At 68.8% G+C, this 223,333-nt stretch carries 226 protein-coding genes and 1 other RNA gene (2 of these 227 only partly in view); 108 read left to right on the top strand and 119 right to left on the bottom strand.

The window, feature by feature from the left end; translation table 11 throughout:
• Both PSV23_RS03710 and PSV23_RS03705 read right to left on the bottom strand, forming a co-directional pair.
• Positions 1–427: the 5' portion of a sigma-70 family RNA polymerase sigma factor gene (locus PSV23_RS03710; protein WP_300466162.1), read on the bottom strand. It extends 131 nt beyond the left edge of the window; 427 of the gene's 558 nt are visible here — the first part of the coding sequence; it begins with the start codon at positions 425–427; its stop codon lies beyond the left edge, outside the window.
• A 60-nt stretch (positions 428–487) separates the two neighbouring features.
• Positions 488–961 (bottom strand): DUF4112 domain-containing protein, encoded by a 474-nt coding sequence (locus PSV23_RS03705; RefSeq protein ID WP_300466161.1) that lies wholly within the window; start codon positions 959–961, stop codon positions 488–490.
• Between the two features lie 107 nt (positions 962–1,068).
• Between PSV23_RS03705 and PSV23_RS03700 the strand changes: the two genes are divergently transcribed.
• Positions 1,069–1,995: an endonuclease/exonuclease/phosphatase family protein gene (locus PSV23_RS03700; RefSeq protein ID WP_300466160.1), complete on the top strand. Its 927-nt coding sequence runs from the start codon at positions 1,069–1,071 to the stop codon at positions 1,993–1,995.
• Here the strand turns inward: PSV23_RS03700 and PSV23_RS03695 are convergent.
• The 6 genes from PSV23_RS03695 to PSV23_RS03670 are packed head-to-tail and all read right to left on the bottom strand — an operon-like array spanning position 1,976 to position 6,854.
• Complete coding sequence (locus tag PSV23_RS03695; RefSeq protein WP_300466159.1) at positions 1,976–3,196, bottom strand: CCA tRNA nucleotidyltransferase; 1,221 nt, start codon at positions 3,194–3,196, stop codon at positions 1,976–1,978. The genes PSV23_RS03700 and PSV23_RS03695 overlap by 20 nt on opposite strands.
• On the bottom strand, positions 3,193–3,855 hold the full coding sequence (locus PSV23_RS03690; RefSeq protein WP_300466158.1) for a CoA pyrophosphatase: 663 nt from the start codon (positions 3,853–3,855) through the stop codon (positions 3,193–3,195). Before PSV23_RS03690 ends, PSV23_RS03695 begins: the two co-directional genes overlap by 4 nt.
• Entirely contained in the window at positions 3,852–4,418 is a 567-nt protein-coding gene (locus PSV23_RS03685; protein ID WP_300466157.1) for a DUF1285 domain-containing protein, read from the bottom strand. The genes PSV23_RS03690 and PSV23_RS03685 overlap by 4 nt, the downstream gene beginning before the upstream one ends.
• A gap of 42 nt (positions 4,419–4,460) precedes the next feature.
• On the bottom strand, positions 4,461–4,958 hold the full coding sequence (locus tag PSV23_RS03680; RefSeq protein ID WP_300466156.1) for an N-acetyltransferase: 498 nt from the start codon (positions 4,956–4,958) through the stop codon (positions 4,461–4,463).
• 34 nt (positions 4,959–4,992) lie between these two features.
• Complete coding sequence (locus tag PSV23_RS03675; protein ID WP_300466155.1) at positions 4,993–5,766, bottom strand: enoyl-CoA hydratase; 774 nt, start codon at positions 5,764–5,766, stop codon at positions 4,993–4,995.
• On the bottom strand, positions 5,763–6,854 hold the full coding sequence (locus tag PSV23_RS03670; protein WP_300466154.1) for an MBL fold metallo-hydrolase: 1,092 nt from the start codon (positions 6,852–6,854) through the stop codon (positions 5,763–5,765). Before PSV23_RS03670 ends, PSV23_RS03675 begins: the two co-directional genes overlap by 4 nt.
• Positions 6,855–6,992: 138 nt before the next feature.
• Between PSV23_RS03670 and PSV23_RS03665 the strand changes: the two genes are divergently transcribed.
• The 5 genes from PSV23_RS03665 to PSV23_RS03645 all read left to right on the top strand — a co-directional run bounded on the left by PSV23_RS03665 (position 6,993) and on the right by PSV23_RS03645 (position 11,573).
• Positions 6,993–7,964, top strand: coding sequence for a hypothetical protein (locus PSV23_RS03665; protein WP_300466153.1), 972 nt, complete (start codon positions 6,993–6,995; stop codon positions 7,962–7,964).
• A 108-nt stretch (positions 7,965–8,072) separates the two neighbouring features.
• Positions 8,073–8,870, top strand: coding sequence for an exodeoxyribonuclease III (gene xth / locus PSV23_RS03660; RefSeq protein ID WP_300466152.1), 798 nt, complete (start codon positions 8,073–8,075; stop codon positions 8,868–8,870).
• A 125-nt stretch (positions 8,871–8,995) separates the two neighbouring features.
• On the top strand, positions 8,996–9,511 hold the full coding sequence (locus tag PSV23_RS03655; protein WP_300466151.1) for a hypothetical protein: 516 nt from the start codon (positions 8,996–8,998) through the stop codon (positions 9,509–9,511).
• Positions 9,512–9,638: 127 nt separating this feature from the next.
• The gene (locus PSV23_RS03650) at positions 9,639–10,544 is read left to right on the top strand and encodes a cobalamin biosynthesis protein CbiG (protein ID WP_300466150.1); all 906 of its coding nucleotides are present in this window, start codon (positions 9,639–9,641) and stop codon (positions 10,542–10,544) included.
• Positions 10,545–10,583: 39 nt separating this feature from the next.
• Positions 10,584–11,573, top strand: a complete 990-nt coding sequence (locus PSV23_RS03645; protein ID WP_300466149.1) for a glycerophosphodiester phosphodiesterase family protein — start codon at positions 10,584–10,586, stop codon at positions 11,571–11,573.
• Between the two features lie 213 nt (positions 11,574–11,786).
• Here the strand turns inward: PSV23_RS03645 and glyS are convergent, their stop codons facing one another.
• Genes glyS through PSV23_RS03630 form a run of 3 tightly spaced genes read right to left on the bottom strand, consistent with a single transcriptional unit; the run spans position 11,787 to position 15,426 of the window.
• Positions 11,787–14,048: a glycine--tRNA ligase subunit beta gene (glyS, locus tag PSV23_RS03640; protein ID WP_300466148.1), complete on the bottom strand. Its 2,262-nt coding sequence runs from the start codon at positions 14,046–14,048 to the stop codon at positions 11,787–11,789.
• Positions 14,048–14,542 (bottom strand): endonuclease domain-containing protein, encoded by a 495-nt coding sequence (locus PSV23_RS03635; protein ID WP_300466147.1) that lies wholly within the window; start codon positions 14,540–14,542, stop codon positions 14,048–14,050. The genes glyS and PSV23_RS03635 overlap by 1 nt, the downstream gene beginning before the upstream one ends.
• Positions 14,539–15,426, bottom strand: a complete 888-nt coding sequence (locus PSV23_RS03630) for a glycine--tRNA ligase subunit alpha (RefSeq protein WP_300466146.1) — start codon at positions 15,424–15,426, stop codon at positions 14,539–14,541. The genes PSV23_RS03635 and PSV23_RS03630 overlap by 4 nt, the downstream gene beginning before the upstream one ends.
• Positions 15,427–15,673: 247 nt before the next feature.
• Between PSV23_RS03630 and PSV23_RS03625 the strand changes: the two genes are divergently transcribed.
• A complete protein-coding gene (locus PSV23_RS03625) occupies positions 15,674–16,426 on the top strand; it encodes a polysaccharide deacetylase family protein (RefSeq protein WP_300466145.1) in 753 nt (250 codons plus the stop codon).
• 144 nt (positions 16,427–16,570) lie between these two features.
• Here PSV23_RS03625 and PSV23_RS03620 read toward each other — a convergent pair whose 3' ends face one another.
• The 4 genes from PSV23_RS03620 to PSV23_RS03605 all read right to left on the bottom strand — a co-directional run bounded on the left by PSV23_RS03620 (position 16,571) and on the right by PSV23_RS03605 (position 22,117).
• Entirely contained in the window at positions 16,571–17,494 is a 924-nt protein-coding gene (locus PSV23_RS03620) for a hypothetical protein (protein ID WP_300466144.1), read from the bottom strand.
• Between the two features lie 102 nt (positions 17,495–17,596).
• The gene (locus tag PSV23_RS03615) at positions 17,597–18,463 is read right to left on the bottom strand and encodes a 4-(cytidine 5'-diphospho)-2-C-methyl-D-erythritol kinase (RefSeq protein ID WP_300466143.1); all 867 of its coding nucleotides are present in this window, start codon (positions 18,461–18,463) and stop codon (positions 17,597–17,599) included.
• A 3-nt stretch (positions 18,464–18,466) separates the two neighbouring features.
• Positions 18,467–20,293, bottom strand: coding sequence for a tetratricopeptide repeat protein (locus tag PSV23_RS03610; protein ID WP_300466142.1), 1,827 nt, complete (start codon positions 20,291–20,293; stop codon positions 18,467–18,469).
• Positions 20,294–20,362: 69 nt separating this feature from the next.
• Positions 20,363–22,117: an electron transfer flavoprotein-ubiquinone oxidoreductase gene (locus tag PSV23_RS03605; protein WP_300466141.1), complete on the bottom strand. Its 1,755-nt coding sequence runs from the start codon at positions 22,115–22,117 to the stop codon at positions 20,363–20,365.
• 97 nt (positions 22,118–22,214) lie between these two features.
• On the opposite strand from PSV23_RS03605, the gene PSV23_RS03600 reads away from it, so the two are divergent.
• Both PSV23_RS03600 and PSV23_RS03595 read left to right on the top strand, forming a co-directional pair.
• A complete protein-coding gene (locus PSV23_RS03600) occupies positions 22,215–23,000 on the top strand; it encodes a uracil-DNA glycosylase (protein WP_300466140.1) in 786 nt (261 codons plus the stop codon).
• Between the two features lie 158 nt (positions 23,001–23,158).
• The gene (locus tag PSV23_RS03595) at positions 23,159–24,829 is read left to right on the top strand and encodes a lytic transglycosylase domain-containing protein (protein ID WP_300466139.1); all 1,671 of its coding nucleotides are present in this window, start codon (positions 23,159–23,161) and stop codon (positions 24,827–24,829) included.
• A gap of 411 nt (positions 24,830–25,240) precedes the next feature.
• Here the strand turns inward: PSV23_RS03595 and PSV23_RS03590 are convergent, their stop codons facing one another.
• Positions 25,241–25,891, bottom strand: coding sequence for a glutathione S-transferase (locus PSV23_RS03590; RefSeq protein ID WP_300466138.1), 651 nt, complete (start codon positions 25,889–25,891; stop codon positions 25,241–25,243).
• Positions 25,892–26,026: 135 nt separating this feature from the next.
• Here PSV23_RS03590 and purB point away from each other — a divergent pair, with 135 nt between their 5' ends.
• The 3 genes from purB to PSV23_RS03575 all read left to right on the top strand — a co-directional run bounded on the left by purB (position 26,027) and on the right by PSV23_RS03575 (position 28,904).
• Entirely contained in the window at positions 26,027–27,325 is a 1,299-nt protein-coding gene (gene purB / locus PSV23_RS03585; protein ID WP_300466137.1) for an adenylosuccinate lyase, read from the top strand.
• A gap of 330 nt (positions 27,326–27,655) precedes the next feature.
• Positions 27,656–28,174: a DNA-deoxyinosine glycosylase gene (locus PSV23_RS03580; protein WP_300466136.1), complete on the top strand. Its 519-nt coding sequence runs from the start codon at positions 27,656–27,658 to the stop codon at positions 28,172–28,174.
• Between the two features lie 115 nt (positions 28,175–28,289).
• Positions 28,290–28,904, top strand: coding sequence for a fasciclin domain-containing protein (locus PSV23_RS03575; RefSeq protein ID WP_300466135.1), 615 nt, complete (start codon positions 28,290–28,292; stop codon positions 28,902–28,904).
• A 77-nt stretch (positions 28,905–28,981) separates the two neighbouring features.
• Here PSV23_RS03575 and PSV23_RS03570 read toward each other — a convergent pair whose 3' ends face one another.
• The gene (locus tag PSV23_RS03570; protein ID WP_300466134.1) at positions 28,982–29,305 is read right to left on the bottom strand and encodes a DUF1476 domain-containing protein; all 324 of its coding nucleotides are present in this window, start codon (positions 29,303–29,305) and stop codon (positions 28,982–28,984) included.
• A gap of 271 nt (positions 29,306–29,576) precedes the next feature.
• Between PSV23_RS03570 and purC the strand changes: the two genes are divergently transcribed.
• From purC to purQ, 6 genes are all read left to right on the top strand, one after another.
• Positions 29,577–30,335, top strand: a complete 759-nt coding sequence (gene purC, locus PSV23_RS03565; protein ID WP_055829677.1) for a phosphoribosylaminoimidazolesuccinocarboxamide synthase — start codon at positions 29,577–29,579, stop codon at positions 30,333–30,335.
• A complete protein-coding gene (purS, locus tag PSV23_RS03560; RefSeq protein WP_300466133.1) occupies positions 30,335–30,571 on the top strand; it encodes a phosphoribosylformylglycinamidine synthase subunit PurS in 237 nt (78 codons plus the stop codon). Before purC ends, purS begins: the two co-directional genes overlap by 1 nt.
• Positions 30,568–30,699: a hypothetical protein gene (locus PSV23_RS03555; protein WP_300466132.1), complete on the top strand. Its 132-nt coding sequence runs from the start codon at positions 30,568–30,570 to the stop codon at positions 30,697–30,699. Before purS ends, PSV23_RS03555 begins: the two co-directional genes overlap by 4 nt.
• A 56-nt stretch (positions 30,700–30,755) precedes the next feature.
• Entirely contained in the window at positions 30,756–31,229 is a 474-nt protein-coding gene (locus PSV23_RS03550) for a YbhB/YbcL family Raf kinase inhibitor-like protein (RefSeq protein WP_300466131.1), read from the top strand.
• A gap of 71 nt (positions 31,230–31,300) precedes the next feature.
• Positions 31,301–31,804: an ester cyclase gene (locus tag PSV23_RS03545; protein ID WP_300466130.1), complete on the top strand. Its 504-nt coding sequence runs from the start codon at positions 31,301–31,303 to the stop codon at positions 31,802–31,804.
• A 53-nt stretch (positions 31,805–31,857) separates the two neighbouring features.
• Positions 31,858–32,520 carry a phosphoribosylformylglycinamidine synthase subunit PurQ gene (gene purQ, locus PSV23_RS03540; protein ID WP_300466129.1) on the top strand — a complete coding sequence of 221 codons (663 nt, stop codon included), beginning with the start codon at positions 31,858–31,860 and terminating at the stop codon, positions 32,518–32,520.
• On the opposite strand, the gene PSV23_RS03535 is transcribed toward purQ, so the two are convergent.
• Positions 32,517–33,554 carry an aspartyl/asparaginyl beta-hydroxylase domain-containing protein gene (locus tag PSV23_RS03535; RefSeq protein WP_300466128.1) on the bottom strand — a complete coding sequence of 346 codons (1,038 nt, stop codon included), beginning with the start codon at positions 33,552–33,554 and terminating at the stop codon, positions 32,517–32,519. The two genes, purQ and PSV23_RS03535, sit on opposite strands and share 4 nt — an antisense overlap.
• 139 nt (positions 33,555–33,693) lie before the next feature.
• Between PSV23_RS03535 and PSV23_RS03530 the strand changes: the two genes are divergently transcribed.
• Complete coding sequence (locus tag PSV23_RS03530; protein ID WP_300466127.1) at positions 33,694–34,509, top strand: hypothetical protein; 816 nt, start codon at positions 33,694–33,696, stop codon at positions 34,507–34,509.
• 10 nt (positions 34,510–34,519) lie between these two features.
• Here the strand turns inward: PSV23_RS03530 and PSV23_RS03525 are convergent, their stop codons facing one another.
• Positions 34,520–34,672: a hypothetical protein gene (locus PSV23_RS03525; protein ID WP_300466126.1), complete on the bottom strand. Its 153-nt coding sequence runs from the start codon at positions 34,670–34,672 to the stop codon at positions 34,520–34,522.
• 101 nt (positions 34,673–34,773) lie between these two features.
• Here PSV23_RS03525 and purL point away from each other — a divergent pair, with 101 nt between their 5' ends.
• From purL to PSV23_RS03510, 3 genes are all read left to right on the top strand, one after another.
• Positions 34,774–36,972, top strand: coding sequence for a phosphoribosylformylglycinamidine synthase subunit PurL (gene purL / locus PSV23_RS03520; RefSeq protein WP_300466125.1), 2,199 nt, complete (start codon positions 34,774–34,776; stop codon positions 36,970–36,972).
• On the top strand, positions 36,972–37,400 hold the full coding sequence (locus PSV23_RS03515; protein WP_300466124.1) for a DUF305 domain-containing protein: 429 nt from the start codon (positions 36,972–36,974) through the stop codon (positions 37,398–37,400). Before purL ends, PSV23_RS03515 begins: the two co-directional genes overlap by 1 nt.
• 231 nt (positions 37,401–37,631) lie before the next feature.
• Complete coding sequence (locus tag PSV23_RS03510; RefSeq protein ID WP_370460994.1) at positions 37,632–39,203, top strand: alkaline phosphatase; 1,572 nt, start codon at positions 37,632–37,634, stop codon at positions 39,201–39,203.
• Positions 39,204–39,205: 2 nt separating this feature from the next.
• On the opposite strand, the gene PSV23_RS03505 is transcribed toward PSV23_RS03510, so the two are convergent.
• The 10 genes from PSV23_RS03505 to PSV23_RS03460 all read right to left on the bottom strand — a co-directional run bounded on the left by PSV23_RS03505 (position 39,206) and on the right by PSV23_RS03460 (position 45,190).
• Complete coding sequence (locus PSV23_RS03505) at positions 39,206–40,036, bottom strand: DUF5694 domain-containing protein (protein WP_300466123.1); 831 nt, start codon at positions 40,034–40,036, stop codon at positions 39,206–39,208.
• Positions 40,037–40,147: 111 nt separating this feature from the next.
• Entirely contained in the window at positions 40,148–40,459 is a 312-nt protein-coding gene (locus PSV23_RS03500) for a BlaI/MecI/CopY family transcriptional regulator (protein ID WP_300466197.1), read from the bottom strand.
• An 11-nt stretch (positions 40,460–40,470) separates the two neighbouring features.
• Complete coding sequence (locus tag PSV23_RS03495; protein WP_300466122.1) at positions 40,471–40,929, bottom strand: hypothetical protein; 459 nt, start codon at positions 40,927–40,929, stop codon at positions 40,471–40,473.
• A 58-nt stretch (positions 40,930–40,987) separates the two neighbouring features.
• A complete protein-coding gene (locus tag PSV23_RS03490) occupies positions 40,988–41,812 on the bottom strand; it encodes a TIGR00282 family metallophosphoesterase (protein ID WP_300466121.1) in 825 nt (274 codons plus the stop codon).
• Complete coding sequence (locus tag PSV23_RS03485; protein ID WP_300466120.1) at positions 41,809–42,354, bottom strand: 5-formyltetrahydrofolate cyclo-ligase; 546 nt, start codon at positions 42,352–42,354, stop codon at positions 41,809–41,811. The genes PSV23_RS03490 and PSV23_RS03485 overlap by 4 nt, the downstream gene beginning before the upstream one ends.
• Positions 42,355–42,508: 154 nt before the next feature.
• Positions 42,509–42,669: non-coding RNA, 6S RNA (gene ssrS, locus PSV23_RS03480), on the bottom strand.
• A gap of 51 nt (positions 42,670–42,720) precedes the next feature.
• Complete coding sequence (locus tag PSV23_RS03475; RefSeq protein ID WP_300466119.1) at positions 42,721–44,073, bottom strand: S41 family peptidase; 1,353 nt, start codon at positions 44,071–44,073, stop codon at positions 42,721–42,723.
• Positions 44,073–44,552 carry a MarR family winged helix-turn-helix transcriptional regulator gene (locus PSV23_RS03470; RefSeq protein WP_300466118.1) on the bottom strand — a complete coding sequence of 160 codons (480 nt, stop codon included), beginning with the start codon at positions 44,550–44,552 and terminating at the stop codon, positions 44,073–44,075. The genes PSV23_RS03475 and PSV23_RS03470 overlap by 1 nt, the downstream gene beginning before the upstream one ends.
• 69 nt (positions 44,553–44,621) lie before the next feature.
• Complete coding sequence (locus tag PSV23_RS03465) at positions 44,622–44,933, bottom strand: cell division protein ZapA (protein WP_300466117.1); 312 nt, start codon at positions 44,931–44,933, stop codon at positions 44,622–44,624.
• On the bottom strand, positions 44,933–45,190 hold the full coding sequence (locus PSV23_RS03460) for a hypothetical protein (protein WP_300466116.1): 258 nt from the start codon (positions 45,188–45,190) through the stop codon (positions 44,933–44,935). Before PSV23_RS03460 ends, PSV23_RS03465 begins: the two co-directional genes overlap by 1 nt.
• Before the next feature lie 143 nt (positions 45,191–45,333).
• On the opposite strand from PSV23_RS03460, the gene tkt reads away from it, so the two are divergent.
• From tkt to purT, 4 genes are read left to right on the top strand one after another with little or no spacing between them, the layout of a single operon-like run.
• On the top strand, positions 45,334–47,289 hold the full coding sequence (tkt, locus tag PSV23_RS03455; protein ID WP_300466196.1) for a transketolase: 1,956 nt from the start codon (positions 45,334–45,336) through the stop codon (positions 47,287–47,289).
• A complete protein-coding gene (locus PSV23_RS03450; protein ID WP_300466115.1) occupies positions 47,289–47,684 on the top strand; it encodes a VOC family protein in 396 nt (131 codons plus the stop codon). Before tkt ends, PSV23_RS03450 begins: the two co-directional genes overlap by 1 nt.
• Positions 47,684–48,526, top strand: a complete 843-nt coding sequence (locus PSV23_RS03445; RefSeq protein ID WP_300466114.1) for an alpha/beta hydrolase — start codon at positions 47,684–47,686, stop codon at positions 48,524–48,526. The genes PSV23_RS03450 and PSV23_RS03445 overlap by 1 nt, the downstream gene beginning before the upstream one ends.
• Positions 48,527–48,543: 17 nt before the next feature.
• On the top strand, positions 48,544–49,737 hold the full coding sequence (gene purT, locus PSV23_RS03440) for a formate-dependent phosphoribosylglycinamide formyltransferase (protein WP_300466113.1): 1,194 nt from the start codon (positions 48,544–48,546) through the stop codon (positions 49,735–49,737).
• Here the strand turns inward: purT and PSV23_RS03435 are convergent.
• Both PSV23_RS03435 and PSV23_RS03430 read right to left on the bottom strand, forming a co-directional pair.
• On the bottom strand, positions 49,734–51,032 hold the full coding sequence (locus PSV23_RS03435) for a S41 family peptidase (RefSeq protein ID WP_300466112.1): 1,299 nt from the start codon (positions 51,030–51,032) through the stop codon (positions 49,734–49,736). The two genes, purT and PSV23_RS03435, sit on opposite strands and share 4 nt — an antisense overlap.
• Before the next feature lie 55 nt (positions 51,033–51,087).
• Positions 51,088–51,867, bottom strand: a complete 780-nt coding sequence (locus PSV23_RS03430) for an EF-hand domain-containing protein (RefSeq protein ID WP_300466111.1) — start codon at positions 51,865–51,867, stop codon at positions 51,088–51,090.
• On the opposite strand from PSV23_RS03430, the gene PSV23_RS03425 reads away from it, so the two are divergent.
• From PSV23_RS03425 to fba, 6 genes are all read left to right on the top strand, one after another.
• Positions 51,866–52,597, top strand: coding sequence for a response regulator (locus tag PSV23_RS03425; RefSeq protein ID WP_300466110.1), 732 nt, complete (start codon positions 51,866–51,868; stop codon positions 52,595–52,597). The genes PSV23_RS03430 and PSV23_RS03425 overlap by 2 nt on opposite strands.
• Entirely contained in the window at positions 52,594–54,171 is a 1,578-nt protein-coding gene (locus PSV23_RS03420) for an ATP-binding protein (protein ID WP_300466109.1), read from the top strand. Before PSV23_RS03425 ends, PSV23_RS03420 begins: the two co-directional genes overlap by 4 nt.
• The gene (locus PSV23_RS03415) at positions 54,171–55,484 is read left to right on the top strand and encodes a S41 family peptidase (RefSeq protein ID WP_300466108.1); all 1,314 of its coding nucleotides are present in this window, start codon (positions 54,171–54,173) and stop codon (positions 55,482–55,484) included. The genes PSV23_RS03420 and PSV23_RS03415 overlap by 1 nt, the downstream gene beginning before the upstream one ends.
• Before the next feature lie 108 nt (positions 55,485–55,592).
• Positions 55,593–56,600, top strand: a complete 1,008-nt coding sequence (gene gap / locus PSV23_RS03410; protein WP_300466107.1) for a type I glyceraldehyde-3-phosphate dehydrogenase — start codon at positions 55,593–55,595, stop codon at positions 56,598–56,600.
• 152 nt (positions 56,601–56,752) lie between these two features.
• The gene (pgk, locus tag PSV23_RS03405; protein WP_300466106.1) at positions 56,753–57,949 is read left to right on the top strand and encodes a phosphoglycerate kinase; all 1,197 of its coding nucleotides are present in this window, start codon (positions 56,753–56,755) and stop codon (positions 57,947–57,949) included.
• Positions 57,950–58,032: 83 nt separating this feature from the next.
• On the top strand, positions 58,033–59,118 hold the full coding sequence (gene fba / locus PSV23_RS03400) for a class II fructose-bisphosphate aldolase (protein WP_300466105.1): 1,086 nt from the start codon (positions 58,033–58,035) through the stop codon (positions 59,116–59,118).
• Positions 59,119–59,139: 21 nt separating this feature from the next.
• Here fba and PSV23_RS03395 read toward each other — a convergent pair whose 3' ends face one another.
• Positions 59,140–59,778 (bottom strand): DUF2799 domain-containing protein, encoded by a 639-nt coding sequence (locus PSV23_RS03395; RefSeq protein ID WP_300466104.1) that lies wholly within the window; start codon positions 59,776–59,778, stop codon positions 59,140–59,142.
• Between the two features lie 126 nt (positions 59,779–59,904).
• Here PSV23_RS03395 and PSV23_RS03390 point away from each other — a divergent pair, with 126 nt between their 5' ends.
• Both PSV23_RS03390 and rpoH read left to right on the top strand, forming a co-directional pair.
• On the top strand, positions 59,905–60,933 hold the full coding sequence (locus PSV23_RS03390) for an RluA family pseudouridine synthase (protein WP_300466103.1): 1,029 nt from the start codon (positions 59,905–59,907) through the stop codon (positions 60,931–60,933).
• 206 nt (positions 60,934–61,139) lie between these two features.
• A complete protein-coding gene (gene rpoH, locus PSV23_RS03385) occupies positions 61,140–62,027 on the top strand; it encodes an RNA polymerase sigma factor RpoH (RefSeq protein WP_300466102.1) in 888 nt (295 codons plus the stop codon).
• A 33-nt stretch (positions 62,028–62,060) separates the two neighbouring features.
• On the opposite strand, the gene kynU is transcribed toward rpoH, so the two are convergent.
• Complete coding sequence (kynU, locus tag PSV23_RS03380; protein WP_300466101.1) at positions 62,061–63,296, bottom strand: kynureninase; 1,236 nt, start codon at positions 63,294–63,296, stop codon at positions 62,061–62,063.
• A gap of 88 nt (positions 63,297–63,384) precedes the next feature.
• Here kynU and PSV23_RS03375 point away from each other — a divergent pair, with 88 nt between their 5' ends.
• Positions 63,385–64,305 (top strand): alpha/beta hydrolase, encoded by a 921-nt coding sequence (locus PSV23_RS03375; protein ID WP_300466100.1) that lies wholly within the window; start codon positions 63,385–63,387, stop codon positions 64,303–64,305.
• Positions 64,306–64,315: 10 nt separating this feature from the next.
• On the opposite strand, the gene PSV23_RS03370 is transcribed toward PSV23_RS03375, so the two are convergent.
• From PSV23_RS03370 to PSV23_RS03330, 9 genes are all read right to left on the bottom strand, one after another.
• Entirely contained in the window at positions 64,316–65,131 is an 816-nt protein-coding gene (locus PSV23_RS03370; RefSeq protein ID WP_300466195.1) for a two-component system response regulator, read from the bottom strand.
• Between the two features lie 67 nt (positions 65,132–65,198).
• The gene (locus PSV23_RS03365; RefSeq protein WP_300466099.1) at positions 65,199–66,494 is read right to left on the bottom strand and encodes an adenylosuccinate synthase; all 1,296 of its coding nucleotides are present in this window, start codon (positions 66,492–66,494) and stop codon (positions 65,199–65,201) included.
• 82 nt (positions 66,495–66,576) lie between these two features.
• On the bottom strand, positions 66,577–67,728 hold the full coding sequence (locus PSV23_RS03360) for a phosphoserine transaminase (RefSeq protein WP_300466098.1): 1,152 nt from the start codon (positions 67,726–67,728) through the stop codon (positions 66,577–66,579).
• Entirely contained in the window at positions 67,728–68,672 is a 945-nt protein-coding gene (locus PSV23_RS03355) for a DnaJ C-terminal domain-containing protein (protein ID WP_300466097.1), read from the bottom strand. The genes PSV23_RS03360 and PSV23_RS03355 overlap by 1 nt, the downstream gene beginning before the upstream one ends.
• A 576-nt stretch (positions 68,673–69,248) precedes the next feature.
• Positions 69,249–69,707, bottom strand: coding sequence for an HK97 family phage prohead protease (locus tag PSV23_RS03350; protein ID WP_300466096.1), 459 nt, complete (start codon positions 69,705–69,707; stop codon positions 69,249–69,251).
• Positions 69,704–69,931, bottom strand: a complete 228-nt coding sequence (locus PSV23_RS03345; protein ID WP_300466095.1) for a hypothetical protein — start codon at positions 69,929–69,931, stop codon at positions 69,704–69,706. Before PSV23_RS03345 ends, PSV23_RS03350 begins: the two co-directional genes overlap by 4 nt.
• A complete protein-coding gene (locus PSV23_RS03340; RefSeq protein WP_300466094.1) occupies positions 69,931–71,091 on the bottom strand; it encodes a phage portal protein in 1,161 nt (386 codons plus the stop codon). The genes PSV23_RS03345 and PSV23_RS03340 overlap by 1 nt, the downstream gene beginning before the upstream one ends.
• Positions 71,092–71,351: 260 nt before the next feature.
• Entirely contained in the window at positions 71,352–73,802 is a 2,451-nt protein-coding gene (locus PSV23_RS03335) for an ATP-binding protein (RefSeq protein WP_300466093.1), read from the bottom strand.
• A gap of 11 nt (positions 73,803–73,813) precedes the next feature.
• Entirely contained in the window at positions 73,814–74,284 is a 471-nt protein-coding gene (locus PSV23_RS03330; protein ID WP_300466092.1) for a YcgN family cysteine cluster protein, read from the bottom strand.
• Between the two features lie 135 nt (positions 74,285–74,419).
• On the opposite strand from PSV23_RS03330, the gene PSV23_RS03325 reads away from it, so the two are divergent.
• The 7 genes from PSV23_RS03325 to PSV23_RS03295 all read left to right on the top strand — a co-directional run bounded on the left by PSV23_RS03325 (position 74,420) and on the right by PSV23_RS03295 (position 82,510).
• Positions 74,420–76,249 (top strand): ABC-F family ATP-binding cassette domain-containing protein, encoded by a 1,830-nt coding sequence (locus tag PSV23_RS03325; protein WP_300466194.1) that lies wholly within the window; start codon positions 74,420–74,422, stop codon positions 76,247–76,249.
• 294 nt (positions 76,250–76,543) lie between these two features.
• Complete coding sequence (locus PSV23_RS03320; RefSeq protein ID WP_300466091.1) at positions 76,544–77,275, top strand: hypothetical protein; 732 nt, start codon at positions 76,544–76,546, stop codon at positions 77,273–77,275.
• A 587-nt stretch (positions 77,276–77,862) separates the two neighbouring features.
• On the top strand, positions 77,863–78,903 hold the full coding sequence (locus PSV23_RS03315) for an ABC transporter substrate-binding protein (RefSeq protein ID WP_300466090.1): 1,041 nt from the start codon (positions 77,863–77,865) through the stop codon (positions 78,901–78,903).
• Entirely contained in the window at positions 78,896–79,663 is a 768-nt protein-coding gene (locus tag PSV23_RS03310) for an ABC transporter ATP-binding protein (RefSeq protein WP_300466089.1), read from the top strand. Before PSV23_RS03315 ends, PSV23_RS03310 begins: the two co-directional genes overlap by 8 nt.
• Positions 79,660–80,412: an ABC transporter permease gene (locus PSV23_RS03305; RefSeq protein WP_300466088.1), complete on the top strand. Its 753-nt coding sequence runs from the start codon at positions 79,660–79,662 to the stop codon at positions 80,410–80,412. The genes PSV23_RS03310 and PSV23_RS03305 overlap by 4 nt, the downstream gene beginning before the upstream one ends.
• A 101-nt stretch (positions 80,413–80,513) precedes the next feature.
• Entirely contained in the window at positions 80,514–81,407 is an 894-nt protein-coding gene (locus tag PSV23_RS03300) for a hypothetical protein (protein WP_300466087.1), read from the top strand.
• Positions 81,404–82,510, top strand: coding sequence for a DUF2336 domain-containing protein (locus PSV23_RS03295; protein ID WP_300466086.1), 1,107 nt, complete (start codon positions 81,404–81,406; stop codon positions 82,508–82,510). Before PSV23_RS03300 ends, PSV23_RS03295 begins: the two co-directional genes overlap by 4 nt.
• A 127-nt stretch (positions 82,511–82,637) precedes the next feature.
• On the opposite strand, the gene PSV23_RS03290 is transcribed toward PSV23_RS03295, so the two are convergent.
• From PSV23_RS03290 to PSV23_RS03275, 4 genes are all read right to left on the bottom strand, one after another.
• Positions 82,638–83,078: a MucR family transcriptional regulator gene (locus PSV23_RS03290; protein WP_300466085.1), complete on the bottom strand. Its 441-nt coding sequence runs from the start codon at positions 83,076–83,078 to the stop codon at positions 82,638–82,640.
• Between the two features lie 190 nt (positions 83,079–83,268).
• Positions 83,269–84,486, bottom strand: coding sequence for a DUF2336 domain-containing protein (locus tag PSV23_RS03285; protein ID WP_300466084.1), 1,218 nt, complete (start codon positions 84,484–84,486; stop codon positions 83,269–83,271).
• A gap of 44 nt (positions 84,487–84,530) precedes the next feature.
• Positions 84,531–85,511, bottom strand: coding sequence for a cysteine synthase A (gene cysK / locus PSV23_RS03280; protein WP_300466083.1), 981 nt, complete (start codon positions 85,509–85,511; stop codon positions 84,531–84,533).
• An 88-nt stretch (positions 85,512–85,599) separates the two neighbouring features.
• Positions 85,600–86,406 carry a LytTR family DNA-binding domain-containing protein gene (locus tag PSV23_RS03275; RefSeq protein WP_300466082.1) on the bottom strand — a complete coding sequence of 269 codons (807 nt, stop codon included), beginning with the start codon at positions 86,404–86,406 and terminating at the stop codon, positions 85,600–85,602.
• A gap of 155 nt (positions 86,407–86,561) precedes the next feature.
• On the opposite strand from PSV23_RS03275, the gene PSV23_RS03270 reads away from it, so the two are divergent.
• Positions 86,562–87,491, top strand: coding sequence for a dienelactone hydrolase (locus PSV23_RS03270; protein ID WP_300466081.1), 930 nt, complete (start codon positions 86,562–86,564; stop codon positions 87,489–87,491).
• A 39-nt stretch (positions 87,492–87,530) separates the two neighbouring features.
• Here PSV23_RS03270 and PSV23_RS03265 read toward each other — a convergent pair whose 3' ends face one another.
• Positions 87,531–88,334, bottom strand: a complete 804-nt coding sequence (locus PSV23_RS03265; RefSeq protein WP_300466080.1) for a helix-turn-helix transcriptional regulator — start codon at positions 88,332–88,334, stop codon at positions 87,531–87,533.
• Positions 88,335–88,443: 109 nt separating this feature from the next.
• On the opposite strand from PSV23_RS03265, the gene PSV23_RS03260 reads away from it, so the two are divergent.
• The 4 genes from PSV23_RS03260 (at position 88,444) to PSV23_RS03245 (ending at position 92,471) form a co-directional block, all read left to right on the top strand.
• A complete protein-coding gene (locus PSV23_RS03260) occupies positions 88,444–89,415 on the top strand; it encodes an alpha/beta hydrolase (protein ID WP_300466079.1) in 972 nt (323 codons plus the stop codon).
• A gap of 64 nt (positions 89,416–89,479) precedes the next feature.
• Positions 89,480–90,820: a flagellar protein export ATPase FliI gene (gene fliI / locus PSV23_RS03255; RefSeq protein ID WP_300466078.1), complete on the top strand. Its 1,341-nt coding sequence runs from the start codon at positions 89,480–89,482 to the stop codon at positions 90,818–90,820.
• Between the two features lie 25 nt (positions 90,821–90,845).
• Complete coding sequence (locus tag PSV23_RS03250) at positions 90,846–91,256, top strand: flagellar export protein FliJ (RefSeq protein ID WP_300466077.1); 411 nt, start codon at positions 90,846–90,848, stop codon at positions 91,254–91,256.
• Between the two features lie 153 nt (positions 91,257–91,409).
• Positions 91,410–92,471 carry an endo-1,4-beta-xylanase gene (locus PSV23_RS03245; RefSeq protein WP_300466076.1) on the top strand — a complete coding sequence of 354 codons (1,062 nt, stop codon included), beginning with the start codon at positions 91,410–91,412 and terminating at the stop codon, positions 92,469–92,471.
• On the opposite strand, the gene PSV23_RS03240 is transcribed toward PSV23_RS03245, so the two are convergent.
• Complete coding sequence (locus PSV23_RS03240) at positions 92,468–93,220, bottom strand: competence/damage-inducible protein A (protein WP_300466075.1); 753 nt, start codon at positions 93,218–93,220, stop codon at positions 92,468–92,470. The two genes, PSV23_RS03245 and PSV23_RS03240, sit on opposite strands and share 4 nt — an antisense overlap.
• Positions 93,221–93,364: 144 nt before the next feature.
• Between PSV23_RS03240 and map the strand changes: the two genes are divergently transcribed.
• The 8 genes from map (at position 93,365) to PSV23_RS03200 (ending at position 98,680) form a co-directional block, all read left to right on the top strand.
• Positions 93,365–94,186: a type I methionyl aminopeptidase gene (map, locus tag PSV23_RS03235; RefSeq protein ID WP_300466074.1), complete on the top strand. Its 822-nt coding sequence runs from the start codon at positions 93,365–93,367 to the stop codon at positions 94,184–94,186.
• A 79-nt stretch (positions 94,187–94,265) separates the two neighbouring features.
• Entirely contained in the window at positions 94,266–95,045 is a 780-nt protein-coding gene (gene radC, locus PSV23_RS03230; protein WP_300466073.1) for a DNA repair protein RadC, read from the top strand.
• Positions 95,042–96,034 carry a N(4)-(beta-N-acetylglucosaminyl)-L-asparaginase gene (locus PSV23_RS03225; RefSeq protein WP_300466072.1) on the top strand — a complete coding sequence of 331 codons (993 nt, stop codon included), beginning with the start codon at positions 95,042–95,044 and terminating at the stop codon, positions 96,032–96,034. Before radC ends, PSV23_RS03225 begins: the two co-directional genes overlap by 4 nt.
• Complete coding sequence (locus PSV23_RS03220) at positions 96,031–96,546, top strand: GNAT family N-acetyltransferase (RefSeq protein ID WP_300466071.1); 516 nt, start codon at positions 96,031–96,033, stop codon at positions 96,544–96,546. The genes PSV23_RS03225 and PSV23_RS03220 overlap by 4 nt, the downstream gene beginning before the upstream one ends.
• A 67-nt stretch (positions 96,547–96,613) precedes the next feature.
• The gene (locus tag PSV23_RS03215) at positions 96,614–96,868 is read left to right on the top strand and encodes a BolA family transcriptional regulator (protein WP_300466070.1); all 255 of its coding nucleotides are present in this window, start codon (positions 96,614–96,616) and stop codon (positions 96,866–96,868) included.
• 4 nt (positions 96,869–96,872) lie between these two features.
• Entirely contained in the window at positions 96,873–97,796 is a 924-nt protein-coding gene (locus PSV23_RS03210; protein WP_300466069.1) for an aldo/keto reductase, read from the top strand.
• Positions 97,797–97,880: 84 nt separating this feature from the next.
• The gene (gene grxD, locus PSV23_RS03205; RefSeq protein WP_370460995.1) at positions 97,881–98,249 is read left to right on the top strand and encodes a Grx4 family monothiol glutaredoxin; all 369 of its coding nucleotides are present in this window, start codon (positions 97,881–97,883) and stop codon (positions 98,247–98,249) included.
• The gene (locus PSV23_RS03200; RefSeq protein WP_300466067.1) at positions 98,249–98,680 is read left to right on the top strand and encodes an acyl-CoA thioesterase; all 432 of its coding nucleotides are present in this window, start codon (positions 98,249–98,251) and stop codon (positions 98,678–98,680) included. The genes grxD and PSV23_RS03200 overlap by 1 nt, the downstream gene beginning before the upstream one ends.
• On the opposite strand, the gene PSV23_RS03195 is transcribed toward PSV23_RS03200, so the two are convergent.
• The 9 genes from PSV23_RS03195 to PSV23_RS03155 form a co-directional block, all read right to left on the bottom strand.
• The gene (locus PSV23_RS03195; protein WP_300466066.1) at positions 98,677–99,066 is read right to left on the bottom strand and encodes a hypothetical protein; all 390 of its coding nucleotides are present in this window, start codon (positions 99,064–99,066) and stop codon (positions 98,677–98,679) included. The two genes, PSV23_RS03200 and PSV23_RS03195, sit on opposite strands and share 4 nt — an antisense overlap.
• Positions 99,067–99,215: 149 nt before the next feature.
• The gene (rpsD, locus tag PSV23_RS03190) at positions 99,216–99,833 is read right to left on the bottom strand and encodes a 30S ribosomal protein S4 (RefSeq protein WP_055828175.1); all 618 of its coding nucleotides are present in this window, start codon (positions 99,831–99,833) and stop codon (positions 99,216–99,218) included.
• Positions 99,834–99,971: 138 nt separating this feature from the next.
• Positions 99,972–101,102, bottom strand: coding sequence for a M23 family metallopeptidase (locus PSV23_RS03185; protein WP_300466065.1), 1,131 nt, complete (start codon positions 101,100–101,102; stop codon positions 99,972–99,974).
• Positions 101,103–101,118: 16 nt separating this feature from the next.
• The gene (locus tag PSV23_RS03180) at positions 101,119–102,054 is read right to left on the bottom strand and encodes an MBL fold metallo-hydrolase (protein WP_300466064.1); all 936 of its coding nucleotides are present in this window, start codon (positions 102,052–102,054) and stop codon (positions 101,119–101,121) included.
• Between the two features lie 85 nt (positions 102,055–102,139).
• Positions 102,140–102,751: a superoxide dismutase gene (locus tag PSV23_RS03175; RefSeq protein WP_300466063.1), complete on the bottom strand. Its 612-nt coding sequence runs from the start codon at positions 102,749–102,751 to the stop codon at positions 102,140–102,142.
• A 90-nt stretch (positions 102,752–102,841) separates the two neighbouring features.
• Complete coding sequence (locus tag PSV23_RS03170) at positions 102,842–103,075, bottom strand: hypothetical protein (RefSeq protein ID WP_300466062.1); 234 nt, start codon at positions 103,073–103,075, stop codon at positions 102,842–102,844.
• Between the two features lie 4 nt (positions 103,076–103,079).
• On the bottom strand, positions 103,080–103,913 hold the full coding sequence (fghA, locus tag PSV23_RS03165) for an S-formylglutathione hydrolase (RefSeq protein ID WP_300466061.1): 834 nt from the start codon (positions 103,911–103,913) through the stop codon (positions 103,080–103,082).
• Positions 103,914–104,060: 147 nt separating this feature from the next.
• Positions 104,061–104,444: a VOC family protein gene (locus tag PSV23_RS03160; protein ID WP_300466060.1), complete on the bottom strand. Its 384-nt coding sequence runs from the start codon at positions 104,442–104,444 to the stop codon at positions 104,061–104,063.
• A 59-nt stretch (positions 104,445–104,503) separates the two neighbouring features.
• On the bottom strand, positions 104,504–105,610 hold the full coding sequence (locus tag PSV23_RS03155; protein WP_300466059.1) for an S-(hydroxymethyl)glutathione dehydrogenase/class III alcohol dehydrogenase: 1,107 nt from the start codon (positions 105,608–105,610) through the stop codon (positions 104,504–104,506).
• Positions 105,611–105,759: 149 nt separating this feature from the next.
• Here PSV23_RS03155 and PSV23_RS03150 point away from each other — a divergent pair, with 149 nt between their 5' ends.
• Complete coding sequence (locus PSV23_RS03150; protein WP_300466058.1) at positions 105,760–106,248, top strand: GNAT family N-acetyltransferase; 489 nt, start codon at positions 105,760–105,762, stop codon at positions 106,246–106,248.
• On the opposite strand, the gene PSV23_RS03145 is transcribed toward PSV23_RS03150, so the two are convergent.
• The 4 genes from PSV23_RS03145 to PSV23_RS03130 all read right to left on the bottom strand — a co-directional run bounded on the left by PSV23_RS03145 (position 106,245) and on the right by PSV23_RS03130 (position 110,449).
• Complete coding sequence (locus PSV23_RS03145; RefSeq protein ID WP_300466057.1) at positions 106,245–107,018, bottom strand: RNA methyltransferase; 774 nt, start codon at positions 107,016–107,018, stop codon at positions 106,245–106,247. The two genes, PSV23_RS03150 and PSV23_RS03145, sit on opposite strands and share 4 nt — an antisense overlap.
• 209 nt (positions 107,019–107,227) lie before the next feature.
• Positions 107,228–108,673 carry a sulfotransferase gene (locus PSV23_RS03140; protein WP_300466056.1) on the bottom strand — a complete coding sequence of 482 codons (1,446 nt, stop codon included), beginning with the start codon at positions 108,671–108,673 and terminating at the stop codon, positions 107,228–107,230.
• A gap of 139 nt (positions 108,674–108,812) precedes the next feature.
• The gene (locus PSV23_RS03135) at positions 108,813–109,835 is read right to left on the bottom strand and encodes a S1/P1 Nuclease (protein WP_300466055.1); all 1,023 of its coding nucleotides are present in this window, start codon (positions 109,833–109,835) and stop codon (positions 108,813–108,815) included.
• 29 nt (positions 109,836–109,864) lie between these two features.
• Positions 109,865–110,449: a glutathione S-transferase family protein gene (locus tag PSV23_RS03130; RefSeq protein ID WP_300466054.1), complete on the bottom strand. Its 585-nt coding sequence runs from the start codon at positions 110,447–110,449 to the stop codon at positions 109,865–109,867.
• A gap of 219 nt (positions 110,450–110,668) precedes the next feature.
• On the opposite strand from PSV23_RS03130, the gene PSV23_RS03125 reads away from it, so the two are divergent.
• Both PSV23_RS03125 and PSV23_RS03120 read left to right on the top strand, forming a co-directional pair.
• The gene (locus tag PSV23_RS03125; protein WP_300466053.1) at positions 110,669–111,268 is read left to right on the top strand and encodes a 3D domain-containing protein; all 600 of its coding nucleotides are present in this window, start codon (positions 110,669–110,671) and stop codon (positions 111,266–111,268) included.
• A 74-nt stretch (positions 111,269–111,342) separates the two neighbouring features.
• Positions 111,343–112,032 carry a hypothetical protein gene (locus PSV23_RS03120; protein WP_300466052.1) on the top strand — a complete coding sequence of 230 codons (690 nt, stop codon included), beginning with the start codon at positions 111,343–111,345 and terminating at the stop codon, positions 112,030–112,032.
• Here the strand turns inward: PSV23_RS03120 and PSV23_RS03115 are convergent, their stop codons facing one another.
• Positions 112,033–112,353 carry an Mpo1-like protein gene (locus PSV23_RS03115; RefSeq protein WP_300466051.1) on the bottom strand — a complete coding sequence of 107 codons (321 nt, stop codon included), beginning with the start codon at positions 112,351–112,353 and terminating at the stop codon, positions 112,033–112,035.
• A gap of 117 nt (positions 112,354–112,470) precedes the next feature.
• Between PSV23_RS03115 and PSV23_RS03110 the strand changes: the two genes are divergently transcribed.
• The gene (locus tag PSV23_RS03110) at positions 112,471–112,680 is read left to right on the top strand and encodes a flagellar hook protein FlgE (RefSeq protein WP_300466050.1); all 210 of its coding nucleotides are present in this window, start codon (positions 112,471–112,473) and stop codon (positions 112,678–112,680) included.
• A 24-nt stretch (positions 112,681–112,704) separates the two neighbouring features.
• Here the strand turns inward: PSV23_RS03110 and PSV23_RS03105 are convergent, their stop codons facing one another.
• From PSV23_RS03105 to dnaG, 5 genes are all read right to left on the bottom strand, one after another.
• Entirely contained in the window at positions 112,705–113,235 is a 531-nt protein-coding gene (locus tag PSV23_RS03105; protein ID WP_300466049.1) for a hypothetical protein, read from the bottom strand.
• A gap of 155 nt (positions 113,236–113,390) precedes the next feature.
• The gene (locus PSV23_RS03100; RefSeq protein ID WP_300466048.1) at positions 113,391–114,122 is read right to left on the bottom strand and encodes a hypothetical protein; all 732 of its coding nucleotides are present in this window, start codon (positions 114,120–114,122) and stop codon (positions 113,391–113,393) included.
• Between the two features lie 101 nt (positions 114,123–114,223).
• Positions 114,224–114,967 (bottom strand): extensin family protein, encoded by a 744-nt coding sequence (locus PSV23_RS03095; RefSeq protein WP_300466047.1) that lies wholly within the window; start codon positions 114,965–114,967, stop codon positions 114,224–114,226.
• A 293-nt stretch (positions 114,968–115,260) separates the two neighbouring features.
• Positions 115,261–117,213 carry an RNA polymerase sigma factor RpoD gene (gene rpoD, locus PSV23_RS03090; protein ID WP_300466046.1) on the bottom strand — a complete coding sequence of 651 codons (1,953 nt, stop codon included), beginning with the start codon at positions 117,211–117,213 and terminating at the stop codon, positions 115,261–115,263.
• 70 nt (positions 117,214–117,283) lie between these two features.
• Positions 117,284–119,149 (bottom strand): DNA primase, encoded by a 1,866-nt coding sequence (dnaG, locus tag PSV23_RS03085; protein ID WP_300466045.1) that lies wholly within the window; start codon positions 119,147–119,149, stop codon positions 117,284–117,286.
• Between the two features lie 223 nt (positions 119,150–119,372).
• Here dnaG and PSV23_RS03080 point away from each other — a divergent pair, with 223 nt between their 5' ends.
• Positions 119,373–119,639, top strand: a complete 267-nt coding sequence (locus PSV23_RS03080; RefSeq protein WP_300466044.1) for a hypothetical protein — start codon at positions 119,373–119,375, stop codon at positions 119,637–119,639.
• A gap of 63 nt (positions 119,640–119,702) precedes the next feature.
• On the opposite strand, the gene carA is transcribed toward PSV23_RS03080, so the two are convergent.
• The 4 genes from carA to PSV23_RS03060 are packed head-to-tail and all read right to left on the bottom strand — an operon-like array spanning position 119,703 to position 124,067.
• Positions 119,703–120,863, bottom strand: a complete 1,161-nt coding sequence (gene carA / locus PSV23_RS03075; protein ID WP_300466043.1) for a glutamine-hydrolyzing carbamoyl-phosphate synthase small subunit — start codon at positions 120,861–120,863, stop codon at positions 119,703–119,705.
• 46 nt (positions 120,864–120,909) lie between these two features.
• Entirely contained in the window at positions 120,910–122,220 is a 1,311-nt protein-coding gene (locus PSV23_RS03070) for an amino acid permease (protein WP_300466042.1), read from the bottom strand.
• Positions 122,217–123,215: an aromatic ring-hydroxylating dioxygenase subunit alpha gene (locus tag PSV23_RS03065; protein ID WP_300466041.1), complete on the bottom strand. Its 999-nt coding sequence runs from the start codon at positions 123,213–123,215 to the stop codon at positions 122,217–122,219. Before PSV23_RS03065 ends, PSV23_RS03070 begins: the two co-directional genes overlap by 4 nt.
• A 42-nt stretch (positions 123,216–123,257) precedes the next feature.
• The gene (locus PSV23_RS03060; protein WP_300466040.1) at positions 123,258–124,067 is read right to left on the bottom strand and encodes a hypothetical protein; all 810 of its coding nucleotides are present in this window, start codon (positions 124,065–124,067) and stop codon (positions 123,258–123,260) included.
• A gap of 167 nt (positions 124,068–124,234) precedes the next feature.
• Between PSV23_RS03060 and PSV23_RS03055 the strand changes: the two genes are divergently transcribed.
• The 6 genes from PSV23_RS03055 to PSV23_RS03030 all read left to right on the top strand — a co-directional run bounded on the left by PSV23_RS03055 (position 124,235) and on the right by PSV23_RS03030 (position 133,706).
• A complete protein-coding gene (locus PSV23_RS03055) occupies positions 124,235–124,930 on the top strand; it encodes an HAD family hydrolase (RefSeq protein WP_300466039.1) in 696 nt (231 codons plus the stop codon).
• A gap of 208 nt (positions 124,931–125,138) precedes the next feature.
• Complete coding sequence (locus PSV23_RS03050) at positions 125,139–128,477, top strand: TonB-dependent receptor domain-containing protein (protein ID WP_300466038.1); 3,339 nt, start codon at positions 125,139–125,141, stop codon at positions 128,475–128,477.
• Positions 128,478–128,664: 187 nt separating this feature from the next.
• A complete protein-coding gene (locus PSV23_RS03045) occupies positions 128,665–128,979 on the top strand; it encodes a hypothetical protein (RefSeq protein WP_300466037.1) in 315 nt (104 codons plus the stop codon).
• Positions 128,980–128,991: 12 nt separating this feature from the next.
• Positions 128,992–132,294, top strand: a complete 3,303-nt coding sequence (gene carB, locus PSV23_RS03040; protein WP_300466036.1) for a carbamoyl-phosphate synthase large subunit — start codon at positions 128,992–128,994, stop codon at positions 132,292–132,294.
• A 35-nt stretch (positions 132,295–132,329) separates the two neighbouring features.
• Positions 132,330–132,596, top strand: coding sequence for a DUF1294 domain-containing protein (locus PSV23_RS03035; RefSeq protein ID WP_300466035.1), 267 nt, complete (start codon positions 132,330–132,332; stop codon positions 132,594–132,596).
• Between the two features lie 243 nt (positions 132,597–132,839).
• A complete protein-coding gene (locus tag PSV23_RS03030; RefSeq protein WP_300466034.1) occupies positions 132,840–133,706 on the top strand; it encodes a DUF5694 domain-containing protein in 867 nt (288 codons plus the stop codon).
• 38 nt (positions 133,707–133,744) lie between these two features.
• On the opposite strand, the gene PSV23_RS03025 is transcribed toward PSV23_RS03030, so the two are convergent.
• The 4 genes from PSV23_RS03025 to selD all read right to left on the bottom strand — a co-directional run bounded on the left by PSV23_RS03025 (position 133,745) and on the right by selD (position 139,398).
• Positions 133,745–135,823, bottom strand: coding sequence for a phosphocholine-specific phospholipase C (locus tag PSV23_RS03025; protein WP_300466033.1), 2,079 nt, complete (start codon positions 135,821–135,823; stop codon positions 133,745–133,747).
• 93 nt (positions 135,824–135,916) lie between these two features.
• Positions 135,917–137,212 (bottom strand): dicarboxylate/amino acid:cation symporter, encoded by a 1,296-nt coding sequence (locus tag PSV23_RS03020; protein ID WP_300466032.1) that lies wholly within the window; start codon positions 137,210–137,212, stop codon positions 135,917–135,919.
• A gap of 81 nt (positions 137,213–137,293) precedes the next feature.
• Positions 137,294–138,355 (bottom strand): tRNA 2-selenouridine(34) synthase MnmH, encoded by a 1,062-nt coding sequence (mnmH, locus tag PSV23_RS03015; RefSeq protein WP_300466031.1) that lies wholly within the window; start codon positions 138,353–138,355, stop codon positions 137,294–137,296.
• Complete coding sequence (gene selD / locus PSV23_RS03010; RefSeq protein WP_300466030.1) at positions 138,352–139,398, bottom strand: selenide, water dikinase SelD; 1,047 nt, start codon at positions 139,396–139,398, stop codon at positions 138,352–138,354. The genes mnmH and selD overlap by 4 nt, the downstream gene beginning before the upstream one ends.
• 113 nt (positions 139,399–139,511) lie before the next feature.
• Here selD and PSV23_RS03005 point away from each other — a divergent pair, with 113 nt between their 5' ends.
• The 7 genes from PSV23_RS03005 (at position 139,512) to PSV23_RS02975 (ending at position 144,155) form a co-directional block, all read left to right on the top strand.
• Positions 139,512–140,831, top strand: coding sequence for an amidohydrolase (locus tag PSV23_RS03005; protein ID WP_300466029.1), 1,320 nt, complete (start codon positions 139,512–139,514; stop codon positions 140,829–140,831).
• 56 nt (positions 140,832–140,887) lie between these two features.
• The gene (locus tag PSV23_RS03000; RefSeq protein WP_300466028.1) at positions 140,888–141,109 is read left to right on the top strand and encodes a cysteine protease; all 222 of its coding nucleotides are present in this window, start codon (positions 140,888–140,890) and stop codon (positions 141,107–141,109) included.
• A 61-nt stretch (positions 141,110–141,170) separates the two neighbouring features.
• A complete protein-coding gene (locus tag PSV23_RS02995; protein ID WP_300466027.1) occupies positions 141,171–141,836 on the top strand; it encodes a glutathione S-transferase in 666 nt (221 codons plus the stop codon).
• 89 nt (positions 141,837–141,925) lie between these two features.
• Positions 141,926–142,141 carry a hypothetical protein gene (locus tag PSV23_RS02990; RefSeq protein WP_300466026.1) on the top strand — a complete coding sequence of 72 codons (216 nt, stop codon included), beginning with the start codon at positions 141,926–141,928 and terminating at the stop codon, positions 142,139–142,141.
• 136 nt (positions 142,142–142,277) lie between these two features.
• On the top strand, positions 142,278–142,751 hold the full coding sequence (gene greA / locus PSV23_RS02985; RefSeq protein ID WP_300466025.1) for a transcription elongation factor GreA: 474 nt from the start codon (positions 142,278–142,280) through the stop codon (positions 142,749–142,751).
• 4 nt (positions 142,752–142,755) lie between these two features.
• The gene (locus PSV23_RS02980; RefSeq protein ID WP_300466024.1) at positions 142,756–143,175 is read left to right on the top strand and encodes a VOC family protein; all 420 of its coding nucleotides are present in this window, start codon (positions 142,756–142,758) and stop codon (positions 143,173–143,175) included.
• Positions 143,172–144,155, top strand: coding sequence for a mitochondrial fission ELM1 family protein (locus PSV23_RS02975; protein ID WP_300466023.1), 984 nt, complete (start codon positions 143,172–143,174; stop codon positions 144,153–144,155). The genes PSV23_RS02980 and PSV23_RS02975 overlap by 4 nt, the downstream gene beginning before the upstream one ends.
• On the opposite strand, the gene PSV23_RS02970 is transcribed toward PSV23_RS02975, so the two are convergent.
• Complete coding sequence (locus PSV23_RS02970; RefSeq protein WP_300466022.1) at positions 144,152–144,436, bottom strand: hypothetical protein; 285 nt, start codon at positions 144,434–144,436, stop codon at positions 144,152–144,154. The genes PSV23_RS02975 and PSV23_RS02970 overlap by 4 nt on opposite strands.
• A gap of 75 nt (positions 144,437–144,511) precedes the next feature.
• Here PSV23_RS02970 and trxB point away from each other — a divergent pair, with 75 nt between their 5' ends.
• Positions 144,512–145,537, top strand: a complete 1,026-nt coding sequence (gene trxB, locus PSV23_RS02965; protein ID WP_370460990.1) for a thioredoxin-disulfide reductase — start codon at positions 144,512–144,514, stop codon at positions 145,535–145,537.
• A 6-nt stretch (positions 145,538–145,543) separates the two neighbouring features.
• Here the strand turns inward: trxB and PSV23_RS02960 are convergent, their stop codons facing one another.
• The 4 genes from PSV23_RS02960 to PSV23_RS02945 all read right to left on the bottom strand — a co-directional run bounded on the left by PSV23_RS02960 (position 145,544) and on the right by PSV23_RS02945 (position 149,453).
• Positions 145,544–145,951, bottom strand: coding sequence for a response regulator (locus tag PSV23_RS02960; RefSeq protein ID WP_300466021.1), 408 nt, complete (start codon positions 145,949–145,951; stop codon positions 145,544–145,546).
• Between the two features lie 98 nt (positions 145,952–146,049).
• Complete coding sequence (locus PSV23_RS02955) at positions 146,050–147,600, bottom strand: sensor histidine kinase (protein WP_300466020.1); 1,551 nt, start codon at positions 147,598–147,600, stop codon at positions 146,050–146,052.
• 86 nt (positions 147,601–147,686) lie between these two features.
• Complete coding sequence (locus PSV23_RS02950) at positions 147,687–148,877, bottom strand: cell wall hydrolase (RefSeq protein WP_300466019.1); 1,191 nt, start codon at positions 148,875–148,877, stop codon at positions 147,687–147,689.
• Between the two features lie 96 nt (positions 148,878–148,973).
• The gene (locus PSV23_RS02945) at positions 148,974–149,453 is read right to left on the bottom strand and encodes a Dps family protein (RefSeq protein WP_300466018.1); all 480 of its coding nucleotides are present in this window, start codon (positions 149,451–149,453) and stop codon (positions 148,974–148,976) included.
• 170 nt (positions 149,454–149,623) lie between these two features.
• Between PSV23_RS02945 and PSV23_RS02940 the strand changes: the two genes are divergently transcribed.
• Positions 149,624–152,938 carry a PAS domain S-box protein gene (locus tag PSV23_RS02940; protein ID WP_300466017.1) on the top strand — a complete coding sequence of 1,105 codons (3,315 nt, stop codon included), beginning with the start codon at positions 149,624–149,626 and terminating at the stop codon, positions 152,936–152,938.
• Here PSV23_RS02940 and PSV23_RS02935 read toward each other — a convergent pair.
• Both PSV23_RS02935 and PSV23_RS02930 read right to left on the bottom strand, forming a co-directional pair.
• On the bottom strand, positions 152,935–153,297 hold the full coding sequence (locus PSV23_RS02935; RefSeq protein ID WP_300466016.1) for a DUF6481 family protein: 363 nt from the start codon (positions 153,295–153,297) through the stop codon (positions 152,935–152,937). The genes PSV23_RS02940 and PSV23_RS02935 overlap by 4 nt on opposite strands.
• Positions 153,298–153,457: 160 nt before the next feature.
• Positions 153,458–153,643 (bottom strand): hypothetical protein, encoded by a 186-nt coding sequence (locus PSV23_RS02930; protein ID WP_300466015.1) that lies wholly within the window; start codon positions 153,641–153,643, stop codon positions 153,458–153,460.
• Positions 153,644–154,106: 463 nt separating this feature from the next.
• On the opposite strand from PSV23_RS02930, the gene PSV23_RS02925 reads away from it, so the two are divergent.
• Positions 154,107–155,198, top strand: coding sequence for a cell wall hydrolase (locus PSV23_RS02925; RefSeq protein WP_300466014.1), 1,092 nt, complete (start codon positions 154,107–154,109; stop codon positions 155,196–155,198).
• A 33-nt stretch (positions 155,199–155,231) separates the two neighbouring features.
• On the opposite strand, the gene PSV23_RS02920 is transcribed toward PSV23_RS02925, so the two are convergent.
• The 5 genes from PSV23_RS02920 to nadA form a co-directional block, all read right to left on the bottom strand.
• Positions 155,232–155,447 (bottom strand): hypothetical protein, encoded by a 216-nt coding sequence (locus tag PSV23_RS02920; protein WP_300466013.1) that lies wholly within the window; start codon positions 155,445–155,447, stop codon positions 155,232–155,234.
• A gap of 72 nt (positions 155,448–155,519) precedes the next feature.
• Positions 155,520–156,377, bottom strand: coding sequence for a carboxylating nicotinate-nucleotide diphosphorylase (gene nadC / locus PSV23_RS02915; protein ID WP_300466012.1), 858 nt, complete (start codon positions 156,375–156,377; stop codon positions 155,520–155,522).
• Between the two features lie 4 nt (positions 156,378–156,381).
• A complete protein-coding gene (locus PSV23_RS02910; RefSeq protein WP_300466011.1) occupies positions 156,382–157,911 on the bottom strand; it encodes an L-aspartate oxidase in 1,530 nt (509 codons plus the stop codon).
• The gene (locus tag PSV23_RS02905; RefSeq protein WP_300466010.1) at positions 157,908–158,753 is read right to left on the bottom strand and encodes a site-2 protease family protein; all 846 of its coding nucleotides are present in this window, start codon (positions 158,751–158,753) and stop codon (positions 157,908–157,910) included. The genes PSV23_RS02910 and PSV23_RS02905 overlap by 4 nt, the downstream gene beginning before the upstream one ends.
• Before the next feature lie 109 nt (positions 158,754–158,862).
• Complete coding sequence (gene nadA, locus PSV23_RS02900) at positions 158,863–159,942, bottom strand: quinolinate synthase NadA (protein WP_300466009.1); 1,080 nt, start codon at positions 159,940–159,942, stop codon at positions 158,863–158,865.
• Between the two features lie 157 nt (positions 159,943–160,099).
• Between nadA and PSV23_RS02895 the strand changes: the two genes are divergently transcribed.
• Positions 160,100–160,768, top strand: coding sequence for a hypothetical protein (locus tag PSV23_RS02895; protein ID WP_300466008.1), 669 nt, complete (start codon positions 160,100–160,102; stop codon positions 160,766–160,768).
• On the opposite strand, the gene PSV23_RS02890 is transcribed toward PSV23_RS02895, so the two are convergent.
• From PSV23_RS02890 to PSV23_RS02865, 6 genes are all read right to left on the bottom strand, one after another.
• Positions 160,756–161,352, bottom strand: a complete 597-nt coding sequence (locus tag PSV23_RS02890) for a methylated-DNA--[protein]-cysteine S-methyltransferase (RefSeq protein WP_300466007.1) — start codon at positions 161,350–161,352, stop codon at positions 160,756–160,758. The genes PSV23_RS02895 and PSV23_RS02890 overlap by 13 nt on opposite strands.
• Complete coding sequence (locus PSV23_RS02885) at positions 161,333–162,436, bottom strand: bifunctional transcriptional activator/DNA repair enzyme AdaA (RefSeq protein WP_300466006.1); 1,104 nt, start codon at positions 162,434–162,436, stop codon at positions 161,333–161,335. Before PSV23_RS02885 ends, PSV23_RS02890 begins: the two co-directional genes overlap by 20 nt.
• An 85-nt stretch (positions 162,437–162,521) precedes the next feature.
• Positions 162,522–163,622: a hypothetical protein gene (locus PSV23_RS02880; protein WP_300466005.1), complete on the bottom strand. Its 1,101-nt coding sequence runs from the start codon at positions 163,620–163,622 to the stop codon at positions 162,522–162,524.
• A 22-nt stretch (positions 163,623–163,644) separates the two neighbouring features.
• Positions 163,645–163,974, bottom strand: a complete 330-nt coding sequence (locus tag PSV23_RS02875; protein ID WP_300466004.1) for a PadR family transcriptional regulator — start codon at positions 163,972–163,974, stop codon at positions 163,645–163,647.
• A gap of 90 nt (positions 163,975–164,064) precedes the next feature.
• Positions 164,065–164,760, bottom strand: a complete 696-nt coding sequence (locus PSV23_RS02870) for an SDR family NAD(P)-dependent oxidoreductase (protein ID WP_300466003.1) — start codon at positions 164,758–164,760, stop codon at positions 164,065–164,067.
• 228 nt (positions 164,761–164,988) lie between these two features.
• Positions 164,989–165,849 (bottom strand): Ku protein, encoded by an 861-nt coding sequence (locus tag PSV23_RS02865; RefSeq protein WP_300466002.1) that lies wholly within the window; start codon positions 165,847–165,849, stop codon positions 164,989–164,991.
• Between the two features lie 137 nt (positions 165,850–165,986).
• Between PSV23_RS02865 and PSV23_RS02860 the strand changes: the two genes are divergently transcribed.
• The 3 genes from PSV23_RS02860 to upp are packed head-to-tail and all read left to right on the top strand — an operon-like array spanning position 165,987 to position 169,136.
• Positions 165,987–167,240, top strand: a complete 1,254-nt coding sequence (locus PSV23_RS02860; RefSeq protein ID WP_300466001.1) for a GTP cyclohydrolase II — start codon at positions 165,987–165,989, stop codon at positions 167,238–167,240.
• Positions 167,227–168,483 carry a URC4/urg3 family protein gene (locus PSV23_RS02855; protein WP_300466000.1) on the top strand — a complete coding sequence of 419 codons (1,257 nt, stop codon included), beginning with the start codon at positions 167,227–167,229 and terminating at the stop codon, positions 168,481–168,483. The genes PSV23_RS02860 and PSV23_RS02855 overlap by 14 nt, the downstream gene beginning before the upstream one ends.
• Positions 168,484–168,506: 23 nt before the next feature.
• Entirely contained in the window at positions 168,507–169,136 is a 630-nt protein-coding gene (upp, locus tag PSV23_RS02850; protein WP_300466192.1) for a uracil phosphoribosyltransferase, read from the top strand.
• 1 nt (position 169,137) lies between these two features.
• Here the strand turns inward: upp and PSV23_RS02845 are convergent, their stop codons facing one another.
• The 4 genes from PSV23_RS02845 to PSV23_RS02830 all read right to left on the bottom strand — a co-directional run bounded on the left by PSV23_RS02845 (position 169,138) and on the right by PSV23_RS02830 (position 177,654).
• The gene (locus tag PSV23_RS02845) at positions 169,138–170,907 is read right to left on the bottom strand and encodes an ATP-binding protein (RefSeq protein ID WP_300465999.1); all 1,770 of its coding nucleotides are present in this window, start codon (positions 170,905–170,907) and stop codon (positions 169,138–169,140) included.
• Between the two features lie 94 nt (positions 170,908–171,001).
• Entirely contained in the window at positions 171,002–174,574 is a 3,573-nt protein-coding gene (locus PSV23_RS02840) for a M1 family aminopeptidase (protein ID WP_300465998.1), read from the bottom strand.
• A gap of 10 nt (positions 174,575–174,584) precedes the next feature.
• Positions 174,585–175,463: an ABC transporter ATP-binding protein gene (locus tag PSV23_RS02835; RefSeq protein WP_300465997.1), complete on the bottom strand. Its 879-nt coding sequence runs from the start codon at positions 175,461–175,463 to the stop codon at positions 174,585–174,587.
• Positions 175,464–175,551: 88 nt separating this feature from the next.
• On the bottom strand, positions 175,552–177,654 hold the full coding sequence (locus tag PSV23_RS02830) for a malate synthase G (protein ID WP_370460983.1): 2,103 nt from the start codon (positions 177,652–177,654) through the stop codon (positions 175,552–175,554).
• A 121-nt stretch (positions 177,655–177,775) separates the two neighbouring features.
• Here PSV23_RS02830 and PSV23_RS02825 point away from each other — a divergent pair, with 121 nt between their 5' ends.
• Complete coding sequence (locus PSV23_RS02825) at positions 177,776–178,459, top strand: DUF1345 domain-containing protein (RefSeq protein ID WP_300465996.1); 684 nt, start codon at positions 177,776–177,778, stop codon at positions 178,457–178,459.
• 283 nt (positions 178,460–178,742) lie between these two features.
• A complete protein-coding gene (locus PSV23_RS02820; RefSeq protein WP_300465995.1) occupies positions 178,743–180,239 on the top strand; it encodes a DEAD/DEAH box helicase in 1,497 nt (498 codons plus the stop codon).
• Positions 180,240–180,336: 97 nt separating this feature from the next.
• Here PSV23_RS02820 and PSV23_RS02815 read toward each other — a convergent pair whose 3' ends face one another.
• Positions 180,337–180,642, bottom strand: coding sequence for a hypothetical protein (locus PSV23_RS02815; protein ID WP_300465994.1), 306 nt, complete (start codon positions 180,640–180,642; stop codon positions 180,337–180,339).
• 339 nt (positions 180,643–180,981) lie between these two features.
• Positions 180,982–181,695, bottom strand: coding sequence for a response regulator transcription factor CtrA (ctrA, locus tag PSV23_RS02810; protein ID WP_300465993.1), 714 nt, complete (start codon positions 181,693–181,695; stop codon positions 180,982–180,984).
• A gap of 298 nt (positions 181,696–181,993) precedes the next feature.
• Here ctrA and PSV23_RS02805 point away from each other — a divergent pair, with 298 nt between their 5' ends.
• From PSV23_RS02805 to PSV23_RS02795, 3 genes are all read left to right on the top strand, one after another.
• Entirely contained in the window at positions 181,994–182,350 is a 357-nt protein-coding gene (locus tag PSV23_RS02805; protein WP_300465992.1) for a chromosomal replication initiator DnaA, read from the top strand.
• Positions 182,347–183,078: a DUF6456 domain-containing protein gene (locus PSV23_RS02800; protein ID WP_300465991.1), complete on the top strand. Its 732-nt coding sequence runs from the start codon at positions 182,347–182,349 to the stop codon at positions 183,076–183,078. Before PSV23_RS02805 ends, PSV23_RS02800 begins: the two co-directional genes overlap by 4 nt.
• A gap of 68 nt (positions 183,079–183,146) precedes the next feature.
• Positions 183,147–183,740, top strand: a complete 594-nt coding sequence (locus tag PSV23_RS02795) for a hypothetical protein (RefSeq protein ID WP_300465990.1) — start codon at positions 183,147–183,149, stop codon at positions 183,738–183,740.
• Here PSV23_RS02795 and PSV23_RS02790 read toward each other — a convergent pair.
• A complete protein-coding gene (locus tag PSV23_RS02790; RefSeq protein WP_300465989.1) occupies positions 183,734–184,162 on the bottom strand; it encodes a SufE family protein in 429 nt (142 codons plus the stop codon). The genes PSV23_RS02795 and PSV23_RS02790 overlap by 7 nt on opposite strands.
• A 171-nt stretch (positions 184,163–184,333) precedes the next feature.
• Between PSV23_RS02790 and PSV23_RS02785 the strand changes: the two genes are divergently transcribed.
• Complete coding sequence (locus PSV23_RS02785; protein ID WP_300465988.1) at positions 184,334–186,019, top strand: HAMP domain-containing sensor histidine kinase; 1,686 nt, start codon at positions 184,334–184,336, stop codon at positions 186,017–186,019.
• Between the two features lie 3 nt (positions 186,020–186,022).
• Here PSV23_RS02785 and PSV23_RS02780 read toward each other — a convergent pair whose 3' ends face one another.
• Positions 186,023–186,883, bottom strand: coding sequence for a hypothetical protein (locus tag PSV23_RS02780; protein WP_300465987.1), 861 nt, complete (start codon positions 186,881–186,883; stop codon positions 186,023–186,025).
• 56 nt (positions 186,884–186,939) lie between these two features.
• On the opposite strand from PSV23_RS02780, the gene PSV23_RS02775 reads away from it, so the two are divergent.
• The 3 genes from PSV23_RS02775 (at position 186,940) to PSV23_RS02765 (ending at position 189,402) form a co-directional block, all read left to right on the top strand.
• Complete coding sequence (locus PSV23_RS02775; protein WP_300465986.1) at positions 186,940–187,269, top strand: DUF1491 family protein; 330 nt, start codon at positions 186,940–186,942, stop codon at positions 187,267–187,269.
• Between the two features lie 151 nt (positions 187,270–187,420).
• Positions 187,421–187,801 carry a hypothetical protein gene (locus PSV23_RS02770; protein ID WP_300465985.1) on the top strand — a complete coding sequence of 127 codons (381 nt, stop codon included), beginning with the start codon at positions 187,421–187,423 and terminating at the stop codon, positions 187,799–187,801.
• Positions 187,802–187,878: 77 nt separating this feature from the next.
• A complete protein-coding gene (locus PSV23_RS02765) occupies positions 187,879–189,402 on the top strand; it encodes a lipopolysaccharide assembly protein LapB (protein ID WP_300465984.1) in 1,524 nt (507 codons plus the stop codon).
• Between the two features lie 17 nt (positions 189,403–189,419).
• On the opposite strand, the gene PSV23_RS02760 is transcribed toward PSV23_RS02765, so the two are convergent.
• Entirely contained in the window at positions 189,420–189,554 is a 135-nt protein-coding gene (locus PSV23_RS02760; RefSeq protein WP_300465983.1) for a hypothetical protein, read from the bottom strand.
• A gap of 161 nt (positions 189,555–189,715) precedes the next feature.
• Between PSV23_RS02760 and PSV23_RS02755 the strand changes: the two genes are divergently transcribed.
• The 4 genes from PSV23_RS02755 to PSV23_RS02740 all read left to right on the top strand — a co-directional run bounded on the left by PSV23_RS02755 (position 189,716) and on the right by PSV23_RS02740 (position 195,845).
• Positions 189,716–191,347 carry a peptide chain release factor 3 gene (locus PSV23_RS02755; protein WP_300465982.1) on the top strand — a complete coding sequence of 544 codons (1,632 nt, stop codon included), beginning with the start codon at positions 189,716–189,718 and terminating at the stop codon, positions 191,345–191,347.
• 61 nt (positions 191,348–191,408) lie between these two features.
• Positions 191,409–192,923 carry a hypothetical protein gene (locus tag PSV23_RS02750; RefSeq protein WP_300465981.1) on the top strand — a complete coding sequence of 505 codons (1,515 nt, stop codon included), beginning with the start codon at positions 191,409–191,411 and terminating at the stop codon, positions 192,921–192,923.
• An 83-nt stretch (positions 192,924–193,006) separates the two neighbouring features.
• On the top strand, positions 193,007–194,494 hold the full coding sequence (locus PSV23_RS02745; RefSeq protein WP_300465980.1) for a DUF1570 domain-containing protein: 1,488 nt from the start codon (positions 193,007–193,009) through the stop codon (positions 194,492–194,494).
• Positions 194,495–194,597: 103 nt separating this feature from the next.
• Positions 194,598–195,845 carry a hypothetical protein gene (locus PSV23_RS02740; RefSeq protein WP_300465979.1) on the top strand — a complete coding sequence of 416 codons (1,248 nt, stop codon included), beginning with the start codon at positions 194,598–194,600 and terminating at the stop codon, positions 195,843–195,845.
• A 65-nt stretch (positions 195,846–195,910) separates the two neighbouring features.
• Here PSV23_RS02740 and cysQ read toward each other — a convergent pair whose 3' ends face one another.
• Positions 195,911–196,696: a 3'(2'),5'-bisphosphate nucleotidase CysQ gene (cysQ, locus tag PSV23_RS02735; RefSeq protein WP_300465978.1), complete on the bottom strand. Its 786-nt coding sequence runs from the start codon at positions 196,694–196,696 to the stop codon at positions 195,911–195,913.
• An 89-nt stretch (positions 196,697–196,785) separates the two neighbouring features.
• On the opposite strand from cysQ, the gene chpT reads away from it, so the two are divergent.
• The 6 genes from chpT to PSV23_RS02705 all read left to right on the top strand — a co-directional run bounded on the left by chpT (position 196,786) and on the right by PSV23_RS02705 (position 201,692).
• On the top strand, positions 196,786–197,454 hold the full coding sequence (gene chpT, locus PSV23_RS02730) for a histidine phosphotransferase ChpT (RefSeq protein ID WP_300465977.1): 669 nt from the start codon (positions 196,786–196,788) through the stop codon (positions 197,452–197,454).
• A 101-nt stretch (positions 197,455–197,555) separates the two neighbouring features.
• Positions 197,556–197,927, top strand: coding sequence for a response regulator (locus tag PSV23_RS02725; protein ID WP_300465976.1), 372 nt, complete (start codon positions 197,556–197,558; stop codon positions 197,925–197,927).
• A 4-nt stretch (positions 197,928–197,931) separates the two neighbouring features.
• The gene (locus PSV23_RS02720) at positions 197,932–198,747 is read left to right on the top strand and encodes a protein-glutamate O-methyltransferase CheR (protein WP_300465975.1); all 816 of its coding nucleotides are present in this window, start codon (positions 197,932–197,934) and stop codon (positions 198,745–198,747) included.
• A 97-nt stretch (positions 198,748–198,844) separates the two neighbouring features.
• Positions 198,845–199,294, top strand: a complete 450-nt coding sequence (locus PSV23_RS02715; RefSeq protein ID WP_300465974.1) for a hypothetical protein — start codon at positions 198,845–198,847, stop codon at positions 199,292–199,294.
• Positions 199,295–199,359: 65 nt separating this feature from the next.
• Positions 199,360–201,243 carry a M20/M25/M40 family metallo-hydrolase gene (locus PSV23_RS02710; protein WP_300465973.1) on the top strand — a complete coding sequence of 628 codons (1,884 nt, stop codon included), beginning with the start codon at positions 199,360–199,362 and terminating at the stop codon, positions 201,241–201,243.
• Complete coding sequence (locus tag PSV23_RS02705) at positions 201,240–201,692, top strand: MaoC family dehydratase (RefSeq protein ID WP_300465972.1); 453 nt, start codon at positions 201,240–201,242, stop codon at positions 201,690–201,692. The genes PSV23_RS02710 and PSV23_RS02705 overlap by 4 nt, the downstream gene beginning before the upstream one ends.
• 3 nt (positions 201,693–201,695) lie before the next feature.
• On the opposite strand, the gene PSV23_RS02700 is transcribed toward PSV23_RS02705, so the two are convergent.
• From PSV23_RS02700 to PSV23_RS02660, 9 genes are all read right to left on the bottom strand, one after another.
• A complete protein-coding gene (locus PSV23_RS02700; RefSeq protein WP_300465971.1) occupies positions 201,696–203,243 on the bottom strand; it encodes a bifunctional GNAT family N-acetyltransferase/carbon-nitrogen hydrolase family protein in 1,548 nt (515 codons plus the stop codon).
• Between the two features lie 101 nt (positions 203,244–203,344).
• On the bottom strand, positions 203,345–204,121 hold the full coding sequence (locus tag PSV23_RS02695; RefSeq protein WP_300465970.1) for a YkgJ family cysteine cluster protein: 777 nt from the start codon (positions 204,119–204,121) through the stop codon (positions 203,345–203,347).
• A 32-nt stretch (positions 204,122–204,153) separates the two neighbouring features.
• Positions 204,154–204,564, bottom strand: a complete 411-nt coding sequence (locus PSV23_RS02690) for a hypothetical protein (RefSeq protein WP_300465969.1) — start codon at positions 204,562–204,564, stop codon at positions 204,154–204,156.
• 62 nt (positions 204,565–204,626) lie between these two features.
• Positions 204,627–205,055 carry a hypothetical protein gene (locus PSV23_RS02685; protein WP_300465968.1) on the bottom strand — a complete coding sequence of 143 codons (429 nt, stop codon included), beginning with the start codon at positions 205,053–205,055 and terminating at the stop codon, positions 204,627–204,629.
• A 61-nt stretch (positions 205,056–205,116) separates the two neighbouring features.
• Entirely contained in the window at positions 205,117–205,887 is a 771-nt protein-coding gene (locus PSV23_RS02680) for a hypothetical protein (protein ID WP_300465967.1), read from the bottom strand.
• A 35-nt stretch (positions 205,888–205,922) separates the two neighbouring features.
• The gene (locus PSV23_RS02675) at positions 205,923–206,327 is read right to left on the bottom strand and encodes a hypothetical protein (RefSeq protein WP_300465966.1); all 405 of its coding nucleotides are present in this window, start codon (positions 206,325–206,327) and stop codon (positions 205,923–205,925) included.
• On the bottom strand, positions 206,324–206,833 hold the full coding sequence (locus PSV23_RS02670) for a hypothetical protein (protein ID WP_300465965.1): 510 nt from the start codon (positions 206,831–206,833) through the stop codon (positions 206,324–206,326). Before PSV23_RS02670 ends, PSV23_RS02675 begins: the two co-directional genes overlap by 4 nt.
• Before the next feature lie 18 nt (positions 206,834–206,851).
• On the bottom strand, positions 206,852–207,736 hold the full coding sequence (locus PSV23_RS02665) for a CsgG/HfaB family protein (RefSeq protein ID WP_300465964.1): 885 nt from the start codon (positions 207,734–207,736) through the stop codon (positions 206,852–206,854).
• Positions 207,737–207,738: 2 nt separating this feature from the next.
• Positions 207,739–207,864, bottom strand: a complete 126-nt coding sequence (locus PSV23_RS02660; protein ID WP_300465963.1) for a hypothetical protein — start codon at positions 207,862–207,864, stop codon at positions 207,739–207,741.
• Positions 207,865–208,167: 303 nt separating this feature from the next.
• Here PSV23_RS02660 and PSV23_RS02655 point away from each other — a divergent pair, with 303 nt between their 5' ends.
• The 3 genes from PSV23_RS02655 to PSV23_RS02645 all read left to right on the top strand — a co-directional run bounded on the left by PSV23_RS02655 (position 208,168) and on the right by PSV23_RS02645 (position 210,802).
• Positions 208,168–208,566, top strand: a complete 399-nt coding sequence (locus tag PSV23_RS02655) for a hypothetical protein (RefSeq protein WP_300465962.1) — start codon at positions 208,168–208,170, stop codon at positions 208,564–208,566.
• 316 nt (positions 208,567–208,882) lie between these two features.
• Entirely contained in the window at positions 208,883–209,968 is a 1,086-nt protein-coding gene (gene recA / locus PSV23_RS02650; RefSeq protein WP_300465961.1) for a recombinase RecA, read from the top strand.
• 369 nt (positions 209,969–210,337) lie between these two features.
• On the top strand, positions 210,338–210,802 hold the full coding sequence (locus PSV23_RS02645) for a hypothetical protein (RefSeq protein WP_300465960.1): 465 nt from the start codon (positions 210,338–210,340) through the stop codon (positions 210,800–210,802).
• A gap of 11 nt (positions 210,803–210,813) precedes the next feature.
• Here the strand turns inward: PSV23_RS02645 and PSV23_RS02640 are convergent, their stop codons facing one another.
• Positions 210,814–211,233, bottom strand: coding sequence for a VOC family protein (locus PSV23_RS02640; RefSeq protein WP_300465959.1), 420 nt, complete (start codon positions 211,231–211,233; stop codon positions 210,814–210,816).
• Between the two features lie 85 nt (positions 211,234–211,318).
• Between PSV23_RS02640 and PSV23_RS02635 the strand changes: the two genes are divergently transcribed.
• Positions 211,319–211,843, top strand: coding sequence for a MarR family transcriptional regulator (locus PSV23_RS02635; RefSeq protein WP_300465958.1), 525 nt, complete (start codon positions 211,319–211,321; stop codon positions 211,841–211,843).
• Positions 211,844–211,915: 72 nt separating this feature from the next.
• On the top strand, positions 211,916–214,579 hold the full coding sequence (gene alaS / locus PSV23_RS02630) for an alanine--tRNA ligase (RefSeq protein WP_300465957.1): 2,664 nt from the start codon (positions 211,916–211,918) through the stop codon (positions 214,577–214,579).
• Here alaS and PSV23_RS02625 read toward each other — a convergent pair.
• The 3 genes from PSV23_RS02625 to PSV23_RS02615 all read right to left on the bottom strand — a co-directional run bounded on the left by PSV23_RS02625 (position 214,576) and on the right by PSV23_RS02615 (position 217,244).
• On the bottom strand, positions 214,576–215,133 hold the full coding sequence (locus PSV23_RS02625; RefSeq protein WP_300465956.1) for a DUF2939 domain-containing protein: 558 nt from the start codon (positions 215,131–215,133) through the stop codon (positions 214,576–214,578). The genes alaS and PSV23_RS02625 overlap by 4 nt on opposite strands.
• Before the next feature lie 73 nt (positions 215,134–215,206).
• A complete protein-coding gene (locus PSV23_RS02620) occupies positions 215,207–215,809 on the bottom strand; it encodes a DUF2939 domain-containing protein (protein WP_300465955.1) in 603 nt (200 codons plus the stop codon).
• Between the two features lie 220 nt (positions 215,810–216,029).
• Positions 216,030–217,244 carry an NADP-dependent isocitrate dehydrogenase gene (locus tag PSV23_RS02615; protein WP_300465954.1) on the bottom strand — a complete coding sequence of 405 codons (1,215 nt, stop codon included), beginning with the start codon at positions 217,242–217,244 and terminating at the stop codon, positions 216,030–216,032.
• 189 nt (positions 217,245–217,433) lie between these two features.
• On the opposite strand from PSV23_RS02615, the gene PSV23_RS02610 reads away from it, so the two are divergent.
• From PSV23_RS02610 to PSV23_RS02600, 3 genes are all read left to right on the top strand, one after another.
• The gene (locus PSV23_RS02610) at positions 217,434–217,601 is read left to right on the top strand and encodes a hypothetical protein (RefSeq protein ID WP_300465953.1); all 168 of its coding nucleotides are present in this window, start codon (positions 217,434–217,436) and stop codon (positions 217,599–217,601) included.
• A gap of 106 nt (positions 217,602–217,707) precedes the next feature.
• Positions 217,708–218,781 carry a DUF1176 domain-containing protein gene (locus PSV23_RS02605; RefSeq protein ID WP_300465952.1) on the top strand — a complete coding sequence of 358 codons (1,074 nt, stop codon included), beginning with the start codon at positions 217,708–217,710 and terminating at the stop codon, positions 218,779–218,781.
• Positions 218,766–219,686, top strand: a complete 921-nt coding sequence (locus PSV23_RS02600; protein ID WP_300465951.1) for an NAD(P)/FAD-dependent oxidoreductase — start codon at positions 218,766–218,768, stop codon at positions 219,684–219,686. The genes PSV23_RS02605 and PSV23_RS02600 overlap by 16 nt, the downstream gene beginning before the upstream one ends.
• 227 nt (positions 219,687–219,913) lie before the next feature.
• On the opposite strand, the gene PSV23_RS02595 is transcribed toward PSV23_RS02600, so the two are convergent.
• Both PSV23_RS02595 and PSV23_RS02590 read right to left on the bottom strand, forming a co-directional pair.
• Positions 219,914–221,758 carry a DUF885 family protein gene (locus tag PSV23_RS02595; protein WP_300465950.1) on the bottom strand — a complete coding sequence of 615 codons (1,845 nt, stop codon included), beginning with the start codon at positions 221,756–221,758 and terminating at the stop codon, positions 219,914–219,916.
• A gap of 223 nt (positions 221,759–221,981) precedes the next feature.
• A complete protein-coding gene (locus PSV23_RS02590; RefSeq protein WP_300465949.1) occupies positions 221,982–222,113 on the bottom strand; it encodes a hypothetical protein in 132 nt (43 codons plus the stop codon).
• A gap of 99 nt (positions 222,114–222,212) precedes the next feature.
• On the opposite strand from PSV23_RS02590, the gene PSV23_RS02585 reads away from it, so the two are divergent.
• On the top strand, positions 222,213–223,127 hold the full coding sequence (locus PSV23_RS02585) for a LysR substrate-binding domain-containing protein (RefSeq protein WP_300465948.1): 915 nt from the start codon (positions 222,213–222,215) through the stop codon (positions 223,125–223,127).
• Here PSV23_RS02585 and PSV23_RS02580 read toward each other — a convergent pair.
• Positions 223,124–223,333, bottom strand: partial view of a DUF885 family protein gene (locus PSV23_RS02580; protein WP_300465947.1) — the 3' portion only. Its footprint extends 1,584 nt past the window's final position; 210 of the gene's 1,794 nt are visible here — the last part of the coding sequence; its start codon lies off the right edge, out of view; its stop codon occupies positions 223,124–223,126. The two genes, PSV23_RS02585 and PSV23_RS02580, sit on opposite strands and share 4 nt — an antisense overlap.

Below are 223,333 nucleotides of genomic sequence, written 5' to 3'. Positions count from 1 at the left end.
CGCCGCCCGTGCGGTCATCCAGTTCAGCGAGACAGTCGTTCAGCCGGCGCACGTCGTCGCCGGTCTCCAGCGCCTGCGCCGGCGAAGGGCCGTCGTCGGCCACATCGAAGGCGTCGTCGATCGGCGTCGAGCGCCGCGCGGACGCGCCCGACCTGAGCCGGTCGATCGCCCGGTTCCGGGCGATGGTCACCAGCCATGTGATCGGGCTCGCGCGGGACGCATCAAAGCTCCCGGCCTTTCTCCACACGGTCAGATAGGTGTCCTGCAAGACGTCCTCGGCCAGTTGGCGGTCAGCCAAGATACGCAGGGTCACGCCCAATAGCTTCGCGGAGGTGGCTTCATAGACGCGACGGAACGCGGCGCGGTCGCCCTGGCCCGCCTGACCGAGGGCCATGGACAGTTCATCGCGGGTGAGAAGGGAACTCATGCGGGCGTCCGGCAGGTCATCGCCGCGAACTGTCGGCGCGCTGCCCGGTTCGTCAAGCTGTCAGTCATGAAGATAGACGATCCGACGCAGCTTCGGGTTCCGGCGCATGTCGGCGACATGCCGGTCGTGATCACCCGTGGCGCGCGCCTCGCGCTCGTTGGCCTCGACCCAGTGGGTGCTCTCTATGTCCTTCTGCAGCGCCCTGGCCGCCAGCAGGTGTCCGGGGAAGAAGAAGTCGACGACGTCGGGGGCGAAAGGGATCACCTCGCCCACCGCCGTGGTGGCGCTGTCGAGACCCAGATAGCCGACCATGCGCATCAGGGTGGATGGCGTCGCCTTCGCCTTGCCGGCCTGGATCAGCAGCCACCCGGCCGCTCCCACGCTGTAGACCGTGCCCACCACGGGGATCCAGGTCAGCAGACCGTCCAGGCCGATGCCGAAGGGGCCGATGCCCACGGCCCGGTCAGACAGCTTCTTCACCCCCTCGACATTGGACCAGATCTTCTCGATATCCGCGACGGACCGTCTGGCCATGCCTGCCCCTCTCCAGTTAAGCGAGACCGTAACGCGCCATGACGACCCCCGTTCATCCTGAAAGGCAAGGACCGCGCTTCAGAGGTCTGTGGGCGGGACGACGGCGTGTGGAAACGCTGTTTCAGCTGGCCCTGACCGCGCCGCTGCTGCTGGGTCTTCTGGCCCTGTCGGGCGTCGGCCACCGCTGGGTGGACATCCTGCTCCAGTTTACCGCACCGGTCCTGATCCTGACCGCCCTGCTGATGGCCGCCATCGTCGGCGCCCGGATGTGGGCGGCGACCCTGCACGGGCTGGCGGCGATCGTCGCCCTCGCCCTGGCGGTGGCCCCGCAATGGTTTCCGGCCTCCGCCCCTCCCCTTCCGGGCGCTCCCGTTGCGCGCATCTATTCCGCCAACGTGCAGGCCCTGAACACGGATGTGGACGGGATCAGGCTCTCGCTCCTCGCCGCCAACGCCGATGTGGTCGTGCTGATCGAGGTGGGAGACGCCCCCGCGGCGCGGCTGGACCAGGTTCTGGCGGACTATCCCTACAGGATCGCCAGCCCGCGCATCGACCGTCCCAGCGGCGCGGCCCGGTCGGTGGTCGCCTCGCGCTGGCCCCTGGCGGTGATCCGGGATCGGCCGGACGGGCTGCACGCGGTCGGAGCCACGATCCGGACGCCGCTGGGCCCTCTGAATGTGCTGGGCGTCCACCTGACCCGCCCCTGGCCGTTCCAGGAGCAGTGGGGCCAGATCAGCCAGACCATGGCGCTCGAGGCCGTGGTTTCGGACCTGACGGGCCCGGTGGTCGTGGCCGGCGATTTCAACAGCGTCTCCAGCGCCCGTATCGGCCGCCAGATCCGGCGCGATATCGGCCTGCATCCCGCTCCCGGCTTCCCCGGCACCTGGCCCAGCGCTGTTCCTTCGGTGTTCGGCGTGACCATCGATCAGGTCTGGCGCTCGCCAGACCTTGTCTTCATCAGCCGCCGTCTGGGTCGGCCCACCGGCTCGGACCACCGACCGGTCGTGACCGAAGTCACCCTCGCGGCGGAGTGATCAGGGCGGCCAGCCGGGCGTCATGGCCGTCGTCCGGAAAGTCATCGGCGATCCACCCGGCCTCGAAGGCCTTCAGCAACCGGCCCGTTTCGGGGCCCGGCGCGACGCCCAGCCGGGCGATCTGACGGCCTCCGACGGGCAGGCCTGGCGGGGTCCAGTCCTGCGCCAGACGGATCAGGCGGCGCGCGTCGTCGCCCCGGTCGGGGACCTCGGCCCGGAGCCGGTGCAAGGCGTCCACGACCGCCCGGGCGCCGTGGCGATAGACAGCCGCCCGTGCGGCGGCGTCGCTCATCGACAGGTCGACCGACGGCAAGGCGATCGCGGCCTGGACCAACCGGTCGCGGACGACGTTGGCCAGTCTCAGGCGCGCCGATACGGCCGTCGCCACCTCCACATCGGCGGGCAGCAGGCCCATCAGCCTCAAGACCGGATCGTCGGTCAGCTCGACCAGGGCGGTGAACAGCGCCCATGACGTCGCCTCGGGCAGCACCTGTTCCAGCACCCCCGCCGTCTGCATCGCCGCCATGGCCGGGCGCGGATCGGGCGCGGCCAGCAGCTTCATCAGCTCCTTCGACACCCGCTCGGCGGACAGTCGGCTCATGCCCGGCGCCAGTTGGCGGCAGGCGGCCAGGGCCACCGCGTCCGGCTCGCCTCGCCCGTACCAGGCGAAGAAGCGGAAGAAGCGCAGGATGCGCAGATAGTCCTCGGTGATCCGCGTCTCCGCATCGCCGACGAAGACGATCCGGCCCGCCTCCACATCCGCGACGCCCTGCCTCGTCGGATCGAACACATGGCCCCCGGCGTCGGCATAGAGGGCGTTGAGGCGGAAATCCCGTCGCGCCGCGTCCTCGGCCCAGTCGTCGGTGAAGGCCACGGTGGCGTTGCGGCCGTCGGTCGAGACGTCGCGGCGCAGGGTGGTGATCTCGAACGGCGTGCGCTCGGTCACCGCCGTCACCGTGCCGTGGGCCATGCCCGTGGGCACGGCCTTCAGTCCGGCGGCGCGGATGGCCTTGTCCGTTTCTTCGGGCTTCAGCGTCGTGGCGATGTCGATGTCGTCGACCGGGACCCCCAGCAGGGCGTTGCGCACGCAGCCGCCGACGAAGCGCGCGCAGCCGGGGCCGCCTGCAGCCTCCAGCGCCGCCATCACCGCCCGGGTCGACGAGGCTGTCAGCCACGGCTGGTCGGTCAGGCGAAGGGTCATGCCGCATCCTCCGCCGCCGCCGCTTCCGGCGCGGCCTCGTCGTCATACAGCCGGGCGTGCAGGGCGCGGATGATCCCGGCGGTGACGCCCCAGATGTAGCGCTCGCCCCAGGGCATGGCCCAGAAAAAGCGTGGCGGCTGGCCGTCCCGCTCGTACGAATCCTGGCGGTGGTTGGCGATGTCCATCAGGAAATCCCACGGGACCTGGAACACCTCGGCCACCTCGGCCAGGGCGGGCGTGGTCCGGGGCGATCGGGTCAGCCACCCGACGACCGGGGTGACCAGAAAGCCGGTGCCGGTTTCATAGGCGTCGCCCACCCCCAGAACCTCCACCAGCGCAGGATCCAGCGCCACCTCTTCCATCGCCTCGCGCAACGCGGCTTCAACGGCGGTCTCGCCCGGATCCAGCCGTCCGCCCGGGAAGGCGATCTGGCCGGTGTGGCTGGCCAGACTGTCGGCGCGGCGCGTCATCAGCACCGTCGCCCCCTCGGATCCGGCGATGACCGGTATCAGCACCGCGGCGGGTCGCAGCGTCCGCTCGGGCCGCAGGGCGCCGGGGTTCAGGTCGAAGTCCGAGCGCGTCGCCGCGCTGTCCGGCCTCCAGCCCGAGGCCGGCTCCAGGCGCTCGATAAGCCGCGCGCGCAAGGTTGACAGGCTCATTCCACGCCCGCCCCGACGGGGCCCAGGGCGAAGGCCGCGCCGTTCGATCGCACCGTCAGCCGCCCGTCCTCGACCTCCGCCATCTCGACCAGTTCATAGAAGACCGGCCGGGCGATCCGGGCCCACAGATCGGCGCGCACCCGCACCGACGGCGAGGGTTCTCCGGTCGCCGGGTCTGTCTCGACCAGAATAGGGTGTTCCGGTCCCGCCTCGGCCTCGTCGCCGACGTCCGTGGTGAAGACCAGGGCGTCGCCACGACGGATCACGGCGACCGCCCGGAACGGCAGATCCTCGACCGTGATCGCCAGCTTCTCGCCCGGGGTGACCAGCACATAGCCGTCATCGTCCTTGCGCAGCACCGTCGAGAACAGCCGCACCAGCTCGGCCCGGCCGATCGGCGACCCCTCGTGCATCCAGACCCCGTCGCGGCGGATGACGATGTCGATCTCGCCGCAATGCGCCGGATGCCACAGATGCACGGGCGGCAGACCCCGGCCCGGCGCCTGCTTCGCCGCTTCGGCGACGGCGGCCAGTCCGGTCTTGCTGTCGGTGGTGGAAGCCATGGGTCCAGACTTAGGCGTCAGGACAGCGTCGGCAAACCCCTTCTATCCGACGGGCCGGACCAACCCGGTGGGTGAACTCTCGCCGCGCCACAGCACGCGGCCACGGTCCACGGGCCCCGGCAGCTGTACGTCTGGCGCCACGGAGAAGCCGAACCGCTCGAAATAGCCCATGTCGCCGACCAGGAGGATTCCGGCCCCGGCGCTGGCGGCATGATCGACGCAGGCCTGCACCAGATCGGCGCCCAGCCCGGCCTTGCGGCTGTCCGCGGCCACCGCGATGGGGCCGAGGAACAGGGCGGGCGTCTCGCCGACCGTGATCCGCCACAAACGCACCGATCCGATCACCCGTCCCTCGTCGCGCGCCACGAAGGCGGCGGCCACACCGGCGCGCTCCCGCAGCCGTTCGGCCGTCTTGGCGAACCGGCCCGGCCCGAAGGCGGCCAGAACCAGCGCCTCGACCGCCGCGGCGTCCGCGGGCGTCTCGGCTTCGATGCGCACAGGGGCATCGTGGGGCGCGGGCTTGGGCAGGGGGTCGGACATCAGGCGGCGCAACTAGAGCCCGCGCCCGGCCGAATCAACCGGCTTTCGAAAAATCGGGTGCGCGCTTCTGGCTGAAGGCCATGAAGGCCTCCATCGCCTCGGGGCTCTTCATCTGGCTGCCGAAGGCCTCGCCCTCGCGCTGCATCAGGGCCCACAGGCGTTCCGAGTCCCGCATCAGCGCCTTGGTCTTGCGGATCGAGTTGGGGGCCCGCGTCGCCAGCTTGCCGGCCAGCTCGAACGCCGTCGCCTCCACCTGATCGGCCGGAACCGCCCGGTTGGCCAGGCCCCACGCCAGGGCCGTGCGGCCGTCGATCGGCTCGCCGAGGGCGAAGATCTCGAACGCCCGCTGATGCCCCAGCACCTGCGGCAGAAGCAGCGACGAGGCCGCTTCCGGCGCCAGGGCCAGATTGATGAAGGGCGCCGACAGCAGGGCGTCCTCGGCCACCACCACCATGTCGCAATGGAGCAGCAGCGTCAGGCCGATGCCGACCGCCCGCCCGCGCACCGCCGCCACCGCCGGCTTGTCCAGCTCGGCCAGGGCCTTCAGGAAGCGGAACACCGACATGTCCAGCGGCTCGCCGGTCTGCGATCCGATGGCGATGAAATCGGCGATGTCGTTGCCGGCCGAGAAGCTGTCGCCCTCGCTGCGGAACAGCAGAACCCGGACCGCGTCGTCCGTGCGCGCGCGCTCGGTGGCGTCGGACAGGGCCGCGTACATGGCCTGGGTGATGGCGTTCTTCTTCTCCGGGCGCGCCAACGTCACCGTCAGGACGCCGCCCTCGAGCCCGGTGCGAATATGGTCGGTCAAGCCGCCTCTCCCTGTTCGATCATGGTCCACCAGTCGACGCCGTCGGCGTCCCGCGTCCGGCTGACCCGGCCGCGTTGGAGCAGATAGTTCAGATGGGCGATAGCCTCGCCGGTGGCCATCCCCCGCACGCCGTCGCCGACCGGCCGCGCGAACAGGGCGCCGAAGACATCCACCGCCCGTTTCGGTTCCCGCAGCGTCTTCTCCAGCCGCTTCAGCGCCGTCATATGCCCCCGGATCAGCGCATCCAGCCGCGTATGGGCGCCCCGGAACGGCTCGCCGTGCGACGGCAACACCAGCACATCGTCCGGGAAGGCCGACTTCATCCGTTCCAGCGAGGCCAGCCAGTCGCCCAGCGGGTCCGCCTCCGGCTCGGTCGGCCACACCGACACATTGGAGGATATCCTGGGCAGGATCTGGTCGCCGCCCAGCACCACCCCGTCGGCCTCGCGCCACAGGCAGGCGTGTTCGGGGCTATGGCCCTCGCCGACCACGACGCACCAGTCCTGTCCGCCGATGTTGATCCGGTCGCCCTCGCGCATTCGTGTAAAGCCCGACGGCAGGGGCGAGACGGCCCGCCCGAACTGGCCATACTCCCGGCGATACGTCTCCACCTGCGCCTCGTCCCAGCCGGCGGCGCGATAGTGGATCGCCCCCGCTTCCGGCGCCGGTTGACCTGTGTCGGCCAGCAGCATTCGCCCTGTCACATACTCAAGCCGCGTCATGGTCAGGCCGACGCCGAACCGCTCGCACAGCCAGCCGGCCAGGCCGATGTGGTCAGGATGCATGTGGGTGCAGATCACCCGCGTCACCGGTCGGGCGCCGAGCGGGCCCGCCAGCAGGGCGTCCCAGCGCTCGCGCGAATCCGGGATGTTCAGCCCGGTGTCGATCAGGGCCCAGCCCTCGCCGTCCTCGACCGCATAGACATTGATGTGGTTCAGGGCGATGGGCATCGACAGCCGCATCCACAGCACGCCGGGCGCGACCGCGACGGCCTCGCCGAATTCGGGCGGGGCTCCGCACGGATAGCTGAGGCCCCGTTCTTCCCCCACAGCCGAAATCCTGTCCCCGGGAGCGACGCCGTCCGCCAAGTCCGTCTCCAATCGCAACTCAGCCAGTTAAAGCCGATCCGGGCGACAACGTCCAGAGAGGTCACACGTCCGCCTTGACCCTGCCTTCAGCCGACGCCAAGGCTTCTCGATCAGTTGTCCGGTCTGGAGCCGCTCGAAATGTTGAACAGAAACCTCTTGGCCGTCATCGGGACGGCCTTCGCCCTCTTGATGGGCCAGGCCGCTCCTGCGGCTGCACAACAGGAGATGCCCCGTTCGCCGGACACGCCGGGAAACCTGACAGACCCTAACACGGCCCCGACGAGGCGTGGCGAGGCCGCCAGCCGGATGCCGCGCCGCAGTCAGCGACAGGCGGCCCCCGCGGCCCCGACGCCCGAACAGATCATGGCCGAGGCCCAGGCCCAGGTGACCGCCGCCGGCCTCGGCTGTCAGGTGACCGGCGCCAGCCAACCCGGCGTCACGGCCGAGCAGGTGAAGATCTATGAAGCCGCCTGCGCCACCGGTCCGGGCTATATCCTGATCGCATCGACCCCGCCCCAGAGCTTCGACTGCCTCGAACTGGCCGGCACCGCCTACACCGCCCGTCTGCGCGACCCGGCCGCCGATGTGGGCCAGCAGTGCGCCCTGCCCGCCAACCAGAACGGCCTGGCCGTGATCGGCGGCTGGGCCCGCGAGGCCGGCGCGGCCTGCACGATCGACGAGGCCGTGGCCATCGGCAAGAGCGACCAGAACAACATCGTCTATGAGGTCGGCTGCGCCGGCGTCGACGGCTACTGGCTGGAAAAGGTCGCTACCGGCTGGAAACTGCAGGATTGCCTGCAGGTCGCCTCGGTCGGCGGAACCTGCCGGTTCACCACCACCCAGGAACAGGCCGACGGCTTCGAGCCCAAGCTGGCCGGCACCGAAGCCTCGGCCTGCGACGTGTCCCAGGTCCGTCTGATGGGCCAGAACGCCAACGGCCGCTTCTATGAGGCCAAATGCGCCGCCGAGGGCGAGGGCTTCATCGCCCGCGTCAACACCGAGGGCGCGACCCAGCAGGTCTATCCCTGCGCCACGGCCCAGCGCATCGGCGGCGGCTGCACCCTGACGCCGGCCCCGGCCGTTGCCCCGGAACCGGCTCCGGCAGAGTAGGTCTGCGCCAGACCTGACGCCGACGACGCCCCGGGGTCCGCCCCGGGGCGTTTTCGTTTGCACGATCCGGCTTCACAGACCGGCCCGACACGCCGTACTCATGGCGTCATGCGCATCGCCACCTGGAACGTGAACTCGGTCAACGCCCGCCTGCCCACGGTGCTCGCCTGGCTGGAGGCCGCCCGGCCTGACGTCGTCGGCTTCCAGGAGATCAAATGCCTGGACGAGAAATTCCCGCGCGAAGCCTTTGAATCCCTTGGTTACAATGTCGAGACCAACGGGCAGAAGACCTACAACGGCGTCGCCCTGCTCTCGAAATATCCGCTCAGCGACGTGCGGCGCGGCCTGCCCGGCGTCGACGCCTCGGGCTTCGAGGCCGAGTTCGAACAGGCCCGCTATATCGAAGCCGTGATCGAGGCCCCGCGCCCCGTGCGCATCGGCTGCCTCTACCTGCCCAACGGCAATCCGATCGGAACGGAGAAATTCGCCTACAAGCTGGCGTGGATGGACCGGCTTCAGGCCCATGCGAAGGACCTGCTGCGGCAGGAAGAGGCCTTCACCCTGTGTGGCGACTACAATGTCATCCCGACCCCCGACGACGCGAGGAATCCCTCGGCCTGGGTCACAGACGCCCTGTTCCAGCCCGAGAGCCGGGCCGCCTTCCGCGCCCTGAACCACCTCGGCCTGTCCGAGGCGGGCGAACTGGGGAAGCAGCCGCCGGGAACCTTCACCTTCTGGGACTATCAGGCCGGGGCCTGGCAGCGCGACCATGGCATCCGCATCGACTTCCACCTGCTGTCGCCCCAGGCGGCGGATCGCTTCGTCGGGATCGAGACCCATCGCGACGCCCGCGACATGGACAAGCCCTCCGACCACGTCCCCGTCGTCATCGAACTGGAGGACTAGGGCGTGATCCCGAAAAGTGTGAGCGGTTTTCGGACGAGATCACGTCCCGGTATGATGCTGGACCTCGATTCACGGCATCAGTGGAACCGCGAAGCGGTTCCCCCTCAGCCGATCGAGGTCTAGCCGTGGCCGATGCGCTCCGGGTCATCCTGCTCGTGGCGCTGGCGGCGGCGGCGCTGACCACGGCCGCCCTGGTGCTGGCCTGGTGGATGGAGCCGGTGCGCCGGATGAAGCGGGCCCTGCTCAAGTCGCTGGGCGCCGTGCCCGAGGCCGAGGCCCTGTCGCCCGCCGAGGGCCGCGCCGCGGGTCTGGACTTCGACGGGGCGCAGGTGGCCGTGCTGTGGAACCGGGGCGGCTCGGGCCTCGTCTACGCCTTTGACGAGATCGAGGGCGGCGAAATCATCGTCGACGGCCACGTCGTCGCCCGCGTCCGCCGCGGCGAGGCGCGCAAGGCGCTGGACGTCCTGGCGCCCGAGGCCGAACAGGTCACACTGCGCCTGCTGTTCGCCGACGCTCGCCATCCCGAGTTTGAACTGGCCCTGTGGGACGCGACCCTGCCGGTCCTGACCGGGTCTCCCGGCGAGGCCCTGCGCCTCGGCCGCCGCTGGCTGTCGCATCTGGAAGCGTTGCTGAAGGGATAAACCCGTTCCGCTCATCCCGGCGAAAGCCGGGATGAGCGGATGATTTGGGTCCTTGCCATTGCCGCTACACCGGGCGGACGGCTAGAACCCCCCATCCCTGCCGCCTGAGTATTCCGGAGCGCCCCCCGTGGCCCGCCTTTTCGACGCCTACATCATCGCTGACTGGACCGCCGCCGAGGGCAAGAAGCTGGGCGACGGTTCGGTCTGGATCGGCGTGGCCAAGCGCGACGTGCGTTTCCGCCTCTATACCGAGACCCACAACGTCGCCACGCGGGCCGAGGGCGAGAAGCTGCTGGCCTCATTGCTGGCCGAGCACCGCAAGCGCGGCGACCGGGTGCTGGTCGGGTTCGACTTCAACTTCGGCTATCCCGCCGGCACGGCCGCGCGGCTGAAGCTGACCGGGACGCCCTGGTCGGCGATGTGGAAATTCATCGCCTCCAACGTGGTCGACAAGGCCGACAACACCAACAATCGCTATCAGGTCGCGGCCAAGATGAACCGGCTGATGACCGACGAGGCCTGGCCGCTGTGGGGCGCGCCGGCCAATCAGGCGCAGCGCTGGCTGACCACGACCAAGCCGCCGGCGGGCGCCGGGGCCGACATCCCGGAATATCGGGCGACCCAGGACGCGGTGCGCAAGGGCAAGCTGCAGCCCAAGTCGGTGTGGCAGATGCATGGCGCGGGCGCCGTCGGCGGCCAGACCCTTGTCGGCATCCCGGCCGTGCGCCGCCTGCTGGAAAGCCTGGGGCCGTCGGGCGCGGTCTGGCCGTTCGGCACTGGCTGGCGGGCTCTGGACACGGCCGACGTCGAGCCGCTGTCGGCGCTGGTGGTCGAGGTCTACCCGTCGATGTTCGACGCGAAGCCGAACGCAGGCGAGTTCAAGGATCAGGCCCAGGTCCGCGTCACCGCCGAGCATTTCGCCAGACTGGACGAGGCGGGAGCCCTGTCCGCCGCCTTCGCCCCGCCCAGGGGCGCGGACGAGACCCTGATCGCGCGCGTCGAGCAGGAAGAAGGCTGGATCCTGGGGGCCTGACGTCATCAGGCCGTCATCGCCCGCGGCTACCGCCCGGGCATGATCCGGCTCATCCTCGCGGCGTTGCTTTTCCTGACCGGGAGTCCGGTGCTGGCCCATCCGTTGATCATCGCCCATCGCGGGGCCTCGGGCGAACGGCCCGAGCACACGCGCGCGGCCTATGAACTGGCCATCCGGCAGGGCGCGGATTTCATCGAGCCCGATCTGGTGATGAGCCGCGACGGCGTTCTGATCGTGCGCCACGAGAACGAGATCGGCGGCACGACGGATGTCGCCGCCCGCCCGGAGTTCGCCGGCCGCCGCGCGACGAAGACCGTCGATGGCGAGCCCATGACCGGCTGGTTCACCGAGGACTTCACCCTCGTCGAACTGAAGACACTGCGGGCCCGCGAGCGCCTGCCCGAGCTGCGGCCCGCCAACACCGCCTTCGATGGTCAGGAGCCGATCCTGACCTTCGAGGAGGTGCTGGACATCGCCGCGAGCGCGGGCGTCGGCGTGGCGCCGGAGCTCAAGCACCCGACGTATTTCGCCGCCCTGGGCCTGCCGATGGAGGACGCCTTCGTGACCGGGCTGGAGCGCCGGGGACTGGCCGGGGCCGACGCCCCGGTGATCGTCCAGTGTTTCGAGGTCGGGCCGCTGCAACGATTGCGGGCCCGGATCGCCACGCCCCTGCTGCAACTGGTCGCCGCGTCCGGCGGGCCGTTCGACCGGCCGGAGCTGAGCTACGCCGCCATGACGACGCCCGGGGGTCTGGCCGAGGTCGCGGTCTATGCAGACTGGATCGGCGCCGACACGGCCCTGATCGAGCCGACGCCCGGCGACCCCACCCGCCTGATCACCGACGCCCACGCCGCGGGGCTGAAGGTCGCCGGCTGGACCTTCCGCGCCGAGAACGCCTTCCTGCCCGAGGGCGACCGGGTCGGCGAGGCGCCGGCGGCGCACGGGCGGCTGCGCGAGCGGCTGGCGCGGTTCGCGGGGTACGGGCTGGACGCCGCCTTCATGGATCAGCCGGGGCTGGCCCGGGACTGACGCCCCTGCTCGTGAGAGTCCGTCTCCTCCCTGTTCGCGGAGCGAATGGGGAGGTGGATCGGAGGCGCAGCCGACGAGACGGAGGGGGCGACGCCGGCGGGGCCGGTGGATCGCTCATCCCCTCACACCGAGTCGCCCCCTCCACCACGCGGGCTGAGTCGCCCGCGCGGTCCCCCTCCCCACTGCGTGGGGAGGAGACGGGCGGTGCGCGCCCTAGCCCGCGATCTGTCCGAAGTCCGCCACCCGGCCCATCACCGCGCGCACCTGGCCGAGCAGCTTCAGCCGGTTGTCGCGTTCGGCGGGGACGTCGGAGTTGACCATCACCTTGTCGAAGAAGGCGTCCACCGGGGCGCGCAGGCGCGACAGGGCCGTCATGGCGGCGGCGAAATCCTCGGTCTCCAGCGCCGCGTCCACGGCGGTGGCGGCGGCGGCGGCGGCGAAGGCCAGGGTCGTCTCGGCCTCGGGCTGGTCGGGCAGGCCGGTCTCGACCATGCCGGTCGGCACGGCGCCCTTCTTCTCCTCGGCCCTGAGGATGTTGGACGCCCGCTTGTACCCGGCCAGCAGGTTCGCGCCATCGTCGGTGGCGAGGAAGGCGTCAAGGGCCTCGACGCGGCGCACGATGCGGACGAGGTCGTCGTCGCCGAGGGCGAAGACGGCGTCGACGAGATCGTGGCGCTTGCCCTGATCGCGGAGGAGGACCTTCAGGCGGTCGGCGAAGAAGGCCTGCATATCGCGCTCAACAGGACCATAGACTTCCCGCTGGAACTGACTTCCGTGGCTAATGAAATCGATCGCTGCAGCAGGCATGGTGCCCACCGGAAGAATGGTGGCCTCTGGAAGCATCCAGAATGTGCTGATCGCGGGTCCGGGCAGCGGCATCCGGATGCCGTTTTCAAGCACCAGCCGGATCACCCCCAGCGCCGCACGCCTAAGCGCGAACGGATCCTTCGACCCCGTCGGCTTCTCGTCGATGGCAAAAAAGCCGACCAAGGTGTCCAGCTTGTCGGCCAGGGCCACCGCCACGGTCAGCGGCGCGGTCGGCACGGAGTCGGCCGGGCCCTGCGGCTTGTAGTGGTCGCGGACGGCGTCGGCCAGTTCGCCCCCTTCCCCCTGGAGGGGGGAAGGGCCGGGGATGGGGGTGGCGGCCGAGGTGGCAGGCGCGGTGGTCGACGCGGCGGACACCGCGTTTGGAGCCACATCCTCCACCCCCATCCCAACCCTTCCCCCCTCCAGGGGGAAGGGCTTCTTGAGTGCGGCGACATAGTAGCCGCCCATCACCCCCTGCAGTTCGGGGAACTCCCCGACCATGGCGGAGGACAGGTCGGCCTTGGCCAGACGCGCGGCCTGTTCGGCCTGATCGGGATCGGCGCCGACCAGCGGGGCGATCTCGCGGGCCAGGGCGGCGATGCGTTCGACGCGCTCGGCGAGCGTGCCGAGCCTGGCGTGGAAGGTGACGCCTTCCAGCTTCTTGGACCAGACCTCGAAGCCGGTCTTCAGGTCCTCGTCCCAGAAGAAGCGGGCGTCGTCGAGGCGGGCCGAGAGGACGCGGCTGTTGCCGGCGGCCAAGGCCACGCCGCCGTCGGTGGCCTCGATATTGGCGACCACGACGAAATGGGGGGCGAGGCCGTGGACCGCGGGATCGCGGACGGCGAAATATTTCTGGTGCACCTTCATCGACAGCCGGATCACCTCCGGCGGCAGGGTCAGGAAGCGCGGGTCCATGTCGCCCAGGATCGGCGTCGGCCATTCGGCCAGGCCCGCCACCTCGTCCAGCAGGCCGTCGTCGTCGACCAGCGCCAGACCCCTGGCCGCGCAGGCGGCCGTGGCGCCGTCGAGGATGCGCAGCTTGCGGTCGGCGACGTCGAGCAGGACGAAGTCGCTTTCCAGCTTCGCGCGGTAGTCGGCGAAGTCCTTGACCGCGAACGGACGGCCGCAGCCGAGGAAGCGATGGCCTTCGGTCAGGTCGCCGCTGGCGACGCCGTCGATCTCGAACGGGACCACATGGCCGTCGAACAGGGCGACGATCCGCTTCAGCGGCCGGATCCAGCGCAGGGTTCCGGAACCCCAGCGCATCGACTTGGGCCAGGGGAAGCCGCGCACGATGGCGTCGACCATGTCGGGGATCAGGGCGGTGGTCGGCTGGCCCTTCTGGCTGAGGACGGCGAACCAGACGCCGTCGCGTTCGCTCAGCTGGTCCTTCGTCAGGCCGGTCTTGCGCAGGAAGCCGTCCAGCGCCTGTTCCGGGGCCGAGGTGCGCGGACCCTTGAGCTCTTCCTCGCGGTCCGGCGTGGCGGCGGGCAGACCCTCGACGACGAGGGTCAGGCGGCGCGGACCGGCGAAGGTCGTCAGGGCCTCATACGTCAGCCCGGCCGCCTTGAGGCGCTCGGCGGCCATGCGTTCGAGGTCGCGCGCGGCGCCCTGTTGCATGCGGGCGGGGATCTCTTCCGAGAACAGTTCGAGAAGGAGCTGGGGCATTACCGGACGTCGTACCGTGGGACTCCCTTCCCCCTGGAGGGGGGAAGGGTTGGGGATGGGGGTGGTGCTGCTTCAGCCACGATCCGCTCGATGACCGTGTTCAGGTCGTTTCGCACCTGACGTTCAGGGAAACGGATGACGCGGAAGCCTCCGGTCTTGAGCCAGGCGGTGCGCTCGGCGCCGCGCGCCTGACGCTCTGGCAGTTCATGATGCGGCCCGTCCACTTCGATGATCAGGCGCGAGCCGAGGTGGGCGAAGTCGGCGACGTAGCGGCCAACGGGGGTCTGGCGGCGAAAATTCATCTTCAGGGGGCGCAAGGCTTCCCAAAGGATGCGTTCGGCGACGGTCTGTTCCTGACGCAGGCGACGGGCGCGTTCGATCGCGCCGGACGCGACGCGGGTCGGACGGGCGGCGGTGGAACCACCTCCACCCCCATCCCCGGCCCTTCCCCCCTCCAGGGGGAAGGGAGCGGCGTTATCGCCGTCGGTGATCATGCTCTGCCCCGCTCCTGCTCGACCCATTCCGTGGCGCAGGCCTTACAGAGGTCGCGGATGCGGCCGATGTAGCTCTGGCGTTCGGCGACGGCGATGGCGCCGCGGGCGTCCATCAGGTTGAACAGGTGGCTGGCCTTCAGCACCTGGTCATAGGCCGGCAGCACCAGCGCCTGATCCTGCGGGCCCTTCATGGCGAGGAAGCGCGAGACCTCGGCGACCATGTCCTCGAAGCGGCGTTTCAGGCCGTCGACGTCATAGCCGTGGAAGTTTGCTTCCGACTGCTGACGCTCGTTCTCGAGGAAGACCTCGCCATAGGTCAGGCCCTCCCTGGTGAACTTCAGATCGTAGACGTTGTCTACGCCCTGGACGTACATGGCCAGACGCTCAAGGCCATAGGTCAGTTCTCCCGAGACCACGTCCACCTCGATGCCGCCGACGCCCTGGAAATAGGTGAACTGCGTCACCTCCATGCCGTCGCACCAGACCTCCCAGCCCAGCCCCCAGGCGCCGACGGTGGGGTTCTCCCAGTCGTCCTCGACGAAGCGGATGTCGTGCAGCTTGGAATCGATGCCGATGGCGGCGAGCGAGCCGAGATAGAGGGCCTGCAGGTTCTCGGGGTTCGGCTTCAGGATCACCTGATACTGGTAATAGTGTTGTAATCTATTGGGATTTTCACCGTAGCGGCCGTCGCCGGGACGGCGGCTGGGCTGGACGTAGGCGGCCTTCCACGGGCGCGGGCCAAGGGCGCGCAGCACGGTGGCCGGGTGCAGGGTGCCGGCGCCGACCTCGATGTCATAGGGCTGGAGAATGGCGCAGCCCTGATCGCCCCAGTATTTGTGGAGGGTCAGGATCAAGTCCTGGAAGGCGAGCGGTTCGGTGGTCACGGGTGGCTTTTTCGTCCGGGGGAGAAGGCGGCGGACCCTAGACGGACAGGCTTGAGCGGGGAAGCCCCGACTCCCTTCCCCCTCCACGGGGGAAGGTGGCCGGCGGAGCCGGTCGGATGGGGGTGCTGGTTCCGCGGATGATCTGGCCGGTGAGAAGCCAGCCGGACAGAGCGGTGTCTCACCCCCATCCGTCTCGCTCCGCGAGCCACCTTCCCCCGCAAGGGGGGAAGGAATTTTAAGGGCGACCGTGCATCCTCTGCGCATGAAGCAGATCGACCAGATGCGCCGGCGGGCCGCGCGCTATCTCGCAGTGGAGGCGGTGGAGATCGCCCCGGCGAAGGGCGTGTTCTCACTGAGCTTCGACGACTTTCCGGCTACGGCCTGGACCGAGGCGGGGCCGGTGCTGGCCGCGCATGGGGTCCGGGCGACCTACTATGTGTGCGGCGGCCTCTGTGACGGCGTGAACATGGAGCGCGACCAGTACCGGGTCGAGCATCTGCAGGAACTGCATGCGGCGGGGCATGAGGTCGGGTGCCACACCTTCGGACACACCAGCGCGCTGCGGATGGACTCCGAGGCGCTGAAACTGAGCCTCGACACCAATGCGGCGTGGGTGGCGGAGCGGCTGGACGGCTACCGGATGACGACCTTCGCCTGGCCGTTCGGGGATGCGACGGTGGGAGGCAAGCGGGTGGTGCGCGGGCGGTTCGATCTGGCGCGGGGGGTGCGCGACGGGGTCAACGCCGGGCGCGAGGACCGGGCGCTGATCCGGTCGATCGGGCTGGAGAGCCGGCGGCTGCCCGGCTACGACCTCGAGGGATTGATGGCCGAGGCGGCGGACCGGCGGGGCTGGCTGACGGCCTATGGGCACGATGTGAGCGAGCGGCCGACGGACTATGGCTGCACGCCGGAGGATCTGGACCGGGTGCTGCGAGCGGCGAAGGCGGCGGGGCTGGAGGTGCTGCCGGTGGGGGCGGCGTGGGGCGTGGTCAGCGCATAAACCCGCTCATCCCGGCGAAAGCCGGGACCCGGTTCTGTCCAGCTTGACGCCGGCGTTTCAGGACTGGCGGGCGGAGATCATCGCCGCCGCTGCATCACCCAAAGCACTGGGTCCCGGCTTTCGCCGGGATGAGCGGAGATAAGGTCAGGCCGCTTCCGCCATCCCCTGAGCCATCCGCCCCTCCGCCCACTTGATCAGCGCGGCGCGGGGCCAGGCGACGATCCATGAGCGGGCCGTGTATTCGCCCTTTTCGATCAGGGCGGTGCGGGTCGGCGACGAGGTCGCGGCACGTTGGGTGTGGATGTCGCCCGGACCCTGATGCAGCAGGAAGGCGCCGTGCTTCAGCGGATTGACGCGCAGATAGGCCAGACGCGGGCTGATCCGCTCCAGCGGCGGATCGTAGAACCAGCTGGAGCCCAGCATGCCGGCCATCTCCGGGCGGCGCTTGAGGATCTCGGCGGCCGTGGCCCAGGCGCGGTCCCAGCCGGCCTCGTTGAAATCGGACAGTTCGCGGGCCTCGGTATGCACCTCCAGCCACGGCTTCCAGGCCTGGGCGGCGGCGTAGGCCGGGATCACCGACCAGCCCCAGCCCTCGCGGGCGTGGCGCAGCACCTGGCCCGGCCCCAAGGGGGATGAGAGGTCGATCATCTGGGTGCGGGCGCCGGGCACGCTGAGAACCAGCGAAATGCGCACGTCCTTGGCCCAGTAGTCGCGGTCATAGGGATTGTCGGCGGCCGTCAGGAAGTCGGCCAGGCGCTGGATCCATTCCGGATACAGCTCCAGTACGGCGGCCGGCAGGTCGGCGGCGGGGACCCGCGCCGGCATCTCCAGCGCCCAGACGGCGATCAGGGCCCGGCGATGGTCGTCGGTCAGGGCGAAGCCGAAGGCCTCGGCCAGCGCTTCCTCGGCGCGATGGCCGGGCTGGTCGAAATCCCAATGGGGTGCGGAGGCCTCGGCGGCCGCGGCGGCGGCGGCCTTCAGCGCGTGGATCCGGGCGCGGTCTTCCGCCGGGACCCGATTGAGCACGGCCTCGAAGGCGGCGACCTGGGAGTGGGAGAGCGTTTCCATGGGCGCAGTCTAGCAAACGCGGGTTGTCCGGCGGTTAAGGCTGGAGCGGACAGCGAAACGGCGGCGGACGCGAGGGATCAGCCGCCGCAAAGCTGAATGAACCTAACGCAAAATTGTAGAACGCACCCACCAGCCGGGATGACTTCGTGCCAGGCGTCTGGCGGCCTCGACGGCCTGTTCCGCCGTGTCGAACAGGGCGAAAACGGTAGCCCCCGAGCCCGACATCCGGACGAGGCGAACGCCGGGGAGCCGCGCAGCTTCCTTCAGGGTCTGGCCGATGACCGGTTCCAGCGCGATCGCGGGGGTTTCCAGATCATTCCGCCGGGCCGACAACCAGTCGATGACCGATGACAGCCCCCAGTCGCCAGGTGGGGCCGGACGGTCCGCGGTCCCCGCCGGCCCCTCGTCGTAGCGGCGGTAGACCGCCCCGGTCGACGACGGGACGCCCGGGTTGATCAGCACGGCGGGCAATGGCGGCAGGCGCGGCTCGAAGGTCAGCCGGTCGCCCCGGTCCTCGGCCCAGGCGGCGCGGGCGTGCAGGCACATGGGACCGTCCGCGCCGACGCCGGCGGCGATGTCGGCCAGGGCTTCATCGTCCAGCGACAGGCCCAGGGCGTCCCGCGCCCCCTTGAGCGCGGCGCCCGCGTCGGACGAGCCGCCGCCCAGTCCGGCGGCGATCGGCAACTGCTTGTCCAGCGTCACGGCCACGGGCGGATCCGCGGCGCCCGTCACTTCGCCCAGCGCTCGCAAGGCCTTCAGGATCAGGTTGTCGTCGCCGGCGCCCAGACCCTGACCGAAGGGGCCGGTCACCGTCAGCGACAGCCGGCCGGCCGGCTGGACCGTGACGTCGTCGCCGATGCCGGCGAAGGCGACCAGGCTGGCCAGGGGGTGATAGCCGTCGGTCCCCCCGGGCCCGACATGCAGGAACAGATTGACCTTGGCGGGGGCGAGGAGGCGGACGGTCGCCATGCCTCAGGGCTGGCCGCCGGACGACGGCGTCGGGTCGGGCAGGCCGCGCACCAGCTTCTGTTCCACCTCGGCGCGCCGCGGGGCGTCGGGCTCGAGCGTCAGCACCCGGGTCCACTGCCATTCGGCCTCGCGGCGACGGCCCACCTGCCAGTAGGCGTCGCCGAGGTGATCGACGATCTCGGCGTTGCCCGGCTGTTTGCCCACCGCTTCTTCCAGGGTCTGGACCGCGATCTCGTACTGGCCCTGCCGGAACTGGGCCCAGCCAAGGGAGTCCTGGATGTTGCCGTTCTGAGGTTCGGCGGCGTGGGCGCGGGCCAGCATCTCGGCCCCCTCGGCCACCCGGCGGCCGCTGTCGACCCACATATAGCCGAGGTAATTGAGGATGGTCGGGTCGTTGGGCTGGGCCTGCAGGGCGGCCCACAGCTCGGCCTCGGCCTCGTCGATCCGGTTCAGGTTCTCCAGCACCGTGCCGCGCAGGAAATGGAAATGCGCCGGCTGGGCCGCGACGTTGATGGTTGGCCGGTTGAGGATGGCCAGCGCCTCCTCGTGCCGGCCCATGCCCACCAGATGCGCCGCCAGCGCATAGGCGAAGGCCGCCTGATCGACCGCGGCGGCGTCGGCGCGGCGCAAGGCCTCCAGCGCGCCTTCGGCGTCAGCCTGGGAATCCAGGGTTCCCGCAAGACCCACCTGCGCCCGCGCATAGGTGATGGGGTCGGCCTGGCTGACCCGGGCGAACGCCTCCCGGGCGAGCAGCGGCTGGCGGCCCGAGTTGAGGCTCTGGCCCAGTTGCAGGGCGATCAGGTCGTCGGGGTCGAGGCTGTCGGCCATGCGCAGATAGATCGCCGACAGTTCCCATGACTGGTTCGCGCTGGTCTGCAGGGCGGCGAATTCGAGGGCGTCGGCGGCGCGTTGCAGCGCATTCGGCTCGGCGGGGGCCCGACCGCGTCCCGCGACGCGAGCCCGGCCGAGGAGCGCCTCGGAATTGGGATTTCCGCCAGTCAGGGCGGCGTCATAAATGGCCAGCGCCTCGTCACGTCGGCCCTGCCGTTCGAGGAATCCGGCGTAGTCCAGCGCGTACAGCATGGCGCCGCCCGGCGAGGCCATCAGGATCTTGTACTCGGCGTCCGCCTCGGCGAAACGGCGGCGGCTTTCCAGCAGGCTGGCACGTTGCTGGTGCAGGATCAGGCTGGCGGGATCGGTCGCAGGCTGATCCACGGCCTTCAACGCCGTATCCCAGTCCCCGGCCGCGCCGGCGATGGCGGGCGTCAGGTAGCGGGCGACCGCGCTGAAAGGATCTGCGAACGGGCGCTGGGTCAGCAGGGACAGGCTTTGGCCGGGGTCGCCGGCCCGCAGCGCCTGGATCAGTTCGATCAACCGGCCTGCCTCGGCCAGGTCGGGCGTGTCCGCGACGGTCGGGGTCAGGCGCGCCACATCCGCTATGTCGCCGGAGAACAATCCGGACCGGAAGGCTTCTTCGCCCAGGGCCGGCTGTTCGGGCGCCAGGGCGTGGGCCTCGCCGAGGAAGACGGAGCCCGCCAGGCGGTCGCCGCGGATGCTGGCGAGGCGGCCGGCGAGATAGAGGCCGTAGGCGGACTGGCCTGACGCATCGACCGGCACGGGAGCCCAGATCGCGGGAATGGGCGGCGCCGGAGGTTCGACCGCCGCTACGGCTTCGGGCGCGGCCTCGACGATGATCGCCGGAGCCTCCGGAGCGGCGCCCGCCTCTGCCGGAGCGGGGATTCCGACCGGCGTTTCCTGCGCCCGGGCGGGCGAGGACAGCGCCGTCAGGGCGCAACCGGTCAGCAGAAGGGCGAGTGAAGGAAAACGCATGGCGGAACCCTCACTGGATTATGCGGCGGCGACAAGGCCCCCTCGCCGGCCCCCGGAAAGATTTGAGCGTCACATATTCGGATAGTTGGGGCCGCCGCCGCCCTCGGGCGTGGTCCAGACGATATTCTGCGACGGGTCCTTGATGTCGCAGGTTTTGCAATGGACGCAGTTCTGGGCGTTGATCTGGAAGCGGGGATTGTTCCCCTGCTCGTCGTACAGCACCTCGTACACCCCCGCCGGGCAGTAGAGGCGCGCAGGCTCGCCATAGAGCGGCAGGTTGATCCGGATCGGGACCGAGGGGTCCAGCAGCTTCAGGTGCGCGGGCTGTTCCTCGGCATGGTTGGTGTTGGAGACAAAGACCGACGACAGCTTGTCGAACGACAGCCTCCCGTCCGGCTTCGGATAGGCGATCGGCCTGTGTTTCGACGCCTTTTCGGTCGAGGCGGCGTCGGTCTTGCCGTGCTTCATCGTGCCGAACAGCGACAGACCGCCGAACAGGGTCTGGAACCACAGGTCGAACAGACCCAGCGCCCCGCCCAGCGAAGTGCCGAGCTTCGACAGCAGGGGTTTGGCGTTGCGGACGCGCCTGAGCTCCTGGAAGACCCAGCTGTTCTCGTAGGCCGTCTGGTATTCGACCAGCTGGTCGCCCGAGCGGCCGGCCATGACCGCGTCATAGGCGGCGTCGGCGGCCAGCATGCCGGTTTTCATGGCGTTGTGGCTGCCCTTGATGCGCGGAACATTCACGAAGCCCGCGGAGCAGCCGATCAGGACACCGCCCGGGAACGACAGTTTCGGCACCGACTGGAAGCCGCCCTCGGTGATGGCGCGGGCCCCGTAGGAGATGCGGGTTCCGCCCTCCAGATGCTCGCTGATCGCCGGGTGGTGCTTGAAGCGCTGGAACTCGTCGAACGGCGACAGGAAGGGGTTCTTGTAATTCAGGTGCACGACATAGCCGATGGCCACGTAGCGGTCGCCGAAATGGTACATGAAGCTGCCGCCGCCGGTGAACTCGTCCAGCGGCCAGCCTGTCGTGTGCTGGGCCAGGCCGGGACGGTGCCTGTCGGCCGGGACCTGCCACAACTCCTTCAGGCCGATGCCGTATTTCTGCGGCTGGGCGTCGTCGCACAGGTTGTGGCGGGCCATGATGGTCTTGGCCAGCGAGCCGCGCACGCCCTCGGCGATGAAGACATATTTGCCGTGCAGCTCGATGCCGGGCTGGAAGTCGTCGGTCGGCTTGCCGTGGCGGTCGATGCCGAAGACGCCGGCGACCACGCCCTTCACCGTTCCCGACGGCTCATCCCAGACCACATGGCTGGCGGCCATGCCGGGATAGACCTCGACCCCCAGGCCTTCCGCCTGCTCGCCCAGCCAGCGCGCGACATTGCCCAGGGAGGCGATGTAGCAGCCGTCGTTGTGCATCATCGGCGGCAGCAAGGTCATGGGCAGGGAGACCTGTCCCATGGGCCCCAGCACCATGAACCGGTCCTCGGTGACCGGCGTCTCGAGCGGCGCCCCCCGCTCCCTCCAGTCGGGGAAGAGTTCGTTCAGGGCGCGCGGATCGATGACCGCGCCGGACAGGATGTGGCCGCCGACCTCGGCGCTCTTCTCCAGCACCGCGACAGTGATATCCTTGCCGTCCCTTTCCGCCCGCTGCTTCAGGCGGATGGCGGCGGCGAGGCCGGCGGGGCCTCCACCGACGATGACGACATCGTATTCCATCACCTCGCGCTCGACGCCCGCCAGGGCCTCGGCGGGCGGCAGTTTGTCGATCACGGCTTCCTGCCAGGCGTTTGTCGCGCCGCCCTCGATCGCATCCTCGGCCATGCCCTGATTTCCTCGTCGCCGGTGTGGTCTGGTGTTTTCCGCTTATCGGAAGGTGACGCAAGGGTGGTCAAGGACTATCCCTGTGCGGACCGTCATGATGACCCAGCCCCCCGATGCCGCCGCGACCGAAAGCCTGCTCGCCTTCTGGCGCGACGCGGGCGTCGACGCCTGTTTCGAGGACGCGCCAGTCGACCGCACCCATGTCGTCCCGCCGCCCGCCGTGAAGGCGGTGGCCAAGGCCACGGCCTCGGTGGTGGCCGCGCCGGACGCCGGCGACGCGCTGTCGGAAGCGCGCCGGCTGGCGGGCGGAGCGAACACGCTGGAAGAGCTGGGCCAGGCCATCGCGGCCTTCGACGGCTGTCCAATCAGGGGTATGGGAGCCACGCAATCGGTGTTCAGCCGGGGTAATCCCGAGGCGCCGGTCCTGATCATCGGCGAAGGTCCGGGCGCGGAAGAGGACCAGGGGGGCCAGCCCTTCGTCGGCAAGGCCGGGAAGCTGCTGGACCGGATGCTGGCGGAGGCGGGGCTGGAGGGCCGGGTGTTCATCACCAACACGGTCTTCTGGCGTCCGCCGGGCAACCGCACGCCGACGCCGGCCGAACAGGCCGTCTGCGCGCCGTTCGTCGAGCGGACCTTCGCCCTGCTGAAGCCGAGGGCGGTGCTGCTGCTGGGCGCGGCGGCGGCCAGGTCGGTTCTGGCAACCGACGAGGGCATCATGCGGCTGCGGGGTCAGTGGCGGGAATGGCGGCTGCCCGAGGGCGCGGTTTCGGCGCCGGTGCTGCTGACGCTGCATCCCGCCTTCCTGCTGCGTCAGCCGATGGCCAAGCGGCAGGCCTGGGCGGACATGTTGGCGCTGGCGGCGCGGCTGGGCGCGGATAACTGAGCCTGTTCATCCTTCAGACTCAAAACTGCCCCAAAAGGGGGAGAAATCTTGACACGGGCCGGGGGCGGTGGCGCCCTTTGTGCCTGACGACCGAATGAACAGCGCGAACCGGCCCGGGTCGAGACGGGCCTGCTGAACGCTTCAAGGGGGCCGCCTCAGTGCAGTTTGATTTCCGCCGCGTGATGATCGCGCCGACGCTGGCCCTGGCGTTCTGCGCCCTGGCGACCGCCGGCCAGGCCGAGGAAATCCGCCGCACGCCCACAGCCCTGAGCGCCGCGGACCGCCTCAGCTACACCACGGCCTTCGACGCCCTTCGCCGCGGCGATCTGGACGCCGCCCGCGACTCCGCGCGTCAGGCCAATGACCGCGTCCTGCTGGGCCAGGTCGAGTTCGAACGCCTGTTCCACGCCGACTACACGGCCACCTACGAGGAATTGTCGGCCTGGCTGGCCGAATACGCCGACCTGCCGTCCGCCGAGCGGGCCTGGACCCTCGCCATGCGCCGCCGTCCCGACGGCGCCCCGGAGCCCCGGCAACCGTCCCGCATGGGGGGCGGCCGGAACTGGAACAGCATCGCGGCCGCCGGCGGCAACACCGAGGGCGACCCGATGAAGGCGGCCCGCGTGGCCCTGAACCGGGATGACCTGACCGGCGCCGTGGCCCTGGGCGGCCAGCTGGGCGACTGGTGGACCGTCGGTCTGGCCCAGTACCGGCTGGGCGAATTCGGCGCGGCCAGGATCGCCTTCGAGCGCGTTCTGGACGATCCGACCGAGGACGGATGGGTTCGCTCGGGCGCCGCCTTCTGGGCCGCGCGCTCGGCGGCGCAATCCGGCCAGCAGGACCGCGTCCAGCCCCTGCTGCGCCGCGCGGGCTCCTGGCCCGCGACCTTCTATGGCCAGATCGCCCTGCGTCAGCTGGGCGAGGAGCCGACGATCGAGAACCTGGGACCGATCCCGTACGGGGCCGCCCGGTTGCAACAGGCGTCATATCAGGCCGACGAGCCGATCGGCGTGGGCGCCGATGAACTGGAAGAGTTCGTCCGCTCCGAGCCCCGGGCCCTGCGCACCGTGGCCTTCTTCGAGGTCGGACGCCGCGGCGACGCGCGCGATGAGCTGAAAACCGGCATCCGCGCCGCCGCCACCGACCGGGGCCGACAGCTGTGGGCCGCCCTGGGCCGGGCCCTTGGACCGCGCGTGACCGGCTCGGGCGACGACGTTCGGCGCATTGACGCCGACCGGTATCCCCAGCCGGTGATCGAACCGGACGGCGGCTTCACCGTTGAACGCTCGCTGGTCTACGCCATCGCCCGCAAGGAAACCGACTTCAACGCCCGCGCCCGGTCCGGCGCCGGCGCCTATGGCCTGATGCAGGTCATGCCGACCACCGCCGCCGAACTGACCGGCGACCGCGGCTTTGTCAGCGAGCCGGAACGGCTGTTCGACCCCAACGTCAACGCCCGCCTGGGTCAGGCCTATGTGAACCGGGTGCTGGCGCTGCCGGCGATCAACGGCGACCTGCTGCGGGCCGCGGCCTCGTACAACGCCGGCCCCGGGCCGATGGTCATGGCGGTCCGCAAACTGGGCCAGGACGCCGATCCGCTGCTGCTGATCGAGACGATCGACGTGCCCCAGGCGCGCGAATATGTCGAAAAGGTCGTGGCGGCCTACTGGATCTACCAGCGCATGAACGGCCGGCCCCTGCACACCCTGGACGCCGTGGCGTCAGGGGCGTCGCGGATTCCGCTGGCCCTGGACTATCTCGCGCCGCCGCCGGCTCCGGTTCAGGCGATCGATCTGGCTTCGGCGTCCACGACGGCCGGAACGAACTAGGGCGAACCGACGGCCGACCGGACCCTGTCGACCGGGCAGACGCCCACGTCCGTTTCTGACGCAGGCGCATGCTTCATTGATCGGAACCCGTCAGGTCCGGTCTTTGACAATTGAAATCGGTGAAACAACATCTCCGCGAATGACGCGTGCGGAGTAGACGCTGTAGACGCAGTAGACTGTGTTTTTCAGCCCACCACCGTCCACCCGGTTACATCGCCGATCTAGAGGCTGACCAGAAGCAGCGCCGGCAGGCAGCAGGCGATCACGATCATCAGCCCGTAGACCATCAGGCTGGGGCGACGCGTACCGGGCTGCTGGACGTGGACGGACATGGCGGACCTCCCGAACGCGGTTGCGTTCTGAAGGCTCACACATACCGATGTTGTCTTAAGGCCCGGTTCCGGCGCGCGGTTAACGGCCGGAAAGGGCGTCCGCCGACCACTCCAGGAAGTCGGGCTGAGCCAGCAGCACATCGCGATAGGCGGCTGCGGTCCCGTCGTCGCCGTGGGCGGCCAGATCGATCTGGAAATGCCGGAACCGGGTCGCCACCGGGGTGAAGAAGGCGTCCGGCACGGACCATTCGCCAAACAGATACGGCCCGCCCTCGCCGAACCGGGTCCGCATCTCGCGCCACAGGGCGACGATGCGGCGGATGTCCTTCGTGACGGCCTCGCCGGCGGGCGGCGGCGAGCGGTCCGGGCCGACCATGGTGTGATCCGGCCCCATGCCGCATTCGGTGCGCAATCCCATGAAGCCGCCGTGCATCTCGCACGCCGCCGACCGGGCCAGCCAGCGGGCATGAGCGTCGGCGGGCCAGAGCCGGGCCTCCGGATAGCGTTCGGCGCACCAGACCGAGATGGCCATGGAATCCCAGATGGTCTCGCCCTCGACCTTCAGCACGGGCACGAGGCGCGAGGGGGAGACGGCCTCCAGCTCGGCCCGGGCGGCCTCGGAATAGATGTCCATCTCGCGCACGGTGAAGTCCGCCTTGCAGCGCTTCAGCACCAGCCACGGACGCAGCGACCAGGTCGAATACAGACGCGGTCCGATGATCAGTTCCATGAGGCCTCTCCCGGGTTCTGGCCCCGCCGTTAACGCCGGGTCCGAGTCGGCGCCAGACCCCAATGACGGAGTTCGACGGGCGTCGGCACAAGCGGCGCTTGACTCAACCCGTCGCCGGACCGACACGACCGGCCCATGATCAGCCGCTATTCCCGCCCCGCCGCCGTCGCCATCTGGTCGCAGGAGACCAAATACCGGATCTGGTTCGAGATCGAGGCGCATGCCGCCACCCGGATGGCGGAGCTGGGCACAATTCCCGCCAGCGCCGCCGAGGCCATCTGGGCCAGGGGCAAGGATGTCGTGTTCGACGCTGACCGCATCGACGAGATCGAGCGCACCACGAAGCACGACGTCATCGCCTTCCTGACCCATGTGTCGGAGCTTGTCGGCGAGGAAGCGCGGTTCCTGCATCAGGGCATGACCTCGTCGGACGTGCTGGACACCTGTTTCGCGGTCCAGCTGGCGCGCGCGTCGGACCTGCTGGTCGAGGGCGTCGAACGGGTGCTGGCGGCGCTGGAGACGCGGGCGAAGGAGCACAAATTCACGCCCTGCGTCGGCCGCAGCCACGGCATCCACGCCGAGCCGGTGACCTTCGGCCTCAAGCTGGCCGGCTATCACGCCGAATTCCAGCGGGCGAAGCGGCGTCTGCTGGCCGCGAAGGAAGAGATCGCCACCTGCGCCATCTCCGGCGCCGTCGGCACCTTCGCCAACGTCGATCCGGCGGTCGAGCAATACGTCGCCGACAGGATGGGCCTGGCCGTCGAGCCGGTCTCGACCCAGGTCATCCCGCGCGACCGCCATGCCGCCTTCTTCGCGGCCCTGGGCGTCGTAGCCAGCTCCGTGGAACGGCTGGCGATCGAGATCCGCCACCTGCAGCGCACCGAGGTGCTGGAGGCGGAAGAGCCGTTCGATCCGGGCCAGAAGGGTTCGTCGGCCATGCCGCACAAGCGCAACCCGATCCTGACCGAGAACCTGACCGGCCTGGCCCGGCTGGTGCGATCGGCGGTGGTGCCGGCGATGGAGAACGTCGCCCTCTGGCACGAGCGGGACATCAGCCACTCGTCGGTCGAGCGCGGCATCGGGCCGGACGCGACCATCCACCTCGACTTCGCCCTGCATCGTCTGGCCGGGGTGGTCGAGCGGCTGCAGGTCTATCCGGCCAATATGGAGAAGAACCTGAACCTGCTGGGCGGGCTGGTGCATTCCCAGCGCGTGATGCTGGCCCTGACCCAGGCGGGCGTGTCGCGCGAGGACGCCTATGCGGCGGTGCAGGAGAACGCCATGAAGGTCTGGCGCGGCGAGGGCCGGTTCCTGGACTTCCTGAAGGCAGACGCCCGGGTCACCCTGCCCGCGGAGCAACTCGAGGCCCTGTTCGACCTCGGCTATCACACCAGGCATGTGGACACGGTGTTCGCGCGGGTGTTCGGGGGCTGAACTTGAACTGGCTGCTTCTCCTGTCGATGATCCAGGTCGTCGCGCCCGCAGCTACGCGGCCGGCATCAGCCTATGCTCCAGAGCCGACCTTCGTCCCGGATGCTGCCGCCGTGACGCGCTGCCTGCAGCGCCACGGGGGCTCCCGTGCGGCTGCGATCTGGGTTCAATGCCGCGTCGCGCCCGGCGGCAGGCCAGTCGACTGCAATCCGCTTGAAGTCGGCCTTCCTCCTCGGGATGTGGACACCATCCGGTGCCTGGCGCGTGCCCACCGTCTCACAGCCGCAGACGGAACTCTTCTCGAAGGCCCGGTCGTCCGAACCATGTTCTCCTTTGACACCGGACACTGAACCCCGCCTCATCAAGCGCGCCTTCGACCCGGTCGTCGATGCGAACACCCGCCTGCTGATCCTCGGCAGCCTGCCCGGCGACGCCTCTCTGAAGGCGGCGCAGTATTATGCGCATCCGCAGAACGCATTCTGGAGACTGGTCGCCGGTGTGACGGAACGGGATCTGATCGCCCTGCCCTATCCGGATCGGCTGGAGGCGTTGAAGGAGGCCGGGGTCGGACTGTGGGATGTCATCGCTCGCGCGACGCGGCCCGGCAGCCTGGACGCGGCCATCCGCGAGGCGGAGACGGCGAACCTGAACACCCTCGTGGATCGACTGCCGAAGCTGCGGGCCGTGGCTTTCAACGGCGCCACGTCCGCGCGGATCGGGCGGCGAATCCTTGTGCCGGGCCCGGGCCTCAGCCTGATCGACCTGCCGTCTTCCAGTCCCGCCCATACTCGGCCATTCGAGGCCAAGGCCGACGCCTGGAGCGTCCTGAGACCCTTTCTGGTCAGGCCCTGACTGCCTGCGGTCACGTGTCGCGCCGGAAATCGTGATCGGTGATGCATCCCTTTGGGGGTCGGATCGTACCTCTTGCGACGCCGCCGTCGGGCGGTGCGTATCAGGAGACGCCCCCATGAAACCGATCCGCCTCGCAACCCTCGCAACCGTATCCGCCGCCGCCCTGCTGACGCTGGCTGCGTGCAACAAGCCCGAGGAAGCCGCCCCCGCCGACGCCGCTGCAACCGACGCCATGGCCCCCGCCTCGACCGGCCCGATAGTCGGCGGCGCGGCCATGAGCCCGAATGAGACCATCGTCGCCAACGCCGCCAAGGCCTCGAACCTGACCACCCTGGTCAGCGCCGTGACCGCCGCCGGCCTGGGCGAAACCCTGTCGGGCACGGGCCCGTTCACGGTCTTCGCACCCGACAACGCCGCCTTCCAGAAGGTGCCCGCCGCCACCCTCACCAACCTGATGGCCCCGGCTGGCAAGGCCGACCTGACCAAGATCCTGACCTATCACGTCGTGCCCGGCCGTCTGACGGCCGCCGACATCGCCTCGCAGGCCCAGGCCGGCGGGGGAACGGCGACCCTGACCACCGTGCAGGGCGAAGAACTGAAGGTCTCGGCCGGCCCGAACAACACCTGGGTCATCACCGACGCCAAGGGCGGCACGTCGACCATCACCCAAGCCGACGTGATGCAGTCGAACGGCGTCGTGCACGTCGTCGACACGGTCCTGATGCCATAATCACGACGTCATCGCCGAAACGGAAAGGGCCGCTCCATTGCTGGAGCGGCCCTTTTTCGGTCTGGATGAAAGGGCGATTACTCGCCGTTGCGGATCTGCTCGCGCGCCACCGAGGACAGTTCGTCCATCTTGCGGCGGATTTCCCCCTCGGAAACCGTCAGGCCCGCGCCTTCCAGATCCTGGGCGATCTTGCGGTAGACGTCTTCCTCGCCCGGCTGTTCGAAATCGGCCTTGACGATGGCGCGGCCGTATTCTTCGGCGCTGTCAACGCCGAGGCCCATTTTCTCAGCCGCCCACAGGCCGAGGAGCTTGTTGCGCCGGGCGACTGCCTTGAACTCCTGTTCCTGATCGAGGGCGTATTTGGACTCGAAGCCCTTTTCCCGATCGTCGAAGGTGGTCATGGGCGTCGCAAGGCTCCGGCTGGCGGCCCAGGCGGGGCCGCGATCGAGGGTGGTCTATATCCACCCCATGCCCGAACGCAACCGGAACTGACCGGGTTGCGACGCCGTGGCCCCGGCGCGCTCGAAAACGGCCGCGGTTTGTGTCCCGGCGCCGCATCCGCTAAGGGTTCGCGCGACTTTTTCCCGCCCGCCCGATTCCGGATCAAGCCGCCCAGACATGGTCTGGCCGCTCGCTTTGCGTTTCCGGCAGGCCCCGCCCGGACCCACCATGATGAACGTCAAGCGCAAGAAAATTTACGAGGGCAAGGCCAAGATCCTCTACGAGGGGCCCGAGCCCGGCACCCTGATCCAGTATTTCAAGGACGACGCCACCGCCTTCAACGGCGAGAAGAAGGCCCAGCTCGAGGGCAAGGGCGTCATCAACAACCGCATCAGCGAGTTCATCATGTCGCGCCTGAACGGCATCGGCGTGACCAACCACTTCATCAAGCGGCTGAACCTGCGCGAGCAGCTGATCCGCGAGGTCGAGATCATTCCGCTGGAGGTCGTGTGCCGCAATGTCGTGGCCGGCTCGATGAGCCAGCGCCTCGGCATCGACGAGGGCACGCCCCTGCCCCGCTCGATCATCGAATTCTATCTGAAGAAGGACGAGCTCAACGACCCGATGGTCACCGAGGAGCACATCACCGCCTTCAACTGGGCCACGACCCAGGAGCTGGACGACATCCTGGCCATGACGGTGCGGGTCAATGACTATCTGTCGGGCATGTTCGGCGCGGTCGGCATCACCCTGGTGGACTTCAAGATCGAATTCGGCCGGGTGTGGGAGAACGATTTCAGCCGGGTCATCCTGGCCGACGAGATCAGCCCCGATTCGTGCCGCCTGTGGGACACCAACACGGGCGAGAAGCTGGACAAGGACCGCTTCCGCCGCGATCTGGGCAATGTGATCGAAAGCTATACCGAGGTGGCCCGCCGCCTCGGGATCATGAAGGATATGCCGACCGTGATTCAGGGGGGATTGCACTGATGGCCAAGGTCAAGGTTCACGTCTTCCTCAAGCCGGGCGTGCTGGACGTACAGGGCAAGGCCGTCGAGCAGGCTCTACACGGTCTGGGCTGGTCCGGCGTCGCCAACGCCCGGGTCGGCAAGCTGATCGAGTTCGATCTGGACGGCGCCGCCGATCCGGCCGCCGAGGCGAAGAAGATGTGCGAACAGCTGCTGGCCAACACCGTGATCGAAAGCTACCGCATAGAGGCTGCGTGAAACGGCTGATCCAGTTCTCGGTCGCGGCCTTTGTCCTGGTCGGCGTGCTGATCTTCGCGGCGGCCCTCGCCGGCGGCCTGACGGACGACCGCGCCTTCACGCCGGCGGCGAAACAGGCAGCGCACTAGCGACGGGGATCGCTGTCGTGCGTTAGGGTCAGTCCAGCCGCAACGAGGAGCGCTCCATGACCTTCACCGTCACCTCCACGGGTTTCGCCGACGGCGGCGTCCTGCCCGACGCCCAGGTGCATGCCAAGGGCAATCGCTCGCCCCAGTTGAGCTGGTCCGGCGCGCCCGAGGGCGCGAAGAGCTTCGCCGTCACCTGTTACGACCCCGACGCGCCGACGGGCTCGGGTTTCTGGCACTGGACCGTGGCCAACATCCCCGCAGACGTCACGGAACTGGCCGAGGGCGCGTCATCGGACGGCCTGCCGCAGGGCGCGGTCGAGGGCCGCACGGACTTCGGCGAGCCCGGCTTCGGCGGCGCCGCGCCGCCAGCGGGGCATGGACCCCACCGCTACATCTTCACCGTCTTCGCCGTGGACACGGACCGGCTGGACGTGACGACCGAGAACCCGGGCGCCGTGTTCGGCTTCAACCTGCATTTCCATACGCTGGCGAAGGCATCGATCACCGGCGTGTACGAAAACCGGGGCTGACCATCGCCGGGGCCGGTTTGCCGGGAGCCAAAAATCAGCGTTACCTGCAGCCACCGCACAGGAGATAGGCGATGCTCGACCGGAGAACCCTCGTCCTGTCCTCCCCTGCCCTCGCTCTCGCCGTGACGCCCGAAGCCGCGAATGCGTCCCACGGACCCGACTCCAACAAGGCGCTGATCCGGCGCTTCTTCGAGGAGGTGTGGAGCACCGGCGATATCGCCCGGCGTGACGATTTTCTGGCTCCGGGATACCGGGGTCACATGTCCGGCGCGCCAGAGACCATCGACCGCGACGGCTGGACGGCCTGGTTCCAGGGTTTCCGAACCGCCTTCCCCGACGCCCGCTTCATCGTCGAGGACATGATCGGCGAGGGGGACCGGGTCGCGGCCAGGCTGACGATGCGCGGCACGCATCAGGGACCGTTGAACGGAATCCCGGCGACGGGGCGTCCGGTGATCGTCAGCGGCATGAGCATCGAACGCATCGCGGAGGGCCGGATTGTCGAGGGCTGGAACGAGAACGACGCCCTCGGCATGCTGCAGCAATTGGGAGCGTTCCCGCCTCCGTCAGCATGACCTTCGCGCTGGCGCCCTGACAACGCTCGGAAACGCTGCTAAAGGGCGCCGCCATGAGCGCAGCCGTCATCGTCTTCCCCGGTTCCAACTGTGACCGCGACTGCAAGGTCGCCGTCGAACGCTCCACGGGCGAGCAGGTCCAGATGGTCTGGCACCAGGAGACGGAGTTGCCGTCCGGTCTCGATCTGATCGTCCTGCCGGGCGGGTTTTCGTACGGCGACTATCTGCGTTGCGGGGCCATGGCGGCGCAGTCGCCGGTCATGCGGGCGGTGAAGAAGGCCGCGGACGACGGCGTGACCGTTCTGGGCATCTGCAACGGTTTCCAGATCCTGTGCGAGGCCGGAATGCTGCCGGGCGCCCTGCTGAGGAACGCAGGCCTGAAATACGTCTGCAAACCGGTCAGCCTGACTGTGACCAACGGCCAGACCCGCTTCACGGCCGGCTATCAGGGTCAGCGCGAGGTGGTCATGACCCAGGGCAATGGCGACGGTAACTATTTCGCCGCTCCCGAGGAACTGGCGCGGCTCGAGGGCGAGGGCCAGGTCGTGTTCCGCTATGTCGACAATCCCAACGGCTCGGTGAACGACATCGCCGCCGTCCAGAACGCGCGCGGGAATGTGCTGGGCATGATGCCGCACCCGGATCGGGCCTTCGAGGAAGAGCTGGGCTCGGCCGACGGCGCGATCCTGTTCCGGTCGATCTACGCCGCCGCCTAGACGCCCCAGGCCTTGCCGCCCGCGCCATAGCCGTCGATCGCCTGGAACATCGCCGACACCAGGGCCCGCTCCTCCTCCGTCACCTCGGGCTTCCAGACGTCGAAGATCAGGATGGTGCGGTCCTGACCGCTGTCGTTGGCGGCCTCGTGCTCGATGGTGTCGTCAAAGGCCCAGGCCTGGCCTTCCGACCACCCGCGCACATCATTGCCGACCCGGAACCATGAACCCGGCGGGGCGATCAGCGGCAGGTGGCAGATCAGACGGGTGTTGATCAGACCGTGATGCGGCGGAATGCGCGCGCCCGCCTTCAGACGCGAGAACAGGATGGACGGCGTCCGACCCGGGACGCGGCACAGCGGAACCTCGGCGAGAGCCTCGAGCGTGCGCGGACAGCGGCGCGCCATGTCCGGCTGTTCCTCGCCGTCCTTCCAGAGAAACAGCGCGCTCCAGTCCGCGTTGGCCGCCATGCCCAGCGAATCGGTGTTGGGCCGGTCGGCGCGACGCTCGACATAGGGGCGGAACAGGTCCGGTTCAGCCAGCAGCGCCTCGAGCTCGGCCCGGATGTCCGGGGCCGCCGCCTCGACCGCCGCGAGCCAGGGCAGGGTCTCGCGCGGCTGGAATTGAACCTGCGGCAGGCCGGGGAAAAGATAGAAGCGCGGCTCCTGCTGATACAGCCGTTTGCGGCCCGCCATCAGGTCCAGGGACAGGGCGAACCGGTCGCTGGAGGCGGCGGCGTCGAATCCTGACCGGGCGAGACTTTCGGTGAGATAGCTCTGGAAGCGGGCTCCCTGATCCTGGACGGCGATCCGGGCCCGTTGGAGTTCCTCGACGAGATCGGGCGGCACGGCGACGCCGCCCGCGGCGCCCCGCAAGGCCGAGCTGTAGAAGCTGGCGCCGGCGCGCGCATCCCCCAGTCCGACCAGGGCGTCGCCCTTGGCGATCAGGGCGCGCAGGTCGCGTGGGTTGGCGGTCAGGGCCCGGTCGGCGTCGGCCAGCCGGGCTTCGAACGGTCTCGGATCTCTGTTTTCACCCATTCGATGATCGGAGGTCGACGAGCAGCGTCCGTCAAGGCGAAACGTCAGATGGCGGGATTGTCTGTCCGCGAGGGCCGGGGAATGAAACCTTGGCCGCGCCGCAACGTAGTTAGGGGTAAGCCGCCCCGAGGAGTTTCCGATGTCGTCGATCGTCCGCGCCACCCCCGCCCAGATGACCCGACGATTGATCGTCCTGGGAACCGCGCTTTTCGCCGTCATAGTGGGTCAGGCGCAGATTGCGCTGGGCTGGGGCCAGTCGCCCGCGGAATTCTCCGCGGACAGCGACGCGACGCTGAGGGTGGCGGGCTACGCCTTCGCCATCTGGGGCCTCATCTATCTCGGCCTGCTGGTCTACGCCGTGCGTCAGGTCCTGCCGCAGACGGGCGAGAGCCTGTTGATCCACCGGTTCGGCTGGCCCTCGGCCCTGGCCTTTGCCGGCATCGGGCTGTGGGTCGTCGCCGCCGCCCTGGACGCCGAGGTCGCCACCATCGTGCTGATCTTCGGTTCGCTGGCGGTGGTGCTGATCCCGCTGTTGCAGAACGCCGGCGCCATCCGGGCCCTGCCGGTCCGCGAGCGCGACCGCTGGATGGTGGCCTGGCCGATGGCGCTGCTGGCGGGATGGCTGACGGTGGCCGCGCCGCTGAACCTGATCACTGTGGCCACCGGCAACGGCGACCTGCCCGCGGTCCTGTCGCCGACCGTCTGGGCGGCGATCGCCGTGGTCGTGGTGGTCGTGGTCGCCCTCGCCGTGACGCAACGGATTCGCACCGTCGCCTACGCCATCCCGATCGCCTGGGGCCTGCTGGGCGCCTTTGTAGCCGAACAGCCGCGCAACGCTACACTGGCTTATGTGGCGCTGGCGGCGGCGGTCGCGGTGCTGGTCGGGGCGATCATACTGAGCCTCGGCCTGCGTCGGGGCGTCGAACGGCGCGAGGCGGTCCGGAGCGACACCTAGGCCGAACGGTCTATTCGACCTCGCCTTCGTCCGTCTGGTCATCGTTCGCGGCGTGTTTGAAGGCCCGCTCGGCCATGGCCGAGGCTCCGGCGTCGTCGGCGGCGATCTCCGGGGCGTCGGGATCCTCGGGGGTCGCGGCGGGGTCGATGGGTTGGTCGGACATCTCGGCCTCCTTCAGCTTCACGGGATCAATGGTCGGCCGCGCGCGATGTTCCGCTCAGGGGCGGCTGACACTGGCCCCGTGAACGGCTAGAAGGCGCGCCCATGAGCGCTCCGCAAAAGACCATGGCCGAACTGGCCGCCGAATACGGCCTGGCCCCGAACGAATATCAGGTCGTCCTCGACCGGCTGGGGCGCGAGCCCAACCACGTCGAACTGGGCGTCTTCTCGGTGATGTGGTCCGAGCACTGTTCGTACAAGTCGTCGAAGATCCACCTCGGCAAATTCCCGACCAAGGGCCCCCGCGTCATCTGCGGCCCGGGCGAGAACGCCGGGGTCATCGACATCGACGACGGCGACGCCTGCATCTTCAAGATGGAGAGCCACAACCACCCGTCCTACATCGAACCCTATCAGGGCGCGGCGACGGGCGTGGGCGGCATCATGCGCGACGTCTTCACCATGGGCGCGCGCCCGGTCGCGCTGCTGAACGCCCTGCGCTTCGGCGACCCCTCGCACGAGAAGACGAAGCGGCTGGTCAAGGGCGTGGTCTCGGGCATCGGCGGCTACGGCAACTGCGTCGGGGTGCCGACGGTGGCGGGCGAGACCAATTTCCACGCCGGCTACAATGGCAACATCCTGGTCAACGCCATGTGCGTGGGCGTGGCCAGGGCCGACGCCCTGTTCTATTCGGCCGCTCCGGCGCCGGGCCTGTCGGTGGTCTATTTCGGATCGAAGACCGGCCGCGACGGCATCCATGGGGCGACCATGGCCTCGGCCGAGTTCGACGAGGACTCCGACGAGAAGCGGCCGACGGTGCAGGTCGGCGATCCCTTCGCCGAGAAGCTGCTGATCGAGGCGACGCTGGAGCTGATGGCCTCGGGCGCCGTGGCGGCGATCCAGGACATGGGCGCGGCGGGCCTGACCTCGTCGTCGGTCGAGATGGCCGGCAAGGGCGCGGTCGGCATAGAGCTGAACATGGACGCCGTTCCCCAGCGCGAAGAAGGCATGACGGCCTATGAGATGATGCTGTCGGAAAGCCAGGAGCGGATGCTGGCGGTGCTGAAGCCGGGCCGCGAGGAAGACGGCCACCGCATCTTCAGGAAATGGGGCCTGGACGCCGCCGTCATCGGGATGACCACGGACACCGGCCGGCTGGTGCTCAAGCATCACGGCGAGACGGTCTGCGACGTGCCTCTGGCCCCGCTGTTCGACGACGCGCCCCTGTATGACCGGCCCTGGGTCCAGCCCGAGCTGCAGCCGCGGCTGGACGCCAAGACCATCCCCGCGCCGGACAGCTGGGTTGATGCGGTGATCAAGGTGGTGTGCTGCCCCGACATGGCGTCGAAGCGCTGGATCTGGGAGCAGTACGACCGCCACGTCATGGCTGACACCCTGCAGGACTCGGCTACCGCGGCGGACGCCGGGGTGGTGCGGGTGCACGGCACGGACAAGGGTCTGGCCATGACTTCGGACTGCACCCCGCGCTACGTCCAGGCCGATCCCTATGAGGGCGGCAAACAGGCCGTGGCCGAGGCCTGGCGCAACCTGACGGCCGTCGGCAGCCGGCCCATCGCCATCACCGACAACCTCAATTTCGGCAATCCCCAGCGCCCGGAGATCATGGGCCAGATCGTCCGCGCCATCGACGGCATGGCCGAGGCCTGCCGGGTGCTGGACTTCCCGGTCGTGAGCGGCAACGTGTCGCTCTACAACGAGACCAATGGCGCGGCCATTCCGCCGACCCCGACGGTCGGGGCGGTGGGCCTGCTGACCAACTATGACGTCGTCGTCGGCTTCGGCGGCATGGTCGAGGGCGACATGCTGGTGCTGATCGGCGAGACGGTCGGCGAGCTGGGCTCGTCCCTCTATCTGCGCGAGGTTCTGGGCCGCGAGGACGGCGCGCCGCCGCCGGTCGATCTGGCGCTGGAGCGCAAGACCGGCGACTTCGTGCGGGGCCTGATCGAGGCCGGCGACCTGACCTGCGTGCACGACCTGTCGGACGGCGGCCTGATCGGGGCGGCGGCCGACATCGCCCTTGCCTCGGACTGCGGCGTCGAACTGGACGCCACCTCGACCACCCACGCCCACATCCTGCTCTTCGGCGAGGACCAGGCCCGCTATCTGGTCGCCACGCCGGACGCGACGGGCATCATCGCCGCGGCCCAGTCGGCCGGCCTGCATGCGTCGGTCGTGGGCCGTGCCGTCGGCCGCGACTTCGCCTCGGCCGAGCTGTTCCGCCTGTCGCTGGATCACCTGCGCGAGATGCACGAAGGGTGGATGCCGAACTGGATCGAGGGCTGATGCGCGCGGTTCTGACTGTCCTGCTGGCGGCCCTCGCCCTCTCCGCCTGCGACGGCGGCGGCGATCCGGTCCAGCAGGCCCTCCGCGAGACCGCGGCGGCGAACCAGTCGGCCACGGTCAGGGAGACGGCGCCCCCCTCGGCGAGGGATCACGCCTCGACCAGCCATGACGCCCCACCGGGCGATCAGGCCTTCGCTGCCTCCGAGGCCGCGATGAACGGTCGCATGACGGCCGCCTCGGGAGGGACGGTGGATCAGGCCTATATCGCCAGGATGATCGAACACCATCGCGGCGCCGTGGCCATGGGCGAGGTTGCCTTGAAGGAGTCGCGCGACCCGGACATCCGCCGCATGGCCCGGGTCGTTGTCGACGCCCGGACCCGCGAGATCGCCGAAATGCAGGCCTGGAAGCCCGCCCCGGCGAATTGACCTACCCGCTGGCGCGGCCTTCGCCATGCAGGAGGCGATGATCGCCCTGGCGCCCATGCTGCGCGCCGCCGACGTCGAGGCGATCCGCACGATCGAGCCTCGCCCGACGCACCAGATCACCCTGCGTAGCCACACGCCGATCCGTTTCCGCCTCTGCGCGCGCCGCGCCGCGCCGCGTGACGACCGTCACAATTCCGGGCTAGGTCGGGGCATCGCTGTCCGGAGGCCGTCATGCGCTCGTTCGATTTCCTGTCCCGTCGGGGACTGATGCTGGGTCTCGGCGCCGGCGGCGCGCTAGCCGGCTCGAGCCGTCAGGCCCTGGCCGATCCGGTGTTCGCCGAATACCCGTTCCAGCTGGGCATCGCCGCTGGCGACCCCGCCCCGGACGGCTTCGTGATCTGGACCCGCCTGGCCCCCCGACCGCTGGAGATCGGCAACGGCATGCCATCGGCCCCGGTGCCGGTGAAGTGGGAGGTCGCAAGCAACGCCGGCTTCGGTACGATCGTTCGCAGCGGCGAAGCCATCGCCCGCCCCGAACTGGCCCACGCCGTCCACGTCGAGGTCGAGGGGCTGGAGCCGGATCGCGAATATTTCTACCGCTTCAGCGCCGGTCGGGAACGCAGCGCCACGGGTCGCGCGAAGACGGCGCCGACGGCGGGCGCGGCGACGGCCCAGGCCCGCTTCGGCGTGCTGGGTTGCCAAGCGTATGAGCAGGGCTTCTACACCGCCCACCGCAAGGCGGCCGAGGAGCGGCTCGACTTCATCTATTGCTATGGGGATTACATCTACGAAGGGCGCGGCAGCCGGACTTACAACGGCTCGGGCGGGACGTCGGAGAATCCGCGCCAGCATTTCGGCGGCGAGATCTATTCGCTGGACGATTACCGCCGCCGCTACGCCCAGTACAAGCTGGACGTGGACCTGCAGGCCTGCCACGCCTCGACGGCCTGGTACTGCACCTGGGACGACCACGAGATCGACAACAACTGGGTGGCGGCCCTGGACCAGGACGGCACACCGCCCGAAGTCTTCGCCCTGCGGCGGCAGGCGGCGGCGCAGGCCTTCTATGAGAACATGCCGTTACGCCGTTCGGCCTTCCCGCGCGGAGTCGACATCCAGCTGTACCGGCAGGCCGCCTGGGGTGATCTGCTGGACCTGAATTTCCTCGACACCCGCTCCTATCGCTCGGACCAGCCGTGCAATGACGCCTGGGCGACGACCTGCGCCGGGGTTTCGGCCCGCGACGCCCAAGTCCTGGGCGAGGCGCAGGAGGCGTGGCTGTATCGCAACCTCGACCAGTCGAAGGCGCACTGGAAGGTGCTGGCGCAGCAGATCATGGTGATGGATCTGGACCGCAAGGAAGGGCCCGAGCCCGGCTACAACCTGGACACCTGGGCCGGGTATTCGATCCCTCGTCAGCGGCTGCTGGACCGGCTGCGCGAGCGCCGCATCGGCAACACCGTCGTGCTCACCGGGGACGAACACCAGAACTACGCCGGGGAGCTGTACCGTGACAGCCGGAGCCCCGAAGGAGCGCCCATCGCGTCGGAGTTTGTCACCACCTCGATCAGTTCATCGGGCGACGGGCAGGACCAGAGGGCCGACGGCCGCCGCTATCTGGCCGACAACCCGTTCCTGAAGTTCAACAACGCCCAGCGCGGCTATGTCGTCTGCGACGTGACGCCGGAACGCTGGCAAACCGAGTTCAAGGTGCTGGACAAGGTCTCGGAGAAGGGCGGAGCGCTGACGACGCGGGCGAAATTCGTGGTGGCGAGCGGCGACGCACGGGTCGTTCCGGCCTGAGCTCAGGCCGGCGGCAGATAATCGTTGGCCTCGACCAGCCGGAACCCCGGCGCCGTCTGGACGAACTGCCTCAGCCAGTAGCTGTGGCCGGAGCCGTAGATGACCACGATCCGGTCGCCCGGCTTCGCGGCCTGCATCAGGCGCGCGAAGATCAGCGCGTTGCGGGTGTACCAGCGGCCGTTAAGGGTGGCGCCCGGCTGGATGTCGCCCGCCCCGAAGGCGAGCATGGCCGTGTAGAAGGTCTGGTCCGACGCCGCGCTCTCCGGCCTGTTCATCCACCGCAGCACGCCGCCGACCGTGTCGGCCTGCTGGCGTGCCTCCATCTCGCCGATCATCGTCGCGACCTGTTCGTGCATGGCCCCCAGCACTGACGAACGGCCGTTGGCCTCGGCCCAGCTCTGGACGTCCTCGAACGGGAAGTAGGAGGGCTGACCTTCGCGATCCTGTTCGTCGATGGCGTAGACCCTCTCCAGCCCAAGGCGGTGAGCGAGGCGATAGCCGATCTGAACCCGCTCATCCGGATTGGTCAGCAGGTCGGCCGGCGTGAAGGCGGAATAGCGATGATCCAGCATATCGGATTGGTTCCGCGCCACCTGTTCGACCGCGATGGCCGTCGGCCGGAAACGCGCCAGCGCCTCGGCGACGGCCTCGAGTTCGGCCTGTTTCGCCGGAGTGGTGACGGGATCGATCCGGGCATTGTGCAAATCCTGGCCGGGATTGCCCATGTGGTAGGTCCCCAGCACCATTACTTCGATCGGCGCCGGTTCAGGCGTCTGCGCCAGGGCGGCGGCGGGCAGGACGAGGGCCATCACGGCCGCGAGAAGTTTCAGCATGGGCAGGGCTCCGGATCTGGAGACCAGAGGCCCGGACACCGCCGTTCGGATGCGCCCTTCCCCGTTTTTTTACGGCTTGGAGCACTGCGGCGGTGCGTCCGCCCTCCGGAGCTACAGGTCCGGCCGCTCCGCCAGCAGGGCGACGAGGCGATCCGGCTTGCCGTCGAACAGCCGGTCCAGCAGATCCTGCACCTCGCCCTCGACATAGGCCTGGCGGTCGATGACGGCGTGATAGCGCTGGCGGCCGTCCTCCTTCTGCGAGCGCACGGCTCCTTTCTGCATCAGGCGATGCAGAAGGGTCTTGATGGTGGCGTCGCCCCAAGCGTTGGCGGCCTTCACCTCCTCGATCAGGGAGGCGAAGGACAGCGGGCCACGCCGCCAGAGCGCAGCGAGAACCGCGCTCTCCGCCTGGGTGACCGATATGCGCGCCGTGTTCAGGATTGCAGCACCGCCCGGTCAATGCGGGACTCGATGATCCAGTGGCAGACCACCCCCACGACGCCTGCGATCAGACCCAGCAGGAACAGCAAGGCGGCTTCGGCGAAGCCCGGCGCCAGCACGGTCACCGGAACCGGACCGTTGGCGTTGGCGATGCCGATAAAGCCCATAAGCAGGACGAAGGCTGCGCCGACCAACCCCATCAAGGGCCCGCCCAACCGAAGCGCGGATACGAACGCCGAGCCGCCGTTCAGCCGCCTGCCCGAGGCCAGCTTGAGCGCCGTGACGACGACCGCGGCGAGAGAGGCGGCGACAAGGGCGATCATCAGAGCCTTCATGGTCTCGTCCGCATCGGCGAAGACGCCGGACAAGGTCAGGCGGGATTGCGCGAACGCCGCGCCGGGCAATGAGGCCAGCATCAGGCCGGCGGTCGCAGTAGGCAGGGGAAGACGCATGGTGAGACCTATGGATTACGTTTGTAATCCATACAGATTACGCACGTAAACTGTTTCGTCAAGCCAGGACAGGAATCGCCTGGGACAGCCGCCCGCCGACCCGGATCGGCTCGACCCGTGTGGCCAGACCCGTCTTGTCGTCGGTCTCGACATAGACGCCGCAGACCGTCGCCGGGCCGTGCGCAGGAACATAGCGTCCGCCCGACAGCCGGGTGGTGAAGCGCCGCAGGGGCTCTTCCTTCTCGTTGCCGATGACCGAGTCATAGTCGCAGCAGCCGCCGGCGTCGGTCTGATAGGCGGTGCCGCCTGTCAGGATCTGGCAGTCGGCGGTGGGCACGTGGGTATGGGTGCCGACGACCAGGGAGGCGCGGCCGTCGCAGAAATGGCCCATGGCCATCTTCTCGGAGGTGGCCTCGCAATGCATGTCGACGATGATGGCGTCGGCGGCCATGCCCATCGGACAGGCGGCCAGTTCCTTCTCGACCGCGCTGAACGGGCAGTCCATCGGGTCCATGTGGATGCGGCCGAGCACATTCATGACCAGCACGGTCTTGCCGCTGTGGGTCTCGAACAGGTTGGCCCCGGCCCCGGGAGCGTCCATCAGGCGTGGATAGTTCAGCGGGCGGATCAGCCGAGGCTCGCGCACGATATAGGTCAGGGCCTCGCGCTGGTCCCAGCTGTGGTTGCCCAGCGTCAGGCAGTCGGCGCCGGCCATGAACAGATCACGCGCCGTGTTCTCGGTGATGCCGAAACCGCCGGCGGCGTTCTCGGCGTTCACCACCACGAAATCGAGTTTCAGGTCGCGCTTCAAGCCAGGCAGGTGGTCGCTCAGGCCGTCCCGTCCGGACTTGCCGACGACATCACCGAAAAAAGCCAGTCTCATGCGAAGGGTCTATAGCCGGTCTCGGTCAGAACGCCATGCAGACGAATGTCATGCGGCTCGACCGGCAGGCGCTCGACCTCCTGACCGGCGTAGGCGAAGCCGATGCGCAGGACATCCGGCCACGCCGCGAAAGTCCGGTCGTAGTAGCCGCCCCCCTGTCCCAGCCGTCCGCCGTCAGCGTCGAAGGCCAGCAACGGGGTCAGGATCAGGTCCGGGACCACGATCTCGGCCAGCGGGAAGGGCGCGGGGACGCCGGCCTCGTCCAGTTCGAGGGGCTCGCCGGGCGACCAGCGGCGGAAGATCATGGGGGCGTCCCGTTCGATGACGACCGGCAGGCACAACTCGCGGCCCGCGCGGCTCAGGGCCATCGACAGGGCGTCGACGTCCAGTTCCGAGCCGATGGCGCGATAGACAGCGACGATCTGACCCGGCGGAAGGGCGCTCGCCTGCTTCGCCGCCCGACCAGAAGCGCCCGCATCCAGCCCGGCCAGACGCTTTCGCATGGCCCGCATGGTGGCGCGGAGCTGATGCTTGTCGGTCATGGGAGAAACCGCCCGGCCGCGTCGAACACGCCCGGCAGCCGTAGCGCGGGCGCCCGGGCGGCTCAAGCGCCGCCTTGCCGCGAGGGCGTTGGCGCTCAACCGCGTTCACGCAGGGGGCCGCCGCGCGGCGAGCGGTAGCGCAAAGAGAGAGGGTGGCGGCGCCGCAAGAACCGTGAAGGACGTTTAAATCCTCTCGACCTGGGTAGCCAGGTGGGCGCCGTGTGCCCAGGCCCACGAGCCTGGTCAGGGACAGCTCCCTTCGAGTGAATTAAGGTCGCAAGGAAATGTTGCCTTCGACGAGGGCCGCAGCAAGACCCGCCGTCGGCCAAGATAGTCCTTCCGCCGGGGCGGAACAATGGCCGCGGCTCAGTCCCTTTCGAAACGCGACGGCGCCGGCTCATCGACCCAATGCATCTCGAGGGCTTCGCCGGTCAGTCGCAGGCGCAGGCGGTCGTCAAGGCCTTCGGCGGTGAACAAGCCCTCGGCGGCCATCGGGACCAGCGCGACCTTCTGGCCGCTGGCGCGGCGCCAGAACAGTTTTCCCTGTTCGAACAGGATGACGCGACCGCCGTAGGTTCCTGCCAGAGTCCGCAAACGGGCCGGCGTCATGGTCGCCGGATGCAACCGCCCCTCGATGCCGGTTTCAGCCCACGCCCAATCGGCACGGTCGGCCGGATCGGCCTCGGCGCGGGCCAGAAGCGTCTTGAGAGCCAGCAGTGCGGCCGTGTCCTGCGCGGTCGCCGGATCGACGGCGACGTCGGGACTGACGCCCACTTCCTCCCAGTTCGCGCCAGACACCGGGTGCACGGGCCGCCCGTAGGAGACGCTCAGTATGAAGCCGGGAGCGACGGGAACGAAGGTGTTATTGTTCGCCGCGCCCGCCGTGGTCGCGCCGACCAGCGTTCCCAACCGGAACTGCTGGACGTCATAGGCGAACGCCTCGGCCGCCGAACCGACTTGCGGGCTGATCAGAACATAGAGCGGCTTTCCGTGCAGGCGACCCGCGGGAAGGTTGTCGAGCGTCCGCGACTGAACCGGATCCTTGCCTGCCTCCAGGAAGGTGATGTCCAGCTTGTCAGGCTCCATGAAGTGGCTGAGCAGATAGCGCACGGCGGCATGATCACCGCCCCCGTTGCCGCGCAGATCGATGATCAGGGCGTCGCCATCGCGCATGAAACGCATCGCGTCATCATAGGCCTGCCCCGTGCGATCGGCGACCCAGTGGAACTGACTGATGCGCAGGTAGCGGACATTGCCAGGCAGGATGCGCATCTCGGTCAGGCCATTGTTGCTGCGCCGGGCAGCGGCGGCCCAGATGGCCTGAAACGCCGGATTGTCCTCGGGCTCCGCTTCCGATCCGGCCGCCGCCGCATACTGTGCCGGGTCGTGGTTCAGGTACATGTGCCCGTCCCGGCTGGATTCGCGCAGGTCGGCCGTCACTCGCTGGGCGAAGACGCCCGCGTCGGCGGTATCGTAGCGTCCGCTGGCCAGCCCCTCGTTCAGTCGGTCCCGGATGGCCGGAACGCGATCCGGGAAGACGTACCGGTTCTCCACCGCCAGGACGACGGCGGCGACGGCGGCGGCCCGCTGCTCGGCGCTCAACGGGGCCTGGGCTTCCGTGCGGGCGACCGCCGTCGGCGCGGCGCGCTGGGCGAGAGCGGGGGTTCCGGCAAGGCAGGCCAGAACGCAAACGGAAAGCATGAGGCGGGGGCAATTCATCAAATGACTCCAGGATCGGGGAAAAGAGCCGCCGCAAGGCGGTCAGCAAGCGGACGGCGCTCAAGGACTTCGAGCGCCCGGATCAGGACATCGGCGAGGGGCTGGCCGAGGTCCTCGTCCAGCGAGCGGGAGGCGGCCTCGGTGGCGGCCCAGCATCGTTCCAGCCGCGGCAATTGCTCAAGCGCGAACGGCGTGAGGGTCACAATGCGTTCGCGGGCGTCCGTTCCGGGCTCGAGCGAGACCCACCGGCGCGCCGCCATCTGGGCGATGGTCTGACTGACGGCGGAATGGGTGACACCCGTATGGCCGGACAGGGCGCGGAGACTTGCCGGGCCATGGTTGAGCAGGGTCCGCAGGATGGGCGTGAAGCGGGGCCGGTAGTCAAGGCCCGCGTCGATGTAGGCCTGCTCCACCGCCCCATCCAGATGGTCGATGAGGCGACGGAGCAGGACGCCGTGGGAGCGGAGAGAATAGGTCATGAGCGAGATATATAAGCGCTAATACATTTCCTCAAATGACAAATATGACAGGGTTCCGGCACCCATGCGTCAGAGTCCCTGGGCGATCTTTTCCAGCCGGGCAGCGACGGCGTTCAGGGCCTCGGCCACGCCGTCGGTGTTGGCGGCGGCGGACGAGGCCGGCGCGGCGCCGCCATTGGCGCGCGCCTCATGCAGTTCGTCGGCCAGCATCAATCCGGCCATCAGGAACAGGCGGATGTCGCCCACATGGCCCACTTCACCGGCCACCTGACGCACATGGCCGTCGAACTGGCTGGCCAGCGTACGGACCCGCTCTTCCTGGCCGTCAGCGCAACCGACGGCGTAGGGGCGGCCGTTGATCTCGACGGTCACCGTCGCCATCAGCGGGCCTCCTGTTCGGCCAGGCTGTCGCGAATGGCGTCGGCAGCGCGGGACAGGGCTTCGGCGGCATCGCGACCCGCGGCTTCCAGTTCGTGGATGCGCAGCCGGTCTGTCTCGGTCGAGGGTTCGGGCGCGAACAGATCGTCGTCGGGAACGCGGCTGGATCCGGCCGCGCGTCCCTTGAGATCCAGCAACCGGCGCTCGAGCAAAGCCAGCGCGCGGTCGACACGGTCCTTGGCGGCCGAAGCAGCATCCATTCGGGTCACATCCTCCAGAATCCGTATAGAACCCGCGCGAACGCCGGGGTAAAGCGGCGCGCTTCCTTTTTTCCGCCTCCCGACGAAAGGTCCTCCCCGTGACCGACCCCAGAAACGCATCCGCAAAGGCCACCCCCAGGCAGATGGCCGACGCCATCCGGGTGCTGTCAATGGACGGGGTCGAAAAGGCGAAGAGCGGCCACCCGGGCATGCCGATGGGCATGGCCGACGTGGCGACGGTGCTGTTCTCGAAATTTCTGAAGTTCGACGCAAGCCGCCCTGACTGGGCCGACCGCGACCGTTTCATCCTGTCGGCCGGGCACGGCTCGATGCTGATCTACAGCCTGCTGCACCTGACCGGCTACAAGGCCGCGACCAAGCAACAGCTGTCCAATTTCCGCCAGTGGGGCTCGAAGACCGCGGGTCACCCTGAGTACGGCCACATGCCGGGCGTCGAGACCACCACCGGTCCGCTGGGTCAGGGTCTGGCAAACAGCGTCGGCTTCGCCATGGCCGAGCGCCATCTGGCGGCGCGGTTCGGAGACGATCTGGTCGACCACCGCACCTGGGTCATAGCCGGCGACGGCTGTCTGATGGAGGGCGTGTCGCAGGAGGCGATCGCGCTGGCCGGTCGGTACCGGCTGAACAAGCTGACCGTGCTGTGGGACGATAATTCGATCACCATCGACGGCGCGGTGTCGCTGTCTGACGCCACCGACCAGAAGGCGCGCTTCAAGGCGGCGGGCTGGGCCGTGAAGGCCATCGACGGCCACGACATGAAGGCCATAAAGTCGGCCCTCCAGTGGGCCACCCGGCAGGACAAGCCGACCCTGATCGCCTGCAAGACGAAGATCGGCCGCGGCGCCGCCACCATGGAAGGCAGCCACAAGACGCACGGCGCGGCCCTGGGCGCCGCCGAGATCGCCGCCACCCGCCTGGGCCTGGCCTGGACGCACGAGCCGTTCGAACTGCCCGAAGCCGTCGACAAGGCGTGGAAGAAGGTCGGCCGTCGGGGCGCCAAGGAGCGCAAGGCGTGGGAAGCCCGCCTGAACGCATCCTCCCAGGCCACCGACTTCACCCGCGCCATGAAGGGCGACCTGCCCGCCGGGGCCTTCGACAAACTGCACGCCCGGATAGCCGAACTGGTCGAGACGAAGCCGGCCCAGGCCACGCGTCAGTCCTCGGGGGCGGCGCTGGACGAACTGTTCGCGGCCATTCCCGAACTGATCGGCGGCTCGGCGGATCTGACCGGCTCGAACAACACCTTCGTCAAGGGCACGCCCATCTTCGACGCGCCGACCTATGAGGGCCGGTACGTCAACTGGGGCATCCGCGAGTTCGGCATGGCCGCGGCGATGAACGGCATGGCGCTGCATGGCGGGCTCATCCCGTATGGCGGCACCTTCATGGTGTTCTCGGACTACAGCCGCCCGGCGATCCGGCTGGGCGCCCTGATGGGGGTGCGGGCGATCCACGTCCTGACCCACGACAGCATCGGCCTTGGCGAGGACGGTCCGACGCACCAGCCGGTCGAGCATCTGGCCGCCCTGCGCGCCATTCCCAATCTGCTGGTCTTCCGCCCCGCCGACACGGTCGAGGCCATGGAATGCTGGCAGGCGGCGCTGGAGCACAGGGCCGCGCCGTCGGCCATGGCCCTGTCGCGGCAGAAGACGCCGGCCGTGCGCACTGTCGCGGCGTCGGAGAATCTGTCGGCCCGGGGCGCCTATGAGATCCGGGCGGCCAAGGGCTCGGCGAAGGTGACACTGTTCGGCACGGGCACGGAACTGGCGCTGGCGCTGGCCGCGGCGGATGCGCTGGAGGCCGAAGGCACGCCGACGCGCGTCGTCTCGGTCCCCTGTTTCGAGCTCTTCTTCCAGCAGGACGCCAAATACCAGGCCAAGGTCATCGGCCGCGGCACGGTCCGCGTCGCGGTCGAGGCCGCCATCCAGCAGGGCTGGGAGCGGTTTATCGGCGAGGACGGCGGCTTCGTGGGCATGACCGGGTTCGGGGCCAGCGCCCCGGCGGAGGTCCTGTACGAGAAGTTCGGCATCACGACGGACGCCGTGGTCGCGGCGGTCAAGGCGCGGCTCGAGGGCTGATGGCCCACCTCGGCGCCGTCTCCCTGCTGATCCGTGACTATGACGAGGCCATCGCCTTCTATGTCGGGAAGCTGGGGTTCGCGCTCAGCGAGGATACGGACATGGGCGGCGGCAAACGCTGGGTCCGGGTCACGCCGAAGGGCGGCCAGACGTCGCTGCTGCTGGCCAGGGCGACCACCGAAGACCAGCGGTTGACCGTCGGCCGACAGGCAGGCGATCGAGTCTGGCTGTTTCTGGAGACCGACGATCTGATCCGCGATCACGCCGCCTGGACCGCCGCGGGCGTGGAATTTCGCGAGACGCCGCGACAGGAATCCTATGGGAAGGTGGTCGTGTTCCAGGACCTTTACGGCAACGCCTGGGATCTGATCGAGCCAGTCAGGGAGACGAAGTGATGTTGCGAACGGCGATGGCGGCCCTGCTGATGACCGGTGCGCTTCTGGCGGCCGCACCGCCGGTCGCGGCGCAGTCGGAGCCGACGCCGATCATCATCGGCCAGTCGTACGCCTTGCCCTCGACGGTGATGGGCGCGACGCGCGAGATCAACGTCTGGCTGCCGCCCGGATATGCGGAGAGCGAGGCACGATATCCGGTTTTGTATCTGCTGGACGGCGGGACCACGTGGCAGGACTTCCACCACATCTCGGGCCTGGCGCAACTGGGGACGGTGAACGGGACGACCCGTGACGTGATCGTGGTCGGGATCGCCTCGGTCGATCGCCGCAACGAGCTGGCCCTGCCGACCGACAACGCCGAGCTGATCGCCCGCTATCCGACGCAGGGACACACTGACCGGTTCCGGCGGTTCGTCGCGGAGGAGGTGCAGCCGTTCATCGAGGGGCGCTTCCGCGCCAGCGGCGAGACGGGGCTGATGGGCGAGTCTCTGGCCGGGCTGTTCGTGGTCGAGACTTTCCTCAAGGAACCGCAGATGTTCGACGCCTATGTCGCCATCAGCCCCAGCCTGTGGTGGGACGGCGGGAAGCTGGCCCGGCAGTCGGGCGCCCATCTGCGCGATCATTCCAACGACCCGCGCACCCTGATCCTGACGATGGGGAACGAGGGCGCCGAGGCGCAGGCGCTGATGGATACGCTGACCACCAACCTGCGCGATCACGCCCTGCCCGGCGTGAGCTGGACGTTTGAGCCGCGTCCGGACGAAACCCACGCCACCATCTATCACGGGGCCGCGCTGGATGCGTTCCGGCGGCTGTACGCCGTTCCAACGCCCCCGAACTGACCGCCGGAGACTGAACCATGCGCCTGGGTACGCCCCTCTCTGACTCCGCCGTTCGCGTGATGCTTCTGGGCGCCGGCGAACTGGGCAAGGAGGTCGCGATCGAGCTGCAGCGGCTGGGCGTCGAGGTCATCGCCGTCGATCGCTATCCCAACGCCCCGGCCATGCAGGTGGCGCACCGCAGCCACGTCATTCCGATGACGGATCCGCACGTCCTGGCCGGCGTCATCGCGGCGGAGATGCCTCACATCATCGTGCCCGAGATCGAGGCCATCGCGACAGAAGTCCTGGCCGAGATCGAGGCGGCCGGGCACGCCGTCGTCATTCCGACCGCGAGAGCGACGCAGCTGACCATGAACCGCGAGGGTATCCGGCGACTGGCGGCGGAAGAGCTGGACCTGCCGACCTCGCCCTACGCCTTCGCCTCGTCAGCCGACGACCTGGCCGAGGCCGCCGAACAGATCGGCCTGCCCGTCTTCGTCAAGCCCGTGATGTCCTCGTCGGGCAAGGGCCAGTCCTTCGTCGAGTCTCTCGATCAGGTCGCCGACGCCTGGGCCTATGCCCAGTCCGGCGGGCGGGTCGAGACTGCGACGGTCATCATCGAGGGCCGGATCGACTTCGATTTCGAGATCACCCTGCTGACGGTCCGGTCGATGCGCGACGGAGCCGTCCGGACGGATTTCTGCGCCCCGATCGGCCACCGGCAGGTCAAGGGGGACTATGTCGAGAGCTGGCAGCCGCAGGCCATGTCCCCCGCCGCCCTGGCATCCGCGCAGGATATCGCCGGCAAGGTCACGGATTCACTGGGTGGCCTGGGCGTGTTCGGGGTCGAGCTGTTCGTGAAGGGGGATCAGGTCTGGTTCTCGGAGGTGTCTCCTCGCCCGCATGACACCGGCCTGGTGACGCTGGCTACCCAGACCATGAGCGAATTCGCGCTCCACGTCCGCGCCATCCTGGGCCTGCCCGTCGACGTCAGCCAGCGCGAGACCGGCGCCAGCGCGGTGATCTATGGCGGCATGGACGCGGTTGGCATCGCTTTCGACGGCGTCGCCGAGGCCCTGTCCGTCCCCACCGCCGACCTGCGTCTGTTCGGCAAGCCCGAGAGCTATGAGCGCCGCCGCATGGGGGTGGCGACGGCGCGCGGCGCGACAACGGACCAGGCGCGCGAGCGGGCCCGTCTGGCGGCGTCGAAGGTCAGGCCGGTCGCGGTCTAGAGCGGCGCGGCGATCGCGGCCTGCGCCCGGTCCGGGCGCGGCGGGGCCAGAGCCGCGACCGCCGCCTCGAGCGCGGGATCCCGTCCGGCCCGGCGATCCTGCGGCGTCACGGCCGCCGCGACATCTGGCGTCACGCCCAGCTTCTCCAGCCGCACGCCGCCGGACGTCACAAAGTCCGCCCGACTGAGCGTCAGCCGACCGCCGTCCGGCAGCCGCGTCTCCTGCGAAATCAGGACGGCGCCCGCCGTCGGCACTCCCACCACGACGGCGCGACGGGCCTCCTGCAGGGCGGCAGGCGTCAGCTCGGCGGCGCTGCGGCTCTGGTCATCGACCAGTACGGCCACATCGTTGGCGACAGGCCCGGTCAGCCCACCGCATCCGCCGGCGGTCTTCAGCTCGATCCGGCGACCGTTCCGCGAGGTGCGGGTCGCCCAGGCGCGGTTGGTCGGCAGGAAACAGCTCAGCACCGCATCCGCCTCCATCAGCCGGCCGCCTGGATTGCCCCGCAAATCGAGAACCACGTCTGTCTCCGGGGCCAGATCGGCCAGTTGCTGGCCCATCCAGCGGCCCAGACCCTGTTCGAATCCCTCGACCCTCAAGACCAGTACATTGGGGCGCGTGCGGTCGGCGACGAAGGCCGGGCGAGGCTCCATGACGCGCGGGTTCAGGATGGTAGGACGCGCGGCGCCTTCGGCGTCGATCATGGTGAGGACCAGTGGCCGTCCCTCGACGACGTCCTGTTCCGGCGTCCAGCCGGTCGCCCCGTCGGTGATCAGCCGCCAGCCGACGCCCACGCCCGCTTCGTCCGCGGGCGAGCCCTCGCGGACCTGTTCCACCAGATAGCTGTCCTGATTGTCCCGATCGGCGCGCAGGGACAGACCGACGGCGGCGCGGGGTGCGCGCAACTGGTCCTGACGGCGCGCCACGGCGGGCGGAGCGGCGCCGGCGTGGTCGTCGTCCAGCAAATTCAGCATCTCGCGCAGCGACCGGTACAGCATCCGGTCGTCCGGAGCGGCCAGCGCCACCGGCCGCCATGTCCGGCGGGCCGCGCTCCAGTCGACCCCGTGCAGATGCGGATCGTAGTACTCGCGCCGAACCTCGTTCCAGACCTGGTCGAAGACCCGCTGGTTCATCCTGATGCGGTCACGGCTGGGCGCCGCAGGTGCAGAGGCAGGAGCCGGGGACGGGGCCGCCGACGGGATCGCGGGATCGCCCGCGAACGCCGGAGCCGCGAAGAGCGCAAGGCTCATCGCGGCTGACACGGCCAGTCGTTCGAACAGGCGACGGAAGATCATGGCGCCATTAGAGGGCACCTTCGCCGGGTTTCAAATCACGAAGTCGCCGGGCGGATCAGTCTTCACGATTCTGTCGCGTTTCCATCCGGTGGGTGAAGACCTGGACGTCATGGCCCTGACCGCGTTCGCCTTCCTCGATGAAGCCCGAGCGATCGGCGTCCATGCGGGTGAAGGCCTCGCGCAGCGGCCCGGTGAACTCGGCCTCGCTGACGCGGCCATCGTTGTCGGCGTCCATCCTGTGCTCGCCGTCCGGACCGCCGAGCTGGCGGACGATCACATTGTGCTCTCCGGGGCCGTGGGGGCCGCTTTCGCCGCGGCCCGTGAAGACCATGGTGCGGACCTCGTGTCCCGCGTGGGCGCCGGGCGCGCCGGGACGGCGCAGCTCGAAGTGGTGGGCGCCGGGGCCGCCCTCGCCGCCCGGACCGCGGCGGATCATGACGTCGTGCTCGCCGTGGCCGGCCGTCATTTCCTCGGTCGACAGGCGGCCGTCGCTGTCCTTGTCCATGCGGGCGAAGTGGTCGTTCATCGGCGCGGCGAACTCTTCGCGCGAGATCTGGCCGTCGCCGTCCTTGTCCAGGCCGCCGGGTCCGTCGCCCATCATCATGAAGCGGGTGTGGACCTCAGGCGGAGCCGGGGGCGCCGGCGGGGCGGGCGGCGCGGGCGGGTCCTGCATCAGTAAGGCGGACAGGGCGATCAGGGTCAGCATGGGCGTGGGTTCCCGTTGTGAAGCACGTTGTTCGACCACGCCGCCCTTTCGCCCGTGTTTCAGGCCGCCCGAGAAATGTTTCAGCGCTGAAATGACGGCGAGCGCCCGGTTCGGCACAATGGCGGTCATGCAAGCCGAAGCCGCACCCCGCATCCTTGTCGTAGACGACGACCCCGGCATCCGCGAGGTGCTGTGCGACTATCTGGGCCAGCACGGCTATGACGCGACAGGCGCCGCCTCGGCCGCCGAGATGGACCGGGCCGTCGCACGCCGGGCCCCCGACCTGATCGTGCTGGACCTGATGATGCCCGGGGAGGACGGGCTGTCGGTATGCCGCCGCCTGTCAGGCAAGGGCGGCCCGCCGATCGTGATGCTTTCGGCCATGGGCGAGGACACCGACCGGATCATCGGGCTGGAGCTGGGAGCGGACGACTATCTGGCCAAGCCCTGCAATCCCCGCGAACTGCTGGCCCGGGTTCGCGCCGTGCTGCGCCGGCCGCGCGATGAGGCGGCAGCCGAGGGTCCAGCCCTGGCCTTCGCCGGCTGGCGGCTTGACCTGCTGCGCCGTGAACTGACGCGGCCTGACGGGCGCGCCGTCGCCCTGTCGGCCGGCGAATTCGCACTGCTGCGCGCCTTCGCCGAACGGCCGGGCCGGGTGCTGACCCGAGATCAGTTACTGGAGCGGGCGCGAGGGGCCGACGCCGATGTGTTCGACCGGGCCATGGACGTGCAGATCAGTCGGCTGCGGAAGAAGCTGGACGACGGCTCGGGCCTGGAGATGATCCAGACCCTTCGGGGCGAGGGATACATGTTCGACGTCAAGGTCGAGCGACATGCCGGCGCGCGGGGCCCTGCGTGAGACGTCCGTCGTCCTTCCCGGTTCTGGTCCAGGTGGCGGCCCTGGCGGCGCTGGCCGTCGTCATGTCCCAGGCCGTGGCCTTCGGGGTGGTGCTGCTGGCGCCCGAGCCCAGGCCCGCCGGTTTCAGCATCGAGTCGGCGGCCAATGCGCTGAAGGGACAGCCGGCCGAGACTTCCGATGGGCGCACGCTGCGGCGACGTCTGACCGACCGCCCTACCGAGCTCGATCCGTCCGAACGGGACGACCCCATGGCCATGGCCATCACCGCGGGCCTGGCCCAGCGGCTGGGAGTCGAGCCGGAGACCGTGCGCGTCCGTGTCGATCACGACCGGCCGGGAAAGCGGATCGGCGCGCCATCGGACGCCGCCGTGCGGGATCATCTCAACTTCGTCTTCGTTGACGGCAGGCGCCCCGCGCCCGCTCCGGCTCCGGCTCCCCCGCCTCCGCCCCCGCCTCCCGAGCCGCCGCTGCCGGCTGCCCCGAGGGAGGTGACGGCGATGCGTCAGGGCGCCGAGATCCGGGCCCGGCTGACCATGCGCCACGTCATGCCGCACGGATCGAGCGGCGCTTTCATCATCGACCGCGAGACGCGCCAGTTCACGGTGCTGGCGGACCAGCTGACGTTCGCGCCCTTCGCCGCCTCGGTGCTTCAGCCGGACGGGCGCTGGGCCACGGTCGAGCCGCCGCGCGGACTACTGTCGCCGTGGCAACAGCGGGTGCTGCTGGCCCTGGCCATATCCATGCTGCTGCTGGCTCCGCTGGTCTGGTTCATGGCGCGGCGGCTGACCCGGCCGATCCGCGTCTTCGCCGACGCCGCCGAACGGCTGGGCGCGGACCCCGACGCCGAGCCGCTGACGCCGTCAGGCCCCAGCGAGGTCCGCACCGCCATCCACGCCTTCAACGACATGCAGGCGTCCCTGCGCGACCATATGAGCCGACGGACCCAGACAGTGGCGGCCATCGCCCACGATCTGCGCACGCCCCTGACCCGGTTGCGCTTCCGGGCCGAACAGGCCCCCGAGGCGGTGCGCGACCGCATGGCCGCCGACATCGAGGAGATGGACGCCCTGATCGCCCAGGCCATGGCCTATGTGCGGGGCGAGGCGACCCCCGAACGGCGCGAGCGGTTCGATCTCGCCGGTTTGGCCGAGGATTGCGCGGTCGGCTTCTCCGAAACCGGCGCGGCCGTGAGCTTCACCAACGGGACCGCCTTGCCGGTCGAGGCCGATCCCGCGGCCCTGCGCCGCGCCCTCGCCAATCTGATCGCCAACGCCGTCAAATTCGGCGACGCGGCCCGGGTGAAGGCGCTGTCGGAAGACGGTCGTGCGGTGATCCTCGTCGAGGACGACGGCCCCGGCCTGGCCGAGAGCGAGCTGGAGGCCGTGTTCGAACCCTTCCACCGGGCCGAACGCTCGCGCAGCCGCGAGACGGGCGGGGCCGGACTCGGTCTGACGGTGGCCCGGCAGGCGGCGCGGGCGTTCGGGGGCGACGTGACCCTGACCAGCCGGCCTGGCGGCGGCCTGATCGCCCGCCTGACCCTGCCCCTTGTCAATCGTCCGACGGAGACGCCCTGATGCGAGCCTTGTTCTTCGCCGCCGCCCTGATCGCGGCCTTCCCCGCCCTCGCCCAGACCCCGCCGCCCCGCGAGACGGTCGAGGCCGTCGCGGGCCGCATTCGCGACCTGTATTTCGATCCTGTCGCCGGAGACCGCATCGCCGACGAGCTGGAGGCCGAAAGCGCGACGGGCGCCTTCGACGCCCTGACCGAAGAACGCGACCTGGCGGCGGCGCTGAGCCGTCGCCTGCGCCCGCTCGACGCCCATTTCAACGTCGCCTGGGACCCGAACGCACCCGCCCGGCCCGGTCCTGGCCCTGTCGTTCGAGCCCCGGGGTCGCCGTCGGCGGCGGGGGCCGGCGAGCCGATGCGCCGCCTCGCGCGGCCAGCCAACCCGATGGAGGCCCGCGGCCACTACGGCTTCCGCAAGGTCGAGATCCAGCCCGGCAACATCGGCTATATCGACCTGCGCCAATTCTCGAACATCGACTTCGACGATCCCGCCGACCCGGCCCGGCGCGCGGCCGATGCAGCCCTGACCTTCGTCGCCGACGCCGATGCGGTGATCTTCGACCTGCGGGACAACGGCGGCGGAGCCCCGTCCATGGTGGGCTATCTGACCAGCGCCTTCACGCCCGCGAACGCGCCGATCTACAACATTTTCCACAGCCGCGAGGGCGCCGAGAGCGAGGCTCCGGCGGTCTTTCATCCGAGCCCCCGGCTGGAGGTTCCCGTCTATGTGCTGATCAGCGGCCGCACCGGCTCGGCGGGCGAGGCCTTCCCCTACACCCTGCAGGGCGCCCGCCGCGCGACGATCGTCGGCGAGGCCTCGGGCGGGGCGGCCAATCCCGGGGGCATGGTCCCCGTCGACGGCGGCTTCGCGGTCTTCATCTCGCAGGGCTCGCCGAAGAACCCGAACACCGGCGGCAACTGGGAAGGGACGGGCGTCATCCCGGATGTGGCCGTGCCGTGGGATCAGGCCCTGACGCGGGCCCAGACCCTGGCTCTGGATGCAATAGTGGCCGCCGACAGCAGCCGCACCGACGCCGCCTGGGCGCTGCAGGCGATGAACTCGACGACCGGGTCAGGCGACCTGACGCCTTACGCCGGCGCCTATGGCGAGCAAACCGTGTCGGTGGTGGGGGACAGGCTGCACGTCGTCCGCGGTCGTCGTCCGCCCGTCGTGCTCGCGCCACTGGGCGAGAACCTGTTCACGGTGGTGGGAGACCCGGGCCGACGGGTGCAGTTCTCGCGGGATGAGGCGGGGCGGGTCGTGACCATGGACTCGCTCAACCTCGGCGGTCCCGGGCCACGCGCGCGCCGCACGGACTGAGCTGCAGCGTTACAGTTGATCACGCCTTGTTACGGGCGCGGGGTTGATCCTCGCGCCCGCCGGTTCCATTGAAGCGCCGACATTCAGCCCTTCTTCGGAGACCGCCCCATGACCGTCCGCGTCGCCATCAATGGTTTCGGCCGCATCGGCCGCCTCGTCCTGCGCTCGATCGTCGAGCACGGCCGTCGCGACATCGAGGTGGTGGCGATCAACGACCTCGGCCCGGTCGAGACCAACGCCCATCTGCTGCGCTACGATTCGGTGCACGGCCGGTTCCCGGGCACGGTCGAGACCGGCGCGGACTGGATCGACGTCGGCCTCGGCAAGATCAAGGTCACCGCCGAGCGCGATCCGTCCAAGCTTCCGCACAAGGAACTGAACGTCGACATCGCTTTCGAATGCACGGGCCTGTTCACGACGAAGGAAAAGGCCTCGGCCCACCTGACCGCCGGCGCGAAGCGCGTGCTGGTCTCGGCCCCCTGCGACGGCGCCGACAAGACCATCGTCTACAAGGTCAACCATGAGACCCTGACCGCAGACGACATCGTGGTCTCGAACGGCTCGTGCACGACCAACGCCCTGGCCCCGGTCGCCAAGGTGCTGAACGACCTGTTCGGCATCGAGCGCGGCTATATGACCACCATCCACGCCTACACTGGCGACCAGCCGACGCTGGATACGATGCACAAGGATCTGTACCGCGGCCGCGCCGCCGCCCTGTCGATGATCCCGACCTCGACCGGCGCCGCCAAGGCCCTGGGCCTGGTCCTGCCGGAACTGAAGGGCAAGCTGGACGGCTCGTCGATCCGGGTGCCGACTCCCAACGTCTCGGTCGTCGACCTGAAGGTCGTGGCCGGCCGCGAGGTCACGGTCGAGGAAATCAACGCCGCCATCCAGGCCGCCGCCGACGGCCCGATGAAGGGCGTGCTGGCGACCACGACCGAGCCGCTCGTCTCGACCGACCTGAACCACATCGCCGCCTCGTCGACAGCCGCCCTGCCCCAGACCCAGGTCGTGGACGGCAAGCTGGCCCGCGTCCTGACCTGGTACGACAACGAGTGGGGCTTCGCGACGCGGATGGCCGACACGGCGCTGGTGATGAGCAAGCTGATCTAGGACCAAACTGTCCGCTCATCCCGGCGAAAGCCGGGACCCGGTTCTTTGGGCGATGACCGCGTCCAGTTTCGCACCGCTCGTGATCCCGGTGGTTGTGCCTCTCGAAAGCACCGGGTCCCGGCTTTCGCCGGGATGAGCGGAGGAGAAAATGCATGACCTTCCGCACCCTCGACGACGCCCCCTCCCTCGCCGGCAAGACCGCCCTGGTCCGCGTCGACTTCAACGTTCCGATGGAGGACGGCAAGGTCACCGAGGACACCCGTTTGCGCGTCGCCCTGCCGACCATAAACCGGCTCCGCGACGCCGGGGCGAAGGTGGCCCTGCTGGCGCATTTCGACCGGCCGAAGGGCAAGGTCGTGCCGTCGATGAGCCTGCAGCCGGTGGTCGACGACCTCGAACATCTGCTGGGAGCCCCGGTCCGGTTCGCGACCGACTGCGTGGGCGATGAGGCCAAGGCCATGATCGCTGATCTGCACCTCGGCGGCGTCCTCCTGCTGGAGAACGTCCGCTTTCACCCAGGCGAGGAAGCCAACGACCCCGCCTTTGCGCGGCAACTGGCCGAACTCGGCGACATCTACGTCAACGACGCCTTCTCCGCCGCCCACCGCGCCCACGCCTCGACCGAGGGTCTCGCCCGACTGCTGCCCGCCTATGCCGGCGAGTCCATGCGCCGCGAGCTGGACGCGCTGGACGCCGCGCTCGGCAAGCCGCAGAAGCCGGTCATCGGCATCGTCGGCGGGGCCAAGGTCTCGACCAAGCTGGACCTGCTGAAGAACCTCGTCGGCAAGCTGGACCGGCTGGCCATCGGCGGCGGCATGGCCAACACCTTCCTGTTCGCCCAAGGGATCGATATCGGCGGCTCGCTGGCCGAGCGGGACATGGCCGACACCGCCCGCGAAATTCTGACCGAAGCAAGTGCCCGGGGCTGCGAGATTCTGTTGCCCGTGGACTTCATCGTAGCGACCGAGGTCAAGCCCGGCGCGGCCGCACGCACGGTCGTCGCCGGTCAGCCGCTGTCGGCGGACGACAAGATCCTGGACGCCGGTCCGGCCAGCGTCGCGCGCCTGGTCGACGCCCTGACCGCCTCGAAGACCCTCATCTGGAATGGCCCCCTGGGCGTGTTCGAGGTGCCGCCCTTCGACACGGCCACCGTCGCGGTCGCCCATCATGCGGCCGCCCTGGCAAAGGCGGGCGTCCTGACCGCGGTCGGCGGCGGCGGCGACACGGTCGCGGCCCTGCACCATGCCGGCGTGGCCGACGACATGACCTTCGTCTCCACCGCCGGCGGAGCCTTCCTGGAGTGGATGGAGGGCAAGCCCCTGCCGGGCGTCGAGGCGCTCAGGGTCTGACGGCTTGCGTTGTTACATTGCGTGACTTCAAGGCGCAGGGCGGCTAAACCACCGGTAAAACATACGGGCTCAGGAGACACCCCATGGCGCGCATCACGCTGCGACAGCTTCTCGATCACGCGGCCGAGAACGGCTACGGCCTGCCCGCCTACAACATCAATAACATGGAGCAGGGGCTGGCGATCATGGAGGCGGCCGAGGCGGTCAACGCCCCCGTCATCATCCAGGCCAGCCGCGGCGCGCGGAACTATGCCAACGACATCGTCCTGGCCAAGCTGATCGACGCCCTCGCCGAACTGTATCCGCACATCCCGGTCTGCATGCACCAGGACCACGGCAACGGCCCGGCCACCTGCGCCACGGCCATCCAGTACGGCTTCACCTCGGTGATGATGGACGGCTCGCTGGAAGAGGACGCCAAGACCCCCGCCAGCTACGAATACAATGTCGACGTCACCCGCCGCGTGGTCCAGATGGCCCACAGCTGCGGCGTCTCGGTCGAGGGCGAACTGGGCGTGCTGGGTTCGCTCGAGACCGGCATGGGCGAGGCCGAGGACGGCCACGGCTTCGAGGGCAAGCTGGATCACTCGCAGTTGCTGACCGATCCGGATCAGGCCGTCGATTTCGTTCGCGAGACCCAGGTCGACGCTCTGGCGATTGCGATGGGCACCAGTCACGGCGCCTACAAATTCACGCGCAAGCCCGACGGCGACGTCCTGGCCATGAATGTGATCGAGGAAATTCATCGCCGTCTGCCCGACACCCATCTGGTGATGCACGGCTCTTCCTCGGTGCCGCAGGACCTGCAGGACATCATCAACCAGTACGGCGGCGAGATGCCCCAGACCTGGGGCGTGCCGGTCGAGGAAATCCAGCGCGGCATCAAGCACGGCGTGCGCAAGATCAACATCGACACCGACAACCGCATGGCCATGACCGGCGCGATCCGGAAAATCCTCGCCGAGAAGCCCGGCGAGTTCGACCCCCGCGCCTATCTGAAGCCCGCCAAGGAGGCGATGCGCAAACTCTGTCAGGAGCGCTTCGTCCAGTTCGGCTGTGAAGGGCAGGCGTCGAAGATCCGGCCCCTTTCGACGGCCCAGATGGCCCAGCGCTACGCCAGGGGCGAGCTGAACCCGCATTTCGGCTCGACCGCGTCAAAGGCCGCCTGACCGCTCAGGCGGGGGCGGCGTTCACCAGCCGCCGTATTGACTCTGGAACCGCCAGCGCACGTCCCGCACGTCGCGTTCGGCGTCATCGATCGCGTCCTGCGCCCGACGCCAGTCCCGCTCGGTGTCCGCGCGTTCACGCCGGATCTCCTGAATGCGGTTCCGGATCGTCTCGCGCTGTTCGTCGGTGAGACCCTCGGCCCGGGCCTCGGCCTGTTTGGCGGTGATCTTGTCGTCCAATTCCTCCAGCCGGTTTCCCAGCGAGTCCACCTGGCCGCGAGCGTTGACCAGGGCCTGCTCAACCTGGTGAACGATCTGGCCGTCGCGGTAGGCCGGAAGGAAATCCGCCTCCAGATACGACGGGCAGACCCCGCCGTAGCCTGAACCCGCGCGCCCCTCCCGGAACCCGCGGTCCGGCCTGCAATACTGGATGAGGCCCTGCTCGCGTCCCGCGCCATAGACGGCGGCGTCGGGCGTGATCCCGTGCTTGGCGCAGGCTTCGGCATGGTCGTTGAGCCGGCTCATGGTCAGGCCCGCCGCTCCGTCCGCAAAGCCCTGTCCGGACCAGTCCCCCGCCATGCACTGCTCCGCGCTCATCGTCGCGCAACTGCCCAGAACCATGACCGCGCCGCCGGCGGCAGCCGCGAGAATCCACGATCGCATGACCTTCCCCTCCCTAAAGCCAAGCTTAACCATGACCCAGAACCGCAGGACCGCCAAGCGCGCCTTGTATTTCGGGCTGCCCGCCGTGCTAGATCAGCAACCGCTCGCCGCGCGGCGGAGCCGCCCTTGTCCGACGAACCTGTCCTGCCTGAAGACCTCCTCGCCGATGAGGACGGCGCCGTCATCCTGGAGGCGCGCCTCGAGACGGGCGGGGTCCGTCTCGACAAGGCCTTGACCGACATCTTCCCCACATTGTCGCGGGCCCGACTGCAGGCTCTGCTGGCCGAAGGCGTCGTCACCCGCGACGGCGAGCCCGTATCCGTGGCCTCCGGCAAGGCCCAGCCGGGCCTTTACGCCGTCGCCTTGCCCGCCGTCGTCTCAGCCATTCCGCAAGCCGAAGCGATTCCCCTGACGGTGCTCTACGAGGACGCTCACCTGGTTGTCGTCGACAAGGCGGCCGGCATGGCGGTCCATCCGGCGCCCGGCAGCGAGACCGGCACCCTGGTCAACGCCCTGCTGCACCACTGCGCGACGTCCCTGTCCGGCATCGGCGGGGTGGCGCGCCCCGGTATCGTGCACCGCCTGGACAAACATACCTCCGGCGTGATGGTCGCGGCCAAGTCCGACGCGGCTCACGCGGGCCTTTCCGCCCTGTTCGCCGCCCATGACATTGAACGCACCTATATCGCCCTGACCCGGGGCGCGCTCCAGCCCGCCCATGGGCGCATCGTCTCCAACATCGGCCGCTCGACCGGCGATCGCAAGAAGATGGCGGTGCTCAGCAACGGCGGCCGCGAAGCCATCACCGACTATGTGGTCGAACGGGTTTTCGGCGCGTCCGCCCAGAAGGGATCCAGGCCCGGGGCTCCGCCCATGGCCGCCCGCATCGCCTGCACCCTGCACACTGGCCGCACCCACCAGATCCGCGTGCATATGGCCTCCAGGGGCGCGCCGCTCCTTGGCGACCCCGTCTATGGCTCGGGCAGCCCCTCCAACCCCGTCCGGGCCGCCATCGCCGAGGCCGGCCTGACCCGTCAGGCGCTCCACGCCGCCATCCTCGGCTTCGTCCACCCGGTCACAGGCGAGACGCTTCGGTTCGAGACACAACCGCCCGACGACATGCGGGTGCTGGAAGAAATCCTCGCCACCCTCTAGTCAGTCTTGATTAAGGACGGACCCTCTGTTATACGATCCGTCGATCGGTGCCGTGGCGCCGGGGCAACGGTCTCGCTTTCGTGTGACCATCCGCCACTGACAAGTGCGGAAACCCGACCCTATTTCATCGGTTGAGGGGTGAGGCGACGGCGCACATCGGGTGGCCGCTTCCGAAGAACCCGCTCTTTGACGGTCGGAGGGACCATATGGCTGTAGCTAGATCACTCGCGGTGATGTCGCCTGAACAGGGGCTTTCGCGGTACCTGACGGAAATTCGCAAATTTCCGATGCTGGCCAAGGACGAGGAGTTCATGCTCGCCAAGCGCTGGACCGAGCACCAGGACCCCGAGGCCGCCCACCGCCTCGTGACCTCTCACCTGCGCCTCGTGGCCAAGATCGCCATGGGCTATCGCGGCTACGGCCTGCCGATCGGCGAGGTGATCTCCGAGGGCAATGTCGGCCTGATGCAGGCCGTCAAGAAATTCGATCCCGACAAGGGCTTCCGCCTCGCCACCTACGCCATGTGGTGGATCCGCGCCTCGATCCAGGAATACATCCTGCGCAGCTGGTCGCTCGTGAAGATGGGCACCACCGCCGCGCAGAAGAAGCTGTTCTTCAACCTGCGCAAGGCCAAGAGCCAGATCTCGGCCTTCGAGGAAGGCGACCTGCACCCCGAACATCTGTCGGCCATCGCCACCAAACTGGGCGTGTCCGAGGAAGAGGTCACCAACATGAACCGTCGCCTCGGCGGCGATTCCTCGCTGAACGCCCCGATCCGTTCGGACGGCGAGAGCGAATGGCAGGACTGGCTGGCCGACGACACCGCAGTGTCCCAGGAAACCGCCCTCGCCGAAAGCGAGGAAAAGTCAATCCGCATGGGTCTGCTCGAGGAAGCGATGCAGGAGCTGACCGACCGCGAGAAGCACATCCTGACCGAGCGCCGCCTGAAGGACGATCCGGTGACGCTGGAAGAACTGGCCGGCCAATATGGCGTGTCCCGCGAGCGCGTCCGTCAGATCGAGGTCCGGGCCTTTGAAAAGCTGCAGAAGGCCATGCGCGCCGCGGCCGACGAGCGGAACCTGGTCGACGCCTGATGAAATCTCCCTCCCCGCACCGCGGGGAGGGACTCAGGTCACTGCTGAAACGGCCTGAAACCGTTCGTCCCGCCAGCTCTCGCTGTCGAGAATGTCTCCCAGCACCTCGACCGCATCCCACACATCGACGTGGCGCACGTAAAGCGGCGCGAAGCCGAAGCGGATGACGTCCGGCCGGCGGAAGTCCCCGATCACGCCGCGGGCGATCAGATTTTGCATGATCGCCCAGCCGTCTGGATGCGCGAAAGAAACCTGACCGCCACGCATCGCGGCAGCGCGCGGCCCGACCAACGTCAGCCCCTGTGCTGCACATCGCGCCTCGACCCGTTCGATAAACAGGTCGCCCAGCGCACCGGCCTTGATCCGGGTCTGCGCCATGTCCACCCCGTCGAAGGCGTCCAGGGCGGCGTCCAGCGCCGTCAGACTCAGGATCGGCGGGGTGCCGCACAGCCAGCGGCCGATCCCGGCGGCGGGCTCATAGTCGTCGATGAAATCGAACGGCCGGGCGTGACCCATCCAGCCGGACAACGGATTGCGCAACGCCGCCTGATGCCGCTTCGCCACGAACAGGTACGCAGGGGCGCCCGGGCCACCGTTCAGATACTTGTAACCACAGCCCGCCGCCAGATCGGCGCCGTCACGGTTCAGATCAACGTCCAGCACCCCGGCGCTATGACTGAGATCCCACAGACTGAAGGCTCCGGCCGCCTGCACCGCCGCGCTCAGCGCCGCCATGTCTCGCACGGCTCCGCTGCGATAGTGGACGTGGCTCAGCAGGACCACGGCCGCCCGATTGTCCAGAGCCGCCTCGACACCGCCGGGCTCGACGACCCTGAGGTCGATCTCCGGCATCGCCTCCGCCAGTCCCTGCAGGATGTAGAGATCAGTCGGAAAGTCACCTCGCTCGATAATGACGGCTCGTCGCTCCGATCCCCGCGCCCGCACGGCCGCCGCGGCGAGTTTGAACAGGTTCACGGACACCGAATCCGCAGCCGTCACCTCGTCGGCTCCCGCGCCGATCAGCCGGGCGATCTTGCGGCCTGTCTGCTGCGGCAGGGCGATCCAGCCGTGGCGGTTCCAGCTGGAAATCAGATCCCGGCCCCACTGCTGCTCGGTCGCCTCCCGCACCCGCGCCGCCGCCGCGTGCGTCAGGGCACCCAGAGAATTTCCATCCAGATAGATGACCTCCTCCGGCAGGCTGAACCGGTCGCGAACCTCACCCAAGGGATCAGCGACGTCCTGATCGAGACAGGTCTGGCGGGTCGTCATTCTCGAGGCTCCGGTTGCCGGACGGCCATCGCTCTCTACAGTGAGCCGCCGCGCCGGTGAAACGGCGACTTCGACAGGACCGATGCGAATGCGCCCGCCCCTGGCCGCCTTGGCGGCATCGATATCCGTCGCCGCCTGCATGTCGTCGCCCGCGCCTGTCGATCCGGTCGAGACCCGAACGCCCATCACGTTCGGTCAGCTTCTGAACCAGCCCCGCCAGAGTGGGGACCGCCGCATCGCCTATGGCGCGGACCCGCTTCAGTTCGGGGAGTTGTGGGTTCCGAAAAGCGGCCGCCGCCACCCGGTCATCGTCCTGATCCACGGCGGCTGCTGGCGCGCCGACCTGCCGGGCACGGAGCTGATGGACCATATGGCCGCCGACCTGCGGGACCGGGGTTACGCGGTGTGGAACCTTGAGTATCGCCGCATCGGCCACTCCGGCGGGGGTTATCCGGGGACATTCCAGGACGTCGCCGCGGGCCTCGACTACCTGCGCGTGCTGGCGCCGAAATACGGACTGGATCTGCGCAGGGTCGCGGTTTCCGGCCATTCGGCCGGCGGCCATCTGGCTATATGGGCCGCAGCCCGCGACCGTCTCCCGGAGTCCAGCCCATCGCGCGTTGCCGATCCCCTGCCGGTGCGCGGCGTCGTATCTCTGGCCGCCATCGCGGATCTACGGGCCTATCGCGAGACAGGACCCGACGCTTGCGGAGGTCCGCCGACCATAGACAGTCTGGTCGGCGTTCAGGAGACGAACGGCCGCGAGGTCTTCGCCGACACCTCGCCGCCTTCGCTGCTGCCGCTCGGCGACCGGCAGGTGGTGGTGTCGGGCGCGCTTGATCACATCGTACCGCCGAGATTCGGGCAGGCTTACGCAGCGGCCGCTGCATCGGCGGGCGACCCCGCGACGTCAGTGGTGCTGGAGGGCGCGGGACATTTCGAACTGATCGACCCGACCTCGGCCGTCTGGCCCCGAATCCTGGAAGCGTATTCGGGCCTGCTTCGATAGAACCGGCCAGTTAGCCCGCGCGTTTCATCGGCTCGACGGGCGACATGGCCAGCAGCGTCCCGATCGGCGCCGTCAGGGTTTCCTTGGTCGCCGGTCCGGATGCGAGGGTGACTTCCAGCGCGCCGACCGCCACAACAAGCCGGGAATCCGACGCCTTCATGGCCAGCACCTTCAACTGGGAGGCCTGCTCCCGGATGGCGCGCACGGCCTGCGCCGGATCGCTGTCGAACTGATCAAGCGCCGCCGCGAGAATGCGCATGGCTTGATCCTTGGCCGCAGCGATCGCCTCGGCGCCCGTCCCGGGCTTGTCGGCCTTGCGTTTGCCGGGCCCGGAGAACTCGCCGGAATTGAATCGCCGCCGGTCCGGCCCGACATAGCCTACCGCCTCGACCCAATCCCGCGGCTTGAGCGCGACGTTTTCGACGCGCTTGAACAGATCGGCGATGGTGAAAGGCTTCCGCAGGAACTCGTGCACGCCTGCGTCGCGAGCGCCCAGAATGGTGGTGGCTGTGGCTTCGGCGGTCACCATGATGATCGGGACGCGGCGGCATCCCAGATTCGATCGCCTCACGTTTCGCGCCAACGCCTCTCCGTCCAGCTTGTCGCCGGTCCGTTCGGTGAAGATGATGCCGGGTTCCAGCTCAGCCGCGGTGCGCAGGGCGCGATCGGTGTTCGGCTCGACCACGATTTCTCCGGCGCCCAGTCCCTTGATGATCTCGGTCAGCATACGGGCGGAATGGGGATTCGGATCGACGACCAGAACCCGCCTCAGCATCGGAGCCAGTTTCGCCAGCACGCGACGATCAACAGCAAACAAGACGCACACCTCCATACCGGGGGCATCATCCTTAACGCGAGCCGGTTAAGGCCGGTTGAATGCCCTCAGCCTGTGATCAGCCCCGGAAGGGATCGCGCATCATGATCGTGTCGTCGCGCTCCGGGCTTGTCGAGAGCAGGGCCACGGGCGCGCCTATCAGCTCCTCAATCCGCCTGACATACTTGATCGCATTCGCGTTGAGGTCGCGGAAGCTCCGGGCGCCGGCGGTGCTTTCGCTCCAGCCTTCCAGTTCCTCGAACACCGGCTCGGCCGCGGCCTGGGCCTTTAGACTTGAGGGCAGATAGTCCAGCACCTGTCCGTCGATGCGATAGCCGGTGCAGATCTTTAGCGTCTCTAATCCGTCCAGCACGTCGAGCTTCGTCAGCGCGATCCCGTCGATGCCGTTTATCGCCACCGACTGGCGCACCAGCACCGCATCGAACCATCCGCACCGCCGCGCCCGTCCGGTGTTCACCCCGACCTCACGCCCGACCGTCGCCAGATGCTGGCCGACCTCATCGTTCAGTTCGCAGGCGAAGGGCCCTTCGCCCACGCGCGTCGTATAGGCCTTCACGATCCCCAGCACATAGCCGACGCCGCGCGGCCCGATACCCGATCCCGCCGCCGCCTGCCCAGCCACGGTGTTGGAACTGGTCACATAGGGATAGGTGCCGTGGTCCACGTCCAGGAAGGCCCCTTGCGCTCCCTCGAACAGCACTCGCTTGCCGTCCCGCCGCGCCTGATCCAGCACGCGCCAGGCCGGCTGCACATAGGGGAGGATCCTGGGCGCGATCTCCAGCAGTTGGCGCAACAGCGCCTCCGGATCGATCGGTTCCAGCCCCAGGCCCGCCCTCAGGGGGTCGTGGTGGGCCCGCAAGCGGTCGATCTTGACCTTCAGGTCCTCGGCGCTGGCCAGGTCGCAAACCCGGATCGCCCGCCGCCCGACCTTGTCTTCATAGGCGGGACCAATGCCGCGCCCCGTCGTGCCGATCCGCGCGCCCGGCGCGCTCGCCGCGGCCTCGCGCGCCACGTCCAGCGCCGGATGGATGGGCAGGATCAGGCAGGCATTGTCGGCGACGATCAGCACATCGGGGCTGATACGGATACCCTGGGCCTCGATCTTCTCGATCTCGCCGACCAGATGCCAGGGATCGACCACCACGCCATTGCCGATAATGGAGGGCTTGCCCTGCACCACGCCGCTGGGCAACAGCGCCAGTTTGTAGACCTTGCCGTCGACAACCAGCGTGTGACCGGCGTTGTGCCCGCCCTGGAACCTGACGACCATATCGGCCCGGTTCGACAGCCAGTCGACGATCTTGCCCTTGCCCTCGTCGCCCCATTGGGCGCCGACCACCGCGACGTTCGCCAAGACTGTTCTCCGCTGTCCGGGATTTCGGAATGCGGGCGCAGCCTATAGCGGGGGAATCGGCAGGTGTCCCGTCGCCGGACGATTATTCCGCCAATGCGGTCTCGAACGCCCAGTCCAGCCAGGGCGTCAGCGCCTCGATGTCCGCTACATCGACGGTGCAACCGCACCAGATTCGCAACCCTGCCGGCGCGTTGCGATGGCTCTCGATGTCGAAGGCGGCGCCCGCATCCTCGACCAGCGCCTTCATGCGGGTGACCAGGGCCCGGCGCGCGTCGTCGTCCATCGCCGCGACCCGTGCATCCACGATCTTCAGGCACACCGAGGTCGTCGACCGCGTCGCGGGATCCGCGGCCAGATATTCGACCCAGTCCGTCCGTCGCACCCATGCGTCCAGCGCCGCGGCGTTGGCGTTCGTCCTTGCGATCAGAGCATCCAGTCCACCCGCCGCCAGACCCCATTCGACCGCGTCGATCCAGTCCTCGATCGTCCAGACCGAGAAGGTGTTCAGCATGGATCCCGAGGCCAGCAGTCGGTCGAACCCGTTCGCATCGCGCAGCCGCAGCACCTTGGGCACGCTGCGCGGCGGTTCATAGCGGTCCAGTCGCTCAACCGCGCGCGGCGACAGCGCCGCCACCCCGAGCCCCGCCTCGCCGCCCAGCGCCTTCTGGAAACTGAAGGTCACGACATCCAGCTTGCCCCAAGGCAGCGGCATGGCGAAGGCCGCCGAAGTGGCGTCGCAGATCACCACCCCTTCGCGGTCGTCGGCGATAAAATCCCCGTTCGGAGCGCACACGCCCGAGGTCGTTCCGTTCCACGGGAAGACAAGGTCCTTCTCCGGATCGACCTTCGAGGTATCCGGCCATCCGCCCCATGGCGCCGTCAGCACCTCGGGGTCCAGCTTCAGGTGGTCGACCGCATCGGTCGCCCAGACCTTGCCGAAATTCTCGAACGCCAACACCTGCACCGGCCGTTCGCCCAGCATCGACCACATGGCCGCCTCGACCGCGGCGGTGTCGGACCCCGGCACATAGACCAGCACCCAGTCCGCCGGAACCTGCAGCAATTCACGCGTCAGCCCCAGACCATGCGCGAACCGCTCGACCACCTCCGGCGCGCGGATGCCCCGACCCAGCAACTCATGCGGAATCGCCTCGGACGACCACCCCGGCCGCTTCGCGGTCGGTCCGGACGAGAACCATGGCCGCGCCGGTTTCACATTGGGTCGATTGGCCATCATTCGCGCCATGGCTTGAAGGGACCCGCGTCGCGCATTGCCTGCGCCACCTTGGTCAGCGCCGCGTTTTCTTCCTCAGGCAGCATGACCATCAGCTTGGCCAGCAGGTCGCCGCGCTTGCCGTCCGCAAACGCGCCCCGGCCCTTCAGCCGCAGAACCTTGCCTGAGTTCGATCCCTTGGGAATGGTCATCGAGACCGCCCCCTCCGGCGTCCGGACCGGAATTTTCCCGCCCAGAACCGCGTCGGACAGTGTGATCGGCAAATCCATCGTCAGGTCCGCTCCATCTCGCGTGAACACCGGATGCCGCGCGATCTTCAGGGTGATCAGGGCGTCGCCCGCCTCGCTGCGGCCCGAGACGCCGGGTGCGCCCTGCCCCCTCAGCCGGATCGTCTGACCGTCAGCCGCGCCCTTGGGGATGGTAACGTCAAGCGTCCGCCCGTCCGAGAATTGTATCCTCCGCGTCGCGCCCGAGATCGAATCCTCCAGGCTGATCTCCAGCGTCGCCTTGACGTCCGCGCCCCGGCCCAGACCCGCATTGGCGAAACCGCCGCCCCGAGCCCCGCCAGGCCTCGCCCCGCCGCCGAACATTCCCCCGAACAGTTCATCCAGATCGATGTTCTCGAAGCCCTGCTGCCGCGCGCCGCCCTGGCCGAAGGGATCGCCTCCCTGACCACCCCGCGTCTGTCCTCCGCCGCCGCCAAAGCCGCGGAACTGTTCGCGTCCGTCGGCATCGATCTCGCCACGGTCGAACCTGGCGCGCTTCTCCTTGTCGCCCAGCAGGTCGAAGGCGGCGGTGATCCGCTTGAATCGCTCGTCGGCGACGGTATTGCCGGGGTTCTTATCAGGATGCAGTTCCTTGGCGAGTTTGCGGAACGCCTTCTTGATCTCGTCCGCGCTCGCGCCCCTCGCAACGCCCAGTTCCTTGTAGGGATCGCCCGCCACGTTCGATTTCGCTCCTGCGCCGGGCTCACGCCGCGCAAAGCGCGTCAGCCCATCAATGCCAGAAGATCAGTTAGGCCATCGAGGGGATTCCGGAAAGGCGGGCCGCACAAAACTGTGGCGCGCCTAACCCAGCGTCGCCGTCGCCTCGGGTCCCCACCCGTATCCCTCTCCCCACTGAGCCACCGCAACGGCGGCATCCGGCCCCGGCCCGCCGGGAAAGTCAGCCGCCGCATCCGCCGCCTGGTAGAGCGCCGTCCGGGCCTCGCCGGCGCCGGTAGAGCCACAGCTCGTCAATGTCGGCTCCGTTCAGCGGGTCCAGGGCTCCCCGCCGCCGGACCTGCTGGGAGCGTCTTCCCGGCGCGAACCGCCGAGGCCGCATCGGCTGACAAACAGGAAGCCCCACGTCTGATCGGCGTCCGGGTCGTCATCGCTATCGTCGCGCTGATTGTGACCCTTCTGTTCCGCCTGCCTCTGGTCTTCGCCGTCTTCGTCACCGTCCTTCTTGGCCGTTGGGTCCGGAAACCGGCCGCCCTCTCGGCGATCCAGCGTTTCGTCGAGACCTGGGGAACCGCGAGTTCAGACCGCCGCGGTCCTGACCGCACGCATCCGGTCGTTCACCGTGAACCGCGCGCCCGGCAGCATTGGAAACGTCACCAGCGACACCTCCCACAACTCGACCTCGACCAGCACCCGCAGCCGCCCTTCGCGTCGCGCCCGGCTGCTGCGGAACCCGATCGACAACCCGTCCAGCGCCCCGGCCTTCGACAGCGCACCGGCGAAGCGTGCATCCGGCGACCAGTCCATGACCCGGCCACGGACCAGCAGACCGCGATCGTCCTCGATCATTTCGTCCCAGACCCCAACCACCGCCCGGCTCTCGTGCTGGTGCAGCATGCGCACGCGCCGCGCGCCGCTTCTGGCCAGGCTGGCGCGGAAGGCGCCCTCGGCCACGACGTCTCCGTTCAGATCAGCGACGCCCCACAGGGAGGCGTAACCTTCAATCCTCAGACCCGCGTCGACCACCGGAGCCGTCATCCCCAACCCTCCAGCCTCTCCTCGATCCGCTCCACAGCCGCGCGGGTCGCCACGCTCTGCTCTTCCAGGCGAGCGAGCCGGTCGGCCACCAGCCGTTGCTCCGCGACCCTTTCCTCCAGCGTCCCGATCCGGGCGGCGGCCCCGCCAGCCCAGACCAGCGCGCCGATAGCCTGCACCGTCAGGGCCACGATCAACGCCACGGGAATCCGCTTCAGACTGCCCATCACTCGCCCACTCCCGCCATCCGCCGTCGCTCCTCGTCGGTCAGGAAGACCGCCGCATTCAGCCTCGCCCACAGCGCATCCCGCTCAGGCTGCAGCGCCGGCAGCCCCTCCAGATCCGCCTCGATCCTGACCCCCGAAAACCGTCCGCCCAGCCATCCGCCCAGCGCCGCGGCCGTCTTGCGGACAAGCGGCACGACCGTCCCCCGCCAGAAGGCCGCATTGGCCTCGCGATAGTTGGCGTAGGTTGCGTCTCCGGGGATCCCCAGCAACTGCGGCGGCACCCCGAACGCCAGGGCGATCTCACGGGCCGCCGCATGCTTGCCGGCGATGAAGTCCATGTCCGCGGGCGTCCAGCTCATGGGCTTCCAGTCCAGTCCCCCCTCCAGGATCATTGGCCGACCGGCGTTCATCGTTCCGGCGTGACCTTCGTTGATCTGCGCCCGCAACCCTTCGAACTGCTCGGCCGTCAGCCGCTCGCCATCCTTCGCCCCGAAGACCAGAGCCCCCGACGGCCGTGCCCCGTTATCCAGCAGCGCCTTGTTCCAGTCCCCAGACGCATTGTGGATGTCGATGGCCGAGGCCGCCGCCTCCAGCGGCGAAAACCCGTAATGATCGTCGGTCGGATGAAACAGCTTCAGCTGCATCACCGGCATCCAGCCGTCCGCGGCCCGGACGATCCGCACCGACCGCCCGTCCACGGAATAGTCCCAGGCCTCGGCCCAGCCGGCGCGTCCGGGAACGACCTTCATGCGGTCGGGCCGCAAGGTCCAGAGCTCCTCCGGCTCCGCCTCGCCCACCGCCTCGGCGTAGGCGTTGCCCGCCGTCTGCAGCGCGCCGTACAGCCCCTCCAGCCACTCCGCGCCCGACTGCTCCGGATTGGGTCGCGCCAGAAGCCGGGCCAGTGGATGGTCCGGCGCCCGCGCCCCATCGGCGAACACGATCAAAGGCGTCGCCGCCGCCGCCTCCGCGATCATCCGTACACAACGGTACGCCACCGCGTTCTTCCCGAACCCCTCCACCGCCAGATGGGCATAGTCGCGCGGGGTCCACCGCGCCCGGCCCCCGCTCGTCAGGGCGATCAGCGGCCCGGCGCGGCTGTCCTTGATTTCGGGCGCGGTTTCACGCCCGCGGCGGCCCATCGGCCAGCGCAGATTCTGCATTTTCACCCTTCTCGAAGGTCTGCCTCAGAGCACAGGCGCGCCAGGCTCCGGTCGGGAAAGACCGCGCCGGTCGCCTCGGCTCCGGACCTGTTTTCCCGTCATGCCCAAAGACTAGCCGATCAGCGCACCAAGGCGGGGAAACGGATTCGAGAAAAGTACAAGCTGTTGTTTAGATAGAATTTTAAATCTCGAACCCGACTACAGGTTCGCGAATTGCCGGCATAGCGTCATGGTGTGACTGGCGGTGATCCTGCGCGTGTTCAGGCCGCGGCGGCGCCGCCGCCCGATTCCGCGTCGCCCGTACCCCGCTGCGATGCCCGGTTCATGACGGCCAGCAGTTCCGCAACCTGGATCGGCTTGCCGACATGGCCGTCCATGCCCGCCGCCAGACAGCGCTCGACCTGCTCGGGCTGGACGTTGGCGGTCAGGGCCACGATCGGCGTCCGCGCCACCGCCCCTCCCATCGCCCGGATCGCCCGCGTCGCGGCCAGCCCGTCCATCACCGGCATATGCACGTCCATCAGGATCAGGTCATAGTCACCCGAGCGGGCGGCCTCGACCGCCTGGGCTCCGTCACAGACCGTGTCCAGATTCACGCCCAGCCCCCCCATGATGGCGGTGACCAGCTCCCGGTTGGCCACCGCGTCGTCGGCCATCAATACGCGGAGACCTGACGCGATGCTCGCATCCACCGGCGCGGCCTGGATGTCTTTGGCTTCGGCGCACTTCATCGGGATCGTGAACCAGAAGGTCGAGCCTTTTCCGGGCGTGCTGTCCACGCCGATCTGGCCGCCCATCATCTCGATCAGGCGATAGGAGATCGCCAGACCCAGCCCCGTTCCGCCGTAGACACGGGTCGTCGAGGCGTCGGCCTGGGTGAACCGGTCGAACAATTGGCTGATCTTGTCCGGATCGATGCCGATGCCGCTGTCGCTCACCGCTACCCTCAGACGCCCCGCGTCCTCCGTGACCGTCAGCCGGATCTCGCCGGCCGAGGTGAACTTCACCGCGTTGGACAGGAAATTCAGCGTGACCTGCCTCAGTCGGCCCTCGTCGCCCATCATCGCCGGGGGCAGATCAGCGGCGACATCCACGGTCAGGGTCAGACCTCGGGCCAGGCATTGCGACTCCACGATCGCCGCGGCGCCTTGCGCCATGGCGCGAGGATCGAACGGCTGCGGATCAAGATCGACGGCGTCGGCCTCCAGTTTGGAGTAATCCAGAATGTCGTTGATCACGCTCAGCAGCGCCTCGCTCGCCGTGGCGATCCGGTTGGCCCATGTGCGCTCCGCGGGGGGCAGGCTCCCGCTGCCGACCAGCAAGCCCGAAAAGCCGATGACGCTGGTCAGCGGCGTCCGCAGCTCGTGGCTCATATTGGCCAGAAATTCCGACTTCGTCCGGGCGCCGGCTTCGGCCCGGTCACGCGCCTCGGTCAACGCGTGTTCCAGCATCTTGGTGTCCGTCACGTCGCGCACGACGTCCTGGAACTCGACGGCCCGGCCTTGCTCGTCACGGATGATCGAGGTGCGGGCTTCGAACCAGCGAACGCCTGATCGCGTCAGGCCCCGATACGTCACGCCGCGATGCATCCATTCCGGCGGAGACCTGACGAACTCCCGGAAATCCTCCGCCAGCTTCGGCAGGTCGTCGGGATGGATCAGATTGGTCACGGGCCGACCGACCACGTCCCCGGGTGCGAACCCGCTGACCGTCTCGATGGATGGCGAAACATAGGTCACCAGGCCGTCCACGCCGTAGGTGATGATGATGTCCGTGGCGCGGTCGGCCAGCAGCCGATAGCGGCGCTCGCTCTCGGCGATCTTCTGCGCGGCCTCTTCGGCCTCGGTCACGTCCTGGAAGACGCCGAACATCGCGGTCACACGTCCGTCATCGTTTCGCTCGGTCTGCGCCCGCGTCTCGACCAGCCGTTCCTCGCCGTCGGCCCGGATCAGGCGAGCCCGGATCCGGAAGCCCTCGCCAGTCGTCAAGCCGTGCATGACCGCTTCCTGGACCCCGGCCCGGTCTTCGGGGTGGAAAAACGCCACCGCGTCGTCAAGCCCGGGATCGAAGGTCTCCCTCGTCACACCATAGATGGCGTAGACCCGGTCCGACCAGGTCGACCTGAACGTCTCGGCGTCCATTCTCCAGTGCCCGACGCCGGCCATCTCCTCCGTCAGACGCAGCAGTTGCAGCTGTTCCTCCAGTTGCCGGGCAGCCTCCGCGCGGTCGAGAATTTCACCCGCCATGCGGGCCAGCAGTTTCAGGTTCTCGATCTCTGCGTCGCTCGGTCGGGGGCGCGCCCGGATGTCCATCACGCCGATGGCCCCGACGCTTTCGCCGGCGGCGTTAACGACTCCGACGCCGGCGAAGAACCGCAGATGCGGCTTCCCCGTCACCAATGGATGGTTGCGGACCCGCTCGTCCGCCAGGGCGTCCTCGATCACCAGCACGGCGCCCGGCCCCAGGTCGGCCACCATACTGGTTGCCGACAGGCTCCGGGGCATCTGACTCTGACCGAGGCCAACGTTGGCGCGGAACACCGTCCGGTCGCCGTCGCATACGCCAATCATGGCATGGGGCGCCTCGAACATGGCGCAGGCCAGCGCCGTCAGCCGATCGAACGGGCTTTCCAGATCCAGCTGGCTCGCCGCCGCTTTCCGCGGCGTTTTCGAACTCTTCGCTCCCATGCCGACAGTCTGCAGGGCGAACAACGAAGTTTCGGTTAGCGGCTCCGGTCGCCGCCCCGCTCGAGCATCCACTCCGGCGCCTCGAAGTCCAGGGCGTCCTCCGACGCCTTCAGCGCCCGCTCCGACACGGTCTGTCCTCGCACCGAAACGCCGGCCGCATGCACGCTTTCGGGATCGCCCGACACCAGCGGATGCCAGTCCGCCAGCCCCCGGCCCTCGTTGATGCGGCGGTACCCGCACGACAGCGGCATCCACTTCAGCGCCTCGATGTTCCACGGCGTCAGCTTGATACAGTCCGGCACATGCTCGCGACGGTTGGCGTAGTCGGTGCAGGTGCAACGTTCCGCGTCGAACAGCCTGCAATGCACTCGCGTCGGGACGACCTCGCCGCTGTCCTCGTCCTCGAACCGCACCAGGCAGCACAGACCGCAGCCGTCGCACAGACTCTCCCACTCCTCGCGGGACATCTGCTCCAGTCGCTTGGTTTGCCAGAAGGGCCGTTCCATCGGCGCCTGTTAGCCCCTCCCGGCTCGCCTGTCTCGTACAAGACGTCCGCGCCGGTGGTCACAAGGGCCCTGACGCCCTATATGGCCGCCTTCGACCGCGCGACCTCCCCGTTGCGCCGCGTGTCCCAGGTTTCCATGGCTCCCCGTCCTCCTCTCGTCGCCCTCAAGAACGTCCGTCTCCAGGACGGCCAGCGCCCGCTGTTCGATGGCGTCGACATCGCCGTCGAGCCGCGCACGCGCGCCGCACTGGTCGGCCGCAACGGGGCCGGCAAGTCGACCCTGATGAAGATGGTCATGGGCCTGATCGAGCCCGACGCCGGCGACCGCTCGGTCCAGGCCGGCGTCCGCTTCGCCTATGTGCCCCAGGAACCCGTCATCACCGGCGAGACCCTGCTCGACTACGCCGCCTCGGAAGGCGCCGAACGCTGGACCGCCGAGGCCTGGTTGACCACCTTCGGCCTCGACGCGGAAAAGCCGGCCGTCAACCTGTCCGGCGGCGAGACCCGCCGCGCCGCCCTCGCCAAGGCCTTCGCCGAAGAGCCTGACCTGCTGCTGCTCGACGAGCCTACCAACCACCTCGACATCCTCGCCATCGAACTGCTCGAGGAAGAACTTCTCCAGGCCCGCTTCTCGGTCCTGGTCGTCAGCCACGACCGCGCCTTCCTCAACCGCGTCACCCAGTCCTGCCACTGGCTGGAAGGCCGCCGCGTCCGCACCCTGAACAAGGGCTTCGCCGCCTTCGACGAATGGGCGGGCAAGGTCCTGGAAGAGGAGGCCCAGTCCCTGCAACGCCTGACGAAGACCATCGAACGCGAGACCGAGACCTTCTACCGCTCCATCACCGCCCGCCGCACCCGCAACGAGGGGCGCGCGCGCTCGCTGGACGCCCTGCGCGCCGATCGCAGCGAACGGCTCAAGGACGTCCCGCGCGAACTCAATCTCGGCGTCGATTCCGGGGCCACGTCCGGCAAGCTGGTCGCGGACCTGAAGGGAGTCTCCAAGAGCTTCGGCGACCGGCCGGTCATCAAGCCCTTCACCACCCGCGTCATCCGCGGGGACCGGCTGGCCATCGTCGGACCCAACGGGGCGGGCAAGACCACCCTGGTCAAGATCCTGCTCGGCGAGCTCGCGCCCGACCAGGGTACGGTCAAGCTGGGGGCCAATCTCGAACCGGTCTATCTCGACCAGTCGCGCGAGGGCCTGCGCAGCGACATGACCCTGTGGGACGCCCTGACCCCCGGCGGCGGCGACAGCGTCCTTGTGCGCGGCGTCTCCAAACACGTCGCCGCCTACGCCAAGGACTTCCTGTTCCAGGAAGGCCAGCTACGCCAGCCGATCTCGACCCTGTCAGGCGGCGAGCGCAACCGCCTGCTTCTGGCCCGGGCCCTGGCCAAGCCCGCCAACATGCTGGTCCTCGACGAACCCACCAACGACCTCGACATGGACACGCTCGACAAGCTGGAAGAGCTGCTCGAGTCCTATGACGGCACCCTTATCCTGGTCAGCCACGACCGCGACTTCGTCGACCGTCTGGCCACCTCGACCATCGCCATGAACGGCCGCGGCGACATCGTCGAAACCCCCGGCGGCTGGACCGACTTCATTCGCCAGAACCCCGGCTTCCTCCAGCCCGGCGCCAACCCCCGCCCGCAGGACAAGGACGCCGCCCGGCGCGCCGCCGCCGCTCCGGCGCCCGCCACGGTCGCCGTTGCTCCCAAAAAGCCCGGCAAGCTGACCTTCAAGGACGCCCACCGCCTGAAAGAGCTGGAGGGTCTGCTGGCCTCCCTGCCCGACGACATCGCCCGCCACGACGCGACCCTGGCCGACCCCGGCCTCTACGCCCGCGACCGCAAGGCCTTCGACCGCGCCACCGCCAACGCCGACCGTGCCCGCGCCTTGCTGGCGGCGGCGGAGGAGGAATGGCTGGAACTTGAGGCGAAGCGGGAGACGCTGTCGGCTTTGTGATGAGCTTTGTGCCTGCCAAAATTCATGGCATCGTTGATGCCAAGTTCAAGGAGGCCCCTATATGTCGTCAATGAAGATGAACTCCGACAAGGCCCTCCGATCAGGCCAGACCTTGGTCAAGAGGTACGGCAGCTGGTCAGCCGTAATGGCCGCCGGAAAAGTTCGGCCGGATGGCGTGATCGTCCTTTCGACCAAGCAGTCTGATGCTAGGCAGACGCCCCATCGCAAAGTGACGGCAAAAGGTTGACCATTAGCCTGAGCCTCGCGTGGGCCCTATTCGTCCTTGCGCCAGGCTTGGCGACCTACGCCGGTCTGTTTATGGCGAAGCAAGCGGATGTAGTTCATCCGGCCGCCCCGGCGCCAAATTCGTTTATGGCGCTGGCCGTCGTGATCTTCGGCGCCTTGGCCTCACACGCCGTAGGTTCTTCGCTCCTCGCTCTCAATGACCTCTATGTGCTTTGCTTGGGACCGATCTTCGAGACGCGATGGACACCCAACGTTTATGCATATTTTCTCGGTGGCCCGGGAGAGGCAGACCCGGCACTTGGCGTCGAAACTGCCTTGTTGCTGCTAAACTTGGGTGTGCTGTCTATAGTCGCCTATGGCCTGACAGCGCGAATTTCGGGGCAGGCATCAGCGGGGTCAGGCTTCCACACATTCCTGTACGGGTGGTTGAGTCCCGTCCTTGCCCAAATGAACCCTGAACCAGGAGGTCTCAAACACCTGATCGCCTATGTCGTTACCGACATTGAAGCGCCAAAGGCCCTCGTTGGCTACGAAGGGCAGGTCGAGAATCTCTCACTGAACGCCGACAAGCAAATTGTCTCGCTCACACTTCGCAACTGCAGATCATTTTATCTGAACGCCGATGGGAAAACGATCGGGCATAAGGTCATTGCGCGCGAACTGCCGATTCCGAGACTTCAGCTTGACCAGTCCCAGATCAAGAACATCGCCCTGAGCGTGGTGTTCGAAGAAACCACCGAGACCGACGACGACGATTCTGTGGAAAACGCAAATTCCTGATTCGCTTCCGCGAATTTGGTCCGCCCACAGATATGCACAGGGTTGTCCACCGGGGCCGGGCCGGTTCCGCACAGCCGGCCGAATTCGGGCGCTTGCCGTCTAACGGATTTGGCGCGAACGTCAACAGGCCGAGGGACACGGCGGCGCGGAAAACCGGGGAGACCCGGGGCTCAAAGCGGACCGGCCCGGCTCTCTGATCGAACGCACCGGGGGGTTTCGACCTTAACGGACGGGAGACAGGATCAAGGCCCAAAGGACTTTTCAAAGGCTTCGGCCGGAGAAAACCCCGAGGGAACCGGATCGGGATCGATGGACGGCGCGAGGCTTGACCTTGTGGAACGCCGGAGACCAGGAGCGCGACAGGATACAGCCGACCATCGCCGGGGTTCGCCTCGCTGATGCAAAGCCAGGGTCCTGAACCTCAATGGCCAAGTCCAACCCGGACTTGGCGAGGGGACGAGGGAAGCCGGTTCGCCGGGGACTTTCGTCCCCTCGCTCAATTCCGGTTTGCACTATCGTTCGCGGCGCGGCCGCTGACGACTTTGCGCCCCCTTCCCCTTCTCCCGACTGCGCCGTAAACCAAGGCCATGACCTTGCGCGGGAATCGGCCAGCCTCGCTCCATCGCCGCGCCGTGATCGCGGGCGCCGGCGCGCTCGCGGCTGCGGTGGCCGTCTCGGCCTGCCAGCGGTCCGAGGCTCCGGTCGATGAGGAAGGCCGCGTCCGCCTGCGCTTCGCCACCGACTGGCGCGCCCAGGCCGAGCACGGCGGCTTCTACCAGGCCCTGGCCTCGGGGGCCTATGCCCGGCGCGGGCTGAACGTCCAGATCATCCAGGGCGGACCCGGCGTGAACGTGCCCCAGCTCCTTGCCTCGGGCGCGGTCGAGCTCGGCATGGGCTCCAACAGCTTCATCCCCCTGAACCTGGTCGCCGAGGGAGCGCCGGTGAAGGCCGTCGCCGCCTTCTTCCAGAAGGACCCCCAGGTCCTGATCGCCCACCCCGACCCGGCGCTGGAATCCATCGCGGACCTTCAAGGCCGCCCCTTTCTTCTGGCCGACGCCTCGATCACCTCCTTCTGGGTCTGGCTGAAGGCCAAATACGGCTTCACCGACGATCAGGTGCGCAAATACACCTTCAACCTCGCCCCCTTCCTCGCCGACGAGCGGGCGGTGCAGCAGGGCTATCTGACCTCCGAGCCCTGGACGATCGAGCAGGAGGCGGGCTTCACCCCCAAGGTCTTCCTGCTGGCTGACGAGGGCTATCCCTCCTACGCCACCATGGTCCTGGCCCCCGACGCCTTCGCCCGCGACAACGCCGCCGCCCTGCGCAGCTTCATCGCCGGCTCGGCCGAGGGCTGGCGCGACTACATCCAGGGCGACGGCAAGGCGGCTGACGCCCTGATCCGCAAGGCCAATCCCGAGATGACCCAGGCCATCCTGGATCAGGCCCGGGCCAAGCTGAAGTCCAACGGCATCGTCGATGGCGGCGATGCGGCCCTCTATGGCCTCGGGGCCATGACCGCGGAACGTTGGCAGGCCTTCTTCGACGTCACCTCGGGCGCCGGCGTCTATCCGGCCAGCCTCGACTGGCGCAAGGCCTTCACCACCCAGTATCTGCCCGGCCGTGGCTGAGGCGACGGCCGCGCTCTCGGACGCCGTCGTTCGCTATCCCGGCCGTCCGCCGCTCGGTCCGATCACACTGTCCATCGCCCCCGGCGAGATCGTCGCCCTGGTGGGAGCATCCGGCGCCGGCAAGTCCACCATCCTGCGGCTGCTGGCCGGACTGGAGCCCCCCGCCGAAGGACGGGTCGATCGTGCGGCCGCGCCCGCCCGCACCGGCTTCGTCTTCCAGTCCGCCACCCTGATGCCCTGGGCCGACGCCAGAACCAATGTCGCCCTGCCGCTGGAACTGGCCGGCATGCCGGCCTCCGAGGCCCGCCGCCGGGCGGATCAGGCGCTGGCCGCCGTGGGCCTGGGCGACCGCCTGACCGCCCGCCCGCGTCAACTCTCCGGCGGCATGGCCATGCGCGTGTCGCTGGCCCGCGCCCTGGTCGGCGAACCTGACCTGCTCCTGCTGGACGAGCCCTTCGCGGCCCTCGACAGCGTCACCCGCCGTCGCCTCATCGAAGACCTGCACGGGCTGTGGGCGGCCCGCTCGCCCCGGGCCGCCATCGTCTTCGTGACCCACGATGTGGAGGAGGCTGTCTATCTGGCCGGCCGCGCCCTGGTGCTGGACGCGGCGACCGGACGCATCGCGGCGGAACAGGTCTCGCCCGGGATCCTGCCACGCCCCGAGGGCTGGCGCATGGACGCGGGCTATCGCGCGGCCGTGGAGGAACTGGCCCGGACGCTCGCCGATGCAATGACCCCCTCGTCGCGGAAGGCCGCATGACGCGTCTCCTCCCGCCGCTCCTGCTGACCGCCCTGCTCCTCGCGGCATGGGAGATCGCCTGCCGGGCGCTGCATGTCCCCGTCTGGTTCCTGCCCCCGCCCAGTGCTGTCGTCCTCTCCCTGATCGTCCGGGCGCCGGTGCTCGCCGCCTCCGCCGCCGCCACCTTCTGGATGGCCACGCAGGCCTTGATCGTCGCCTCCCTCCTGGGCGGCGGCCTCGCGCTGATCGTGTCCCTGAGCCGGCCCGCCGAACAGGCCGTTCGCCCACTGGCCGTGGCGCTGCAAGTCACGCCCGTGGTCGCCATCGCGCCGCTGGTGCTGATCTGGACGGGCCTGGATCACGCGGATCGAGCCGTCGTCGCCCTCGCCGCCGCCGTCGCCTTCTTCCCGCTCTTCTCGGGGGTTCTGACCGGACTCAAGGCCGCCGATCCGGATCTCGAACGCCTGTTCGACCTCTACGGCGCCTCCCCCGTCCAGCGTCTGATCCGCCTGCGTCTTCCGGCCGCCCTGTCCTTCATGCTCGAGGGACTGCGGGTCGCCTCCGGACTGGCGGTGATCGGGGCGGTGGTGGCCGAGTTCGTCTCGGGCTCCGGCGCGACCCAGGGGCTGGCGTGGCGCCTGCTCGAGGCCGGCAACCGCCTGCGCACCGCCGACATGCTGGCCGCTCTGGTGCTGTTGATGGTCATGGGCCTGGCGCTCAACGCGGCGGTAAGCGCGCTCGAGCGCGCCGTGCACCGGCGAAACCTGTAGAAATTCGCGCCCCACGTGTGCGGCGGGGTTGCCGCGTTAGGCCCGCCTTAAGGCCCTGACGCCTAGCGTACGACTCCAGTCCTTGCGTCCGGAGCCGCCCCTTGCGTCGCGTCCACAGCCTCCCGATCGCGCTTGTCGCCGCCACGATGCTGGCCGGAGCCGCCGTGGCCCAGACCCCGGCGCCGGCCGCTCGCCAGGATCTGCGTCAACTCTCCTGGCCGGGCCGGAGCGCAGCCGCCCCCGCCCCTGCCGCTTCAGCCGCGGCGCGCACGGGCCTGCGCCGCTCCAACCTCGTCATCCCCCACGGCGGTTTCGGCGCGGTCCAGCCGCCGCCTGCCGCCGTCCCGGCGGCGTCCACCACTCCGCGGCGGACCCTGACGCCGGCCAACGCCTGGCTGCGGCCGGCCTCGCCGCCGCCCGCTCCAGCTCCGGTCCGCATGGAAGCGCCCGTGCCGGCCCCCGCCGCCTCGACCGCACCCCGCCCCGCGCCGACGCCCGAATATCTTCCTGACCAGGGCAGGGGCGGCCAGCCCGTTCCTGCCGACATCGCCTATGCGCCAGCGTCCGGACCCGCCCCGTCGGACATGCCCGCCACCCCGGGCGAACCGGCCGACCCCATGGCGCCCCGCCGCGACGCGCCCATCTTCCGCCTGCAGCAGGCCGCGCCCGGGCCCGAACCTGTCGCCGAAGCCGCCGCCGCGCCGCAGGGTCAGGCCGCCGCGCCGGCCCCTCGTCATGTCGCCCAGGTGAGCAATACTGGAGAGCGCCCGCCGCAACAGGGGGCCCGCTACTATTCCGTCCATCGCCAGAACGGCCGTCAGCCCGATGCGCTGGCGATGCCCGAACCGACCTATGTCGACGCCCTGGCGATCACCATGACCCAGACACCAGCGTCCCAGGACCTGGCCGAGCCCGAACAGGGTCCGACCCTCATCCGTGACAGCCAGGGCCGGACGCGCCCCGCTCCCGCCGCCTCCGACGGGGACCATCAGTGAGCGAAGCCGCGGCCCCGACCTCCGCGCCTTCGCGGCTTCCCGACCTGATCTCTCTCGCCGAGGAGGGTTCGAGCGAGAAACGGCGCGCCCTGCTGCGTGAACTGACCGATCATTTCTTCGGCGGCACGACCCGCACCGCGACGGAAGACACCCTGTACGGCGCCGTCCTGACCCGGCTGACCGATGACATGGAAGTCGCCGTCCGCGCCGAACTGTCGGCCCGGTTCGCTTCGGCCCCGGATGCGCCCCACAACCTGATCCGGCGGCTGGCCAATGACGAAGCCGCCGTCGCCGGCGCCGTGCTGGCGTCCTCGCCGGTACTGACTGACGAAGACCTGCTGGGCGTCGTGCGTAAACATGGCCAGGACCATCTGCGGGCTGTCTCCGCCCGGCCTTCGGTGTCCGAGGCGGTCTCGGACGTCATCGTCGAACGCGGCGACGACGAGACCCTGGGCACGCTGCTGCGCAACGACGGCGCCCGGCTGTCGCGCCAGGCGTCGGAAACCGCGATCGAGCGGGCCAAGGCCAACCCCGCCCTGCATGAGGCGGCGGTCGAGCGCGCCAGCCTGCCGCCCGACCTGCTGAACGAGATGTATTTCGTGGTCGAGGCCCGGTTGCGGACCCAGATCCTGGAACAGAACGCGCGTCTGGATCCCGCCCTGCTGGAAAGCGCTATCGCCGCCGGCCGCACCCGCATCGCCACCAACGACGGCGCCCTTCCCGCCGACTACGCCGAATGTCTGGCCTATGTCGAAGAGCTGAAGGCCGCCGGCCAGTTGTCGCCCCGGATGCTGGCCCGCTTCCTGCGTTCGGGCGGGACCACGTCCTTCCTGATCGCCCTGGCCCAGTTGTCGGACATCGACTTCCATACCGCCCGCCAGATCGTGGAGCGCCGCGAGCTGGACGCCCTGGCCGTGGTCTGCAAGTCGGCGGACCTCGATCGAGCCCTGTTCCTCACCTATGCGGTGGTGCTGCTCAACGACGACGGCGACGCCATGGCCAAGGCGCATTCCTACGCCCGGATGTACGCCGAACTCAGCCGCGACGCCGCCCTCCGGACCCTGCGTTTCTGGCGCATGCGTCGGGGCGCCCAGGCGGCGTAGGTGTTCGTGATCAGTGGCTGGTGGCCAGTGGTCGAGACAGCCAGCCGGCCTCAGGCGTCCACCAGCCGCACGAAAACGCCCGCCTCCGTCACCGGATGCGGGCGTTCCAGACCACCGACAGGGCGGACTATTTCTTGGCGCGTCCTGCGGTGGCGGCGGCGCGGGCGGGCTTGCGGCCGCCCTGCCCCAGACCCATCGACTTGGCCAGATCCGAACGGGCCTTGGCGTAGTTCGGAGCGACCATCGGATAGTCTTTCGCCAGACCCCATTTGGCCCGGTATTCCTCGGGGCTCATGTTGTATTTGGTGCGCAGGTGCCGCTTCAGCGACTTGAACTTGCGACCATCTTCCAGGCAGATCAGGAAATCGGGGGTGATCGACTTGCGCACCGGAACCGCCGGGTCCTTGACCTCGGGCTCGGGCTCGACGGCGCCGCTGGAAACCTGGGTCAGGGCGGCGTGAATGCTGGAAATCAGCCCCGGCACTTCAATCGCCTGAACATTGTTGTTTCCGACATAGGCCGACACGATGTCCGCCGTCATTTCGAGCAGTTGAGCGTTGTCTTCCACGTGCAGGCCCCGTCTTGTTGAAATCAATTCTGGACTGAATCAGTCGGTGTCGAGGTCAATAGATTTGTTCCATACTGAAAGCAACCACAGCATCGATCACCGCAACAAAGTCGCGCTGGATACGAGAGGTTTACTATAGCCGCCACCAGACCGGGTAGAAGCCCGTTTCGTTTTGGTTGCATTGCGGTAATCAGCGACCGAAGTTTTCCGCCAAAGCCAGCATGGCGGCGCGCTCGGGGGCGGAATAATCATCGATCCCCTCATCCTCGCCGTCGCGGATTGCCCGGAGTAGAGCGGGCGTCAGGGCCGAGGACAACGACCAGTTCCAGTAACGCAACACGGTCTGGGCCCGGTCGACCGCCAGCATGTCATAGGTGATCTGCACCCGCTCCCAGGCCGGATGGGCCGAACCGTCCTCGGCCGTCTCGGGCCGGCGCATCGACCGCCACAGGTTCTGCAGGTCGCTCTTGCCCAGACCCGTGGCCTTGCACAGGATCGCCAGCGGTTCGCCGCCGGGATCGCCCAGGATCTTGGCGCCGGTGATGGGCTTGATTCCCGACAGATAGGCGATCTCGGTCGCGACCTCGCGGTTCAGGCCGCCGGCCGCGGCTGCCGCGACCGCCTGCTCCAGTCCGCCATACGGGCTCTTGGAGATGGCCGCACGGTTGCGCTGGCGGCGCTCGATGAACTGCAGCGCCTTGCGCGACACCGGATCCTGCCAGTTCTCTTCTGCGGCCATGGCGAAGACGTCCTCGGCCACTTCCTGCATGACTTCGCGCGAGACGGCGAAGCGCTGCAGGATGGTGCGGCGATCCTCGGGCCCGCACCACCAGAACATCACATAGGCGCCGGACGGACGCAGTTCCGGCCGCTTCAGCACGGGACCGCACAACTGCGGCTCCTGCCGACTCAGGCTGACCACGCCTTCGATTGCCGTCTGGCACAGGCGGGCGGTGTTGTTGCGCAGCACCGCCTCGATGACATGACTCTCGCCAAAGCTCAGCAACGTCTCCGTCACGACCTCGGACAGCGACCGGCGGCTGGCCATCAGGAACCGGTGTTCAGGGCCCGTGTCGCGCGCGCAGGCGACCAGGTCGGCGTCCGACAGCGACGCGCATTGTTCGATCAGCAGGCCGGCGATCGCCGGCTCGTCGCGAAGCAGCATCCGCGCCAGGGCGTTGGGCAGTTCGGCCAGGGGCGCCAGCCGCTGGGCGACGCGCCGACGGTCTTCCGCGCTGGCCAGACGCAGCATCTCCACCAGCAGGTCGCCGGTCACGGCGCGCTCGAAGGCGTTGATCCGGCTGGCGGGCAGAGACACCACGTCGGCCAGACGCTTCAGCAGCGCATGGCGCGCGCGGAAACCGCCTTCCGGGGCGGGCTCCTCGTGAATCGGCGCGAGATCGGACATGTCGGCGCGAGATTACGGCTTCGCCGGTTAACCGCCTGTGACGGTTACAGCCCCTCGAACAGGGCCGTCGACAGATAGCGTTCGGCGAAGCTGGGAATGATCACCACGATGGTCTTGCCGGCGTTCTCGTCCAGCGCCGCCTGACGGAAGGCCGCGACCAGGGCGGCCCCGGACGAGATGCCGACCGGAATCCCCTCCGTCCGCGCCGCCTTGCGGGCCATGTTGAACGCGTCCTCGTTGGACACCTGTTCGACCCCGTCGATGACCGAGCGGTCGACGATCGAGGGAATGAAGCCCGCGCCGATGCCCTGGATCTTGTGCGGCCCCGGCTCCCCGCCCGACAATACGGGCGAGGCCGTCGGTTCGACCGCGATCATGCGCAGCGAGGCTTTCCGCGCCTTCAGCACCTGACCGACGCCGGTGATGGTGCCGCCGGTGCCGACGCCCGAGATGATGATGTCCACCGCCCCCGCCGTATCGTTCCAGATCTCCTCGGCCGTCGAGACGCGGTGGATGGCCGGATTGGCGGGATTGTCGAACTGGGCCGGGATGACGGCGCCGGGAGTCCGGTCCTTGAGCTCCTGAGCCATGGCGATGGCCCCCTTCATCCCCTTTTCGGCCGGGGTCAGCACCAGTTCGGCGCCCAGCAGGGCCAGCATCTTGCGCCGCTCCATCGACATGCTCTCGGGCATCACCAGGATCAGCCGATAACCCTTGGCCGCTGCCACGAAGGCCAGGGCGATGCCGGTGTTGCCGCTGGTCGGCTCGATCAGGACAGTATCCGGGCCGATCTGCCCCGCCTGTTCCAGCGCCTCGATCATGGCCACGCCGATCCGGTCCTTGACCGAGGCCATCGGGTTGAAGAACTCCAGCTTGGCCAGCACCGTGGCCTTCGGCTTCAGCTCGGCCGACAGCCGCGGCAGGCCGACCAGCGGCGTGTCGCCGATGGTGTCGAGGATCGAGGCGAAGACCTTGCCGCGTCCGGCTTTCAGGTGGCGGGAGGCGTCGTAGGGGGCGTCGGACATGAGGGGGCTCCGGTCTCGGGATCGGGAATACATAGGCGCTTCACCTGCTAGACAAGGGCAAGCAAGCCTTTTGGATCCGGATTCACCGTTACCGGAGTCCGACGTCGCCAACATTGTCGGCGCCCGCGACCTGATCTTTCAGCCAGCCGGCGGCGCGCAACCGCGCAACGCTGGCGCGCGAGACCGGCGCCTCGATCCCGCCCTTCAGCCGGATCCGCAGCTTGCGGCCGTCCTCGATCACACCTTCGACCGCCTTGCGCGCGACCCACCACGACCGGTGAACCTGAAGGCCTTCCAGCCCCCCGACTTCCTCAAGCGCCTGACCCAGCGACATCAGCACCAGCGCCGAACCCCGGGTCGTATGCAGCCGCACATAGTGATCCTCCATCGACAGGCACAACAGGTCCTGTCCGAGGCGCGGGGGAAGCCGACGGAGGATGCGCGGAGAGTCCGGCTCGATGCCGCCACGCAAGGCGGCGCGCGGCGCGGCGCGGCGACGTAGCAGGCCATACAGGGCGACGTAGACCAGGCCCACCAGCACCGTCTGGCCATACCATTCGACCAGTCCCACGGACTGGCGGATCGCCGGCCATATGGCGGCGGCCATCAGGCGCGTGACGCCGGCCAGGGGGATCCCCACAACCAGGGCCATCGCCGGGACCCAGGCCCAGGCGGGAACGCCCGCCCTGTGCGCCCGGGACGCCAGCAACCGGAACGCCAGACCGAACGCCAGGCCACAGACCAGGAATACACAGACCCAATAGGCCACCCGCACGACCAGGACGTCGTTGAAGAAGCTGCCGAAGGGACCGATCACCCCCAGCACCGCGCCCACGCCGAGGCAGGCGGCCAGCTCCGTCGCCCAGGCCCGGGCCGTGTTCGGCGTTTCGATCATCGTCCCCTCGCTGGCTGCGACTATAGCGAACCCGGCGGGGGACGGAACCGTTCGCCGGACCGCGCACCCGCTCGCCCATTCGCGAAGTCGCGCTGGCGCCGTCCCGGGCGCCGCCCGATCAACAGGCATTCCCGCCGATCCCGAGGACCGAACCGATGTCCATTCTCCGCAAACCCTTCGCCCTGATCGCCGCCATGGCGGCGTGTGTTACCCTGGCCTCGACCGCTCCGGCGCTGGCCCAGGACGCCGACCAGGTCTTCCGCCTCGCCGACCCCGAGGGTGGCGAAATCGAAGCCGGCCTCTGGCTACCGGAAGGCGCGGGGGACGGCGTTCCCCGCCCGCTGGTGGTCATCTCTCACGGCAACGGCGGCTGGTATCGCGGCCACTACGACACCGCCGAAGCCCTGGCCGACGCCGGCTTCGTGGTCGCCTCCCTGACCCATCCCGGCGACAATTGGCGCGACGACAGCCGGTCGACCCAGCTGTCGGACCGGCCGCGCCACATCAGCCTGCTGATCGATCGCATGACGCAGGAACACTCCGGGCTCGTGGCGATCGATTCCGCGCGCATCGGGGCCTTTGGCTTCTCGGCTGGCGGCTTCACGGTCACGGCTCTCGCGGGCGGCGTCAGCGATCCGTCGCGAATTCTGCGGCACTGCGAGGCGCAACCCGAGTTCTTCGCCTGCCGCCTGTTCGCGCTCCAGCCGATCAACGTTCCGGCCTGGCGATCGCGGGGGCATGACTCGCGAGTCAGGGCTGCGGTCATCGCCGGACCCGCCCTGGGTCTGGCCTTCACAGACGAGAGTCTGGCGGCGATCCGGATCCCGATCCAGATGTGGCAGGCGGCCGACGACGGGATTCTGCCGGCGCCCTTCAATGCCGAGCCCATTCGGGACCGGCTGGGACGCACGCCCGAGTATCATCGGGTGGCCGACGCCGGCCACTACGATTTCCTCCCGCCCTGCGCACCGGAAATGCTGGCGGCGATCCCGGTGCTGTGCCGCTCGAAGCCCGGATTCGACCGGGCCGCGTTCCACCAGATGTTCAACCGGGAAGTCGTCCGCTTCTTCCGGGAGGCGCTCTGAAGCCGCCCCCTTCCCCCCTGCAGGCGCGATGACGAGGAATCATGGGGCGTCGGACAGGGCGACGCAAAACGTCCGGGTCTCATCATCGACGGGATGCATGGTCTCGATGCGCAGGTCTTCGACGGTGGCGTCCGAAGCGGCCCCGAACTGGGTCACGGTCGAGAAGAAGGTCAGCCGCCGCTCGCCGGCGAGGAACACCGTGGTCATCACCGGCAGGGGCGCGGGCGCCTCGGCCCTGCGCCAGCGGGCCCGCCCGCCGGACCAGACCAGGGCCTCGTCCAGAAGTCCGCGAGCTCGTTGATCGGACGGGTTCCGCGCCGCCTCGTGGTGCAGGTGACGGATCAGGTCGCCCGCGACCTCGTCCCAATTGTCGATGAAGGGCCGCATGGCCTCGGGATCGAAGACCTGCCGGACGATGTTGTCGTGCCCGGGTCCACCAGGGCGGACGGCGTCCAACAGGCGGATCATTCCCGGATTGGCCTGCAGCACGTCCCAGTACCGGTTGGTCGTGAACGCCGGAAAGGGTTCGTGCCGTTCAAGCGTCACGTCGATGGCCCGCCGGATCAGCGCCATTTCCGGCGCCGCGAGCTCGCTCTCGCGATATTGCGGCGCATAGCCGGCCGCCAGCAGCAGGCTGTTGCGATGCCTCAGCGGCATCTCCAGCGCCTCGGCCAGTTGCTCGACCAGATCGCGGCTGGGCTGGGCCTTGCCGGTTTCGACATAGCTGAGGTGCCGGGCCGACACGTCGGCGCGCAAGGCCAGCTCCAGCTGGCTGAGGCGGTGCGTGGCGCGCCAGTCCCGCATCATGCGCCCGAAGGCGGTTACAACGATGGCGTCCGTCATGAGCCTCACCTTAAGGGGCCATCCGCCCCTGACGCCATGACCTGCGAGGTTATTGATCCGACGACGTGCCAGGCGCGACACCGACCCCGCCAGACAACGGGGCCCCGTCATGAACCGCAGAACGCTGATCACCGCCGCCGGCCTTTCGCCCGCCGCCCTGGCCATGGGCGCCCCGGCCGCCGCCACCCCGCCCGCCTCGGGCGTTGAGGACGCCCTCGCCGCCGCCCGGTTCCACACCGAGCGCCGCTGGCTGCAGACCCGCTTCGGCGACATCGCCTACACGGACCGGGGCGAAGGACCTGTCGCCCTGTTCCTGCACGGCTTTCCGCTGAACGGCTTTCAGTGGCGGGGCGTCATCGACCGGCTGGAGGATGTGCGCCGCTGCATCGCGCCGGACTCTCTCGGCCTGGGCTTCACGCGTGTGGCCGAGGGGCAGGGCGTCGCCCCGACCGATCAGGTCGACATGCTGCTTGAGCTGATGGACCGTCTCGACATCCAGAGCTTCGACCTGATCGCCAACGACAGCGGCGGCGCGGTCGCCCAACTGTTGATGTTGCGCCGGCCCGAGCGCGTGCGGACCGTTCTGCTCACCAATTGCGATGTCGAGCCCGACAGCCCGCCGCCGGCGCTTCTGCCGGTGCTGGAGATGGCCCGCGAGGGCGTCTTCCCCGACCAGTGGCTGGCTCCCTGGTTCGCCGACAAGGCGCTGGCCCGGTCCGAAACCGGCCTCGGCGGCCAGACCTACAGCCGCCCCCGGGACCTGAGCGACGCCGCCATCGAGACCTACCTCGGGCCCCTGGTCTACAGCCCCGCGCGCAAGGCCATGGTCAACGCCTATGCCGTGGCGCTCGACTCCAACCCCCTCGCCGGGATCGAGGCGGCGCTGGGGCGGCTGAGCATTCCCGTCCGCATCGTCTGGGGCATGAGCGACGACATCTTCTCCCCCGCGGATCCCGACTATCTGGACCGCATCCTGCCCGGTTCGCGCGGCGTTCGCCGGGTCCCGGCGGGCAAGCTGTTCTTCCCCGAGGAATACCCCGACGTGATGGCCGAAGAGGCCCGGCGGCTGTGGGCCGGCTGACCGGCCTTCATTCCCCGTTAACCACGACAGCGCATCCGTGAGGGACTGATCCCGGGGCCCTGCATTGCGTACTCTCGCCGCCGCCGTCGAAGCTGTCGATCCGCTGGTCGTGACCGGCAAGGTCGCGGGCGTGAACGGATTGCTGATTGAATCGCGGGGTGGCCTGTCCCGCCTCGCCGTCGGCGCCCGGGCCGAGATCGAGCGTCGCCACCTCTCTCCCCTGCCCGCCGAGGTCGTCGGCTTCCGTGACGCCAAGGCCCTGCTGATGCCGTTTGGTCCGGTCGAGGGGGTGGCCCCCGGCGCCGATATCCGCATCGTCTCCGCCGCCGCCAGCGTCCGCCCGACCACCGCCTGGCTGGGCCGGGTCATCGACGCCTTCGGTCAGCCCATCGACGGCAAGGGCCCCCTGCCCGTCGGTCCGGCCGCCTATCCCCTGCGCGCGCCTCCGCCCCCCGCCCATTCGCGGGGCCGTGTCGGCGAGCGTCTCGATCTCGGCGTCCGCTCGATGGACGTCTTCACCACCACCTGCCGGGGCCAGCGCCTCGGCATCTTCGCCGGCTCCGGCGTCGGCAAGTCGGTGCTGCTGTCCATGCTGGCGCGTCAGGCCACCTGCGACGTCGTCGTCGTCGGCCTGATCGGCGAACGGGGCCGTGAGGTCCGCGAGTTCATCGAGGAGACACTGGGCGAGGAAGGCCTGCGCCGCGCCATCGTCGTCGTCGCCACCAGTGACGAACCCGCCCTCAAGCGCCGCCAGGCCGCCTATATGACCATGGCGATCAGCGAATACCTGCGCGATCAGGATCTGGAAGTCCTGTGCCTGATGGACTCCGTCACCCGTTTCGCCATGGCCCAGCGCGAGATCGGCCTGGCCGCCGGCGAGCCGCCGACCACCAAGGGCTACACCCCCACGGTCTTCACCGAACTGCCCAAGCTGCTCGAGCGCGCCGGCCCCGGCCCCGTTCGCCCCGACGGCACCACCGCCGGGCCGATCACCGCCATGTTCACCGTCCTGGTCGACGGCGGCGACCATGACGAGCCCATCGCCGACGCCGTGCGAGGCATCCTCGACGGCCATATCGTCATGGACCGCAAGATCGCCGAGCGCGGGCGCTTCCCGGCCATCGACGTGCTGAAGTCCGTCAGCCGCACCCTGCCCGCCTGTCAGACGCCGCCCGAGCGCGAGCTCAACAAGCGCGCCCGCCAGTGCCTGAGCGCCTACGCCAACATGGAAGAGCTGATCCGTATCGGCGCCTATCGCACCGGGGCCGATCCCGTCGTGGACCGCGCCATCGCCCTGAATCCCGCGCTCGAGAATTTCCTCGGCCAGGACAAGGACGATCACACGCCTCTTTCCGATTCCTTTACCCAGCTGGAAGCAATCCTGAACCAGGGAATGATCCAGTGACCCCCGTGCACCAGAGAGACGACCGATGACCGCCTGGGCCCAATCGCTGATCCGCATCTCCAGCTACGAGGTCGAGACGCTGCAGAAGCGTCTGGCCGAGATCACCGCCCGCCGCGCCTCCGCCGAAATGCGCATCGCCGTGCTGCAGGCCGAGGCCGAGATCGAACAGGAACGCGCCCGCTCCGACGCCGACGCCGCCATGATGCTGCAGGCCTATCTGAGCGGCTGGAAGCTGCGCAAGGGCGCGGCCGAGGCCGACGTGGTCGTCCTCGACGCCGAGGAGGAAGGCGCCCGCGACGCCCTCACCGGCGCCTTCGAGGAACTGAAGAAGTTCGAGCACGTCGCCGAAACCACCCGGCTCAACAGCGTCATCGCCGCCGGCAAGCGCGAAACCGCCGCCTTCGACGAACTGGGCCTGAGGCGCCGTGCGGGCTAGGCTCGCTTCTCCCTCCCCTTCATGGGGAGGGTGGTCGTCGCGCAGCGACGGCCGGGTGGGGAACATCTGTACGACGCCGGCGTGTGCTGCTTCATCCAGCCCCGCCCGGATCGCTCCGCGATCCTTCCTGCTCACTTCGGGGGAGGGAGAATGATGGACCGCCGCTCCCTTCTCGCCACCCCGCTCGCGCTCGCGGCCTGCAGCCGTCTTCCCTCCGTCCGTACGCCCGGCCCCGAGGCCGCGCCCCTCAAGTCCCTTGCCCCGTTCCCCATCGGCGCCACCGGCATGACCGGCCAGCTGTCGGACCCGGTCTGGGTCGCCCGGATGCGCGAACACGTCAGCCAGCTGACCCCCGAATGGGAGCTGAAGCCCGAACGCATCCTGCAGCCCGATTTCACGTACGACTTCTCGGCCTCTGACCGGATCGTCGACTGGGGCCGCGAACAGGGGTTGCGCGTCCACGGCCACACGCTCGTCTGGTATTCGCAAGGCCAACAGGCCTTCACCGACGACCTGCCCGGGACCCGGTTCGCCGCCGAATATGACCGCTATGTCTCGACCGTGGCCAGCCGGTATCGCGGCAAGATGGCCGGCTGGGACGTGGTCAACGAGCCCGTGGCCGAAGACGGCGACGGCCTGCGCGACTGCCATTTCAGCCGGGCGCTGGGTCAGGAGGGCTATATCGTCCGCGCCTTCGAACAGGCCCGCGCGGCCGACCCCGAGGCCGTCCTGTTCCTCAACGAATACAACCTCGAAAACATCCCCCGGAAGGGCGCGACCTTCCTCCGGCTGGTTGAGCGCCTCCTGACTCTCGGCGCGCCCATCGGCGGCATCGGGACCCAGTCCCACCTCGACATCGAAATCCCCGCCGGCCAGATCACGTCCTTCATGAAGGACGCCGGATCGCTGGGTCTGCCGATCCATGTGTCGGAGCTGGACTTCTCCATGCGGTCCGACAACCGGCTCGACACCCGCTCCCTCGCCGCCAGACGCGCCCAGCAGGTCGCCCGCGTCGGCGAGCTGGCCGAGGCCTTCATGGCCCTGCCGGAACGCCAGCGCTACGCCTTCACCACCTGGGGCCTGCGTGACACGGACAGCTGGCTGCTGCGCCCCGACGGCAAGGGCTGGACGGACGACAGCCCGTTGTTGCTGGATGCGGGTGGTCGCGCCAACCCCGCCTATGCGGCGGTGGCCAACGCGTTCCGCCGACGCTAGGCGGGTTCGACCGCCACGCCCGCCGCCTTCAGTTCCGCCGCCAGCGCCTCGACCGCCACATCCAGCTTCGCCGCATCGCGTCCGCGCGCGACCAGATTGGTCCCCATTTCGCCAACCGACCCATGTCCGAACGGATAGCTGCCAAAGCTGATCTCGCGCTCCGCCTTCGCCGCCGCCGTCAGGATATCCGCGATCGACCCTTCCCCCACGCCCGTCACCCGCAGCGTCCGGGCGTGAACCACCGCCCCGGTTCGCAGCCGCGGCGCCACGTCCTCCAGCATGGCGGTCATGATCTTCGGCACCCCGGCCATGACGAAGACATTGCCGATCTGGAATCCCGGGGCGTCCGTCACCGGATTGGCGATCAGCGTCCCGCCCTCGGGGATCCGCGCCATCCGCCGCCGCGCCGCGTTGAAGTCGTCGCCATAGCGCCGCTCCAGAATGGCGATCGCCTCGGGATGTTCCGGCAGGGCCACGCCGAAGGCCGTCGCCACGGCGTCGGCGGTGATGTCGTCATGCGTCGGCCCTAAGCCGCCGGTGGTGAAGACATAGTCGTGGGCGACCCGCAGGGCGTTCAGGCTGTCGACGATCTGCGCCGTGCGGTCCCCGACCGTCCGGCATTCCATCAGGTCGATCCCCAGCGCCGCCAGGAACCGGGCGATGGTGTTCAGATTGGTGTCCTGGGTCCGCCCGGACAGGACCTCGTCGCCGATGATCAGGACGGCGGCGGTGGGGGATGGATTGGTCATGCCCGAAGTCTAGCCTATCCCGCCTGAGTCCCGAAGTTGGGACGCGCTGATGCAGCGGTCGCCTCAACCCGGCCTTGAGGTTTGTGCTATAGTCTCCCACCTGAGACCCAGCCCACACGACCCGCCGCCCCGAAAGCCGATCCAATGTACGAGACCCCCGAACTGGACGACGACGCCTTCGTCCGCACCCACGAGATCCGCGTCCACGACGCCGAGGCCTTCGAAGGCATGCGCAAGGCCGGCCGTCTGGTGGCCGAGGCGCTGGACATGATCACCCCCTTCGTGGTCCCGGGCGTGACGACCGCAGAGATCGACGACCGCATCCGCGAGTTCACCCTCGACCACGGCGCCCTGCCCGCCTGCCTCGGCTACAAGGGCTATGAGAAGACCGTCTGCACCTCGATCAACCACGTCGTCTGCCACGGCATTCCGGGCGACAAGGTCCTCAAGGACGGCGACATCGTCAACATCGACCACACCGTCATCGTTGACGGCTGGCACGGCGATTCCAGCCGCATGTACGCCGTCGGAAACATCAACGCCCGCGCCCGCAAGCTGATCGACGTCACCTATGACTCGCTCGACGCCGGCCTCGCCCAGATCAAGCCGGGCAATACCTTCGGCGACATCGGCTACGCCATCCAGCAGGTGGTCGAGGCCAACCGCATGTCGGTGGTGCGCGACTTCTGCGGCCACGGCATCGGCCGGCTGTTCCACGACAGCCCCAACGTCCTGCACTACGGCCGCCGCGGCGAGGGCGCGACGCTCAAACAGGGCATGTTCTTCACCGTCGAGCCGATGGTGAACCTCGGCAAGCCGCACGTGAAGGTCCTGTCCGACGGCTGGACCGCCGTGACCCGCGACAAGTCCCTGTCGTCCCAGTGCGAGCACACCATCGGCGTGACCGAGGACGGGCTCGAGATTTTCAGCGCCAGCCCGGCGGGACTGTTCCGGCCGAAATTCTGACCGGTTGACCGGGCGCGCCCGGCTGACTGGACGTTCTGTTTCTGTTCTGGCAACGTGCGGTCATTCTCCGGAGGCCGCCATGTCCGCAGTGCTGACCTTCCCGCTCCCGGCTCCCGCGCCGCGTCAGGACGCGTCGCCCGCCAACGTCGTCGCCATCAGAAGCGCCGGCCTCTCCGGCCACCGCGAGCGTCTCCGGGAGCGCGCCCGCGGCGCCGGCCTGCCACACCTGCCCGACTATGAGCTGCTGGAGCTGTTTCTGTTCCGCAGCCAGCCGCAGGGCGACGTCAAACCGGTCGCCAAGGCCCTGCTGGCCCGGTTCGGCTCGCTGGCGGCCGTGCTCGCCGCTTCGGTCGAGGACCTGATGACCGTCCGCGCCGAGGACGCCCGGGGCCGCACCAGGGGGGTCGGCGCCGAAACCGCCCTGGACCTCGCCGCCCTGCATGAGGTCGCCCGCCGCGTGACCCGCGAGGAAGCCGCCGCCCGCCCCGTCATCTCGTCCTGGACCGCCCTGATCGCCTACGTCCGCCTGAGCCTGCAGCACGAGCCGCGGGAACAATTCCGCGTCCTCTACCTCGACAACCGCAATCAGCTGATCCTCGACGAAATCCAGAATCGCGGCACGGTCGACCATGCCCCGGTCTATCCGCGCGAGGTCGTGCGGCGGGCGCTGGAGCTCTCGGCCCGTTCCATGATCATCGTCCACAACCACCCCTCGGGCGATCCCACGCCCTCGCGGCCCGACATCGACATGACGCGCCAGATCATCGAGGCGGCCCGGGCCCTGGCCATCGACGTGCACGACCACCTGATCGTCGGCCGCGACGGCGTGGCCAGCTTCAAGCAACTGGGGCTGATGTGAGCGGGCCGTCGCGCAGGGCGCTGCTGGGGGCGACGCCGCTCGTCGTCATGGCCGGGCCCGCGGCCGCGCAGGATCGGGCGTCCGACATCATGGTCTCCACCTGGGACTTCGGCGCCGCGGCCAATGCCGCCGGCTGGGCCGCGCGCCGGGGTGGCGGCTCGGCCCTGGACATGGTCGAGGCCGGCGGCCGCGTGGCCGAGGCCGACGAAAGCAATTCCTCCGTCGGCCTGGGCGGCCTGCCCGACCGCGACGGCCGGGTGACGCTGGACGCCTGCGTCATGACCTGGGCCGGCGACATCGGCGCGGTCTGCGCGCTCGAGGACGTGGTTCACGCGGTCTCGGTGGCGCGCCGGGTGATGGAGCGCACCCCCCACACCATGCTGATCGGGCCCGGCGCGCGATCCTTCGCCGTCGATCAGGGCTTCGAGACGCAGAACCTTCTGACCCCCCGCGCCGAGGCGGCGTGGCGCGAATGGCTGAAGACGGCGAACTACGCCCCCCGTCCCAACAGCGAGAACACCGACTGGCGCAGGATGCCCGGCGGACCGGGCGACCACGACACCATCGGCCTGCTGGCCATCGGCGCGGACCAACGCATGGCCGGCGCCTGCACCACCTCCGGCATGGCCTTCAAGATGCGCGGCCGCGTCGGCGACAGCCCGATCATCGGCGCCGGCCTCTATGTCGATGACGAGGTCGGCGGCGCTGCCGCCACCGGCGTCGGCGAGGACGTCGTGCGCGTGGCCGGCGCCCATTCGGTCGTCGAGGCCATGCGTCATGGCCTCGGCCCGACGGCGGCCTGCCGCTCCGTGATCGAACGGCTCGCCCGCCTGCGGGGCGCCAGGGTCGCCGGCTCCCAGGTCGCCCTGCTGGCTCTGGACAAGGCCGGACGCGCCGGCGCCTTCGCCCTCCAGCCCGGCTTCACCTTCGCCGTCACCGACGCCGCCGGCCGCACGCGTATCGAACGCGCGGGAGCGCTCTTCACATGACCACCCTGATCACCGAACGCCTGACCCTGGCCCCGGTCGCCCTGTCCGATCTGGACGATCTCGTCGCCCTCTGGGGAGACCCCGCCTTCGCCACGGCGATCTTTCCCGCGCCGCTCAGTTCAGAGGACGTCTGGTTCCGCCTGTTGCGGGACATCGGTCATTGGGAAGCGCTGGGCTACGGCAACTGGGCCATCCGCGAGACCGCGACGGGCGACCATGTCGGCAGCGTCGGCGTGCTGGACTACCGTCGCATCATGAGCCCCGCCTTCGACGCGCCCGAACTGGGCTGGGGCGTGGCGCCCCGGTTTCAGGGCAAGGGCGTCGCGTTCGAGGCCCTGTCCGCCGCCCTCGCCTGGTGCGACGAGGCGCTGAACGCGCCCCGCACCGTCTGCATGATCTCGCCCGACAACGCCCCGTCCCATGCGCTGGCGAAGCGGGCCGGGTATGTCCCCTACGTCGAGACGACCTACAAGGGCGCTCCCGTTGTGCTGCTGGAACGCCTCGCCCGCTAGCCCGCGCGTAGCCAGCCATTAAGGTTTACGGCGCATCATCCCCGCGAATCCGGAGACCGCGCCTTCCATGCCCATGCCTGTCGAAACGCTTCGCGGCTGCCTGACCGAAGCCTTTCCGGACGCCGAGATCGTCATCGACGATCTGGCGGGCGACGGCGACCACTATCGCGCCCGCATCGTCTCCACGGCCTTCGCCGGTCTTCCCCGCGTGCGCCAGCATCAGCTGGTCTATGCCGCGCTGAAGGGCAGGATGGGCGGCGAATTGCACGCGCTGGCGCTCGAAACGTCCACGCCGCCCCCTTCGAACCTGGCGGGAGACTGAGACCATGCGCTACCGTCCCTTCGGCGTCGCCGGACAGGCCGTCTCGGCCCTGACCCTCAGCCTCGGCGCCCGCGACATCGCCGGCGGCCCCGAGGCCGGTCGTGAACTGGTCTATTCGGCCCTGGAAGCCGGCATCAACAGCTACCGCCTCGAAACCGCCGATCCCGTCCTGGCCGAAGTCCTGGGCCAGGCGCTCAAACACGTCGACCGCAAGCTGGTGCAGGTCTCGCTGACCCTGGGCGCCGGCGACGGCCGCCGCGGCTCTGACCGCGACTTCTCGGCCGAGGGCATCACCTCCGCCATCGACAGGGCCCTGCACGCCTCGGGTCTCGGCTGGTTCGACATGGCCCTGCTGGACGAGCCCGTCGACAACGAACTGCCCCAGTCCACGCTGAATGCGCTGAAGGCGTTGCGGGCGACCCAGCGCGTCCGGCTGCTGGGCGTGTCCGGCGACGGCGATGTGATGGACACCTATGTCTCGACCGGCGCCTTCGACGTCCTGGCCACGCCGTTCCATGTCAACGCCAGCTGGCAGATTCGCTCGCGCCTGCGCGCAGCCCGCGAGCAGGACATGGCCATCTTCGTCTACGGCTATTTCCCCGACAGCCTGAACACCGCGAAAAAGGCGGCCAGCGCCCACGTCGAGAAGAAGAAGGGCCTGTTCGGCTTCGGCGGCGGACCCAGGGTCAAGGAAGGCCCGCTGGCCCACGCCGGCACCTTCGCCTTCCTTCACCGCACCAACAACTGGACGGCCGAGGCCATCTGCCTTGCCTACGCCCTGACCGACCCCTCCGTCTCCAGCGTCATGATCGAGGCCAGCGACATCGAGCGGCTGAATACACTGTCGCAGGTGCCGGACCGCGACATGCCGCCCGGTCTCGCCGCCCAGATCGAGATGGCGCGAGTCGCGGGCGCCAAGGCGGCCTGAGGCCGCACTCCCCTTGACCCCCCGGCTCGCGGTCCATACCTGACGGCCTTCACTGAAAGGCCAGTACCCGTGACCGACCAAGTCGTGACTTCCGCCGCCGACGCCGACCCCGTCCACGCCTTCATCGGCGAAACGGTGAACCAGCACGACGTCGTCCTGTTCATGAAGGGCACGCCGGACGCGCCGCGCTGCGGCTTCTCCTCGCTGGCGGTGCAGATCCTCGACCATATCGGCGCCAGCTTCGTCGGCGTCGATGTGCTTCAGGACGACGCCCTGCGCGACGGCATCAAGTCGTTCAGCGACTGGCCGACCATTCCCCAGCTCTATGTGAAGGGCGAATTCGTGGGCGGATCTGACATCGTGCGCGAGATGTTCAACGCGGGAGAGCTTCAGACCCTGATGGCCGACAAGGGCGTGTCCCTCGGCGACGGCGCCGACGACTCCGGGACCTGATGGCCCGCGCGGTCCTCGAGCCGCGCGAGGACCGCGAAATCTTCGTCGTCCCGCTGACGGTGCTGCCCGAACACATCGACGACAACGGCCACGTCAACAACGTGGTCTATGTCGGCTGGCTGCAGGACGCCGGCACGGCCCACTGGAACGCCCGTTTCGACGCCGAAACCCGGACCCGTTGGTCCTGGGTCGCGGTCCGGCACGAGATCGACTATTTCCGCCCTCTCCCGCCCGAGGCGCGGGACGTTGTGGCCCGCACCTGGGTCGGCGACCCTCAGGGACCGCGCTTCAGCCGATTTGTCCGCATCGAGGATGGCGAGGGCCGGCTGTGCGCCCAGGGCGTCTCGGAATGGGTGCTCGTCGACGCCGCGACCATGCGACCGCACCGCATTCCGGCGAACATGCTGCCTGCCTTCGAGCGTCGGACCTAGCCCGGGGGCAACTGGTAGGGGTTCTCGACCGACAGGCGCGAGCCGTCGGCCAGACCCAGTTCCTCGAATGACCAGCGCATCTCGACGCCTTCCGGCTGGACCTGACGGCAGCGGTCTTCCTTGATCCGGCGCAGGGTGATGATGGGCCCGTCGCTGGACTGGCGCACCACCGGCTGGATGTCGGCCTTGGCCGTGCAGCCATTCGAACTGACCCAGAAGGCGGCCTGGTTCTGCGCGATGACGGCCGCGTGGACCGGCTCGACATGACCCGGCAATGAGGCTGTCTCGGGCATCCGGGGCTGGTTCGTGAACTGGCGCACGATAACGCAGGCGGACAGCATGGGAACGAGCGCCAGGACGGCGGCGGCTGTCGCGATCAATCTCATCCCCGGCCTCCTCGCCGAACCCAGGTGACTAAAATGCGCGTGTTCGCCGGCGAAGGAAAGTCAGACCGGAAACAGAAAAGGCCCCGGATCGCTCCGGGGCCTTTCCAGTCTCTGCGCGGCTCAAGCGGCGCGGCCGCGCGTTAGCCGCCTTACGAGGAATAGTATTCCACGACCAGGTTCGGCTCCATCTTCACCGGGAACGGCACGTCGGCCAGCTCCGGCACGCGGACGAAGCGGACCGAGAAGCCGCGGTCGCCGATTTCGATGTAGTCCGGGATGTCGCGTTCCGACGACTGCTGGGCTTCGAGCACCAGCGCCATGTTGCGGGACTTTTCCTTGACCTCGACGACGTCGCCGACCTTCAGACGGTACGACGCGATGTCGACCTTCTTGCCGTTGACGGTCACGTGGCCGTGGCTGACGAACTGACGCGCGGACCAGACGGTCGGCGTGAATTTGGCGCGATAGACCAGGGCGTCGAGGCGCGACTCCAGCAGGCCGATCAGGTTCTCCGAGCTGTTGCCCTTGCGGCGCGAGGCTTCCTCGTACGTCGCGGCGAACTGCTTCTCGGTGATGTTGCCGTAGTAGCCCTTCAGCTTCTGCTTGGCCTTCAGCTGCAGGCCGAAGTCGGAGACCTTCGACTTGCGGCGCTGGCCGTGCTGGCCGGGGCCGTACGAGCGTTTGTTGACGGGGGACTTGGCGCGACCCCACAGGTTTTCACCCATGACCCGGTCGAGTTTGTACTTGGCGCTATGGCGCTTGGACATATGTCACTCTTCTCATGATGCGGCCCGGTCCCTCCCCAACTGGAGAGACGATCTCAACGGCGGTCCACGCATCGTCCGTAGTGGTTCGCGCGACCGGCAAGCCGGATGCGTGAGGGCGGGCTTATGACGGATCGGGCCTCAACGGTCAACCGTCGGCGGGTCTTCGAACCAGACCACGACGTTGTGGGCGGGAAAGGACGGGCCCTCCCCGTCGGCTTCCGTCGCCATGTCCCAGGGCTCGCCGCGTCCGAAGGCCTGGATCGAGGGATAGCGTCCGACCACCCTGAAACCTTCCAGCACATACGGTCGGCCCTCGGCGGGCAAGGGCTCCGGCGCGTCGCTGAGGTGGAAATGCAGATGCGGTCCCGAAGCCTGACCCGTGAAACCCAGCGCTCCGATCACCTGTCCGCGCCGCACCCGGTCGCCGGGCCGGACCCTCAGGCCCGGGCTCAGATGTTCGTAGAAGGCGTAGCGCCCGCCGCCGATGTCGATCGCGACATAGTTCCCGGTCGCGTCCTCCAGAGCGACCCTGTCGACCCCGCTCAGGTCGGCGGGATCGGGAACCCCGTCCCGCGTCGCCGCGACCACGCCGTCGGCCACGGCCAGCACCTCGGCCCCGAACGACAAATTGCCGTCCAGCCGGCTCTCGCCCGACCGGCCCGTCGCGCCGGTCTCGTCGACCTTGATCCAGTCGATCGCGAACCGCCCGGGCACGCGCGCCTGTCCGTCGACGGCGTATGCGACCCGACGGTGTCCCCGCTCCATGTCGGGCTGATAGACGGCGACCCAGGGTCCGCCGCGCAGGGGTGGTCCCAGCAGCGGCAGGGGCGCCCGGTCGATCCGGACCTCGCCGTTTTCCACGACCGTCTCGCGGCCGTCCGGGCCGGCAAAGGTCAACCGATGACGCAGACGATCGGGCGCGGGCCCGTCCACGGGCGCCTCCAGATAGACCAGGACAAAGGCGCTGGCGGGCACGGTGCGCGATCCGCCCAGGGCGGCGTCCAGGGCGGATCCCTGCAGATCGGTCAGGACCTGGCCGGTCGCACCGTCGATCACCTCGATCCTCCGCACCTCCAGCGCGGTCGGGGCGAAATTGCTCAGTTGAAGCTCATGAACCAGCCGCGTCTGACCGCCGATCCTGACAGGAGCCGGAGCCGCGCCCACCCGGATATCGAACCCTTGCCGCGACGGCGGCGTCTGCCCCATGACCGGACCGGCCAGCAGAACCATTGCCCCGAGCCCGCCCAAGGCGGTCCATTTCAGTTTCACACGCCGCCCCCCGACGTCAGTCCCGGCGTTCCGCCGTCCACACGAAGCCGTCGTCCTTGCGCTCGAACCGGCCCAGTCCCGGGAAGGGGAAATGGCCGGCGTAAATCCGCAACGACCCGGTCGCCCCGCGCTCCAGCAGGCCCTGACGCGTGGCGACGCCGGCGGCGCTGTCCGTATCCCAGGCGTTGACCCAGTCCGGCCGCTGCACCGAGATCACCGAGCTGTGCAGGGCGTCGCCGACGTAGAGCAGACTTTCCGTCCCCGACCGGATCTCATAGCCCGAATGTCCCGGCGTATGCCCCGCCAGCGGCACGGCCTTGATAGACGGCGTGAGCTGGGCGCCGGGCGCGAAGGGCTGGACCCTCGGGGTTACCGCGGCCAGCAAGGCGGCTTCGCCGGCCCGCGCCGCGCCGGCCTTCATATACTCCCACTCCGGGGCGCTGATGCGGACGATCGCCCGGGGGAAGGTCAGTGAACCATCCGCCCCGACCAGACCGCCGACATGATCGCCGTGGGCGTGCGAGATCAGGACGTCCGTCACCATGGTCGGATCGACCCCGGCCGCCCGCAGCGAGGCCACAAGCCTGTTCTGCGTCCCCATCCGGCCGCCCGCGCCCGTGTCGATCAGAACGACGCGGTCGCCGTCCTTCACCAGCAACGGCTGAACCGACAGGGGAATGGTCTCGCCGGACTGCCCGGCGGCGGTCAGAACCGCCCGCGCCCCCGCCGTGTCCGCCCAGGGACTGTCCCCGGACTTGTTGGCGAGCGTGATCACACCGTCCCTGAGCGCCACCGCCTCGAGCGCACCGATGCGGAAGGCGTGGACGTCGGGGCTCTGAACCGCCGCGGGCGCGGGCGTGGCGGACGCCGCGCCCTTCCCGGCCTCGGGCGAACAGGCGGTGATCGAGGCCAGAATCAGGGCGGCGGCGGCGAGACGGGCGTGCACATTCATCTGTCGGCTCTCGGTTGGATACGGCAGCGCTTGAAATAGGCCACCGCATCCGTCGCGCCAGAGGCCGTTCAGCAGAATCCGATGATCATCCCGCCGCGGCGAACAGTTCGTTGGCCTTGTTCCAGTTCACCACCGTCCAGAAGGCCTTCAGATAATCGGGCCGGCGATTCTGGTATTTCAGATAATAGGCGTGTTCCCAGACATCGGCGGCCAGAACGACGGCGCCCTTCTCGTCGGCCACGTCCATCAGCGGATTGTCCTGGTTCGGGGTCGAACTCACCTTGAGTTTTCCGTCCTGAACGATCAGCCAGGCCCAGCCGGACCCGAACTGGCCGACCCCGGCGGCGTTGAACGCCTCCTTGAATTTCTCCATCCCGCCCAGATCGCGGTCGATGGCGGCGGCCAGTTCGGTCGAGGGTTCGCCGGTCTGGCCGGCGGGAGCCAGCAGCCCCCAGAACAGGCTGTGGTTCCAGTGCCCGCCGCCGTTGTTGCGGACGGCCCTGGGCGCCGTCGAAATCGAGGCGAACAACTCTTCCAGCGTCCTGCCCTGCAGGCTGGCGTCGGCGTCCACGGCCTTGTTCAGATTGTCGACATAGGCCTGATGATGCTTGTCGTGGTGGATGGTCATCGTCTCTTTGTCGATGGCCGGCTCCAGGGCGTCATAGGCGTAGGGAAGCGGGGCGAGCGTGAAGGCCATGGGGAGGCTCCTTGCGACAGGGTTCGGGGGGAGCCCGTATCTAGGCGCCCGCTCACCGAACCCAAGCCGGGCCGTGGATTTTCGTTCCGCCTAACCCTGCGGCAGATGCGCCTTCAGGCAGTCGCGCACGGCCCGACGCAGGTCTCCGGTCGAGGAGGCGAAATCCACGCCCTCGGCGTCGAACACGGCCCGCACCGCCGCGTCCAGCCCGTTCGCCAGCGCCGCCTGGACCCTGGTCTCACCCTTGGGATGCAGGCAGATGCCGACCTCGACGCACAGGGCGGCGAACATCGGGGCGTAGTCGGGGGCGGCTGTCTCGGTCATGCGCTCAGGCCTTAAGCCTTTTCGCGTGGAAGGCCACATGGTCACCGATGAAACTGGCCATGAAGAAGTAGGAGTGATCATAGCCCGGCTGCATCCGCAGGCTGATCTTCTGGCCCGCCGCCTCCCCGGCCTGGACCAGCAGTTCCGGCTTCAGCTGTTCCGTCAGGAAGGGATCGGCGTCGCCCTGGTCGATCAGTATGTCGTCGTAACAGCCCTCGCCCACGCCGCGCTCGATCAGCCGCGCCGCGTCATGGGCGTCCCATTCCGCGCGGTCCGGACCCAGATAGGCCGTGAAGGCCTTCTCACCCCACTGACACCGCGTCGGCGAGGCGATCGGCGCGAAGGCCGAGACCGAGCGGAACAGGTGCGGATGCCTGAGCGCCAGCGTCAGCGCCCCGTGCCCGCCCATGGAATGGCCGCTGATCGACCGCGCCTTCGTGGTCGGGAATTCCGCGTCGATCAGCCCGATCAGCTCCTCGACGACATAGCTCTCCATGCGGAAATGCGGAGCCCAGGGCGCCTGGGTCGCATCGATATAGAAGCCCGCCCCCTGCCCCAGATCGTAGGCATCGTCGTCCGCCACGCCCTCCCCCCGCGGCGAGGTGTCCGGCGCGACGACGATCACCCCATGCTCGGCCGCCGCCCGATAGGCCCCGGCCTTGGTGGTGAAATTGTCCTCGGTGCAGGTCAGGCCCGACAGCCAGATCAGCACCGGAAACGGCCCCTCCCCCGGCGGGACGAACACCGACAGGGTCATCGCCGTGCCGGTGGTCGCGCTGCCGTGCGTCAGGTAGCGCAGCGTGCCGCCGTGGACCTGATGCTGTTTCGTGACTTTCATATTCCGCTCATCCCCGCGAAAGCGGGGACCCAGTTCTGTCCAGCGAGTCGCCGGCGTTTCAGGACATCGTTCGAGGCAAGTCTACCGGGACCGATCCTCCAAAGCACTGGGTCCCCGCTTTCGCGGGGATGAGCGGATCGAAATGCCTCACACCACCCGGTGCAGGGCGCAGATCTTGTTGCCGGACGGATCGCGCAGATAAGCGAGGTACAACTTGCCGAAGGCGCCGCCGCGGATGCCGGGCGGGTCCTCGATGGCCGTGCCGCCGGCTTCCACGCCGGCCTTGTAGAAGGCGTCCACCGCCGCGCCGTCCGCGGCCGCGAAACCGATGGTGCCGCCGTTGGCGTGGCAGGCTGGCTCGCCGTCGATCGGCGTGCCGACCGCGAAGGCGCCCCGCGCCGTCCGCCACCAGTACCGGCCCTTGGCGTCCGGCCCGCTGCCCGGCTCGTGTCCGAGCGCCCCGAGCGCCGCATCATAGAATTTCCGCGACGCCTCGACGTCGTTCGCGCCGACGGTCAGATGGGTGAACATGACTTCCCTCCCTAGGTTCAGATAGTTTTTTTAAACAACTATCCCGGCGACGCAAGCCTCTAGAACACCACCACGCTGCGAATGCTCTCCCCCGCATGCATCAGCTCGAACGCCTCGTTGATCCGCTCCAGCGGCAGCGTATGGGTGATCATCGGGTCGATCTCGATCTTGCCGTCCATGTACCAGTCGACGATCCTGGGCGTATCCGTCCGCCCGCGCGCGCCGCCGAAGGCCGAGCCGCGCCACACCCGGCCGGTGACCAGCTGGAACGGCCGCGTGGCGATCTCCTTGCCGGACTCGGCCACGCCGATGACGATGCTCTCGCCCCAGCCGCGGTGGCAGGCTTCCAGCGCCTGACGCATCACCGTGGTGTTGCCGGTGCAGTCGAAGGTGTAGTCCGCCCCGCCGCCGGTCAGCTCGACCAGATGCGCCACCACGTCCGTCACGCTTTTCGGATTGACGAAATGGGTCATGCCGAAGCGCCGGCCCCATTCTTCCTTGGTATCGTTGATGTCCACGCCGACGATCATGTCGGCCCCGACCATCTTCAGCCCCTGGATGACGTTCAGCCCGATCCCGCCCAGCCCGAACACCACGCAGTTGGCCCCCGGCTCGACCTTGGCCGTATTGACCACCGCCCCGACCCCGGTCGTCACGCCGCAGCCGACGTAGCAGGCGCTCTCGAACGGCGCGTCCTTGCGGATCTTCGCCACCGCGATCTCGGGCAGGACGGTGAAATTCGAGAAGGTCGAACAGCCCATATAGTGGGCGATCGCCTGCCCCTTGTAGCTGAAGCGGCTGGTGCCGTCGGGCATGACCCCCTTGCCCTGGGTCGCGCGAATGGCGGTGCACAGATTGGTCTTGCGGCTGAGGCAGCTTTTACATTGCCGGCACTCGGGCGTGTACAGCGGGATCACATGGTCGCCGACGGCCACCGAGGTCACCCCCGGCCCGACCTCGACCACCACCCCCGCGCCCTCATGGCCCAGGATCGACGGGAAGATCCCCTCCGAGTCCAGCCCGTCCAGCGTATAGGCGTCGGTGTGACAGATGCCGGTCGCCTTGATCTCGATCAGCACCTCGCCGGCGCGCGGCCCTTCCAGATCGACCTCGACGATCTCCAGCGGACGTTTGGCCTCGAAGGCGACGGCGGCGCGGGTTTTCATGGACGGCTCCTCCTGCAGGTGCGGAGGGGTCGCACCGGTGGGCGGGCGGTTCAAGTCTTGAGTGCGGTTCCGACAGGTTTCTCACGCCATCGCCGCTTTCTGCGCAACCTGCCTCGACTCGCCCCGCTGGCTGGCCGATTTTCGGCGTCATGCCCAGCTTCACCATTCGGCCCGTGCAGGGGGTTGAGGACCTCGCCGCCATTGCCCGCCTGTTCCAGGCCTACGGCGCGTCCCTGGATGTCGATCTCGGCTATCAGGATTTCGCGGGCGAGCTCGCCGGCCTGCCCGGCAAATACGCACCCCCGGCCGGCGCCCTGCTGCTGGCGCGTGATACGGCCGGCGAGGCGATCGGCTGTGTCGGAATGCGGCCGCTGTCAGACCCCGGCGTCTGCGAGATGAAGCGCCTTTACGTCTCTCCACAGGGTCGCGGTCTCGGCCTCGGACGCGCCCTGATGAACGCCGTCACCGACGAAGCGCGCCGGCTGGGCTACCGCGAGATGCGCCTCGACACCTTGCCGACGATGGCCGCCGCCCAGCGCCTGTACCGCCAGTCCGGGTTCGAAGAGACGCCGGCCTATTACGACACGCCCGTGGAAGGCACCGTCTTCATGCGCCTGACGCTGAGCGGCGCCGCCTAGCCCTCGCCGGCCTTCTTCGCCGCCAGCTTCGCCAGCACCCGGCCCCGCCCCTTCGACAACGCCGTGATCACCCCCCGGAAGGTCGCCACCTCCTGCTCGGAGAAGGCCGACCGCCCCAGCATGACCCTCAGGTTCTGCACCATGGACGGCCGCTTCTCCGGCGGATGGAAGAAGCCGCCGTCGTCCAGCTCCCGCTCCAGATGCTCGTACATCCCCAGCATCAAGGCCCCCGACGCCGGCGGATCGCCCTCGCGGAAACGCGGCGGCGGGGCGTCCAGCACGGTGGTGCGCCACTCATAGGCGTTGATCGCCACGGCCTGGGCGAGGTTCAGCGAATGGTGCCGCGGGTCAATGGGGATGGTGACGATCCCTTGCGTCAGGGCGATGTCGCTGGTTTCCAGCCCCGCCCGCTCGCCGCCGAACAGCAGGCCGATGTTCAGGCCCGAGGCCCGGTCGTCGAACAGGATGCGCGCGGTCTCGCGCGGCGTGCGCACGGCCATCCGCGTCTCCCGGGGCCGGGCCGTGGCGGCGAAGACCGTGTTCAGGTCGGCCACGGCGTCCGCCACGCTGTCGAAAACCTTCACCCCCTCCAGCACCCAGTCGGCGCCCGAGGCCATGGCCCAGGCCCGCTCCTGCGGCCAGCCGTCACGCGGCGCCACCAGCCGCAGCTCCGACAGCCCGAAATTGGCCATCACCCGCGCCACGGCGCCGATATTCTCGGCCATCTGGGACTTGTCGAGGATGACGACGGGGGGTGCGGGATCGGACATCGGCCCTGACTATCCCTTCCCCCATTTCGGGGGAAGGCGGCTCGCGCGCGCCTCTTCTTGTCGTCATCCCGGCGAAGGCCGGGACCCAGCGGCGCCGAAGGCGATCTGTTCACGCACGATGTATCGGGCAGACCTGTCCGACAGTTTCGCGCTCTCGCGCGCCGCGGGGCCCCGGCCTTCGCCGGGATGACGACAGCAAAGGAGGGCGGCTAAATCCCCAGCCCCGCCCTCACCCCCGCCAGATGCCGCTCATAGTTCCGCCACCGCCCCGACGCCCGTCGATACAGCGGCTCGCGCACCTGCCAGACGCTGGCGGTCCGCACGCCCGTGTCGGCCTTGTGGAAGTCCAGCACCGCGTCCTCCCAGGCCAGCCCCAGATGACCCAGCAGCCCCTCGATCGCCGGACGCGGCTCGACCACCAGGGCGTCGTAGTCGAGGTCGAGGATGTCGGGATACAGCCGCTTCCAGTGCCTCATCAGCCGGCGGTACTGCCCGTGCCAGTGGACCAGGTCGTCCAGATCCAGCGCGTGGGCCATCGACCGGTCCAGGTGCAGGAACCAGTTGGACACGATCGTATCCAGCGGATCGCGCACGGTGTGGACGATGCGCGCATCGGGGAACATCGCCTTGATCAGGCCGATGTGCAGGAAGTTGTCGGGCCGTTTGTCGGTGACCACGTCCGCGCCGGGTCGCGCGGCGTTCAGCCCGTCCAGATACAGTTTGCGCAGGCGGTCGATGACTTCGGGGGCCGCGCCGGCCAACGCCTCCGGATACGGCTCCAGCGACCGCGCCAGCGCCGGGACCAGCCCCAGCTCGCCGCTCGCCGTGACCCGGCTGTGCCCCGCCAGAATCTGTTCCACCAGGGTGGAGCCGGACCGGAACATGCCGCAGATGAACACCGGGACCCTGTCCGACGCGGGAGCCGGCGTGGCCGGCTCGGGAAAGGCGGCGATCAGCCGGTCGACGAACCGCTCGTGCGCCGCCCGGTCATAGACCGCCCCCTCCGGGTCCGCGGCCCGGCTGGCGGCGTTGGCGGCGGCATAGGCGGCGAAGGCGTCGTCCCACGCCTCGACCTGATCCAGCGCCTTGCCGAGGGCGAACCCCAGTTCGGCCTGATCGTCAGGATGCAGGTCCGGCCGCGCCAGGGCCGTGCGCAGGCCCTGAATGACCGGATCGCCCGGTCCCGACGGCCGCGCCAGCCCCGCCGACCGCGCCAACGCCACCGGATGATCCGGCGCCACGGCCAGCGCCCGGGCATAGGCGTCACGCGCCGCCTCCCTCCGCCCCATGTCCTCGTGCAGATTCCCCAGATTCAGCAGCGCCGGCAGGAAGTCCGGCGCGACCGTCAGCGCGGCCTCGATATCCTTCAGCGCCAGATCGTGCCGCCCCAGGTCGTCGGCGTGGATCACGCCCCGGTTCAGCCAGGCCTCCTCGGGCCCCGACACGCCGCGCCGTAACGCCTCGGCATAGGCGGCCAGCGCCGCCTCGAACCGTCCCGACCGGCGCTCCATCAGGGCCAGATTGAACCAGCTGTCCGGCAGGTCGGGCCGCAACGCCAGCAGCTGGCGATACGCCGTCGCCGCCTCCGGCGCCCGCCCCGCCGCGCGCAGGCGCGACGCAATGGCCATCAGGGCCTCGGCGGGGTCGATGCTCATATCCGATCATCCCCGCGAAGGCGGGGACCCGGTGCTTTGGGCGATCGGCGCCGGGACGTTTTCACTGACGGCGATCCCATGCAGTCTGCCTCGCGAAAGAACCGGGTCCCCGCCTTCGCGGGGATGCACGGTGAATGGGTCAGTCCTCGCCGTACATGGCCAGCCACGGGTCCACCGTCCCGGCCTCGACCTCGGCGACCTTGACCGCGGGCCAGCCGATCGAGTCGTCGGCGGAGTCGCGCCAGGCCAGCACATACAGGTCGCGCAGCTCCGACGCCCCCGCCGCCAGCCGCGCCGTCGCGAAGGCCGCGCCGCGCGCGTCCCCTTCGCCAAAGCCCCCGGCCTTCTCCAGCTCATAGAACGGCCGGACCTCGGCCAGGGTGGTCTTCAGATAGGCCGGAACCCGCGCGCGCAGATCGAACCCGTCCAGCGTCGGCGCGGTCATGGCCGCCTCGACCGCATCCAGTCGCGCGACTCGCCCCGTGAAGGCGCCTTCGAACGCGCCGTGAGTCTGGCGCGAGGTCGTGAAGCCGTCGGGATTTGGAACGTCGCGCGACCAGCCGTTGTAATGGATCGTCGTGTGGTGCGGCTGCGAACCGTCGCCGACATAGTGGCCCAGATAGCCCATGTCGCGCAGGATCAGGGCCTCGCGCCGCTGCCGGTCCTCACGGTACCAGGCGCGCTTGCCCGGATCGCGTTCGCGGGTCTCGGCCGCGTTCAGCACCCGCCAGGTGGCGAAGTCCCGCACCAGCTGCTGATAGCCGTCCATGATGGCGTAGGGCAGCCAGCCGGCGTCATCGACCTTGATCCCCGCCGCCGCCAGCGCCGCGTCGTACTCGGACTTCAACCGCGGCAAGGCGTCGATGGACGGCCCGTTCGCATTCATGATCCGTCCGTCGTCGATCAGGTCGACGAAGTGGGCGGTGTCGCGCTCGCGGTCGTGCGGCTGGCCGCCGCCCTTGGTGCGGTCCGGCTCGCGGGACAGTTCGCCGACCTCCGCCGCCGCGCCCGGCGTGCGCAGGAAGGCCGGCATTTCGTCCGTCAGGCCACGCACGGCGGCGACGCCGATCAGCCGGTGTCCGGTATTGCCCCAGGCGTCCGCCTGCAGCGCCACGCCCCCGGCGGCGACAAGAACTAAGGCGGCGAGGACGAGACGCTTCATGGCGGGCTCCGGCGAATGACCCGCCCGCCTTAGCGTATCCCGAAGGCGTCCTCCACCCGCCCGATCCATGCGACGACGGCGGGATAGGCGCCCAGGTCGAAATCCCCCTCGGGCGCGACCCGGGTGTAGGCGACCAGGGCCAGGTCGGCCAGGGTCGGGCCGTCCCCCGCCAGCCAGTCGCCCGCCGCCAGCGCCGCCTCCATCCGCGCCAGCGCCGCATGGCCGCGCTCGATCAGCCGCGGCTCGATCAGGTCGGCGCGCTTGCCCGCAAGGGCGCGCTGGAACCGGACGACGGCGATATAGGGCTCATGACTGTACTGTTCCCAGAACAGCCACTCGTACATTCGGGCGCGGTCATAGGCGTCCGCGGGGATAAACGGCGTCCCTTCGCCGAAATAGCCCAGGATCGCATTGGACTGCGCCAGCGTCCGACCGTCCTCCAGCACCACGGTCGGCGTCTGTCCGGCGGGGTTCAGGGCCAGAAATTCCGGACTGCGCGTCACACCTGACATGACGTCGGTTTCGATCCACCGATAATCACGGCCCAGCCGGTCAAGCAACCACTTGACCTTCAAACAGTTGCCCGAACGAATATCTCCATAGACAGTAAGCATCCGACCACAGCATAGTTTTTGTTGTTGACGAATACAGCTTACAGGTTTGGCGCCGTTGACCAAACGAGATTCGGCTTGACCATCACAAGGCCCACTTATCCACCGAAGACACGGACGCGATGTCGCAGCGCGGCATGAATGTCTGGTTTCTGCCACATTTGGAAACGACAAGCCGGCCGTCGGACGCGTATGGGGCCGGCGTTTCCATGAGTCTGCCTCATGCTCGGCACAGCCGCTGCGTTCGCCCTTTTCTGGGCGATGGCCTTCCCCGCACAGGGTGGAGAGCCGGTATCCTACGAAGCCGCGGTCGCAGCCGACCGGGTCGCCGTATCAACCGCCTCCACTGACGAAGGTTCCGACAGCGGCTCATTGAGCGCCGAACAGCAGACCTTGATGGACGGCGACGCCGACTGGAGCGCCCGCGCCAATCTCTATCATGCAGGCGGAGGCGGGGCGACGGGCAACGACAGCCTCGGTTGCCGCCCGATCGCCATGCGCACCGTCGCCACCGACCCCCGCTACATCCCGCGCCGCACCCGCCTGTTCATCCGCGAGACGGTGGGCATGCGCATGTCGGACGGCTCGATCCACGACGGCTACTGGTACGCCTCCGACACCGGCGGCGCGATCAAGGGTCAGAAGATCGACCTCTACACCGGCCACGGCCGCGGCTCGATGTCCCCGGCCATGCGCTTCAACCAGCGCCGCCTGACCATCGCCGACGCGGGCCGCTTCGAAGGCTGCCCCCCGTCGTGGGACCGCCAGCCCAGCCAGACCACCCTGATGGCCTCGGCCTCGACCGGCGCCGGCTCGAACTGACGGTTTCACAGACCGACGTGTTGCGAAGCTGATCGAGCGGGCGCAGTCTCTCCAGGCATCACCGGAGGGGTCCCATGAAAGCCGTCGCCGCCATCGCCGCCCTGTGCCTGGCGTCCGCCGCCGCCGCCCAGGACCCCGGCGTGCCGTTCAAGGACCGCACCGAGCGGGTGCAGTTGCAGGGCCGTCGCGGCCCCAGCCTGTTCCGCCCCGGCTTCGGCATCGCGGAATACGTCGGCTCGGCCAGCGCCCGCTCGTCGGGAACGGCCCTGCCCTTCCGCCGCAGCGCCCATGCCAAAACCTCGTTCAGCCTGTCGATCCCCTCGCTCGCCGAAGAGGTGCGCGGCGAATGCGAGGGCGGCCAGGCTCGCACGCAATTCCTCTGGATCACCTTCGAGCGCGAACCCCTGTCCTACAACTGCGTCTTCGCCGGCGCCGCCCCGCCGGACGCCGCCTTCACCCTGGCCCTCAGCCGCCACGGCAGCTGGCTGAACCGGCTGCAACAGCCGCAGAGGGCGGGCGAGCTGACCTGGAACGGGACGGTCTACCGGGCCGAGACCCGCTATGTCGAAGGCCTGCCGTGGAGCAGCGGGGGCGTGCTGGGCTATGTCTTCAGCCGGGACGGCGTCGACATCGGCGGCGTGGCCCTGAACGGCATGGCGCCCACCTTCTACCTGCCCCCCGCCGGCTCGCCCGACCGCGACGCCGCCGCCCTGCTGGGCGCCATACTGTTCACCTTCCAGGATCCCGGCCGCCCGCCGCTGTAGTCAGAATTTGCGCCGGCCGCTGACCGTCTCGAAGAACATCCGCCAGTCGCCCATCAGGCTCCACAGCGGATACTGGAACGTCGCCGGCCGGTTCTTCTCGAAGAAGAAATGCCCCACCCAGGCAAAGCCGTACCCCACCAGCGGCGCCGCCAGGAACCACCAGGCGCTGACCGTCAGCCCCAGCACGAAGACCCCGATCACCAGCGCCGTCCCCACCACATGGATCCGCCGGCACGTCCGGTTGGAGTGTTCGTGGATATAGTACGGATAGAACTGGTTGAACGAGGCGTAACGTTCGCCGGGCGCGGGCTGGCTGGTCATGGCGACAGCCTCTCCCCGCGCCGCCCCACGGTCAAGCCGCCCCCGTTCACCATCCCCGTCAGCGATCGGGTAAGGCCGCCGGCCCGATAGTCGGCCGTCTTCCCCGGAGCAGTCCCCATGCAGGTCTTCGCCATCGCCGCCGCCGGCCTCGCCGACGCCTCCGCCCGTTTCGAGGCCAGCGCCGTCCGCACCGCCCGCGCCCCGCTGGACGATCTGGCGGCCGAGACCGTCGAACGCCTGACCGCCGGCGTCGCCTTCAAGGCCAATGTTTCGGTGCTGAAAACCGCCGACGACATGTACGCAAGCCTGCTCGACATCCTCGCCTGACGCCTCCTCGCCGGCCCGGGCGGATCACATCTCCGCCGCCGGCTCGGGCCCCAGCAGCCGCCGCACCAGCGGCCAGATATTGCTCAGGGCCGAGACGAACCCCACCAGGCTCGACACCCACTGGAACGCCGTCCACATCCAGCCGAACAGGTCGCCGTCGCCGATCGCCTGGCTGATCGGAAACAGCACCCGCGACACCCCGATCTGGAACGCCGCATAGGCCTGCGAATATTCGATCGACCGGTCGGCGAGGAAGGCGATCGCCACCGCCGCCGACACCGGCGCCCACAGCAGCGGCAGGGCCAGCACCCCCGCCAGCAGCAGCACCACGATCCTGGTCCCCACCGTCTCCCCCGACAGCAGACTGGCCACCACCCCGGCGCCCAGCCCCAGCGCCACCCCGGCCATCAGCACCGGCAGCACCAGATCCACCGCCGTCATCAGGTCCGTGACCGCCCACCCGGCCAGGATCGCCGCCCCGCCGAGCAGAAACCCCCCGACCCACAGGGCCGCATACTGCCCCATGCGACGCTTCAGATGCGCGAGACGGATCATGGCGGCTCCTCCCGGGGTGGTTAACGCGAGGATGCCGCGAGGCGGGCGCGGAGTCCATTCGTGGATCGGCGGTCGCTGCCCGCCCGTCTCCTCCCCATCGCGGATGGGGAGGGGGACCGCGAAGCGGTGGAGGGGTGGAGGCTGGTCCTATGCGATCAGCCGAGGACTGAGTTCGCCCGGTACTCCCCCTCCTCCGCCGCCGGCCTCCCCAGCCTGTGCATCACGCTCGGCCGCAGCGGCTTCAGCACCCCGTCGTCGTCCCAGTAATAGCCGGCGCTCCCGTCGGCCAGGGCCCGGGCGTAGTCGCCTGCGGCGGCCTCCGGACCGAGGTGTTCGGCGCGCCAATGGTACATCATGGCGGTTTGGGACTGGGTCTGCTGCGGCGTCCCCGCCAGCATGCCCTCGGCAAGCTTGCGGGCCTCGGTCCTGACCGCGTCCGAACGGCAGAGTGCCTCGATGGCGCGCCATCGCGTCGCGGTCCGCTCCGCCTCGGCGGCGGGGTCGTGCAGCTGTCCTGTCAACTCGGTATAGGCCCGGGCCGCCTTCAGCGCGGCCAGGGCCGCCGGCCCCTCGCCGCGCGCCATGGCCGCCGCCGCATGGTCCAGGCAGGCCGCAAGCGCCGCCTGCCGGTCGACCGGCCCCTGCTCCGCAAGGTCGCGCACAACGGCGATCCGCCCGCCCGGCAGGTCGCGATCCGATCGCTCGGCCTGATGGCGCCGCGACCAGCCCTCCAGCCGGCATTTCTTCCTCAGATTGGCCAGGTCGATGTCGAACCGCTGCGCGACCGACGGCCCGCTCTCGCCGGCCTCATAGGCCTGGCGCACCCGCGCCCACACCTCGGGACCGCGATATTTTCTCAGACGAAAATGATCCATGCGGCGCAGCATGGCCGCCGCCTGCGTCAAAAGCGGACGCAAGCGTAGCCGGAGTCGCCGAAATCGCACGGGAGGTCGCCGAAGTCGCGCGCCGGGCGTCGTCGAATTCTCCGTTAGCGGCAGAACCGCGTGTCCGTCGCCTCCAGATGCAGGTGGTCGGCGTGGACGGCGTTGTAGTCGGGGCTCAGGGTGGTGCCGAAGATGTGGCAGGCGTCGTCGCGGATGCGGCGCAGGAAGCGCGCCTCGGGGGCGTCTCCCGCCCAGTTCGCCGACACCGTAATCCGCCGTCCGTCGCGCAGCCGCACCCCGGCGAAATCCAGCGCCGCCGCCTGCGAATGGGCGCTGACGCGGCCGCTGACCCCGCCGTTGTTCACATTGCGACAGGCGTAGGCGCCCATCTGATCGATCTGGACCACGTCCGAGCCCAGAATCTCGCGCGCCGCCGGCTCCAGCGACTGCCGCCGCCAGACGCTCAGGGCCAGGGCCGTCCGGCAGGTCATTTCGACGTCGCCCGGGGCCATCCGCGCCACCGTCCCAAGGTCCGGGCCCAGCACGCCCGCCGCGCTCAGGCCGCAGGCGGCCGTGGTCGACCGGTCGGGCACGGGGTGGAAAATCACCCGCGCGGCCGTCAACTGCGCCATGCACTGCTGCAGTTCAGCGCTCTCGCGGATCACCGCCGACCGCGTGCCGCCGCCGACCGGCTGGTCGATCAGGGCCCCGACCAGCGGCGCCTCGGTGCGCGCGGGGGCGGCGGGATAGCGCGCCGGGGCGGATCGCTCGGGCAGCATGGGGCTGCAACCCGCCAGCAGCAGGGCCGTCGAGGCGGTGGCGGCGAGGCGGCGAAAGACGGAGCGCATGGGCGGACGCTAGGGTGATTTGCGCCGGGGGAGAATTGGCCAAGGCCTTGTCATCCCGGCCAAAGCGAAGCGGAGAGCCGGGACGCCTGGCTGCACCAATTCGATCCTCCCGGAAGCTGCGTCAGCAGCTATCCGGGAGCCGGGTCAGGACACATGGGATGGGCGGCCGCCCTTCTCCCGGATAATCGCGCCGCGATTTCCGGGAGCTGCGAATGGTGGGGACTCGGCGTCCCGGATCGCCGCTTCGCGGCGTCCGGGATGACAAGTGAGCGGCACCCCCTAGTCCCTACGCCCTAGCTGTCCAGGAAGGACCGCAGTTTCCGGCTGCGGCTCGGATGCTTGAGCTTGCGCAGCGCCTTGGCCTCGATCTGGCGGATGCGTTCGCGGGTGACCGAGAACTGCTGGCCGACTTCTTCCAGGGTGTGGTCCGTGTTCATGCCGATGCCGAAGCGCATGCGCAGCACCCGCTCCTCGCGCGGCGTCAGCGACGCCAGCACGCGGGTGGTGGTCTCGCGCAGGTTCGACTGGATGGCCGCGTCGATGGGCAGGATGGCGTTCTTGTCCTCGATGAAGTCGCCCAGGTGGCTGTCTTCCTCGTCGCCGATCGGGGTCTCGAGGCTGATGGGCTCCTTGGCGATCTTCAGGACCTTGCGGACCTTCTCCAGCGGCATGGCCAGCTTTTCGGCCAGTTCTTCCGGGGTCGGTTCGCGGCCGATCTCGTGCAGCATCTGGCGGCTGGTGCGGACGATCTTGTTGATCGTCTCGATCATGTGCACCGGGATGCGGATGGTGCGGGCCTGGTCGGCGATCGAGCGGGTGATGGCCTGACGGATCCACCAGGTCGCATAGGTGGAGAATTTGTAGCCGCGGCGGTACTCGAACTTGTCGACCGCCTTCATCAGGCCGATGTTGCCTTCCTGAATGAGATCAAGGAATTGCAGGCCGCGGTTGGTGTATTTCTTGGCGATGGAGATGACCAGGCGCAGGTTGGCCTCGACCATTTCCTTCTTGGCCTGACGGGCCTCGCGCTCGCCCTTCTGCACCGTCTGGACGATGCGGCGATAGTCGTCGATCGGCAGGCCGGCCTCGGTGGCCACGGCGGCCACGTCGCCGCGGATCTGGGCGATCTGGGCCTGTTCGTTGTCGCTGAACTTGGTCCAGCGGACGCCCATTTCCTTGACCCGGTCGGCCCAGGTCGGGTCCAGCTCGGCGCCGAAATAGGACTTCAGGAACTCGGGGCGCGAGATGCCGTAGCTGTCGGCCAGGCGCAGCAGCCGGCCCTCGAGGCCCATCAGCCGCTTGTTGATGGCGTACAGCTGCTCGACCAGCGCCTCGATGCGGTGGTTGTTCAGCTTCATCGTCTTCAGCCGGCCCGAGATGGTGGCCGTCAGCGTGTCATAGGCCTTCTGATCCTTGGTGCTGAGCACCTCGCCCTTCAGCCGGCTTTCCACCAGCTTGTCCTGCAGCTTGCGGAACGCGCCGAAGTCGCCGGCCACGGCGTCCAGCACCTCCATGACGCCGTCGCGCAGCTCCGCCTCCAGGGCCGAGATCGACATCCCGCCGCCGTCGTCGAAGTCCTCGTCCTCCTCGTCGTCTTCGGCTTTCGGCTCGGCCCCCTCCTCAGACGGAGCGGGCTCGACCACCGTGCCCGCGGGGGGCTGGTTGTGCGGCAGGGACGAGGGATTCAGCACCCCGTACGTCGCATCCAGATCGATCACCTCGCGCAGCAGAATCCGGTTGTTCGCCAGCTCGTCGCGCCACACCATGATGGCCTCGAACGTCAGCGCGCTCTCGCACAGCCCCGAGATCATCGCATCGCGGCCGGCCTCGATCCGCTTCGCGATCGCAATCTCGCCCTCGCGGCTGAGAAGCTCGACGCTTCCCATTTCTCTCAAATACATGCGCACCGGGTCGTCGGTGCGGTCATAGGCGGCCTTGGCCGGAGTCTCGGCGACGTTGGTCTCCGCGCGCTCGACGACTTCGCCGCCCTCCTTCTCGGTGGTCTCGGCGGCGTCTTCCTCGGCCTCGACGACGTTGACGCCCATTTCGGACAGCATCGCCAAGGTGTCCTCGATCGCGTCGGGCGTCACCTCTTCAGACGGCAGGACCTTGTTCAGATCCTCCATCGTCACATAGCCTCTCGCCTTGGCCTGTTTGATGAATTTCTTCACCCCGGCGTCGGTGAGGTCGAGCAGCGGACCGTCACTCTGGGCTTCGGTTTCCTGCGTCTCGGTCTGGGCGCTCATACAGTCTCTTCTCCGGGTGGAGCAGCTGATCAGGCCGTCCGCCAAATACAACATGTGGCGAGTTCGTTGGTTACGAGCCCGCGCTGTCTTCCCAAATCTCTCCGGTTTTGATCGCGCGACGCAAAGCATCCCGCTCGGCCTTCAGCCGGCGAAACGCCTCGTCCTGCCCCGGCACGCCACGCGCCGAAGTCAGGGCATCCTCCAGCGCCGCCACGCGGGTGAGCGCGTCGAACGCCTGCGACCATCGGATCCGCGCCTCGCCGAGGGGCTTGTCTGTGGCCAGGAAGGGCGCGCCGGACTTTGCCGCCGCCTTCTCGACCTCGTGCATCAAAACGCCATGACCCGATTGCGCCAGATGGCGACGGAGAGCAGCAGAGTCAAGGTCCTGACCCGAGAAGCGCAGCCGAACCATCTCCTGCGCCAGCCCGTCCAGGGCCGGGTCGCCGAAGCCGTGGGCGGCGATGGCCTCGAGGTGATCGTCCATCCGCTCAGGGTCGTCGACCGCGCCGTGAGCCAGGGCCGCGGCGACCGGCTCGATCGAACGGGAGAGCGACTGCATGGCCTGCGCCCCCTCCGCAGTCTGGCCCAGCTTGGGCGGCGGCCCCGGACGCCAGCGTCCGCCCGGACCGGCCGCGGGCTGGTTTGCTTGCGCGCGGCGGGCAGGAAACAGGGCGTCGAAGCGATCGAACAGTTCGCGGCGATACTGTTCGGCCAGGTCCTTGTCCTGAATGGCCGATGCGGCCTGCCGCAGGCGACCTTTCAGACCAGCACGGCGTTCGGGCGAATCCAGCGGTTCGACCTCGGCCTCCTTGCTGAACAGAACCTCGGCGAAGGGTCGGGTTGTCGTAATGGCCTGCCGCAAGGCCGGCGCGCCCTTGTCGCGCAGGATGTCATCGGGATCCTGCCCCCCCTCCAGCAGGGCGAAACGGAACGAGCGGCCCGACTTCAACTGCGGCAGGGCCCGGTCGATGGCCCGATACGCAGCGCGACGTCCGGCGGCGTCGCCGTCGAAACACAGCACCGGTTCATGCGAAACCCGCCATAGCCGCTCCATCTGTTCCTCGGTCAGGGCGGTGCCCATGGGCGCCACGGCGGGGATGCCCGCCCGGTGGCAGGCGATCACGTCCATATAGCCTTCGACCACCACGATAGCCTGTTCGCTTTTCGACTCGGCGCCGAGAATGCGCCGCGCCTCGGGCAGACCGTACAGGGTCGCGCCCTTGTGAAAGAGCGGGCTCTCCGGACCGTTCAGATATTTGGCCCGGTCGTCCGGGTTCATCGCCCGGCCGCCGAAGCTGACGATGCGACCCCGCGCATCGAGGATGGGGAACATCAGCCGGTCGCGGAACCGGTCATAGGGCGCGCCGCCGCCCTCGGGCGCGATCAGCATGCCGGCCTCGACCAGATCGCCGGGTCGGGCCCCGCGCTGGACCAGGGCGTTCTTCAGACCTTCGCGGTCGTTGGGCGCATAGCCCAGGCCGAACCGCTCCCACTGATCCTCGGGCAGGCCGCGCTTCTCGAGATACTCGCGCGCCGCCTTGCCGGGCGAGCGGCGCAGATTGGCGGCAAACCATTTCTGGGCCAGATCCATCCAGTCGGTCAGGCCTTGCTTCTTCGCCTCGCGCTCAGCCGCCTGCGGGTCCTCGGCCGGCAGGGCCATGCCGGCCTCCCCCGCCAGTCGCTGCACCGCCTCAACGAAGGACAGGCGCTCGGTCTCCTGCAGAAACGAGATGACATCGCCGTGCTTGCCGGACGAGAAGTCGTGGAAGAAGCCCTTGTCGTCGTTGACGAAGAAGGACGGTGACTTCTCTTTGGTGAAGGGCGACAGGCCGACATACTCGCGTCCCTGACGCTTGAGCTTCACCGTCCGCCCGATGATGTCGGACGGCCGAAGGCGAGCCTTCAGTTCTTCAAGGAAGCGATCGTCGAAGCGCACGTCCGCCTTATAGCGCGCGACTCACCGGATTGGGCGCATTTACCTTTCATTAACCAGAAAGGCCAAAGCACGGCCGTAACTGCCTGAATATGCGCATAGTTCCTCTCTATACGGAACTGTCCACAAGCCTGTGGATTAATCTGCGCCCGCCTTGGGAAAAGGGCGGTGACTGACGAAACGCGCGGCGAAGACCGCATCTCGTTCGAGAATGAAAGATCGACCGATGTTCATGACCATCGCCCGCCCGGCGGTGGAGCCCCAAGGCCCCGACCCCGTCGCCGTCCCCGGCTCCCCCACCAGCACCGAACCGTCGCCCCGCGCCCTGCACGCCCGGCTGTTGGAGAATGCGGCCCTGCGGCGCATGCGCGGCGCCGAACGGCTGCGCTCGAACCGGCTGGAAGACGCCAACTACTGGCTGCACGCCGCGCCGGTCGCCGTGCGCAAGGCCAGCGCCCTGCGCGAAGAGAAGAGCTTCGCGCCACTTCCCTGACTTCGGGCGGCGGCCGTCGGCTCGTCGCAAACCCAAACCAGCGCGGCGCGCCAGGTCGCGGATTCAACGGCGCATCGAATCCGCGAACCGCTGGAACAGATAGAGGCTGTCGGTCGGCCCCGGCGAGGCCTCGGGGTGATGCTGGACGCTGAACACCGGACGACCCGTCATGGCGATGCCGCAGTTGGTGCCGTCGAACAGGCTGACATGGGTTTCGGTGACGGCGTCGGGCAGACTGTCCCGATCGACGGTGAAGCCATGGTTCATCGACACGATCTCGACCTTGCCGGTGGTCAGGTCCTTGACCGGATGATTGGCGCCGTGGTGGCCCTGATCCATCTTGATGGTCTTCGCGCCCAGGGCCAGGGCCAGCATCTGGTGGCCCAGGCAGATGCCGAACAGGGGCGTGCCGCTGTCGACCAGTTTTTTTATCTCGGGCACGGCATAAACGCCGGTCGCCGCTGGATCGCCCGGACCGTTGGACAGAACCACGCCGTCGGGTTTGCGGGCCAGAATCTCTTCCGCCGTCGTCGTCGCCGGGACCACCGTGATCCTCGCGCCGGTCGACGCCAGGGCCCGCAGGATGTTGCGCTTCACGCCATAGTCGACGACCACCACAGACCTGTCGGCGGCGTGCACCCGCGGATGGCCTTCCGGCCAGTCCCACAGCCCTTCGTCCCACTCGAACGCCTGAAGCGTCGAGGCGGATTTGGCCAGATCGAGGCCGACCAGGCCCGTCCAGGCTTTCGCCCGGGCCACGAGGGCGTCGAGGTCGAAATTGCCCTCCGGGTCGTGAGCGATCACCGCATGGGGAGCGCCGCCGTCGCGGATCAGGGCGGTCAGCGCCCGGGTGTCCACCCCGGCCAGACCGACGACCCCGCGCCGCTGCATCCAGTTATCGAACGAACTGTCCGCCCGCCAGTTGGCCGGCTCGGTCGGCAAATCGCGGAAGATGGCGCCCCGCGCCGAGGTGTCGGACCCGCCGCCAATCTGTTCCAGATCCTCGACGTTCGTCCCTGTATTGCCGATGTGCGGGAAGGTGAAGGCCAGGATCTGGCTCATGTACGACGGGTCGGTCAGGATTTCCTGATAGCCGGTCATGGCCGTGTTGAAGACGACTTCGCCGAGAGCCGCGCCGGGCGCGCCGCAGCCGAGTCCCTGCAGGATGGTTCCGTCCGCGAGCGCGAGCACGCCGGTGACGCCGGGAAGAAGCTGGGTGGTCATGGCACGCTCCCTAGCACCGAATCCCGGCGCGCAAACGGCGGCGTTGCTAAAGAGACGCCGCCTCCGGGTCAACGGGCGCCGCCGACTTGCGCAGAAAGGTGAACCACGCCGCTGTCGTCACGACGAAAAAGATCGCTGTCGGCAGGATGTAACCGGGCGCCGCCGCCACCACTGCCGCCGAGGTGAACAGCAGGCCCAGCGCCGCCACGCCCCGCGCCCGCGTCCAGCGCGCCAGCCGGAACAGCGAGGCGGAACACAGGCCGTAAACGACCAGGCTCAGTACCGAGGTCACGCCGATCAGCATGCCGAACTGTCCGCCCAGCGTCGGCTGGCCCGAGATCACCGCCACCACGCTCATTATCGCTCCACCCAGCAGGGGGTTGGCGATCGGCGTGTGTTCCCCGGCCCCGAAGCCCGAGGGCAGATAGCCACGCCGCGCCGCCGCTCGCGCGGTCTCCCCACCCAGCATGACCCAGCCGCTCAGGGTGCCGACCGCCTTGACCACCGCCGCGGCCGCGACCGCCGCACCGATCGAGGCTCCAAACACCCGCGCCGTCAAATCAGCGTAGGGGCTCGAGGACTGGGCCAGCACCCCCGCCGGGATTACCCCGAACACCGCCACGCTGGCCGCGACGTAGACCACGGACGCCAGCAACACCCCGGCGATCGAGGCCCGGCCGACGTCCCGGGCCGGGTGCCTGACCCGCGCCGACAGAACCGCCGCGCTCTCGACCCCGAGGAAGGCCCAGAAAATGACCGCCAGCGAGGCAGGCACGCTTTCAGCCAGGCTGTTTCCGGACGGGCTCCACGACGCTGCGAAGGTGTCCACATCGAAGGCCATAACGCCGGCGGCCACCGCGATGACGATGGGAACCAGGCCGATAGCCAAGGCCAGGGCCGCGAACCGCGACGCCGTGCGCGCACCGAGGATGTAGGCGCCGGTGGTCAGCCAGATCAGACCCAGATTGCAGAAGGTCGCCGCCACCGGCTCCTTCAGCACCGGGAAGAAGAAGCCCAGATAGCCCGTGGCCGCCACCGCGATGGCGACATTGCCGACCAGGCAGGCGGTCCAGAAGGCCAGCGCCGTCTGGAAGCCGAAGAACCGCCCGAGCCCCCGCTCGGCGAAGCCCGACAGGCCGTCGGCGTCAGGCTGCAGGCGTCCCAGCGCGGCGAACACCAGCGCCAGGGTGACCGCCCCGACGCCGGCGACCAGCCACCCCACGACGCTGGACGAACCCACCGGCGCCAGGGTGGCGGGCAGCAAATAGACCCCGGACCCGATCATGTTGCCGGCGACGACAAGAGCGGCGAGGCCCCACCCCAGTTTGTGCCGATCCTCGATCTGCGTGCCGGTCATGGATGAACCCTTGCGATCCGCGACTGGAACCAGGCCACGGCGGCCTCGTGCCTGGGACTCAGTACGCCTTGATCATAGGCGCCGGCCGACAGATTGGCCTGCACCGCCTCGCAGATGGCCGCATCCTCGGCCGTCAGTCGGTCCGAAGCCTCCAGCGCCTCACCCAGGGCGGCCTCGCCGCCATCGTTGAGGAACAGATAATCCAGCCGCGTCCGGCCCGGCCCGACCGGAGTCATCCGCTCGATCATGGCCCCGTCGCGATAGACGTTTACCCCCAGGTTCGGCCACAGCCAGCCCCAGACCCCGGCCTGCGGCCCATCGTTGACGCCCACGGCCTCCTGCACCACCCCATCGCCCTCAACCCTGACGCGATACTCCGCCGAGCCCAGTTCATCGGCCAGAACAGGATGCACCGAGCCGATGTGGTAGCCCTCCAGATAGTTCTCGGCATAGGTCTTCCAATCGCAGGCGAGGTCGTGGCTGCGGCGCAGGGCGGGCGCGGCGATGTCCAGCCCCCGCTCCGCCAGCAAGGCCTCCAGCGGCGCGACGAGATCCGCCAGCGGGGCGGCATCCTCATCAAGCGTCACGAACGCCAGACCGCGCCATGTCTCAAGCCGGAGCGCCAGCAGACCGAACTCACGTGGATCGAATCCATCCGCCGCGCCGAAACCGACGGCGGACCGCAGCCGGCCGTCGAGGGCGTAGCGCCAGCCGTGATAGGCGCAGACCAGCTCACCCTCGCACCGGCCGCGCGCGCCCGTCACCAGCGGCCCCGCGCGATGACGGCATACATTGTGAAAGGCCCGCAGCACGCCGTCCTTGCCGCGCAGCGCCATCAGGCGATGGCCAGCCACATCGGACGCGATCCAGTCGCCGGGCGCGGCTGCCTCGGCTTCGTGACCAAGAAACAGCCAGGCGCGGCCGAACACGGCGGATCGCTCGCGCGCCCAAGCGTCGGGACAGCCGTAGAGTCGGGCGGGAAGCGTGGCCTGCATGAAGGGATCAAGGCCCCGCCGCCGCCGCTCCGTCAACCGCCTCTAGACGGTGATTGTCTCCATGCCGGCGAAGACGGCATGGGTGGCGCCGGCGGCCTGGGCGGCCAGGCCCCGGTCGGGACGCAGATTCAGCAGCATGACCTGGCTGCAGGTCTGGCGTGCGGCGGCGATCAGGTCGTGGGCCGCCCGCCACTCCCGCGGGCCGTCGTGGGCCACCCCGGCGAAGTCGATGGCCAGGCAACGGGCGCGGACACCCGCCAGCCGGCGGACAAGACCCGGATCGGGCGCGACGTGCAGGATCACCCCCAGCGCGCCGGTTTCGAAATGCTGGATGGATTCCTCGATCGTCTCGGGCGGAGCCTGTTCCAGCCCGCCCATCACCTCGATCAGAAGGTTCCCGGCCGCCGAGTCGTGCTGGAGTTCGGTGCAGAGCAATGCGAACCGCCCCCGGCTGGAAGCCACGGTGCGCCAGAAAGCCGGCAATACCCCGGTATCGTGGGGCCCCAGATGCAACAGGTCCAGGCCGTGGTTCAGGGTCTGAAGGTCGATGCGCTTCAGGTCGACCGGTTCCAGTGTGCGTCGACCCAGGGCGGTCAGTGCGGACTCGCCGCCCCGGTGCCGGACGATGCGGCGAATACGCCGGCTGACTGGCGCGGACCGATCCAGGTCGAACACCGGCTGCGCGGCAAGGGTCACGGCCAGCTCGCGTCCCGCGCGGGTCACCAGACTGAAGGTCAGGCTTTCGTAGGGCGCGGCGTAGGCGCGGCGCTCGCCCAAGGGGGAATACGCGGCGTTTCCCGTGAGTGTCTCCCCACCATCATGGTCCGTGGGGTACGCTGGAACCAAAGTCATGACCGCCTCCTTCGGCTGGCCGTTCAGGTCTTCCACGCCATCACGATAACCCCGCAGACAAGAACGTAACCCTGACAAACCTGGTCAAATGCCGTTGACCATGATGATCCCCGTTTCGGGACATCTCCGCCCCTCCCCGGACCCGGTTTCCGGTGTTAGGGAGCGGAATGAGCATCACCACGGTCGGACTCGATGCCGACGACACTCTCTGGCACAACGAAACCATCTTCCGGCTGACACACGATCGGTTCGCCGCGCTGTTGGCCGACCACGCGGACGCGACGACGCTGGAGGCCCGCCTGGCCGAAACCGAGCAGCGGAATCTTCGGCTTTACGGCTATGGCGTGAAGGGTTTCACCCTGTCGATGATCGAGACGGCCATGGAGCTGACGGGCGGCGAGGCTCCGGCGTCCGTGGTGCGCGAGATTCTGGCGGCGGGGCGCGAGATGCTGGCCCACCCGGTCGAGACCCTGCCCGGCGTTGACGAAGCGCTGGCCGCGCTTTCGGAATCCTATCGTCTGGTGTTGATCACCAAGGGCGACCTGCTGGACCAGGAGCGCAAGCTCGCCGCGTCGGGACTGGGCGACCTGTTCGCCGCAATCGAGATCGTATCGGAGAAGGACCGTCAGACATACGACCGCGTCTTCGCCCGTCACGGCACCGGCGCCGGTGAAGCCGTGATGGCCGGCAACTCGATGAAGTCGGACGTCTTGCCCGCACTGGCCGCGGGCGCCTGGGCGGCACACATTCCGTACGCCATCACCTGGGCCCACGAAGTCGCCGAGCCCCCCACGGCACATCAACGTTATGGCGCGCTGAACACCATCAGCGAACTTCCGGCCTGGATAGCGTCCTGTTGCTGACGTTATTCACGGAATGTCGTTTTCCGGGCTCAAACAGCCCGAATCCATATGTTTCAAAGGAGAAACATTTTTATCAATAACGACGAAATATCAGCATTTGTGTTACAGTATAGCTTGACCGGACATATGTGTGGTGAGTTTGTGGCGGTCGCCGCGCCAGGGAAGCCTGCCGCCTCCCTCTTCTTCAAACTTACCCGAGATTTCATATATGACTGTTATTCGTAATCGGCTTCTGGCCTCCACGGTGCTTGCTGGCGCGATGGCGATGTCCGCCGCTCCCGTCTGGGCGCAGACTACGCCCCAGACCCCCAGCACCCTGCCGGGCGTCACCGTAACCCAGGCCCAGGACGACGAGTCGACGCAACTCGATGAAGTCGTGGTCACCGGTTCGCGCATCCGCCGCGATCCGGTCAATGCGCCGACGCCGCTGATCCAGGTTTCGCGCGAAGACCTGCTGACAACCGGTCAGTCGACGGTGATCGACTATCTCGCCACCATTCCGGCCCTGTCCAACTCGCAGGTCCCGTCGGACGCCACGGGCGTCCTGGGCATCGGCGGCCTGTCGTTCGCCAACCTGCGCTCGCTGGGCGCCGGCCGCACCCTGACCCTGGTCGATGGTCGCCGTCACGTCGGCTCGGCCGGCGGTTCGCTGGCGGTCGATGTCGACACCATCCCGCGTCTGCTGATCCAGGACATCGAGATCATCACGGGCGGCGCCTCGTCGGTCTACGGCGCCGACGCCGTCTCCGGCGTGCTGAACTTCGTGCTGCGCAAGGATTTCGAGGGCCTCGAGATCGACGCCAGCTACGCCATGATCAACCAGGAGGGTGAATCCTCGAAGCGGATCTCCGCCCTGCTCGGTCACAATTTCCTCGACGACCGTCTGAACCTGTACGCCTTCGCCGAGTACGAACAACTCGACGCCGTAAACTCCATGGACATGGACTGGCTGCGCAACTCGGCCGGCCTCATCGGCGTCGACGCCGATCCGGCCGCCGCTCGCATGGACGGCGTTCTGGATTTCCAGCTGTACCGCAACTACGTCACTCTGCAGCGTCCGCGCTGGGGTCAGACGACGCTGGCGAACAACCAGCAGGCCAGCGCACTGAACGACCCGGACGTGCCGTACCAGAACTGCGGCCTGACCATCGGCGGCCTGACCGCCACCGCCTGCTATTCGGTCGATCCCACCAAGACCTACGTGTTTGAGGGCCCGAACGCCCGTCTGGCCAACTTCGGCACCCGCATCGGCGCCACCGGCGCGAACCGTCCGAACAACATCGGCGGCGACGGCGACAACCCCGCCACCTTCAGCACCATCACCCGGGTGCCGGAATCAGAATCGCAGCGTTATCAGGTCGGCGCCAACTTCCGCCTGACCGACAACCTTCGCGCCTTCGCCGAAGTGAAGTATGTGACCGAAGACACCGTCTTCGCCTCGCAGCCTGACTTCTACGACTTCATCATCCGGAACGGCGTCGTCGGGCCGAATGAAGTCCAGCCCGCCTACGGCTTCAACGTTTTCGGCGTAAACCTGGCGGACAACGCCTTCCTGCCCTCGAACCTGCGTACGGCGATCCAGACCAACACCATCACGGTCTATGCGCCGCCGACCGCCGGCTCGCCCAGCGTGGCCACGGGTGTCGTGGCCGCGCCTTACGCCCGTCACACCATCTTCGGCGAAGACCGCAGCCAGATCAGCAACCGCGAACTGCAGCGCTACGTCGTGGGCATCGAGGGCGACTTCGAACAGATCGGCTTCATCAAGAACATCGACTGGAGCCTGTCCTACACCTACGGCCAGGTCGATGTGACCGAGACGGAAACCGGCACCGACGTCTTGCGCGTCCAGCTGGGCTCCGATGCGGTGCGCGACACCGCGGGCCTCCTGGGCACGCCGGGCGCGATCGTCTGCCGTTCGAAGCTGATCGCCGCAACCCCGGGCGGCGTGGTCGATGACTACTGGTTCGGCAACGCGGACCTCCGTGACGGAACGGTGGGCGCTGAAGCGGTGGCCGAGTGCACCCCGCTGAACATCTTCGGCCAGGGCAACCAGAGCCAGGAAGCGCGCGACTACATCAACGCCGAGATCACCTTCACCGAGCGCAACGAGCAGGAAGACTTCATCGGCAGCGTCGCCGGTCAGCTTTGGGACTTCTGGGGCGCCGGCCCGATCGGCGTCGCCCTCGGCTACGAGCACCGTCGTGAATACACCGAGGCGATCGGCCGCGACGCCGGCGCCGCCGGCCGTGTCCTGTTCCTCAACGGCGGTCCGGACTTCCCGGGCGCCGAGTACGAGAGCGACGAAGCCTTCGCCGAAGTGTCCCTCCCGCTGTTCCGTGACAGCTGGCTGGGCGAGTATGCCGAACTGAGCGGTTCGTACCGCTACTTCGACTACACGACGGCCGGCCACGGCGACGTCTATGGCGTGAACCTGATCTATCGTCCGATCCGGGACATCACGTTCAAGACCAGCTTCAACACCTCGTTCCGCGCGCCGGACCTGGGCGAGAATTTCTCGCCCCTGGGCGAGACGTTCGCGAACGGCTTCGTTGATCCCTGCGCCACGGCGAACATCATCCTGCAGAACGCCGACATCCGGGCCAACCGGGTCGCCAACTGCACGGCGCTCGCCGCCGCTCAGGGCCGTTCGTTCGACTTCAACGGCAACACCGCCACCAACGTCGACGACTTCAACCCCGTCTACGGCGGCGGCGTCTCCGGCGTGACCGGCGGCAACCCGTTCCTGACGCCGGAACAGTCGGAGTCCTTCACCTTCTCGACGGTGCTGCAGCCCCGGTTCATCCCGAACTTCAGCCTGGTGCTCGACTACTACGAGATCGAGATCACCGACGTGATCGCCTTCATCTCGGCCCAGACCGCCGCGAACAACTGCGTCAACGGCCCCGCCCTGAACAGCTCGGCCTGCTCGGTGATCTTCCGCAACAACCCGGGCATCCCGTTCGGCCTCGGCGCTCCGGCGAACGACCCGATCGGCGGCTTCATCGAAGGGGCCGGCAACTACGCCGCCCTGACCACCCGTGGTCTGGACTTCACGGTCCGGTACGGTCTGGATCTCGAAGAGGTGACGGGCCACAACTGGGGCCGTCTGGACTACAAGCTGGGCGGTTCGTGGCTGATCGAGCAGGAGAATTTCCTCGATCCGGCCAACCCGAACGCCTTCACCAGCAGCCGCGGCGCCACGTTCTTCCCGAACGTCCGCTTCAGCTCGTCGCTCACCTACACGCCGAACGACACCTGGAGCGTCAACTGGACGGCGGACTGGCAGAGCGCCCAGAACATCGCCCGCTACCGCGACCAGGTGGTGAACATCGAGAACCGCGAAAACCAGTACTACGACTCCGGCAACTTCGTCCGTAACGACTTCACGGTCCGCTATAACGTCAACGACACCCTGTCGATGCGTGCAGGCGTCGTGAACGCCTTCGATGCGGAGCAGTCCCCGGCCTACGGTCAGGCGCTGCAATCGAACTTCGACCCCTACGGCCGTCGCTTCTTCATCGGCCTGAACTACCGCCCGTTCTAAAAACGGTCCGGAACACGATGAAGGGGGCGGCTCGCAGGGGCCGCCCCCTTTTTCGTGCGCGCAACGACCCCGCGGCCTTGCCACCGCCGCCCCCCGTCTTTAGACGGGCCGCTTGACCGACAACCCGACCGAGCCGCGCCGGCGACCCGCCGCCGCCTGAGGCCGCGCGCGCAAGGAGCCCGCCCCCGTGTCAGATTCCGCCATCCCCCACGAGGATCGCGACGCCATGGTGCGCGCGTCGCTGGCGGCGCATGGCGACAGCGGGATCACGCCGCGGCACACGCTGTTTTACTTCTACGGCGAAGGCGACCACGACGATCTGAACGAGGTCGCGCGGCGCGCCGGATTCCTGACCCGGGGTCAGGACGACGCCACCATCCTCGAGACGACGATGGCCGTGGACGAGGCGTCCTTCGCCCCGGTCTCGGCCATGATGCAATCCTGGGCCGCGGCCTTCCAGCTGGACTATGACGGCTGGGAGTGCGCGGTCGTGACGAACTGAACGGAGGCTGAGATGCCCAAACGCACGGACATCCAGTCGATCCTGATCATCGGCGCCGGCCCGATCGTGATCGGGCAAGCCTGTGAGTTCGATTACTCGGGCGTTCAGGCGTGCAAGGCGCTGAAGGCCGAGGGGTACCGGGTGATCCTGGTCAACTCGAACCCCGCCACCATCATGACCGACCCGGAGGTGGCCGACGCCACCTATATCGAGCCGATCACGCCGGAGTTCGTCGAGCGCATCATCGCCAGGGAGCGGCCCGACGCCCTGCTGCCGACCATGGGCGGACAGACTGCATTGAACACGGCGCTGGCGCTGGATGCGTCGGGCGCGCTGAAGAAGTGGGGCGTGGAGATGATCGGCGCCAAGGCCGACGTCATCGACAAGGCCGAGGACCGGCAGAAATTCCGCGACGCCATGGACAAGCTGGGCCTCGAAAGCCCGCGCTCCAAGGCGATCCACCATATCGACGAGGCCGAGGACGCCCTGGCGTTCGTCGGCCTGCCGGCCATCGTCCGCCCCAGCTTCACGCTCGCCGGCACCGGCGGCGGCATCGCCTACAATGTCGAGGAATACCGCGAGATCGTCGAACGCGGCCTCGACCTGTCGCCGACCACCGAGGTGCTGGTCGAGGAGAGCGTGCTGGGCTGGAAGGAGTATGAGATGGAGGTGGTCCGCGACAAGGCGGACAACTGCATCATCATCTGCTCGATCGAGAACATCGACCCGATGGGGGTGCACACCGGCGACTCCATCACCGTCGCCCCCGCCCTGACGCTGACCGACAAGGAGTACCAGCGGATGCGCACGGGCTCGATCAACGTGCTGCGCGAGATCGGCGTCGAGACCGGCGGATCGAACGTCCAGTGGGCCATCAATCCCGCCGACGGCCGGATGGTGGTGATCGAGATGAACCCGCGGGTGTCGCGGTCGTCGGCGCTGGCGTCCAAGGCGACCGGCTTCCCCATCGCCAAGGTCGCGGCCCGTCTGGCCGTCGGCTACACCCTGGATGAGCTGACCAACGACATCACCATGGTCACGCCGGCCTCGTTCGAGCCGTCGATCGACTATGTCGTCACCAAGATCCCGCGCTTCGCCTTCGAGAAATACCCCGGCGCCGAGGCGACCCTGTCAACCTCGATGAAGTCGGTGGGCGAGGTGATGGCCATCGGCCGGACCTTCCAGGAATCGATGCAGAAGGCCCTGCGCGGGCTGGAGACCGGCCTGACCGGCTTCAACGAGATCGAGATCGACGGGGTGGTCGACGTCGACGACGAAGCTTCCGCCCGCGCCGCCGTGGTGCGGGCGCTGGGGATGCCGACCCCGGACCGTATTCTGGTCATCGCCCAGGCGTTCCGGCACGGCCTGTCGGTCGAGGAGGTCAACGCCGCCTGCTCCTACGAGCCGTGGTTCCTGCGCCAGATCGCCGACATCGTGCGGACTGAAGGCCACATCCGCGTTCAGGGCCTGCCGACCGAACCGACCGACTTCCGCAAGCTGAAGTCCAAGGGCTTCTCGGACGCCCGCCTGGCCCAGCTGACCGGCCAGACCGAAGCCGCCGTGCGCAAGGCCCGCCGCGGCCTGAACGTCCGCCCCGTCTTCAAGCGGATCGACACCTGCGCCGCCGAGTTCGCTTCGGCCACGGCCTATATGTATTCGACCTATGAGACCGGCGCCCTGGGCCAGGTTCCGCAGTGCGAATCCAACCCGACCGATCGCAAGAAGGCGATCATCCTCGGCGGCGGGCCGAACCGGATCGGGCAAGGCATCGAGTTCGATTACTGCTGCTGTCACGCGGCCTTCGCCTTCGCCGACATCGGCGTCGAGTCGATCATGGTCAACTGCAACCCCGAGACGGTGTCGACCGACTACGACACCTCCGACCGGCTGTATTTCGAGCCGCTGACGGCCGAGGACGTGCTGGAGCTGATCGACGTCGAGCGGTCGAACGGGAACCTGATCGGCGTGGTCGTCCAGTTCGGCGGCCAGACGCCGCTGAAACTGGCTCATGCGCTGCAGGAGGACGGGGTGCCGATCCTGGGCACCAGCGTCGACTCCATCGACCTGGCCGAGGACCGCGAGCGGTTCCAGGTCATGCTGCACGACATCGGGCTGATGCAGCCGCCCAACGGCCTGGCCCGCAGCGCCGAGGAAGCCGCGCAGAAGGCGGACGAGGTCGGCTATCCGGTCGTGCTGCGGCCCTCATACGTGCTGGGCGGACGGGGCATGGTCATCGTCCACGACCGCGAGCAGCTGGACCGCTACGTCGGCGAGGCCATGCGGGTGTCGGGCGACGACCCGGTGCTGATCGACCACTATCTGAACCGCGCCACCGAGGTCGACGTCGACGCCCTGTGCGACGACGAGACGGTCTTCGTCGCCGGGGTGCTGGAGCATATCGAGGAAGCCGGGGTCCACTCGGGCGACAGCGCCTGTTCCATGCCGCCGTTCTCGCTGTCGGCCGGGATCGTCGCCGAGCTGAAGCGCCAGACCGAGGCCATGGCCCGGGCCCTGAAGGTGCGCGGCCTGATGAACGTCCAGTTCGCCATCGAGGAGCCGCACAGCGCCGAACCGCGCATCTTCGTGCTGGAGGTCAATCCCCGCGCCTCGCGAACCGTGCCTTTCGTGGCCAAGACCATCGGCCAGCCGGTGGCGGCCATCGCCGCCAAGGTCATGGCCGGCGTGCCGCTGGCCAGCTTCGGCCTCAAGGACAAGCCGTACGACCATATCGCGGTCAAGGAAGCGGTCTTCCCGTTCGCCCGCTTCGCCGGTGTCGACACCATCCTGGGCCCGGAGATGCGTTCGACCGGCGAGGTCATGGGCCTGGACTGGAAGCGTGACGGCGAGGCCGACATGGCCCCCGCCTTCGCCCGGGCCTTCGCCAAGAGCCAGATCGGCGGCGGCACCACCCTGCCCGTCGCCGGCTGCGCCTTCGTCAGCGTCAAGGATGGCGACAAGCCCTTTATCGTCGAGGCGGTGAAAACCCTTCTGGCCGAGGGCTTCTCCATCCTCGCCACCGGCGGGACGCACACCTTCCTGACCGAACAGGGGTTGGCCGTCGGCCATGTGAAGAAGGTGCTGGAGGGACGGCCCAACATCGTCGACGCGATGAAGAACGGCGACGTCCAGCTGGTCTTCAACACCACCGAGGGCAAGCAGGCGCTGCTGGACAGCTTCAGCCTGCGCCGCACGGCCCTGATGATGAAGATCCCCTATTACACCACGACCGCGGGCGCCCTTGCGGCGGCCCAGGCCATCGGCGCGATCAAGGCGGGCGAGCTGGATGTGCGTCCGATCCAGGACTACGCGCACTGAGCGGCGCGATCGACCTGTCCGGCATCGACCGGGCGTTGATCCTCGTCGCCCTCGCGGAACTGGCGGCCTTCGGCCTGTTCTGGTTCGACAAGACCCAGGCGCGTGATCACGGCTGGCGGGTGCGCGAGAGCACCCTTTTGCTGGTTGCCCTGTTCGGCGGCGTGGGCGCGTGGATGGGCCAGCACTTGCTGCGTCACAAGACGCGCAAGGAGCCTTTCCGGACCCTTCTGGGCGGGGTGATCGTGGCGCACCTGATCGGGGTCGGGGCGGTGTTCTGGCTGCTCCTGCACGCGGTCGGATAGCGCTTTCTGCGGGAAGTTTCGCAGCCGGCCTGGTCAGCCAGGGACAGGCGGCGGAGGCGGGCGCCCTGCTGCGGGCCGCCGAGGCGTTGGACCGGATGAAGTGGGCGGCGAAGTAGACGGAGAGAGCGAAGACAGTACCGGCGCGACTGGATGCCCCGCCGTGACCACGCCTGAACAATTCGTAACGGGCCATACCGGCGTTCCGCGGCTAAGCGTCCCGCGAAGCTTAACCGGAGCCACTCAATGTCTCATCGTCTGTTGTTCGCTCTCGCCCTGTCGTTGCTGACCGCCGCGCCCGCCATGGCGCAGGAGCCAGCGCCGCAACCGGTTCGGTTGCTGAGCGAACGGCGCATCGACGAACGGCCGGCGTTGATGGTTCTGGGCACGGCGCATCTGGCGAACAACAATGCCGACGTGCTGCGCACCGAGGTCGACAATGTGCTGAGCCCGGCCCGGCAGACGGAGATCGAGGCCGTGGTCGAGGCGCTGGCCCGGTGGCGGCCGACGCGGATCGCCGTGGAGATCGACACGACCGGCCAGGCGAGGCTGGACCGGCGCTACGCCGATTATCGCGCCGGGGCCTATGTCCTGACGGCCATCGAGGTCGATCAGATCGGCCTTCGGCTGGCGGCCAGGCTCGGGCATGAGCGGGTGTTTGGCGTCGACTGGAACGACATGCCGCCCGGCGAGGAGGCGGACTACGACTGGGAGGTCGGAGCGGAGGCCGCCGGCGAGCAGGCTCGCATGGCCACGCTGCGGAATCCGGCGCGGGGCAGGCGCATGACGGACCTGGTCCAGTCCCGGCCCATCCCCGAGTGGCTGGCGGTGATGAACTCGCCCGAGTTCCTGCTGGGCATGCACCGGACCTATTACGAGTACGCCCTGCTGGGCGGGCCCGGGCCGAACCAGGGGGCGAACTGGGTCGGGGCCTGGCATGGGCGGAACCTGAAGATCTTCGCCAATCTGGTGCGGCTGGCCGACGATCCGGGCGAGCGGGTGCTGGTCATCTACGGCGCCGGGCACGCCTTCCTGCTCAACCGGTTCGCGGAGGAGAGCGGGGCGTTCAACGTCGAGCGGCCGGGCGACTGGCTGGCGCCGTTTCCCCGATAGAGTCCCGTTGAAGCGAGCCCGCCTCAACCGGACAGGCGTCAGGTTTGGCGCATCACCGCCGGGCCGCCCATCAGCGGATCGCTGACGGAGTCCGCGCCGGTCTCGATCCGTCCGGCCAGGCGCCGGAGAAAGCCGTCGGGCCCGCGCAGGACGACGTCGTACCAGCCGTGCCCGGCGACGCCCAGCCGCCGCTCCGCGCGCTCGCCCGGGGCGACGGTCGTCCGCCACGGGGCCGCGTCGGGCCGGTAGGGGTCGCCGGCGGCCTCGACCGCGCGCGCGACCTCGCCGCCGTTGAACAGGGTCAGCTGCAGCTCGCGCGACCCGGGATCGACGGCGACCGCCAGGCCGAGGGCGTCGCGCCCGGCGTGGCCGACGAAATGACGGTGGAAGCCGTTCGGGCCCAGCACCCACAGGTCGTAGGCGCCCTCGTCCCGGATGTCCTCAAGCGCGGCCCCGGCCCCGACGGTGTAGCGCCGCGGCGGACGCTCCAGCCGCAGCCGGTCATAGACGTGGAACACGGCCGCCGCGGGTCCGGTGTTGCGGAAGGTCAGGGCCAGGGCGCCGTCGCGGCGGGCCTCCTCGACCTCCAAGGCATAGGGCAGGGCGCGGGAGCGTCGGACGCCGACCGCCTGGACCGGCGCCGCCGGGATCGCGGGCGTGGCCGGGGTGCTGCGGCCCGGCAGGGCGGCGGCGCGGGCGGCGAGGGCCGCGGTCGGCGGCAGCGGCGGCACGGGCGCGTTGGGCGTGCGGAAATCGAACGCCCCGGTCAGGTCGCCGCAGACCGCGCGCCGCCAGGGCGAGATGTTGGGCTCCATCACCCCGAAGCGGGTCTCGAGGAAGCGGATCACCGAGGTGTGGTCGAACACCTCGGAGCTGACCCAGCCGCCGCGGCTCCACGGCGAGACGACATACATCGGCACGCGCGGACCCAGTCCATAGGGGCGGCCGACGAACTCCGGCCGTTCGGTCGCGGCCTCGCTGGCCGTCGTCCGCAGATGGTATTCTCCGGCCGTGTCGATGGTGGAGGCGCCGTGGCCCGGCGACGGCGGCGCGGGCGGCGGGACGTGGTCGAAGAAGCCGTCGTTCTCGTCGAACATGACGAACAGCACCGTGCGGGCCCAGACGGCCGGGTCGGCGGTCAGGGCCTCGATCACCCGGGCGGTGTAGTCGGCCCCCTGGGCCGGGCTGGATGGGCCGGGGTGTTCCGAGGCCGCGGCCGGGGCGACGATCCACGACACCTGCGGCAGGGCGCCGGCCAGGACGTCCTCGCGCAGGCCGTCGACGGCGCGGGTGCTGAGCCCCAGTTCGGCCAGGCGGGGGTCGGCGCCCGGCTTGCCGTCATGGCTGTCGCGGAAGGTCTGGAAGCCGGCCACCGGGTTGTCGGTGAAGTTGTCGGCCATGTCCTGGTAGATGCGCCAACTCACGCCCGCCTGCAGCAGCCGCTCCGGATAGGTGGTCCAGCGATAGCCGTCGGGATGACCGCCGTCGGCGACGAGGGCGTCGTGCGAGTTCGAGAGCGAGGGGCCGCCCATCTGGCCGCCCGGGTCGTTGGTCCCGCTCCACAGGAACAGCCGGTTGGAATTGGTCCCGGTCTGCATCGCGCAATGGTAGGCGTCGCAGACGGTGAAGGCCTCGGCCAGGGCGTACTGGAACGGGATGTCCGTCTCGCCGAACCAGCCCATCGAATGTTCGGTCTTGGCGACGGGCCAGGCGCTCATCCGCCCCTCGTCCCAGGCCGCCTGGGCGTCGGGCCAGCTGTGCGGCGTGCCCTCCACCCGCATCAGGCGGAAGTCCTCGGCCGTGTTCAGCGGGAAGGGGCTGACGAGAGGGGGGCGGTCCGGGGCCTGGCCGTTGGCCTGGACCCAGCAGGTCGCGCCCGACCGGCCGGGGGCGTCGGCCACGGGGATGGGGAAGCGGTCGCCGAAGCCGCGCACGCCGCGCATGGCCCCGAAATAATGGTCGAAGGAGCGGTTCTCCTGCATCAGGATCACCACATGGGCGACGTCGGCGACGGTCCCCGCGCGGACGTCGGCGGGGATGCTCATCGCCCGGGCGATGGCGGGCGTCAGGGCGGCGGCGCCGGCGGCGAGCAGGAGGCGACGGCGGTCGAGGGTCATGCGGTCATCCTTCCGCGACCGCCCGGCGATCCGCGGTCCTGAACCGTCCTAGAGACGGAATGCGAACCGGCGATGACGGCGCGGCGGCGTCCGCTAGATCCCCGCCGCCGGATCCGGTTCGGCCACGGCGTCGCGGCCCTCGACGATGCGGGCCGCGGCGAGGTCGGCGGTGACGTTGCCGATGGTGCGGAAGATGTCGGGGATGACCTCGACCGCCAGCAGCAGGGGCAGGACCTGGATCGGCACGCCCAAGGCGAGGCAGATGGGGGCGATGGAGACGAAGAAGCTGACCTGCCCCGGCAGGCCGACCGAACCGATGGAGATGGCGATGGCGGTCAGGCCGCCGGCGATCCAGGCGGCCGGATGGATGTCGACGCCGTGCAGGTGCGCGACGTAGATGACCACGGCGAGGTTGGCGACCGGGCTGGTGAAGCGGAACACCGCCACCGCCAGCGGCAGGACGAGGCCCGCCGTGGCGGTCGAGACGCCCAGCGCAGTGCGCGCCTGTTCGACCATGGCAGGCAGGCTGGCGAGCGACGACTGGGTCGAGAAGGCGACGACCTGCGCCGGAATAATGCCGCGCGCGAACCGGGCCAGGCCGATGCGGCCCCAGGGCACGACGAAGGCGTAGATCAGGAGGATCAGGCCGACCTGGGCCAGCACCACCATGCTGACGTAGTGGCCGAGGGTGCCCAGGGCGCCGAGGCCGGCGTTCAGTCCCACGCCCATCGACAGGGCGAAGACGCCGATGGGGGCGGCCAGCAGCACCCAGTGGACGATGATGATCATGGTCTCGGACACGGCCTCGAAGAACTCCACCAGGGGCGCGCGGCGGCCGGGGCTGAGGCGGGTGACGGCGAAGCCGAAGGCGATGGCGAAGACGACGATGCCGAGGATGGCGTCGTCGGCGGCGGCGCGGATCGGATTGGCCGGCGCCAGGCTGGTCAGGAAGGCCGCAAGCCCGCCGCCCGTCGCGCTCTCGCGCACCACGGCGGCGTCGGGCGCTCCAGCCAGCAGGACGGCCGCGCCCGCCGGATCGATCGGCCACAGCAGATGCAGGGCCTCGGAAGCGAAGATCGCATAGACCGTCGATCCCAGCAGCAGGATGGCGAAGACCATCAGGGCCTTCAGCGCCAGCCGGCCGGTCGCCGCCGCGTCGGCGATCGAGCCGATGCCCGTCACCAGCAGGCTGAAGACGAGCGGGATGATGGTCATCTTCAGGGCATTGAGCCACAGGGCGCCGACGGCGCCGATCAGGTCGGCGGTCCCGGCGCCGCCGGGCAGACCCCAGGCCTGGGCCGCGGCGCCAGCGAACAGGCCGGCCAGCAGGGCGACGAGCACCCACAGGCTCAGGGACATCAGGGCGGAACGGAGTCGGGAAGCAGCCATCGGTCGAAGCTAGGCGCCGTCGCCGTATTTGACCATCCATCGCGTGCGCCAGCGTGAACGATCCACGCCCGACCGCCGGATTCAGCGGGCGTTGAGGCCGGCGAGCACCTCGACGGTCTGGTCGGCGGCCGTTTCGAGTGCGTCGTCGTCGAGCGATGCGATCCCGACGACGGCCCGTTCGGGGCGCGCCCGACCCTGGCCCTGGCGGCGGTAGGCCGGGTCGTAGTGGTGGACGATCAGGTCGACGGCCAGGGTCTCGACCTCCCCGGCGGCGGCGAGGGCGCGCCACTCTGCGACCATTTGCTTGCCGATGTGGCGCGGCAGGCGGGTCAGGGCCGTGTCGAGGGCCAGGCGGTCGGCGGCGAAGTCGGCGTAGTCGCGCACGGTGCGGGCGGCGCGAACCTCGACCGGGGACTCGAGACGGATGGTCGGGGCGGCGGCCATGGCGGCCCACAGGGACGGCGGGACGACGCGGGCGCCGATCTTCGAACTCTCGGCCTCGACCAGCACGGGGCGGGCGGGATCGAGGCGGGACAGGGCGTCGTGCAGCCGGCTCTCGAAGGCCTTCTGCGACGGCTGGCCGCCGGGCATGGCCCCGAACAGGGAGCCGCGATGGGCGGCGAGGGCCTCGAGGTCGAGGGTCTGGACGCCGCGCGCGGCGACGGCGCCGAGCAGGGCCGTCTTGCCGACGCCGGTGGGGCCGTCGAGCAGGACGAGCGAGTGCGCGAGCGGCGCGTCGTAGAGGGCCGCCTTCACCTGCCGCCGCCAGGTCTGGTAGCCGCCGTCCAGCACCGTCACCGGCCAGCCGACCTGGTCCATCACCGTGACCATGGCCCCGGACCGCTGTCCGCCGCGCCAGCAATAGACCAGCGGCTTGAACCCCCCGCCCCGGTCCGCGAGCGCCCCTTCCAGATGGGCCGCGATATTGCGCGCCACCAGCGCCGCGCCGTTGCGCCGGGCCAGGAATTTGGAGCCCTGCACATATTCGGTCCCGACCACCGCCCGCTGGGCGTCGTCCAGCACCGGCAGGTTGATGGCTCCGGGGATATGGTCCAGCGCGAACTCGGCCGGACTGCGCACGTCGATGATGGCGTCGAAGGCGTCGCGCGCCCCGGGCGACAGATCGGCCGTGCGCCGGATCATCCGACGACCCGCACCCGCGCCGGCCCATCGACGACGCGTCCCACGACGGCGGCCCGGTCGAAACCCTCGGCGCGGGCCAGATCGAGGAGCGTCCCGGCCTGATCGGCGGCGACGGAGATCAGCAGTCCGCCGGACGTCTGGGGATCGGTCAGCAGGTTGCGGCGCCAGTCCGGCAGGTCGCCGGGCAGGTCGACGCCGGCGGCGTAGCTGTCCCAGTTGCGGCCCGAGGCGCCGGTGCAGACGCCCGCCGCGGCCAGCGGCTCGACCCCGTCCAGCAACGGCGGCTGCGCCGTCAGCTCGACGGTCAGACCTGATCCGCGCGCCATCTCCAGCGCATGACCCAGCAGGCCGAAGCCCGTCACGTCGGTCACTGCATGCACCCCCGCCCGTCCGGCCAGCCGCGCTCCCAGGGTGTTCAACCGGGTCGTCGAGGCGATCAGGGCGGCGTAGCCCGCCGGCTCCAGCGCGCCCGACTTGAACGCCGCGCTCAACACGCCGACGCCCAGCGCCTTGGTCAGGATCAGCACGTCCCCGGCCCGCGCGCCGCGGTTGGTAAGCACCTGATCCGGATGCACCAGCCCCAGGGCGACCAGGCCGTAGATCGGCTCGACGCTGTCGATCGAATGGCCGCCGGCGACCGGTATGCCCGCCGCCGCGCAGACCGCCGCCCCGCCCTGCAGGATCAGGCCGATGGTGTCGGCGGACAGGATCTTCACCGGCATGCCGACCAGGGCCAGGGCGAAGATCGGCGTCGCCCCCATGGCGTAGACATCCGACAGGGCGTTGGTCGCGGCGATGCGGCCGAAGTCGAACGGATCGTCGACCACGGGCATGAAGAAGTCGGTCGTGGCCACCAGCGCCTGCCGGTCGTTCAGCCGCCAGACCGCCGCGTCGTCGCTGGTCTCGGTTCCGACCATCAGATCGGCGAACACCGCCGCCTGGGGGATTCCCTTCAGGATGTCCTGCAGCACGGCCGGGGCCAGCTTGCAGCCGCAGCCGCCGCCATGGGCGAGGGAGGTCAGGCGGGGCTCGGGCGTGTTCATGCGTCGGGCTTAGAGCCAAACCCTTGCCGAACTCAACAGCCGGGCCGTCCGCATTCGCCGTTGCCAGCCCGCCGCCGTCGGACCAATGTCACGCCTCAAACCGGGGGTGAACGATGCGACTTCTTCTTGCGACGACGGCGGCGCTGGCGCTGCTGGGGTCTGGTCCCGCCCAAGCCCAGGCGGGCCCGACCGACGACACGCTGCGCCAGGCCGTCGCGCGAGACTATGACGCCAACCTGGGCGCCCTGTTCGACGACTTCCATCGCAACCCCGAACTGTCGGGCCTGGAGGTTCGCACCGCCGGGATCATGGCGGCCCGGCTGACCGCCCTCGGCTATGACGTCACCAGCGGCGTCGGGGGCACGGGCGTTGTCGCGGTGCTGCGCAACGGCGAAGGCCCGACGGTCATGATCCGCGCCGACATGGACGGACTGCCGCTGAGCGAACAGTCGGGCCTCGCCAACGCCTCGACGGTGCATCAGACCGACAGCGACGGCGTCGAAAAGCCGGTCATGCATGCCTGCGGCCACGACGTGCACATCACCGCCCTGATCGGCACGGCGCGGCAGATGATGGCGCGGCGCGCGGACTGGTCGGGAACCCTGGTCCTGATCGCCCAGCCGGCCGAGGAGCGCATCTTCGGCGCCCGGGCCATGGTCGAGGACGGCCTCTATACCCGCTTCCCCAAGCCCGACTACGCCCTCGCCTTCCACGTCTCGGCCGACCTCGCCACCGGACTGGTGGACGTGCCGCTGGCCATCACCTCGTCCAGTTCGGACAGCATCGACATCGCGGTTCACGGCGTCGGCACGCACGGTGCCTATCCGCACAAGGGCGTCGATCCGATCGTGGTCGCCTCGGCCATCGTCATGAACCTGCAGACCCTGCCCAGCCGCAGCATCAATCCGCTGGAGGGGGCGATCGTCACCGTCGGCGCCATCCACGGCGGCATCAAGCACAACATCATCTCCGACCGCGTGGACATGCAACTGACGGTCCGCGCCGACAATCCGGAAACGCGCACCGCCCTGCTGGACGGCATCGACCGCGTTTCTCGCGGGACGGCCCTGGCGCTGGGCGTGCCGGAGGACCGGCTGCCGACCGTGGTGCGTTCCACGGAAAACACGCCGCCGACCATCAACGACGCCGCCACCGCCACCCGGGTCCGGACCGCCATCGGCGGAGCCATGGGCGCCGACCGTGTCGTGGATGTCGCCCGCACCGGCATGGGCGCCGAGGATTTCGCCTATTTCGTCACGCCCGAGAGCGGTGTGAAGGGGGTCTATTTCAGCGTCGGCGGCACCCCGGCCGATCAGGTCGCAAACGCGCCGGGCCACCACTCGCCCCTGTTCCGCATCGATCCGCGCCCCTCGGTCACGACCGGCGTCGAGGCCACGGTCGTGGCGGCCCAGGCCCTGATGCCGAAAGACTGAGGCGCGCCTGAACCGTTCCCGGCCCCGTCCGTTTCACCGGCGACCCGGAGAGCTTCATGCCCATTCCCAAACTCGCGACCCTGATTGGCGGCCTGTTGCTCAGCAAGGGTGGGCGGCGCATGGCGGGCCGCCACGCCGGCAAGCTGGCGCTGGCCACCCTGGCCTTCCAGCTGTGGGAGCAACGGCAGGCGGCGAAGCATCCAGGACGGCCCCAATCCTCTACGGCCCAGCCCCGGACGGCCCATCCGCGCCAGCGCTGGAGCGGACGCCGCGTCTGAATCCGCTGGACCGACGCCGCGTCAACCGCGCTAACTGCGTCGGCCAAGCGGAGCCGTCGCCATGATCACCGTCCATCACCTCAACGATTCCCGGTCCCAGCGCGTGCTGTGGCTGCTGGAGGAACTGGGCGCGCCCTATGAGGTGAAGCGGTACCAGCGCGACGCGAAGACCATGCTGGCCCCGCCGGACCTGAAGGCCATCCATCCGCTGGGCAAGTCGCCCGTGCTGGACGATGGCGACGCCCGCGTGGCCGAAACCGGGGCCATTATCGAATATCTGCTCGAGACCCATCCCGCCTCCGGCCTTCGCCCCGCGAGCGGAACCGAGGCCGCGCGGCGCTTCACCTACTGGCTGCACTACGCCGAGGGCTCGGCCATGACGCCCCTGCTGCTGAAGCTGATCTTCAGCGCCATCCCCGGCCGCGTGCCCTTCCTCGCCCGCCCGGTCGCCCGGGGCATCACCAAGGCCATGAACGCCAATATGATCGACCCGCAGCTGGCGGCGCACACCGCCCTGTGGGAGGCCGAACTGGCCCGCTCCGCCTGGTTCGCCGGCGACGCCTTCTCGGCCGCCGACATCATGATGAGCTTCCCGGTCGAGGCCGCGGGATCGCGGGTCGGCTACGGCGCCGAAAAGCCGCGCCTGAAGGCCTTCCTCCAGACCATCCACGCCCGGCCGGCATACCGGAGGGCCCTGGAAAGAGGCGGGCCGTACAGCTACGCCTGACGATGGCTTGGGCGCCACAGGCCGCCCGTGATCCATTCTGAATCCGGGAAAAGGGGCAACCCCGGCCTGAGTGAAACGTTGATCACCCCATGCGCCCGAGAACCGTTCAAGTCATCGCCGCCCTTGTGGCCGCCGTCGCCTTCATCCTCGCCTTCATGGCCGCAGGCGTCTTCTTGCTGTCCAGCCTGTTCATGGCCCTGGGTCTGGCCGCCATTGGCTGGCTGGCCTGGAGCCTGGTCGGTCGGGTCAAACTGTGGGGCAGTATCCAGCAAATCCGCGAGCGGCGGCGCAAGGCTGTCACATAACGACAATCTGTCGGAAACGTCTTGCCTCTTGAACCTTGGGGCGGGGCGCCCTACCCTCTTGGGCCGGTCGCGAGCGCCCAGCGACCCTTGGCGTCACCAACCTTTAGTCGGGCGATAGCTCAGAAATTCACGACATATGGAAAAAGTGCCGATGACGGCCGAGGGCTACCGTGTCCTCGACGATCAGCTGAAGCAATTGAAGTCCGTGGAGCGGCCGAGCGTGATCTCGGCCATCTCGGAAGCGCGCGAGCATGGCGATCTGTCTGAAAACGCAGAGTATCACGCCGCCAAGGAACGTCAGGGCTGGATCGAAGGCCAGATCGCCGACATCGAGGACAAGATCAGCCGCGCCCAGGTCATCGACGTCTCCAAGCTGAACGGCAATCAGGTCATGTTCGGCGCCACGGTCACCGTGGTCGACGAGGACACCGAGGAAGAGAGCCGCTACCAGATCGTCGGCGAGCACGAAGCCGATGTGAAGGCGGGCAAGGTCTCCGTCGCCTCGCCGATCGCGCGTTCGCTGATCTCCAAGGAAGTCGGCGACGTGGTCGAGGTGAACACCCCCGGCGGCGTCAAGGCCTACGAAATCCTCAAGGTCGAGTGGAAATAGCCCGATGACTGACGCCCCCGGAACGCGCCCGCCGCTGGTGTCGCATGTTTCGGTCGGCGTCACCGACCTCGCCCGGGCCGGCGCCTTCTATGACGCCGTGATGGCCACGCTGGGCGCCCGGCGGATCATGGAGCATCAGGTAGGCATCGGCTACGGCCGCGCCTTCCCCGAGTTCTGGGCCGCGTACCCCCACGACGGCGGCGCGGCCGAGGCCGGCAACGGAAGCCACATCTGCTTCAATGCCGCCGACCCTGCGGCGGTCGCCGCCTTCCATGTCGCCGGCCTGGGCGCGGGCGGAAGCGATGACGGCGCGCCGGGTCCGCGGCCCGAATACGCCCCCGGCTATTTCGCCGCCTTCCTGCGCGATCCCGACGGCAACAAGGTCGAGGCCATGTGCTGGGTCGCGCCGCCTCCGGCGACGTGAGCGCACCGCTCTCCATCTGGGTTGTCTCCGACGGCCGCATTGGCATGGAGAACCAGGCCCTGGGCCTGGCAGAGGCGGTCCAGCGCCTGACCCCCGCCGATATCAGCGTCCGCCGGATCCGCTGGCGCAAGGTCTTCGACAAACTGCCCTCGGCGCTGAAGACATCGTGGATGCTGGACCTCTCGTCCGACTCCACCGAACCCGCCTCCGGCGAGGCCTGGCCCGATATCTGGATCGCCACCGGCCGCGCCACCCTGCCGATGTCCGCCCGCGTCCGGGCTGCGTCGGGGGGGCGGACCTTCGTGGTCCAGACCCAGGACCCGCGGTGGCGCACCGCGGCCTATGACCTGATCGTCGCCCCCGCCCATGATCGGATCGAGGGCCCGAACGTGCTGTCGATCACCGGATCGCCCCATCGGGTCGCGCCGGAACGACTGGCGGAGAACTCGGCGGCCTTTGCGGACCAACTGGCGGCCCTGCCCTCTCCCCGCGTCGCCGCGCTGATCGGCGGGCGCTCGAGAGCCTTCGACCTGACCGGGGACCACGCCGCCGACCTTGCCGGGCGGATCGCCAGGGCCATCGAGGCGGCGAACGGCTCGCTGATGTTGACCTTCTCGCGCCGCACGCCCGCGGCGGCGAAGGCGGCGATGACCGCCCGGCTGGCGCATCTGCCGGGCCTGATCTGGGACGGCGCGGGCGCCAATCCCTATTTCGCCTTCCTGAACTTTGCCGACCATGTGCTGGTTACCGAGGACAGCGCCAACATGGCCGCCGAGGCGGCGTCCACGGGCAAGCCCGTGCTCATCCTGCCAATGATCCCGCTGAAGCCGGCGGACAAGTTCGCGCGCCTGCACGCGAACCTGCGCGAGCGCGGGGCCGCGCGGCCATTCGAGGGAAGTCTCGAGGCCTGGAGCTATGCGCCGCTGGATGAGACAGCGCGCGCCGCCCGGACGATGCTGGAGCGGATGAAGCGGGCCTAGTCGCCGCCGCCTCCGTCTCCCCCGCCTCCGTCGGACCCCGCATCGGACCCGTCCGCGTCCTTGCCGCGACCGCCCCCGTCCGACGTATGGGTCACGCCGCTGTCCGAGCTGTCCTTTCGGCGGCTTCCGGCGCTCCGGCTGTCCATCGCGACGCCCAGTCCCATCCCGATGGCGACGCCCAGGCCGATGCCGATCGCGAGGTTGTCCATGGCGATGCCGATCGCCGCGCCGACCCCCACGCCCAGCGCCAGACCGATGCCTATGAAACTGCGGCCTTCCATGTCGTCCCTCCGTCAGACCTGTGAACAGGTGGAACCTACCATCGCAAGAAGCGGAATCAGCGCCTAAATAGGGGCATGAGCATTTTGAGAACCGTCCCCCTTCGCCAGGCGAGAGTCGTCATCATCGGCTCCGGCCCCGCCGGCTGGACCGCGGCCATCTACGCCGCCCGCGCCATGCTGAAGCCCGTCGTTATCGCCGGCCTGCAGCCCGGCGGTCAGCTGACCATCACCACCGATGTCGAGAACTACCCCGGTTTCGCCGACGTCATCCAGGGGCCTTGGCTGATGGAGCAGATGCGCGCCCAGGCCGAGCACGTCGGAACCGAGATCATCGAGGACATCGTGGTCAAGGCCGACCTCAGCCAGCGGCCTTTCCGCCTGACGCTGGATTCCGGGACGGAAATGCTGGCCGAGACCGTGATCATCTCCACCGGCGCCCAGGCCAAATGGCTGGGGCTGGAGTCCGAGGCGAAATACCAGGGCTTCGGCGTCTCCGCCTGCGCCACCTGCGACGGCTTCTTCTATCGCGGCAAGGACGTGATCGTGGTCGGCGGCGGCAACACCGCCGTCGAGGAGGCGCTCTTCCTGACCAAATTCGCGGCCAAGGTCACGGTCGTGCACCGCCGCGACGAGTTCCGCGCCGAACGCATCCTGCAGGACCGTCTGCTCGCCAATCCCAAGGTCGAGGTGATCTGGGACAACGCCATCGACGAGATCCTGGGCGAAACCAACACCATAGGCGGGGTCAACGTCACGGGCGCCCGCCTGAAAAACGTGAAGACGGGCGAGACCCGCGATCTGTCCGCCGACGGCGTCTTCATCGCCATCGGCCACGCGCCATCCTCGGAACTGTTCGCCGGCCAGCTGGAAACCAAGCAGGGCGGCTATCTGGTGGTGAAACCGGGTACGACGGCCACGGCCATCGAAGGCGTATGGGCCGCGGGCGACGTGACTGACGACATCTACCGCCAGGCCGTCACCGCCGCGGGCATGGGCTGCATGGCGGCGCTTGAGGCGGTGCGTTTCCTCGCCGAGGAAGACCACGCCAAGGCGCACCACCCGATTTCGCACAAGCAGGCGGAAAAGATCGGCGTCTGGTAGCCGGCGTCAGCCGAACAGCTGCAGCTCGGGCGGGGCGTATTCGACCGGCCGTCCCGCCCGGCGGCGCAGGGCATAGTCCACCGCCGTCTGCACGGCGCGCTCGTCGGTCGGCTTGGACAGGACGCCGATCGTGCCGGCCACGCCATTGCGCACCATGCCGGGGTTGGCGGTCATGAACAGGACGGTCACGCCCAGATCCTGACCCAGCTCGCGTCCCAGATCGATGCCGGTCGGGCCGTCGGACAGATGGATGTCGACCAGCGCCAGATCGACTTCGGTGTCCTGAACCAGACGCCGCGCCGTATGCGCGTCAGAGGCCGTTCCGACCACCTCGTGGCCGAGATCTTCCAGCACGAAGCGCAGCTCCATCGCCACCAGTGCTTCGTCTTCAATGACCAGGATACGCGCACTCATCGGGTTTCGGACACTCGGTCTCTCTTATCGCGACCGCAGCATGCGATCAGCCTGCCAAATCAACGCTGACCCGGATGCGGGGTTGCCGGCCAACCCCGTTATGCGACAATTTGTGCGGCGCGGCGTCGTGACAGGGCGGTGGCCGGCAGGTCGGCGGTCACCCGCAGTCCTTCGGGCGCCCAGATCCGTTCCAGCCGCCCGCCCAGCTGGTTCTCGACCGACAGGGTGGCCAGTGACGAGCCGAACCCGATCCTCGTCGGCTCGCCCGCGACCGGGGGCCCGCCCCGCTCTTCCCACGCCAGGATGAACCGGTCGCCCTCGTTGCGCGTGTCCAGGGTGACCGCCCCTCCTTCCACCGACAGGGCTCCATATTTCGCGGCATTGGTGGCGAGCTCATGGAACAGAAGGGCGACCGAGGTCGCGGCCTGGTCGTCGAACACCGCATCGTCGCCGGTGACCGTGATCCGCATTTGCCCGTCCAGCGTCGCATAGGGTTTGAACAGGTCGTTGAGAAAGGCGTGCAGCGTCGTCGTCCCGACGGTCGGGCGCGAGGTGTCGGTGTGCGGCCGCACGAACTCATGGGCGCGAGCCAGGGCGTTGATCCGCGTCCGCACCGCCGCCGCGAATTCCTTCGCCTCCGGGAACTGGCGCGCCGACAGGGCGATCAGGGCCGAGACAACGGCGAAGATGTTCTTGATCCGGTGGCTCAGCTCCTGACTCAGCAAGTCCTTGGAATCGACCACCCGTTTCAGGTCCTCGATATCCGTACAGGTGCCGAACCAGCGCGTGATCCCGCCCTTCCCGTTCCGGATCGGCGAAGCCCGGCCCAGCGTCCAGCGGTAGACGCCATCGGCGCGCCGCAGCCGGTATTCGATCTCGTAGGGTTCGCCGGTTTCCAGCGAATGGCTCCAACGCTCCCAGGCGCGCGCCTGGTCGTCGGGGTGGAACATGCCGTTCCAGCCTTCGCCGTCGGTCGATCCCGCGGCCACGCCGGTGAACTCGTACCAACGCGCATTGTAGTAGTCGTGGAAGCCGTCCGGCCGCGTCGACCAGACCATCTGCGGCATGGAGTCGGCGATGGCGCGGAATCTCGCCTCGCTTTCCGCGAGGGCCGCCGCCGTGGTCACCAGATCGGCATCTGCCCGGCGCCCCGCCGCCAGCGCCTTGCGCAGGTTCAGCAGGTTCATCACCTGGCGCGCCAGCACCTCCAGCGCCTCGACCTGGACGGGGGTCAGCCCCTCGGGGCGCGGCCGGGTGTCAAGGACGCACAGGGTGCCGAGCGGCAGGCCGGCCTCGTCCTTCAACAGCACGCCGGCGTAGAATTTCGGGCCTTCGGGCGCCGTGACCAGAGGATTGCAGGCGAACCGCGGGTCCTGCGTCGCATCCGGAACCACCAGTTGGTCCCGTTCGAGCAGGGCGTGGCGACAGAAGGAGGTTTCCAGCGGCGTCTCGCGTACGCCCAGCCCCACCTCGGACTTGAACCATTGCCGATTGGCGTCGATCAGGTTGACCACGGCGATGGGCGCGTCACACAGCCGGGCCACCAGCGCGGTGATGTCGTCGAACGCAGGCTCTCGTTCGGAATCGAGGATGTCGTAGGACTGCAGGGCCGCAAGGCGATCCGTCTCATTCCAGGCGGTCGTGGTCATCCGGGGTCCGTTGTTCACGCCTGTGCGCGCCGAGATCAGGAAATGCGCAAAAGCGAATGCCGTTGCAAAGCTTGGCGTGGCGGGCGTCAGGCGCCCGGACGGCCGACTTCCTCGACCGCCATGGGCGTCACGCCCGGAGCGACGACGACCGTCGCCGCGGGTGCGGGCGCTGCGGGGGCTTCGAAGGCGGCCAGCCGCTCGTTGATGGCCGCGATGTCGGACGCCGAGGCCTGACGGCGCCCGCCGAGGGAGGCGACCCCGACGACCCGGGTCTGGCCGTCGATCTGGACGGTCCGCATGACGCTCTCGCCGTTGGCGGCGGCCTCGGCCAGCGCCTTTTCCGCCTCGGCCGCGGTGGCGATCCGGATGCGCGGCCGCGAGAATCGCGCCTCGTCAATCAGGGGCTCACGGCCCGAATAGCGTTGGCTGAAGGCCGCCGGCTCTCCATAGACGCCCTTCCACCGGTAGAAGATGTGTGCGCCGATCTGGGTCAGCTTGTTCAGCGTCGGCGACCACCACGGATGCACATAATCGGCGTGATAGTGGGTCGCCGTCCCCACGGCGGCCGACACATGGCCGGCCAGGGCCCGTTCCGCGACCCGCTTCGCCCGCTCCCACGCCCAGCCCACGGGCGCCTGGCCCAGCGCGCCGTCGCAGGTGAAGCTGAACTGGCAGCCCGTCGTGCGCTCGGCCCCCTCGAACACCACGCCGCAGACGGTGTTGGCGTAGTTGGGATCGCGCACGCGGTTCAGAATGACCTGGGCGACGGCTTCCTGGCCCTCGGTCGGCTCCAGCGCCGCCTCATAATACACACCCTGGGTCAGGCAGCGCAGCGCGCGGCGCCGGTCCTCGCCTGTGGCCGGCTTGAAGACGAAGGGAGCCGCCGTGCGCAGATACTGTGAAGCGTTCGGCGTCGCGGCGTTCAGCTTCATGGCGTCCAGGCCGATGGCGCCGAATTCCAGCGTCGGCCGGCCGGCCAGGGTCAGGCTCTCCCAGCCAGCGGTCAGGCCATACAGCGCCGGCTGGCGCTCGCCCGGATCGTGACGCAGCGCGACGGCCAGTTGCGACGGATCCATGCGACCGGTGATGGCGGCCATGCCGCGGGCGCCCAGGTCGCCCCTGGTCAGGGTCCGGACGGCGTCGGCGCGGCGGTCGATCTCGGGCCGGGGGGTCGAGCTGGCGGCCATGGCCACGCCGAAAGCGGCCAGCACCACGGGCACGCCGGCGGCATACCGCCGCGTCCGTTTCAGCGTCGATCTCCAGTCGATCCCGGCCAAATTCCAGCTCCAATGGACGGCCTTGGCCGCCTCAACATCTTCCATGCCCGTCAAGCGGGGCGCTTTTCAGGCGGAAAAGCGCCGTTTGGTCAAGCCTCAACGCCCGCCGAGGGTCGATCGCAGCATCCAGGCGAACTTCTCATGCGCCGCCAGCCGCTGCGTCATCAGGTCGGCCGATGCCTCGTCGCCGGCCTCATCAGCGACCGCGAGCGCCTTGCGAGTGGTGGCGATCAGGGTTTCGTGATCCTGCATCAGCTCCTTGAGCATGGCGTTCGCCTCCTTCTCGGGGTCCCCATCCTTGATCGAGGTCAGATTTCCGAACCCTGAAAAGCTCTGCGGGGCGAGCACACCCAGGGCGCGGATACGCTCGGCGAGGTCGTCCAGCGCGGCCCATATGTCCCGGTACTGCTGTTCCAGCAGATTGTGGAAGCTGAAGAACTCGGGACCGCGTACGTTCCAGTGATAGCCGTGGGTCTTCAGGTAGACGGCGAAACTGTCGGCCAGCACCTTGGTCAGTTCCTGGGCGACATCGGAGCGCTCGGCCCTGGTCAGGCCGGTGTCGATCGTGGCGGGCATGCGGAACTCCTGGGAAGGTTGAAACGGTCGGGGTTGAAGTGGGCATCGCCGACGCATTCGCCAAGACAGGATGTTCGGGCAACCACGGAATGAATGGCGAGACCTGAAGGAACGTGATCCTTCCCAATACGTTGCGAAGGATCGCGCGCGTCGCGAGCGGGGGTTGTCGAGTGGGCGCGGCCGGGTTTCTCAGACGTCTGTCAAATGCTGACGCCGCACTGAGTGGACTGGCGCGGATTCCGCCCCGGCCGTGGTGGGTCAACGTCCTGATCGGTCTGGCGTTCGCCGCCCTGGTTCTGGCGATCCGCTGGGCCCTGTCCGGCTTCTATGGCCAGATCAGCGGTTTCATCATCTTGTTGCCGGGAGTCGTTCTGGCGGCGTTGGCCGCGGGCCGGCTGGCGGGCGCGACCACGGTTGTGGCCGCCCTGCTCGGCGGCTGGTTGATCGCCGGTCCCGGCGCCGTGGGCGTGGGAATATCGTCGCCCATGGGCGTGATCGCGACGACCAACTTCATTGTCGTCGGCCTGTTCATCGCCGTCGTCGCCGCCTCGCTGCGCAAGACGCTCGCGCGGCTGGACCATTCGATCGCGGAGCTGTCCGCCGCGGACGCCCGCGTCGGCGAAAGCGACGCCCGCTTCCGGCTGATGGCCGACACCGCGCCGTCGCCGGTCTGGATGACCAATGCGAACGCCGAGGTCGAGTTCGTCAACGCCGCCCTGGTCAAATACTACGGCCGTCCCGCCGAACAGCTTCTGGGGCACGTCTGGAAACAGACCATCCACCCCGACGATCAGGCTTCGGTCGAGGCGGCGATGGCGAGCGCGCGGCCGGCGCGCCGGCCCTATGACTTCGAGGCCCGGTTCCAGCGCGCCGATGGCGGGTGGCGCTGGATGCGCGTCTCCGTCAATCCGCGGTTCGGCTCCGACCAGACCTTTCTCGGCTACGTCGGCATGGCCTTCGATGTCAGCGAGACGCGCGAGGCGCTGGATGCGCTGGCCGCCCTCGAACGGCGCCAGACATTCCTGCTGGAGCTGGCCGACAGACTCCGCGACCTCGCGTCTCCGGAAGAGATCATGATCGAGGCCGGGCGGGCAGTCGGCGCGGAGCTCGGCGCCGACCGTGTCGGCTATGGCGAGGTGGATCAGGAACGCGGGGTGGTCTTCATGAACCCCGACTGGACCGCCGGCGTCGTCAGCGCCCAGGGCGAGTTCCGCCCCGAGGATCTCGGCGCTGACCTGATCACCGATCTGGCGGAAGGACAGTTGATCCGCATCCCGGATGTTCAGACGGACGCGCGGACACGGGACGCCCTGGAGGTTTTCCAGCGGCTGGAGACACGGGCTCTCATGCGCGCGCCGGTCATTCGCGGAGGCGGTCTGAGGGCGTTCATGTACGCCCACCACGCCAGCGTGCGCGAATGGAGCGAACCGGAATCGGATCTCCTGCAGGAGGTCGCGGTCCGCACCTGGACCGAAATCGAGCGGGCCCGCGCGGAGGCCGCGGTCCGGGAGAGCGAGGCCCGCTTCCGCGCCATCGCCGACACCGCACCCGTGCTGATCTGGGTCACCCAGCAGGATCGCACGCGCGCGTTCGTCAACCAGGCCTATGTCGCGTTCAACGGCGGAACCTACGACGAGGCGCGACTGGCCGACTGGCGCGCCGTCATCCATCCCGACGACCATGAACGCATCATCCAGGAATCGCTCGCCGGAGAGGCGACGGGCCAGGCTTTCTCGATGGAGGCGCGGTATTTGCGCCATGACGGGGAGTACCGGTGGTTGAAGTCCTTCTCGCGGCCCCGGCTGGGTGCTGGCGGCGCGGTTCTGGGCTTCGTTGGCGTGGCGTTCGACGTGACGGACATGCGCGAGGCCAGCGACCGGCTGATGGAGTCCGAGACCCGGTTCCGCACCGTGGCCGATAGCGCGCCCGCCCTGATCTGGATGCTGGACGCCGAGGGCAGGCCCAGCTTCATCAACCGCCGCTACCGCGCCTTCTTCGGCATCGAGTCCGAGCTGGACGTGGTCGAGGGCTGGCGAAAGCTGGTTCACCCCGACGACATCCAGGCCTTCCTGGCCGCCTTCAACGAGGCCGTGGACCGGCACGACCGCTTCGAAGGCCTGATCCGGACCCGCCATCCCGTGATGGGCGAGCGATGGCTGCGCTGCGAGGCCCTGCCCCGTTTCGACGCCGGCGGAAAATACCAGGGCTATGTCGGCGCCAACGTCGACGTCACCGAGGCCAAACAGGCCGAGGAGGACCTCAAACGCATCAACGAACTGCTCGAGGAGCGCGTCGGTGAGGCGATGGCGGAGAAGGCCAAGGCCGAGGCTGACCTGATGCACGCCCAGCGAATGGAGGCCGTCGGCCGGCTGACGGGCGGCGTGGCCCACGACTTCAACAATCTCCTGACCGTCGTCATCGGCGCCCTGGACATCATGCTGCGCTCGCCGAACGACGCGGCCAAACGCCAGAAACTGGGCGAGGCCGCCCTGGCCGCCGCCCGTCGCGGCGAGGGTCTGACGCACCAGTTGCTGGCCTTCTCGCGCCGGCAGGCCCTGCGCCCCGAGGCCGTCGACCTGAACGCCCAGATTCGCGAAAGCGAGCCGCTGCTGCGCCGGGCCGTGGGGGAGGCCGTCGAGTTCAAGCTCAAGCTGCGCCGTGGCGGGGCCCGGGTCAGCGTCGACCCGTCCCAGTTCGAGGCCGCCCTGCTGAACCTCGTCGTCAACGCCCGCGACGCCGTCGGCGACAAGGGGCGGATCACGGTCGAGACCCTGTCCTGCACCGTCAAGGCCGGCGAGGTGACCGACCTGTCGCCCGGCGACTATGTCTGCGTCACGGTGTCGGACAATGGCTCCGGCATGCCGCCCGACGTGATCGCCCGGGTGTTCGAACCCTTCTTCACCACCAAGGCGGTCGGCAAGGGCACCGGTCTGGGCCTGAGCCAGGTCTATGGCTTTGCGCGCCAGAGCGGCGGGGCGGCCCACATAGTCTCGGCCGTGGGGCGCGGCACGGAGATCAAACTCTATCTCCCGCCGCTCGCCGAGGATGCCGCGCCCGCGATCGAGGCAAGCCCGTCGGCAACCCAGACAATGAAAGCGGGCCGCCGCCTCCTGCTCGTCGAGGACGACGTCAGCGTCACCGTCGTGGCGCTGGAGTTGCTGGAGAGTCTCGGGCTGGAGGTCCGGGCCGTTGAAACCGCCCCCCAGGCGCTGGAGCTGCTCAAGCGCGAGCGTTTCGACATCATGCTGAGTGATGTGGTCATGCCCGGCGGCATGACCGGCATCGAGCTTGCGCGCCGGTGCGAGCGCGACCATCCCGACATGCGGGTCGTGCTGACGTCCGGCTATGCGGGCGACGACGTGGACGCGGCCCTGGCGGACGCGCCCTGGCCGTTCCTGCGCAAACCCTATTCGGGCGACCAGCTGGCGCGCATCCTGGGCGATCTCACGCCCGAGGATGCGCGCCAGCCGTCTGAAGCGACCTAGCGGGTGCGGGCCTTGCGGGCGGCGTAGCGCGCGTCGCGGGCGGCCTTCTGTTCTTCCTTGGTCAAAGCCTTGCGCTCCTTGCGGGCGGCGCGCTTCTCGGCCTCGATCGCTTCCTGGGCCTCGACGTCGGACGCGAGGCGGGCGGCTTCCTTGTCGGCCTTTTCACGGCGCGCTTCGGCCTTGGTCAGCTCGTGCTGTTGACGCAGGGCTTCCTTCTCGGCGGCGCGCTTGAGCGCCAGCTTCTCGAATTCGGGGTCGGGTGCGGCGGGTTTGGCCTTGAACCGGGCGAGCAGGGCCTTCTTGGCCTCCTGCTGGGTGGTCAGGCGGTCGGCGAAGCCGGTTTGTTTCAGATCTCTCATGCGGAGGTCGTCGATGTCCTTGATCGTTTGTCGGATACGCGGAACGGCGCGGGGCGAACGTCTCTTCAACCCGGGCGCGTCGGCTAACCCTATATAGGCGCCGAAATCAAGGTTGCGAGGCGGGATCGGTCCCGCCCCGCTCACTCGACGGAGAAGTGTGTCAGTTCGGTTTCTCGGCCTGGCCCACTGCGGCGCCCGCCGCGCCGCCCACCGCCGCGCCCACCGGACCGGCGACAAGGGCCCCGGCGATCGCGCCCGTGGCGGCCTTCTGTTCGATGGTCTGCCCACAGCCCGCGGCGGCGACGGCAGTGGCGGCCAGGACAAGGGTGACGGCAATACGTTTCATGACGGAATCTCCCGATAGCGCCGCTTGAACGCGGTTTCGCCGCGTCGGTTCCGGCTCTACGTGCAAAGTCAAAATCGTCAACGAAACCATAACGACTACAATAGATCATCCACGCCTTAATCATTGCAATGCAGAATCACCGCGTCATCGTGTTGTGTTCATGATCGGAAATACAGCAAAATTGCGATAGATTGGGAGCGACAACACGACTCCGCCCGCCGGATCATTTCAGCTTACATATCCACACCCACGCGATGTTGCGTCGCACCCGAATCTTGCGAATCAACCACATTGGCGCCACAAACGGCTGGCTTAAGGCGCGTCCTCGACGGCTGGCCCATTCGCCGACCGCCGATTTACCGCAAACGGATCGCGACGCCGATCTCCACGAGATTGGAGAGGGTCGCCCGGTTGCGAGACTATCCGGGGGCGGCATAGCGCCCTGCTGAACAGGACTGAGCTCTTGCCGAACGCCCCGCACACGTGCGCGAAAGCTCCTGTCGATCGTCTGGCCCGTATCCGGCCCGGCACGGCGGCTGCGGCTTTCGGCGTTGTGATGGGGCTGGCCGTGGGCTGCGCCTATCTGGGCGGGACGGCGGCCAAGGCCACTACCGTGCGGAACCAGGCGGAACGGATCGAGGGCGCCACGGCGGCCGGATTTACCGAGGAAGCACTCGCCGCTGCGGCGGGCGGTCTCGACGAAAGCGCCCTGGCCATCGCCCGGCGCCACGATCCCTACACCGTCGCCGGCGGCGCCCAGCGCGACCGCCAGGCCGAACTGATGACCGCGCGCCTCGAACAGCTGCGCGCCCGGCCCGGCGCTTCCGCCCTGCGCCAGGTCAGCCTGACCGGCCCGGTCGCGGCTCAGCCCTTCCGCCTCGGCGGCGCCCTGGACGCCTCGCGCGATCTCGAGTGCCTGACCCAGGCCGCCTATTACGAAGCCCGCGGCGAAGGCCGCGACGGCATGCGCGCCGTGGCCCAGGTCGTCCTGAACCGCGTGCGTCATGCTGCGTTCCCCAACAGCGTCTGCGGCGTCGTCTTCCAGGGGGCGGGCCGCCGGACCGGCTGCCAATTCAGCTTCACCTGCGATGGCTCCATGCGCGGCCGGGTCAACCAGGTCGCCTGGAACCGGGCCCGTGAAGTCGCCTCCAGCGCCCTGTCCGGCGGCGTCTTCGCCCCGGTCGGAAACGCCACCTTCTTCCACACCACGGGCGTCTCGCCGGGCTGGCGCCACGCCATGGTGCGGGTCAATCAGGTCGGCGACCACCTGTTCTACCGCTTCGGCGGCCGGTCAGGCTCGCGCGGCGCCTTCACCTATACGGCTCGGCCGTCAGGCCCGGCTGAAGGCCCGCGTCTGATCCAGGCCAGCATGGACCCGACCGGCACGGTTCGCGAAGCCGGCGCCGTCGCCTACAATCTGCTGGCGTCGCAGGACAATCGCGGCGCCCCGGTTGAGGCGGCTCCCGCCGCCGTCTCATCCCCGCCGTCGCCCGCTACGGCGGCTCCGTTGGAAGCGCCTGCGGCTCCGGCCGAAACCACGCCCGCCGCGGCCTGACCCATCAGGCATGCCGGCTTTCCTCGGCCGTGATCAGCGATTCTGGACCTTCCACTGGTTGGTCAGGTTCTGCTTCAGATTGCCGAACCGCCCCTGCTGATCAAGATTGACATCGGAGTCCCCGGGCTGGCCCGTCTGGATCTCTGTCTCGAGATCGCGACGGTCGCTGTCGGCGGCTTCATCAGCCGATTTGACGCCCTTGTCGGCGTAGCTGCGCTGTTCCTTGGGAATTCTGGGGGCGTGGGTCATCGAAGTCTCCTTCCGTCCCCTGATAAACCCCGTGTCGAGGCCGCCGTTCCGTAGCGGCGTTCGCCGATCCGTTCAGACGACGTCCAGGCCGATGTCCAGCGACGGCGCGGAATGGGTCAGGGCCCCGACCGAGATCACGTCCACCCCCGTCTCCGCGATAGCGCGCACCGTCCCCAGATTGACCCCGCCCGAGGCTTCCAGCACCGGCCGGCCGAACGGCGAGACCCGGGCCCGCTCCACCGCCTCGCGCAGCATCGGCAGGGTGAAATTGTCCAGCATGATCACGTCCGGCCGTTCGGCCAGCGCCTCATCCAGTTGATCCAGGCCGTCGACCTCGACCTCGACCTTCATCAGGTGACCCATCGCGGTCCGCGCGCGGCGGATCGCCTCGCCCACGCCGCCGCAGACGGCGACGTGATTGTCCTTGATCAGGATCGCGTCATCCAGGCCGAAGCGGTGATTGACCCCGCCGCCGCACAGGACCGCGTGTTTCTCCAGCGCCCTCAGGCCCGGCGTCGTCTTGCGCGTATCGGCGATGCGCGCCTTCGTTCCGGCCACGGCCTCGACATAGGCCCGCGTCAGGGTCGCCACGCCGCTCAGCCGGCCCACCAGGTTCAACGCCGTCCGCTCGGCGGCCAGAAAGGCCCGCGCGTCCGCCTCGACCTCGGCCAGGACCGCGCCCGCCCCGAAGGCGTCGCCGTCGCGCAGCTTCAGCTCGACCGAGGCCCCGGGATCCATGGCCAGCACGCTCAGCCGCACGCAGTCGATCCCGGCCAGAACGCCCGGTTTGCGCGCCACGAACGACGCCCGCATGCGCGCGCCTTCGGGAATGCAGGCCTGGGCCGTCACATCGCCGGCGCGGCCCAGATCCTCGGTCAGGGCCATCAGGATCACCGGCTCGATCAGCAGGTCGGGCAGTTGTCTGATCATGGCTCTATCCTGCGGTGGCCAGAACGCCGGGCTCCACGGCGAGGTCGGGCGCGAGAGTCAGGCGCGTATGCCGCGCCTGCGCCGCCGCGGCCGGATAGTCGCGGCGGAAATGCCCGCCCCGGCTCTCACGCCGCGCCAACGCCGCCTCAGCGATCATGCGCGCCGTGACCAGCGGCGGAGCGGGCCCGGCTGCGCGCTCCAGTTCATTGATCACGGCCAGCGCGCGCGTCAGCCCGGCGGCATCGCGCACCACGCCGACATCGGCGCTCATGGCCGCGCGCAACCGCTGAAGTTCGGCGTCGCTCAGGCCCGGAGCCGCTACGGCGGGGATCGGCGCGCCGCCCTGGCTGCGCTCCGCCGCCGCCGCCCGACCGGTCCGACGGCCGAACGCCGCCGCTTCCAGCAGCGAGTTGGACGCCAGCCGGTTGGCGCCATGCACGCCCGTCGCGGCGCATTCTCCGACGGCGAACAGGCCGGGCAGTGTCGTCCGCCCGTCCGGCCCGGCGGCGATCCCGCCCATGTGATAATGGGCCGCCGCCGCCACCGGAATCGGCGTCTCGCGGGGATCCAGTCCGGCGCGCATGCAGGCTGCGAAGACTCCGGGAAAGGCTTCGGGGAATTCGTGACCGACGGCTGTACGGGCGTCGAGAAAGGCGCCCCGGCCCTCGGCGCGGGCGGCATGAACGGCCCGGGCCACAATGTCACGCGGCTGCAGGTCGGCGCCCGCCGCCGGGCCCAGAAGGAAACGGCCCTCGCGGTCGATCAGCCGCGCGCCTTCGCCGCGCAGGGCCTCGGTCGCCAGCGGCATGGGATCAAGCCCCACGTCGATGGCCGTCGGATGGAACTGGACGAACTCGGGATCCAGAATCTCCGCGCCCGCCGCCCAGGCCAGGGCCATGCCCTCGCCCAGCAGGGCCGCCGGCGTGGTCGTCTGGGCGTACAGCCCGCCCGCGCCGCCGGTGGCCAGCACCACGGCCGGCGCCGTGACCTCGACCATCCGGCCCGCGCCGCGGTCGATCAGTGCTCCGCACACGCGCCCGGAGGCGTCCTGGATCAGGCCGCGCAGGCGCGCGTCCTCCCACACCTCGATGTGCGGCGCGGCGCGCACCGCCGTCACCAGCGCCGACAGGATCGCCCTTCCGGCCCCGTCGCCGCCGACCCGGGCAACCCGGGCCTGCGAATGCGCGGCTTCCAGACTGACCGCGAATCCGCCGGCGGCGTCGCGGTCGAAGGGGGCGCCGAGCGCGGCCAGCCATTCCACCGTTTCGCGGCCGTCGCCGGTCAGGGCCCGCGTCGCCTCGATCTCGACCAGACCTGCGCCCGCCGCCGCCGTATCGGCCGCGTGCAGGGCCGGGGCGTCGTCCGCCGACAGGGCCGCCGCCACCCCGCCCTGGGCCCAGGCCGAGGAACAGGCTTCCAGCAGGGGCGCGGGCGTGACCAGCAGCACCTTGCGCGGCGCCGCCTCCAGCGCGGCCGAAAGACCGGCCAGACCCCCGCCGACGATCAGCGGCCCGTCATGGCGGATGCGGCTCAACGCCCGAACTCGAAATAGCTGGCGCCCAGCGCCATCGCCTGCTGCAGCGAACCGGTCGCGGGAATCAGCCCGGCCAGAGCCACGCCCGCGCAGGCCGCGGCGACCAGCAGGAACAGGCCCACGCTGCGGCCCGCCTCGGGCCAGTTCAGCTGACGGCCGTCGGGCCGCCATGCGCCGCGCCGCAGATGGCCGATCAGGGCCATGGCCAGGAAGGCCGCGAAGATATAGCTCCCGTTGGTCACGCCCCAGATCACCACCACCACGCCGATGATGACCATCGCGGCCTTCTCGACCATGGGGTGGATGAGCGCCAGAACGGGCCCCAGAGCCTTGGAACCATCGAGGGGCGGCGCGGGCGCGAGGTTCACCAGATTGATCAGGGCGATGATGAACACCCCCTGCAGCCACATCCCCTGTCCCGTGGCGATGTACAGGCCGAAGAAGGGAATGGCGGCCAGCAGGCCGAACGCCGGCCCCGCCAGCGACACCAGCACGCCATGCCATTCGCTGGCCGGCAGGCGCTGGCTCTTCGCCACGCCGCCGAGGAACGGGATGATGTAGATTTTCGCGGGTCCCATGCCCAGCGCGTTCATCGCCAGCACATGGCCGTACTCATGCACCAGCAGGCCCCAGATCGCCGCCACGGCGATGACCCAGCTGCCTGACGCCCACCAGATGAAACCGCCCAGCAGCAGGGTCGAAACCACGGCCCAGACCGGATGCTGGCCCTTGTCCAGTGGCGGCTCGCCCGCCTGCGGCCGGGCGATTTCCCGCTCGACCGGCGCGGCCGGCGGCAGGTTCTCCCAGGGACCGGGGCGGCGCGTCTGATCTGTGTCTGTCATCGCGCAGACGTGGCCTTCTCCGGCCTCAGCCACAAGGCCAGGAGGGCGAGAAGCCGCAGGCTCCTCGGATCGATGTTGGCGACGGCCCGCACCGGGGCGACGTAGTGCATCAGATCAGCTCCACCGCGACATGGTGCTTCGCCTTGAACAGGTCGTAGCGCGCGGGGATCGCGGGCGGCGGCAGGTCGATCATCCGCTGCACCGCCAGCCGCGCACGCCCGGCCATCTCTTCCGGCACCGTGACCTCGAACTGCATGTGCAGCAGGCAGTCGCGGATGTTCTCCAGCGTGATCCGCTTCATGTAGGGGCACATATTGCACGGGCCGATGAAGCTGACCTCGGGGACATCACCCTGGATGTTGGCGGCCATGGAGCATTCGGTGAGCAACACCACCTGTTTCGGCTTCCGGCTGGTGATGTAGTCGGTCATCGCCGCGGTCGACCCCGCGAAGTCGGCGGCCGACAGCACATCCTCCGGGCATTCCGGATGGGCCAGGATTTCGGCGCCGGGATAGGCCTCGCGCATCTCGGCGATGTCCGCGGCCGTGAACCGCTCGTGCACGATGCACCGGCCCTTCCAGGCGATGATGCCGACATTGGTCTGGGCCGCCACATTGCGCGCCAGGAACTCGTCGGGGATCAGGATCACCCGGTCGACGCCCCATTCCTTCGCCGCCCATTCCACCACCTGGACGGCGTTGGCGCTGGTGCAACAGATGTCGGTCTCGGCCTTCACGTCGGCCGTCGTGTTCACATAGGTCACCACCGGCAAGCCGGGGTACCGCTGCTTGATCAGGCGAACATCCGCGCCCGTGATGGACTCGGCCAGCGAACAGCCGGCCTTCAGGTCGGGAATCAGCACCGTTTTTTCAGGGCTCAGGATCTTCGAGGTCTCGGCCATGAAATGCACGCCGGCCTGGACGATCACCTTCGCCGGCGACCGCGCCGCTTCCTTGGCCAGGCCCAGGCTGTCGCCGACATAGTCGCCGACGCCGTGGAAGATATCCGGCGTCATGTAGTTGTGAGCCAGGATGACGGCGTCCCGCTGCTTCTTCAGCGCGTTGATCTCGCTGATCAGCGCCGCCTGGGCCGGCCACTCCATCGGGGTGACGTGATCCTTGACCTTGGCCCAGACCGGCGCGGTTTCCCGCTCCAGTTCCTTCGACAAGCCAAACATGCCGTCCGCCATCGCTCGTCTCCTCCACTTATGCTCAAAGTTAGCATAAGTCGGGATGAATGTAGGGGGCTGGCCGGAAAACGCAAGCCGGATGGCCGACCCCGTCGGTTATGGGAAACGCGATCTTAACCGGAACCGGCTGCAAGGGATGAACTCACCGGAGAATCCCATGCGCCTGATCCCTGTCGCGGCCGCCGCCCTGCTTCTGTCGTCCGGAGCAGCGATGGCGCAATCGTCAGAGCCCGGCATCGCCGTCGGGGCGACGGCGGGAACCACCGGCCTGGGCGTCGAGGTCCAGGTCAAGGTCGGTCCGATCTTCACCCTGCGGGGCTCCCTCGACCGCCTGACCCACAGCGCCGACGAAAGCTATGACGGGATCGACTACAACGCCGACCTGGCCTTCGACACCGTCGGCGGCTTCATCGACCTGCATCCGCTGGCCAACGGCCTGCTGATCTCGGGCGGCGCCTATATGGGCGACCGCGACATTGACCTGGCCGCCACCCCGACCGGGCCTGTCGAGATCGGGGGCCAGACCTATACGCCCTCGCAGGTCGGAACCCTGAACGGCGCGGTCAAGCTGCGCGACGTCGCCCCCTTCGTGGGCGTCGGCTGGGACGACACCTTCTACCGCACCGGCCGCTGGGGCTTCCGCGCCGTCGCCGGCGTCGCCTGGAGCGACGAGCCCGAGGTGGCCCTGACCTCGACCGGCGGCAGCCTGTCGAACGACCCGACCTTCCAGGCCCGGCTGCGGGACGAAAGCCGGCGCATCACCGAAGAGACCGAAGGCTATGGCCTGTTCCCGGTCGTCCAGGTGGGTCTGAACTACAAATTCTGACTGCCGATCGGCATTCTCGTGCCGGCCTTCGTCGGATAACGACAGGGCCAGGCTGCGGCGGCGGGGGCGCTCGCGCGCTCATGTTCCAGCAGCCAGCGCTTGCGCTCTATCCCGCCGGCATAGCCGGTCAGCGTTCCGTTGGCCCCGATCACCCGATGGCAGGGCACGATCACCGCGACGGGGTTCTGGCCGTTGGCCAGACCGGCCGCGCGCACCGCCTTCGGCGAGCCGATCGCCGCCGCCAGCTGGCCATAGGTCCGCGTCTCGCCCGCCGGAATGGCGCGCAGGGCGGCCCAGACGGCGCGCTGGAACGCCGTGCCGCTGGTCCTGACCGTCAGCCCGTCCAGCGCCGTCAGATCGCCGCCGAAATACGCCTCGACCGCCGCGCGCACGGCCTCGGGCGCGCGGCCCTCGACCAGCGCCGCCTCGCCCCAGTGGCGGCGCAGAAGCCGCATCATCCGCTCTTCAAAACCAGCGAAGTCCAGCGCCCGCACGGCCCCCTCCGCATCGGTGACCAGCAGAACCTCGCCGGTCGGCGTGGCGACCCGGTCCAGGGTCAGGGTTTCAGGCTGCGCGTTTCGCATCGTCTCTCTCCATCAACTGGTCGCCGCTGATCCCCGCGAGGGCCAGATACAGGGCGCCATAGGCCCGCCACGGACGCCAGGCTTCGGCGCGGGCGGTCAGGGTTTCGTCATTCAGGCGGTCGCTCGGCGCCTCGCCCCCGTCATCGATCCAGGCTCCCGCCAGCCTCAGCCCCGGCCGGGCCTCCACCAACGGCTTCAGCACGGGATCAGCCGACAGATCGCGGGCGATGGCGTCCGGATCGGCCGACATGTCGAACACCCGCCGCACCCGCGCCAGCACCCCTGGCAGGGCCTTCAGGTCGGTCGCCTCGACGCAGATCGCGACCCGGCCGGCCTCCGCCGGCTCGACCGACACAGAACCGTCGGCCCCGTCCACCTCCGGCGCCAGCACGCGCGACCAGCGCGTCCCTTCGACCTTGTCCCCGCGCGCCGTCAGGGCCGCGAGCATCGCCTCCCAGTCATAGGGGGCGCGGTAGGACAGGCTCAGCCTCACCCCGCCCTCGTGCACCCGCTCGCCGCGCCGGCGCAGGGCCGAGGGCGGCCGCTCGTACAGGGTCTGAAACGTCTCGTTGAACCGCCGCACGCTGCCGAAGCCCGAGGCCAGCGCCACCTGCGCCATGCTCAGGTCCGTCTGGTGGATCAGGGCCTTGGCCAGCAGCACCCGCCGGGTCTGGGCCACGCTGACCGGCGCGGCGCCCAGATGCTGGCGGAACAGCCGCCGCAGATGCCGTTCTCCAACCCCCAGCCGCGCGGCCAGACCGTCGACGTCGCCTCCATCCAGAGCGCCCGCCTCGATCAGGGCCAGGGCCCGACTGACCGTATTGGACGTCCCGCGCCACGCCCCCATGTCGGGCGCGGTCTCGGGCCGGCAGCGCAGACAGGCCCGAAAGCCCGCCTCCTCCGCCGCCGCCGCCGTGACGACGAAGATCATGTTCTCCCGCCTGGGGGTCCGGGCCGGGCAGACCGGGCGGCAGTAGATGCCCGTGGTCTTCACACAGCCGAAGAAGCGCCCGTCGAACCGCGCGTCGCGAGTCAGCACCGCGCGGTAACAGGCCTCCTGGTCGAGTTCGCTGGCGTTTTCCATGGTTGCAGAATGAGCCCGGCGGGGTCGGATGTCTCGCGGTTTTCGGACATCGCGGCGCCGGGCCTGAGTTCGCGCGGACGGCCGATCAGGGCCGCGCCAGCCGCCACAGGTTGAGGACCATGCTGCTCGCCAGGCTGATCGCCGAGATGGCCAGGGCCCAGACCAACACCACCGACAGGGTGCTCGCCACCCCGACCAGATCCCGCGCGCCGTCGCCCAGCGTCCTCAGGGCCTCGAAGTCCAGCGTGACCCCGTCGCCGGCGATGCGGGCCGTCTCGCCATTGAGGTCGGTCAGGGTGAACCAGTGGCCCGCCTCCCAGATCGCCCAGGTCAGCCACAGGCCGCCGGCCGCGACCCCCAGCCGGGCCGCCGCGCGCAGCCGGACCGCGTGGGGGCGGAACAGACTGTTCAGATCGACCGTCATCTGGACCAGGGCGTAGATCAGGATCGGCGCGAACAGGGTCGACCAGATCGGCGCGGGCGTGACCGCCGCCTCCGCGCCCAGCAGCCGGACCTGCGCCACACCGGGGAAGTGCAGCAGGCCAACCCACCACAGCGCGAACATCCCGACGACGACGAACGAGAAGGCGTAGTCCGCGCCCGGCCAGGCCTTGGCGGGCCGGAGCCTCCACGTCTGCTTCGCCGTCTCGGTCCCCGCCACCGAAGCGCCCCATGCGGCCGGATCGGACAGACCGAAGGCGCCCAGGTCCTTGACCCGCCACTGCGTCATCCATTTCGGCCGGATGTCGTAGTGTTCGAACACCGCGGCGGCGACCGTCGCCACGCCGATCAGCGTCAGGGCCGAACCGAAGAAACCGTGGAACGCATGGCCGATCGCCTGGCCCGAGTCCGCCGGCCCGCTGATCAGATGGATGAACAGGCCGATCGCCTGCACCGCCAGCAGGACCAGCAGCCCCGCCTTCACCCCGAACAGCCAGTAGGGAAACAGCTCGGGCCCCACCAGCCGGTCCGGCCCCTTGCGGTACCGGGCCGCCACGACCAGGGGGTGGCCGATCTCGCGCAGGATGGCCTCCTGCTCGTCCTCGGTCAGCGGCCGCCCCAGTTCCTCTTCCTTCGCCTCGAACCGGCTCAGGATCAGGTCGCGCAGTTCGGCGATGATGTCGGCCCGTTCGTCCTGCGGCAGTTGCGCGGCGACGGCGTTCAGATAGCGGTCGATCATGTCCATGGCTTTTCCCCTTCAGCCGATCTCAAAGAATCTTGTCGAGCGAGGCGTTGATCCCCCGCCACTCGTCAGTCAGGGCGGCCAGCATCGAAACGCCGCCCGGCGACAGGACGTAGAAGCGCTTCTTCCGCTTCTCCTCCTCGCGCCATTCGCTGTTCAGCAGTCCCTGGCTCTCCAGCCGGCGCAGCAGCGGATAGAGGGTCGATTCCTCCATCTCCAGCCCGTCGGCGGCCAGGGCCTGACGCAGGGTGTAGCCGTACCGCTCGGTCCTCAGACAGGCGAGCACCGCCAGCACCAGCGACCCGCGCCGAAGCTCCAGCCGCATGGATTCAAAGAGGTCCGCATCGAGGCTCATGCCGCTTCCCTGCATCCCACATAGTGTGTGACACACAGTGTATGCCGTATACTGTGCGAGGGAGTCAAGCGCCCGGCGATCACCGGTCGGTCATTCGGGAATGCGCGCGCCGTCCCAGGCGAAGACGCCGCCGCTGTCTGCGGGCGTCAGGCCGTTGATCACGGCCAGCAGACGCTCCGCCGAATGGTCGGCGGTGAACAGCCGCTCCGGCCTGACCTCGCGCTGGAACGGCTGGCTCAGGGCCGTGTCCACCGTCCCCGGATGCAGCCCCGCGACCACCGCCTGCGGATGGGTGCGCCCCAGCTCCAGCGCCAGATTTCTCAGCACCATGTTCAGCGCGGCCTTCGACGCGCGATAGCTGTGCCAACCGCCCAGCCGGTTGTCGCCGATCGACCCCACCCGCGCCGACAGGGCGGTGAACACCGCCCGCCGGTCGCGCGGCGTCAGCGGCAGAAAATGCTTGGCTGTCAGCGCCGGGCCCACGGTGTTGATGCGGTAGTCGCGCAGCATATGCTCGGCGCCCAGGGCGCGATAACCGCGCTCGGGCTCGAACCCGTGGTGCAGCACGCCCGTGGCGACGAAGACCAGCGTCGGCGGCGGCCCCTCCGCGACCCGCGCGGCGGCCTCCGCGATCGACGCCTCGTCCTCCAGATCGAAGCCGGTCTCCGACCGCGACAGGGCGTGCACTACGGCGAACCGCCCCGACGCCCGCAGCAACCGCACCGTCGCCGCCCCGATCCCGCCCGACGCCCCGACGACCACCGCCGCCTGTTCTTGATCATCCATGGCTCACCAACGGCTTGGCGGGCCCCATGGTCAAGTCACCGGCGCGACACCGGACATCATGCCTCAGCCGCTCGGTGACAGCCACAAACCGTGCATCCCCGCGAAGGCGGGGACCCAGGTTTGGGCGGCAACCAGACTGGCAGGCTGACCAGCGCTCGGTCCAGCACTGGAGATGAGATCAAAGCCTGGGTCCCCGCCTTCGCGGGGATGCACGGATGATGGGCTGACCTACGCCGCCTTCGACTTCGCCGCGGGCTTCTTCGCCGGAGCAGCCTTCTTCGCCGCTGTCTTCTTCGCCGGCGCCTTGCCTCCCGCCGATCCCTTCAGACTGGCCCGCAAGGCTTCCATCAGGTCGATGACATTGGTGTCGTCCGGCTCGGGGGCCTCGACCAGACCCTTGCCGCCCTTCTGCTTGGCCTTGATCATTTCCCTGAGGGCATCGTCATAGCGGTCAGTGAATTTCGACGGATCGAACTCCGCCTCCTTCTGGCCGATGATGCGGGTGGCGATCTCGACCATGTCCTTGTCCGGCTTCACCGCCGGGATGTCGTCGAAATAGTCGGCGGTGTCGCGCACCTCGTCATGCGGCCGCAACGAATAGGCCACCAGCCCCTTGCCGCGCACCTCCAGGGCGATCTGCCGTTCGCGGCCGCGCAGGACCAGACAGCCGATGGCGATCTTGCCGGCCGCCTTCATGGCGTCGCGGATGACGGCGAAGGCCTCGGCCCCGACCCCCGTCTCGGGCACCACATAGAAGGGGTCGTCCCAATACAGGCGGTCGATGTCGTCCTCGTCGACGAACTGGTTGATGTCGATGGTCCGGGTGGACTCCAGCTTGACCTTGTCGAAGTCGGCGTCGTCGAACAGGACATATTCGTCCTTGGACACCTCATAGCCCTTGACCAGATCCGACCGCTCGACCGGCCCGGTATCGGGATCGGTCGGCACCATGCGGATGCGGTTGTTGGTATCCGGGTTGATCAGATGGAAGCTGACGTGGCTCGCGCTCGACGTCGCCGTGTAGAGGGCGACCGGGCAGGTCACCAGCGACAGCTTCAGATGTCCCTGCCAGGTGGGTCGGGCGGCCATGGTGCAGACTCCTTGAGTAACGGGGTGACAACGCAGCCTGGCCAGACTCGTTCAGGCACTGGACAGTGAGTCCCAACAGGTGTGTCCTGACGAGTCCGGCGCAAGAAAAACAACAAGCCGGTTTCGAGTGAGGAAACATGTCCAACCGACCGAGCCACATCCGGCTCAACTCCCACCCCGGCGCGGGAACCGTCAGCCGCTTCCCCCTGAACTGGGGCGCACCAACCGCCGGGGAACGAGGGCCCGTCATCGGCACCGTCAACTCGGGCAGCGATCGCAACGCCATCGGCGCCCACGGTGGCGCCTATTCGGTCTATCGGGCCCTGGCCGTCTCCTCGGGCGCCATGAGCGCCAACAACCGGCCCGACCTTACCAACACCTCGCCGACCACGCCCATGGGTCCGTTCCCGCAGTGGACTGATCCGGGCAAGATCGTCTCGCTCGACCCCTGGGGCGCCCGGGTGGCCGAGGACTTCGCCGACGAACTGCGCGACGGCGTCGACATCCGCCCCACCATCGCCGTGACCCGCGCCCGCCTGCAACTGGGCGAGATCGGCGAGGCCATCGCCGCCGGCCGGCTCAAGGCCGACGGCCAGATCGTGCATGAAAGCGGCGACGTCGCCGTGACCAAGGCCGCCATCGACCCCGTCTGGTACCTGCCCGGCATCGCCGAACGTTTCGGGGTCACCGAGACGGCCCTGCGCCGCACCCTGTTCGAACAGACCGGCGGCATGTACGCCGACCTCGTCACCCGGCCGGACATCAAGGTCTTCCTGCCCCCGATCGGCGGCATAACCCTCTACATCTTCGGCGACCCGGCCGCGATCGCCGACCCGAAACGCCGCCTGACCTGCCGCGTCCATGACGAGTGCAACGGTTCCGACGTCTTCGGCTCCGACATCTGCACCTGCCGCCCCTATCTGACCCACGGCATCGAGGAATGCATCCGCGAGGCCCAGGACGGCGGCGCGGGCCTGATCGCCTATAACCGCAAGGAGGGGCGTGCCCTCGGCGAGGTGACGAAATTCCTCGTCTACAACGCCCGCAAACGTCAGCCCGGCGGCGACCAGGCCGCCACCTATTTCGAGCGCACCGAATGCGTCGCCGGGGTCCAGGACGCCCGCTTCCAGCAACTGATGCCCGACATCCTGCACTGGCTGGGGATCACGAAGATCGACCGCTTCGTCTCCATGTCCAACATGAAGCACGACGCCCTGACCGCCTCGGGCATCGAGATCGGCGAACGGGTGCCAATCCCCGACTATCTCGTGCCGCCCGACGCCTCGGTGGAGATGGAGGCCAAGAAGGCCGCCGGCTATTTCACCCCTGACGCCCCGCCGTCGGCTGAAGACCTGACCCGTGTGGTGGGCCGCGACCTTGAGCAGTTCTGACACCCGGCAGGCGCGCAGCCTGCTCAACGCCGCCGCCGTCCGCGAACGGGCCCATGAGATGCTGGCCATCGGCGTCGCCGGCGGCCTCGATCACTGGAATGTCGATCTTGATCGGCTGTCCGAGACGGCGCGCTACGTCGCCGCCGTGATCCGCGACCAGTATCCGACCCTGACCGTGCCCTTCCACGCCCGCTGGCGGCATTTCGCCATCGACGGCGTCGACCTGTGGGGCCCCGCCGCCGGGACCCGCGACTGGCTCGATCCCGCCTCCCGCGCCCGGGCCGAGTTCGACCTCGCCATCGTTTCCGTCCTGCTCGACGCCGGCGCCGGGCCGGACTGGTCCTACAGGGACGCGCAGACCGGCCGCACCCTGACCCGCTCCGAAGGTTTGGCCATCGCCTCCCTGCGGATGTTCGAGGCCGGCGCCTTCTCCATCACCGAGGACGACCCGTGGCGCGTCGACGCCGTGGCCCTGACCTTCCTGACCGCCGCCGATCTGGCGCACGGATTCCAGGTCACCGCCGACAATCCGCTGGTCGGCCTCGACGGCCGCGCCGCCCTGCTGCGCCGTCTCGGCCAGGCCTGTCTCGCCGAGCCTGACCTGTTCGCCCTCGAGGACGAGCCGCGTCCCGGCGGCCTGTTCGACGCCATGGTCGACCGCGCCGACGATCAGGACCGCCTGCCCGCCCCTGTCATCCTCGAGGTCCTGCTCGAAGCCCTCGGCCCGATCTGGCGCGACCGGCTGACTCTCGGCGGCGTCGATCTCGGCGACTGCTGGAAACACCCCGCGATCAAGCGCGGCGACGCCACAGACGGTCTCGTACCGATCCACAAGCTGTCGCAGTGGCTCAGCTATTCGCTGGTCGAGCCGCTGCAGACGGCGGGCCTCCGGATCACCGACCTCGACGGCCTCACCGGCCTCGCCGAATACCGCAACGGCGGCCTGTTCATGGACCTCGGCGTGCTGACGCTGAAGGACCCCGCCGACGCCGAAAAGCCGTGGCCTGTCTCCGATCCGCTGGTGGTCGGCTGGCGCGCCATGACCGTGGCCCTGCTGGACCGCATCGCGCCGCTGGTCCGCGCCGAACTGGGCGTCACCGCCGGGGCCATGCCCCTGGCCAGCGTGCTGGAGGGCGGCACCTGGGCCGCCGGCCGCCGCGCCGCCGCCGAACGCAGACCTGATACTGGCAAGGGGGGCGGCGGACCGCCCCTGACCATCCTCTCCGACGGGACCGTATTCTGATGCCGACCAAGCCCGCCTTCTCAATGGACGGCGTCACCGTCGTCGCCCACCCGCTGGTCGCCCACAAGCTCAGCATCATGCGGTCGAAAGACACCTCGACCGCCCGCTTCCGCCAGCTGCTGCGCGAGATCTCGACCCTGCTCTGTTACGAGGTCACCCGCGACCTGCCGCTGGAGGATTACCCCGTCGAGACCCCCGTCGGCCCCACCATCGGCCAGCGCATCGCCGGCAAGAAGATGGTCTTCGTCCCCATCCTTCGCGCCGGCCTGGGCCTGGTCGACGGGATGCTGGAACTGGTCCCCTCGGCCCGGGTCGGCCACATTGGCCTGTACCGCGAACCCGTGACGCTCGACGCCGTCGAATACTATTTCCGCGCGCCCGACGACGTGGCCGAGCGCCTGTGCGTGGTCATCGATCCGATGCTGGCGACCGGCAACACCGCCGTGGCCGCCCTCGAAAGGCTCAAGGAGCGCGGCGTCACCAACCTCCGCTTCGTCTGCCTCGTCGCCTCGCCCGAGGGGCTGGAACGTCTGCGTGGCTGGCATCCTGATGTCCCCATCTGGACCGCCGCCATCGACGAACGGCTCAACGACCACGGCTACATCGTGCCCGGTCTGGGCGACGCGGGGGACCGGCTGTTCGGAACGCGCTAGGTCAGACGGCCAACCGTTCGCGCGGCGCGCCTACCGGCGGCCCCGCCGCCTGGGCGGTCACCTCGGCGATGGCGGACAGCAGCCCGGCCGGCGATATCGGTTTGGTCATGTGCATGTCCGCGCCCGCCGCCCGCCCCGCCGCCGCATGCTCGGCCGCGGCGTTGGCGGTCAGCATGATGATGGGCGTCCGGCGCCCGCCTGAAGCGGCCTCGGCGGCGCGGATCATCGCAACGGCCGTCAGGCCGTCCATCACGGGCATCTGCATGTCCATCAGGATCAGGTCGAAGGTCTGCAGGGCGTGGGCCGACACCGCCTGAAGGCCATCCGTCACCGCGGTCACCGTCACCCCGCTGTCGGCCAGGATGATCTCAACGACCTTCAGATTGGTCGAGTGATCATCGGCGACCAGCAGGTTGAGCTGACGCGTCCGCCCCGCTTCCGACACGGCCTCCGCCAAGGTCGCCACGCCCGTTTTGGCCCCGGCGCCGCGGGGCAAGGGCAGATCGAACCAGAACCGGGCCCCGACCCCAGGCGCGCTGTCGCAATCCAGCGACCCGCCCATCATTTCCACCAGACTGCGCGAGATGGCGAGACCCAGACCGCTGCCGCCGAACCGGCGGGTGATCGAGCCGTCCGCCTGCTCGAACCGGCCGAACAGACGCGCCTTCATCGCCGGCTCGAACCCGACCCCGGTGTCCGCGACGGTGAAGCGCAGCGCGCCTTCCGGATTGACGCCCAGCGTCACGCGGACCTCGCCTTCATTGGTGAATTTCACCGCATTGGACAGCAGGTTGCTCAACACCTGCCGGACCCGCACCGTGTCGCCCAGATAATGGCCCTCTGCGGCGGGTTCGATCTCGACCGCCAGCCCAACCCGCTTCTCCTCGGCCCGCATCCGGCACAGGGCCACAACGCTGCGCGTCAGGTCGCCGGCGTCGAAGGGCGCGACCTCCAGGGTCATCTGGCCCGCCTCGACCTTGGCCAGATCGAGAACGTCTGACAACAGCCGTTCCAGCATCTCGCCCGAGGCGCAGATCACGCCGGCGGCTTCCTTCTCGCGGGGCGGCAGGTCGGCGCGGTGCAGCACATGGGCCATGGCCAGGACGCCGTTCAGCGGCGTGCGGATCTCGTGGCTCATGTTCGCCAGGAACTCGGTCTTGGCCACGCTGGCGGCCTCGGCCTCCTGCTGCTTCTGCACCAGGGCCAGCGTCGTCCGCTGCAGCCGGCGGTGGCCCTGCCAGGCGTTGACGCCGGAACTGACGGCATAGGCCACCAGCAAAGCCATTGCTGTGAACAGCCCGACCTTCTCGATCGTCGCGCCGCCCACGAACGGCAGCGTCAGCAGGGCGATGGCCGGGGGAAGGCCGGACGTCAGCATCTGGGCCAGCGACCGGTGACACCCTCTCACAACGTACAGCAGCACGCCTGCGATCAAGCCGACTCCGGCTGCCTTGGCGTAGTCGCCAGGCGCCATCCACCACAGCGCGCCGATTGTGACCCAGGCGCACGTCGACACCAGGGTCGCGGCCAACCTCAGGGTTCGAAAGAAGACCGGCCTATGCCGCTGGTTCGCCGGATCGGTCGCAATCCACAGCGTCAGGTCGCCCGTCACATACATAGCGGCCCAGACCAGGAGGGCCGACAACGGGATCGCCGTCAGGCCCGACAGGAATACAATCACGCCGATCGCGGCGCGGGCTCCGGCCTGACTCCGCGTCTCAACCCCTGTGCGGTCGAAGGCCTCGTCAAAACCCGGCAAACTCTGACGCATTCCTTACGCCCTCCCGGGGAGCAGCAAGCGCCACAAGCCGTGAAGTCAACGTTAAGCTGCGACGCTCACCTAAAACAGGCGAGGCGCGAGCGTCCTACCCCGCCGCCCGCACATTGTCGTCCGAGTTGCGGTCGATCCACTTGTTGTAGGGGTCCACGCCGCCGAAGCCAGGTTCCCGCGCTGTCACGAACCGCAACGTCTGCACCCCCGACCGGATCGGCCGCCGCTCCAGCAGCACGACATCACGGGCGTTGAACGCGCCCTTGCCCGGCATGGCCGTGAACAGACCGATATCGAAGGTCTCGTTCAGCGGCGCGGCGGTCTCCACCCCCTTGCCGTCGACATAGAGTTTGCGCGCGTCGATCGTGACCGTGACATCCCACCGGCCGTCCGCCCGTTTCCTGGACGTCACGCCCGTGGTCTTGACGTCATACAGGGTGATCTTCTCGAACAGGTCGGTGATCAGGGCCTGTTTGTCGGCCGGCGACTCGGCGCGGATGGCCGCCACCAGATCCAGCGAGCGCGGATAGGGCGCGCCCTTGAAAGCGTACTGCGCCAGCACCCGGCGGAGGGCGCGGTTGACCGCCTCCTCGCCGATCTGGTCGCGCAGCAGGTACATGACCAGCCCGCCCTTCTGGTAGTGGATATACTGCTGGTTCTCGACCCGCATCAGGGGCAGTTCCTCCAGCCGTTCCGTTCCGCGCGCGCGCAGATAGCGGTCCAGTTCCTGCTTCAGGAAGCGGCGGATCTGGTCCTTGCCGTACTTCTTCTCCATGACCATCAGGGCCGAGTACTGGGCCAGGGTCTCCGACAGCGCCGTCATCCCCTGCTGGTTCGAGCCGACGATCTGGTGCGCCCACCACTGGTGAGCGAATTCATGCGCGCCGACATAGGTGACGTAGTCGATCTTGGTCGGATCGCTCAGGTCGGCGATGAAGCCGAGGCCTTCGGACCATGCGAAAGTGTTGGGATAGGACTGGGCGAAACTGGCGTAGTCGGGGAACTCGACGATCCGCGCCTGATCGAACTGGTACGGGCTGAAGTTCGCCTGGAAATAGTCCAGCGAGGCCGACAGGGCGTCCAGCATCCGGGGCACATTGCGGTCGTGGCGGGCGTCGTGGAAGACCACCAGCTCGACGCCATTGTGCATCCGCCTCGTCTGCTCATAGCGCGCCGACTGGACCGAGAAGAAGTTGAGCACCGGAGACTCGGTGACGAACCGGCTGGTCCGACGGTCGTCGCGGACCACGTCCGACACCATCCGGCCGGGCGCGACCACCGTCTGGTCGGCGTCGGTCGAGACCGTGATGTCGGCGGTGACCCAGTCGGTGCCGATGTAGTTGCGCGCGCGGGCGGATTCGTCCTCAAGCTTCGCGGGACGCAGCTCGGCCGGCAGGCCCGCCTTGCGGCGCTTGGTGCGGTCGGTCAGCAGGCCCTGACGGTCCATGCCGATCGTCGGCGCGAACTCCATGTTGTTCACGAAGCTGCCGTTGTCGACCAGCCGGGTGGTGTTGCCCGAGGCCTTGAAGCCGCGCTGTTCCAGCACCGTCTCGAACGCGACATTGCGCCGCTCGCCGGGCTGCATGGGCGTGGCGAAGCGGTAGATGCGGTACTCGAAATCTTCCCACTCGCGGGCCACGGAGGCGCCCTCGACGGTCAGTCCGACCATGTCGAGATCGTCCTGCCAGCGCAGGTGAACCTCGGTCAGCGGCGCATTCGTGTTGTTGACCAGCACATAGGAGCCGCGCGTGGTCAGCTTCGGCTGATGCGGGCGCAGGTCCATGACCAGGCGCACGTCGGCGACCGAGGGCTGGGGCGTGGCCTCGTAACGCAGCAGCGCCTTCTCATAGGCCGCCTGTTCCTTCTCCCGGGCGCTCTGGGTGCGGTACTCGTTCCAGACGTTGGTGTTGGTGTAGATGAAGACACCCAGGCCGATGAACACAACCAGCGCCGCGCCGCCGATCAGGCCCGCGGGCCCCACCAACCGGTGCGGCAGCCGCTTCAGCCGCGGCCACAGCCGCTGCTCCGTTCCGCGCCGCCACAGGCCGTAGGCGAGCACCAGCAGGATGATGGCGAAGGCGGTCCAGTAGGCGTCCAGCCAGCCGGAGAAGACGACGAAATCGCCCTGGCCGTTCATGTCCGACAGCGGCACGCCGATACCCGCGCCATAGCGATAAAGGATATGGTCGAAGCCCAGGTTCGACAGCACCAGGGTCGAGATCAGATAGACCACCATGATGGCCCAGCCGACGAACTTGTTGGGCGACAGGGCCTGGATGAAGATGGCCAGAACGGCCAGCAGACCAAAGCTCACCGTCTGCGGGGCGACGTACCACAGCAGGTATTTCTCAAGCTCGAAGTCCGTATAGCCCTTGACGGTCTGGGTCACGACGCCCGCCAGCACGCCGGCCAGCGCGGTCGAAACAAGGACCAGGGCCAGGGCCAGGGTCTTGGGCACCAGGAAGGTCCAGTCGGGCGTGGCCGAGGCGTCGACGATCTCGTGCACCTTGCGGTCCCGGTCGCGCCAGACCAGCTCGCCCGCATAGTAGATGGCGATGACGATCGAAATCAGGCCGAAGGCGCCGGTCAGACCCTGAATGACCACCCGGGTGACCAGCAGGATCGGTGCGCCGTAGATCTCGCCGGTGAAGAACAGGGTCGCCATGGCGAAGGCGAAGCCCAGCAGGATCAGAACGACATAGGCCGGGCTCTTGAAGATCAGCACCGTCTCGAAAACGGTGCGCGACCACAGCTGGGTCAGGCCGCTGGCCAGACCATAGGTGGGGCGCGGCAGGGCTCCGACAGGCGTCACGACGACGTCCTTCTCGACCAGCGCCTTCAGACGCTCCTGCTTTTTCAGCTTCGCGCCCCGCGGCGAGGGTCGATACAACACATAGGCGGCGGCCAGCAGGACCGCGCCGACGGCGGTCCAGATGACCCGGTTCCACAGCAGCACGCCTTCCAGCGGCGCGTTCAGCGTGTTCCTTTCGGTCGCGGTCCAGTATTTGGTGACCAGGGCATAGGCGCCCGAGCCGAACGGTTCGGCCCAGGCCATGGCGGTTTCGAACTCGGGCCGGGAGCCCAGCACGCCGGTCGAGGCCAGATAGGCGATCAGCACGGCGACCACGCCGATATAGGTCGCCATCATCGACCGCGTGACCGTCGCCAGCATGAAGAACAGGGCCGAGGTCAGGAACAGGCCCGTCAGACCGAAGACGCCGTAGGCATAGGCGTAGTCAGCCAGCCGGAACGGCCCGACCGTCTCGGGATCGACCCAGGGCATAAGGGTGCCGATCAGGGTGCCCAGCGCGATGCTGAGGTAGCACAACGCCACCGCCGCAAAGGCCCCGAAAAAGCGACCGTAGAGGTAGGCGCCCTTGGTGATCCGGGTCGACAGGATCATCGGCCCGAAGCCGGTCTGCGTATCCCGGGCCACGACATTGGCCACGATGGCGGTCGTCGCCAGCATGAAGAAGACGTTGAAGATGATGTGAGCCCCGGCCAGGGCGTAGGGCGCGTTCTTGAGGACGTTGCCGCCCGAGCCCAGCGACACGTTCTCGCTGGCCACGGCGCCGAAGGCCAGCAGGCCGAAGACGATGGCGATGACCCAGAACGCCGGCTGGCGCAGCTGGTAGCGGAATTCGAAACTGGCGATCCTGGCGAACATGATCCGTCCCTCAGGCCGCGCGGCGCGAGGCGTTGACGGTCGCCAGATAGACGTCTTCCAGACCGCCCGGCGCCCGTTCGAACCCGGCGCCCGGATTCGCGTCCGACAGCACGTGAACCACGGTCCGCCCCGCGAACAGGCGCGTCGAGATGACGTTGTGGCGTTTGTTGAATTCCGGCAGCTCTGCCTTGTCGATGGTCTTGGTCCAGACCCGGCCTTCGAGGGTGTGCATCAGATCGACGGGCGCGCCTTCCAGCTGGATCTTGCCGCCCGCCAGCACCGCCATGCGGGGGCACAGGTCGGTCACGTCCTCGACGATATGGGTCGACAGGATGATGACGACGTTCTCGCCGACCTCGGCCAGCAGGTTCAGGAAGCGGTTGCGCTCTTCCGGGTCGAGGCCGGCGGTCGGCTCATCGACGATGATCAGTTCGGGGTTGCCGATCAGGGCCTGGGCGATGCCGAAGCGCTGGCGCATGCCGCCCGAGAAGCCGGCCAGCGCCTTGCCGCGCACGGGCCACAGATTGACCTGGTGCAGCAGGGCTTCAACCGTCGCCTTGCGATCCTTGCCGTTCGAAATGCCCTTCAGCACGGCCATATGGTCCAGCATGTCGTAGGCCGAAACGCGTGGATAGACGCCGAAATCCTGGGGCAGATAGCCCAGCACCCGGCGCAGCTGTTCCGGATTCTTGATCACGTCGATGTCGCCGAAGCGAATCGAACCCGACGTCGGCGTCTGCAGGGTGGCGATCGACCGCATCAGCGTCGACTTGCCCGCGCCGTTCGGACCCAGAAGGCCGAACATGCCCTTGGGGATCGTCAGGCTGACGTCGTCCAGCGCCCGCGTGCCGTTGCCATAGACGTGGGTCAGGTTCTCGATCGTCAGCATGGAAGCCCCTCCGTGAAGTAAAGGAACCTTGTCAGGGGGCCTTGTCACTCGCAAGTTACGGTTCTGACAGGTTTGCCTCCCGGCGCCATCAGGTCAGGATCTTGGCCATCCCGCGGAACTGATGCAGCAGCGGCTCCGTATAGCCGTTGGGTTGGGTGACGCCGTCGAACACGAGCGCCCGCGCGGCCTGGAAGGCAAGACTTCCGCCGGGGTCGGACGCCATCGCACGGTACAGCGGATCGCCTCCGTTCTGGACGTCGACCTTCGCCGCCATCCGCAGCAGAGCCGCATCGACCTGTTCCGCCGTGCAGACGCCGTGCAGCAGCCAGTTGGCCATGTGCTGGGAGGAGATGCGCAGGGTCGCGCGGTCTTCCATCAGGCCGATGTCGTGAATGTCCGGCACCTTGGAGCAGCCGACACCCTGATCGATCCAGCGCACGACATAGCCGAGCAACCCCTGGGCGTTGTTGTCCAGCTCCTCGGCGATCTCGGCCTCAGACCAGTTGCGGCCCGTGGCCAGCGGCGGGGTCAGAAGCGCCTCGAGACCGGGAACCGGCCGGGCCGCGATGGCGTCCCTCAGCGCGAAGACATCGGTCTGGTGATAGTGCAGCGCATGCAGGGTCGCCGCCGTCGGGCTGGGCGTCCAGGCGGTATTGGCCCCGGTCTTCGGATGGGCGGCCTTCTGTTCCAGCATCTCGGCCATGCGGTCGGGCGCGGCCCACATCCCCTTGCCGATCTGCGCCTTGCCGGACAGGCCGCATTGCAGGCCGATGGCGACGTTGCGCGCCTCATAGGCCGCGATCCAGGTGGACGACTTGATCTCGCCCTTCCGCACCACCGGCCCCGCCTGCATGGCCGTGTGGATTTCGTCGCCCGTGCGATCCAGGAAGCCGGTGTTGATGAAGACGATCCGATCCCTCACCGCATGGATGCAGGCCGCGAGGTTGGCTGAGGTGCGGCGCTCCTCGTCCATCACCCCCACCTTGACCGTGTGCCGCGCCAGACCCAGCAAATCCTCGACCGCGTCGAACAGGGCGTCGGTGAAGGCGCACTCGCCCGCCCCGTGCATCTTGGGTTTGACGATGTAGATCGAGCCTGCCCGGCTGTTCCGGAACCGCCCCTGCCCCTTCAGGTCGTGCATCGCGGCCAGCGAGGTGACGATGGCGTCCAGCACACCCTCGGGCGCGTCCGATCCATCGGCCAGCCGCACCGCCGGCGTGGTCATCAGATGGCCGACGTTGCGCACGAACAGCAGCGACCGGCCCGGCAGGGTCACGGTCGATCCGTCCGGCGCGACGAAATCCCGATCCGGCGCCAGCGCCCGGGTCATCGACCGGCCGCCCTTGTCGAAGGTCTCGCTGAGGTCGCCCTTCATCAGGCCCAGCCAGTTGCGATACGCGGCTGTCTTGTCGGCCGCGTCGACGGCGGCGACCGAGTCCTCCAGGTCGACGATCGTGCTCAGCGCCGCTTCCAGCACCACGTCGGAAATCCCGGCCGGGTCGGTCGCGCCGATCGGATGGTCGGGGTCGAACACCACCTCGATGTGCAGCCCGTTGTGTCGGAACAGCCGCGAGCCCTCGCCGCGGCCGACAAACTGGTCAGGGTCGCGGAGAACGATGCCATCCGCGTCGGTAAGATCGGCCCAACCGCCGCCGGCCAGCGGAACGGCCTCGTCGAGGAAGGCCTTGGCCCGCGCCACCACCCGCGCGCCCCGAGCCGCGTCATAGGGACCGGCCGATGGTGAATCGCCCAGGGCGTCCGTGCCGTAGAGCGCGTCATACAGACTGCCCCACCGGGCATTGGCGGCGTTGAGAACAAAGCGTGCGTTCAGGCTCGGCACCACCAGCTGGGGTCCGGCCAGGGTCGCAACCTCGGCGTCGACATTGCGCGTGCCGATGGCGAAAGGGGCCGGCTCGTCGATCAGATAGCCGATGTCGCGCAGGAAGGCGGTGGCGGCGGGGACGTCGTAGGGCTGGCCGCGTCGCGCCGCATGCCAGGCGTCGATCCGCGCTTGCAGATCGTCACGCACCGCCAGCAGCCGCCGGTTCTCCGGCGCGAACCGGTTGAATACCGCCGCGACGCCGGTCCAGAAGGCGTCAGGTTCCAGCCCCGTCCCCGGCAGCGCCTCGCCTTCGATGAAGGCGGCCAGTTCGTGAGCAACCTGAAGTCCGGCGCGCGGCGTCATCGGCATGGAACACTCCCTTGGGACGAGCCTGAAACATTCCGTGATGACCTGAGGGAAGTCGAGCGCTTTTCGCAGCCGCGAAGACGACAGGTCTTGCGGTGGCCGAAGACCAGCGCATCATCGCGCCATGAACGCATCTGGATGGCTGCGCCTGCACTGGCCGCTGATACTCCTTCTGCTGATCGCCCTGTCGAGCCTTGCGTGGCCGATCGGCGGCGGCTGGCTGTCCCGGCTGGCGCTGGGCTGGGATGTGGGCGTCGGCCTGTTCCTGGTCGAATCCGCCTTCAAGCTGACGCGCGCCCGATCGGCCGACGACATCCGCAAGCGCGCGGCGGCGCTGGACGAGGCCGGGGGCGCGGTTCTGCCCCTCGCCCTGTTCGCGGCCGTGGCCAGCATCGCCGTGGTCGTGGGCGAAGCGGTGCAGGTGGCCCACGACAAGGATCAGGCTGGCGGGGCGGCGGTTCTGGCCCTGGTGACCGTGGCCCTGTCCTGGACCTTCGTGCACGCCATCTTCGCCTTCCATTATGCCCACGATTTCTATGCGCCGGCCCCTGCGGGCGGCAGCCGCGCCAAGGGCAGGACGAGGGACCGCGGCGGCTTGATCTTCCCCGGCGGCGAAGACCCTGACTACTGGGACTTCGTCCATTTCTCCCTGATCATCGGCGTGGCCCAGCAGACCGCGGACATCCAGATTTCCGACAAGGCGCTGCGCCGCACCGCCACCGTTCACAGCGTCACGGCCTTTCTCTTCAACACCGTCATCGTGGCCCTGACGGTCAATCTGGCGATCAGTCTGCTGGGCGGCGGTTAACCTCCGCGCCTTGACTTGGCCGTATTGAGCGCCCATTTGCGCTGCGTCGCACAATTGCGATTACCGGCGCCTCCAGCGCGTGTGGGTCTCCCGAATACGGAAACCTGACTGTAGCAGTCGCCGGCTCCTCAAGATTCATTCGCTGCCCGGACACGCGGGGCGGCGCCCGATCCACCCCGAAGGTCTCCTCCCTGAGACCCTGTCGGGACTGGCGGTGCGCGGCCTTATCGGCGTTGAGCCATGGCTGATGCGCGTCGCCGCATACGCGAAAGAAGCCGCTCACATGAGCAAGACATTCGACTCCTTCGGCCTGAATCCGGCCCTGCTGCAGGCGCTGGCCTCCGAAGGCTACACCACCCCCACCCCGATCCAGGCCCAGGCCATCCCCGACGTGATGCTGGGCAAGGACCTGCTGGGCATCGCCCAGACCGGCACCGGCAAGACCGCCGCCTTCGCCCTGCCGATCCTGCATCGCCTGGCCGCCAACCGCATCCCGCCCGTGCCCCGCACCACGCGCGTTCTCATCCTGTCGCCGACCCGCGAACTGGCCAGCCAGATCGCCGAGAGCTTCAAGAGCTACGGCAAACACCTCGGCTTCCGCGTCGCCGTCATCTTCGGCGGCGTGAAGTACGGGCCGCAGGAACGCGCCCTGCAGCAGGGCCTCGACGTCCTCGTCGCCACCCCCGGCCGCCTGCTGGACCACATGCAGCAGAAGACCCTGGACCTCAGCCAGACGGAAGTCTTCGTCCTCGACGAGGCCGACCAGATGCTGGACCTCGGCTTCGTCAAGCCGATCCGCCAGATCGTCAGCCGCATCCCGGCCAAGCGCCAGAACCTGTTCTTCTCGGCCACCATGCCGACCGAGATCGGCAAGCTGGCCGGCGAACTGCTCAAGGATCCGGTCAAGGTGTCGGTGACGCCCCAGGCCACCACGGTCCAGCGCATCAGCCAGTCGATCATCCACATCGAACAGGGCCGCAAGCGCGCCCTGCTGACCGAGATGTTCGCCGATCCGGGCTACACCCGCTGCCTGGTCTTCACCAAGACCAAGCACGGCGCCGACAAGGTCGCGGCCTATCTGGAAGCCGGCGGCGTCGAAGCCGGCGCCATCCATGGCAACAAGAGCCAGCCCCAGCGTGAACGCACCCTGGCCGCCTTCAAGGCCGGCAAGCTGCGCGTCCTGGTCGCCACCGACATCGCCGCCCGCGGCATCGACGTCGACAACGTCTCGCACGTGCTGAACTTCGAACTGCCCTATGTGCCGGAAGCCTATGTGCACCGCATCGGCCGTACGGCCCGCGCCGGCGCCGAGGGCACGGCCATCAGCTTCGTGGCCGGCGACGAGATGAAACTGCTGCGCGACATCGAAAAGGTCACGCGTCAGAAGATCCCGTCGACCGACCGCCGCAACGACAAGTCGCTGGCCCTGCTGGACCAGTCGATCATGGCCTCGGGCGTCAAGTCCAAGGCGACGATGCCGGACCGCGAGGAACGCGACAACCGCGGCGGCCCGCGCAACCGCAATCCGCGCCGCGACGGCGTCAAGCTGGAAGGCGGCGGGCAACCGCACCGCGTCCGCAAGCCCGGTCCGGGCCGCGACGTGCGTCCGACGCCGGAACGCGCCTTCGACCCGATGGCGCGCGAGCGTCCGCGCTCCACCAACAACGACCCGCGCCACACCTCGGCCCCGGCCGAGACCAAGCCGGCCGGCGAGATCAAGCGCCGCCCCCGCAGCCGCCGCCCGTCCAACGGCGGCAAGGGCTACGTCGCCAAGAGCTGATCCGTTCGACGGCGTGAAAGCGCCGGCGACATAAAGACAAAAGGGTGCGGGCCGTCATGCGACGGTCCGCACTTTTGCGTTGGGCGTTGACGCCAGCTCAGGCTGAGACCCCAATGCGCTTCTCCTCGTAAAGCCGCTCGGTGACGACGCCGCCATTGTCTTGGGAGTATTTGCGTCCAACCCGGCCATCGGAGTCGCGATAAACGTTGAATTGCGCCCATCGTGGCCGATCTTCAGTCCCCGGCCGGGCATAGATCGGGGACAGGTCGATGCCGCTGTTGAAGAAGGCGACGGCGTCGGTTTCGATCCCGCAACCAGGCGGACTTTCCATGCGGCTCTGACACTGGCTCAAGCCGGTTTCTCTTCCACCATACCAGCACTGAAGGACGACATAGGCGACCATGGGCCTGCAGTCGGGACCAGTGACAAGGGATGTCCTGGACGTTGAAGCGCAGGCCGCCAGAAGGACACCGGCTCCAGCCAGGATCAATGGAACGAACCTCATCACCTTCTCCGACCTGTTCGGGCAGCATTGTGGATGTTGGCGCCTTCGGCCGGCAGCATGAAAGCGCGCTCTCGGCCACGCCGCCGATCATCTGCTGTTGGAAAGCCCTCCGCCGGCCCCAGCTTGGGTTCGCATGGACCTGCCGGCTGACTGGCTGTATCGCTCGCGCGCGCCGATCGCATAGAAAAAGCCCGCCGGATTGCTCCGGCGGGCTTTTGCATTCGATGTTCCGGTCGATCAGGCCGCGGCGCTGACCGGGGCCGGAGCCGAGGTTTCCGACGGGTCGCGCAGCACATAGCCGCGGCCCCAGACGGTCTCGATATAGTGTTTGCCGCCCGCCGCCGTCGCCAGCTTCTTGCGCAGCTTGCAGATGAAGACGTCGATGATCTTCAGCTCGGGCTCGTCCATGCCGCCGTACAGGTGGTTCAGGAACATTTCCTTGGTCAGGGTCGTGCCCTTGCGGAGCGAGAGCAGCTCCAGCATCTGGTATTCCTTGCCCGTCAGATGGACGCGGTGGCCGTGCACCTCGACCGTCTTGCCGTCCAGGTTCACGGCGATCTCGCCGGTGTGGATGATGGCCTGGGCGTGACCCTTCGAACGGCGGACCACGGCGTGGGTGCGCGCGATCAGTTCGTCCTTGTGGAAGGGCTTGGTCATATAGTCGTCGGCGCCGCCGCCGAAGGTCTTGACCTTGGTCTCGATCTCCGAGGTTCCGGACAGGATCATCACCGGGGTGTTGACCTTGCCGACACGCAGCTGACGCAGAACCTCGAGACCGTTCATGTCCGGAAGGTTAAGATCGAGCAGGATCAGATCGTAGTCATAGATCTTGCCCAGATCGATACCCTCTTCGCCGAGGTCCGTCGTGTAGACGTTGAAGCCTTCCGACTTCAGCATCAACTCGATGCTCTGCGCGGTCGCGTGATCGTCTTCGATAAGCAGAACGCGCATTGATGCCCCTCCAGGCAAAGCTTGACAATCATTCCCGACATCCAATGCCGGGTAACCTTGTTCGAGAGTTAACCGAGTAAAAACTTAAGAAAGGTTAACGCCACCCCATTGAGGCGAATCGTAGGCTGATTTGCGAATCGGCGTCGAGAGTCCTGAGTCAAGCAGACGCATTTTCCTCCAAAGGGGGCCTCCCACCCCGTCCTACGTCCGAATTCGACGTATCACAGGATTATATTCCTATCTCAAGTAAGGCGGAGTTCGAACGGGCGCCGTCAAGCCGGTTGATGGAGGATATCGGATGAGTGAGGCGTATCGCGTGCCGGTCGCAGTGGAGGACCGTATTCGCGCGGGTCTGGCGATCCAGCTGGTGGCGGCGGCGACGGGGGTCACGGCTGAACGGATGAGGGCCCATGTCCGGCTGGGGGGCGCCGAATGTCGCGCGCGCCGGCTGGCGATGTATCTGGCCTACATCACATTCGGCTGGCCGCTGGAACGGGTCGGTCACGCCTTCGGGCTGAACCGGGCGACCGCCGCGGCGGCCTGCCGATGGGTCGAGGATGAACGCGACCGCCCGACCCTGGACGCCATGCTGGACCGGCTGGAGCGCTGCGTGCGCGAGGTGCTGGACGCGCCCGTGTGCGAGGTGCCGGCATGAGCGGCGGCCAACCAGGGACCGCCGCACGGGCCCGTCGCCTGCTGTCGCGCTGCGGCGGCTGGATCGAGGCCGCGCCGGACGGCTATGCGCTCAGGGTCGGGCGGGATCGACGGGCGTGCGTTCTCCTGACGGTCGACGAGGCGGTGTTTCGGGACCTGACCGGGACTCCGGGGCTGAAAATCCGGCCCGGTGGAGGCTGGATGGCGCGCACCACCGCTCCGCGGCCGTCGCCGGAGGTAACAGGACCGGGTCGACCCGGGGTGATCGAGGGCGTCCGTCCGGTCATGGAAGGCGATGGCGAGATCGCCTTGCGTCGCGCCAATCTGGGCCAGTCCGCGATCGCCTGGCTGGCGCGCCACAGGGACGCGGACGGCCGCGCCTGGCTGTCTCGCGCCGAGGTCGCGGCAGCCGACCGTCTGGCCCGCGACGCGGAGGCCGCCATGCGGGGCCCCTCGATCACCATGCGGTGGGACGCCCTGCCGCGCGCTGGCGCGGGCGGCGACGCGGCGGGACGAACCGGTCCCGGCGCATCGGCCATGGCGGCGAGCCGGCGGGTCGAGGCGGCGCTCGCGGCCTGTGGACCCGCCTGCGGAATGGTCGAGGCGATATGCATCCGGTCTTCCGCGCTGCAGGCGGCGGAACGGGACCTCGGCCTCGCTCGCCGGCGCGGCAAGGCCCTGCTGAAGACGGGGCTGATGGCCCTGGCGAACCACTACCGCATCGGTTGACCGACGGAGCTCGCACCGCCTGACGTTACAGGCTCGTAACTGTCGCCTCCCGGGCTTCGGCCCTAAGGGTGACCATCGGCCGCGCATGTCGCCGCGCCGCACACAGCGGACCATTTTCAACAATCGGCGAACCGGGGATCAAGTTGAAGTTTGTTGCTTACGCCACTGTGGCGAGTCTGTGCCTGATCAGCACCCCGGCCCTTGCGCAGGAACTGCTGGTGGCGCGCATGTTGACCCAGGTCTGTCTGCCGTACGCCACCCGCGCCCAGAGCTTCGAAAAATCGGTGCGGGCCGCGCGGGACCTGGAATTCCGCCGGCCCGCCGGAAGCAACACGCCTCTGGATGACTGGGCGTCGGAGATCGACCTGATCTCCAGGGACGGCGAGTGGCGAATCCGCATCGAGGAAGGGACCCTCGAACAGGGCGACAGCTCGGTCTACGCCGCCAGTTGCACGATCTCTTCCCGGCACGCCAGCGTACGGGAGCTGGCAGATCTGGGCCGCCGCGCTTTTGGTGATCCGGCGCGCTGGTCCACCTCGCCGGACGATCGCCTGCGCTGGGAACGGCGCACCCCGCGGCCCGAGGAATACCGTCTTTCCGTCGAGGTCGCGGCTCCGGCGGACCGCCTCCCGACGATGACGATAACCGGCTTCTACTACTGAACCGCGGCCGCCGCGGCGTCACGTATCCGGCCCACCATGGCGTTCAGGCCGTTGGCGCGCTGGCGCGTCAGCGCGGACGGCAGGCCGAGGCGATCAAGGGCTGCGCGGGCGTCGAAGGCCAGGATTTCGTCTGGCCGGCGGTTCGAATAGAGCTTCAGCAGCAGTGCGATATTGCCCTTGGACAGGGCGCTGTCGCTGTCGGCGAGGAAGCTCAGACGATCCCCGCTGGGCCGCACGGCCAGCCAGACCTGGGCGGCGCAGCCCGGCACCTTGTTGGCCTCGATGCGATCCGCCTCCGGCAAGGCCGCCAGCCCCTTGCCCAGTTCGATGACGTATTCGATCCGACCCTCCCAGTCGCCCAGCAGGTCGAACTCGTCCACCAGCTCGGCCAGGGTGTCATCGATGGAGGGATCAGCGGTCATGCGGGCCAGATAGGCCGGGCCGGCGTTAACGACAACCTCGCAACCTGTCCCCGGAAAAGCGCCAGGCCGGGCTGCCGGCCAGTCGCCTGGAACGCGTGCGTGCTTTGGACGACTCAGCCGCAAGGCTAGGCTGGAGGGCCGCCGGCGTTCCCGGCTTTTCCCGTCGCGCCCTTGATCCAGCCCGCCCGCCCCGATTCCGGACCCGTCGCCGCCCCTGACCCGGGCGATCGTCCCGCGCTGGCCGCGTGGCATGCCGGCTGGGCCGTGGCCGCCGCCCTGCTCGCGCTGGGTGGACGATGGATCGGCGGCGTCGACGGGCCCGTCTTCTACGGCGTCCTCGCCATGGTGGCGCCGGGCCTTACGGGCCTCGGCCTGCTGCGGCGCGACGGCGCGGGCGAGCGGATGATGCTTCTCGGCGTATGGGGACTGGCGGCTTTCGTGTCCGCCGCGCTGTCGGGCGGTCTGACCGGACCGCTGACCGGCTTTGTCTTCCTGCCGCTGGCGGCCGGTATCGCCCTCGGCGGCCCCCGGCCCGTCCAGGCCGGCGCGCTGGCGGTCGGTCTCGCCGCCTTGGCCGGCCTGCTCTCGGCCTGGCTGGTCAGGCAGGGCCCTCCACTGCCGGCGCTGGCGGCGATTTCCGCCCTGCTGACGGCGGGAGCCGCCGCCCTGGCCGTGCGCCTGTCGTGGCGGCAGCGCGAAAGACGGCTGGAGACCGCCGAGGCGGACGCTGCAAGGATCGAAACCCTGCTGGCGGCCCAGCCCGGCTTGATGCTGGTCCTCGAGCCGTCGGGCCGGGTCGTGGCCGCCTATGGCGCGCCGCCGACCTATCTGCCGGTGGACCCGCTGTTCGACAGCGGACTTGTCGCGGCGGTCCACGCGCCAGACCGGCCGCGCGTTCTGGGCGCCATGGAGCGGGCCATGGGCGGTCAGGACGGCATGGCCCTGTTCGCCCCGCGCCTGGCTCTGGATCGACGGGCCCAGATGATCGTCCGCCGGCTCGACGACGCCTCGGGTCCGCGGCTGGTGGCCCAGATCTTCGACGCCACGGCGCAGTACGCCCGCGAACTGGGCCTCGAAGCCGCCCGCAACGAGGCCGAGGCGCGCGAGGCCGGCAAGACCCGCTTCCTGGCCAACATGAGCCACGAGTTGCGCACGCCGCTGAACGCCGTGCTGGGCTTCTCGGACATCATGCGCCAGCGCATCTTCGGCCCCCTGCCCGACCGCTATGGCGAATACGCCGAGAACATCCACCAGGCCGGCGGCCACCTGCTGGACCTGATCAACGACCTGCTGGACGTCGCCAAGATCGAGGCCGAGCGCTACACCCTGACGCTGGAGCGGGTCGACGCACGCGAGACGGTGTCGGCGGCCATGGCCCTGGTCCGGGTCAACGCCGACGACAAGGGCGTCAGCCTGTCCAGCGTCCTGCCCGGTGATCCCGTCGAGGTCTCGGCCGACCGGCGGGCGCTGAAACAGATCACTCTGAACCTGCTGTCCAATGCGGTGAAGTTCACGCCTCCGGGCGGCACGATCATCGTGACGGTCGAGGCCATCGGCCCCTATCTGGAGGTCGTCGTCGCCGACACGGGCGTCGGCATCGCGCCCGAGGACGTGCGCCGTCTGGGCCGGCCCTTCGAACAGGCGGGCGAGATCGAGCAGCGCCGTCAGGGCACGGGCCTGGGCCTGTCCCTTGTCCGCGCCTTCGCCGAGCTGCACGGCGGCCGGATGAGCATCGACAGCACCCTGGGCGAGGGCACGGCGGTGACGGTGCGGCTGCCCGTGGCCCTTGTGGCCCGCGCGCCGGCCCCGGAAGGCGGCGCCGAGATCATTCCGATGCCGATGAAGAACGGGGCCTAGCCCCTACAGCATTCCCATCGCCAGGAACGCCCGCCCCGCGGTAAAGTCGCCGGCCTCGAACTTCGCCGTGGCGACGCTGCCGTCGCGGAAATGGAATTCGATCGCGAAGGTCTCGCGCGGATCCAGCCGCTCAAGGGCGGCGGCGGTCGAGGCGGGGAAACGCCAGACCTCCCCGGCGCGATGGCCTTCCGACAGCAGTTCAGGATCGGCGGGCGCGACATTCGCCGCCCACAGACTGGCGCGCGAGGCCGCCGGGACCAGGCCGTCTCCCGCCAGCCAGGCGCGCGGAACCTTGTTCGGGTCGCGCAGCACGATCCGCGCGGCGTTCGGACGTGAGCGTCCGACGAAACTGACCACCGCGACCAGATCCGACGTCTCGTCCTGCCCGGCATAGCCGAAGGCGACCGGAGAGGCGCCGACGATCGACGTCTGCTGCAGCCGCCAGCCCACGCCGGCGGAGCGCAGGCGGTTGGCGGTCCAGTTCCCGCGCTCGCCGGGGAAGCTCATGCGCGGCGTCCGCAGCCAGCCCGAGAAGGCGTCGTCCACCCGGCTCCGCACCGTCGCCAGCTGCGGATCCCGGCACGAGACGGCATGGGCCCGCGACCGGGCCCGGGCCGCCGTGGCGCTCAGGTCCGCTTCAGCTGCGCCGGACCGCAGGGCCGCGCCCCGGGCCTGGGCCGTCGCGGCGCCGAGGGCGGCGTCGATGCGCGCGTCGAACAGGCCGCAGCGCTGGTCGGCCGCGACCATGAAGGCGCGCTCGTAATAGGTGTCGGAGGGCCCGGCCCACGCCACCTGCGGCGCGCACAGGACGGCGGCGGCCAGAAGGGCGGCTTTGGTCTTCGGGGCGGTCTGGCCTATCGTCATGGGCCGCACCCTACGCGTCATGCGTTCCGGTACGGTTTCCGGGCAGGGTTATCAAAGTGCTTCTATCCAGCGACCTCTGGGTCTCCGCCCTGATCCGCCGCGCCGAGCTGTCGGGCGCCTTCGCCACGGTCGCGCGCAAGGGCGACGCCCGGGCCGGCACGGTCATCGTCAAGGCGTTCGACACCTCCACCCGCCGCGCCAGACTCTATAGTGAGGCCTTCGGCCCCGACGGCGAACGTCTGTGGATTCAGCCGGTCGAGAGCGAGTTCGAAAGCGAACTGGACGCCTGGATCCAGCGCCAGGCCGGCTACGACCCCGACATCTGGGTGGTCGAGATCGAGGACCGCGAGGGCCGACACTTCATCACCGAGAAGGTCGCCGCCTGATCCCGGAGCCGGCTATGGAAACCGCCGGGTTAACGCCGCCGCCGACAGTGCGAAATGCTTAACCGCGTTCGGGAACGGAACCGCAAGCGCCTTGGCCTAGGGTCATCTTCAACGGGCCGGGAAACGAGCCCGGCGATGGTGGGTGTTGTCGATGCTCTTTCTTCTCAACGACGTTGTGTTCGATCTGGATGAGGCCTCGCCGGTCACGCCGGGCGACGCGCGCCGGTTCGAGAACCTGGGTCTGGACTATGTTCTGGAACTGGGTTGCGAGCTGTTCGCCGAAGACCCTCTGATGCACAAGACCGATCCGCAGCGCGCGCGCCGTCTGGCCTGGCTGATCCACGACCGGTCGCCCGAGGTCAACGCCGCCCTGTTCGCCGCCCCGGCCGTCGGCTGCGACCCGTCACTGGTTGAGCCGCAGTTCTGCGCCCTGCCCGCCGCCATCATGCGCCAGCTCAAGACCCGCGCTTCCAAGGGCAAGCTGGACGCCGTCGCCGCCGACCGCGCGGTCTGGATGCGCCTCGCCGCCTGATCGCGATTTCTCCCCGCACAACCTTGGACAGCATTGTCCGGGCTGGATAGGGTGACTGTTCCAGTCGGGGAGTCGGTATGCGTTTCATGAACTGGGTCGGGCCGATGGTCCTGGCCGCCCTTGCACTGACCCTGGTCGGCGTCGCGCCCGCCCGCGCCGAATGGCTGAAGGCCGAGAGCGAGCGCTTCATCGTCTATGGCGACGGCAACCCGCGCCAGTTGATCGCCTATACCGAAAAGCTGGAGACGTTCGACCGGCTGCTGCGCTGGAAGATGGGCCTGCCCATCGACGAGGTTCCGCCTCGCAAGCTGCCGATCTATCTGGTCGATTCCGCCGGCCTGCGGCGGGTGTCGCCGGCGATCGGCGACACCGTCGCCGGCTTCTATGCCGCCCGCGAAGAGGACATTTTCGCCGTGGCCCTCCGCGGCGGCATGGGCGACGACGTCCTGCTGCACGAGTACGCGCACCATTTCATGATGCAGAACGTGCCGTTCGCCTATCCCGCCTGGTTCATCGAAGGCTTCGCGGAATATTTCATGACCGCGGACATCAACGAGACGCGGATTCTGATCGGAAAACCCAATGAGGCCCGCGGGTCCTGGCTTCGGGGAACGACCTGGATCTCGATGAACGACCTGCTGGCCAAGCGGTCGGGCGAGGTGCGGCGACGGAACGCGACCTACTATCCGCTGGCCTGGCTGACGACCCACTGGTTCATGGGCAATGACGCGCGCTTCAACCAGTTGCGGGCCTATCTGCTGGATGTCGGCGCCGGCGGAAATGCGATCGAGGCCATGCCCCGGGCCACCGGTATGACCAACGCCGAACTGCGCCGGGAACTGCGCGGCTACATGGGTCGGATTCCCTATATGGAGATCCGGAACTTCTTCCCGCGGGCCCAGGTGACGGTGACTCCGCTTGCGGCCTCGTCGCGCGATTTCCTGCTCATGACCCAGCGGCTGACCGGGGTGCCGACGTCGCACAGCGACTCGACGCTCTCCGAGGTTCGCCGTCTGGCCGAACGGCATCCCGACGATCCCGCCGCCATGCTCGCCCTCGGTCACGCCGAAATGCATCTGGGCGACCGCGACGCCGGCGAAGCGGTGCTCCGGCGGCTGATCACCGCCCATCCCGATCACGTCGAGGGTCACCAGTATCTGGCGAGGTCGCTGCTCGAACGCGCCGCCGAGGACGGCGCGGAGGTCCGCCCCCTGAAGGCCGAGGCGCAGAGATTGCTTGGCCGGGCGTTCGAGCTGGACGACGCCAACTACCGCACCTTCATGCTGCTGGCCGAGACGCGTGAGGGCAGCCCCGGCTACCCCAGCGAGAACGACATCCTGACCCGTGAATTGGCGCTGCAACTGGCCCCGCAGCTGGACAAGGCGCGGATCGACATGGCCCGCACCTATCTGGCCGCCGGTCGCCGGGAGGACGCCATCCGGACCATCGAGGTCCTGGCCAACGATCCGCATGGCGGCGACGACGCCAAGGCGGCCCAGGCGCTGCTGAACCAGGCGCGCGGTCTCAGCGAAGCGGAAGCGCTGGCGGAGGACGCCGCGGCGGACTCGGTCGATGAAGACCCTGCGCCGCAAGGCAACTGAGGCGACGAGTCTGACCCTCAGACCAGCACGTTGAAGACGATGTGCACGATGGTCGCGCCCAGGACGATCACGCCGAAGCCGACGATCAGTGAAAGGGCGGGGTGCGGTCCGTCGTGGTGCGGCGGCGGATCCACGGAGGGGTTCAGGGCCATGGCCGATTCCTTCGTTTCCAAAGGCGGCGCCCGATTGCGTGACCGGGTCGTCTCGCCGGAACCGACGATGACTCCAAAAGCCCTGTCTGGCGAGGGGTTATTCGCCGGCGAGTGACTTTCGGCCCGGTCCGCGCTACGTCCCGCCGCCCAACGGATCGAACATGTCGAAGCTCACTCTCGAACAGGAGGCCCTGCGCCGCAGGACCTTCGCCATCATCGCGCACCCGGATGCGGGCAAGACCACGCTGACCGAGCATATCCTGCTGGCCGGCGGGGCCATCCGCGCGGCCGGGGCCGTGCGCGCGCGCGGCGAGAACCGACGCACCCAGTCCGACTGGATGAAGATCGAGAAGGAGCGCGGCATCTCCGTCTCGGCCTCGGTCATGACGTTCGAGCACGACGGCAAGATGTTCAACCTGCTCGACACGCCCGGGCACGAGGACTTCTCGGAAGACACCTACCGCACCCTGACCGCCGCCGACTGCGCCATCATGGTGCTGGACGCCGCCAAGGGTATCGAGCCGCAGACGCTGAAGTTGTTCGAGGTCTGCCGCCTGCGCGACATTCCGATCATCACCTTCATCAACAAGCTGGACCGCGAGGCCCAGGACCCGATGGCCCTGCTGGACGAGATCGCCAGCCGGCTGCAACTGGACCCGGCCCCGATCTGGTGGCCCGCCGAAAGCGGCAACCGCCTGCGCGGCATGGTCGAGATGGGCACAGGCCGGTTCCAGCCCTACGCTCGCAAGCCCGCCGGCTCAGCCGAGGACGTGCCCCACCCCGAGGCCCTGCCGCTGGCCGAGGCGGCCCGGTATTTCGAGCCCGGCGAACATCAGGCGCTGCTCGACGCCCGGGAGCTGGTCGAGGGCGGCTATCCGGCCTTCGACCGCCAGTCCTTCCTCGAGGGCCATATGACCCCGGTGCTGTGGGGCTCGGCCCTGCGCCATTTCGGCATCGACGAACTGCTGGCCGCTATCGGCGAATGGGCCCCGCCGCCCAAGGTCATGAAGGCGCACAAGGCCGCCCCGGCCGGAACCCGCAACGCCGCCGAGCCGGTGGCCATCACGGTCGCGCCCGGCGAGGCCGAGGTCACCGGCTTCGTCTTCAAGGTCCAGGCCAATATGGACCCCAACCACCGCGACCGCATCGCCATGTTCCGCATGGCCTCGGGCAAATTCCAGCGCGGCATGAAGCTGAAGGTCCAGAACACCGGCAAGCAGTTGTCGGTGAACGCCCCCATCATGTTCTTCGCCAGCGACCGCGAACTGGCCGAGGACGCCTATGCCGGCGACGTCATCGGCATTCCCAACCACGGCGTGCTGCGCGTCGGCGACAGCCTGTCCGAGAGCGGCCTGATCCGCTTCGCCGGCCTGCCCAATTTCGCCCCGGAAATCCTCCAGCGCGTCCGGGTCAAGGATCCGCTCAAGGCCAAACACCTGAAGAAGGCGCTGGACGGCCTGGCTGAGGAGGGCGTGACCCAGCTGTTCCGCCCCGAGATGGGATCTGACTTCATCGTCGGCGCCGTCGGCCAGCTGCAGTTCGAGGTCATGGCCGACCGCCTGGGCGAAGAATACGGCCTCGAAGTCATCTTCGAGCCCTCGCCTTGGGCCGAGGCGCGCTGGATCGGCGGGACCAGGGCCGATCTTGAGGACTTCATGGGCAAATACCGCGGCCAGATGGCCCGCGACATCGACGACGATCCCGTCTTCCTGGCCAAGTCGAGCTGGGAGACCGGCTATGTGATGGAGCGGTTCCCGACGGTGGCGTTCACGAAGACGAAGGAGCGGGGCTAGAACGCTCTGGACAACCTGTCATGGAGACCGGCTATTTTCATCCGGTTGCATGAGAGAATCCATGACTGCTCCGAGCCGTTTCGCCGCCGCCCTTCGGATCACCCTGATCAGCGCGGCGATCACAGCCGTTCCCGGACTGGCCCACGCCGACTGGCGGAAGGCGGAGACCCGGCATTTCGTCGTCTACAGCAACGGTTTCGAGCGCGACCTGCGGGACTATGCGATCGAGCTGGAGCGCATCGATCAACTGTTGCGCACCTGGTTCGCCCTGCCGGAGCAGCAGGACGAACGCAGACTGCCCGTCTACATCGTGCGCAACCGCACCGACCTGGGGATTGTCGCGCCTGAACTGCCAGAACGTATCGCGGGCTTCTATTCGGCCAACTTTCGCGACATCCGCGCCGTGGCGGTCAGAGCCGAGGGTGACGAGACCCTGCGACACGAGTACGGGCACCATTTCATGTTCCGGAACTTTCCGGGCGCCTATCCCGCCTGGTTTCGCGAGGGCTTCGCCGAGTTCTTCAGCACCGCGACCGTAAGTCCGGCGGGACGCGCCGCCGTGGGCAAGACCCCGTTCAACAGCGTTCGGGTGTTGAACAATCTCCGTTGGCTGCCGATGGAGGCGGTGCTGGGCGGCCCCCCCAACCTGCAGGACGGTCGCGAGACCGCGGCCTTCTACGCCCAGTCCTGGCTGCTGACGCACTGGACGCTGACGGATCCCGATCGGCGCGGCCGCATGGAAAAATACCTGGCCGATACGGCGCGCGGCGTGGCGATTGATACGGCCTTGAGAACGCATTTCGACATGGACGCCGAACAGCTGGGCCGAACCCTGAGGGCCTACCTCGACGCGGGTCCCCGGTACGCCGAACTGGAACTTGGCGCGGCGAGTCCCGCGTTGACCACTTCGGCCCTGCCCGACAGTGCGAACGAGGTCCTGCTGCTCGACATCAACGCCCGCGACGGCGGTCCCGCCAACCAGGGGCCGGCCGTACTGGACCGGGCGCGACAGGCGGCGGAACGGCATCCCGGCGATCTGCTGGCCCAGTCGATGGTGGCGAGGGCCGAGCTTCGCTGGGGCGATCCCGCGAAGGCGGAGCAGGCCGTCCAGCCCTTGCTCGACGCCGACCCGACCAATGTCGATCTGTTGTTGCTGATGGCCGACGCCCGGATAACGGCCGGCGACAAGCTCACCGATCCGGAGGCGCGAGAGCGGCTCTACCGCCAGGCGAGAGGGTTCCTGGCCCGGGCGTATGAGGCCGATCCCCTTGAACACCGGGTCTATCAGTCCATCGCCTACAGCCGACGGTTCACCCCGGACTATCCGACCGCGAATGACGTGGAACTCTGGCGGCGAGCGGTCGCCATCGCACCTGAAGTCGCCAGCAACCGCGCGGTGACCGCGGAGGCTATGCTCAACCACGGCCTCGTCGACGAGGCCGAGCAAGTCATCCAGCCCATCGCCAACGATCCGCACGGCCGCGAAACGCCCGCCCGGATCCAGCGCATCCTGACCCGAATCGCCGAGGCCCGGGCCGGCGCCGCGACATCGGCTCCGGCCGGCCCGGCGGACTGACCCGCGCGAGCCATCGACAACCTCTGGCTGGACCGCGCAGCGCAAAACGGGCTTAGAATGGGGGACGCCCCAGGAGTTCCGTCTTGCCGTCAGCCGTTCATCGTCTTCTCCTCGCCCTGGCGCTGATCGCGCTGACGCCGGCGACCGCCCTCGCGGAATGGCGTCGCGCCGAAAGCCCGAACTTCATCGTCTACAGCCACGGCTCCGAACGGATTCTGCGCGAATACACGGCCAAGCTGGAGCGTTTCGATGCGCTCATGCGCATCCGCTTCGGCGGCGGAGGGGGCGACGATATCCGCAAACTGCCTGTCTATCTGGTGGACGACGACGCGGCCCTGCGGGTCGCCCTGCCTGATCTCCCGGAGGGCATCGCCGGCTATTATTCGTCCAGCGAGAACGACATCTTCGCCATCCTGGTGCGGGGCAAGAGCGACGATATCCTGCTGCACGAATACACCCACCACTTCATGGCCAGGAGCGGCGACGGCCGGTACCCGGGCTGGCTCAGCGAGGGGCTTGCGGAATATTTCGCCACGGCGACGGTGTCCGAGCGGGGAAAGGCGTCCTTCGGCCTGCCCGACCCCGGCCGTCAGTATGCGCTGCAGCAGAACCGCTGGCTGCCGATGGACCAGCTTCTGCGGGCCAAAGGCTCGCTGGATATCGGCGACCGGACGGGCCGGAGCATGTACTACGCCCAATCCTGGGCCCTGACCCATTGGGTGTTCAGCGACCAGGAGCGCGTCCGAAACCTGGTCGCCTGTCTGGCGGCGATCAACGGCGGCCAGGACGCCGTCGAGGCGTGGCAGGCGGTCTTCGGCATGAACCCCGAGCAGCTGACCGCCCAGCTGCGCGCCTATGTTCGCGGCAGCCTCCGATATGCGCAGCTCGACATCCCTCCCGTCACCCCGACGATCACGGTTTCGACCCTGTCGCCGGCGGCGGACGCCGTCCTTCTGCCCATGATCAACGCCCGTGCGCCTGACCCCGCCGACATCGACGGGCCGGCGCTGCTGGCGTCGCTGCGTGCGGCCGCCGCCCGCTTCCCGGACGATCCCCTGGCCCTGGTCGCGCTCGGCCGCGCCGAGCGGCAGTGGGGCGACGACGCGGCGGCGGAGACCGCGCTGGCCAGGGCGCTGGAAAGGCAGGCCGACAACATCGAAGGCCTGCTGCTCATGGCGGATATCGTCGAGGAGCGCGGGGATCTGGCGGCCGACGAAGCGGACGGCCTGCGACAGCGCCGTCTGGCCCAGGGACTGCTCCGGCGGGCGTTCGAGGCCGATCCCACCGATTACCGCGTCTACGCCGCCCTGGCGCGTATCCGGCGCAACACCCCGGACTATCCCAACGACAACGACCTGGAGACCTGGGCCCTCGCCGTGCGCTACGCGCCCCAGGTCATGTCGATCCGTGGCGACGCCGCGATCGCCATGCTGGAGACGGGCCATTACGACGACGCGATCACCCTGCTGACGCCCATCGTCAACGACCCGCACGGCGGCTCCCATGTCCAGTGGGGCCGGGACCTGCTGGAACAGGTCGAGCAGCGGCGCACCGCGGCCGGTTCGAACTGAGTTCACGGTCGGGCAGAACTCCCGGCGCGGCGCTGCGTTTGCACCTTGCATCCCCGGGACGCCTGTTTGGTCCCGAAGCGGGACGACCGGAGCGCCTGATCTGATGTTCGAATTCGGCCGGGATTTGAGAAAGCTGTTCGAGAAGGCGCGCGAGAGCGACGACCTCGGCTGGCTGGAGTTGATCGGCGCGGACCTGGTCGAGGCCGAGGCCCGCCGCGAGGCGATCGACGCGGGCCGCGTGTCCTGCACCCAACCGTTCGCGGGCTGGATGCGCGCCTCCGCCCTGTGGCGCGAGCACGCCCGACGCACCGGCCGGCGGACCAGTCTGGACCGGGCGGCCTCCGCCGCCTCGGACGCCTCCCGGCACACGACGACGCCGGATCAGACAGCCGCCGCGGCCATCGAGTCAGGCGAAATTCACCTGTTGCGCTTTGACCTGTTCGGCGGACCCGAGAAGCTGACGGCTGCGCTGGCCGACGTTCAATCCCTGACCGCGGAACGCCCTGCGACCCGGGCGAGCGCAGCGGCGCTGCATGCTCGCCTGACGGCGCGCCGGGCCCGGCTGTCGGGCGAGCCGTCCGTCATGCTGGACGCCGCCGCCCTGCTGGACGCCGCCGTCCACGGCGCCAGGGGCATGCCCCAGACCATGGGCGACGACCTGAGACTGGATCGCGCCTCGCTTTCGCTCGAGGCGGGGGTGGCCCGTCGCGACGGCCGGCTGCTGGATCAGGCCGGACGCGACCTGCGGGTTCTGGTCGAGGCCGCCTCGCCCGACTACCGCCCCCTGACCCGCGCCCGCGCCCTGGCGTTGGCCGGCGCCGGCCGGATGGCCCTTGCGCGGCTGGCGCGGAACGAGGCCGCGACCGAACAGGGCCGGGCCCTGTTCGACGCCGCCGCCGACCAGTTCAACCCGGATCACAGCCCCCTGGACTGGGTCGCCGTGCAACTGGCTCAAACCCCGGGCGAGACGCCCCTGTTGTCCCTGGCCCAGGCCGAAACCCTGACCCGCGAGCCCGGACTGGTTCTGGGCGCCCTGACGCGGGAACGGCGACTGGCGGCGGAAGCCGACCTGGCCGAGGACGTGGGCGACATCGCCGCCCTTGTCGGGCTGGAGACGATCGTCCGTCAGCGTCTGCTGGCGCGCGCTTCGCAACCTGTGGACTGGGCCGCCGACCAGATTGTCATGGCGCGGCTGGCCATGGCCAGGGGGCGGCTGATGGGGGTCGAACCCCGCGCGATCGGCCTGATGCTGGCCGAGGCCATGGAGACCGCCCGCGAATGCGGCGCGCCGGCGCTGGTCGAGCGGGCGATGCTGGCGATGCCGGAAAAGGAAATGGGGGTCAGGGGTTAGGGGCGAGGGCCCGGAACGGTCCCGCCATGGCGGCCGACCTCCCCGTCCTTCCCAACCCCCCGACCCTAGCCTCCCAGCGCCACGAACCCGCCGTTGGCGAAACGGGACTTGCCGTAGCGCAGCGGCTGGCCGTCCTCGCCCATGACCCGGCCGCCGGCGGCTTCCAGAACCGCCTGTCCGGCCGCCGTGTCCCATTCGGACGTCGGGCCCGTGCGCGGATAGGCGTCGAACCGCCCCTCGGCGATCAGACAGAATTTCAGCGACGAATCCGTGCCCTGCCACTGGACGCAGCCGTGGCGTGAGGCCAGGCGTTCCGCCTCGGCGTCGGTCATGCTGTGGCTCATCACGGCCATCGGCGAGGCGGGCCGGTTGCGCACCTTGATCGCCTGCCAGCCCTCGCCGAAGCGGCGGCGGAAGGCGCCGGCGCCCGGCGCGGCGCTGCGCCAGGTCGTGGCCGTGGCCGGGGCCGTCACCACGCCCGCGACCGTCGCGCCCTTGTGGACCAGGGCGATGTTGACGGTGAAGCTCTCGCGCCCCTCGATGAATCCGCGCGTGCCGTCCAGCGGATCGATCAGCCAGAACCACTCGGCCGCCGCGGCCGGCATGCCGGCGGCGGCCACGGCCTCCTCGGCGACGGTCTGGACGCCGGGATACAGCGCCTCCAGCCGGGCCAGGATCAGGGTCTCGGCCTCCTGGTCGGCCTGGGTCACGGGGCTGTCGTCGGCCTTGGTCTCCGCGACCACGCCGTTGCGCCAGTAGGGCAGGATGACGCGCGCGGCATCCTCGGCGATGTCGGCCAGCGCCTCGGCCAGTGCGCCGGACGCGAGGTCGGCGGTCAGTCGTTTGATCATGGCGCGGGATTAGAGCATCCGGACGGTTTCGCGAACCGGCAAATCAGGTCAGCGTCCGGCCTGATATCCGACTGTTGCTCCGGGGCCCTATGACCGACACCTCCACCGCCGCGCCTGATGGCCAGGCGCTTCCTGACGGGCAGGCCCTGGCCGCCCTGATCGCCGGCAAGCTGTGCCACGACTTCATCAGTCCGGCGGGCGCGATCAGCTCGGGCCTCGACCTGCTGAAGGACCCCTCGGCCCAGGACATGCGCGACGACGCCATGGGCCTGATCGAGGCCAGCGCGAGGAAGATGGTGGCCCTGGTCTCGTTCGCCCGCGTGGCCTTCGGCGCCGCGACATCGGCCGAACGCTTCTCGGGCGCCGAGCTGGGAGACCTGGTTTCGGGCCTGACCGAGGGCGGCCGCGCCACCCTGGACTGGAAGGCCGAGGACGCCAGCTATTCCAAGGCCCAGTCGCGGGCCCTGGTGAACCTGGCCTATCTGTCCATGGCCGCCCTGCCGTCCGGCGGGACCGCCGTCGTGTCCACCCGGCGCGAGGGCGACGATCTGGTCATGGAGGGGCTGGCCGAGGGAAACCGCGCCCGCCTGAAGGCCGAGGCCGTGTCGGGTCTGGCGGGACAGCCCCTGAGCGAAGGTCTGCCCGGTCAATGGATCCAGCCCTACTGGCTGTGGCTCACGGCGCACGACGCCGGCGGCTCGCTCGACGTCCGGTGCGAGGAAGGCCGCGTTGTCCTCTCCGCCCGCATGCCTAACTGAGACTTTAAGGCGGTTTCCAAAGGTCTCATTAACCGGCTCGGGGCGACTATAGACATGTCGCACACGCGGGCGTTGTGTGGCGGTGAATTGGAACCCGATCCGTGACCCCCAGAACCTGTCTCATCGTCGACGACAGCCGGATTATCCGCAAGGTCGCCCGGCGGATCGTCGAAGGGCTCGGTTTCGAGGTCGATGAAGCCGCCGACGGCGCCGAGGCCCTGGCCTTCTGCAGCGGGGTGATTCCCGAGGTCATCCTGCTGGACTGGTCCATGCCCGTGATGGACGGCATGACCTTCCTGCGCCGCCTGCGCGCCCTGCCCGGCGGCCTGGCCCCCAAGGTTCTGTTCTGCACCATCGAGACCCGCGCCGAACGCATCGCCGAGGCCCTGTCCGCCGGCGCCGACGACTATGTGATGAAGCCGTTCGACGGCGAGATCCTGACCTCGAAATTCGCCGAAGTGGGGGCCGTCTGACCCCATGACGCCGGACGACTTCGATCGCCTGCAGACTCTGATGGCCTCGCGCGCGGGGTTCAGGCTCACGCGCGACCGGATGAAGCTGGCCGAACACCGTCTGGGCCCCGTGGCCCGGCGCGAGGGGTTCGAGACGGTCGACGCCATGCTGGCCTCGCTCTGGGCCAAACCCGTCGCCTCGCTGGGCTGGGCGGTGATCGAGGCCCTGCTCAATCCCGAGACCTGGTTCCGCCGCGACCGCGCCAGCTTCGACACCCTCGCCCAGGAGCTGCTGCCGGCGCTGGGCAAGGCGCGCGGCGGTCAGCCGGTCCGGATCTGGTCCGCGGGCTGCTCGACCGGCCAGGAAGCCTGGTCCCTGGCCATCGCGGCCCAGGAAGCAGGCGTCGCCGTCGAGATCGTCGCCACCGACCTGTCGCAACGCGCGCTGGAAAAGGCCCGGTCGGGCGCCTACACGGGGTTCGAAATCCAGCGTGGGCTGAAGGCCGCGACCATGCTGCGCTGGTTCGATCAGGCCGAGGACGCCTGGATCGTCAGGGCCGAGCTGCGCGCCACCGTCCACTTCGCCCGCGCCAACCTGGCCGACGCGCCCACCGACGATCACCGCTTCGACATCATCTTCTGCCGTCATGTCCTTGGCGACGCCGATCCCGCGCGCCGCCGCGACATGTTCGACAATCTGGAACGCCGCCTGGTCGACGACGGCTGCCTGTTCCTCGGCCCCGACGAACAGCCTGACGGCGACAGCATCGCCTTCCGCGCGGTCGCCGGCCGCAAGGGCCTGTTCGTGAAATCGCCCGCGGCGCTGAGGCGCGCGGCCTGACGGGCCGTCGGCCCTAGTTGATCTTGCGGCGATGGTGTCGAACTTCGACGCGCTGCCCTAAGGTTGTCCACCTCAACCCCCGCAACGATGGATCACCATGAATGTCTTCGTCGGCCTCTGTTGTGCGCTGGCCTCGCTTCATCTGCAGACGGCCGAAACCTTCCCGATAGTTTCGAGGCTGTCCGGCGATGACCTGGCGCGCCGCGAGATCTCGGTCGACCTGATCGCAAGACCCGCCACAGAAGAAGTCTCGGTCTTTGCGGGACGCGTTGTGGAAGCCGAGGGACTCGTCTCGTGGGACGACAAGCCCATGATGGAGATGACGGCGGAGAACGGCCTCTCTTTCGCGGGGGTCACCGCAGGGAACGGACGAAATGTTTCGGTGGTCTATCTCACCGACCGCCCCGACAGCCTGCTGGTCTGCCGGATTCGCGCCCGAACAACGGCCTTCGACCACGCGAGGTATCGCGCCGCTCGATGGTGCGCTGGCCAGTTGGGTGTCGAGCTGCCCGAGCAACCTTCGCCACCCATCATCGTCGACTCCTGACATTCCTGAGGATGACGCGGGAGAAACGGCCCGCTAGCGTAGCCGTTCATCGGGGAGGATGGATCATGCGGCTGCTCTGGCTGGTCGGATCGTTGGCGCTGGCGTTGCTGATCGCGGTGCTGACCTTGCAGAGTCCACGCCCGGTCCCGGCGACCGCCCCGGCGCCCGTATTCTCCACCGCACGGGCCATGGCCGACGTGCGCGAGATCGCGCGACGCCCGCATCCCGTCGGTTCGGCGGACCATACGCGGGTTCAGGCCTACCTCCTCCAGCGGATGGCGGCCCTCGGCCTGCAGACCTCGACCCAGGCGGGCCCGCTTTCGCCCGAAGCGGTGCGGCGGATCGAGCGCGACGACCGGTCCGCGGCCGGGATCGAGGTGACCAATCTGATCGGCGTCCTGCCCGGACGTGACCCGCGCCTGCCCGCCGTCGCCCTGATGGCCCACTATGACACCGTGCCCGACTCCGCCGGCGCGGCGGACGACACGGCGGGCGTCGCCGCCATTCTCGAGACCGTCCGCGCCATCCGCGCGCGGGGCGCCGCCGACCGCACCCTGGTCGTCCTGCTGACCGACGGCGAGGAGCTGAACCTGGACGGGGCCCGCGCCTTCTGGGGCGGGCACCCCCTGCGCGACCGCATCGGCGCGGTGGTCAATCTGGAGGCGCGCGGCGGCGGCGGCCGGGCCATGATGTTCGAGACCGGCCGCGGCAACGCACAGACCATCGGCCTGTTCGCCCGCGCGGGCGTCCGGGCGACCGGCGGCGTCTCGTCCAATTCGCTGGCGGTCTTCGTCTATGAGCTGATGCCCAACGGCACCGACTTCACCATCCCCAAGGACCGCGGCGTCCAGGGGATCAATCTCGCCTTCATCGGCCGCCCGGCCCAGTATCACGCCGACGTCTCGACGCCCGACGCCCTCGATCAGGGCAGCGTCCAGCACATCGGCTCCCAGGCGCTGGAAACCTCGGACGCCCTGCTGCGCGCCCCCGCCCTGCCCGCCACGACGCAGAACGTCGTCTACTCGGATCTGTTCGGACAGGTGATCGTCGGCCACGCCCCGGCGACCGGCTGGCTGCTGCTGGGACTGGCCTTCATCGGCTGGGGCGCGGCGCTGTGGCGGGCGCGGTCGCGCGCCGGCCTGACCTTCGCCGAGGTCGGACGCGGCATGGTCGACGGCCTGTGGTTCCTGTCGACGGGCCTGGTCCTGACCCAGGCCGTGCGGCTGCTGGCCGGACCGCTGTCCGGCCGCGCCGAAAGCGCCGACGCCTACTACACCCTGCTGGCTCGCCTGCCGTGGATGGAGGCCGGAGCCGCGCTGACGGTCCTCGCCCTCGCGCTGGCCCTGCTGGGCGGGCGGGCGCGGCCCGACCGCCGCATCGTCGCCGGAGCCATCGCGGCCGTCGCCGCCGTGGCCCTCGTGCTCGGCGGGGTGAACGTGATCGTCATCGGCGCCTCCGCCGTAGCCATCGGCCTGTCGCTGGCCCCGGGCCTCGCCGCCCGCTCGGCCTGGGGCGGATGGACGGGACTGATCGGCCTGATCCTGCTCGTCGCCGCGACGGCGCAAGGCTTCGCGCCCGAGGCGGCCTTCCTGTTCGTCTGGACCGGCCTGCTGGCCGCCCTGACCGCCGCCGTGGCCGCCTTCGCCGATCCCGGCCTGATCCGCGCGCGGTCGCTGGCCCCGGTCGCTGTCGCCGCCGCGCTGGCGGCCGGCTGGATCACCGGGCTGGCCCACACCGTCTTCCTCGGCATCGGCATGGACCTGCCCGGCGTGCTGGTCCTGCTGGGCCTGCTGGTGCTGATGTTCATCCGTCCGCTCAGTCCCGAGCGGGCCATGGCCCGGCCCCTGCTGATGGCGGCGATGGCGGTGCTGCTGCTGGGCGCGGCCCTGTCGGGCGCGGCCCGCTTCGCCGAGCCGGACCGGGCTCCCTCGACGGTCGCCTCGGCGTGACCGCGCGGGCGCCGCTGTATCTGGAAGACCTCCACGTCGGCCAGATCTTCGTCACCCCCTCGGTGACCGTCACCACCGATGAGATCAAGGCCTTCGCCCGCCAGTTCGACCCCCAGCCCTTCCACCTCGACGAGGCCGCCGCCCAGGACAGCCTGTTCGCCGGACTGGCCGCCAGCGGCTGGCACACCGCCGCGCTGAGCATGCGGCTGCTGGTCGACGGCCTGCCCATCGCCGGCGGCCTGATCGGCGTCGGCGGCGAGACGACCTGGCCCCGCCCGACCCGGCCCGGCGACACCCTGACGGTTCACGTCGAGGTGCTGGAGATCACCCCCTCGAAATCGCGCCCCGACCGCGGCATGGTCCGCACCCGAAACGAGACCCGCAACCAGCTCGGCGAGCCGGTCCAGATCTCCAGCCTCGGCATCGTCGCCTGGCGCCGCCCCGCCTGAGCCTCAGCCCCCGTCGGCCCACACCGTCTTGTACAAATCGAACCGGCGGTCGCGCAGATTGCGCACCGTCCCCTGCGACTTGGCCCAGGCCAGGTCCGACAGGTCGAGGTCCGCCACCGTCACCGTCTCGACGTTCTCGCTCGCCTCGGCCGCCACCCCGTCCCGCGCGAACGGGAAGTCGCACGGCGTCAAGATGCACGACTGCGCATACTGGATGTCCATGTTCTCGACGTTCGGCAGATTGCCGACATTGCCCGACAGGATGACGTAGCACTGGTTCTCGATGGCCCGCGCCTGCGAGCAATAGCGCACCCGCAGATAGCCCTGGCGGTTGTCGGTGCAGAACGGCACGAACAGCATTCGCGCGCCCTCGTCGACCAGCCGACGCGCCAGTTCCGGGAACTCGGAATCGTAGCAGATCAGCACCCCGATCGGGCCGCAGTCGGTCGGGATGGCCTGGACCCGGTCGCCGCCCTTGATGTTCCACCAGTGCCGCTCGTTCGGCGTCGGGTGGATCTTCTCCTGCTCATGCACCGAGCCGTCGCGCAGGAAGACATACGCAACATTCTGGATATCCCCGTCGTCCGTCTGCGTCGGGTGGGAGCCGCCGATGATGTTGATATTGTACTCGACCGCCATCTTGCGCAGCGCCTCGACGAAGCGGGGCGTGTAGCGGGTCAGGGCCTCGATCGACTCGACCGGGCTCAGCTTCCTGGACTCCAGCGACAGCAGCTGCAGCGTGAACAGCTCGGGGAAGACCACGAAGTCCGACCGATAGTCCGAGGTCACATCGACGAAATATTCGATGTTGGAGATGAACTCCTCGAAGCTGGCGACCTTGCGCGCCTGCAGCTGCACCGTCGCCACCCGCACCGTCTCCTTGACCGCGAAGGCGGCTCCGCGGCCGTGCGTCTCGGTATAGTAGGGGTTGCGCCACACCATGTGCGCCGCATGCCCCATCGAGGCCGTGTCCGAGGTCAGATAGTTCTCCAGCACCCCGATCGGCTCGAAGCCGCCGCGCATGTGGAAACCGATCACCGGGTCGTTCAGCTTGCGCGCCGTGACCGCGTCCAGATATTCGCGCGCATCGGGATAGGCCGCCTTGCGCCGCGCCAGCCCGGGCATCCGCCCGCCGAAGACGATGCCGCGCAGGTTCTCGGCCTCGCACAGGTCGCGCCGCGCGTCATACAGCCGCTGGCCGATGCGCAGCCGCCGCCGGTCCGGATCGACGCACACCTCCATGCCGTAGAACCAGTCCCCGACCGGATCGTGCCGCGCCGCATAGCCGCCGCCGGTGATCTGGGTCCAGGTGTGTGGCGACATCGCCGTCTTCTCGTCGATGCGGAATCCGGCGGCGTAGCCGACGATCTCATCGGCGTATTCGACCACGAACTGGCCGTCGGGGAAGGCCGCGATCTGGCCGCGCAGCATCCCCGGCGTATAGGCCGGCATGTCCTTGTAGACCTTGGCGACAAGGGCCGAGATGGCGGTCACATCCGCCAGTCTGGCGTTGCGGATGGACAGGACGGCGGGCTTGGAAGGTTTTGTCATGCGCCCTGAACGCATGGCGAAGCTTGGGGATCAAATCCTTTCCCACCAAGTTCCCAACCATCCACACAAGACGATTTACCGCTGGCATTCGTCCCGTGATGTCACAGGCCGCCGATCACCTGTTTCAGGATGTCGGCCGCCGGTCGGTCACGCGGCGAAGGCGGCGCCTGGGCGTCCTGCACCAGCGACAGCACCAACGGCATCCAGCCGTCCCGGAGATCGGCGTTCAGCAGGGCCAGCGACGGCCGGGCCTCAAGGGTCACCCTTTCGATGCCCGGAGACAGGGCGGCGCACAGGTCCGGCGGCGAGGTGACCAGATATTCGCGACATGACAGCGGCCGGTCGGCGTGGATCGAACACGCCTCGTCCTCCAGGAAGGGACAGGCGACGCCGGCGGCGAAATACTCGCGCGCGATCACCTGGCGATCGTCGCGGTTCCGGTCCAGCCGCTCCATCAGGCCGAGCGGCTCCAGGGTGTCGAGGGCCGCGTCGAAGCGGCGGCGCACGCGTTCGCGCCGGGGTTCGGGCATGGCCTCGACCAGCCGGGCCAGGGCGCGCGCCTCGGCGGGGGCGACCGGCACCAGTTGGCGGCAGCAGGCCCCGCAGCCGGCGCGGCAGGATATCTCCCGCCCGTCCGCCTCGGCGCGCGCTGTCGCCCGCGTCGCGAACAGGCTGCTGAGACCGTGAACGATGGGCAGCAGGTCCTCGACCGCGACGGGGCCGGCCGGCACGGTCATCTCGACCGGAATCCGCTCTCCCCCTACCGCCAGCATCACCCGCCCGACGGTGGTCGCGCGTCCGTCCGGCGGGATCGCCGACAGGCGCACGACCGCGTCTTGGTCAGGATCGACCCGTTGCGGCGGCGTCCCGCGGCGCACGCCGGCGCGCCTGGAGCTCGTCCCTTCGGCCACTATCGCCGGCTGGGACCGGCCCGGTTATTCCCCGGGTCGGCCGGCAGGGCGCACTGCTGAACGCCGTCCCGCGTGACGACCTCGCCCCGCTGGGCGATGCAGGCCTGGACGCTGTTCACACGGTCGATCTTGAGGAAAAAGTCGACGGCTCTCGTCTGACCGGCGGGGCCCGATGGATCCGACGGGGTAGCCCGACAGGCGCTGAGCCGGGCGTCAGGAATGTGTTTGCCGTCGGCGCAGGCTATGAACTGGGCGTCCTGGTCAATGTGATCCCGGTTCGAGGTCGTTCCGGGAGCCGTGACGACGGTCCCTGGCGACGGACGCGCGCTTTCCTGGGCCTGGACCGATACGACGACGACGCCGAGGTCGAACATGGCCGCGCCGGCCAGAATGATTGCTGTCTTCCGCATGGTGTGCATTTCCTTGTTGCGGCCATTGGGACGGGCGAACCGTCGGCGGGGCCCGGTCAGGTCTAACGCGTGGTCGATACTGCCCCCATTGCCGAATTGGCCTCCTCGCGGCGGGCCGTCGCCGGCAGGCGGCACTGCTGGACGCCGTCGACAGTGATCACCGCGCCCCGGCGGCCGATGCACGACTGGACTGTATTCACCAGATCGATCTTGATGAAGGCTACCGGGTTTGATTTGTCGATATAACGATCACGACTGCTTTGACGCACGCCGTTGTCTGTACTCCCACTCAAAGTGACGGTCCCGAGGGCACCGGCGCGCTCGTCACCCGTTCCGGTGGTCCCGCGGGCATCCTGTCCCTCAGAAGCCGGAACGTTCGTCCCAGGTCGGATCAGGGGTTGCTGAGTTACCTGCTGCGCTTGGGCTGTAACGGCCACGATCCCCAGGTCGAAGGCCGCGGCTGTTGCGAGGATGAGGGCTGTCTTTCGCATGGTGTTCGGTTCCTTGTTGCGGTCATTGGGACGGGCGAACCGTCGGCGGGGCCCGGTCGGTCTAACGCGTGGTCGATTCTGACCCCATGGCCTTGTTGGGGTCTTCGCCGCGGGCCGTCGCCGGCAGGCGGCATTGCTGGATGCCCTCATGCATGACGACGACGCCGCGTCGCGCCGTGCAGGCCTCGACCGTATTCACCCGGTCGATCCTCCCCCATGACCAAGACTCAATGTCGATGGGTCCGCCGGATGGGTTGGCGGTCGCCCGCGTTTCTCCGTTATCTGGGCGACCCCTGTTCGACATCCGGCCGCCGCCGGTTCCACCAATGCCGTTGACGGGGACCGAGGCCTCGGCGGCGATGACTCCGCCCGATGAGTTGACGGTCGCCCGCGCGTCTCCGGTCTCTGCCCCCGATGCGCCGCCCGGAGCCGGTGGCGCGCTGGCGCGGGAGGTCGCCTCGGTCAGGGTGACGCGGACGCGACCGCCGCCGCGCGGGATGACGACGACCAGCCGTCGTCCGTCGGTTCCGAGGATATCGGCCCGCCCCCGATCGCCCGGCATGATGGGCGCCGAGACCTGGACCGTCCGTCCCACCTCGACCCGCGCGACGGCCGGACGCCGCAGCGTCTGCACGGCTGGAATCAGGACTACGGCGCGGCCCTCCCCGACGGCGAACTCGGCCCGGCCGAGGTCATCGGTCGTCCTTGGCGAGACGAGCCCCTCGGGATCGTGCTCGAGGCCGACCTCCACACCCGGAATGGGGTCGCCTGGGTTCACGAAGGCCGCGAGCAGCAGGCCGATGGCGGCGATGATGGCGATGCGGGCTGTCATGGTCAGTCTCCTGCATTCGTGATCGGATCGGACGGTCACCGGCGCGTCCCGGCGACGGGACCGGCCTCGGTCAGGGTGACGCGGATGCGGCCGCCGCCGCGGGCAGCCACGGTGGTCAGCCGGCGGCCCGCCGGATCGACGGCGTAGACCCGGCCCCGGCCCGGCCTGATCGGCGCGGAGGTCATCGACGGCGCGTCGTTGACCGGCGTGACGGTCACGACCGCCGGCGCCGTGGGATTGGTCAGGAAGACCGAATAGCGTCCGGGTCCGACGGCGAAGACGACCTCGCCCCGGGCGTCCGTGCGGCCGGACGCGACGATCGGGTCGGGGTCTCCCTCGAGGCCGATGGGTATGCCTACGATCGGCGTGCCCACCGTGGCTTGCCCGAAGGCCGCGAGCAGCAGGCTGGCGGCGGCGATGGCGAGAAGGCGACGGATCATCGGCGGTCTTCCCGTGGTTGGGGAATTAGTGGGGTCCCGCGGCGCGGTCCAGCGGCGGGGCCAGCCCCGGTCAGGGGGCCGTCGACCCGACCATCATTGACCTGGCGGTGCACGATATCGGTATCATCCCAGACGCTCAGGGTGACACGAACGCGGCCGCCGCCGCGCGGGACGGTGGTCACCAGCCGGCGTCCCGCAGCGTCGACCGCATAGACCCGGCCCCGGCCGGGCCTGATCGGCGCGGAGGTCATCGAGGGCGCGTCGTTGACGGGCGTGACGGTCACGACCGTCGGGGCCGAGGGGTTGGTCAGGAAGACCGAATAGCGGCCGGGTCCGACGGAGAAGACGGCCTCGCCCCGGGCGTCGGTCCGGGCGGGGGCGGCGAGCCACTCGGGCTCGCCCTCGAGGCCGATGGGTATCCCTTGGATCGGCGTGCCCGGCGTGGCTTGCCCGAAGGCCGCGAGCAACAGGCCGATGGCGGCGATAGCGACAGGTCTGACGGTCATGGTCATCTCTCGAGGCTGTTAGTCCGCTTTCAGCACGTCGCCGCGCATCGGCGGCTCGCCGTCGAGAATGCTGGCGATGGACAGTCGGGCGCGCACCGTTTCGACCCGGACCCGGCCGACGCGGGACATTTCGACGTCCAGCACCTCGCCGGTGCCGGGATCGGTCAGGGTGCGGCCGGGCCGCCAGACGCTCAGGGTCAGGCCGGACTGGACGTTGCGGTCGGCCCCGGCGTTCAGATAGACGCCGTTGTCGGCGGCATCGACCACCAGCGCCGACCATTCCACCCCGCGCATTCCCCCGGCGATCTGATCCACCGCCTTCATGATGGCGTCCTGGCCCGCCTGGCCGATGGGGGTGGCGCGGAAGATCTCGCCGCCCAGTCGCCCGCCGCCCCAGCTTTCCACCAATCCGGCTTCCGAGGTGCGCGACGAGGCGCGCCCCTGGGCGCTGGAGGTCGAGACGACCTGGCCCGTGGCGGCGTCGATCAGGCGCAGCGCGATCTCCATCACCGCGGTCTGGCTGCGGGTGCTGGCCCGGCCGCCCAGCAGGCCGCCCAACGGGCCGCCGCTGATGCTCAGCCCGCCGCCGCCCGCCGCCGCTTCATATTTGGTCACGGCGGCGCGCACGATGGCGCTGGGCGCGATCCCCCCGCCGGACCCCTCGACCACCAGGAAGCGGCCGTCCTCGACCAGGGCCTGGGTCAGCATGGCGGTCATGCCCTCGGCGGTGACCGAGCCGCCGACCGCCTCGGTGGCCAGGAAGGTGTCGACCGCGATGGTCTTCTTCAGCCCGTCAAAGGCCGCGCGAGTCTGGGGCCGGGCCATCGCCGGGGCGGCGAGGCCCGCCACGGCAAGGGTCGCGCCGGACAGCACCAGTCGGCGGTTCAGGGTCAGGTCGGTCATGGTCAACGCACCAGTCGTATCGAGCCGGCGACGGCCACGGTTGGGAGGGGTGCGCGCGCCGGGGCGGCGGTCGACAACGCCAGGCCCGCCAGACTGGCCAGCCCGATCAGACCCCCTCGCGATGTCATGATGACAGTTCCAGTATCCGCTTGAATATCGGCGGTTTCTCAGGCTGGTCACGGTTCAGCTTGGCTGTCAATGCGGCTTGAATAGTCAGAACCCGGAGCATGGCTTCAGCGACAGTCGTCTGGAGACTCGGGCAGAACGCCAATCCCGGCTCGATGAAGACCTCGTCAAGTTTGACCGGAAGGCCTATCGGCCCATGGGACTCTCCCGACGGGATGACAGGCTGTATTGACAGCGGGGCCTCCCGGTGACCAGCGTTGTCCGACCGCAAGCGGCGGCCGGCACGGCCTTGCGGGAAACCCGACATGACATCGAGATTCAGACTCATCGCCCTCATCGGCCTTGCCCTGGCCGTCTCGGGGGCGGCGATCAACCCGGGCGAACCGATCCCCGGCGTCGATATCTACCTGGGCAAGAATCCCGGGGGCTCGCCGATTGTGGTCGCGACCTCGGATCGGGAAGGCCGCTTCTCGGCGCGTGTGAGGGTCGAGCGGGGCGAATACGCGGTCTCATCGGCCTGCTCTCCCCGACAGGCCTGCCCGCCAAACAGGCAGCTGACGCTCACTGTCGATGGGCGGCCTGTCAGGCCCGACGCCCGGGGCGTCTACCTGTTTCCGGTCGGCGCGAGCCTGGGCACGGTGATGCTCAGCGGACGGGTCGAGATCTTCGACCGATGGGGACGTCAGAACCAGACCCCCCGGTAGCGCCGAACTCGCTGGCGCTGGCGTCGGGTTGAGCCGCCTCTCGCACAGGGCCGCGAAGCAGACGTCCCGACGCCTGTTGAATCCTGAATGTCGGGTTTCCGGCAGGTTGGCGCGGAGAAGACCGGGCGCACCGCCACGCGCGCGGCCTACGTCAAAATCGGACGTACCCCTCCGCCGTTCCGAAAAGAACATATTGGCAACCGGAACAAACCGTGCACATATTGCCGCTCACAGGGAGTGGGTCACGGTCATCGGACCGAAGGCGGGCCTCTCCCCCGGGTACCGGTTGGGAATCATGGCAAGGGAGAGCGGCAAGGTGGCGGCACAGGCGAATCTGAAATTGGTGACCCGGGACGACGGCGACAAACAGCGGGCTCTGGAGGCGGCGATCGCCCAGATCGACCGCGCCTTCGGCAAGGGCTCGGTGATGAAACTGGGCCGGGGCGGCGCGGCGCTGGAGGCGATCCCGTCGGTCTCGACCGGCTCGCTGGGCCTGGACATGGCGCTGGGCATCGGCGGCCTGCCGCGCGGCCGGGTGATCGAGGTGTTCGGGCCGGAAAGCTCAGGCAAGACCACGCTCGCCCTGCACACCGTGGCAGAGATCCAGAAGGCCGGCGGCACCGCCGCCTTCGTCGACGCCGAACACGCGCTCGATCCGGGCTATGCCCAGAAGCTGGGCGTCAACCTCGACGACCTGCTGGTGTCCCAGCCCGACACGGGCGAACAGGCGCTGGAAATCGTCGACACCCTGGTGCGTTCGGGCGCCGTGGACATCGTGGTGGTCGACTCCGTCGCCGCCCTGACGCCCCGGGCCGAGATCGAGGGCGAGATGGGTGACAGCCTGCCCGGCCTGCAGGCCCGACTGATGAGCCAGGCCCTGCGCAAGCTGACCGCCTCGATCAACAAGTCGCAGTGCATCGTCCTGTTCATCAACCAGATCCGTCACAAGATCGGCGTCATGTACGGCTCGCCCGAGACGACCACGGGCGGCAATGCGCTGAAATTCTACGCCTCGGTCCGCCTCGATATCCGCCGCACCGGCGCGATCAAGGACCGCGACGAGGTCGTCGGCAACACCACCCGGGTCAAGGTGGTCAAGAACAAGGTCGCCCCGCCGTTCCGCGAGGTCATCTTCGACATCATGTATGGCGAGGGCATCTCCAAATTGGGCGAGATCATCGACCTGGGCGTCAAGGCCGGCATCGTCGAGAAGTCGGGCAGCTGGTTCTCCTACGACAGCCAGCGCATCGGCCAGGGCCGCGAGAACGTCCGCGCCTTCCTCAAGGCCAATCCCGACATCGCCGACTCGATCGAAAAGGCCGTGCGCGCCTCGACCACCAAGATCGCCGAGGAACTGCTGGGTACGCCCGAACCCGACGAAGGTCAGGACCTCGAGGGCTAGGGCGACAGAGTCCGATGTGTCCGGAGAGTCCGCGGTTTTCGCAGCGGACTCTTCGTCAGACCCCCGGGTCCGGCGAGTCCGAATTGTCCGCAACTTTCGCGGACCGGACTCTCGTCCTCGCAAAGACCTTCTCCGGCCGGGTCCGCCGACCCGCCATCCGACCCCGCCGGGCCGGGCCGGACGAAGCGGCCGCTCGATCCCCACCCGGATCGGGCGGCCTTTTTTTTCGGCGTCATGCTGAAAGTCGTGCGGCAAACAGGGTTTCAGGCCGGGGCGGCGTAAATAACCGACTTGTACTTAAATGTAACCAAATCAACGACTTGAACTCTCCCCACGACCTGGCCATTCTCGGACAGAGGGGGACGATCCATGAGCAGGACGCGAAACATTGTATCGGCGGCGGTTCTGGCGGGCCTCGCGGGCGGCGCGGCGGACATCCTCACCGCCTTCGTCATCTATCGCCCGGCGCCTCCGATGCGCATTCTTCAGGCGGTGGGCAGCGGACTGCTCGGAACGGCCTCGTTCCAGCACGGCCCCGGCTCGGCCGCCGTCGGCCTCATCGCCCATTTCGTGATCGCCATCATATTCGCCGCCATCTTCGTCGCAGCGGCGCTCCAGGCCCCCGTGGCGCTGCGCAAGCCCGTCCTCTCGGGGCTGCTGTACGGCGTCGTCGTCTATGGCGTCATGAACGCCATCGTCGTGCCGCTGTCGATGGCCGCCGAGCGGACCACGCCTCCCGACCACATGACCGCTCTGGGCCTGATGGCCCACGCCTTCTTCGGCGTGGCCCTGTCCCTCGTGGCGGCCCGGATGCTGCGGAAAACCGCGGCCTGATCCTCGCCCCTTCAGGCCCGCAGTTCGACGCCGTTGCCTTCGGGATCCCGGATCGAGAAGGACATGCCCTCGCCGTTCGCGCCGTACCGGACCCCCTCGGACTCGACCTCCACGCCGTGCCGACGCAGATGTTCCCGGGCGGCCTCGGGCTCGAAGGCGGCGATGCGGATGCACATATGGTCGAGGTTGTGGGCGTCCGGCCCCGGGGCCGCGCCGCCTCGCCGGCCAACCACCCCGTCCACGGACACGAGGTCGATCAGCGAGGACCCGGCGCGCAGCTGAACCAGCCCGATCTCGTCCTGCCGCCGCTCGACGGGGCAACCCAGAACGCGGGTGTAGAAGTCCAGCGACCGGTCCAGATCCCTGACGCGAAGCACGACGTGGTCGATGCCGGTGACCGTAAATCCGGTGGCGTGGCGGGTGGCGATCATATCCGTTTCTCCTTGGTGCAAATGTCGGGACCAGTTATCTTGACACCAAGATAACATCACTTGTCTCGATGTCAAGATAGTTTCAATGTCCGATGCGCACGACCATATCGACCGTCTCCGGGCCCAGTGGGCGCGGGAGCTTCCGGACCTCGACACCTGCGGGATGGAGGTGCTGGGCCGGGCGCGGCGCATCGTCCTGAGAAGCCGGCCGGCGATCGAGGCCGTCTTCGCCCGGCACGGCCTGGACGCCGGAGAGTTCGACGTCCTGTCGACCCTGCGCCGTTCCGGTCCGCCTTACGCGCTGAGGCCCACCGAGCTGTACCGGTCCCTGATGATCTCGTCGGGCGGCCTGACCGACCGGCTGAACCGGCTGGCCCGCGCCGGCATGATCACCCGCCCCCCCTCGCCCGAGGACGGACGCAGCCTGCTGGTCCAGCTCACCGACAAGGGGCGGGCCGCGACGGAAGCTGCTTTTCGCGAGGACATGGGAGTAGAGGCGGCGATGCTGGCGGTGCTGGACGACGCCGACCGCATGGCCCTGGCCGACCTGTTGCGCAAACTCGCCCTCGGCATGGAAGCGGCGCCGGAAGCGGAGAACGCCGATGGGTGATGCGTTCGGGACGAAACACCTATATGGACGCTGGCCTCCCCTGACCTCCTCCAGACGCGTTTGCGACCAACCATGTCCAGCCTGAACCAGATCCGCTCGACCTTCCTCGACTATTTCGCGGCCGACGGGCACGAGAAGGTCGCCTCCGCGCCCCTGGTGCCGCAGAACGACCCCACCCTGCTGTTCGTCAATGCGGGCATGGTGCCGTTCAAGGACTACTTCACCGGCGCCGCCACCCCCCCGTACAAGCGCGCCGCCAGCTCGCAGAAATGCGTCCGCGCGGGCGGCAAGCACAACGATCTGGACAACGTCGGCTACACCGCGCGCCACCACACCTTCTTCGAAATGCTGGGGAATTTCTCTTTCGGCGACTACTTCAAGGAACACGCCATCGAGATGGCGTGGAACCTCTGCACGAAAGAGTTCGGCCTCGACGCCGACCGCCTGATGGTCACCGTCTACATCGACGACGACGAGGCCTTCGACCTGTGGAAGAAGATCGCCGGCCTGCCGGACTCCCGGATCGTCCGCATCGCCGGCTCGGACAATTTCTGGTCCATGGGCGACACCGGCCCCTGCGGCCCCTGCACCGAAATCTTCTGGGACCACGGCGACCACATCCCCGGCGGTCCTCCCGGCTCGCCGGACGAGGACGGCGACCGCTTCGTGGAGATCTGGAACAACGTCTTCATGCAGTTCGAGCAGGCCGCCGACGGCAGCCGCACCCTGCTGCCCAAGCCGTCGATCGACACCGGCATGGGCCTCGAGCGGATCGCCGCCGTGCTGCAGGGCGTCCATTCCAACTATGAAACCGACCTGTTCCGCACCCTGATCGCGGCCTCGGAAGACGCCACGAACACGAAGGCCGAGGGCGACCGCACCCCCAGCCACCGCGTCATCGCCGACCACCTGCGCAGCTCGTCCTTCCTGATCGCCGACGGCGTCACCCCGTCGAACGAGGGCCGGGGCTACGTCCTGCGCCGGATCATGCGCCGGGCCATGCGCCACGCCCACCTGCTGGGCGCCGCCGACCCCCTGATGCACCGCCTCGTGCCGACTCTCGTCGCCGAGATGGGCGAGGCCTATCCGGAACTGCGCCGCGCCGAGGCCTTCATCACCGACACGCTCAAACAGGAAGAGATCCGTTTCCGCACCACCCTGGGCCGCGGCATGGGCCTGCTCGAGGACGCCTCGCGCGACCTCGGCGAGGGCGGCGTCCTGTCGGGACAGACGGCCTTCACCCTCTACGACACCTACGGCTTCCCGCTGGACCTGACCCAGGACGAGGCCCGCCGCCGCGGCTTCACCGTCGACACCGACGCCTTCGACGCCGCCATGAACGAGCAACGCAGCCGCAGCCGCGAGCACTGGACCGGCTCGGGCCAGACCGCCTCGACCGGCGAATGGCTGGCCCTGCGCGACCGCCTCGGGCCCACCGCCTTCACCGGTTACGACGCCGTCGAGGGATCGGGCGAGGTTCTGGCCATCGTGCGCGACGGCGCCTCGGTCGACGAGCTGCCGCCCGGCGAAACCGCCGAGGTCCTGTTCGACCAGACCCCCTTCTATGGCGAGGGCGGCGGCCAGGCCGGCGACCGCGGCGAGATCGAATGGACCGACGCCCATGGTCAGCAGGGCTCGGCCACGGTGCTGGATGTCCAGAAACACGCCGGCGACCTGTTCGCCCACCGCATCGAGGTGACCTCCGGAACCCTGGCCGTCGGCGCCCGGGCCCAGCTGCGCGCCGGCGCCGACGCCCGCCTGACCACCCGCGCCAACCACTCGGCCGCCCACCTGCTGCACAAGGCGCTGGCCAATGTGCTGGGCGGCCACGTGGCCCAGAAGGGCCAGATGGTCGACGCCGAACGCCTGCGCTTCGACTTCAGCCACAACGCCCCGGTCACCGAGGATGAGCTGGCCCGGATGGAGGATGAGGTGAACGCCGTCATCCGCCAGAACCTGCCCGCCGAAACGAAGATGATGGGCCCCCAGGAAGCCATCGCCGCCGGCGCCGTCGCCCTGTTCGGCGAGAAATACGGCGACGAGGTTCGCGTCCTCACGCTGGGTCGCGCCCTGATCGGCGAGGGCCCCTATTCGGTCGAGCTGTGCGGCGGCACCCATGTGGCCCGCACCGGCGACATCGCCCTGTTCAAGATCACCTCCGAGACCGGCATCGCCGCCGGCGTGCGCCGCATCGAGGCCCTGACCGGCGAGGCCGCCCGCCAGTATCTGCTGGCCCAGGCCGGGGTGGCAAAGTCGCTGGCCCAGTCGTTCAAGGTCCAGGTCGCGGACGTTCCGGCCCGCGTCGAGGCCCTGACCGCCGACCGCCGCGCGCTCGAGAAACAGGTCGCCGACCTGAAGAAACAGCTGGCGCTCGGCGGCGGCGGGGCCGCGGCCAATGCCGCGCCGGAAGAGATCGGCGGCGTCAAACTGATCGCCCGCGTGCTGGACGGCGTCGACGGCAAGGGCCTGCGCGGCGTGGCCGAGGACTTCCGCAAACAGGTCGGCTCGGGCGTCGTCGCCCTGATCGGCCTCACCGACGGCAAGGCGGCGGTCACCGTGGCCGTCACCTCGGACATGACGGGCAAGGTCAACGCCGCCGACCTGGCGCGCGCGGCGGTCATCGCCATGGGCGGACAGGGCGCGGGCGGCAAGGCTGACTTCGCCCAGGGCGGCGCCCCCGACGGCTCGAAGGCCGAGGCGGGTCTGGCGGCGGTGCGGGCGGCTCTGGGAGTCTAGGCCGCCGGCGCGCTCTGCAAATCCACCGCGGCCAGCTTCCAGTCGAACAGACCCCGCCGCTCCATGATCAGCGCCAGATGGTCGTCGGGCCGGTCGCGGTCGGTCAGGGTGACGGCGAACTCATTCAGGCTGCGATAGCCCCAGGCCTGATGGATGTCGTTTCCGTCCCGCTTGTCGGCGGGATCGGGATCACCGGGCTTCGTCGGATCGGGCGCCTCGGCAGTCGTTACCATGTTCGCCACCACCTCGGGCGTCACCAGCGTGTCCACCGCGCCGGATAGCAGCATGGGCGCCAGCATCATGCCGAGGCCGCCCAGCCCGCTTTCGACCACGCGCGGATCGCGCCGCATCCGGGCGATCAGTTCGTCGTTCAGCTCGTCCTTCAGGCTGGTGCGGAGCGACGGGAAATCGACCAGCTGCTCGATCCTGCGCTCGTCACCGGCCTTGGCGGCCTTGATCAGGGCCCTGGCAGCGAGGATGGGCGACGCCGCCCATGCGAGCATGAACACGGCCACGGCCGCCACGGCGACGCCGATGATGATCTTTCTGGTCATGCTTCCCTCTGGCGTCGAAACGCCTTCCCGTCGTCACGGTAACCGGGAATCGGCCGGCAACGCCAGTCCGCGATCAGCCGCCCTTGCCGGCGCTGTTGCCGACCGTCGGCACGGCGCGGGTCGGCGCCGGCGCCACGCCGTCGGGCAGGCCGATATGGACCAGCTTCCATTCGAACGGCCCCTTGCGCTCGAAGGTGAAGATGGTCTCGGAGCCGCCCTCGTCGGTGACGCTCATTCGGGCGCGGTTCATGCCCCAATAGACCGGCTTCGGCATCGGCCCGCCCGTGGTCGTGGCGTCCGGCGACGGCAAGGGGCCGCCCGTGCGTTGCGCGGCGTAACGGCCCTCTCCCCGGGTCAGGGCTGCGAGAGCGGGCGGAGTCAGATAGACCTCGACATCCGGAGCCTGGGGTGCGGCCGCCTGTTCGATCTGTCGACGTACGGCGCCGATCGGGTCTTCCATGAAGGACGGGGCCGGGGCCATGGCGGCGGGATTGCCGTCCAGCTGGGGCCGCAGCGACTGACGCACGGCCGCGTAGTCGACCAGCCGCGCCAGGCCGGCGGCGTCATTGGCCTCGGCCGCTGATCTCACAGCGAAGAAGGCGACGCCGGGGGCGGCGAAGAAGCTGATCACCGCAATGGCGATGAAAGCGACGATGAGCCTGCCGACAAACTTCATGGATCGCCTCCCCGGACGGACCATCAATGCACAGGAAGGCTCAGGTTCCAATGTCCCTTCTCCCCTTGCGGGAGAAGGTGGCCGAGCGCGGCGAGGTCGGATGAGGGGTCGCGCCGGGCCAATCGGCGTCCGTCCGCGAAACCCCTCACCCGTCCGCACAAATACGACGGCTGCGCCGCCGTGTGCGGTCTCCCTCTCCCGCAAGGGGAGAGGGATTCGATCAGGCCTTCATCGCCGCCGTCAGGTTCTCGGCCACCTTGTCGAGGAAGCCCTCGGTGGTCAGCCAGCTCTGTTGATCACCGACCAGCAACGCCAGATCCTTGGTCATGAAGCCGGCCTCGACGGTCTCGACGACGACGCGTTCCAGCGTATCCGCGAAGGTCGCCAGTTCGGCGTTGCCGTCCAGCTTGGCCCGGTGAGAGAAGCCGCGCGTCCAGGCGTAGATCGAGGCGATGGAGTTGGTCGAGGTCGCCTCGCCCTTCTGGTGCTGGCGGTAGTGGCGCGTGACGGTGCCGTGGGCGGCTTCCGACTCGAGGATCTTGCCGTCCGGGGTCATCAGCACCGAGGTCATCAGCCCCAGCGAGCCGAAGCCTTGGGCGACCACGTCGGACTGCACGTCGCCGTCGTAGTTCTTGCAGGCCCAGACGAAACCGCCCGACCATTTGATGGCCGCGGCCACCATGTCGTCGATCAGACGGTGCTCGTAGGTCAGGCTGGCGGCCTTGAACTTGTCCGCATATTCCTCGTCGAACACCTTCTGGAAGATGTCCTTGAAGCGACCGTCATAGGCTTTCAGAATCGTGTTCTTGGTCGACAGATAGACCGGGAAGTTGCGGCCCAGGCCGAAGGCGAAGCTGGCGCGGGCGAACTCGGTGATCGAGTCATCGAGGTTGTACATGCCCATGGCGACGCCGGCCGACGGGAAGTCGAACACCTCGTAGTTCTGCTCTTCGCCGTTCGCGCCGACCCACTTCATGGTCAGCTTGCCCGGGCCGGGCACGAGGAAGTCGGTGGCCTTGTACTGGTCGCCGAAGGCGTGGCGGCCGACGACGATGGGCTGGGTCCAGCCGGGCACCAGACGGGGCACGTTCGAGCAGATGATCGGCTCGCGGAAGACCACGCCGCCCAGGATGTTGCGGATGGTGCCGTTGGGCGACTTCCACATCTTCTTCAGGCCGAACTCCTTCACCCGCGCCTCGTCGGGGGTGATGGTGGCGCATTTGACGCCGACGCCATGCTTCTGGATCGCGTGTGCCGCGTCGACCGTCACCTTGTCGTCGGTGGCGTCGCGGTTTTCCATCGACAGGTCGTAGTAGTCGAGCTCGAGATCGAGGAAGGGGAAGACCAGCTTGTCCTTGATCATCTGCCAGATGATCCGGGTCATCTCGTCGCCGTCGATGTCCACGATGGGATTGGCGACCTTGATCTTGGCCATGCGGGTGTTCGCCTCTGACTGGGGATGGGGAGTGAGCGCGCGGTATAGCGGGGCGCGCGGGCGGGTGCAAAGGCCGCGGAAGGCGGGTTAACCGTACCCCGAAAAAGTTTTCAATGGTCAAGCTGAACCGGACAGCCACAGGGCGGTTATGACGGGCCGGAAGGACGCCTTCCTGTGGGGAGACCTTCCTTGGATACCGAGACAGGGGCGCTGGTGCAGCGCTGGATCATCGCCTTCTGCGAACCGCCGGTCCTGATCGATGCGGACCTGATGCGGCGCATGCTCAGCGACCATGACGCCCGGTCCCCGACCGCCGTTCGCACCCCGCGGGCGGGCTGTCGCCTCACAGACGGATAGGGGGAGACCTCCGTCGCGGATTCCGGGTATCGTTCGGAAGGCGGAGAGCCTTGGCGAGATCGGGGAACAGACGATGCGGCATCTTGGAGGAGCTTGCCTTGCAGCCATGGCGCTGACGGCCTGCGGCCAGGCGGACCAGAAGGCCGTGGCGGCCCCCGCTCCCGGGCAGGCCGCGACCGGAGAGGGCGCCACACCCGCCCCGGCGGCGCGCAGCGAAAGCCGCAAATTCCGCGACTGGCTGGCCGTCTGCGACAACGTCAACGACTGCGTGGCCTTCGGTCCGGCAAGCGAGGGCACGGGCTGGGTGCGGATCGGCTCGGCGCCGGGTCCGGATGGCCGGCGAACCGTGTCCGTCGGCTTCTGGCCCTCCACCGGCGACGGCCTGTCCGGCCCTGTCACCCTGACGCTGGACGGCCGGCGCCATGTTGCGGCGCCGGTCGCCGGGGACCACGATCCCGTCGGCACGGCGGAAGTCCGCGCGGCCGAGGCGGCGGCTGTCGCGTCCGCTCTGGCGGTCGGGCAGACCCTGACACTGGCGGCGGGCGGCGAGACGGTCCCGATGTCGTTGTCCGGCGCATCGGCGGCCATGCTCTGGATCGACGAGCGTCAGGGACGGCTGGACACCCCGACCGCACTTGTCCGCAAGGGATCCCGGCCCGCTTCATCCGTGCCCGGCGCGGCCCCGGCCCCGCAGGTGATCGCCGCCCCACCGATCGCCCAGACCGGCTTCGGCGACAGCGATCAGACCCTGCCTCCCGCACTGGAGGCCATTGCCGCCGTCAAGGCCTGCCGGGCCGAGACCGGGGACAGCGGGTTGAGCGACGAAGTGATGTCGGCGCGCCTGGACGCCTCGACCGAACTCTGGGCCGTGCCGTGTTTCGCCGGAGCCTACAATATCGGCCACGACTGGTATCTGACCGGGCCGGGCGGGCGGAACCCCCGCGCCGTGAGCCTGGCGTCCGCCAGCGGCGAAACCGGCGCCGGAACGATCAACGGCGGCTACGACCCCGGGACCCGCACCATAAGCGCCTTCTCCAAGGGGCGGGGCATCGGGGATTGCGGCAGGGCCTCGACCTGGACCTGGACGGGCCGGAGCTTCGTCCTCAGCGCCGAGTCCGAAATGACCGAGTGCTGGGGCATCCCCGCCGATCTGTGGCCCACGACGTGGCGCACGCGGTGAACGAGCCCGAGGTCCTGATCGTCGGCGCCGGCCCCGCCGGCCTGACGGCGGCCACCTATCTGGCGCGGTTCCGGCGGCGCGTGCTCGTCGCCGACGGCGGCGCGTCCCGGGCCTGCTGGATACCGCTCAGCCACAACATGCCGGGATTCCCCAGCGGCATCACCGGCGACGCCATCCTGAAACGTATGACCGAACAGGCGACGGAGTACGGCGCGGTCGTCGAGGGCGGACAGGTCGAAAGCCTGACGCGCGACGGCGACGGCTTCATCGCCCGGCTGAACGGCCGCGACCTGCGGATCCGGGCGGTCCTGCTGGCCACCGGCGTGGTCGATCACCACCCTGATCTGCCCGGCGTCGAGCGCGCCATCGAGCGGGCCCTGGTCCGCATCTGTCCGATCTGCGACGGCTACGAAGCCATCGACAAGGCGGTCGCGGTGATCGGCGACGATGACAAGGGGGTGCGCGAGGCGGCCTTCCTGCGCACCTATTCCGACCGGGTGACCCTGATCCACGTCGGCCCGGCCGAGGCCCTGACCGAACATGAGGAGATGGCGCGGTTGGGGATCGAACTGATCCGCGCGCCGATCGACAACGTCCGGCTCGAGGGCGACCGGGTCACCGCCCTCAGCTGGGGCGGAACATTCCGCAGCTTCGACCTGGTCTATTCGGCGCTCGGGACCTCGCCCAACGCGGACCTGGCCGAGGCGCTGGATGCGCGGGTCGGCGAGGACGGACGGCTGTTCGTCGATGCGCATCAGGCGACCAGCGTGAAAGGTCTCTACGCCGCGGGCGACGTGGTCCGGGGCCTGAACCAGATCGCGGTCGCCGGCGCGGAAGCCGCCATTGCAGCGACTGCGATCCACAACGCCTTGCGCGAGGCCGACGGCTGGACCGTGCGCGACTAGCTCCGGTGTGAGGTCGGCGTCCGGGGTGACAATGGAAACTCAAAAAAGCCGCCAGCCTACGTCCATAATTGACGCAGGCGCATGCTTCACTGAGCGAACCCGTCGGGTCCGGTCTTTGACAATCGAATGTGGAGAAAGCCTCCACAATGGAATCTCCGGACGCAGTGGACTCAGTAGACTCTGTAGACTCAGTAGACTGTGTTTTTCGCCGTCCGACCGGACTCGCCTCAGGCCAGACGCGCCGCCACCCACTGATCGACCACCCGGCCCAGCACCTCCAACGGCATGGCCCCGCCGTCCAGCACCGCCGAGTGGAAGCTCTTGATGTCGAACCGGTCGCCGGTGCGCTCGCGGGCCATGGTGCGGAGGCGGTCGATCTCGGTGTGGCCGATCTTGTAGCCGCAGGCCTGGCCGGGCCAGACGCAGTAGCGCTCGATCTCGCTCTCGGCCGCACCGGGAGCCAGGCCCACCGTCTCGATCATGTAGCGGATGGCCTGTTCCCGGCTCCAGCCCAGCGCATGGATGCCGGTGTCGATGACGATGCGCGCGGCGCGGTACAGGAACGACTGGTGATAACCCAGCTTCCCCTCCGTGAAGTCGTCGTACATGCCCAGCTCGTCGGCCAGTTGCTCGGCGTACAGGCCCCAGCCCTCGCCATAGGCGTTGAAGCCCAGTGACTTGTGCAGCAACGGCGTGTCGGTGGCCTCGAGCGCCAGGGCGCCCTGAAGGTGATGGCCCGGCAGGCTCTCGTGATAGGTCAGCGTCGGCAAGGCCCAGCGCGGCCAGATCGCCGTGTCCACCAGGTTGATGTAGTAGGCGCCCGGCCGCGACCCATCCAGCGACGGACTCTGGGCATAACCACGCGGCGCGCCCAACTCGATGGACGGCGGCACCCGGCGCACCTCGACCCGCGCGCGGGGCAGGCGTTCGAAGACGTCGGGCAGACGCGCCTCGATCGCGGCGACCTGCCGATTGAGATCAGCCAGCAGCGCGGCCCGCCCGTCGTCCGTGTTCGGATAGAGGTATCGGGGCTCCTGGCCGAAGGCGGTCAGCCGCGCACCGACCGAACCCTCCGTATAGCCACGCTGCCGCAACAACGGATCCGCCAGGGCCTCGATCCGGGCCACCTGATCCAGGCCGACCTGATGGGCTTCCCTCGGGGTCAGGCCTGTCGAGGTCTGGAACCGGAGACAGAGATTGTAATAGGCCTCGCCGTTCGGGCGCGCGCCGATCCCGGCGTCGTGAGAGGCGTTCGGAAGATGGCGCTCCATCTGCGCGATCTGGGCGTCCAGCGCGACCGCGACTGGCCCGTCGACAAGAGCCGCCGCCCGTCGGGCCCAGTCGCCGGCGACCCCGGCCTCGGCGGTCTTGCGGACAAGGGACTGGACCAGGGCCGCGCCCTCCCCCGTTTCGCGGCGCAGGGCGCGAAGCTGGGTCAGGGCCTTGTTGATCACGAAGTCAGGGGGAACGACGCCATGCTCGGCCGCATCCGAGGCTGACCGCGCAGTCTCGTGATTCAGCCCTTCGGCGAAGCTCTCAAGCCGCGAGAGATAGGCCTCGGCGTCGGCCGCCGTGGCGACGGAATGCTGGCTGTCCAGGAAATCCGGAACGGCCTGATAGAGGCCCGTCAACTGGCTGACGACATAGGGGCAGGGATAGCCGTAGCTGTCGACGCCCCCGAAGGGGAAGGCGGCAATCTCCGCCGAACGGTCGGCCATCCAGACCACGCTGTCGTAGTCCGAACGGTCGCGCCCGGTCAGACCCGAGGCGTCGATGGCGGCCAGGGCCGGGCGGGCCTCGACCATCGGTTTGAATATGTTCAGCCGGTCGGCGTAGCTGCGGCTGTCGAGGCGGGATTTCAGGGCGGCGTGGGGACCGGCATCCAGCCCCAGGCTGGTGGCTCCCGTCGGCGAGGCTTCAAGGACGCCTTCGAAGATGACGTCATAGAGGGCGCGGGCCCGGGACCTTGCCTCGCCCTGCCACGCCGGAACGCCCGCGCGGGCGATGGCGGGAAGGGCGAGTAGCCCCATGCCGCCGGCGGCGGACGTCAACAGGCGACGGCGACTGATCATGGATTTCCCCTCAAACGGACGCCGCACCCTCGCGCGGGACAATCCGCCTGACAAGCCCGGAGCCGACGCTCAACGCCGGACACGGCTCAGCCCGGATCCCGGGAGCAGGAGACTCCAGGATCCGGGCCTCGACCCATCACCCATCGGAGGGGGAGGAGGGCCGACAGTCATGCGTGGGAGAAGGGAATTTCGCCTGCGGCAGATCGGATGGGGGGGAGATGCCTCAGCGGCTCCAGGGCGTGATGATGCGCTCCGGAGTGCGCAGGCGCTGGCGGGTCCGGCTGCGACGCCAGTCCTGCAGGACCGAGACCCAGCCCCATGCAGGCTCCTTATGGGTGTGATGCATCTCTTCCATCGTGGCCTCCTCTGGCCGTCCTTTGCTGATGAGAACAAGATGGGCTTGACAGGGGCGCGTCACAAACCAGATTGTAGGCGTCTCACATAAGGTTCGCTTATGGCCGATCCCCTTGCCGGCATCCCCCTCGCCTCCATCCGCGTGTTCGAGGCCGCCGCCCGCCTGAAGAGCTTCACCCGCGCGGCCGAAGAGCTGGGCATGACCCAGGCCGCGGTCAGCTGGCAGATCAAGGCGCTTGAGGGCCGGCTGGGCCAGAGCCTGTTCCGGCGGCTGCCGCGCGAGGTTCAGCCGACCGACGGCGGGGAACGGCTGTCGCGGGCGGCCACCGAAGCGATGACCCTCCTGCGCCGCGCTGTCAGCGACCTGACCGAGGCCGACGAGCACATCCTGTCGATCACCACCCTCGCCTCCCTGGCGGCGCAGTGGCTGGCCCCGCGCCTGGGGGCGTTCCAGGTGGCCAACCCCGGGCTGGCGGTGCGGCTGGACACCAATCCCAACCTGCTCGACCTGTCGCGCGAGGGGTTCGATGTCGGCATCCGCTCCGGCTCCGGCGACTGGTCGGGAATGGAAAGCCAGCTGCTGATGCCCAGCGTTTTCACGCCCGTTTGCAGCCCGGCCATGGCGGAGCGGCTGAAGCTGACCCAGCCCGCCGACCTGCTGGATGCGCCCCGCATCGGTATGGAGAAGGAATGGGCCGCCTGGTTCGCCGCGGCCGGCGTCAGCGGCGGAACCCAGCCCATGAGCCGTCTGACCGCGGACTATCAGGTGCTGGAGGTCGCGGCCGCGCTGGGCGACCAGGGCGTGGCGCTGGCCTCGCCCATCCTGTTCGCGCGCGAGCTCCGGAACGGTCTGCTGGTTCGGCCCTTCGCCCAGTCGGTGTCGTTCCACACCGGCTACTATCTGGTCTGGCCCGAGGGCCGCCGGCGATCGCCCAAGATCGCGCGCTTCCGCGAATGGCTGGCCGCCCAGGCCGACGCCGACCCGACGATCGTCGCGGCCCGAGCCAGCCTCTAGCCCCGCATCAACCCTTCCAGCACCGCCAGCGGCACCGAGCCGTTCAGCAGCACACGGTCGTGGAAGGTCTTGAGATCGAAGCCGGGACGGGCCTCGGCCTCGGCGCGCAGGCGGGCGATCACGGTCTGGCCCAGCTTGTACGAGCAGGCCTGACCGATGGAGACACAGTAGCGGTCGATCTCCTTCTCGGCGGACTCGGGCGGCTC

It is taken from the genome of Brevundimonas sp. (genome assembly GCF_029946145.1).
Classification (GTDB): Bacteria; Pseudomonadota; Alphaproteobacteria; order Caulobacterales; family Caulobacteraceae; genus Brevundimonas.
The sequence above is the reverse complement of the archived record's forward strand: the minus strand, read 5'-3'. Positions and strand labels throughout refer to the sequence as shown.

Excerpts from the sequence above, each read along its gene's own strand:
- PSV23_RS03705 (WP_300466161.1), bottom strand. The coding sequence starts at position 961 with ATGGCCAGACGGTCCGTCGCGGATATCGAGAAGATCTGGTCCAATGTC.
- PSV23_RS03695 (WP_300466159.1), bottom strand. The coding sequence starts at position 3,196 with ATGACCCTTCGCCTGACCGACCAGCCGTGGCTGACAGCCTCGTCGACC.
- PSV23_RS03690 (WP_300466158.1), bottom strand. The coding sequence starts at position 3,855 with ATGAGCCTGTCAACCTTGCGCGCGCGGCTTATCGAGCGCCTGGAGCCG.
- PSV23_RS03685 (WP_300466157.1), bottom strand. The coding sequence starts at position 4,418 with ATGGCTTCCACCACCGACAGCAAGACCGGACTGGCCGCCGTCGCCGAA.
- PSV23_RS03680 (WP_300466156.1), bottom strand. The coding sequence starts at position 4,958 with ATGTCCGACCCCCTGCCCAAGCCCGCGCCCCACGATGCCCCTGTGCGC.
- PSV23_RS03665 (WP_300466153.1), top strand. The coding sequence starts at position 6,993 with ATGTTGAACAGAAACCTCTTGGCCGTCATCGGGACGGCCTTCGCCCTC.
- xth (WP_300466152.1), top strand. The coding sequence starts at position 8,073 with ATGCGCATCGCCACCTGGAACGTGAACTCGGTCAACGCCCGCCTGCCC.
- PSV23_RS03645 (WP_300466149.1), top strand. The coding sequence starts at position 10,584 with ATGATCCGGCTCATCCTCGCGGCGTTGCTTTTCCTGACCGGGAGTCCG.
- glyS (WP_300466148.1), bottom strand. The coding sequence starts at position 14,048 with ATGCCCCAGCTCCTTCTCGAACTGTTCTCGGAAGAGATCCCCGCCCGC.
- PSV23_RS03635 (WP_300466147.1), bottom strand. The coding sequence starts at position 14,542 with ATGATCACCGACGGCGATAACGCCGCTCCCTTCCCCCTGGAGGGGGGA.
- PSV23_RS03620 (WP_300466144.1), bottom strand. The coding sequence starts at position 17,494 with ATGGAAACGCTCTCCCACTCCCAGGTCGCCGCCTTCGAGGCCGTGCTC.
- PSV23_RS03615 (WP_300466143.1), bottom strand. The coding sequence starts at position 18,463 with ATGGCGACCGTCCGCCTCCTCGCCCCCGCCAAGGTCAATCTGTTCCTG.
- PSV23_RS03610 (WP_300466142.1), bottom strand. The coding sequence starts at position 20,293 with ATGCGTTTTCCTTCACTCGCCCTTCTGCTGACCGGTTGCGCCCTGACG.
- PSV23_RS03605 (WP_300466141.1), bottom strand. The coding sequence starts at position 22,117 with ATGGCCGAGGATGCGATCGAGGGCGGCGCGACAAACGCCTGGCAGGAA.
- PSV23_RS03600 (WP_300466140.1), top strand. The coding sequence starts at position 22,215 with ATGACCCAGCCCCCCGATGCCGCCGCGACCGAAAGCCTGCTCGCCTTC.
- PSV23_RS03590 (WP_300466138.1), bottom strand. The coding sequence starts at position 25,891 with ATGGAACTGATCATCGGACCGCGTCTGTATTCGACCTGGTCGCTGCGT.
- purB (WP_300466137.1), top strand. The coding sequence starts at position 26,027 with ATGATCAGCCGCTATTCCCGCCCCGCCGCCGTCGCCATCTGGTCGCAG.
- PSV23_RS03575 (WP_300466135.1), top strand. The coding sequence starts at position 28,290 with ATGAAACCGATCCGCCTCGCAACCCTCGCAACCGTATCCGCCGCCGCC.
- PSV23_RS03570 (WP_300466134.1), bottom strand. The coding sequence starts at position 29,305 with ATGACCACCTTCGACGATCGGGAAAAGGGCTTCGAGTCCAAATACGCC.
- purC (WP_055829677.1), top strand. The coding sequence starts at position 29,577 with ATGAACGTCAAGCGCAAGAAAATTTACGAGGGCAAGGCCAAGATCCTC.
- purS (WP_300466133.1), top strand. The coding sequence starts at position 30,335 with ATGGCCAAGGTCAAGGTTCACGTCTTCCTCAAGCCGGGCGTGCTGGAC.
- PSV23_RS03550 (WP_300466131.1), top strand. The coding sequence starts at position 30,756 with ATGACCTTCACCGTCACCTCCACGGGTTTCGCCGACGGCGGCGTCCTG.
- PSV23_RS03545 (WP_300466130.1), top strand. The coding sequence starts at position 31,301 with ATGCTCGACCGGAGAACCCTCGTCCTGTCCTCCCCTGCCCTCGCTCTC.
- purQ (WP_300466129.1), top strand. The coding sequence starts at position 31,858 with ATGAGCGCAGCCGTCATCGTCTTCCCCGGTTCCAACTGTGACCGCGAC.
- PSV23_RS03535 (WP_300466128.1), bottom strand. The coding sequence starts at position 33,554 with ATGGGTGAAAACAGAGATCCGAGACCGTTCGAAGCCCGGCTGGCCGAC.
- PSV23_RS03530 (WP_300466127.1), top strand. The coding sequence starts at position 33,694 with ATGTCGTCGATCGTCCGCGCCACCCCCGCCCAGATGACCCGACGATTG.
- PSV23_RS03525 (WP_300466126.1), bottom strand. The coding sequence starts at position 34,672 with ATGTCCGACCAACCCATCGACCCCGCCGCGACCCCCGAGGATCCCGAC.
- purL (WP_300466125.1), top strand. The coding sequence starts at position 34,774 with ATGAGCGCTCCGCAAAAGACCATGGCCGAACTGGCCGCCGAATACGGC.
- PSV23_RS03515 (WP_300466124.1), top strand. The coding sequence starts at position 36,972 with ATGCGCGCGGTTCTGACTGTCCTGCTGGCGGCCCTCGCCCTCTCCGCC.
- PSV23_RS03510 (WP_370460994.1), top strand. The coding sequence starts at position 37,632 with ATGCGCTCGTTCGATTTCCTGTCCCGTCGGGGACTGATGCTGGGTCTC.
- PSV23_RS03505 (WP_300466123.1), bottom strand. The coding sequence starts at position 40,036 with ATGCTGAAACTTCTCGCGGCCGTGATGGCCCTCGTCCTGCCCGCCGCC.
- PSV23_RS03495 (WP_300466122.1), bottom strand. The coding sequence starts at position 40,929 with ATGCGTCTTCCCCTGCCTACTGCGACCGCCGGCCTGATGCTGGCCTCA.
- PSV23_RS03490 (WP_300466121.1), bottom strand. The coding sequence starts at position 41,812 with ATGAGACTGGCTTTTTTCGGTGATGTCGTCGGCAAGTCCGGACGGGAC.
- PSV23_RS03485 (WP_300466120.1), bottom strand. The coding sequence starts at position 42,354 with ATGACCGACAAGCATCAGCTCCGCGCCACCATGCGGGCCATGCGAAAG.
- PSV23_RS03475 (WP_300466119.1), bottom strand. The coding sequence starts at position 44,073 with ATGAATTGCCCCCGCCTCATGCTTTCCGTTTGCGTTCTGGCCTGCCTT.
- PSV23_RS03470 (WP_300466118.1), bottom strand. The coding sequence starts at position 44,552 with ATGACCTATTCTCTCCGCTCCCACGGCGTCCTGCTCCGTCGCCTCATC.
- PSV23_RS03465 (WP_300466117.1), bottom strand. The coding sequence starts at position 44,933 with ATGGCGACGGTGACCGTCGAGATCAACGGCCGCCCCTACGCCGTCGGT.
- PSV23_RS03460 (WP_300466116.1), bottom strand. The coding sequence starts at position 45,190 with ATGGATGCTGCTTCGGCCGCCAAGGACCGTGTCGACCGCGCGCTGGCT.
- tkt (WP_300466196.1), top strand. The coding sequence starts at position 45,334 with ATGGCCGACGCCATCCGGGTGCTGTCAATGGACGGGGTCGAAAAGGCG.
- PSV23_RS03450 (WP_300466115.1), top strand. The coding sequence starts at position 47,289 with ATGGCCCACCTCGGCGCCGTCTCCCTGCTGATCCGTGACTATGACGAG.
- PSV23_RS03445 (WP_300466114.1), top strand. The coding sequence starts at position 47,684 with ATGTTGCGAACGGCGATGGCGGCCCTGCTGATGACCGGTGCGCTTCTG.
- purT (WP_300466113.1), top strand. The coding sequence starts at position 48,544 with ATGCGCCTGGGTACGCCCCTCTCTGACTCCGCCGTTCGCGTGATGCTT.
- PSV23_RS03435 (WP_300466112.1), bottom strand. The coding sequence starts at position 51,032 with ATGATCTTCCGTCGCCTGTTCGAACGACTGGCCGTGTCAGCCGCGATG.
- PSV23_RS03425 (WP_300466110.1), top strand. The coding sequence starts at position 51,866 with ATGCAAGCCGAAGCCGCACCCCGCATCCTTGTCGTAGACGACGACCCC.
- PSV23_RS03430 (WP_300466111.1), bottom strand. The coding sequence starts at position 51,867 with ATGACCGCCATTGTGCCGAACCGGGCGCTCGCCGTCATTTCAGCGCTG.
- PSV23_RS03415 (WP_300466108.1), top strand. The coding sequence starts at position 54,171 with ATGCGAGCCTTGTTCTTCGCCGCCGCCCTGATCGCGGCCTTCCCCGCC.
- gap (WP_300466107.1), top strand. The coding sequence starts at position 55,593 with ATGACCGTCCGCGTCGCCATCAATGGTTTCGGCCGCATCGGCCGCCTC.
- pgk (WP_300466106.1), top strand. The coding sequence starts at position 56,753 with ATGACCTTCCGCACCCTCGACGACGCCCCCTCCCTCGCCGGCAAGACC.
- fba (WP_300466105.1), top strand. The coding sequence starts at position 58,033 with ATGGCGCGCATCACGCTGCGACAGCTTCTCGATCACGCGGCCGAGAAC.
- PSV23_RS03395 (WP_300466104.1), bottom strand. The coding sequence starts at position 59,778 with ATGCGATCGTGGATTCTCGCGGCTGCCGCCGGCGGCGCGGTCATGGTT.
- rpoH (WP_300466102.1), top strand. The coding sequence starts at position 61,140 with ATGGCTGTAGCTAGATCACTCGCGGTGATGTCGCCTGAACAGGGGCTT.
- kynU (WP_300466101.1), bottom strand. The coding sequence starts at position 63,296 with ATGACGACCCGCCAGACCTGTCTCGATCAGGACGTCGCTGATCCCTTG.
- PSV23_RS03375 (WP_300466100.1), top strand. The coding sequence starts at position 63,385 with ATGCGCCCGCCCCTGGCCGCCTTGGCGGCATCGATATCCGTCGCCGCC.
- PSV23_RS03360 (WP_300466098.1), bottom strand. The coding sequence starts at position 67,728 with ATGGCCAATCGACCCAATGTGAAACCGGCGCGGCCATGGTTCTCGTCC.
- PSV23_RS03350 (WP_300466096.1), bottom strand. The coding sequence starts at position 69,707 with ATGACGGCTCCGGTGGTCGACGCGGGTCTGAGGATTGAAGGTTACGCC.
- PSV23_RS03345 (WP_300466095.1), bottom strand. The coding sequence starts at position 69,931 with ATGGGCAGTCTGAAGCGGATTCCCGTGGCGTTGATCGTGGCCCTGACG.
- PSV23_RS03340 (WP_300466094.1), bottom strand. The coding sequence starts at position 71,091 with ATGCAGAATCTGCGCTGGCCGATGGGCCGCCGCGGGCGTGAAACCGCG.
- PSV23_RS03330 (WP_300466092.1), bottom strand. The coding sequence starts at position 74,284 with ATGGAACGGCCCTTCTGGCAAACCAAGCGACTGGAGCAGATGTCCCGC.
- PSV23_RS03325 (WP_300466194.1), top strand. The coding sequence starts at position 74,420 with ATGGCTCCCCGTCCTCCTCTCGTCGCCCTCAAGAACGTCCGTCTCCAG.
- PSV23_RS03315 (WP_300466090.1), top strand. The coding sequence starts at position 77,863 with ATGACCTTGCGCGGGAATCGGCCAGCCTCGCTCCATCGCCGCGCCGTG.
- PSV23_RS03305 (WP_300466088.1), top strand. The coding sequence starts at position 79,660 with ATGACGCGTCTCCTCCCGCCGCTCCTGCTGACCGCCCTGCTCCTCGCG.
- PSV23_RS03285 (WP_300466084.1), bottom strand. The coding sequence starts at position 84,486 with ATGTCCGATCTCGCGCCGATTCACGAGGAGCCCGCCCCGGAAGGCGGT.
- cysK (WP_300466083.1), bottom strand. The coding sequence starts at position 85,511 with ATGTCCGACGCCCCCTACGACGCCTCCCGCCACCTGAAAGCCGGACGC.
- PSV23_RS03275 (WP_300466082.1), bottom strand. The coding sequence starts at position 86,406 with ATGATCGAAACGCCGAACACGGCCCGGGCCTGGGCGACGGAGCTGGCC.
- PSV23_RS03270 (WP_300466081.1), top strand. The coding sequence starts at position 86,562 with ATGTCCATTCTCCGCAAACCCTTCGCCCTGATCGCCGCCATGGCGGCG.
- PSV23_RS03265 (WP_300466080.1), bottom strand. The coding sequence starts at position 88,334 with ATGACGGACGCCATCGTTGTAACCGCCTTCGGGCGCATGATGCGGGAC.
- PSV23_RS03260 (WP_300466079.1), top strand. The coding sequence starts at position 88,444 with ATGAACCGCAGAACGCTGATCACCGCCGCCGGCCTTTCGCCCGCCGCC.
- PSV23_RS03250 (WP_300466077.1), top strand. The coding sequence starts at position 90,846 with ATGACCGCCTGGGCCCAATCGCTGATCCGCATCTCCAGCTACGAGGTC.
- PSV23_RS03245 (WP_300466076.1), top strand. The coding sequence starts at position 91,410 with ATGGACCGCCGCTCCCTTCTCGCCACCCCGCTCGCGCTCGCGGCCTGC.
- PSV23_RS03240 (WP_300466075.1), bottom strand. The coding sequence starts at position 93,220 with ATGACCAATCCATCCCCCACCGCCGCCGTCCTGATCATCGGCGACGAG.
- map (WP_300466074.1), top strand. The coding sequence starts at position 93,365 with ATGTACGAGACCCCCGAACTGGACGACGACGCCTTCGTCCGCACCCAC.
- radC (WP_300466073.1), top strand. The coding sequence starts at position 94,266 with ATGTCCGCAGTGCTGACCTTCCCGCTCCCGGCTCCCGCGCCGCGTCAG.
- PSV23_RS03220 (WP_300466071.1), top strand. The coding sequence starts at position 96,031 with ATGACCACCCTGATCACCGAACGCCTGACCCTGGCCCCGGTCGCCCTG.
- PSV23_RS03215 (WP_300466070.1), top strand. The coding sequence starts at position 96,614 with ATGCCCATGCCTGTCGAAACGCTTCGCGGCTGCCTGACCGAAGCCTTT.
- PSV23_RS03210 (WP_300466069.1), top strand. The coding sequence starts at position 96,873 with ATGCGCTACCGTCCCTTCGGCGTCGCCGGACAGGCCGTCTCGGCCCTG.
- PSV23_RS03200 (WP_300466067.1), top strand. The coding sequence starts at position 98,249 with ATGGCCCGCGCGGTCCTCGAGCCGCGCGAGGACCGCGAAATCTTCGTC.
- PSV23_RS03195 (WP_300466066.1), bottom strand. The coding sequence starts at position 99,066 with ATGAGATTGATCGCGACAGCCGCCGCCGTCCTGGCGCTCGTTCCCATG.
- rpsD (WP_055828175.1), bottom strand. The coding sequence starts at position 99,833 with ATGTCCAAGCGCCATAGCGCCAAGTACAAACTCGACCGGGTCATGGGT.
- PSV23_RS03180 (WP_300466064.1), bottom strand. The coding sequence starts at position 102,054 with ATGAATGTGCACGCCCGTCTCGCCGCCGCCGCCCTGATTCTGGCCTCG.
- PSV23_RS03175 (WP_300466063.1), bottom strand. The coding sequence starts at position 102,751 with ATGGCCTTCACGCTCGCCCCGCTTCCCTACGCCTATGACGCCCTGGAG.
- PSV23_RS03170 (WP_300466062.1), bottom strand. The coding sequence starts at position 103,075 with ATGACCGAGACAGCCGCCCCCGACTACGCCCCGATGTTCGCCGCCCTG.
- fghA (WP_300466061.1), bottom strand. The coding sequence starts at position 103,913 with ATGAAAGTCACGAAACAGCATCAGGTCCACGGCGGCACGCTGCGCTAC.
- PSV23_RS03160 (WP_300466060.1), bottom strand. The coding sequence starts at position 104,444 with ATGTTCACCCATCTGACCGTCGGCGCGAACGACGTCGAGGCGTCGCGG.
- PSV23_RS03155 (WP_300466059.1), bottom strand. The coding sequence starts at position 105,610 with ATGAAAACCCGCGCCGCCGTCGCCTTCGAGGCCAAACGTCCGCTGGAG.
- PSV23_RS03150 (WP_300466058.1), top strand. The coding sequence starts at position 105,760 with ATGCCCAGCTTCACCATTCGGCCCGTGCAGGGGGTTGAGGACCTCGCC.
- PSV23_RS03145 (WP_300466057.1), bottom strand. The coding sequence starts at position 107,018 with ATGTCCGATCCCGCACCCCCCGTCGTCATCCTCGACAAGTCCCAGATG.
- PSV23_RS03140 (WP_300466056.1), bottom strand. The coding sequence starts at position 108,673 with ATGAGCATCGACCCCGCCGAGGCCCTGATGGCCATTGCGTCGCGCCTG.
- PSV23_RS03135 (WP_300466055.1), bottom strand. The coding sequence starts at position 109,835 with ATGAAGCGTCTCGTCCTCGCCGCCTTAGTTCTTGTCGCCGCCGGGGGC.
- PSV23_RS03130 (WP_300466054.1), bottom strand. The coding sequence starts at position 110,449 with ATGCTTACTGTCTATGGAGATATTCGTTCGGGCAACTGTTTGAAGGTC.
- PSV23_RS03125 (WP_300466053.1), top strand. The coding sequence starts at position 110,669 with ATGCTCGGCACAGCCGCTGCGTTCGCCCTTTTCTGGGCGATGGCCTTC.
- PSV23_RS03120 (WP_300466052.1), top strand. The coding sequence starts at position 111,343 with ATGAAAGCCGTCGCCGCCATCGCCGCCCTGTGCCTGGCGTCCGCCGCC.
- PSV23_RS03115 (WP_300466051.1), bottom strand. The coding sequence starts at position 112,353 with ATGACCAGCCAGCCCGCGCCCGGCGAACGTTACGCCTCGTTCAACCAG.
- PSV23_RS03110 (WP_300466050.1), top strand. The coding sequence starts at position 112,471 with ATGCAGGTCTTCGCCATCGCCGCCGCCGGCCTCGCCGACGCCTCCGCC.
- PSV23_RS03105 (WP_300466049.1), bottom strand. The coding sequence starts at position 113,235 with ATGATCCGTCTCGCGCATCTGAAGCGTCGCATGGGGCAGTATGCGGCC.
- PSV23_RS03100 (WP_300466048.1), bottom strand. The coding sequence starts at position 114,122 with ATGCTGCGCCGCATGGATCATTTTCGTCTGAGAAAATATCGCGGTCCC.
- PSV23_RS03095 (WP_300466047.1), bottom strand. The coding sequence starts at position 114,967 with ATGCGCTCCGTCTTTCGCCGCCTCGCCGCCACCGCCTCGACGGCCCTG.
- rpoD (WP_300466046.1), bottom strand. The coding sequence starts at position 117,213 with ATGAGCGCCCAGACCGAGACGCAGGAAACCGAAGCCCAGAGTGACGGT.
- PSV23_RS03080 (WP_300466044.1), top strand. The coding sequence starts at position 119,373 with ATGTTCATGACCATCGCCCGCCCGGCGGTGGAGCCCCAAGGCCCCGAC.
- carA (WP_300466043.1), bottom strand. The coding sequence starts at position 120,863 with ATGACCACCCAGCTTCTTCCCGGCGTCACCGGCGTGCTCGCGCTCGCG.
- PSV23_RS03070 (WP_300466042.1), bottom strand. The coding sequence starts at position 122,220 with ATGACCGGCACGCAGATCGAGGATCGGCACAAACTGGGGTGGGGCCTC.
- PSV23_RS03065 (WP_300466041.1), bottom strand. The coding sequence starts at position 123,215 with ATGCAGGCCACGCTTCCCGCCCGACTCTACGGCTGTCCCGACGCTTGG.
- PSV23_RS03060 (WP_300466040.1), bottom strand. The coding sequence starts at position 124,067 with ATGACTTTGGTTCCAGCGTACCCCACGGACCATGATGGTGGGGAGACA.
- PSV23_RS03055 (WP_300466039.1), top strand. The coding sequence starts at position 124,235 with ATGAGCATCACCACGGTCGGACTCGATGCCGACGACACTCTCTGGCAC.
- PSV23_RS03050 (WP_300466038.1), top strand. The coding sequence starts at position 125,139 with ATGACTGTTATTCGTAATCGGCTTCTGGCCTCCACGGTGCTTGCTGGC.
- carB (WP_300466036.1), top strand. The coding sequence starts at position 128,992 with ATGCCCAAACGCACGGACATCCAGTCGATCCTGATCATCGGCGCCGGC.
- PSV23_RS03030 (WP_300466034.1), top strand. The coding sequence starts at position 132,840 with ATGTCTCATCGTCTGTTGTTCGCTCTCGCCCTGTCGTTGCTGACCGCC.
- PSV23_RS03025 (WP_300466033.1), bottom strand. The coding sequence starts at position 135,823 with ATGACCCTCGACCGCCGTCGCCTCCTGCTCGCCGCCGGCGCCGCCGCC.
- PSV23_RS03020 (WP_300466032.1), bottom strand. The coding sequence starts at position 137,212 with ATGGCTGCTTCCCGACTCCGTTCCGCCCTGATGTCCCTGAGCCTGTGG.
- mnmH (WP_300466031.1), bottom strand. The coding sequence starts at position 138,355 with ATGATCCGGCGCACGGCCGATCTGTCGCCCGGGGCGCGCGACGCCTTC.
- selD (WP_300466030.1), bottom strand. The coding sequence starts at position 139,398 with ATGAACACGCCCGAGCCCCGCCTGACCTCCCTCGCCCATGGCGGCGGC.
- PSV23_RS03005 (WP_300466029.1), top strand. The coding sequence starts at position 139,512 with ATGCGACTTCTTCTTGCGACGACGGCGGCGCTGGCGCTGCTGGGGTCT.
- PSV23_RS03000 (WP_300466028.1), top strand. The coding sequence starts at position 140,888 with ATGCCCATTCCCAAACTCGCGACCCTGATTGGCGGCCTGTTGCTCAGC.
- PSV23_RS02995 (WP_300466027.1), top strand. The coding sequence starts at position 141,171 with ATGATCACCGTCCATCACCTCAACGATTCCCGGTCCCAGCGCGTGCTG.
- PSV23_RS02990 (WP_300466026.1), top strand. The coding sequence starts at position 141,926 with ATGCGCCCGAGAACCGTTCAAGTCATCGCCGCCCTTGTGGCCGCCGTC.
- greA (WP_300466025.1), top strand. The coding sequence starts at position 142,278 with ATGGAAAAAGTGCCGATGACGGCCGAGGGCTACCGTGTCCTCGACGAT.
- PSV23_RS02980 (WP_300466024.1), top strand. The coding sequence starts at position 142,756 with ATGACTGACGCCCCCGGAACGCGCCCGCCGCTGGTGTCGCATGTTTCG.
- PSV23_RS02970 (WP_300466022.1), bottom strand. The coding sequence starts at position 144,436 with ATGGAAGGCCGCAGTTTCATAGGCATCGGTCTGGCGCTGGGCGTGGGG.
- trxB (WP_370460990.1), top strand. The coding sequence starts at position 144,512 with ATGAGCATTTTGAGAACCGTCCCCCTTCGCCAGGCGAGAGTCGTCATC.
- PSV23_RS02960 (WP_300466021.1), bottom strand. The coding sequence starts at position 145,951 with ATGAGTGCGCGTATCCTGGTCATTGAAGACGAAGCACTGGTGGCGATG.
- PSV23_RS02955 (WP_300466020.1), bottom strand. The coding sequence starts at position 147,600 with ATGACCACGACCGCCTGGAATGAGACGGATCGCCTTGCGGCCCTGCAG.
- PSV23_RS02945 (WP_300466018.1), bottom strand. The coding sequence starts at position 149,453 with ATGCCCGCCACGATCGACACCGGCCTGACCAGGGCCGAGCGCTCCGAT.
- PSV23_RS02935 (WP_300466016.1), bottom strand. The coding sequence starts at position 153,297 with ATGAGAGATCTGAAACAAACCGGCTTCGCCGACCGCCTGACCACCCAG.
- PSV23_RS02930 (WP_300466015.1), bottom strand. The coding sequence starts at position 153,643 with ATGAAACGTATTGCCGTCACCCTTGTCCTGGCCGCCACTGCCGTCGCC.
- PSV23_RS02920 (WP_300466013.1), bottom strand. The coding sequence starts at position 155,447 with ATGACCCACGCCCCCAGAATTCCCAAGGAACAGCGCAGCTACGCCGAC.
- nadC (WP_300466012.1), bottom strand. The coding sequence starts at position 156,377 with ATGATCAGACAACTGCCCGACCTGCTGATCGAGCCGGTGATCCTGATG.
- PSV23_RS02905 (WP_300466010.1), bottom strand. The coding sequence starts at position 158,753 with ATGACAGACACAGATCAGACGCGCCGCCCCGGTCCCTGGGAGAACCTG.
- nadA (WP_300466009.1), bottom strand. The coding sequence starts at position 159,942 with ATGGCGGACGGCATGTTTGGCTTGTCGAAGGAACTGGAGCGGGAAACC.
- PSV23_RS02895 (WP_300466008.1), top strand. The coding sequence starts at position 160,100 with ATGCGCCTGATCCCTGTCGCGGCCGCCGCCCTGCTTCTGTCGTCCGGA.
- PSV23_RS02890 (WP_300466007.1), bottom strand. The coding sequence starts at position 161,352 with ATGCGAAACGCGCAGCCTGAAACCCTGACCCTGGACCGGGTCGCCACG.
- PSV23_RS02885 (WP_300466006.1), bottom strand. The coding sequence starts at position 162,436 with ATGGAAAACGCCAGCGAACTCGACCAGGAGGCCTGTTACCGCGCGGTG.
- PSV23_RS02880 (WP_300466005.1), bottom strand. The coding sequence starts at position 163,622 with ATGGACATGATCGACCGCTATCTGAACGCCGTCGCCGCGCAACTGCCG.
- PSV23_RS02875 (WP_300466004.1), bottom strand. The coding sequence starts at position 163,974 with ATGAGCCTCGATGCGGACCTCTTTGAATCCATGCGGCTGGAGCTTCGG.
- PSV23_RS02870 (WP_300466003.1), bottom strand. The coding sequence starts at position 164,760 with ATGGATGATCAAGAACAGGCGGCGGTGGTCGTCGGGGCGTCGGGCGGG.
- PSV23_RS02865 (WP_300466002.1), bottom strand. The coding sequence starts at position 165,849 with ATGGCCGCCCGACCCACCTGGCAGGGACATCTGAAGCTGTCGCTGGTG.
- PSV23_RS02860 (WP_300466001.1), top strand. The coding sequence starts at position 165,987 with ATGTCCAACCGACCGAGCCACATCCGGCTCAACTCCCACCCCGGCGCG.
- upp (WP_300466192.1), top strand. The coding sequence starts at position 168,507 with ATGGACGGCGTCACCGTCGTCGCCCACCCGCTGGTCGCCCACAAGCTC.
- PSV23_RS02845 (WP_300465999.1), bottom strand. The coding sequence starts at position 170,907 with ATGCGTCAGAGTTTGCCGGGTTTTGACGAGGCCTTCGACCGCACAGGG.
- PSV23_RS02840 (WP_300465998.1), bottom strand. The coding sequence starts at position 174,574 with ATGTTCGCCAGGATCGCCAGTTTCGAATTCCGCTACCAGCTGCGCCAG.
- PSV23_RS02835 (WP_300465997.1), bottom strand. The coding sequence starts at position 175,463 with ATGCTGACGATCGAGAACCTGACCCACGTCTATGGCAACGGCACGCGG.
- PSV23_RS02830 (WP_370460983.1), bottom strand. The coding sequence starts at position 177,654 with ATGCCGATGACGCCGCGCGCCGGACTTCAGGTTGCTCACGAACTGGCC.
- PSV23_RS02825 (WP_300465996.1), top strand. The coding sequence starts at position 177,776 with ATGAACGCATCTGGATGGCTGCGCCTGCACTGGCCGCTGATACTCCTT.
- PSV23_RS02820 (WP_300465995.1), top strand. The coding sequence starts at position 178,743 with ATGAGCAAGACATTCGACTCCTTCGGCCTGAATCCGGCCCTGCTGCAG.
- PSV23_RS02815 (WP_300465994.1), bottom strand. The coding sequence starts at position 180,642 with ATGGTCGCCTATGTCGTCCTTCAGTGCTGGTATGGTGGAAGAGAAACC.
- ctrA (WP_300465993.1), bottom strand. The coding sequence starts at position 181,695 with ATGCGCGTTCTGCTTATCGAAGACGATCACGCGACCGCGCAGAGCATC.
- PSV23_RS02805 (WP_300465992.1), top strand. The coding sequence starts at position 181,994 with ATGAGTGAGGCGTATCGCGTGCCGGTCGCAGTGGAGGACCGTATTCGC.
- PSV23_RS02800 (WP_300465991.1), top strand. The coding sequence starts at position 182,347 with ATGAGCGGCGGCCAACCAGGGACCGCCGCACGGGCCCGTCGCCTGCTG.
- PSV23_RS02790 (WP_300465989.1), bottom strand. The coding sequence starts at position 184,162 with ATGACCGCTGATCCCTCCATCGATGACACCCTGGCCGAGCTGGTGGAC.
- PSV23_RS02780 (WP_300465987.1), bottom strand. The coding sequence starts at position 186,883 with ATGACGATAGGCCAGACCGCCCCGAAGACCAAAGCCGCCCTTCTGGCC.
- PSV23_RS02770 (WP_300465985.1), top strand. The coding sequence starts at position 187,421 with ATGCTCTTTCTTCTCAACGACGTTGTGTTCGATCTGGATGAGGCCTCG.
- PSV23_RS02765 (WP_300465984.1), top strand. The coding sequence starts at position 187,879 with ATGCGTTTCATGAACTGGGTCGGGCCGATGGTCCTGGCCGCCCTTGCA.
- PSV23_RS02760 (WP_300465983.1), bottom strand. The coding sequence starts at position 189,554 with ATGGCCCTGAACCCCTCCGTGGATCCGCCGCCGCACCACGACGGACCG.
- PSV23_RS02755 (WP_300465982.1), top strand. The coding sequence starts at position 189,716 with ATGTCGAAGCTCACTCTCGAACAGGAGGCCCTGCGCCGCAGGACCTTC.
- PSV23_RS02750 (WP_300465981.1), top strand. The coding sequence starts at position 191,409 with ATGACTGCTCCGAGCCGTTTCGCCGCCGCCCTTCGGATCACCCTGATC.
- PSV23_RS02740 (WP_300465979.1), top strand. The coding sequence starts at position 194,598 with ATGTTCGAATTCGGCCGGGATTTGAGAAAGCTGTTCGAGAAGGCGCGC.
- cysQ (WP_300465978.1), bottom strand. The coding sequence starts at position 196,696 with ATGATCAAACGACTGACCGCCGACCTCGCGTCCGGCGCACTGGCCGAG.
- chpT (WP_300465977.1), top strand. The coding sequence starts at position 196,786 with ATGACCGACACCTCCACCGCCGCGCCTGATGGCCAGGCGCTTCCTGAC.
- PSV23_RS02720 (WP_300465975.1), top strand. The coding sequence starts at position 197,932 with ATGACGCCGGACGACTTCGATCGCCTGCAGACTCTGATGGCCTCGCGC.
- PSV23_RS02715 (WP_300465974.1), top strand. The coding sequence starts at position 198,845 with ATGAATGTCTTCGTCGGCCTCTGTTGTGCGCTGGCCTCGCTTCATCTG.
- PSV23_RS02710 (WP_300465973.1), top strand. The coding sequence starts at position 199,360 with ATGCGGCTGCTCTGGCTGGTCGGATCGTTGGCGCTGGCGTTGCTGATC.
- PSV23_RS02700 (WP_300465971.1), bottom strand. The coding sequence starts at position 203,243 with ATGACAAAACCTTCCAAGCCCGCCGTCCTGTCCATCCGCAACGCCAGA.
- PSV23_RS02690 (WP_300465969.1), bottom strand. The coding sequence starts at position 204,564 with ATGCGGAAGACAGCAATCATTCTGGCCGGCGCGGCCATGTTCGACCTC.
- PSV23_RS02685 (WP_300465968.1), bottom strand. The coding sequence starts at position 205,055 with ATGCGAAAGACAGCCCTCATCCTCGCAACAGCCGCGGCCTTCGACCTG.
- PSV23_RS02680 (WP_300465967.1), bottom strand. The coding sequence starts at position 205,887 with ATGACAGCCCGCATCGCCATCATCGCCGCCATCGGCCTGCTGCTCGCG.
- PSV23_RS02675 (WP_300465966.1), bottom strand. The coding sequence starts at position 206,327 with ATGATCCGTCGCCTTCTCGCCATCGCCGCCGCCAGCCTGCTGCTCGCG.
- PSV23_RS02670 (WP_300465965.1), bottom strand. The coding sequence starts at position 206,833 with ATGACCGTCAGACCTGTCGCTATCGCCGCCATCGGCCTGTTGCTCGCG.
- PSV23_RS02665 (WP_300465964.1), bottom strand. The coding sequence starts at position 207,736 with ATGACCGACCTGACCCTGAACCGCCGACTGGTGCTGTCCGGCGCGACC.
- PSV23_RS02660 (WP_300465963.1), bottom strand. The coding sequence starts at position 207,864 with ATGACATCGCGAGGGGGTCTGATCGGGCTGGCCAGTCTGGCGGGCCTG.
- PSV23_RS02655 (WP_300465962.1), top strand. The coding sequence starts at position 208,168 with ATGACATCGAGATTCAGACTCATCGCCCTCATCGGCCTTGCCCTGGCC.
- PSV23_RS02645 (WP_300465960.1), top strand. The coding sequence starts at position 210,338 with ATGAGCAGGACGCGAAACATTGTATCGGCGGCGGTTCTGGCGGGCCTC.
- PSV23_RS02640 (WP_300465959.1), bottom strand. The coding sequence starts at position 211,233 with ATGATCGCCACCCGCCACGCCACCGGATTTACGGTCACCGGCATCGAC.
- PSV23_RS02635 (WP_300465958.1), top strand. The coding sequence starts at position 211,319 with ATGTCCGATGCGCACGACCATATCGACCGTCTCCGGGCCCAGTGGGCG.
- alaS (WP_300465957.1), top strand. The coding sequence starts at position 211,916 with ATGTCCAGCCTGAACCAGATCCGCTCGACCTTCCTCGACTATTTCGCG.
- PSV23_RS02625 (WP_300465956.1), bottom strand. The coding sequence starts at position 215,133 with ATGACCAGAAAGATCATCATCGGCGTCGCCGTGGCGGCCGTGGCCGTG.
- PSV23_RS02620 (WP_300465955.1), bottom strand. The coding sequence starts at position 215,809 with ATGAAGTTTGTCGGCAGGCTCATCGTCGCTTTCATCGCCATTGCGGTG.
- PSV23_RS02615 (WP_300465954.1), bottom strand. The coding sequence starts at position 217,244 with ATGGCCAAGATCAAGGTCGCCAATCCCATCGTGGACATCGACGGCGAC.
- PSV23_RS02605 (WP_300465952.1), top strand. The coding sequence starts at position 217,708 with ATGGCGCTGACGGCCTGCGGCCAGGCGGACCAGAAGGCCGTGGCGGCC.
- PSV23_RS02595 (WP_300465950.1), bottom strand. The coding sequence starts at position 221,758 with ATGATCAGTCGCCGTCGCCTGTTGACGTCCGCCGCCGGCGGCATGGGG.
- PSV23_RS02590 (WP_300465949.1), bottom strand. The coding sequence starts at position 222,113 with ATGGAAGAGATGCATCACACCCATAAGGAGCCTGCATGGGGCTGGGTC.
- PSV23_RS02585 (WP_300465948.1), top strand. The coding sequence starts at position 222,213 with ATGGCCGATCCCCTTGCCGGCATCCCCCTCGCCTCCATCCGCGTGTTC.